Source organism: Clostridium ganghwense (assembly GCF_026735165.1).
GTDB lineage: Bacteria > Bacillota > Clostridia > Clostridiales > Clostridiaceae > Clostridium_H > Clostridium_H ganghwense.
This window is the reverse complement of sequence record NZ_JAPQES010000004.1, coordinates 173,015-403,700: the sequence shown is the minus strand read 5'-3', so window position 1 is coordinate 403,700 and position 230,686 is coordinate 173,015. Positions and strand designations below refer to the sequence as shown.

Below are 230,686 nucleotides of genomic sequence, written 5' to 3'. Positions count from 1 at the left end.
TGTGATAGATTAGTAAATGAAGGCATGAAAATGGGATTTGAAAATATAGTTATACCATCTAGAAATAGAGAAAAAATGACTAATAAAAGTGAAAATATTATAGGAGTTTCATCACTTAGAGAGGCAGTAAATAAAGTATTTTAATAATAAAAAATAAATATTATAGAAAGGAGGGAATTAGGTGAGGTTTGAAAAAGACAAAAAACTTATGGAAATTTTAAAGATTATGGCTCCGGGCACACAGTTAAGAGATGGACTTGAGAATATTTTAAGAGCCAAAACAGGTGGTCTTATAATAATTGGTGATAGTGAAGAAATTATGCGAATAGTAGATGGTGGTTTTAATATTAATTCTGATTATAGTCCATCTTATGTGTATGAACTTGCAAAAATGGATGGAGCTATTGTACTTAGCGGTGATTTAAAGAAAATACTTTATGCAAATACACAATTAGTACCAGATGCCTCTATTCCAACATTTGAAACAGGAACAAGACATAGAACAGCTCATAGAGTTACAAGACAAACTAGATGTATAGTTGTTGCCATTTCTCAAAGAAGAAATATAATCACAGTATATAAAAATAACATAAAATATGTTTTGAGAGACAGCAGTATAATACTTGCAAGAGCAAATCAGGCACTTCAGACATTAGAGAAATATGTATCTGTTTTAGAAAGGGTTATGAGTAATTTAAATCTACTAGAATTTCAAGATCTAGTTACATTATTTGATGTAATAACAGCTATACAAAGAACAGAAATGGTTATGAGAATAGTAGATGAAGTTGAAAGATATATATGTGAACTGGGTAACGAGGGAAGACTTATATCCATGCAATTAAATGAACTTGTAAGAAGTGTAGAAGAAGATGGAATTTTATTAATTAGAGATTATTGTCAAAATAATTTAGATTATAATAAGATATATGAGCAAATTCAAAACATGTCATCAGAGGAACTTTTAGATTTAGATATATTATCTAAGGTATTAGGGTATGTTGGTGTTCCTTTAGTAGACACACTAATTTCTCCAAGAGGGTATAGAATGCTTAATAAGATTCCTAGAATACCTGTAAATGTAATAGAAAATGTTATAAGCAACTTTAAAGAACTTAAGGGAGTTATGGAAGCTTCATATGAAGAGTTAGACAATGTTGAAGGTATAGGAGAAGCTAGAGCTAAGGCTATAAAGAATGGACTTCGTAGATTAAGAGAACAATTTATGATAGATAAACAGATATAGCACAAAATAAGTGTAAGACTTATTTTGTGCTATTTAATCACCTGAAAGTATACTTTCCTAAAGTACTTATTTTGTTGTATTCCTTCAAAAGTATATCGTAAAGATTTAAATCTAGTAGATTACAAAGAGATGTTAAATAAAATAGATTGTTGCCTATTTCTCTTTCCAAAACTTCACGACAATTTTCACAAAGGTTGCCTTCTAAATGTGTATTGAAATATTTTTTATAAGTATCCATATCTATATTATTATCGTTTGGTATTTGTTGCTTTTTGGCTGCTACTTCTACACATCCACAGTTTGTTACAGATTTAGCTATAGCTCTGTTTATACGACCTTCTGATTCTTGAAGTTTTGTCATTATATCAAGTAAACTTTTATGACGTAGAAGGCATTCATCTACCGCATTTTGAAAATCATCAAAAATAACGTCTTTCATGGTCTCAACTCCTTAAAGTAAAATAAAATCAATGACTGATAATATAATTATAATTATTTTCAGATAATTTTGTCAACAAAGCTAAATAAATTGTTGGTTTAGATATATAATAAAACAAGATTAATTTTATTGATAGGGGGATTAAAAAGTTAAATATTGGACGAAAATATAAATATGTATTAAAAACATATAAATAATAAGAAAAATTTTAATGAACAAATTTTAAATAATTTTCGCTGTGGTTGAAATAACAAATATAATAATATATATTGTTATTAATAGTATAAAAAACTATAAAAAATAAAAATAATAAATTCATACTAGGAGGTGAAGGAATGTGTTTAAAAAAGTTTTAAGAGGACTTTTCACATTAGCTGGACTTGTTTTAGGATTTATAACAGGTCAATCATTATTGAAATTAGATAGATTAGCATATTTTAAAAATTCTGCTATTTTATCAGTCGGGTTTTTAATATTTTCTGCTTTAATTTTAGGACTTATATTATATTTAATATCCCCATGGATTAATTCATTAATAACCAAGGTTATGAATTACTTTGAAGATAATATACAAAAAGTTCCTACTGTTGAAATTTTACTTGGTACATTTGGAGCTATAATAGGCTTAACAATATCGGCTTTGTTTGTTAGTCTTATTCCAAAAACACTTTTAGGGACAATAGTTTCCATCATAATTGCATTAATATTAGCCGCACTTGGAGGCGATGTTGCTGTAAAGAAAAAGGAAGAGATAATAAATGCATTTGCAAATATAAAAAAGGTAGGTACACCTAAGGAGAAAAAGGCTAAAGTTTCTAGGGGTATACCTAAAGTATTGGATACATCTGTAATAATAGATGGAAGAATTTTAGACATATGTCAAAGTGGATTTATAGAAGGTACTTTGATAATACCTCATTTTGTTTTAGATGAGCTTAGACATATAGCAGATTCTTCAGATAGTCTAAAGAGAACTAGAGGAAGAAGAGGGCTTGATATACTTAATAAAATTCAAAAAGAATTAAGTATAGAAGTTAAAGTAACAGACAAGGATTTCCCAGAAATAGAAGAAGTTGATGTTAAGCTTTTAAAACTTACACAAGTCTTAAAAGGAAAAGTTTTAACTAATGATTATAATTTGAATAAGGTAGCAGGAGTTCAAGGAGTACCGGTTTTGAATATAAATGAGCTGGCAAATTCAGTGAAACCTGTTGTTCTTCCAGGAGAAGAAATGACAATTCAAATAATAAAAGATGGTAAGGAACAAGAGCAGGGTATAGCATATTTAGATGATGGTACAATGATTGTTGTAGAAGGTGGAAAGAGACATATTGGAGAAGTAATGGATGTAGTAGTTACGTCAGTATTACAAACAGCAGCAGGAAGAATGATATTTGCAAAACAGAAGAAGTAAGTTTAATAAATTAGCTCTAGAAGAGGTGCTTAAATGGGGAGAAATTGTGCTATAATTGTAGCAGCTGGAAAAGGCACTAGGATGAAAACTAATATAAATAAACAATTTTTAAATTTAAAGGATAAACCAATTATTTATTACACACTAAAGGCTTTTTATGAAAATGAATCCATAGATGAGATAGTTCTTGTTTTAGCTAAGGATGAAATTGAGTATTGTAAGAAGCATGTAATCCAAAAATACAATTTAAATAAAATAAAGTTAATTGTTGAAGGTGGAGATACAAGACAAGAGTCTGTAATCAAAGGTTTAAAAGCTGTAGAAGGATGCGAAGTTGTTTTAATACATGATGGTGCTAGGCCTTTTGTTGATAAAAATATAATAGAAGATGGTATAAAATATACTGAGCTTTATGGTGCTTGTGCTTGTGGAGTAAAATCAAAGGATACAATAAAAGTTAAGGACAAAAAAGGTTTTTCGATACATACTCCAGATAGAGATACTTTATTTTGTGTTCAGACGCCTCAATGTTTCAAATATAATCTTATTTTAGAGTCTCATAAAAAAGCTCTTTCAGAAAATGTTGAGGCAACAGATGATACAATGATAGTTGAGAGATATAATCATAAAGTGTACTTATACGAAGGTAGTTATAAGAATATCAAGATTACAACTCCAGATGATTTAGTTATTGGAGAAAAAATGCTAGATAATTTATAGTACTTATTGACATAATGTGAAGCCATTAGGTATAATTCTAACAGAATAATTTAATATTTAGCGATGAGGAAGAGCAGTAGAGGCGAATTACAGAGAGAAAATTCTTGGCTGAAAAATTTTCAAAGGCTTTGAACCTGCTTCTGAGCTGTAGGTAAAAACTACCGGTGAAAACCGTTATATGTAAATGAGTACAAAGTTAGGTGGTACCGCGATAAAACTCGCCCTAATAAATTTATTAGGGCGAGTTTATTTTTTGTATACAATAAAACTAATTACATTAATGAGGAGGAGATACATATGAAATTATCAAATATGTTAATAACTACATTAAGAGAAGTTCCAGCAGAGGCAGAGTTACCAAGTCATAAATTAATGTTAAGATCTGGTATGATGAGAAAAATGGCATCAGGAATATACAATTATATGCCTTTAGGACTTAAAACATTAAAGAAAGTTGAAGATATTGTAAGAGATGAAATGAACAAAGCTGGAGCACAAGAATTTTTAGCATCAGCACTAATTCCAGCAGAACTTTGGCAGGAATCAGGAAGATGGGGTGTTTTTGGACCAGAAATGTTTAGATTAAATGATAGAAATGAAAGACAGTTTTGTTTAGGACCTACTCATGAAGAAGTATTTACTGATATAGCTAGAGCAGTAATAAAGTCTTATAAGCAACTTCCACTTAATTTATATCAAATACAAACAAAGTATAGAGATGAAAGAAGACCAAGATTTGGAGTTATGAGATCAAAAGAGTTTACAATGAAGGATGCTTATAGTTTTGATAAAGATTATGAGGGATTAGATGTAACTTATAATAAAATGTATAAAGCTTATACTAATATATTTGAAAGATGCGGAGTAGATTGTAGCGCAGTTGAAGCGGATTCAGGAGCAATGGGTGGTTCAGGTTCAGCTGAATTCATGGTTAAATCAGAATATGGTGAAGATGAAGTAGTATTCTGTGATTGTTGTAATTATGCAGCTAATATGGAAAAAGCACCTTCTACACCACAAAAAGCTGAAGAAGAAGAAATTAAAGGATTAGAAAAAGTAGAAACACCAGATGCTAAAACAATAGAGGAATTAATTAAATTCTTTAATATAACACCTGAAAAATTTGCAAAAACTCTTATATATAAAGCAGATGATAAGGTTGTTGCAGTAATGGTAAGAGGAGATAGAGAAGTAAATGAAACTAAAGTAACAAATGCAGTAGGTGGAGCTGTAGAATTTGAACTTGCTGATGAAAAAACAGTTAAAGAAGCTACTTCAGCAGAAATAGGATTTGCAGGACCAATAGGTATAAAAGTAGATTTCTTATTAGTTGATGAAGAAGTAGCAAATATGTATAACTTTATAGTTGGAGCTAATGAAACAGGGTATCACTACACTAATGTTAATTATGGAAGAGATTTTGAAGGAACTGTTGGAGATTTCAGAAACGTAACGAGTGAAGATAAATGTCCAAAATGTGGAGAAAGTTTAACTATAGCAAGAGGAATTGAAGTTGGTCATATCTTTAAACTAGGAACAAAATATTCAGAATCTATGAATGCTGTGTTTAGTGATGAAGATGGCAAGAAGAAACCTTTGATTATGGGATGTTATGGAATTGGAATAAATAGAACAATGGCGTCAATAATTGAACAACACCATGATGAAAATGGAATTGTATGGCCACTATCTGTAGCACCATATCATGTTATAGTAATTCCAGCAGTTAGTAAGAATGAAGAACAAATGAAGGCAGCTGAAGATATTTATAATAGTTTAAAAGAATTAGGTGTTGAAGTTTTATTGGATGATAGAAAAGAAAGAGCTGGAGTTAAATTTAAAGATGCTGATTTAATAGGAATACCTATGAGAGTCACTGTTGGAAGAATGATAAGTGAAGGTAAAGTTGAATTTAAATTAAGAAGTAGTGATGAAGTTGAAGAAATGGAATTATCTTGTGTAATTGATAGAGTAAAAGAAGAATTTGAAAAAAATAGTATAAAGTTATAAAATAATAGATATATTTGGATATAATAGATCTATAAGAACGTTAATAGATATAAAATCAAAATGATTAGTTAGGAGGAGAAGAATGAAAATATTTAACACAATGACTAGGAAAAAAGAAGAGTTTGTTCCAATTAATCCTGGAAAGGTAAATATGTATGTTTGCGGACCTACTGTATATGACTATTTTCATATAGGTAATGCAAGAACATTCTTAGTTTTTGATACTGTTAGAAGATATTTTGAATATAAAGGCTATGAGGTGAATTATGTTCAAAACTTTACTGATATTGATGACAAGATGATACAAAGAGCTAATAGAGAGGAAATAACAGTAAAAGAATTAGGAGATAAATTTATTCAAGAATATTATAAGGATGCTGATGGCTTAAATATAAAAAGAGCTACTAATAATCCAAGAGCTACTGAATTCATGAATGAAATTATAGAGTTTGTTAAAGATTTAGAAGATAAAGGTTATGCATATGAAGTAAATGGAGATGTTTATTTTAATACAAAGAAATTTAAGGAATACGGAAAATTATCTGGTCAAAATCTAGATGATTTGCAAGCAGGGGCTAGAATATCTGTAGATGAAAGAAAAAAAGATCCTATGGATTTTGCTGTTTGGAAAAGTGAGAAGCCAGAAGAACCTTCATGGGATAGTCCATGGGGAAAAGGAAGACCAGGTTGGCATATAGAATGTTCATGCATGGCTCATAACTTATTAGGAGAAACGATAGATATTCACGCTGGTGGTGTAGATTTAGTATTCCCACACCATGAAAATGAAGTAGCACAAAGTGAGGCAAGAAATGGAAAAACTTTTTCGAATTATTGGATGCACTCAGCTTATTTGAACATAGATAATAAAAAGATGTCTAAATCTCTTAATAATTTCTTTACTGCTAGAGAAATTTCAGGAAAGTATGAAGCTGAGGTTATAAGATTATTTATGCTTTCAGCACACTATAGAACGCCATTAAACTTTAGTAGAGATTTACTAGAATCAGCAAAATCATCTCTTGAGAGATTATATAATGCAATTGGTAACTTAGAAAGACTTGCAAATGAAGTTAAATCTATAGAAATAACAGATAAAGAAAAAGAATATAAAAAGCAGATAGATTCATATAGAGATAAATATATTGAAAAAATGGATGATGACATAAATACAGCTGATGCTATTTCAGTTATTTTTGATTTAGTAAGAGAAATAAACACAAATGTAACTGTAGAATCATCAAAGGAACTAGTAGAATATACACTTAATCTTATTAGAGAACTTGGTTTCCCACTTGGAGTACTTCAAAAATCTACTATATGCAATTTAGATGAAGAAATAGAAAATCTTGTAGATCAAAGACAACAAGCTAGAAAAGAAAAAAATTGGGCTCTTGCAGACAAAATTAGAGATGCTTTAAAAGCAAGAGGAATAATTTTAGAAGATACACCACAAGGTGTAAGATGGAAAAAAATAGATTAGAGTAAATTAGATTTAAGATAGCTAGTCATAAGTGCTGGCTATCTTTTTATATTCAAAATAACAAAAATGTATTTTTTTTATAAAATTTTATATATATAGTATTTGTTTTTATATATAATATATAACATATATATGTTATATATAGTAAAGGGGCGTATACATAAATATTAAGGCTTATTTAAGTTTTAGCATAAAATAGGGGGCATAATTATGAAAAAAATATTTTCAAAAAAGAACAAAAGAAACACAAATAATAACAAAAGGGTTAATCTAAAAAAAATTATGAAGGGTAAAATAAAGAGAAATTTAAAGAGAAAGAAAAAAATACAAGACAATACTAAGAGTATAGGTAAGATTCTTTCACTTCAGATAACTTCAATTATATTTTTTGTCTGTATAGTTCTAGGTGGTATTTCATTTTATTTTTCTTCAAGTTCGCTGAATAATAATATAAGTTCTTCAATGCAGAATAGGGCAGAGGATATATCAAAAATGATTTCAAAAGGAATAGAAACACAGAAAACAAATGTTGAAGGAGTAGCTAAGAGATATGAAATAAGAAACATGAATTGGGAAATTCAAAAACCAGATTTACAAAAAGAAGCGAAAAGATTAGGAATAGAAAGATTTCTTGTTGCAGATTTATATGGAAAATCAAAATCTTCAAATGGAAATATAGGATACGTACTTAACGAAGATTATTTTACTGCTGCGGTTAAAGGAGAAACGGTTATAACTAATCCTATTCATAGTAAAATTGATGGTAAATTAGTTATTTTGATTGCAACTCCAATTAAAGATGTAAACAATAATATACAGGGTGTTCTTATGGCAACATTAAATGTTAATGTTTTAAATAATATTATTGAAAATATTAATATGGGTAATAAAGGATATGGAATTGTAGTTAATAAGGATGGAGTTGTAATTGGTCATAAAGATATACAAATGGTTTCAAGTAAGAAAAATATGATACAAGAAGCTAGTGAAAATAAAAAGTTGAAAGAACTTGCAGATATTTTAAAGAAAATGACTAATAGAGAAAAGGGTTTTGGAGAATATACTTATAAGGGAGAAGGTAAAATTATAGGTTACGCACCAATACCAAATACAGATTGGAGTTTTGCTATTACTGTTCCTAAGACTGAGATTTTTGGACAACTAAATCAATTAAGAATACTTTCAGTAGTGTCCTCACTAATATTTATGGGAATAGGAATAATTTTAGCTATTATATTAGCAAAACAGATAAAAAAACCGTTAGTAGGAATTAAGGAATTTGCTGAAGAACTTGCTAAGTGTAATCTTGGATATAAAATTAAAATTGACAGGAAAGATGAATTTGGCCAAGTAGCAGCAGCGTTGAATATTGCTGTAGAAAAGCTACAGAATGTTGTAACTTCAGTCAAAGAAGAAAGTGAACTAGCATTAACTTGTTCAAAGGAAACAGAAGATATGTTTGAAAAAGTTAATAAAGAGGTAGAGCAAATTTCATCATCTGCTCAAGAGATTTCTGCAAGTATGGAGGAAGGAACAGCAGCATTACAAGAGGTAACATCTATGTCAATGATGGTAAAGGATGAAACTATAAATGTATCTCACAATGTAAATGAAGGATTAAATTTAGCTTCTGATGTTAAAAGAAAATCTAATAGTATGAAAAACGGTGTTTTATCATCAAGAGATAGTATTAAAGAGGTTTATATAGAAACTAAACAAAATCTTGAAAGTGCAATAAAGGAAGTGACTATAGTCAATAAAATTTCTGAAATGGCAAATGAAATATTGAAAATATCAGATCAAACTAATCTTTTAGCTTTAAATGCGGCTATAGAAGCTGCAAGAGCTGGAGAAGAAGGAAAAGGGTTTGCAGTAGTTGCTGACGAAGTTAGAAAACTTGCAGAACAGTCTTCTAAAACGGTAACTGGAATACAACAAAATGTAGAGAAAGTTTTAAAAGCTGTTGAAAGGTTAGCTGGAGAATCTAAGAATGTTTTAATTGTTATAGAAGATAAAATATTAAATGATTATGAAAAGCTTATTGATGTCAGTGAACAGTATAATCATGATGGAGAAGCTTTTATGGAAATGATGGGAAAAATATCAGATATAACTGGTGCTATTTCTGCATCTATGGATGGAGTAGCTAAAAGTATGGAAGAGTTAGATTCTTCAATAACAGGGGTATCAAGAGCATCTTCAAATATTGCACAAAATATAAGTGATGTAAATGATCAAAATGAACAGATTGTTGTACAATCACATAAAAATTCTGGTAGCTCAGTTAAATTATCAAACTTAGTTGAGGAATTCAAAATATAAAGAAGTATAGTTAGAAGTACAGTTATAATAATAGCTGTACTTTTAAATTTATTTAAATTATAGTATTATTAGTTTATTAATGTATTTCAAAGGGATTTTGGAATATTAGCGAAGGAGACAAAGCTAAATGGAATTTGATATATTAAAGGGTAAGTTTACTGTAAACGAAGCGAGAGGATTAAATCCTTTAGTGCTTGCTTTTGTTGGAGATGCCATATATGAAGTGTTTATAAGAACATACTTGGTTAATAATAATAGATGTATGTCAGCTCATAAGCTTCATGTTAAGGCTATATCGTTTGTTAAAGCTCATTCTCAAAGTGAATTTATGAAGCGCATAGAAGATAAATTAACTGAAGAAGAGGTTAGTATTTTTAAACGTGGAAGAAATTCTAAGTCAGGTTCTGTACCTAAAAATGCAAATGTTCAGGACTATAGAATTGCAACGGGTTTTGAGGCTTTAATTGGTTTCTTATATTTAACAGAACAAGTAGATAGGCTTAATGAAATATTAGAGATAATCGTAAATTTAGATATACACTAAAAAATAAAGATTTATTTTTACAAAAGGGGAGAAAATAATGGCTTTAAAGGTTAAACTAATAGAACATACTCCAAATCCAGAAAAAGTTATTGCATCTGCTGCAAAGCTTTGCTATAGTGCTGTAGGAGTGGATGAAATTTTAGAGGAGTTAGATCAAAAAAAAGTAGAAGGATTTTTAAATAGATTAATGTCATATGGTCATGCATCACCTATAGAACATGTGAGTTTTACTTTTGCTGTAGAAGGAGTTTCAAGAAGCTTGACTCATCAATTAGTTAGACATAGAATTGCATCATATTCACAGCAAAGTCAAAGATATGTTAAGTTAAATCAGTTTGAATATATTATTCCTCCAGAAATAGAGACGGATGAGACGGCAAAAGAGATATTTGTAAAAGCTATGGAAGAAAGTCAAAAAGCATATGATAAGCTTACTGAAATCCTAAAAGAAAAGTATATTAAGACAGGAATGAAAAAACTTAGTGCAGAGAAGAAAGCTATTGAAGATGCTAGATATGTTTTCCCAAATGCATGTGAAACTAAAATAGTACTTACAATGAATGCTAGAGGTCTTATGAACTTTTTTGAACATAGATGTTGTAATAGAGCTCAATGGGAAATACATGCTTTAGGAGATGAAATGTTAAAGCAAGTTAAAAAAGTTGCGCCTATATTATTTAAAAATGCAGGCCCTAGATGTGTAAAAGAAGTTTGTCCAGAAGGAACTATGACTTGTGGACAAATTACAAATATAAGAGAAAAATATTCAAAAATATAAATGGTCAATAGACTAAGAGGTGTAAAGGATGAAAGAGTTTAAAGGTTCAAATAAAAAAAGAGATACCATGGTACAACAAGAAACGAGAGAAGATTTAATAGAGGGACGAAATGCTGTAATTGAAGCTTTGAGAAGCGATAGAACAATAGAACACATATTGGTATCTACTGGAAATGTAACAGGTTCAATTAATAAAATTCTTGCAATAGCGAAGGAAAAAAAAATAGTTATAAAAGAAGTAGATAGAAAAAAATTAGACAATATGTCCGTTACAGGAACACATCAAGGGGTAATTGCAGTGGTAACCCCTTATAACTATTACGAAATAGAAGATATTATTGCTTATGCGGAAGAAAAGGAAGAAAAACCTTTTGTGCTAGTTTTAGATGAAATAGAAGATCCTCATAATTTAGGATCAATAATAAGAACAGCAGAAACTTGCGGGGTTCATGGAATTATAATACCTAAAAGAAGAAATGTAGGAATTACTCCAACTGTATATAAAACTTCTGCAGGAGCTATTGAATATATGAGAATAGCTAAAGTTTCAAATACAAATAGTGCAATAGATAAGTTAAAAGAACATGGTGTATGGGTATATGGTGCTGATATGGATGGAGAAAGCTATTGCTTTCAAACTGACTTTTCAGGTGCAGTAGCTTTAGTGATAGGAAGTGAAGGTCGAGGTATTTCAAAACTTACAAAACAAAAATGTGATATGCTAGTTAAAATACCTATGGTAGGTAAAATAACATCTCTAAATGCATCTGTCGCAGCTGGCATAATGATGTACGAGGTTTTAAAACAGAAGACGGAATAGGTAAACTGTGAGGAATATATTTGTTGATGGCTATAATGTAATCAATAGTTGGCCAGAATTGAATAAAATTAAAGAATATAGTTTTGAAGCCGCACGAGAAAAGCTTATAGAAATGCTGCAAAATTATGCTGCATACAGAGGATATAAAATATTTGTAGTTTTTGATGCACATATGGTAAAAGGAAGTATAGAAAAAAAAGAAAAGGTAAATAATGTTATTATAATCTTTACTAAAGAAGGTGAAACTGCAGATAGTTTTATTGAAAAATATGTAAACTCAATAGGGAGAAAAGCTGAGGTGTGTGTTGTTACATCAGATTCTTTAGAACAGCAGGTAACTTTTCAGAGAGGAGCAACTAGAATGTCCTCTTTAGAATTTTATAATGAGGTGTATGATACTCAAAACAGAATAAGGAGTAAAACAAAAAAAAATATTGCTATTAATAGAGTACTAATAGAAGATAGAATAGATAAAAATACATTGGAAAAATTAGAAAAAATTAGAAAAAGTCGTTGAAACTTCTTGACTGAAAATTTCCTATTAATGTATAATCAAAGAAGTGATGTAGTTAAGTTTTGTATATATTTATGTGGAGGGGATATTTTGTCAAATAAGATGGGCGTTGGTGACAATAATATGGAACTAAATGAGATATTGGATGAAGAAATAGCTATTAAAGCTAAGTTGGGCAATGTTCAAGCACAAGAATATTTAATAAATAAATATAAGAATTTTGTAAAAGCCAAGGCGAAATCTTATTTTCTAATAGGCGCTGATAAAGAAGATATTTATCAAGAGGGTATGATAGGGCTATATAAAGCTATTAGAGATTTTAAACCAGACAAATTATCTTCTTTTAAGGCTTTTGCTGAGTTGTGTGTTACAAGACAGATAATAACAGCGATTAAAACAGCAACTAGACAAAAACATATACCTCTCAATACATATATATCTTTAAATAAACCTATTTATGACGAAGAATCTGATAGAACTTTATTAGATATATTATCTGCTGTAAAAGTATCTGATCCAGAGGAATTAGTAATAAGTAGAGAAGAAGTAGGCAAAATTGAAAATGAAATAGAGGATGTTTTATCTGATCTTGAACTTGAGGTTTTAAACTCATATCTTGAAGGTAAATCATATCAAGAAATTGCTTGTGATTTGGATAGACATTCTAAATCTATAGATAATGCACTTCAAAGAGTAAAGAGAAAATTAGAAAAATGCTTAAATAAAAGATAAAAAAGTATATTGACAAGAAAAAATGAAAATAGTAAAATAAATAATTGGTATAGGGCTTTTGATATCAGGCTATACGGAAGTAGTTAAATAGTGAAGGGGTAGCTTCATTGACTAGGTGTCGTTGGCTCGATGTCAGGTTCTCGCTTTGAAGGGAAAATGCCCATGTAGCTCAGCTGGCAGAGCGTCACCTTGGTAAGGTGGAGGTCGCCGGTTCAAGCCCGGTCGTGGGCTCCAATGTTTTAAATAAGTTAATAACACACCAGGATGAGTTTACGAAAAATGGGTTTAAACTAAATTATATATGTGAGGAGGAATTTAAAATGGCAAGAGAAAAGTTTGAAAGAACGAAACCGCATGTAAACATAGGAACAATAGGTCACGTAGACCATGGTAAAACAACAACAACAGCAGCTATAACAATGGCATTAGCAAAAAAAGGTGGAGCAGAAGTACAAAACTATGAAGATATAGATAAAGCTCCAGAAGAAAAAGAAAGAGGAATAACAATCAACACTGCACACGTTGAATACGAAACAGACAACAGACACTATGCACACGTTGACTGTCCAGGACATGCTGACTATGTTAAGAACATGATCACAGGAGCAGCACAAATGGATGGAGCTATCTTAGTAGTATCAGCAGCAGATGGTCCAATGCCACAAACAAGAGAACATATACTACTAGCATCAAGAGTAGGAGTTAACCACATAGTAGTATTCTTAAACAAATCAGACCAAGTAGATGATCCAGAATTACTAGAATTAGTAGAAATGGAAGTAAGAGAATTATTAAGCGAATATGGATTTGATGGAGATGACTGTCCAGTAATAACAGGATCAGCATTAAAAGCAATCGAAGATGGCGAAGAACAATGCATATTTGACTTAATGGATGCAGTAGATGAATATATACCAACTCCAGAAAGAGCTACTGACCAACCATTCCTAATGCCAGTAGAAGATGTATTCACAATTACAGGAAGAGGAACAGTTGCAACAGGAAGAGTTGAAAGAGGAATTCTTCACGTTGGAGACGAAATACAAATCGTAGGAATGAAAGAAGAAATAGGAAAGACAACATGTACAGGAGTAGAAATGTTCAGAAAAATGCTTGACGAAGCAATGGCTGGAGATAACATCGGAGCATTATTAAGAGGTGTTCAAAGAGATGAAATCGAAAGAGGTCAAGTATTAGCACAACCAGGAACAGTAACTCCACACAAAAAATTCGTAGGTCAAGTATACGTATTAAAGAAAGAAGAAGGTGGAAGACATACTCCATTCTTTAATGGATATAGACCACAATTCTATTTCAGAACAACAGACGTTACAGGATCAATCGAATTACCAGGCGGAGCAGAAATGGTAATGCCAGGAGACCACATAGATATGACAGTTGAATTAATCACACCAGTAGCAATGGAATCTAACTTAAGATTCGCTATCAGAGAAGGTGGAAGAACAGTAGGTTCAGGAGTTGTTACTACTATAATAGAATAATTTAACGCGGTTAAATAGTTACAATGTTAATATAGGACTGGGTTGAAAAACTTAGTCCTTTTAAAAGAAAAAATAAATTTATAAAGAATGTATACTAATAACTAAAAAATGGAACTATGAACAAAGTTTATAACACAAAAATAAGTTGACATATGTAGCAACTTGTGATAAATTTGTTAGGTAGCGCACGTATTTTTAGAAATAATACTTTTATTAGTTGCAGCAATACCTGTGTGTGTATACGCAGAACCAGGAGGTGTAGATTGTGAGAGTAAAAATAACTTTAGCATGTACAGAATGTAAACAAAGAAATTACAATACAATGAAAAATAAAAAGAATGATCCAGAAAGAATAGAAATGAGAAAGTATTGCAAATTCTGCCACAAGCACACACTTCACAAAGAAACAAAATAGTTGCTAGTATTCACGAAATATTTTTAAGGATGTGAATAACATGGCTGTGAATGAAAAAAAACAAGTCAGTGAACCATCGTCAAAAGGTCTAGGTAAATTCTTTAAGGAAATAAAGGCAGAGACTAAAAGAATAACTTGGCCACCTAAAAACGAAACAAAGAAATCCACGATAATAGTTTTGTTTTTTTGTGCTATTAGTGCAATCATGATAGGATTGATGGACTATGGGTTTCAAGGCCTTTACAAACTTATTTTCACTAAATAAAGAAAAAAAGGGAGGTAGGAGTGAGGTATAACCTCATCCTAAAAATATGGCAGAAAAAGCTCGTTGGTATGTTGTACATACTTATTCCGGTTATGAAAATAAAGTAAAAATGAATTTAGAAAAGACAATAGAAAATAGAGGGTTAGAAACTCTAATCCATGACATACAAGTTCCAATGGAAGAAGTAGTAGAAGTAAAAGATGGAAAGAAAAAGATAACTCAAAAGAAAGTATTTCCAGGATATGTACTTGTACATATGATAATGACTGATGAATCTTGGTATGTAGTAAGAAATACAAGAGGAGTTACTGGGTTTGTAGGCCCAGGATCAAAACCAGTTCCGCTTACTGAAGAAGAAGTATTAGCTATGGGAATAACTGAAAAAGTTATTGATGTAGATGTTTCAGTAGGTGAAAGTGTTAAGGTTGTATCAGGACCATTGGAAAACTTTGTGGCATTAATACAAGAAATTAATGTTGAAAAACATAAAATCAAAGGATTGGTTAATATGTTTGGCAGGGAAACTCCTGTTGAACTTAATTTTAATCAAATAGAAAAATTAGATTAACCTACTATAAGACGAAGTCTTATAAAGTGGGAGAGTATTAAACTCGCATTACCACATATGAGGAGGTGTAAACTATGGCAAAAAAGGTAGTAGGAATGATAAAACTTCAACTTCCAGCAGGAAAGGCAACACCAGCTCCACCAGTTGGTCCAGCACTTGGACAACACGGAGTAAACATCATGGCGTTCTGTAAAGAATACAACGCTAAAACTGCAAATCAAGCTGGATTGACAATTCCAGTTATAATTTCAGTATATCAAGATAGATCTTTCAGCTTTATACTTAAAACTCCTCCAGCAGCAGTTTTAATTAAAAAGGCAGTTGGATTAGAAAGTGGTTCAGGAGAACCAAACAGAACTAAAGTTGGAATGCTTACAAAAGCACAATTAAAAGAAATAGCTGAAACAAAAATGCCTGATTTGAATGCATCATCAGTAGAAACTGCTATGAGCATGATAGCTGGAACAGCTAGAAGCATGGGTATAACTGTTGAAGAATAATTTTGAGAAAATAAATTAGTGGGAGGTAAAAACCGCTAAAACCACAAGGAGGAACAGATATGGCAAAAAGAGGTAAGAATTACCAAGAAAGCATAAAGCTTATCGATAAAGATGCTTTATATACACCTTCAGAAGCTATAGACCTTGTTTTAAAAACAGCAAAAGCTAAATTCGACGAAACTGTAGAACTTTCTGTAAGACTAGGTGTTGATCCAAGACATGCAGATCAACAAGTTAGAGGAGCAGTTGTTCTTCCACACGGAACAGGTAAAAAAGTTAGAGTTTTAGTTTTCGCAAAAGGTGATAAAGCTAAAGAAGCAGAAGCTGCAGGAGCAGATTATGTTGGTGCAGAAGAATATTTAGAAAAAATTCAAAAAGAAAACTGGTTTGATTTTGATGTAGTTGTTGCTACACCAGATATGATGGGAACAGTAGGAAGATTAGGTAGAGTATTAGGACCTAAAGGATTAATGCCAAACCCTAAATCAGGAACTGTAACATTTGATGTTTCAAAAGCAATAGCTGAAATCAAAGCTGGTAAAGTTGAATATAGAGTAGATAAAACTTCTATTGTTCACGTTCCAATAGGAAAGAAATCATTTGGAAATGAAAAGTTAGCTGAAAACTATACTGTATTAATGGAAGCAGTAGTTAAAGCTAAACCAGCAGCAGCTAAAGGACAATATATCAAATCTGTAGCGTTATCAAGTACTATGGGACCTGGATTAAGAATAAATCCAGGGAAAGTTATAGAATAATCTTGACATACCAGTTATAATTTGATATAATACAAAATGTTGAAAAATTAATATGAAAATACTCCGCAGACAGTAGGTGCGAAAGCATAACGGGGAACCAACCTACCGAGGATTTAAAATATTCGGTTGTTTGGATTTTAAACCTCTTCGTATGTCTGCGAAGAGGTTTTAGTTTTTTGTTAAGGAGGTGGCCACAGTGATAAGCAAGAATAGACAAATTAAAGAAGCTAAAGTTCAAGAAATAAAAGCGAAGTTAGAAAAAGCAGAAGCAGTTGTACTTGCTAACTATCAAGGATTGAACGTAGAAGAAGATACTCAACTTAGAAAAAGCTTAAGAGAAGCGGGAGTAGAATATAAGGTGTTTAAAAACACATTAGTTGCTCTAGCTGCCAAAGAAGCAGGTATTGAAGGTTTAGAAGGATATTTAGAAGGACCAGTTTCTGTTGCAATATCATATGATGATGCTACAGCACCAGCTAGAATTCTTAATGATTTTGCAAAAGATCATAAAGAATTAGAATTAAAAGCTGGATTAGTTCAAGGTGAAATATATGATGAAGCTAAAATTAAAGAACTTGCATCAATACCACCAAAAGAAGTGCTTATTGCAAAATTACTTGGAAGCTTCAAAGCTCCAGTATCAAACTTTGTTTACTTATTAAATGCAATAAAAGAGAAAAACGAATCAGCTGAAAGTGCTGAATAAAATTTAAAAGAGGATTAACGGTAACGTTAAAAAAATATGGAGGTGCGATTATAATGACAAGAGAAGAAATCATTCAAGCTATAAAAGAAATGTCTGTTTTAGAATTAAACGAATTAGTAAAAGCATGTGAAGAAGAATTTGGAGTAAGTGCTGCAGCACCAGTTGCTGTTGCAGGCGGAGCTGCTGCAGGTGGAGCTGCTGAAGAAAAAACTGACTTTGATGTAGTTTTAGCTAGCGCTGGATCACAAAAAATCAAAGTTATCAAAGCTGTTAGAGAATTAACTGGCTTAGGATTAAAAGAAGCTAAAGAAATAGTAGATGGAGCTCCAAAAACACTTAAAGAAGCAGTAGCAAAAGATGCTGCTGAAGAAATGAAAGCAAAACTTGAAGAAGTTGGTGCTACTGTAGAATTAAAATAGAAATTTGACTTATAAAAAGGCACTTATATAAGTGCCTTTTTTAAATGTAGAGAAAATACAGTGTTGACACTAAAAATCTATTATGATATTATAATTTAATGCAAAAAGTTTAAGGTGTTACTAATAATTAGTACCAAATGAATTGAAATGGTTTTTTTGGTTATACTAATATGATGAGCGTGTATATATAGGTGAAAAACCTAGTGTGTTACATTTTTTGTTATTTCTTATGCGAGGGGTGAAATTTTAATGGTACATCCTATTCAAATTGGTAAAAGAACGAGAATGAGCTTCTCAAAGGTTAATGAAATATGTCCTATGCCAAATCTAATAGAAGTACAGTTGAATTCTTACAAATGGTTTTGGGAAGAAGGACTAAATGAAGTATTTGACGATATAAATCCTATACAGGATTATACAGGAAATCTTGTCTTAGAGTTTGTTGATCACAACCTAGATAAAGATGCTATTAAATATTCTGTAGAAGAATGTAAAGAAAGAGATGCTACTTATGCTGCTCCATTAAAAGTTAAAGTTAGATTATTTAATAAAGAAACTGGAGAAGTTAAAGAGCAAGAAGTATTTATGGGTGATTTCCCATTAATGACTCAACAAGGAACTTTTGTTATTAATGGTGCGGAAAGAGTAATAGTAAGTCAATTGGTTAGATCTCCAGGATCTTACTATGGATACAATGTGGATAAAACTGGTAAAAAGTTATTCTCTTCAACTGTAATACCTAATAGAGGAGCATGGCTTGAGTATGAAACTGACTCAAATGACATTGTATATGTAAGAATAGATAAAACAAGAAAGCTTCCTATAAGTATCCTAATAAGAGCGTTAGGTCTTGGAAGTGATATTGAAATTATCGACTTTTTTGGAGAAGAAGAGAGACTGAAGGCCACAATAGAAAAAGACAATACTAAAACTAGAGAAGAAGCATTACTTGAAATATATAAAAGATTAAGACCAGGTGAGCCACCAACAGTTGATAGTGCGGTTTCACTTATAAATTCTCTGTTTTTTGACGCAAAAAGATATGATTTGTCAAGAGTTGGAAGATACAAATTCAACAAAAAACTAGCAATTTCCCTTAGAATATTAAATCAGATAGCAGCTGAAGATGTTGTTAATCCTGCTACTGGAGAAATATTAGTTCAAAAAGGTGAAGTGATAGATAGAGACAAAGCACAGGAAATTCAATGCTGTGGTATAAATTGCGTAGATATTGAAATAGAAGATAAAATTATTAAAGTGATAGGTAATCACTTTGTTGACATACATAAAGTTATAGATTTTGACATATCAGATTTAAAAATAAAAGAACATGTACACTATCCAACATTAAAGAAAATACTAGATAACTATAGTAGTGAAGAAGCTATTAAAGAAGAGATAAAGAAGAATATTCATGAATTAATTCCTAAGCATATAGTTGCAGATGATATATATGCTACTATAAGCTATGAATTTGGATTGCCTTATGGAATCGGTAATATTGATGATATTGATCATTTAGGAAATAGACGTTTAAGATCTGTTGGGGAATTATTACAAAACCAATTCAGAATTGGTTTGTCAAGAATGGAAAGAGTAGTTAAAGAAAGAATGACTATTCAAGACCAAGAAGTTATAACACCTCAAGCATTAATAAATATAAGACCGGTAGCAGCTGCAATTAAAGAATTCTTCGGAAGTTCACAACTTTCACAATTTATGGATCAAACAAATCCATTATCAGAATTAACACATAAGAGAAGATTATCAGCTTTAGGACCAGGAGGACTTTCAAGAGAAAGAGCTGGTTTTGAAGTTAGAGATGTTCACCATTCTCACTATGGTAGAATGTGTCCTATAGAAACACCAGAAGGACCTAATATAGGACTTATAAACTCACTTGCTTGTTATGCAAGAGTTAATGAGTATGGTTTTATAGAAACGCCATATAGATTGGTTGATAAAAAATTAAGTAAAGTTACAGATAAAATAGTTTATTTTACAGCAGATGAAGAAGATCAATATCTAGTTGCTCAAGCAAAAGAACCACTAGATGCAGAAGGTCATTTTATTGATGATAAAATAACAGTTAGAAAAGAAGAAGATGTTTTAGTTGTTCCAAAACAACAAGTTGATTTAATGGATGTTTCTGCTAGACAAATAGTATCAGTTGCTACTGCAATGATTCCATTCCTTGAAAATGATGACGCCAGCCGTGCCTTAATGGGATCTAACATGCAACGTCAAGCAGTACCACTATTAAGACCAGCGGCTCCAATAGTAGGTACAGGGATAGAATATAAAGCAGCTGTAGACTCTGGAGTACTTCCAAAAGCTGAATATGACGGAACTGTAATTTATGTTAGTGCAGAAGAAGTAAAAATAAAGAGAGACTCAGATGGTAGAACTGATAGATATAAACTTCTGAAATATAAAAGATCTAACCAAGGTACTTGTATAACTCAAAGACCTATAGTAGAAAAAAATGAGAAGGTAAAAGCTGGAGATGTATTAGCTGATGGACCGTCTACTGATTATGGTGAAATTGCTTTAGGTCAAAATATACGTATGGGATTCATAACTTGGGAAGGATATAACTACGAAGATGCGATGCTTGTATCAGAACAACTTGTACGTGATGATGTGTTTACGTCTATTCATATAGAAGAATATGAAGCAGAAGCAAGAGATACAAAGCTAGGACCAGAAGAAATAACAAGAGATATACCAAATGTAGGTGAAGATGCACTTAAGAACATAGATGAAAGAGGTATAATTAGAATAGGTGCAGAAGTTAGATCGGGAGATATATTAGTAGGAAAAGTTACTCCAAAAGGAGAAACTGAGTTAACTGCTGAGGAGAGACTTTTAAGAGCAATTTTTGGAGAAAAAGCAAGAGAAGTTAGAGATACTTCACTTAGAGTTCCACATGGAGAAACAGGAATAATTGTAGATGTAAAAGTATTTACAAGAGAAAATGGTGACGAACTTCCTCCAGGAGTTAATGAGTTAGTAAGATGTTATATAGCTCAAAAAAGAAAGATATCTGTTGGTGATAAAATGGCAGGAAGACACGGTAATAAGGGTGTTATCTCTAGAATATTACCAGAAGAAGATATGCCATTCCTACCAGATGGAAGACCTCTTCAAATATGCTTAAACCCTCTAGGTGTACCTTCTCGTATGAATATCGGTCAGGTTCTTGAAGTTCATTTAGGATGGGCCGCAAGTGAAATGGGATGGCATATTGCAACGCCAGTATTTGATGGTGCACATGAAAATGAAATAGTTGAATTATTAGAAGAAGCTGGATACAATGGAGACGGAAAGACTGCATTATATGACGGAAGAACAGGAGAAGCTTTTGATAATAAAGTTACTGTTGGATACATGTATATCTTAAAACTTCACCACTTGGTTGATGATAAGATACATGCTAGATCTACAGGACCATATTCGTTAGTTACTCAACAGCCATTGGGTGGTAAAGCTCAATTTGGTGGTCAAAGATTTGGTGAAATGGAAGTTTGGGCACTTGAAGCTTATGGAGCAGCACATACACTTCAAGAAGTTTTAACTGTTAAATCAGATGATGTTGTAGGAAGAGTTAAAACTTATGAGTCCATAGTAAAAGGTGAAAATATTCCTGAATCAGGTATTCCGGAATCATTTAAAGTTCTTATTAAAGAATTACAGGCTTTATGCTTAAATGTTAAAGTGCTAAGCAATACTAATGAAGAAATAAAGATTAAAGAGTCTGTTGAAGAAGAAATGGAAGATTTAGGAATAAACATTGAAGGTGCAGAAGATACTGTTGCTTCTTCACCAAGTAGTGATGTTAATGCTAACACTGATTTAGTTAATAATAAAAATCAAGAAGATAATGATGTAAAATTAGAATATGATGAATTGCCATTAGATGAACTTGGTGACGGATTGGAACTAGAAGATTTTAATGATGAACATTAATGTGGAGGGAGGATTTACCCTTGATAGAATTAAATAATTTTGAGGCCTTGCAAATAGGGTTAGCTTCACCAGAGCAAATTAGAGAATGGTCAAGAGGAGAAGTAAAAAAACCTGAAACTATTAATTATAGAACACTTAAGCCAGAAAAAGATGGATTGTTTTGTGAAAGAATATTTGGACCTATAAAAGACTGGGAATGTCATTGTGGTAAATATAAAAGAGTTAGATATAAAGGAATAGTATGTGACAGATGTGGGGTTGAAGTTACAAAATCCAAAGTTAGACGTGAAAGAATGGGTCATATAGAGCTTGCAGCTCCTGTATCACACATATGGTATTTTAAAGGTATACCATCACGTATGGGACTTATTCTTGATATGTCACCAAGATCTCTAGAAAAAGTATTATACTTTGCATCATATGTTGTTTTAGATCCTAAAGAAACTCCACTATTAAAGAAACAACTATTGAGTGAAAAAGAGTATAGAGAAAGCGTTGACAAATATGGAGAAGAAAGTTTTGTAGCTGGAATGGGTGCTGAAGCTGTAAAACAATTACTAGAAGAAATTGATTTAGAACAGTTAGCTACAGAATTAAAAGAAGGATTAAAGACTAGCACAGGTCAGAAAAAGGTTAGAACTATAAGAAGACTAGAGGTTGTAGAATCTTTTAGAAAATCTAGAAATAGACCTGACTGGATGATTATTGATGTTATACCAGTAATACCTCCAGATTTAAGACCTATGGTTCAATTAGACGGAGGTAGATTTGCTACATCAGATTTGAATGATTTATATAGAAGAGTTATAAACAGAAATAATAGATTAAAGAAGCTTTTAGATTTAGGTGCTCCTGATATCATAGTAAGAAATGAAAAGAGAATGCTTCAAGAAGCAGTGGATGCACTTATAGATAATGGAAGACGTGGAAGACCTGTTACTGGACCAGGAAACAGACCGTTAAAATCATTATCAGATATGCTAAAAGGTAAACAAGGAAGATTTAGACAAAACTTATTAGGTAAGCGTGTTGACTACTCAGGACGTTCGGTTATTGTTGTAGGACCTGAACTTAAGATGTATCAATGCGGTCTTCCAAAAGAAATGGCACTTGAATTATTCAAACCATTTGTTATGAAAAAATTAGTTGAAAGTGGAGCTGCACATAACATAAAGAGTTCCAAAAAGATGGTAGAAAGAGTAATGCCTCAAGTTTGGGATGTACTTGAAGATGTTATTTCAGAGCATCCAGTACTTTTAAATCGTGCACCTACTCTTCATAGACTTGGTATTCAAGCATTCCAACCAGTATTAGTTGAAGGTAAAGCTATAAAGCTTCATCCATTAGTATGTACTGCATATAATGCTGACTTTGACGGTGACCAAATGGCGGTACACGTACCACTTTCGGTTGAAGCTCAATCAGAGGCGAGATTCTTAATGCTTGCTGCTAATAACATAATGAAACCATCTGATGGTAAACCAGTATGTGTACCTACTCAAGATATGGTTTTAGGTTCGTATTATCTAACGTTAGATAAGGACGGAGCCAAAGGAGAAGGAAGAGGATTCTCTAGTGTTGAAGAGGTGCTTATAGCATATCAATTAAAGGATATAGATGTGCATGCTAAAATAAAAGTTAAAATGTCTAAAGTTAAGGATGGAAAAGTTGTTAGTGGAATAATTGAAACTACACCAGGAAAATTAATCTTTAATGAAGCAATACCTCAAGATTTAGGCTTTGTAGATAGAAGTAAGCCAGAAAATGAATTTAAAATGGAAGTTGATTTCTTAGTTAGTAAGAAAAACTTAGGGAAAATAGTAGATAAGTGTTATAACAAGTATGGTGCAACTATAACATCTATAATGCTTGATAAAATAAAGGCAAAAGGATATCATTATTCTACTATAGGAGCTATTACTATTTCTGTATCAGATATGACTGTTCCTGAAAGCAAAGTTAAATTAATTTCAAATACAGAGGTTGCTGTAGATAAAATTGAAAAGATGTTTAGAAGAGGATTCATATCTGAAGACGAAAGATATGAAAGAGTAATAGAAAAATGGACTCAAACAACAGAAGACGTTGCCAACGCTTTAATGGATAACCTTGATAAATTTAATAATATATTCATGATGGCTGATTCAGGAGCCAGAGGATCTAAGTCACAGATTAAACAATTAGCTGGTATGAGAGGACTTATGGCTAATCCATCTGGTAAGATTATAGAATTACCTATCAAGGCATCCTTCAGAGAAGGACTTGACGTATTAGAGTACTTCCTTTCAACTCACGGAGCTAGAAAAGGTAATGCTGATACAGCTCTTAAGACTGCAGATTCGGGATATCTAACTAGAAGACTTGTAGATGTAAGTCAAGATGTTATAGTTAGAGAGGAAGATTGTGGAACTACAGAAGGGTATGAAGTTATAGAAATTAAAGAAGGAAATGAAATAATTGAGCCATTAAGCGAAAGACTTACAGGAAGATATACTGCTGAAGATATACTAAATCCATCAACTGGAGAAGTTATAGTTGAGAAAGATACTTATATGGATGGAGATATAGCCGAAAAAGTAGAATCTGTGGGCGTTAAAAATGTTAAGATAAGATCTGTATTTACATGTAAATCAAAACACGGAGTTTGTGCTAAGTGTTATGGTATGAACATGGCTACAGCTAAAAAAATAAATATTGGAGAATCTGTAGGTATAATTGCAGCACAATCAATTGGTGAACCAGGAACTCAGCTTACAATGAGAACATTCCATACAGGTGGAGTTGCTGGAGCAGATATAACTCAAGGTCTTCCTAGAGTTGAAGAATTATTTGAAGCAAGAAAACCAAAGGGTCTTGCGATAATAAGTGAAGTTGCTGGTACTGTAAGAATTGAAGAAACTAAGAAAAAGAGAATTATCCATGTAACAGATGATTCTGGAGAAGATAAATCTTATGATATACCTTTTGGTTCAAGAATAAGAGTTGCTAACGGACAAAGAATTGAAGCTGGTGATGAAATTACCCAAGGTTCTGTAAATCCACACGATATTTTAGCCATTAAAGGTGCTAAAGAAGTTAAGAATTATCTTTTATCTGAAGTACAAAAGGTATATAGACTTCAAGGTGTTGATATTAATGATAAGCACTTAGAAGTTGTTGTAAGACAAATGACTAGAAAAGTTAAAATAAGAGAATCTGGAGACACTGAGTTGCTTCCAGGAACATTAGTAGACATATTTGATTTTCAGTCAAAAAATAAAGATGTTGAAGAACAAGGTGGAGAACCAGCTACTGGTGATATTGCATTACTAGGAATCACTAAAGCTGCACTTGCAACAGATTCATTCTTATCTGCAGCTTCTTTCCAAGAGACTACAAGAGTACTTACTGATGCGGCTATTAAAGGAAAAGTTGATCCACTAATGGGATTAAAAGAAAATGTATTAATAGGTAAACTAATTCCTGCTGGAACTGGAATGATGAGATATAGAGCACTAAAATTAAATACAGAAGTTAATAAAGAACAAGAAGATTTAACAAATATTAATGAAGCTTAATATTGATTTTATTGACACAAGTAAAGTAAAATGATAAAATACATTTTGTGTGTATTATAATATGATTAGAGACGAAGATTTAAAGCTTTGTCTCTAACATGATGTTTTGAGGGGGGTCTACAATGTTTAGCCGGCTTGAAGGCCAGAAGGTCATTGGTTTAAAGCAAACTTTAAAACATATGAAAAATGGCGATGGACAGCTTTTATATGTTGCTAAAGATGCAGATATTAAGTTAGTTAATCCACTAATAGAATTGGCCAATGAGCAATCTCTTAAAATTGTTTTTATAGATACAATGAAGGAACTAGGTAAGGTTTGCGGAATAGATGTAGGAGCATCAGTTGTGCTAGTTCTGGACAAATAATTGGTTAACAACAAAAATTTATATAGCATTTATTAAATTAGAGGAGGTGGAAAAATGCCAACAATTAACCAACTAGTAAGAAAAGGAAGAAAGACTGCTGAGACTAAGTCAACATCACCTGCATTAAAACAATGTCCACAAAAAAGAGGAGTATGTACAGTTGTTAAAACTACAACTCCTAAGAAACCAAACTCAGCCCTAAGAAAGGTTGCTAGAGTAAGACTTACAAATGGATTCGAAGTTAGTGCTTATATTCCAGGTGTAGGACATAACCTACAAGAGCACAGTGTTGTTTTAATAAGAGGTGGAAGAGTTAAAGACCTTCCAGGGGTTAGATACCACATAGTTAGAGGTGCATTAGATGCAGCTGGTGTGGCTAACAGAATGCAATCAAGATCAAAGTATGGTGCAAAGAGACCAAAACAAAAATAATTTATTTGAAAATAGTGCTATGTCTTCAGCATTTATATAGATATTTTGCAGAAGAGAGCGCTTTACGGTGGAATTGCCGAGTACCTATGAATTAAATGTTAAAAGTTAAGGAGGGAAGAAAAGTGCCAAGAAAAGGATTTACACCTAAAAGAGAAGTATTACCTGATCCAATGTACAATAGTGAAGTCGTTTCAAAACTTATCAACTCTGTAATGCAAGATGGTAAAAAAGGATTAGCACAAAAAATATGCTATGATGCATTTGCTATACTTGGAGAAAAAACAGGGAAAGAAGCTATGGAAGCTTTTGAAGAAGCAATGAACAATGTTATGCCATTGTTAGAAGTAAAAGCAAGAAGAATAGGTGGAGCTACTTATCAAGTTCCTATAGAAGTTAGAACAGAAAGAAGACAGACTTTAGGAATAAGATGGATTGTTGCAGCTGCTAGCAAAAGAGGCGAAAAGTACATGAGAGAAAGATTAGCAGGAGAATTAATAGATGCTGCTAATAACACTGGTGCGGCTGTTAAGAAGAGAGAAGATACTCACAAAATGGCAGAAGCTAATAAAGCATTCGCACACTATAGATATTAGTAAAAATTTAAATTTAATGATAAAACTGTTTTGGATGTTACCAAAACAGTTTTATCCAATTATAAATTTTAACTTTAGATAAATAAAGTAATTTACTTATTGGGAGGAGGAAAAAAGAGTGGCTAGACAATACCCATTAAAAAAATTCCGTAACATCGGAATAATGGCTCACATTGATGCTGGTAAAACTACAGCAACAGAGCGTATATTATTCTACACAGGTAAAACACATAAGATTGGTGAAACTCACGAAGGTGCAGCTACTATGGACTGGATGGTTCAAGAACAAGAAAGAGGTATTACAATTACTTCTGCGGCAACTACTTGTTTCTGGAAAGAACATCAAGTTAACATTATAGACACACCAGGACACGTAGATTTTACTGTTGAGGTTGAAAGATCACTAAGAGTACTTGACAGTGCAGTTACTATATTAGATGCAAAGGGCGGAGTTGAACCTCAAACTGAAACAGTATGGAGACAGGCAGATAAATATAGTGTTCCAAGAATGGCATTCGTAAATAAAATGGATATATTAGGTGCTGATTTCTACATGTCAGTATCTTCTATGAGAGAAAGATTACATGCTAATGCAGTGCCAATACAAATTCCAATAGGAAAAGAAGAGAATTATCAAGGACACGTAGACCTTGTAAAAAATAAAGCTGTCATCTTTGATCATGAGTTAGGAGTAAACTTTGAAGAAGTTGAAATTCCAGACGAATTAAAAGATCAAGCAGAAGAATATAGAGCTTCAATGATAGAAGCTATAGTTGAGACAGATGAAGAACTAATGATGAAATATCTTGAAGGTGAAGAAATTACTGAAGAAGAACTTCATGCTGCATTAAGAAAAGCTACTATAGCTAATGAAATAGTACCAGTGTTATGTGGTACTGCATATAAAAATAAAGGTGTTCAACAATTACTAGATGCTGTTCTTGCATATATGCCATCACCACTTGATATAGAAGCTATTAAGGGTGTAAATGAAGATGGTGAAGAGGAATCAAGAGAAGCAGACGATAATGCACCTTTAGCAGCATTAGCATTTAAGATTGCTACTGACCCATTTGTTGGTAAATTAGCATTCACAAGAGTATACTCAGGAGTAATGACGAGTGGTACCTATGTATTAAACAGTAACAAAGGTAAGAAAGAAAGAATTGGTAGACTTGTTAAAATGCATGCTAACCACAGAGAAGAAGTTGAAGAGTTATATGCAGGAGAATTAGGAGCTGTAATTGGACTTAAGAATACAACTACTGGAGACACTCTTTGTGATGAAAAATCAGTAGTAGTTCTTGAAAGTATGGAATTCCCAGAACCAGTTATTTCTGTAGCGATAGAACCAAAAACTAAAGCAGGCCAAGAAAAAATGGGAATAGCACTAGCTAAACTTGCTGAAGAAGATCCTACATTTAGAACTTTTACAGATCAAGAAACAGGCCAAGTAATTATAGAAGGTATGGGTGAACTTCACCTTGAAATCATAGTTGATAGACTTCAAAGAGAATTTAAAGTTGAATGTAATGTTGGTGCTCCACAAGTTGCTTACAAAGAAACTATTAAGAATGCTGTTAAAGCTGAAGGTAAATTTGTAAGACAATCTGGTGGACGTGGACAATTCGGACACTGCTGGATTGAAATGATACCACATGAAGGTGAATATGAATTTGAAAATGCTATCGTTGGTGGTGCTATTCCAAGAGAATACGTTCCAGCTGTAGATAATGGAATTCAACAAGCTTCACAAAGCGGTATATTAGGTGGATACCCAGTTATTAATTTCAAGGTTAAATGTTATGATGGTTCTTACCATGATGTTGACTCATCAGAAATGGCATTCAAAATTGCTGGTTCTATGGCGTTCAAAAATGGTATGGCTAAAGCAACCCCTGTATTACTTGAACCTATGATGAAGGTTGAAGTAGTTGTTCCAGAAGAATATATGGGAGATGTAATGGGTGACGTTAACTCAAGAAGAGGTAGAATAGAGGGAATGAACCCAAGAGCAGGTGCTCAAGTTGTTACAGCATATGTTCCACTTTCTGAAATGTTTGGATATGCAACTGTTTTAAGATCAAGAACACAAGGTAGAGGAACATACAGTATGGAATTTGATCACTATGAAGAAGTTCCAAAGAGTATAGCAGATAAAGTTTTAGGAAATAAATAATTTGATTATTTATTTCAATACAATCTTTAATTCAATATAAAAACTAAATTATTAGAGTTTTAAATAAATGATTTAAAATAAATGATTCTAGACAAAAAAATTTTATGTCATAAATTTAAAGTCAAATAAATTTTATAAATAAAAATACTTAAATTAATTGAAAATTTAGGAGGGAATTTAAAATGGCAAGAGAAAAGTTTGAAAGAACGAAACCGCATGTAAACATAGGAACAATAGGTCACGTAGACCATGGTAAAACAACAACAACAGCAGCTATAACAATGGCATTAGCAAAAAAAGGTGGAGCAGAAGTACAAAACTATGAAGATATAGATAAAGCTCCAGAAGAAAAAGAAAGAGGAATAACAATCAACACTGCACACGTTGAATACGAAACAGACAACAGACACTATGCACACGTTGACTGTCCAGGACATGCTGACTATGTTAAGAACATGATCACAGGAGCAGCACAAATGGATGGAGCTATCTTAGTAGTATCAGCAGCAGATGGTCCAATGCCACAAACAAGAGAACATATACTACTAGCATCAAGAGTAGGAGTTAACCACATAGTAGTATTCTTAAACAAATCAGACCAAGTAGATGATCCAGAATTACTAGAATTAGTAGAAATGGAAGTAAGAGAATTATTAAGCGAATATGGATTTGATGGAGATGACTGTCCAGTAATAACAGGATCAGCATTAAAAGCAATCGAAGATGGCGAAGAACAATGCATATTTGACTTAATGGATGCAGTAGATGAATATATACCAACTCCAGAAAGAGCTACTGACCAACCATTCCTAATGCCAGTAGAAGATGTATTCACAATTACAGGAAGAGGAACAGTTGCAACAGGAAGAGTTGAAAGAGGAATTCTTCACGTTGGAGACGAAATACAAATCGTAGGAATGAAAGAAGAAATAGGAAAGACAACATGTACAGGAGTAGAAATGTTCAGAAAAATGCTTGACGAAGCAATGGCTGGAGATAACATCGGAGCATTATTAAGAGGTGTTCAAAGAGATGAAATCGAAAGAGGTCAAGTATTAGCACAACCAGGAACAGTAACTCCACACAAAAAATTCGTAGGTCAAGTATACGTATTAAAGAAAGAAGAAGGTGGAAGACATACTCCATTCTTTAATGGATATAGACCACAATTCTATTTCAGAACAACAGACGTTACAGGATCAATCGAATTACCAGGCGGAGCAGAAATGGTAATGCCAGGAGACCACATAGATATGACAGTTGAATTAATCACACCAGTAGCAATGGAATCTAACTTAAGATTCGCTATCAGAGAAGGTGGAAGAACAGTAGGTTCAGGAGTTGTTACTACTATAATAGAATAATTTAACTTAAAAGTTTAATATAATTAAGAATTTTAATAAAGGCCTTTATAAAGACAAAAGGAGAAGGAAAAATCCTTCTCCTTTTCTATTGAAAAAAAGCTAAATAGAGTATTTTTTATTTAATAATAAATAATATAGAAAGAAATTGCGATAAAAATTAAAAAATACTTGTCAAAACAAAAAAAATATTATACAATATAAGAGTTGTGACACGAGGATAGCGATGAAGCAAGAGGTTGCTGGGATATCCAGGGTATTCTTGACTGAGCATGTCTTGATCTTGAATCAGGCGGCGGTGTTATGTAAACTATGCAACACCTGGAACAGTTTACACAACACTGATGTTACATCTATGAATTGAAGAGGAATGAAAAGGAGGGAAATACAATGGCAAGTCAAAAAATAAGAATCAGATTAAAGGCTTTTGATCACAATATTTTAGATCAATCAGCTGAGAAAATTGTTGAAACTGCAAAGAATACAGGAGCTAAAGTAGCTGGTCCAGTACCACTACCTACAGAAAAAGATATAGTTACAATATTAAGAGCTACTCACAAATATAAAGATTCTAGAGAACAATTCGAAATTAGAACACATAAAAGACTTATTGACATATTAAGTCCATCACCAAAGACTGTTGATGCTTTAATGAGATTAGATTTACCAGCAGGTGTGGATATTGAAATAAAACTATAATTATCACAAGTTATTATGAGATATTATGATTGCCAAAAGTGATCCGCTAATATTTTAGGGAGGTGCGCAGAATGAAGAAAGCGATATTAGGTAGAAAACTTGGGATGACTCAAATATTTGATGAAAATGGTAAAGTTATTCCAGTTACAGTTGTAGAAGCAGGACCATGTGTAGTAATCCAAAAGAAAACTGAAGAAAATGATGGATATAATGCTATACAAGTAGGATTTGAAGATATTAGAGAAAAATTAGCTAATAAACCTAAAAAAGGACATTTTGCTAAAGCAGGTGCTTCTTTGAAGAGAATGGTTAGAGAATTTAGACTAGAAAATATCAACGAATATGAAGTTGGAAGCGAAATAAAAGCTGATATCTTTCAAGTAGGAGATAAAGTAGATATAACAGGAGTTTCTAAAGGAAAGGGATTCCAAGGCGTTATAAAAAGATGGAATTTTTCAAGAGGACCTATGAGTCACGGTTCTAAATTCCATAGAGCACCAGGTTCAATGGGTGCAGCTTCAAGCCCATCAAGAACTTTTAAAAACATGAAAATGCCTGGACAAACGGGAAATAAAAAAGCAACTGTTTTAAATCTTGAAGTTGTAAAAGTTATGACAGAAAAGAATGTTGTTTTAATAAAAGGTGGAATACCAGGACCAAATAAAGGCTACATTGTAATTAAGGATACAGTGAAAGCTTAAAGCTTTGGAAGAAAGGAGGATATAGAATGCCTACAGTAGATTTATTTAATAGAGAAGGACAAAAGGTTGGAGATATTCAATTATCAGATAGCGTATTTGCAGTAGAAGTGAACGAAAGTGCTTTACACCAAGTTGTAGTTGCACAACTTGCAAATAAAAGACAAGGAACTCAATCCACTAAGACTAGAGCAGAGGTTTCTGGGGGTGGAAGAAAACCTTGGAGACAAAAAGGAACAGGTAGAGCAAGACAAGGTTCAACAAGAGCACCACAATGGGTTCATGGTGGTATAGTTTTTGCTCCAAAACCAAGAGATTACAGAATGTCTGTTCCTAAATCAATGAGAAGAGTTGCTATGAAATCAGCATTAAGTAGTAAGGTTGCTGAAAATGAAATGGTAGTTCTTGAAAACTTGGATTTAGATGTGCCAAAGACTAAAGAAGTAGTTAAAATGCTTAATGCATTTGAAACTAAAAAAGCTTTAATCGTTGTGCCTGAGTCTAATGAAGATGTTTATAAGTCAGTAAGAAATATACAAGGGGCAACTGTAATCCCTGTTAACAATTTAAATGTATATGATATATTAAAATATGACAAATTTATTGTTACAAAAGAAGCAGTTGCTAAAATTGAGGAGGTGTATGCATAATGACAGTGAGCAGTTATGATATTATAAGAAGACCAGTAATAACTGAAAAAAGCATGTCTGATATGGCAGATAGAAAGTACACCTTCATTGTAGATATACATGCTAATAAATCTCAAATAAAGAGAGCAGTAGAAGAAATATTTGAGGTAAAAGTTGAAACAGTAAATACTGTAAGAATAATGGGAAAAGTAAAAAGAGTTGGAGTACACGTAGGAAAAAGAGCTGACTATAAGAAAGCTATAATCAAGTTAACTCCAGAAAGTAAAACAATAGAATTTTTTGAAGGAATGTAATATTTCACAAAAAAGCAGTTATTGGCGAGGAGCCAGATAAGCGATAAAAAGGAGGGAATTTAGATGGCAGTTAAAAAGTTTAGACCGACTACACCTTCAAGAAGACAAATGACAGTTGCTACTTTTGAAGAAATAACTACTAGTAAACCAGAAAAATCACTTCTTGTTAGTATAAAGAAGAATGCTGGAAGAAATAACAATGGTAGAATAACTGTTCGTCATCGTGGTGGTGGAGAAAAAAGAAAATATAGAATAATTGATTTTAAAAGAAATAAAGATGGAATACCTGCAAAGGTTGCTACTATAGAATACGATCCAAACAGAACAGCATACATAGCACTTTTAAATTATGCTGATGGTGAAAAGAGATATATAATTGCACCAGTTGGATTAAAAGTTGGAAACACAGTTATGTCTGGTGTAGATGCTGACATAAAACCAGGAAATGCACTTCCACTTAAAAACATACCAGTAGGTACAGTAATTCATAATATTGAATTACAAGCAGGAAAAGGTGCTCAAATAGTTAGAGCAGCAGGAACTTCAGCTCAACTTATGGCTAAAGAAGGAAATTATGCTATCTTGAGACTTCCAAGTGGTGAAATGAGATACGTAAGAATCGAATGTAGAGCTACTATAGGAACAGTTTCAAACTTAACAAATGATATCATAAACATAGGTAAAGCAGGAAGAAAGAGACATATGGGATTCAGACCAACAGTTAGAGGATCAGTAATGAACCCTAACGATCACCCTCACGGTGGTGGAGAAGGTAAATCACCAGTTGGACGTCCAGGTCCTGTTACACCATGGGGTAAACCTGCTCTTGGATATAAGACAAGAAAGAACAAAAAGTATTCTGATAAGATGATTATTAAGAATAAAGGAAGAAGATAATAATTAAATAGAATGATAGGAGAGAATTTACATTCTCTTCCTGAACTTTAAATTGTATGAAAGGAGGACACTGAATTGAGTAGATCAATTAAAAAAGGACCTTACGTTGCAGAATCATTAATAAAGAAAATTGAGGCTATGAATGAAAAAGATGAAAAGAAAGTTGTAAAGACTTGGTCAAGATCATCAACAATCTTCCCTCAAATGTTAGGTCATACTATAGCTGTCCATGATGGTAGAAAACATGTTCCGGTTTATATAAGCGAAGATATGGTAGGACATAAATTAGGAGAATTTGTTTTAACAAGAACATTTAAAGGTCACATAGACAAGAAAGAAAAATCAAGTCGTGTAAGATAGTGATAGGAAGGAGGAACAAAAATGGAAGCTAGAGCTATAGCAAAGTATGTAAGAATGTCTCCAAGAAAAGCAGGAGTTGTTCTTGATTTAGTAAGAGGAAAAAATGCAAATGAAGCTTTTGCTATATTAAAATACACTCCAAAAGAAGCAGCTACTGTAATTAGCAAAGTATTAAAATCAGCTGTAGCTAATGCAGAAAATAATTTCAACTTAGATGTTAATAAATTATATGTTGCAGAGGCTTATGCTAATCAAGGACCAACACTAAAAAGATTCAAACCACGTGCACAGGGTAGAGCATATTCAATAATGAAAAGAACTACTCATATTACATTAGTTGTAAAAGAAAGAGCATAGAAGGAGGGAAATAGAGTGGGACAAAAAGTACATCCACATGGCCTCAGAGTCGGAGTGATAAAAGAATGGGATGCTAAATGGTATGCAGATAGTAAAAAATTTGCAGATAACCTAATAGAAGATGATAAGATAAGAAAATTCATAAAAAAGAAATCTTATTCTGCAGGAATATCTAAAATAGAAATTGAAAGAACTCCTAAAAGAGTTAAGTTAAATATCCATACAGCTAAGCCAGGAATGCTTATAGGAAAAGGCGGAAAAGGTATAGAGGTATTAAAAGTTGATATTAATAAAATAGTTTCAGAAAAGAATATTATAATTAACATAGTTGAAGTTAAAAGACCAGAAAAAGATGCTCAATTAATGTCAGAAAATGTTGCTCAACAACTTGAAAAAAGAATTTCATTCAGAAGAGCTATGAAACAAACAATTCAAAGAGCTATGAGAAGTGGAGCAAAAGGAGTTAAAATTGCTTGCTCAGGTAGACTTGGTGGAGCTGAAATAGCTAGAACAGAGCAATATCATGAAGGAACAATTCCTCTTCAAACATTAAGAGCAGATATTGATTATGGATTTGCTGAAGCAGATACAACTTATGGAAAAATAGGTGTTAAAGTTTGGTTATATAAAGGTGAAATTCTTCCAACAAAAAAAGTTAAAGCAGAAGAAGTTAACCAATAAGGGAAGGAGGAATAGGTTATGTTGATGCCAAAGAAGGTAAAACATCGTAAGCAACAACGTGGCAGAATGAGAGGAAAAGCTAGAAGAGGAAACTTCCTTGCATACGGAGATTATGGTATTCAAGCAACAGAATGCTGTTGGATGACAAGTAATCAAATAGAAGCTGCCAGAATTGCAATAAATAGATATATAAAAAGAGGAGGAAAACTTTGGATTAAGGTTTTCCCAGACAAACCAGTAACTGCAACTCCTGCTGAGACTCGTATGGGTAAAGGTAAAGGTTCAGTTGAATATTGGGTAGCTGTAGTTAAACCTGGTAGAGTATTGTTTGAATTATCTGGAGTGCCAGAACATGTTGCTAGAGAAGCTATGAGACTTGCTGCACATAAGCTTCCAATGAAGACTAAGTTTGTTACAAGAAGAGATTTTGAACAAATGGGTGGTGAAGTAAATGAGGGCTAATGAATTACAAGAATTAAGAGAAAATTCTTCTACAGAATTATCAGTGAGATTAACTGACTTAAAAGCTGAGTTATTTAATTTAAGATTTCAATTAGCGACTGGCCAACTTGAAAACCCAATGAGAATTAGACAGGTTAAGAAGTCTATAGCACAAGTGAAAACAATACTTAGACAAAAAGAATTACAAGGACTTGATCAGTAGCAAACTGAAAGGAGGGTTACCCTGTGGAAAGAGGAAACAGAAAAACTAGAATAGGTAAAGTCGTTTCAGATAAGATGGATAAAACTATTGTAGTTGCAGTTGAAGATAAAGTTCGTCATCCATTGTACGGAAAAACAATGAACAGAACTAAAAAGTTTAAGGCTCATGATGAAAATAATGAAGCTAGACAAAATGATAGAGTAATGATAATGGAAACAAGACCATTGTCAAAAGATAAGAGATGGAGATTAGTCGAAATCGTTGAAAAAGCAAAATAATTCAATGATTGAAAGGAGGCATATATATGATACAGCCACAAACTCGCTTAAAAGTAGGAGATAATACTGGAGCAAAAGAAATCATGTGTATCAGAGTTTTAGGCGGTTCTAAAAGAAAGTATGGTAACGTTGGAGATATAATAGTTGCTAGCGTTAAAAGTGCAACACCAGGCGGTGTTGTTAAAAAAGGTGATGTTATTAAAGCTGTTATTGTTAGATCTAAAAGAGGCGTAAGAAGAGCTGATGGTTCATATATTAAGTGGGATGAAAATGCTGCTGTTGTTATCAAAGACGATAAACAACCAAGAGGAACTCGTATTTTTGGACCAATCGCAAGAGAATTAAGAGAAAAAGATAAAGAATTTAATAAAATATTATCATTAGCACCTGAAGTTCTATAAAAGGGAGGTGGCTGTGATGGCTAAAGTTCATGTAAGAAGAACAGACAAAGTAGTTGTTATTTCAGGTAAAGATAAAGGTAAAACAAGCGAAATATTAGCTGTTTATCCTAAAAAAGGTAAAGTGCTAGTTAAAGATGTAAATGTTGTTACTAAGCACGTTAAACCAAATAGAGAAAACATGCAAGGTGGAATAGTAAAGAAAGAAGCACCAATAAATAGCTCAAAAGTTATGTTATATTGTACTAAATGTAATGCTGCTACAAGAATTAGCAAAAAACTTTTAGAAGATGGAACTAAAGTTAGAGTTTGTAAAAAGTGCGGAGAAATACTATAGACTTTGAAAGGAGGTTCACTTAATGGATAGACTACAAGAAAAATACAATAATGAAGTAGTGCCGGCCTTAATGGAAAAGTTCGGATATAAAAATATAATGCAAGTTCCAAAACTTGAAAAGATAGTTATCAATATGGGTGTTGGAGAAGCTAAAGATAATTCTAAAGTATTAGAATCAGCTATTTCTGATTTACAAATAATTGCAGGACAAAAACCTGTACTTACTAGAGCAAAGAAATCTGTAGCTAACTTCAAAATCAGAGAAAAAATGCCTATAGGATGCAAAGTTACATTAAGAAAGCAAAAAATGTATGAATTTGCAGATAGATTAATGAACATAGCACTACCAAGAGTTAGAGATTTCAGAGGAGTTTCAGCTAAGTCTTTTGACGGTAGAGGAAATTATGCATTAGGAGTGAAAGAACAAATAATGTTCCCAGAAATAGAATACGATAAAGTGGATAAAGTAAGAGGTATGGATATTATATTTGTTACTACAGCCAAGACTGACGAAGAAGCAAGAGAATTGCTAAGATATCTTGGGATGCCATTTGCTCAATAATAAGGAGGGAAAAACATGGCCCGTAAAGCAATGATTGAAAAGTGGAAAAAACAACCAAAGTATCCAACTAGAGCATATACAAGATGTAGAATATGCGGAAGACCACATGCTGTGCTAAAAAAATACGGAATATGCCGTATTTGTTTCAGAGAATTAGCGTATAAAGGTCAAATTCCTGGATGCAGAAAAGCTAGTTGGTAAGAGATGAGATTTAGAAAGGAGGCATAATAAATGGTTATGACAGACCCTATTGCAGATATGCTAACTCGTATAAGAAATGCGAACATAGTTAGACATGAAGTTGTTGAAGTTCCATCTTCAACTATTAAAAAAGCTATAGCAAACATATTGCTTCAAGAAGGATATGTTAAAAACGTAGAAGAATATGCAGATGGAGCAGTTCCAATGTTAAGAATGTCTTTAAAGTATAACCAAAAGGAAAGAATTATAACTGGTCTTAAAAGAATTTCAAAGCCAGGTTTAAGAGTTTATTGTAAAAAAGATAATATTCCTAAAGTATTAAATGGATTAGGAGTTGCTATGATATCAACTTCTAAAGGAATAGTTGCAGATAGAGAAGCAAGAAAGTTAGGATTAGGTGGAGAAGTAATTTGTTACATTTGGTAATTTAACGTGAATAGGAGGTGTGGTCATGTCAAGAGTAGGAAGACTTCCAATAGAAATACCTAATGGAGTAAAATTTGATGTAACACCAGATAACGTTGTTACAGTAAAAGGACCTAAAGGCGAATTAGTAAAAGAAATGCACAAAGCTATAAATATAGCTGTTGAAGATAACCAAATCGTTGTTACAAGACCAAGTGATGTTGCTCAACATAGAGCTCTACATGGCTTAACAAGAGCATTAATTAATAATATGGTAATTGGGGTAACACAAGGATACCAAAAAACTTTAGAATTAGTTGGTGTTGGTTATAGAGCTCAATTAAAAGGTAAAGATTTAGTATTAAATCTTGGATATTCACATCCAGTTGAAATAAAATCTGTTGAGGGCGTAGAATTCTCAGTACCAGAAACTACTAAAGTAGTTGTTAGCGGAATTGATAAAGAATTAGTTGGATCAGCTGCTGCTAATATAAGAGTATGGAGAAAACCAGAACCTTATAAAGGTAAAGGAATAAGATACGCTGGAGAAGTTATAAGACGTAAAGAAGGAAAAACTGGTAAATAACAGAAAAAACAACAGAAAGGAGTGAATATAATGTTCAAGAAAAACGATAGAAAGAAAGCTAGAGTTAAGCGTCATCTTAGAGTTCGTAATAAAATTTCTGGTACAGCTGAAAGACCAAGATTATCAGTATACAGAAGTGAAAAAAATATTTATGCTCAAATAATAGATGATATAGCTGGAACAACTTTAGTTTCTGCGTCAACTTTAGATAAAGACTTTACAGAAAAAGTTGGAAGCAATAAAGAATCAGCAAAAGTTGTTGGTCAACTTATAGCTAAGAAAGCTGTAGAAAAAGGAATAGAAGAAGTTATTTTTGATAGAGGCGGATACGTATATCACGGAAGAGTAAAAGAACTTGCTGAAGGCGCAAGAGAAGCAGGTTTAAGATTCTAGAAAAGGAGGGAAAACTATGAAAATAGATCCTAACACACTAACTCTTAAAGAAAAAGTTGTATTTATAAATAGAGTTGCTAAAGTTGTTAAAGGTGGTAGAAACTTTAGATTTAGTGCACTTGTAGTAGTAGGAGACGAAAACGGACACGTTGGCGTAGGAATGGGTAAAGCTGTAGAAATACCTGAAGCTATAAGAAAAGGCATCGAAGATGCTAAAAAGCGCTTAGTAGAAGTATCAATGGTTGGAACAACTGTTCCACATAGAATAAAAGGTGAATTCGGAAGAGGAGAAGTTTTAATAATGCCTGCTTCTGAAGGTACTGGAGTTATTGCCGGTGGACCTGTTAGAGCGGTACTTGAATTAGCAGGTTTAAAGGATGTTAGAGCAAAATCTTTAGGTTCTAACAACCCAAGAAACATGGTCGGCGCAACAATTGATGGTTTATCAAGATTAAGAACTGCTGAACAGATTGCTAAGTTAAGAGGCAAGACTGTAGAAGAGATTTTAGGTTAGGAGGGATCAACCTTGGCTAAGCTTAAGGTGACACTAACAAAGAGCTTGATTGGTAGAAAGAAAGATCATATTGCTACAGTAAATGCTCTTGGGTTAAAGAAAATTGGTAAAAGTGTTAATCACGAAGAGACTCCTCAAATAAGAGGTATGATAGAAAAAGTAAGTTATCTATTGAATGTTGAAGAAGTATAAGTAAGAGGAGGTGTAAAGCATGAAACTTCATGAATTGAAACCTGCTGCAGGTTCAAAAAAAGCTCCTAAAAGAATTGGTAGAGGTAGTGGTTCTGGCTGGGGTAAAACTGCAGGTAAAGGACATAAAGGACAAAATGCTAGATCAGGTGGAGGCGTAAGACCGGGATTTGAAGGAGGTCAAATGCCTTTATATAGAAGATTACCTAAAAGAGGTTTTACAAACATCTTCGCAAAAGATTATGTTGAAGTTAATGTAAACAGATTAAATATATTTGAAGATGGAACAGAAATTACACCAGAAGTATTAAAAGCAAATGGAGTAATTAGTAAGATAAAAGACGGAGTTAAAATATTAGGAAACGGTAACCTTGAAAAGAAACTAGTTGTTAAAGCGACTAAGTTTACAAAGGGTGCAGTTGAGAAGATAGAATCCATGGGAGGAAAAGTTGAGGTGATATAAAATGTTATCAACCTTACGCAACGCTTGGAAAGTTCCCGAGTTAAGAAGAAGAATTATATTTACAATTTTCATGGTAGCAATTATCAGGATGGGAAATCATATTCCTGTTCCTGGAATTGATACCGGTGCATTGTCTAATTTGACAAAAGGTGGCACGCTATTTAGTTTTTATGATTTGATGTCAGGTGGAGCTCTAAGCAATTTTAGTATTTTCGCCATGGGAGTTGTACCATATATAAACTCATCTATCATATTTCAATTGTTAACTATTGCAATTCCTTCATTAGAGCAGCTTTCTAAAGAAGGAGAAGAAGGTAGAAAGAAAATACAGCAATATACAAGATATGGTGCGGTTATTTTGGCAGCACTTCAATCATTTGGAACATATGCTTTGATTAGAAATTTCGGAGCAATAGCTAATGCCAGTAAATTAGATGTATTTTTAATTGTTCTTACGCTAACTACTGCATCAACATTTTTAATGTGGTTAGGAGATCAAATTACAGTAAAAGGTATAGGTAATGGTGTATCACTAATAATATTTGTAAATATAATTTCAAGATTACCACAGAAAATATTACAAATTGGTAGTTTACAGTCAACAGAAGCAGTAAGTTTTATAGAAATTCTATTATTAATAGTAGCTTCTATACTACTATTTGCTGTAGTTGTTATAGCTACATTAGCTGAAAGAAGAATACCAATACAATATGCAGCTAAAAATTCTGGTGGGAGAATGTTTAAAGGACAATCAACTCATATACCTATAAATATGAACGCATCCGGAATTATAGCTATAATTTTTGCAATGTCTGTTATGCAATTTCCAGCAACTATAGGAAGTTTTTGGCCAAATTCTGCTTTCAATAAATTTGTAACAACAAGTAGATATAGTATATTTAAAATGAATACATGGCCATATGCGTTAGTGACTATTGTATTAGTCATTTTCTTCACATGGTTTTATACGGAAGTTACATTTAAGCCTGATGAAATGGCTGAAAACATACATAAATCTGCTGGTTTCATACCAGGTATAAGACCTGGTGAGCCTACTGCAAGATTTATTGAAAGAGTACTATTGAGAGTTTCAATACTTGGAGGATTATTTGCAGCAGGAATAGCAATACTTCCTATGTTTGTTGAAACATATAGTAATTTTAAAGGATTCTCCTTTGGGGGTACTGCATTACTAATCGAAGTCGGAGTTGCTCTTGACTTTATGAGACAATTAGAATCTCAATTAGTAATGAGACACTATAAAGGATTCCTTAAATAAGAAATGTAAAGAATTTGGAGTTGATATGTATGAAAATGATTTTGTTAGGACCTCCTGGTGCAGGAAAAGGTACGCAGGCAAAATTAATAAGTGAAAGGTATTCTATTCCACATATATCTACTGGAGATATATTTAGAAAAAATATTTCACAAAAGACATCATTAGGTATAAAAGCTAAAGAATACATTGATAAGGGACAATTAGTGCCAGATGAATTAACAATAGATATAGTTAATGATAGATTAGCAGAGCAAGATTGTAAGAATGGATTTTTGCTAGATGGATTTCCTAGAACTGTAAAGCAAGCAGAAGCCTTAGAAGACTTTCTAAGAAAGAATAATCAAAAAATTGATACTGCATTGCTTATAAATGTACCTAGTGAATTTATTCTTGAAAGAATGACAGGAAGAAGAGTTTGCCCATCATGTGGTGCAAGTTATCATATAAAATTCAACCCTCCAAAGAGTGAAGAAAAATGTGATGCTTGTGGAAGTGATATAGTGCAAAGAAAAGATGATACTGAAGAAACAGTAAAAGATAGAATAGATGTATATGAAAAACAAACTCAGCCTTTAGCAGATTATTATAAATCTAAGGATCAATTGTTTGTGGTTGATGGTACACAATCAATCGATGAAGTCTTTGAAACTATTTGTCGTCATATGGAAAGCGAGAAATAATGATAAATATTAAGAACGCTAGAGAAATAGAATATATGAGACAGGCTGGAAAAGTTGTAGGAGAAACTCTTGCTAAATTGCAAGAATCTGTAAAACCAGGAATAACTACTGGTGAATTGGATAGAATAGCAGAAGAGTCTATAAGAAGTAGAAATGCTATTCCATCTTTTAAAGGATATTGTGGTTTCCCTGCTTCAATATGTGCTTCTATTAATAATGAAGTTGTTCATGGAATACCAGGTAAAAGAGTATTGCAAGAAGGTGATATCATAAGCATTGATTGCGGTGCTATTTTGAATGGTTATCATGGTGATGCAGCTAGAACTTTTGCTGTAGGTCAAATTTCAAAGGAAGCTGAAAACTTAATTAAAGTTACTGAACAAAGTTTTTTCACAGGGATCGAAAAAGCAGTAGTGGGTAATAAATTAAGTGATATATCATCAGCTATCCAACAATATGCTGAAGGGCAAGGCTATTCTGTAGTTAGAGACTATGTTGGTCATGGAATAGGTACAGAAATGCACGAAGATCCTGAGGTGCCGAACTTTGGAAGACCGGGTAGAGGACCTAAATTAGTTGAAGGTATGGTTTTAGCAATCGAACCGATGATTAATATAGGTGAATTTTATGTTAAGGTTCAACCAAATGGTTGGACTGTAGTTACTAAGGACGGAACATTATCAGCACACTACGAAAATACTGTGGCAATTTCAAAGAATGGCCCTGAAATATTAACTTTAAGTTAATCGAGGTGACCATGTTGGATTATAAAAATCTTATCGGAAGAGTAGTATACTCTAAAGCAGGAAGAGATTCAGAAAGAGCATTTATAATATCAGATGTAATTGATAAAAATTACGTATATATTATAGATGGTAATCTGAGAAAGGTTGAAAAACCTAAGAAGAAGAAGATTAAACATTTAAGTTTAACTAATTATGTAGTAGAAGATATTAAGCAGTTGATAATGTCTGGAAATAATGTTAATGATGCTAAAGTAAGAAAGTACTTAGCAAATAGGGACGCTAATAAGGAGGGTTAAGTGCCTTATGTCAAAAGATGATGTAATTGAAATGCAGGGTTCAGTTTTAGAAGCTTTACCTAATGCTATGTTTCAAGTTCAGTTAGAAAGTGGTCAAATAATATTAGCACATGTATCTGGAAAATTAAGAATGAACTTCATAAGAATTTTACCAGGCGACAAAGTTACAGTTGAGCTTTCTCCATACGATTTAAGTAGAGGTAGAATAACTTGGAGAGCGAAATAGCAAGGAGGGTTAGTAATGAAAGTAAGACCATCAGTAAAGCCTATGTGTGAAAAATGTAAGGTTATAAAAAGAAAAGGAAGAGTAATGGTTATTTGTGAAAATCCTAAACATAAACAAAAACAAGGTTGATAATCATTAAAAATTTTCTTAAAACCATTGATAAATTTAGAAATTTGCAATATTATGTATAGGTATGATATTGGAATATAAATAAAAAGTTTATATGCGGCTGCTAACATATATATATATTTAACAGTTGGAAAATTAGGAGGTGTAGGATTCAATGGCTAGAATAGCTGGTATAGATCTACCAAAGGATAAGAGAGTTGAAGTAGGTCTAACATACATCTACGGGATTGGTATGCCAAATTCTCGTAAAATTCTTGATGCTACTGGTGTAAATCCAGATACAAGAGTTAAGGATTTATCAGAAGAAGAAGTAAATGCAATAAGAGATTATGTAAGTAAAAACTTCGAAGTTGAAGGTGACTTAAGAAGAAAAGTAGCTCTTGATATAAAGAGATTAGTTGAAATAGGATGCTATAGAGGAATAAGACACAGAAAAGGTCTTCCATTAAGAGGACAAAAAACTAAAACTAATGCAAGAACAAGAAAAGGTCCAAAGAGATCTATTAGTGGTAAGAAGAAATAATAAGGAGGGATGATAAGTGGCTAAAGCAAAAGCTAGAAAAACTAGAAGAAGAAAAGAAAGAAAAAATATAGAACACGGCTGTGCACATATAAAATCAACCTTCAATAATTCAATTGTTACATTGACTGATAGTGTTGGAAATGCTTTATCTTGGTCAAGTGCAGGTGCATTAGGATTTAGAGGTTCAAGAAAGAGCACTCCATTTGCAGCACAAATGGCTGCTGAAACTGCAGCAAATGCAGCAATGGAACATGGATTAAAGAGTATTGAAGTATATGTAAAAGGACCAGGTGCTGGTAGAGAAGCAGCTATAAGATCTTTACAAGCAGCAGGACTTGAAATTACGTTAATAAAAGACGTTACACCAATACCGCACAATGGTTGTAGACCACCAAAGAGAAGAAGAGTTTAATTATACAGAAACAGGAGGTGTTACTTGAATGGCTAGATATACTGGATCTATGTGTAGATTATGTAGAAGAGAAGGTATGAAACTATTCCTAAAAGGGGATAGATGTTATACAGATAAATGTGCATTTGCTAGAAGAAGCTATGCACCAGGACAGCACGGACAAGGTAGAAAGAAACTTTCTAACTATGGAATTCAATTAAGAGAAAAACAAAAAGCTAGAAGAATTTATGGAGTTCTTGAAGGCCAATTCAGAAAATACTATGAGAAAGCTGATAAAATGAGAGGAATAACAGGTGAAAACTTGTTAAAGCTTCTTGAATTAAGATTAGATAACGTAGTATATAGATTAGGATTTGGATCTTCTAGAAATGAAGCAAGACAATTAGTTACTCATGGACATTTCTTAGTAAATGGTAAGAAAGTAGATATACCATCATACAAAGTAAGTGTTAATGATGTAATTAGTGTTAGAGAAAAAAGCAGATCAACTGAGAAATTCAAAGTATTTGCTGAAAATCCAAAGACATTACCAGCTTGGTTAGAAGGTAACGTAGAAAACTTTGAGGGAAAAGTTCTTGCTGAACCTGCTAGAGTAGATATTGATGTTCCAGTAAATGAAACATTAATCGTTGAGTTATACAGTAAATAAGAATGGTGATTAGAATGGAATCAGTTACCCTCAGTATGGTATAATTCATTAAGGGAGGGTTCGTATGTTAGAAATAGAAAAACCCAAAATAGAATGTATTGAAGCAGCTGAAGATGGAACTTATGGCAAATTTGTTATTGATCCATTAGAAAGAGGCTATGGTATTACTCTTGGAAATTCGTTAAGAAGAATTCTTTTATCATCATTACCTGGAGTTGCAGCAAGCTCTATAAATATTGATGGAGTTCTTCATGAATTTTCAACTGTAACAGGAGTTAAAGAAGATGTTACTGAATTAATTCTTAATGTTAAAGGATTAGCATTAAAAATGGAAGGTGAAAGTGCAAAGACTATATATATAGATGCACAAGGACTTGGTGAGGTAACAGCTGCTGATATTACATCAGATGGTGATATTGAAATTGTAAACAAAGATTTACATATAGCCACTCTAGATGAAGATGGAAAACTATATATGGAAATCAATGTTGATAAGGGTAGAGGATATGTTTCTCAAAATAAAAATAAGAGAGATGACTTACCAATAGGTACTATCCCTGTTGATTCAATATACACTCCAATTAAAAGAGTTAATTTTTCTGTAGAAAATACAAGAGTTGGTCAAATTACTGACTATGATAAGTTAACTATTGAGATATGGACTAACGGTACTATAAGACCAGAAGAAGCTATAAGTCTTTCAGCAAAAATTCTTATCGAACATTTCAAATTATTTATGACACTTACTGATCATGCAGATAATGTTGAAATAATGATTGAAAAAGAAGAAGATAAGAAAGAAAAAGTGCTTGAAATGACTATAGAAGAATTAGACCTTTCTGTTAGAAGTTATAACTGCTTAAAAAGAGCAGGAATTAACACTGTACAAGAATTAACAGAAAGATCTATGGATGACATGATGAAAGTTAGAAATTTAGGTAAAAAGTCACTAGAAGAAGTGCAAGAGAAGCTTGAGGCTTTAGCATTAGGCTTAAAGAAATCCGATGAGTAAAGGAGGATGAAACATGGCACAACAACGTAAGTTGGGGCTTCCAACTGATCAGAGAAGAGCTATGCTAAGAAATTTAGTAACTAGTTTTTTAAAACATGGTAGAATAGAAACTACTATAACTAGAGCTAAAGAAACTAAAAATATAGCTGAAAAAATGATCACTCTTGCTAAAAGAGGAGATCTTCATGCTAGAAGACAAGTATTAGCATTTGTTACTGAAAAAGAAGTAGTTGAAAAACTATTTGCAGATGTTGCTCCAAAATATGCAGATAGAAATGGTGGATACACTAGAATCTATAAAATGGGCCCAAGAAGAGGCGACGGAGCAGAAGTAGTTATACTTGAATTAGTATAATTGATTATAAGGGGATTAAGTATTTTCCAACTTAGTCCCCATTTTGTTATAATCTTTACTAGAAACTTTAAAAGGAGTATTTATTCATATGAGCAAAAATATGATAGAATGCAAAAAAGTTATATATAAATATGAAAAAAATGAAGAAAATAATGCTAAAATTGCTGTAAATGAAGTTGACCTAGATATAAAAAAAGGTGAATTTTTAGTAGTCCTTGGACATAATGGGTCAGGAAAGTCTACATTGGCAAAACACATGAATGCACTTCTGTTACCAAGTGGGGGAAAGGTATATGTGGATGGCATGGATACTTGTAGTTCTGAGCATATATGGCAAATAAGAAATAAGGCTGGCATGGTATTTCAAAATCCTGATAACCAGATTGTAGCAACTATAGTTGAAGAAGATGTAGCGTTTGGACCAGAAAATTTAGGTGTTGAACCATCTGAAATAAGAAAAAGGGTAGATGACGCATTACATAAGGTTAAAATGTATGAGTATAGAAAACATGCACCCCATTTATTGTCAGGTGGACAGAAACAAAGAATAGCAATAGCAGGTATTTTAGCTATGAGACCAAATTGCATTATATTTGATGAACCAACAGCTATGCTAGATCCTTCTGGAAGAAGAGAAGTTATTGATACAATTAAAGATATTAATAAGAATTATGGTATTACTATTGTATTAATTACTCACTATATGGAAGAAGCAGTCGAGGCGGACAGAATAGTGGTTATGGATAAAGGAAAGCTTATTATGGAAGGAACTCCTAGAAAAATTTTTAGTAATGTCTCAGTAATGAAGGAAATAGGCCTTGATGTTCCACAGATGACAGAACTCGCTTATGAACTAAATAAAAGTGGAATAAATATTGATTCCAATATATTAACTATAGATGAGATGGTGAATGTATTATGTCAATTAAAATAGAGAATTTAACACACATATATATGCCAGGATCACCTTTTGAAAAAAAAGCGCTTGATGATGTGAATTTAACTATAAATGATGGAGAATTTGTCGCATTAATAGGGCATACTGGTTCAGGAAAGTCTACTTTAATTCAACATATTAATGGTCTTTTAAAGCCCACAAGTGGAAAAATAATAGTTGATGATGTAGATATTACAGGTGAAAAGGTAAAATTAAGTGATATAAGAAAAAAAATTGGACTTGTATTTCAATACCCTGAATATCAATTATTTGAAGAAACAATTGAGAAGGATATTGCATTTGGTCCTAAAAATTTAGGGCTTAGTGATGAAGAGATAGGTAATAGAGTTAAAAAGGCTATGAATATCGTAGGGTTAGATTACGATATATATAAAGATAAGTCTCCATTTGATTTAAGTGGAGGGCAGAAAAGAAGAGTTGCAATAGCTGGTGTTGTTGCAATGGAACCTGGGGTTCTAATTTTAGATGAACCTACTGCAGGATTAGATCCAAAAGGAAGAGATGAGATTTTAGAAAGAGTTAAAGAACTTAGAGAAGAATACAATATGACAATAATATTGGTATCACATAGCATGGAGGATGTTGCAAAGGTTGCTACTAAAGTCCTTGTTATGGATAAAGGAAGATGTATTTTGAATGATATACCAAGTAATGTATTTAAACAAGTAGATATACTTGAAACGGTTGGGCTTGCAGTTCCACAAGTTACTTATTTGGTAAGAGAGTTAAGAAAAAATAATTTTAATATATCAGAAGATATATTTACAGTAGATAAAGCAAAGCAGGAAATAATAAACATGTTAAGGGGAGCTAAAAATGATTAAAGATATTACTATAGGGCAATATGTACCAGGTGAATCCTTTATTCATAAATTAGATCCTAGAGTTAAAATATTATTGTCAATTATATATATAATAAATTTATTTTTAGTTAATAATTTTAAGGGATATATTTTTGTTGTTGGATTTACATTGGCTGCTATAATTATTTCTAAGGTTCCTTTCAGCTATATATATAAAGGATTAAAACCTATATTTATTTTACTTATTATAACTGGTTTGTTAAATATTTTTATGACGGGTGGAGCATCAGGTGAAGTACCACTTTGGCATTGGAAATTTTTGAAAATATACAAACAAGGATTAATTTTAGCTGCTTTTATGATTATTAGGTTGGTTTTCTTAATAGTTGGAACGTCATTGCTCACACTGACTACTTCTCCAATTGAATTAACTGATGGACTTGAAAAGCTTTTAAACCCATTTAGAAAGATTGGATTACCAGCTCATGAACTTGCTATGATGATGACAATAGCACTAAGATTTATTCCTACACTTATGGATGAAACGGATAAAATAATGAAAGCACAGATGGCTAGAGGTGCAGATTTTGAATCAGGTAATCTTTTCAGCAGAGCAAAAAATTTAATACCTTTATTAGTTCCACTTTTTATAAGTTCTTTTAGACGTGCTGATGAACTTGCCATGGCTATGGAAGCAAGATGTTATAGAGGTGGAGAAGGTAGAACCAGAATGAAAATATTAAACTTGGAAAATAGAGATTTTGTAGCAATAGCTATTACAATACTTTTAACTGTTGTATCTATTTGGAGTAGAACGTTTAGAGTATAAAAATCAATAATCCAGGTGATGATTTAATATGCTGAGGTGTAACTAGTGAGAAGAAATATAAAAATTATTATAGAGTATGATGGAGCTAATTATGCTGGATGGCAGAGACAGAAAAATGCTGTTACAATTCAGCAGAAAATTGAAGAAGCTATAAAAGAAATTACAAAAGAAGATATTCAAGTAACAGGATCAAGCAGAACAGATGCTGGTGTTCATGCAAAGGGCTTTGTAGGTAATTTTTTTACTAAAAGTAGTATACCAGCAGAAAAATTTAAATATGCAATAAATACAAAGTTACCTCAAGATATAGTCATATTGCGTTCAGAAGAAGTGCTAGAGGAATTTCATGCACGATATAGTAGTAAAGGAAAGAAATATGTTTATACTGTATTAAATAGAAAAGAGAGAGCCGCAATTAGTAGAAATTACGTATATAGTTTTCACAAAGAATTAAATTTGAATTTAATGTTAGAAGGTAGCAAATATTTTCTAGGTACTCATGAATTTGATTCTTTTAGAAAAAAAGGAAGCTCTGTGAAAACTACAATAAGAACTATTTATGAGTTAGATATTATAAAGAATGAAGATCAAATTCAATTTATAGTTTCAGGTGATGGTTTTTTATATAATATGGTAAGAATAATAGTAGGAACTCTACTAGATGTGGGGATATGTAAAATTAATCCAAATGATATTAATGAAATAATATTAGCTAAGGATAGGTCCAAGGCGGGAAAAGCAGTTCCAGCTAATGGATTATGTCTTGAAGAGGTTTTTTACTAGTATAATAAAAAACTTTTAAATTTATTAATTTAAATTTAAAGATATATTGACACGCCCGGCTAATTGTATTATAATATTCTTTGTTTGAAAGAAGAAGTATATAAGACCACAGGCCCCGGTCTTGATATAGATATAGAAGAACGCGAGTGAAAAGTTCAAGGAGGGAAAATGATGAAATCATATATCGCAAAGCCAAATGAAGTAGAAAGAAAATGGTATGTTGTAGACGTTGAAGGAAAAGCATTAGGAAGAGCAGCAAGCCAAGTTGCTTCAATATTAAGAGGAAAGCATAAACCAACATATACACCAAACGTTGATACAGGAGATCACGTTATTGTATTAAATGCTGAAAAAATAGTATTAACAGGAAAGAAATTAGATCAAAAAATGTTAAGACACCATTCATTATATCCAGGTGGATTAAAAGAAATTTCTTACAGAAAAGCTATCCAAAGCAAACCAGAATTTGTTTTTCAAGAAGCTGTAAGAAGAATGTTACCACAAGGGCCTTTAGGAAGAAAAATGCTTAAAAAGTTAAAAGTATACACAGGTTCAGAACATGATCAACAAGCTCAAAAACCAGAAGTTTTAGAGTTAAGATACTAGTAGGAACTGAAGGGAGGATACATACAGATGGCTAAAGTTCAATATTTTGCAACAGGAAGAAGAAAGAAAGCAGTAGCTAGAGTAAGACTTGTACCAGGTGAAGGTAGAGTTGTAATAAATAAAAGAGATGCAGAAAACTATTTTGGTTTAGAAACTCTAAGATTTATCGTAAACCAACCATTAATTTTAACAGGAACTAAAGAAAAATTCGATGTATTAGTAAATGTTTTTGGTGGTGGATTTACAGGTCAAGCAGGAGCTATAAGACATGGTATATCAAGAGCACTTGTTAAAGTTGATGAAACATTAAAACCAGAACTTAAAAAAGCTGGATTCTTAACAAGAGACCCAAGAATGAAAGAAAGAAAGAAATATGGTCTTAAAAAAGCAAGAAGAGCTCCACAATTCTCAAAGAGATAGTAATAGAATATTTGAAGCAAGAGAGAGAAATCTTTCTTGCTTTTTTTATGTTACAGATTGATATTTTTAAAATTAATCTAATGAATCATAATTTTAACATATATACTACATAATTGAAAATATTCAAGATAATATGAAGGATATAAGTAAGTTATGTTAAAAGTATGTTAAAAGTATTAAAAATAGATTATAAAATGTAAAAAAGTTATTAACAAAACTCATATATTGTTGTATTATTGGATATGGAGCGCTAATTTGGAGGGATTTTATGAGTTTAATGAATATAATTATAGGACTTTTAGGTGGATTAGGATTGTTCTTATATGGAATGAAACTAATGGGAGAAGGATTAGAAAATGTTGCAGGAGATAAGATGAAAGTCTTCTTTGAAAAAATAACTTCTAATCCAGCAAAAGGAATTCTTACAGGTGCAATTGTTACGGCTGTTATTCAGAGTAGTAGTGCAACTACTGTTATGGTAGTAGGTTTTGTTAATGCAGGACTGATGAATCTTTATCAAGCTGCTGGAGTAATAATGGGAGCTAATATAGGAACTACTATTACTACACAAATTATATCATTTAAGATGGATGGAATTATACCTATATTTATTGCATTAGGGGCAGCAATGCTAATGTTCTCTAAAAAAGAGAAGGTAAAAGAAGTAGGACATATTATATTGGGATTTGGTATACTTTTCTTAGGGATGGAGTTAATGAAAGAAACTATGGCTCCATTAGCTGAATCAGATTTTTTCGGAAATATGATAGTTTCTCTTCAAGGTAATATTTTCTTGAGTATTTTGGTAGGAGTAATTATGACAGCTGTTATACAAAGTTCATCAGCTTCTACTGGGATATTAGTAGCTTTATCAGGAACAGGAGCACTTCCTATTGAAGTAGCAGTACCTATTCTATTTGGTAATAATATAGGAACTTGTGTTACTGCTTTACTATCTAGTGTAGGAACACAAAAAACAGCTAAGAAAGCAGCATTTATTCACTTATTTTTTAATGTAATAGGTACAGTAGTATTTATACCTTTAATACCTATATTAAAAGATATAGTGGTAAGAATGAATCCATCAAATATTACAAGACAAATTGCTAATGCACATACTATATTTAATATAGCTAATACTATTGTAATGATTCCTTTTATGAATTATTTAGTGTTATTAGTGAATAAGATAATACCAGGAGAAGATGAAACAGAGAAATTTGGAACGAAATATATAGATGAAAGATTGCTAGAAACACCTATCATAGCTTCAGGACAAGCCATTCAAGAAATTATCAGAATGGCGAGAAAGGCAAAAGAAAATTTGATTATTGCTATGAAGGCTTTCGAAACTAATAATCAAGAATTAAATAAAAAGGTTTATGAAAATGAAAAGTTAATAAATTTATTAGAACATGAAATTACAACTTTTTTAGTTAAATTATCTAATGCAGATATAGCTGAAGAGAAAAAAAATATGATTTTGTCAATGTTTAATATAGTAAATGATATCGAACGTGTAGGAGATCATTGCAAAAACATAGCTGACTTAACTAATGAAAAAATTCAAAAGAAATTGACTTTCTCAGATGAGGGTATGAAAGAATTAAGACATATGTATGAATATACTATAGATGCTGTAACTACAAGTATTGCAAGTTTTAAGGAAAATGATATGATGAAAGCTCAAAGTACTTTGGTTATTGAAGAAAATATAGATAGACTAGAAAAAGAGTATAGAGAAGCGCATATCAGAAGATTAAATAAAGAAGCTTGTAGTGCTAGAGAAGGAGCAATATATTTAGACTTAATCAGTAATTTTGAAAGAATAGGAGATCATTCAACTAATATAGCACAATCTGTTATAAATAGGTAGAGAATTTTTCATTATGTTTATAAACAATATTTTAAACATAAGTTATTGCTTAAAAATAAATATGTAGATAATAAGTTTTTAATAGTAAAAATATTGAATAATATTTTTACTATTTTTTTGTGCAAAAATATTTTAAGTAAAAAATATAAATATGGGACAAAATATAAAATATAATTTAGTTTAGGAGGGATTTATGTGCTGAGAAAAAATAGGTTAATATATAGTATTTTCGCGTTAATAATGACAGCTTTGTTTTTTACTAATTTGGGATATACGGTTTTAGCTGAAGAAAATAAACAAAAAATAATTTTACTAGATGCAGGACATGGAGGAATTGATGGAGGAGCTGTATCTAAAAATGGTACAGTTGAAAAAGATATTAATTTAAGCATTTCAAAAAAACTAAAAGAAAATTTAGAGAAAAAAGGTTTTAAAGTAATTATGACTAGAGAAGATGATATAGGACTTTATTCTGACAAAGGAAGAATTAGAGATAAGAAAAACGAAGATTTAAATAATAGGTGTAAAATGAAAAAGGAATCTAATTGTGATATTTTTATAAGTATTCATCTAAATATGTTTGAACAAAGTCAATATTATGGAGCGCAAGTATGGTATTCAAAGAATACTGACAGTACTAAATTGGCACATATAATACAACAAAATCTTATAAAAGATTTAAACAATGGTAATAAAAGAAAAGAAAAGTGTGCCAAAGGAGCATATAAAATATTGAGATGTTACAGTGAGATACCATCTGTTTTAGTTGAGTGTGGATTTTTATCAAACCAACAGGAAGAGCAAAAATTAAAAACAGATTCATATCAACAAGAAATAGCTATATCTTTAGCTAACTCAATTGAAGAATTTTTTATATACAAAGAAGAAAAAGAAGACAATATAGAAAGTGAAGAAAACTTCAAGGAAGATAATAAAGATAATATTATATTTAAAAAGATTTGGAATATGTTTAGTAATAAGATAAGAAAATAAAAAATGTAAAAACCGACATATTACCTAGGAAATATGTCGGTTAAGTATCTTTAATCTTCTTTCATACAGCAAGGACAGTGTTTATGTACTGGATGATCCAGCATTAATGAAGCTTCACTTAATGAACTATACATTTCGATATCTTCTTCATCGATTTCATTAATTTTGCATTCATCTTTTTCATTTTTCAAATCGTGTAATGTATTTGTTGAAAGATCGTAAGCATATCTTTTATAAAAAAACGGGTACTCTTTTCTTATCATGTTTATCACCTCAGTATTTATTATATAGCACTTTAATATAATTTTATCATATAAGTTTTATTCATGCATTAAAATATGTGATAAAAAAAGTTATATTATAAAGTAATTTTTAGTATTTTGGATATATTTGCATATATATTTTAGATTTTATGGTAAAATATAAATTGATACAAGTATATAGATAAAATGGAGAGAGTTAGTTGTTTTTTGAATCAATGAAAAATTGGATTGCCCTGTTGTTATAATGGATAGTGAAGAATATAACTTATATGAAATTGGGTAGCGGGAATATTTGCAATCATTAAAGTAAAAGGAGGAACAGGGAAGAGAAAAAAGAAGCTTCTCTATTTGAATATGAAATATAGCGAAGAAGACATTTTAATAGATAAAGAAAAGAGAATGAGATTTCAGCAAGGATTAATTAATAAATTTAATATGCCTTTAATGGTTATTAGAGTTAATTATCCAGGGGTAAATAGAAGTAATGATATAACAAAAAATATTATGCAAAATATGGATGAAATAATTTCAGATATATTCAGTTGTTTTATTCATTTCAAGGTTTTTAGAATAACTGCTGAAGGTCCAATTTTAACTATAGTAATAAATAGGAATGCTAAAGAAACAAAAAAAACAACTATAGAAATAGAAGATAAGCATATTTTAGGTAGATGTGTTGAAATAGATGTATATGATAAGGATATGAAGAAGATAAGTAGAATGGATTTAGGTTATCCACAAAAAAAATGTTTTTTATGTGATAATTCTTGGGAAAAATGTATTAAGGACACTCTTCATACTAAGAATGAAATAGTTCAATATATACTTGGATGTTATAGAGAGTATATGGAAAGTTTTTATGGTAAAAAGATATAAACATAATACAGTTTAAGGTAACACACTATAGTAGAAGCTGTAGTGTGTTTTTGTGTTTATATATAATGAAAAATAGAGTACAAAAGCTTATAAAGGAGGTAGTATGTTTAAAAAAATTTCATTAAAATCAAAGGTAATTATTTTTATGATTGCCGCACTGATTGCAGTAGGTATTATAGTTAAGGAGGGAATAAATAATAGAAAAAGAGATTATGTAATAGATAATAAAATAAATAGCAAAACTGAAAATGTAGAAATAAAAGATAGTGAAGATAGAAATAAAGCAAATTTGAAGAATATCACAAATGAAGAAAAAAACACTGTGTTAGAAGAAAAATATAAAAAGGGGTATGAGGCTTTTCACAATAGAAAGTATGAAGAAGCTATAAAGATACAGAATGAAGTGATTTCAAAAGACGAAAATTATTATAAAGCATATAGTATAAAAGGTATAGCTTTATGTTTTCAGGGCAATTATGAAGATGGTATGAAAGCTATAGATAAGGCATTAGAAATAAATGCTGATTATGGTTACGGGAGATTTAATAAGGCTCTTGCTTATGAATTATATAGGCATTATGATAAAGCGTTAATGTGGTATGATAAGGCTTTAGAGGTTGAAAATTATATATGGAGCTATTATGGAAAGGCTAGCATTTACGGCAGACGTGGTGATGTTAAGAATACAGTTAATTATTTGAAGATAGCTATTGATATGGATTCTTCAGTAAAGAATTTGGCAAAGGAAGAACGAGACTTTAATAATGTAAGAGAAAGCAAAGAATTTAAAGAAATAGTTAAATAAGGATAAAAAATAAGAGAAGTTTATATAAAACTTCTCTTATTCTATCTTATTTTCTATCTAATACCATTAGAGCAATGTTATTTGAATGGTCACCAATTCTTTCAAGATTTGTTACTAAATCTATAAAGATAGCACTACCAGCAGTATTACATTCTCTTTTATTAAGTCTAGCAAAATGTTCTTTCCTAAATTGTTTTTCCATAGCATCTATTTTACCTTCAGTTTCAATAACTTCTTCTGCCATTTTAAAATCAAAGTTTTCTAAAGCTTTTATTACACAATTAACTGCATGACTAGCAGCTTCAGACATATTTTTAGTATCGCTTAGAGCTTTTTTAGAAAAAACAACAGAGTCGTTAGCTTTTAGTTCGGCAAGTTCTATAATATTTTTAGCATGATCGCCTATTCTTTCTATATCATTAACTACATGGAATAAAGATGATACAAGTTCTGATTGTTGTTCTGATAAATCAGTATTTGCAAGAGAAACCATGTAATCAGTTATTTCCCTTTGTAAGAAGTTAATTAGTTTTTCTTGTTCTAATACAGAGCCCATTAACTTTTCATCATCTGTGAAGAAGGCATTCATAGAATTAGTTAGGTTTTGAGAAGAAAGTTTTCCCATTCTTACAATTTCTTTAACTAATTGTCCAGATGCAATTGATGGAGTTTCTAGTAATCGCTTATCAAGATACTCTAAAGAATGTACATTTAAATTTTCATCTTCACCTGGTGCTAATTTATTTACAAACTTTACTATTAGAGGTATAAATGGTACTTGTATTAGTACGTTTGTTATATTAAATATTGTATGTGTATTTGCAATTTGTCTTTGGATATCTCCGCCAAGCATAGGAACAACTTTTAAAACAATATTGAATGCTGCCATAAATAATAGTGTACCTATAGTATTAAACGTTAAGTGTATAAGCGATGCACGCTTTGCATTTTTAGTAGTTCCGATACTAGCAAGTAGAGCAGTAACACATGTACCCATATTGTCACCAAAAAGTATTGGAAGTGCAACATTTAGTGTAAGTACATTAGTTCCTGCAAGTGCCATAAGAATACCAATAGTAGCACTACTACTTTGCACTGTTGCAGTCATACCCATACCAACAAGAACACCTAGTAAAGGATGTTTTCCAAGAGTAAGTATAAGATTTTTAAAGCTTTCCATTTCTCTTAAAGGATGCATGGCATCTTTCATGATGTCCATACCTACAAATAGAATACCAAAGCCAAGAACTATATGTCCAATATCTTTAGTCCTTTTTTTCTTTGAGAATAATACTACACCTGCACCTATTGCAAGGATTAAAGGAGCTATGTCAGATAGCTTAAATGCTATAAGTTGAGCAGTAATGGTTGTACCGATATTTGCTCCCATTATTACTCCAGCAGCTTGAAATAAATTCATAAGACCAGCATTAACAAAACCAACAGTCATTACAGTTGTAGCACTACTACTTTGAATTATTGCAGTAACACCTGCACCAACAAGAACAGCCAATATTCTATTACTTGTTAGTATTTCAAGAATTCTCTTTAATTTTTCTCCCGCGGCTTTTTGAAGACCATCTCCCATTATCTTCATGCCGTAAACGAATAGTCCTAGTCCACCTAAAAGTTGGAAAACCATTTTATAGTTCATATTATCTCTCCTATTAATAATATTAGTAATATGTTATTAAGTACGTTAAAGATTCTATCACAGCAATGTTAAATCTATATTAAATTATAAAAATAAATTAATAAGGAATTATTGACATTAGTGATGTGTCTCAATTCCATATTTTTTACATTTTAAAGATACTGTTCTATGGGTTAATCCTAAAGCTTTACCAGCCTTGTTAAAGCTTTTATATTTATTCATAGCTAAAGTAATAATTTCTTTTTCATATTCTTCTATAGGCATAATTTCTCCATCTATTAAGTTTACTAAACTATTATTTTTAGGTGAATTATTGGTAATGTAAAAAGGTAAATCTTTAATAGTAATAATATCTTCATCACACAAGTTTATAGCTCTTTCTATAATATTTTCAAGTTCACGGATGTTACCAGGCCAGTCATAGTTTTGTAGATAAATTAATGAATTAGAATCTATGCCCGTAATTTTTTTCTTCATTCTTTCACTTATTTGTTCAATAAAATGCTCTACTAAGGAGTTAATATCCTCTTTTCTATTTCTAAGTGGAGGAAGACATATACTTATAACATTTAATCTATAGTATAAGTCTTCCCTAAATTCTTCATTTTTCATCATTTCTTCAAGATTTTTATTTGTAGCTGCAATTATTCTAACATCTACTTTTTTAGTTTCTATTCCACCAATACTTTCAAATTCTTTTTCTTGAAGAACACGAAGGAGTTTAACTTGCATAGAAGGAGCCATATCTCCAATTTCATCTAGGAAAATTGTACCTTCATCAGCGATACTGAATTTACCAGGCTTGCTTTTAATAGCACCAGTAAAGGCTCCTTTTTCATATCCAAATAATTCGCTTTCCAAAAGATTTTCAGGAATAGCTGCACAATTAATTCTCACAAAAGGTTTGTTTTTTCTAGAACTATTATTGTGTATAGCTTTAGCAATTAGTTCTTTCCCAGTACCGCTCTCGCCTCTTATAAGTACAGTAGAGGTAGATTTTGAAGCTTTATCTGCTATTATTAAACACTCTTTTAGGCTGCTGCTGTTTCCGATAATGTTGTCAAAGGAACTGCTTAATTTAGTATGTCTTTGTAATTCTTCCTTATAGTAATTTAATTCCTCTTCAAAACTTTCTAATTTTTTCATAAGGTCTTTTATTTCATTTACTGGTTTAGACATAGAAATGACACCTTTAAATACATTATCAATAAATATAGGTTGTACTGTAGAAATTATATTTAAATCTTTTTTTTGATGAACTATGTTTTGGAGTTTTGTCTTAGAGTTAAATACCTTCATTCTGAGACCGTTTGGGGAAATATCAATTAAGTCTTTCCCTTCAATATCGTTGCTTTCTTCTTTGAAATAGTTTTTATAGGAAGGATTTATATAGCTTATCTGTCTTTTTTCATTTACAAAACAAATTAATTCATGAGAAGTTTCCAATATTTTTTTGAATTTTTCATTTAATTCTTTTATACCAATAAGTTCGGATATATCTTGAAATATTCCCATAGCACCAATAACTTTGTTATCAGATACAATAGGAGAACGATTAACAATGGCAATGTGATTATTTATATATTGAATTTTTCCGTATTGACTTTCATTGTGGATTAACACAAAGGGCAAATCGGAAGTTGGAATAATGTCTTTTACAAATTTACCAATTACATTTTTTGCTTGTTTATTTATCAGGTTAAGTGCATAATTATTTATAGTAGTAATATTGGAATTTGTATCAATTACGATTATACCCACAGGAATACTTTCAATAATTTGTTTATTAGCTATAGTATTTTCTTCTAAGATAGCATCTATGGTTGTCATTGAAAAGTTATTAGTTCCTATTTCCTCAGTTATGAAGCTGCATAATTCTAATACAGCTTTTTTACCTTTAGTATTATCTGACAAACAAGAAACTTCTATTTCTTCATTTTCACTAATTTTCATAGAGATTAGGGCAAGCATACTTATGGCTAAAGGTTGAGGATTGCCTAGTTTTCTTATATATAATTCTACATTGTATTTAGACTTTATCTGAGAAGCTTTGTGAACTATTGTGGCAGCTATACGGGTGTGAACTCCATTTTTGATATTTACTGGTATATTTTTTTTATACATAAAATTGAAACTCCTTTACTTGATAAAAAGTATCAAAAAATTATAAAATGAGTTGATAAAAAGTATCAAGTATATAATACAGCATATAAACCGGCTAGTCTAGTGGAATTATATAGATTTTATAAGGGCATAATAACTATATTTATAGTTAAGAGTTGATAAAAAATATCAAAAAAGTATTCCGGCATATTTTAGAAAAATGCTAGGAATAGCGAAAATTCGACAAGTTGGAGGTGCTTTTGGAAAAATGGCATGATTTATGCTTATAAAAGTAGTGGTCCGATTTAACAACTATTTAAAAATAGTTAAAAATTTATTGTTTTTATAATAATTTTGTGTGAAATGATTTTTAGGAGGAAATGTAATGAAAAAAGGTATAGCTGCATCAAAAGGTTATGCAATAGGGAATGTTGTTATAAAAGAAGATAATGAAGTTTGTATAGTTGAGACGAAAATAACAGATTTAGACGCAGAAAAGACAAAACTAAATAAGGCAATAGAAAACTCAAGAGAACAATTAACTAAAATAAAAGAAAAAGCAGAAAAAGATCTTGGAGCAGCAAAGGCAGCTGTATTTGAAAGTCATATGATGCTTTTAGATGACCCAGAATTTACTGGAGCAGTTGAAATGAACATAGAGTCAAATATGGTAAATGCTGAAAAAGCATTAAATGATGTTATAGAAATGTACATGGGTATCTTTGGAGCTATGGAAGATGAGTACATGAAAGAAAGAGCTGCGGACATTAAAGACGTTGGAAACAGAATACTTGCAAATCTTGCAGGAAAAGCAGGTTCTGGACTTGAAGATTTACAAGAAAATACTATAGTTGTAGCACATGATTTAACACCATCAGATACAGCACAACTTGATAAGAATAAAGTTATTGGTTTCTTAACAAATATAGGTGGAAGAACTTCACATAGTGCTATCATGGCAAGAACTTTAGAAATTCCAGCTGTTGTTGGTTTAATGGATATAACTGAATGTGTTAAAGATGGAGATACTGTTATCCTAGATGGAGAAGAAGGGTTAGCAATCATAAACCCAGATGAAGCTACAATAGCACAATATGAAGAAAAGAAAGCTGCTTATGAAAAAGAGAAGGAAGAATTAAAGAAACTTATAGAAGTTGAAACAGTAACTAAAGCAGGAAAACGTGTAGAAGTTTGTGGAAACATAGGAAAAGCAGAAGATATACACCAAGTACTTGAAAATGGTGGAGATGGTGTAGGATTATTCAGAACTGAGTTCTTATACATGGATAGAGAGGATATGCCAACAGAAGAAGAACAATTTGAATCATATAAATATGTTGGAGAAAAAGCAGAAGGAAGACCAATAGTTATAAGAACACTTGATATTGGAGGAGATAAGAAGCTTCCATATCTTCCATTACCAGAAGAAATGAATCCATTCTTAGGTTATAGAGCAATAAGATTATGCCTTGATAGAAAAGAGATATTTAAAATTCAATTAAGAGCATTATTAAGAGCTTCAGCTTATGGAAACATAAAGATAATGTTCCCAATGATTTCTTCACTTGAAGAATTTTTAGCTGCTAAAGAAGTTCTTAGTGAATGCATGGATGAATTAAGAGCAGAAGGAAAAGAATTTAATGCAGATTTAGAAGTTGGAATGATGGTTGAAATACCTGCAGCAGCAGTTTGTGCTGATGAACTTGCAAAATATGTTGACTTCTTTAGTATAGGAACTAATGATTTAATTCAATATACACTTGCTGCAGATAGAATGAATGAAAAAGTTTCATATCTATATAAACCAAATCATCCAGCAGTATTAAGACTTATAAAAATGACAATAGATGCTGCACATAAAGAAGGAAAATGGTGCGGAATGTGTGGAGAAGTAGCTGGAGATGAATCAATGATACCAACACTTGTTGAGTATGGTTTAGATGAATTCTCAATGAGTGCTACATCAATATTAAAAGCTAAACAAATAATAATGAATAACTAATTTAAAATAAATGAATAAAAGGCTTTATATCTTTAAGGATATAAAGCCTTTTATTATTAAATATATATTTAATTAATATGTTGGGTATGAAAATATAACATTATTTTTTTTATTTTTACAACTTTTACTGTATAATTATCGTATAAATTATTAGACAGGTGTTAGGGGGGAGAGCCACTTGTTCAACAGCGAAGAAGATGCAAGATTAGTTCAGGAAATTTTGGAGGGAAGTGTAGAAAGCTTTGAAGCTATTGTAAATAGATATGAAATGACCATATTGAAATTTATTTATAGTATGATTAAAGACAAGGAAGCTTCGGAGGATATAACTCAAGAGGTATTTATAACAGTATATAATAAATTAGATACTTTTGATAATAGATACAAATTTTCTAATTGGATTTTAAGAATAGCTAAAAATAAATGCATTGATTATATTAGAAAGTATAAAAAAATAGAAAATGTAAATATAGAAGAGGTAAAACCTATAACTTCAAAAGAAATTTCCCCAGAACAGAATCTTGAATATAAAGAGACAAAAAAAGAAATAGAAAAATATATAAACAAACTAGAACATGTAGATAAGCAAATAATTTCACATAGATATCTGCAGAAGTTAACTTTTAATGATATATCTAAAATTCTTGAAATGAGTGAATCAGCGGTTAAAAGGAGATATTATAAAGTAAAAGAGAAATTTAAGGAATATATAGCTATTAGCGAAAAGGGGTGAGAATATGAATTGCAAGATATTCATCGACAACTTAGAAAAATATATATTAGAAGATATAAGTGATGATTTGAAAATTGAGATGGAAGAACACATTAAATCTTGCATGAAATGTAGGGAATTATATAATGAAGAAATGCTATTTAGACAAGCTGTTGAGGAAGCATTTAATTGTGATGATGTTGTTTTTACTAGTCAAAAGGATAGTATTATGGAAAAAATCGATCATGATAGATATAAGAAAAATATAGTAAGAAAAAGTAAGGGAAATTTTAGAAGATACATTCAAATAGGTGCACCAATAGCTGCTGCAGTGGCATTTATAGTAATGATTAATCCTATTTCAAAATTTAATATTGGAAATAATTCTAAACAGGATAAGGTTAATGTAGCTGAAAGAGCTGTAGATAAGGAAATTTCATCACAGAGTAAAATTGCAATGGATTCTGTAGATAAAAAACAAGGAAAAATAGAAGAAAAAGAATTGAAGAAAGATAAAAAAGAAAATTCATCAGCAATAGTTAGAAAAGAAGAAGACAATAAACAAACTGCATCTGTTGAAAATCAACATACAGAAAAAGCAACAATTGATGATAACAAATCTTCAGAGGGGTCAAATAATAATTCAAAAGAAAATATTAAAAATTCTAATGAAGATTTATTTAAAGGTGATAAGGGGAGTGAAGAAGATAGAAATCTTATTACCATGGCGTTAGAAAATGAAGATGAGTTTAATAAGGAGAGTTTAAATAGTGAAATACAATTTGAAAAAAAATCAATAGAAGAAAAACTAGTTTTACAAAGAAGTAATAAATGGTATAATTCTCCTGATAGAAGATTAAGCTATTGTGTAGTAGAAAAAGAATATAAAAGCATAGAAAATGACACAAATAAGTTATATATAAAAGATTTGAAAAATAATAGTGAGTGGTCATTAAAAATAATAGATAGCGAAGCTAAGAATTTAATTAAATATGTAAAGTGGAGTGAAGATGGAAATTTATTTGTAGTAAGTGAAGTAGTAAAAGAGAATAAAGTGCAGAATGAAGAACTGTACCTATTAAACGCTTGTACTGGAAAGGCACTTAAAGTTTATAAAACTGAAAATAATGAAGCTAATATTGTAGATATTGAAAAAAGTAATGAAAACAATATAAAAATTAAGCTAAAAATGAATAACAACAATGATTCTAATGAAAATTCTATAGAAGATTATACGATATATAATGTACAAAATGGTATAATAAATAATGACAAAGAAAAACAATAGAATTTGGGAGGGAGTTTTATGAGTTTTAAAAATAAATTTATTGAGTATAAGAAAATTACTAGTTTTATATTGTGTATGTTGTTAATTACAAGTCCTATTTCTCTCATAGGATGTACAAAAAATAAGGATAAGGTAGAAGAAAACAAAGTAGCTGCAGATAAAAACAATACTACTGATATAAAAGATAAAGACAAGATACCAGAAAATAAGGATCAAGAATCTGGTGCAAAAGATAATAAAAGCAACGCTGAAGAGGAAGAAACAGGAAAAGAAGAAGAAAATACGGTTAAATTTGTAAAGCATCAATTAGATAAAAAGATTGAACCAGAATTTGGTACAGAATGGGAGAATTCTGTAAATAAGAAATTGAGTGCATGTATAGAAGGAAAAGGTCCAGATGCAGAGGAAGAAGGAATAGGGAAGATTTATTTAAAAGATTTATCAAGTGGAGAAAAATGGGCTCTTGAAGTTGTAGCGGGAGAAAATCAGAATTCACCAAAATCTATAGAGTGGATTGATGATGAAAATATTATTTCTATAGTTGGTTTAGGATATGGTACAGTTGCATTAGGTGGAAATGTATATAAGATAAATACTAAAACAGGTAAAACTACTCTATTATATGATACAAAAAATTCAAGAAAACAAGTTATATCAGCTAAGAAAGTTGAAAATAAATTAGAACTTCAGATTTTAGTTTATGATGATGAGGAGCTAATGAAAAATCATACTGAAAAGATGGTTATTGATTTAAAATAATTTAGGAAGAAAAAGAGCTGAGGATAATGAATAAGTCAAATAAATTATACCTAAAGGCTTTAAATAAGTATCAAAGTGGATACATTGATGAAGCTATAGATATATGTGAAGAAAGTATATCTACGAATATGAAGAATAGAGCTTCTTTAAATCTGAAAGGATTGTTGTACTATTTAAAGGGTGATATAGATAGTGCAAATGCTATTTGGAAATTAAATTATGAAGTTAATGATGATGGAGTATCCAAGAAATATTTACAAAGTTTAAAAGAAGATGAAAAAAAATTAACTTTGTATGCAAATGCAATAGGTTTAATTAAGGAGTTAAATATAAAAGAAGCTTTAGAAATTCTTATGGAATGTAAAGAAAGTGATTATAATTGTATAAATGTAGATAATGCTATAGCAACTTGCTATATAAAACTTGGGAAGTATGAAAAAGCTACTGAGTATGTAAATAAAGTTTTAAAAATAGATAAAAAAAATGACGTAGCCCTAAGAAATAAGAAGGAACTGATTAAGTATGGGATTAAAAGAAAAAAATTTGAAAATAATCCTAAAATATATAGAAAGATAATTACAGTTCTAGTTTTATTATTATTATGTTTTGCAATTGGAAAATTTGGTATACCTGCAATAAAAAAAGTTGCGCTACCAAGCAAAAATCAGGTTGATAAAACAGAAGCTGTTCAAGAGAAAAAGAATGTTGCAGTAAAAAAAACGGAACCAGCTGCTAAAAAAGCAGATGAGGATAAAAAAAAGGCTGAGGTTGAAAAGAAGAAAGCAGAAGTTTTCCCTTATGAAGAGATAAAAAATAGTTTGCAAAAAAGTGACTATAATAAACTTCATGAATATGTTTCAAAGTGGAAAAATGCAAATTTAGGTATAAATAATAGAACTATATTAACACAAAGTGAAGAAGTACTTAAGAAAGATGGAGTAAAATATTTTTATACAAAAGGTAAAGAATACTTAATGACTTCTAAAGGATATAGTAATGCTATAGATAATTTATTAAAAGCTTATTTATACGGCAAAGATAATTATTTATATGAGCATATTATTTATGTATTAGGTTCTTGTTATGAGGGTACTGGTGACAATGAAAGTGCAATAAAGTATTATTCTGAATATGATAATAGATTTTCAAAGGGAAGCTATGAGGCAGAAGTACTATATAGACTTGCTCTTATATATAAAGAGGTAAATCTAGAAAAAGCAAAGGAATATGCATCAAAGCTTATTAATAATTATCCAAATTCACAATATAGTAATTCTATTATTAGGAATATAATAAAAAAATAATGAATATAAATAATACGGTATACAAAATATTATCAAAATTTTGTATACCGTATTTTGTTAAAATCAATATTTATTTAAAACATAGCTTAAAAATAAGACTTTGGGAAACAATAAAGCATATAAAGAATAAGATATATAATTGCAAATAATTATTAATTAATATGAAGTTAATACTTGACTTGTAAACAGATTAGAGTTATATTAATAGTATAAGATATACCCCAAGAGGGTATGAGTATTCTTAAAAAGTGGAGGGATATTATGGTAAGAGAAATAGGTGGATCAAATTTTGTTCAAGAGGTAATAAATTCTGAAACAGCAACTGTTGTTGATTTCTGGGCACCATGGTGTGGACCTTGCAGAATGTTAGGACCTGTAATAGATGAAGTAGCAGAAGAAGTTGGAGAAAAGGCTAATTTCTTTAAAATTAATGTTGATGAAAATCAAGCAATAGCACAAAAATATAGAATTTCTAGCATACCATGTGTTATGGTTTTTAAAGACGGTGAAGTAGTAGAAACTATGGTAGGATTTAGACCAAAACAAGATATACAAACTATACTTTCAAGACATCTTTAATATATAAATAAGGGACCGACAATACTTTAGAAGTATTGTCGGCTTTGTAATATTTAGGAGGTAAATATATGAGTGATAGATATGATATAGCTGTTATTGGTTCTGGTCCAGCAGGACTTGAAGCGGCAATAAATGCAAAAATTAGAAACAAGAATATAATTATTTTTGGAAATAAAGATTTTAGTGCTAAACTTGTAAAAGCTCCTAAGATAAATAATTATTTAGGATTTTATAATGTAACAGGTAAAGAGCTAAAGAAACATTTTGAAGAACATATTAAAAAAATGGAGATTGAAATAACTGAAGAGCGAATAGATGCTATTTATGCCATGGGAGATTATTTTGCTTTAATGGTAAATCAAAAAACATATGAAGCCAAATCTATTATTTTAGCTACAGGGATGCAGTATGGAAAACCGATAAAAGGAGAAGAAGAGTTCTTAGGTAAGGGAGTAGGATATTGTGCTACCTGTGATGCTCCATTATATAAAGGTAAAATAGTAACTATAATAGGATATAATAAAGAAGCTGAAGAAGAAGCAAATTATGTGAGTGAGCTTGCATCAACTTTATATTATATTCCTATGTATAAAGGTGAATATAAGCTTAACGAAAATATAACAGTAATAAATGATAATCCAGTTGAAATTGTAGGAGATGACAGGGTTAATAAATTGGTTATGAAAAATCAAACAATTGAGACCGATGGAGTATTTGTATTAAAGGATAGTATTTCACCTAGTCAATTAGTTCCAGGATTAGAAATGGAAAATGAACACATAAAGGTAGATAGAAAAATGCAGACAAATATTAAAAATTGCTATGCTGCAGGAGATTGTACAGGTAAACCATATCAATATATTAAGGCAGCTGGCGAAGGGCAAGTTGCTGTATTAAATGCAGTAGAAAATTTATCCTAAAAATAAGATTAGAAATGAAAACAACCAAATAAAAAATTAATTAGGAAAGCAGTTCATAATAAGGGATTATGAACTGCTTTGTGTATTTTATGGCATATTAAAATTAATATGCATGTGTAAGCAGAAATGATTTATGTAGTAAACTAATTAATTTACTACGAAAAAAATATGATTTCCAATTTTTTTAGCATTTGATTTATTTATATTTTTCATCCATTTGGATGTAGCGATCTTTGGATTATAAAAGTAAATAGCATTATTTGTTGGATCTTTACCAGTTAAAGCTTCGTTTACAGCACGATAACAATTTTCATCAGGAGTTACATTGATTTTACCGTTTCTTACACAAGAAAAGGCAGCTTTTTGTTTTACAACTCCTTCAATATTGTTAGGAAATCTATAATCACGAAGTCTATTTAATATAACAGAAGCTACTGCAACCTTTCCTTCATAAGGTTCAGCACAGCTTTCGGCATATACTATCTGAGCCATTAAATGTATATCTGAATTAGTTATATAAATATTTTGTCCTTTGCTATTAAAAACAGTTACAACTTGTGCTTCCTCCTTGTATAAATTCTTTGTTTCAGAATCACAGATAACTATTGCGTTGGCATAATTAAATAATGAAATTACTAATGCAAGTAGAGTAATTATGCTAACAAATTTTTTTTTCATTTTTAATATCCTCTCCTTGTAAAATTTATGGAGTTGAATAAGTAGGCTATAGATATTGTTCCCGCTAAAAAAAAAAAAATTCAAAAAATATTAATTTTTACATAGGATAAAGAAAAAGTGACTAAAATTAGTCACTTTTCACTTTGGTTTATTATTTTGATGTTTCATCTTTAAATTTATTATATTCTCCCATAAAATTATCATAATCAGTGTTTAAAGTATTAAATTTTTCATTAGGACCTTCATATAATTTATTTATAGAATCTTCAGTTTGTGATCCAGATGCAGAAGTTAATTTTTCAGTTTTAACGGCGAAAGTAAAATCTTGTATGTATGAATCATAGTCATCTAACACCTTCACAAAGGATTTATATAAAGGTATGCCTGATTCAGGGATAGTTAAGTTTGAAATTTTACTTTTTATGCTATTTAAAGTGTCTTGATAACTAGCAAGAGTATTTAATAATTTATCGTATCCTTCATCATCTTTTCTTGCTTCAACTATTTGCTGAGATAAATTTTTATTTATAGGATTAAATGTGTCAATAAGCTTACTTAAAGAGTTAACGAAATCTTTATTTTGACTATTTGCTATTTCAGCATCAATATTTGATCTAATTTGTTTTTCAGTAAAATAAGCAGTATTATTTATAAAATCTAGACATTCTTTAGGTAAATTAATTTTTATATTTTTAATAGAAACTAAAGCGTAATTATTCATACAATCATCTCTAAAGCTTTGAAGCGAGGTTAAAGCTTTTTCTAGAGTTACATTTTTAGGATTTTTACAAATTGTATATATTTGATTGAATATAGATATATTATTTTTTAAACCTAAGAGTAAATTTTTATGGTCATCAGTATACTTATCTGTAACAGTTAATTTTTTAAGTTTTTCTTCTGAACTCTTCAATGAAGATATGTAAGAGGAAAGTTCATTTTTAATTTTTTCAGTATCTATAGTTTGACCTTTAGTAAATAAATAAGTTTTCTCATTTACCTTATTTATATTATTTACTTCTGTTTTTACTACTTTTTCGTAAGAAGACAAAGATTTATTTATGAAGAAGTAGTAAGTACCATAGAAAACGCCTATACCTATTAGAATAAAAGACAAAGTAAGAAGTAAAGTAGTTAATGTTTTTTTATTTGATGAAAGCAAATAATTCACTCCTTTATATAGTAATATTTATATTTTTATATTAACATAATAAAAATATTATTCTAGTATATTATAGAATCTTTTGCAAATTACTTATAAAATGATTAAAAATATTTTATAAATTTAGCTAGTTTATATTATTAAGAAAGAAACAATAGTGTATAATTATATTAAATATCATAATGAAGGGGTGAACTAGGTGGATGTTGTAAATATAATTATAAATACAGTAAAAAACATTAGTATAAATTCTGTACTAGACATTATTGTTGTTTCTTATATTTTTTATAAGATATATATGTTAATGAATGAAACAAGAGCAGAACAATTGTTAAAAGGTATTCTTTTAATTATATTCCTTATTCCTATCAGCAGCTTGTTACATTTAACAACATTAAATTGGATACTTAGTAAAACTTTAACTATAGGAGTTCTTTCTTTTGTTATAATTTTTCAGCCCGAAATAAGAAAAGCTCTTGAGCATATAGGTAGAACTACTTTTACAGATAAACATATTTTTGAAAATGAACAAAAAGCAGACGAGATAATAACTGAAATAGTAGATGCAGTAGAAAATTTATCAAAAAGTAGAACTGGTGCTCTTATTGTAATTGAACAGACTACCGGACTTGGAGATATAATTGCTACGGGCAATGAGTTAGATTCAGTTATTTCATCTGCATTATTAGATAATATTTTTGTTGTAAATACACCTCTTCATGATGGAGCTACAATAATTAGAAATGGTAGAATTGCGGCAGCAGGGTGTTTTTTACCACTGACAAATAATAATACAATAAATAAGCAGTTAGGAACTAGGCATAGGGCAGCTATAGGAATGTCCGAAGTATCAGATGCATTAACTATAGTGGTATCAGAAGAAACAGGAATAATTTCACTTGCTGTAAATGGAAATTTAACTAGGTACTATACAAGAGATAAATTAAAAGATATTTTAATTAGAATTATTACATCAAGAAAGAACAAGAATATAACATACAAGGAGAAGGTGAAGTCATGGTTAGGAAAAGCAGACAACAATTAATAATAAAAATATGTTGTGTTATAGCTTCTTTTGTTTTGTGGCTTTATACTTCTAATGATGAAGCGACTAGTAAAACATATAAGGTTACCAATATTCCAATTGAGGTTGTTAATGAAGAGGCATTAATTCAAACAGGGTTTATACTTTCACCAAATCAAAATTTTACAACTTCATTGAGAATAACAGGAACACCAGCAGATGTTTACTCAGTAAGACCAGAGGAGTTTAAAATTGTTGCTGATATAGGAGCTTATGCTCTGAAGAAAGGTAGTAATAGGATACCTATAAATATACTAAAAAGACCTAATAGAAACATTAACATAGTAAATGATGGAGCAATGTGGATTACGGTAAATGTAGATGATTATGTTGAAAAATCATTTCCAATAAAAGCACAAATAAATGGAGAGTCTAAAAATGGTTTTTATAAAGAAACTCCAATTATAACCCCAAGTACTGTTGTAGTGAGTGGAGCAAAACAATATGTGGAAAAAGTTGAAAAAGTTTTGGTAGAAATTAAAATGAACAATCCTGATAAAAATGTAAGTCTTCTAGCACCTCTTAAAGTAGTAGATAAGACAGGAAGAGAAGTATCAGAAGTTCAATTGTCTCCTAAATTTGCAGATGTTATAGTTCCTATTCAAAAGACAAAACAGGTAGGAATAAATATAAAAACAAAGGGAGAATTAAATAAGGATCTTATTTTAAAATCTATTAAGCCTAAATTGGATAAAGTTATAATTACTGGAGAGCCAAAAGACTTAGTGAAAATAGAGAAGCTGGATACAGAACCTATAGATTTAAGTATTTTGACCTCTGAAAAAACTGATTTGAAGTTAAAGTTAGTTCTTCCAGTTGGAATAAAGCTAGTTAAAGGTGAAGAGTATATTAATACACAGATCATTTTAGATAAGATAGTTCAAAAGAATATAAATATAAATGTTAAGGTTAAAAACTTACCAGAAGGAGTTAGCGTAAACCTAGAAAAAGATAGTGTATCTTTGGTAGTTTCAGGGGGAAGGGATATAGTAAATAATTTAACTAGTAGCGATATACGATGCCTTGTTAATTTAGAATCTTTAGAGGAAGGTGAATATACTATTCCTATAAGTATAGAATTGCCACCAGGAGTAACTAAAATATCACAAAACATTGAATTTGTAAAAGTAAATATAGTTAAGAACAAAGAGACAGTAAAAGGTAAAGATAAAGAAGATAATTCACAGAAGAAAAGTATAACAAACAGCACAACTGTTAATAATTAAAAAATAATTAAATACATTGTGGATATTTTGGAGGAGAAGTATGACAATTAGAATAAACAATATAGTATTAGATATAGAAGAAGAGATAGATTTATTAAAAAAGAAGGCTGCAAAAAAATTAAGAATTAATGAAAGTAATATAAAAAAACTAAAGATTCTTAGAGAGTCTATTGATGCAAGAAAAAAGAACAGTATAAAGTTTAGTTATAGTGTAGAAGTGGAATGTGAGAGAGAGTCCAGAGTAGTAGCAAGAGCTAATAGTAAAGATGTAAAAATAGAAAAGGTTAAGTACGATTCGGAATTTAACCTTGGAAGTAAAAAGATGCTTCATAGACCTGTTATAGTTGGAATGGGTCCAGCAGGGATGTTTGCTGCTCTTTTAATGGCGGAAAAAGGATATAGACCTATAGTTATTGAAAGAGGAGAAAAAGTAGAAGATAGAACAAAGTCAGTAGAAGGTTTTTGGAAAGGTGATAAGTTAAATTTAAATTCCAATGTTCAATTTGGAGAAGGTGGTGCAGGAACTTTTTCAGATGGAAAGCTTACTACTAGAATAAAGGATTCAAGATGTGATTATATTCTTGAGAAATTTATAAAATCAGGTGCTCCAGAGGAAATAATGTATAAGGGTAAGCCGCATATAGGAACAGATATATTAAAGGACGTAGTTAAAAATATCAGAGAAAAAATTATAAGTTTAGGTGGGAAAGTAAGATTTAATAGTAAGCTTGAAGATCTTAAAATAAAGGATAATAAGCTTTATGGAATTGTGGTAAATGGAGAAGAAATTCCTTGTGAAGCGCTTATCCTTGCTCTTGGGCATAGTTCAAGGGATACTTATGAAATGCTATATAAGAGAGGGATTTTCATGAGTTCTAAGCCTTTTGCTATTGGAGTGAGAATAGAGCATCCTCAAATGCTTATAAATGAGAATCAATATGGAAAATTTGCAAATCATAAGAGACTTAAAGCTGCAGATTATAAATTAACATATACAAGTGAAAAAACTAATAGAGGAGTTTATAGCTTCTGTATGTGTCCAGGAGGAGAAGTTGTTGCAGCAGCATCTGAAGAAGGAGGACTTGTTACTAATGGAATGAGCTACTACAGCAGAGATAAAGAAAATGCTAATGCAGCTTTAGTAGTGACTGTTGGACAAAATGATTTTAGTGGAGATACTCCTTTAAAAGGAATGGAATTTCAAAGACACTATGAAAGTTTAGCTTATAAATTAGGTGGAGAAAATTATCATGCACCTATTCAATTGGTAGGAGATTTTTTAGAGGACAAAGTAAGTACAAAACTTGGAAGTGTAACTCCAACATATAAACCAGGTTATACATTTGCTAATTTAAAAGAATGTCTTCCAGGAGGAGTTGTAGATACATTAAAGGACGGATTAATAAAATTTGATAAAAGAATTAATGGATTTGCACAAAAGGATGCTATTTTAACGGGAATAGAAACAAGAACTTCGGCACCAGTTAAAATTGAAAGAAATGAAAAACTGCAGAGTATATCATTAGAAGGATTGTATCCTTCAGGGGAAGGGGCTGGCTTTGCAGGTGGAATTATGTCAGCAGCTGTTGATGGATTAAAGAGTGCGGAAAGTATAATGAAAGAGTATGCACCACTGTAATAGAAAAAATTACTTTGTTATAAGGTAATGAATAGAGTATAGTAAAGAAGTTACAGAAGCTATAAAAGAAAGAGTTGGATTTATTTTACCAGTAACAGTTTATCTTAGAGAAGATGAACTGTTAGCATTAACTCAAGGTGGACTTAGAGTATTAAATGGAGAAGAAAAAGCAAAACAATACTAAATTAAAATAGAATTAAAATATAAGAGAACATCTAAGACATTCATCTTAGATGTTCTTTGTTTTTATTTTTTAAATTTCTATCAAAATAATGAAAATTTCATATTATGTAGTATACGGCAAAAACTGAAAATAATAAATAACAGTAATTATTTACTTTACTATAAGGTTATCTTTATATAATTAATAGAATAAGGTGATTACATGAGCAGAATAAGAATATTTTCTGGGCATTTTGGCAGTGGAAAAACAGAAATTGCTATAAACTATGCTCTGAATCTAGCTAAATTTGGTGAAAAAGTGGTTATAGTAGATATTGACATAGTTAATCCTTATTTTTGCATAAGAGGTATAAAAGATTTACTTGAAGATGCGGGGATAAGAGTAATAAGTTCAAATTTGAGTTATGTTAATGCAGAATTAATGGTTATTCCTTCAGAAATAAATGCAATTTTTAATGATAAGAGCTATGAAGTTGTTATAGACGTTGGAGGAGATGATGTTGGAGCAGTTGTACTTGGGCGGTATAACCAGTATTTTAAGAAAGAGCCTTATGAAATGTATTTTGTTATAAACAATAATCGACCTTTCACAGCAGATTCAAAGTCTACAGAGGAGTTTTTAAACCAGATAGAAAAGGCTTCTAGACTAAAAGTAACACATCTAATATCAAATACAAATCTTTCCTATGAGACAAAAGTAGAACATATTTTAAAAGGTGATAAAGTAGTTTCGTATATGTCTAAAAAGTTAAATATCCCATATAAATATATTGTTTGCACAAGAGATTTTAAAAATCAAATAGAGGGAAAAGTTAAAGGTGAAATATTTCCAATAGATATTTACATGAAAAAGTATTGGGAAGTATAACCCCAAAATAAAGGAGGAGTTTTATGTCTAAGGTAACCTTTAGAGAGGATAGGTGTAAAGGATGTGGATTATGTATAGGTGTCTGTCCTAAAAAGATTATTAAGTTTTCACATAAACTTAATATTAAAGGATATCATCCAGCTTCAGTAGAGGATGAGGACATGAGTAAATGTATAGGGTGTGCTTCATGTGGAAAAATATGCCCAGACTGCGTTATTACTGTGGAAAAATAAAAAAGAGGGGGGATATTTAATGAGTGAAAAGCTTCTAATGAAAGGAAATGAAGCTATTGGGGAAGCTGCTATTAGAGCAAATTGTCAATGCTTTTTTGGATATCCAATAACACCTCAAACAGAGGTGGCAGCATACTTGGCTAGAAGAATGCCTAAAATAGGAAGGATATTTCTCCAGGCTGAAAGTGAAATTGCAGCAATTAATATGATTTATGGATGTGCTGGAACGGGGAAAAGGTGTATGACATCTTCTTCAAGTCCAGGAATAAGCTTAAAATCTGAAGGTATATCATATATTGCTGGAGCTGAACTTCCTTGTGTAATTATAAATATTGTAAGAGGTGGTCCTGGTCTTGGAGGTATACAACCTGCTCAATCTGATTATTTTCAAGCTACAAAAGGGGGAGGGCATGGAGATTTTCATATGCCAGTATATGCACCATGTTCAATTCAAGAAATGGTAGATTTAATAGGAGAGGCTTTTGATGCAGCGGATATATATAGAACTCCTTGTATGGTGATGGGAGACGGAATGCTTGGTCAAATGATGGAGCCTGTTGAATTTAAAGAAAGAATTAAAAGAGAACTTCCAGATAAAAGTGAATGGGCTGCTAATGGACGACGTGGAAGAGATAAGCATCATGTAATAAATTCACTTTATCTAAAAACAGAAGAGCTTGAAAAACATAATCTTCATCTTCTAAAAAAATACGAAGAGATTAAAAATAAAGAAGTTAAATATGAAGAATACAAGTGTGATAGAGAAAATGATTTAGTTTTAGTTTCTTATGGAACTACTTCGAGAATATGCAAAAATGTTATTAAAACTGCTGAGAAAGAGGGCATAAAATTGGGGTTAATAAGACCTATAACATTATGGCCATATCCAAATAAAGCTTTTGAGAATACAATAAATAAAACTAAATTCGGATATTTGTCTGTTGAAATGAGCTGCGGTCAAATGGTTGAAGATGTGAGACTTGCTGTTGAAGGAAGAAAACCTGTAGCTTTTTATGGAAGAACAGGTGGTATGATTCCTCATCCAAATGATATTTTATCTAAGATTAAAGAAATAATAGGGGGTGCAAAATAATGGCTGTAATATTTCAGCGACCTAAAGCATTACTAGATGTTCCTACTCATTATTGTCCAGGATGCACTCATGGAATTATACACAGATTAGTTGCTGAAGTTATAGATGAACTTGAAATTTTGGATATAACAATAGGTGTTGCACCTGTTGGCTGTTCAGTTCTGGCTTATGATTATTTTGCATGCGATATGTTTCAGGCTGCTCATGGTAGAGCACCTGCTGTTGCCACAGGTATAAAAAGAGGTAATCCAGATTCGGTTGTTTTTACTTATCAAGGAGATGGAGATCTTGCTGCTATTGGAACTGCTGAAATAGTTCATGCTGCTGTAAGGGGAGAAAAGATAACTACTGTTTTTATAAATAACTGTATATATGGAATGACTGGAGGACAGATGGCTCCAACAACTCTTCCAGGACAAGTAACAGAAACTACACCTTATGGAAGAGATACTGAATGTGCTGGATATCCTATTAGAATTTCGGAAATGATTTCAACTTTAACAGGAGCTTGTTATGTAGAAAGAGTTTCTGTTGATAGTGTTCCAAATATAATTAAGGCAAAAAAAGCAATAAAAAAAGCTTTCAAAGCTCAAATAGATGGCAAAGGTTTTTCACTTGTAGAAGTACTTTCAACTTGTCCTACTAATTGGGGATTATCACCTAAGGAGGCTATGGAATGGTTGTGTAAAAATATGATGCCTTATTATTCACTGGGAGTAAAAAAAGATACTACAGGTGAGGTGAAATAGTATGTTAATGCAGGAAGTAATATTTGCTGGTTTTGGAGGACAAGGAATACTTCTAATGGGTAAATTTTTGGCTTATGCAGGAATGGAGGCTGATAAGTATGTTTCATGGCTTCCATCTTATGGACCAGAAATGAGAGGGGGTACTTGCAACTGTTCGGTAATAGTATCAGATGAACCTATTGGGTCTCCGATAATTACACAACCATCTACTATAGTAGTTATGAATAGACCATCTTTAGATAAATTTGAACCTCTTTTGAAAAAAGGAGGATTATTGATTATGGATGAAGATATTGTAGATAGACCACCAGAAAGAGAAGATATTTATGTAATAAGCATTGCAGCTCAAAGAGAAGCAGAGAAAATTGGAGATAAAAAAATAGCTAACATGGTACTTTTAGGAGCATTGATTAAAAAAACAGGAATAATTTCTATGGAGGGTATTTTAGAAGCATTAAAAAATCATGGTAAAGAAGAGTTTTATGAGTTTAACAAAAAAGCCATAGAAAAAGGAGTAGAATGGCTTTGTAGGCGGAATTATGTTAGCTAATGTTGATGGATTAAAGAGTGCGAAAAGTATAATGAAAGAGTATGTACCAATATAAATAATATAAAATGAAATACTAGAGCGTGTAGAAAATATGATTCTACATGCTTTTTTAATGCGGGTATGTTGATAAATTGTATTTTAAATCATTAGAATGAGTAAATATAAATCTAAATTAATAAAATTAATAATCCGATTAAAAATATTGAAATATAAATTTAAAAAAATTAATAAATTTAATATATTATTTAAAATATTTTAATTTGTATATTGAATTTATTAAAGATATCATCTATAATATAAATATAGAATAAAATGGTAAAAATAATTGCGGTTATATACCTAAGTAATTTAATAAGGAGAGAATATCATGGAGGTTAAAAAAAGAAAAAGTTGTGAATTAGATATAAAAGAAAACACAAGATTACTTTCAAATATAATTTTATTGTTGTTTGGAAGATTGGTATCTTTATTTGGAAGCCAAATATATACCTTTGCCATAGGTTTATATGTTTTAAAAACTACAGGTTCAGGTACAGCTTTTTCTGGAACATTAATTTTTGGAATGCTTCCTAGAATAATTTTTGGACCAATAGCAGGGATTATAGCAGATAGAGTAGACAGAAAAAGAATGGTTGTAAGTATGGATATATTAAGTGGATTGGTTGTTTTTGGTCTTGTAGCTATTTCAAGTATTAAAGGACTTAAATTACCCTATATTTATATTGCTAATTTATTGTTAAATACTTTTAACACCTTTTTTGATGTACCATTCACTGCATCTATTCCTAACATTGTAGATGATAAGAGCTTGATGAAAACAAATTCTTTTAATCAATCTATAACTTCTATAGCTCAAATAGGAGGACCGTTTATAGGTGGACTTATCTTTGCCTTCGTGGACATGAAATTATTTCTAACTATAAATGCGGCTTCTTTTATATTTTCAGGTATTTCAGAAATGTTTATAGATTTTAATTATAATAAAGGTGAAAAAGAAAAGAAAGAAGAAGTGCAAAATAAGAAAGAGAAAGGAAAAAATTTAGTTAAAGGTTTTGGAAAGGAATTTATTGAAGGATTCTCATTTTTGAAAGGGAAAACTACTATATTTATACTAAGTATATTTGCAGTATTTTTAAATTTTTTCGTATGCTTTGGTATTGATATACCTTATCCATATATAATAAATAACGTAGTTAAACTATCTTCAACACAATTTGGAATTTTAGAAGGAACATTTCCTTTAGGTATGTTAATAGGTTCTCTTCTAATGGTTTTATTACCAGAAAGAAAAAAGAAATATAAATCATTAATTTCAGGGATTATGGTTATGAATGTTTTAATAATTATGATTGGTATCCCTATAATACCTAGATTCATGATTTTTAATAAAAATAGTTATTTCATATATTTTGCAGTAATTTCTTTTATAGTGGGCATGTCTAATGTTTATATTAATCTTCCAATTTCGGTAATTATGCAAAGAGAGATTCCTGATAATGTGAGAGGTAGGATTTTTGGACTAATGCAGACTATATGTATGGCTATAAGTCCTTTAGGAATGATATTATCAGGAGCATTAATAGATAGGATAGCTGTTTGGATAATTCCTGTATTGTCAGGAATAGTATTAATAATTTTAACTTTTATTATGGCTTTAAATAAAGAAATAAAACAAATATAATTTATCTAAGGATAAACTAGAAAGAGGTGGAAGAGTGGAATATAAAGTTTTAAGTAAGTGCCCAGTATGTAATTCTAATTTAAAGGTAACAAGACTTAACTGTAATAAATGTGGAACTGTTATAGAAAATCAATTTGAATTATCTAAATTTTCATATCTTAATAGAGAGCAATTAGATTTTATAGAGATATTTTTAAAATGTAGAGGAAATATAAAGGATGTTGAAAAAGAACTTGGAATTTCTTATCCAACAGTAAGAGCCAAGTTAGATGAGACTATTGAAGCACTTGGATATAAAGTAAGTAAAAAACCAAAAGTTAGTAGTAAGGATGTTTTAGATATGCTGGAAAAGGGAGATATATCTCCAGATGAAGCTGTAAAAGCTTTAAAAGATGGAGAAATATAAATTTATAAAATGGGGGGGAATTATGATGAAAGAAGAAATATCAAGAATTTTAAAAATGGTAGAGGATGGTAAAATAGATTCAGAAAAGGCAGCTGAGCTTATTGCAGCTATAAAAGAAAATAAAGAGCCTGTTAATTTAACTAAAACTTCAACAGAAGAAAAAATGCTGAAGGTTAAAGTAAGGTCCAATGGTGGAGATAATGTTGATATAAAAGTTCCTATTAATTTTGTAAAAGCTATGCTTGGAATTGCTGGGAAAATACCAGGTATGAATCAAGAGGGAATAGATATAGACCCACAGATTATTTCAGATGCTATAGATAATAATATGGCAGGTAAAATAGTAGATGTTAAAAGTGCTAATGGAGATATTGTGGAGGTTGTTATAGAGTAAAGATATGAGGATATATATTAAAGAAAAAGGTAAAATAGGGTTGTTTATTCCTGTACCACTTTGGTTTTTAAGAGCTGTATGTAATGAGAAATTTATAAAATTCATACTAAAATATATGGAACCTGAGCAAAGAAAATATATTGAAAGCATAGACTTTGGAAAATTGAGTAAAGTTTTGAAAATGTTAAAAGAATATAAAGGATTAGAAATGGTAAATGTAGAAGATAGTAAAGGTACTAAAGTGAAAATAGTAGTTTAACAAATGGGAAAATTAGGGGGAATTAAAATGAAACAATTTAAATATATTTTTGGAGCAGTACCTTCAAGAAGAATGGGTCTTTCTGTTGGAGTTAGTCCTATTCCAAGAAAGCGTTGTAATTATTCCTGCGCGTATTGTCAGCTTGGAAGAACTGATAAAATGACAAATCAACGTGATGAGTTTTTTGAGCTTTCAGATATATTAAAGGAATTTAAAGAATATTTAATAGAAGGTTTGAAGTTTGATGTGGTAACAATAGTAGGCGAAGGTGAACCTACTCTATATTCAAGATTAGGTGAGCTTATAGTAGAATTAAAGAAATTAACATCTAAACCTGTTGCAGTTATTACGAATGGTGCTACTTTATACGATAAAGAAGTAAGAAAAGAATTAATGAATGCAGATATTGTATTGCCATCCTTAGATGCTCATGATGAAAACACTTTTAAAAAGGTTAATAGACCTTATGGAAAATTAAAATTTCAAGATGTTTATCAAGGATTAGTTGATTTTTCAAAAGAATATAAAGGTGAATTATGGGTAGAAGTAATGATTATTAAAGATTTAAATGATAATGAAGAATCTTTAAATAAAATGAAAGAATTATTAGAAAAGGTAAGTTACAATAGGTTATATATAAATACTCCTGTTAGACCACCAGCTGAAGAATGGGTAAAACAAGTGTCAAAAGAATCAATGGAATTAGCAGTTAATATATTAGGCGGCATATCTATAGACATGCTTAATTCAGAAGGCTTTTTTAGTGAAGTAAAGGATGATTATGAAGCAATATTAAGCATTATAAGAAGACACCCAATGAATCAGTATGAAATAAGAAAATTTTTGGATTCTAGAAAGTGTAGTAATATAGAAAATATTTTTGAAAAGTTAAACAAAGATGAGAAGGTGCAAGTAGTAGATTATAAAGGATATAATACTTATAGATTAAAAGTATAAAATATAGAAAAGTATATGAAAACAGTATCTAACCTAAAAAGGGGGATACTGTTTTATTTCATTATGAATAACTACTGAATTAATATGTAGAGTGATATTGGAATAAATAATGAGGATTACAAGTTTAAGGAAGTTAATATATAATAGACTATATATTACAAAAAAAGTTATTATGTCATGTAATAGCTTAAATTATGAAATATTATAAGCTAGGATGTAATATTTAGAGATTGTGGAATAAGAAAGGGTGTATAATCAATGCAAAAATATACTTGTCCCTGCTGCGGCTATAAAACATTAGATGAAAAGCCACCAGATACATACCAAATTTGTCCAATATGTTTTTGGGAAGATGATGGATATCAAATAGAATTTTTAGGAGAAACAGGTGCAAATCATGTTTCGTTGAGAGCTGCACAAGAAAATTTCAAGAGATTTGGGGCATGTGAAGAAAGAGTATTAGATTGTGTTAGAAAACCAACAGAAGAAGATATTTTTGATGGACCTTTAGATATATCAGATGTAGTTGATATATCTTTGATTGAATTAATAAAACTCTTTACTGCTCTAAAATTACCATTAGATAAATTAATAGATTTATACTGTAAAAATATTATGATACCTAATTCAAAACTTATGTTTAATCCAAAGGAGTTAAATGAATATCTTTCAGAAGAAGATATATCAGAATATTATATGTTATCTAGTTATCATGAGATTAAAGATCTTTTTAATTATCAAGAGAATGTAAGTAATGAAATGAAAAGAATTATTAATTTAAGTGAAGAGCAAGTACAAGAAAAATTAGAAACTATTAGAGGTAGATTTTGTGCGGCTGTTAAGATTAAAAATGAAAAATTAAATGCTTAATATTATGAGGTGGACATAATGTATTTATTATCTAAAAAGAAACAGACAGGATTTATTATTTTATTAATTTTATATGTAATTTTAGCATTTGTAGGTGATAGTTTTCCTTTAAATAGTTTTTATAGAAGCTTTTATAGAACAATAAGTTATTTAATTTACATAGTATTTTCATTAGTAATTCTTATCAGCCCTAGAACTATTTTAGAATTTTCATGGAATAGTGAAAAGAAAATGGATATTAAAGATATAGTAATATACAGAATATTAGGGGGGATGGGTTTACTATATAGTATTTATAGAATAATTCAATTATGGTAGACACCAGAGTAATAAAAGTTAAGAAAATTATTAATGTAAGTATATAAAAATAAAAAGGAGTGAATAAAATGCAAAAAGTAATATTAGGTTTAATTATTGGAATATTTTCATTAACGGGATTTTCATCTCAAACTTCAACAACTAAAATTAATAATTCAAATGTTTCAAGCGAAGTTTTAAATGAAAGCAAATCAGAAAGTAAATATTCAGCAAAAGATTTTGTACCTAAGAAGCCAATGATTAAGGTATTTAATGGTGATTTTGAAAATGGAGGTAGGGTTGAAGTTGTAGATAAGGTAACTCAAGATAAATATCAAATCAAGGTTTTAAATACTGGAACAGGTGGAGTTGGAGTTTATGAAATAAAAGAAAACGAGATAAGAGCAGTATATGGTATAGGAGAAACAGAAATATTTGAAGAAAGTTATTTAAATAAAGAACCTAATTCGAATGAGTTAATTTTGAAAGGTCCAATAAAAAAAGGAACTAAGTGGAGTTATAATGAAAATGAATTTTGTGAAATTACAGGCATTGATGTGGAGGTAAAAACACCTGCTGGAAACTACAATACAATTGAAATAACATATAAAAATGGTGATTATGAATCAAAACAATATTATGCAAAAGGTATAGGATTAGTTAAAATAGCTACTGAAATGTATCCATCTGAATTGATAGAAGTAGATTATGATATGGAACAAATTAAGAATTTAGAAAGTTTGTTTGATTTATTAAAAAAGTGTAGAAAATAAAGTTATGAAAAAGCATCTTGAAGCAGTTAAACAGCTGCTATAAGATGCTTTTTATTATCTTATATTTTTATTGAGTTGTATAATCATTATAATCTGGTTCAAACCACTTTATAGATATACTTGGATTTTTATCTTTAGGGTTTTTCTGAATATCTTTTTCAGATATTATCTTATCATTTAAAAGAAGCACTGTTTTATCTGGGCTTTCACAATAAAAAGTTATACCTCTTATATCATTTATAGAAGGAGTGTAAGTGCCAAAAATAGGATCATTTACTGATAGTATGTTAATATAAGTTGTATTATTTTCAGTTGCTTTTTTATAAACCAAGTGTTTTTGAATATTAGCGTAGTTTAACAATCTAGAAGTTTTAGCTACTAAGATTTCCCCTTTATCTTGGTAGCTTTTTAAAAGTTTTAATGCATCTACATTTACATTTTCAAATAAATCTTCTATAGAAACTCCAAAATGTTGGGCTATTATAGAATATTGATTTTTATTAACTATGCTGTCTAAATTCTTTTTAGTAAGCTGCCTATGAAGATGTTTAGGAGTCCATGTCCAGTCGATTTTATCGTTTTTCATGTAATTTGTATGTCTTGAGAATCCCCAGACTTTTTTTTCATCTCTTAATTTAATTTCAAATAAAGGATAATCAACCCCAAAAGCTGTACTATTAATAGAATCCCATACATATTTGATATTAGATTTTAAAGTTAAGTCAGTATGATAGTACTTAGAATCTGGTTTGTCCCCTTCTTGATAACTCATAAATTTTGAAGTATCACCAGCACCAAAATTTTGCTTGTTGGCTCTATTACCATGGTTTATCCACACAGATATATTTATATTTGAATTTTCGAGTGCTTTTAAAGCTTCGACTGCAAGATTTCTATTGAATTTAGTATTCTTCTCATCATTTGTAGAAAAATCTCCGAAAGAATGAATACTGTCTATCCAACCACATTTTATAAAATGTGTTATCTCCTTTGAAGTGTGTTTTTCATTTACATCGGTTCCTTTAAAAAAAGTCATAATATGGTCAACACCATGATTTTCTTTATCAACTTTAAAATTCATGTTATCTGCCATATACATCCAAAATGAATCTCCAATGTCTAATCCTAAACCTTTACCGTAAGGAGTATTTTCCTCTGTGTTTAAAAATTTATGATAGGTTTTAAATTCTTCTAGAGTGCTATCATCAATGTCAGAACATATAGAGAGCATTGATTTATAAGGATAAGGAAATTTCCTTAAGTCACTGCTTTCTAATGCTGATGACGGGTTATCATGTTTTAAAATTTCTTTAGGTATGTACACTTTTGGCTCATTAGATGTTTTGGTGGTTTTATTAGCAGCTACTTCATTAGTATTAACTAATAATTCTTTAGTCACTTTTTTATTTAATACATTAGAAGTGAAAAAAAATAAGTAGAAACCTAATGTAACTATAACAAGTAAAGCTAATTTTAGTATTTTCGTTTTTTTCATGAATTATCATTCCTTTTCTCATATTGTAAAAATTTCTATATATGTCAATAGACATTATAATAAATTTTTTAATAAAATTATTTACATAACAGTAACAAAAATAAATGTTGACCTTGACATTATGGGAAGGCTTATAATGAAATTAAGCTAGCTTATAAGAAAATATGTATCGGTACATGGAGGAGCGTATGTATACAATTGGTGAGTTTTCAAGAATAGGAAAAGTATCTACAAAAATGTTAAGACACTATGACAAGATAGAATTACTTAAACCGGACTATACGAATCCTAATAATGGATATAGGTATTACTCAAAGGATCAAGTAAAAGATATTTTGTTTGTAAATAAGTTGAAAAAATATGGATTTTCTCTAGAAGAAATAGGTAAAGTATTGAAAAAAAGAGACTCAGAATATTTACAATCAGTGATTCAGCAAAAATTGTTGGATTTAACGCAAGAAATAAGAAAAAGTCAGTTTATATTAAAAGAGATGGAAGAAAATATTGAACAATTAAAAAAAGGAGCGGATATTATGATTTCAAAAAGAAAATTTGATATAGCTATAGATGATTTAAAACCTATGAAAGTTTTAAGTATTAGGCAGACAATTTCAATGGAAGACATATCAAAGATTATAGGTAAGATATTTGAAAATATTTATAAGAATCAATTAACACTAGCAGGAGAAATTATGACTATATACTATGATAAAGATTTTGATCCTGAAAATGCAGATGTAGAGGTTTGCATTCCTGTAAATAAGCACTTGAAAACAGAGGAAATAAGTACAAAAACTTTTGATGGTGGTTTGGTTGCTCATACAACATTTATAGGTCCATATAGTGAAATAGGAGAAGCGTATGCTGCTCTAATGGAATGGATTGATAAAAACGATTATGAAGTTATAAGACCGCCTTTTGATAAATATATAAAAGGTCCAGGTGCAGGATGCAGTCCAAAAGAGTTTATTACAGAAGTGTATTTTCCTGTTAAGAAAAAATGTAATTATGAGGTAACAAAATGAATAAATTTGAATGGCGAAAACAATGTAAAGATTTATACTTACCCAAAAATAAACCTGTGAAGATTGATATTCCTGCTATGTGCTATTTTACAATAGAAGGCAGCGGAAATCCTAACAGCGAAAAGTTTAATGAAGCAATTGAGAGCTTGTATTCATTATCTTATGCAATAAGAATGATGCCTAAAAAAGGAATAACACCAGAAGGGTATTATGAGTATACAGTATTTCCACTTGAGGGATTTTGGGATTTAGATAAAGAAGGTAGAACCTTAGACTACCTTAGCAAGGATAATTTAGTTTATAAATTAATGATAAGACAACCTGAATTTGTAACAAATGAATTATTAGATTATGCAGTCAAAAGTGTAAAGTCAAAAAAGCCTAATCTATTATGCTTAGATAAGGTTAAATTTGAAATTATAGAGGAAGGATTATGTGTTCAAGCTATGCACTTGGGTAGTTATGATGATGAGCCTCAAACATTTAATTTAATGCAGCAATTTTGTGTTGAAAATAATCTTAACAGACTGGAAAAAACACACAAAGAAATATATATATCTGATGCAAGAAAAACTACACCAGATAAGCTGAAGACAGTTTTAAGATTCAAAGTTAAACAATCTTGATATTTTATAAAATAAAGCTATTCCTTACTTTTGGGATAGCTTTATTATTAGTTTTTAGTTTATATTCATATACTATACCGTTTTTAACAATATTTTAAAACATAGCTTAAGAAAAATAGCATAATAATAAGTTTAGGAGTTTAACAAATGGCAATATTTACTCATATTGTTATAATAGAAGATATGTAATATAATTAGAACAGTATGTATAAAACAATAAAGAGAGGTAACAATATGAGTAGATTGTTTGGAACAGATGGAGTAAGAGGAATTGCTAACGAAGAGTTAACAGCTGATCTTGCATATCAATTAGGAAGAGCAGGGGCTTTTGTATTAACAGAAGGAACTCATAAACCCAAAATATTAGTTGGAATGGATACAAGGATATCAGGGGACATGCTTGAATCTGCTCTTGTTGCGGGTATTTTATCAGTTGGGGCAGAAGCAATTTGTGTAGGAGTTATACCTACACCAGCTGTAGCTTATCTTACAAGAAAATATAATGCAGATGCAGGAGTTGTAATATCAGCTTCACACAATCCAGTAGAATATAATGGAATAAAATTTTTTAATGGACAAGGATATAAACTTAGGGACGAATTAGAAGATAAAATTCAAAGTATAATAGAAAATAATTTTGAAGGAGTTCCATCTCCTACAGGAGCAGATTTAGGAAGAAAAATTAAAGAAGAAGCAGCTGTAGAGGATTATGTTGAATTTGCAAAATCTACTATAGATGTTGATTTAAAAGGAGTTAAAATTGCTCTTGACTGTGCAAATGGAGCAGCATATAAAACATCAGTAGAAACTTTTAGACAATTAGGTGCTGAAGTTGTTGTAATAAACAATGATCCAGATGGAGCAAATATAAACAAAAATTGTGGTTCAACTCATCCAGAAGAATTAATGGATTATGTTGTTAGAAAAGGCTGTGATTTAGGACTTGCTTTTGATGGAGATGCAGATAGATGCCTTGCAGTAGATGATAAAGGAAATCTTATAGATGGTGACTTTATAATAGCGATTTGTGCTAAACATCTGAAAGAACAAGGAAAGCTTAAGGATGACATGGTAGTTGTAACTGTAATGAGTAACTTAGGGCTTGACCTTGCTTTTAAGAAAGAAGGAATATCTACAATAAAAACTAAAGTTGGAGATAGATATGTTCTTGAAGAAATGGTTAAATATGGATATGCGTTAGGTGGAGAACAATCAGGACACGTAATCTTCTTAGATTACAATACAACTGGAGATGGACTTGTAACAGGTCTTCAAGTTGCAGCAGTTGTAAAGAAAAGTGGAAAGAAATTATCTGAACTTGCTTCAATGATGACAAAGCTTCCACAAGTTTTAGTAAACGCTAAAGTACCTAACAATATGAAAGACATACATGAAAAAGATAGTGAAATTGTAGAAGAAATAAAGAAGATGGAAGAAAAATTAGATGGATGCGGAAGAGTTCTAATAAGACCTTCAGGAACAGAACCATTAGTTAGAGTTATGCTTGAAGGTAAAAACCAAGAAGAATTAGACCAAATGGCACATTCACTTGCAAAACTAATAGAAAAGAAGGTGAACTAATGGATAAAATAGTATTTGAACCAATAGGATTTATTAAATCGCCTTTTAAGGAATTAAATGAGATTCCATCTCAAAGTGTACACGCAAAGGATAAAAGAGCGGTTATTGAAATTAAAGAAGAGCTTAAAGATGGACTAAAGGATTTAGAGACTTTTTCACACATAATGGTTTTCTTTAACTTCAATAAGGTTACAGATTATGAACTTTTGGTTAAGACACCTTGGAGTGATGAGAAAAAAGGAGTTTTTGCTACAAGAAGTCCAAAACGTCCTAACGAAATAGGTGTATCAGTTGTAAAGCTTATAAAGGTTGAGGGCTGTAGTGTAGAAATAGAGGGAGTAGATATGTTAGATGGTACTCCAGTTTTAGATATAAAGCCATACGCTTCAAATTTAAATCCCAATGATGCTAATAACGGATGGCTTGACGAATAGAAATTTTTAACTAAATTTAAGCAGTAGTATAGAATAACAACTATATTGCTGCTTATTATTATAATTATGGAATTTTATAACGCATATCTTTGAATGAGAAAGGGGAAAAATATGCCTTTTACTTTTACGCATCCAGCTATAGTTATTCCTGTTAAAAAGAAATGGACAAGTCTTTTTTGCTTTACTGCACTGGTTATAGGTAGCATGGCTCCGGATTTTGAGTACTTCATAAGATTTATTCCAATAGGAACTATGGGACATACAGCAGCAGGTTTTTTTTATTTAAATTTACCATTATGTCTTTTAATAGCTTATATATTTCACTATATTGTTAAAAAGCCTTTTATTATTAATCTTCCGAATCCCATAGATAAATGGTATTACTCTTTTGCAGTGGAAAGGTGGGGAATAAAATCTATAAGGGACTTTATAGTGTTTACTTATTCAGCTTTAATAGGTATGGCATCTCATGTATTTTGGGATTCTTTTACTCATAAAACTGGATTCTTTGTTAATATGTTTTCTTTGCTTAGAAAGCCAATATATATTATGAATCATAAAATTCCTGTATATAAGTTCTTGCAGCATGGAAGTACATTGATTGGGATGATGATTATCTTAATTTATCTATATAAAATTAGAAATACAAAAGAAATTATATTATCTAAGATTTTTACTAAAAATAAAATCATATACCACTCGTCTATTTTATTAATAGCAGTATTGACAGTTTTATATAGAATGTTTTATACATTAGGTGGTTTTAGTTTGCGTTATTTTGGTGTATATATAGTTTCTTTTATTAGCGGTTTAATTATAGGAATAATAATTGTATCAATTTTACAAATTTGTTTCATATTTTTTAAATAAATGTGAAACAAAATATATTTTATTGACGTATAATATATTGTCAAATATAATATTAGAGAAGCTTGTAAGTAAAGACGTTTTTTAGTAAGATTAAAATAATTTTAAAAAGGAGGATAGAAACAAAAAAATAATAAAAGCGCCAGAGCTTAAGTAAGGAAGCTCAGCAGTGTTCTGCTGAGTAAGCGACCATCACAAAATCGGAGATTAAAAGGTTAAAGGAAACTCAAGCTAACGCTTGAGTAAGTTCACCTAACTAAATCGAAGATTTAGAGGTTCACTTAAGTTGACGAGGATGGGGAGTATCGAGATTTCGGCGGATGCCCCACGGTATAGTACTACCGTTAAAGGCTGGTAAAGCTGAAAAGTGATTTTCAGTACAAATCCAGTTGGGTACTAAAAAACTAAATACAAGCTTCCCTTAAAAAGAAAATATAATAAAAAAGGGAGAAAGAAAAGATTATGTGCGGAATAGTAGGATATTTAGGAAATAAAAAAGCAGCAGGGATTTTAGTGGAAGGGTTATCAAAGCTTGAGTATAGAGGATACGATTCAGCAGGTATTGCAGTTATTGAAAATGGGGAAGTAGATGTTAAAAAATGCAAGGGAAGACTTGCTAATCTAGAAGAAAAGCTTAAAGAGCACGCTTTAGAGGGAACTATAGGAATTGGACATACTAGATGGGCAACTCATGGACAACCATCTGATGTAAATTCACATCCACACACTAATAAAGATGAAACTATAGCTGTAGTTCATAATGGTATTATTGAAAACTACCTTGTTTTAAGAGAATGGTTAACATCAGAAGGATATAAGTTCCAATCTGAAACAGATACGGAGGTTATACCTCATCTTGTAGATTATTACTATGAGGGTGATCTTTTAGATGCTGTAATGAAGGCTGTTAAGAGAATGGAAGGAAGCTATGCTATAGGTGTAGTTTGCAAAAATGAACCTAATAAGCTTGTAGCTGTTAGAAAAGACAGTCCATTAATAGTAGGAGTTGGTAAAGGAGAAAGCTTTATAGCTTCGGATATACCAGCAGTTTTAAATCACACAAGAGACGTATATTTACTAGAAGATAATGAATTTGTACTTATTGATGAAAAGGGAGTAACTATCTTAGATGAGAATAAACAAAAAGTAGAGAAAGAAATCTACCATGTAACATGGGATGCAGATGCTGCTGAAAAAGGTGGATATGAACATTTTATGCTTAAAGAAATTCATGAACAACCAAAGGCTATAAAAGATACTTTAACATCAAGAGTAGCTAAAGGACAAAAGATAAGCTTAGATAGTATAACCCTTACAAAGGAACAGATAGAAGACATAGATAAAATATATATAGTTGCATGTGGAACAGCTTACCACGCAGGATTAATAGGTAAGTCTGTTATAGAAAAGCTTGCAAAAATACCTGTAGAAGTAGATGTAGCTTCAGAGTTTAGATATAGAGATCCACTTATAAATGAAAAAACTCTTATGATTGTTATTAGCCAATCAGGAGAAACAGCAGATACACTTGCTGCACTAAGACTTGCAAAAACACAAAATGCTAGAGTTATAGCAGTTACAAATGTAGTTGGAAGTTCGGTTTCAAGAGAAGCTGATGATGTGTTATATACTTGGGCAGGACCAGAAATTGCAGTTGCTTCAACAAAAGCATATGTAACTCAACTTGTTGCAATGTATATAATAGCTTTATATCTTGCTGAAAATAAAGGAAGTATAAGAGAGGCAGAGATAGATAAGATAAAATGCGGACTTTTAAATCTTTCAGAAAGAGCTGCAGAAGTTTTAAATCACAAAGATGTAATTAAAGATTTCGCTAAAAAAATCTGCAATGATAAGGATATGTATTTCTTAGGAAGAGGAATTGACTATGCAGTAGCTATGGAAGGTTCATTAAAGCTTAAAGAAATATCTTATATACACTCAGAAGCATATCCAGGTGGAGAGTTAAAACATGGACCAATTGCTTTAATAGAAGAAGGAACAAAGGTAATTGCTCTTGCAACTCAAGAACACTTATTTGATAAAATGTTAAGCAATATCAAAGAAGTAAAAACAAGAGGAGCAAATGTTATAGCAATAGCTATGGAAGGACATGATGTAATTGAAAAGACTGTAGATTCAGCAATCTACATTCCAAGAGTTAAGAGAATATTAGCTCCAATACTTTCAGTTATACCACTACAACTTTTATCTTATTATGTTTCAATAGAAAAAGGTTGTGACGTAGATAAGCCAAGAAACTTAGCTAAGTCAGTTACAGTAGAATAGTAAATGTTATACATATAACTCAAAGTGTCTGTTATATGTATAAGTAAAAAATAAATTTGATTTAAGAGCCATGTAGTAAATGAGGGTGAAAGCCTGATTTGCTGCATGGCTTTTTTAAAAATTATTCTTTATAAGAATATAATACATCATCCTCTAATATTTGTGATTCCCAATTTGGAAAATTAGTATTTGGTATGTTAAGTAGATAAACCGTTGAAATACCTTCTTCATTAGTAGTATAATACGATTCAAAACGCTTATCTGGTGATTCTCCACCCTGCTTTTTTACATAATACTTAAAACTTCTTATTTGATTAATTTTATTATCAAAGTTATATAAGGTAATTAATAAATCATTATCAATCTCTTGAACTGTTTTTAAAACTGCCCAACTCTTTTTGTCTACTTTAGAAAGAAATTTATTAATTTCCTCATTTTGTCCATTATGAACCTCTGTTACATCAACAATATTATCTTTAACAGCGTCTTCTAAGGTGTATGTTGTAGGTAGTTTATATAAATTTTCTAATTCCCTATCAACAAATGAATCTTTTTGAATTTTGAAATAACATATAGATACAATGAAACCTAAAATACATATGCCTATTATCAATAGATACTTTTGATTAGTGGATAATTTCTTCATCTTATTATCTTCCCCCCTTAAATAACAACTCACGAATAATACAGCTGTTCATTAGTTTATATATTAATTATATGTCATTTTAAACTCTTTATTAAGTGTTCTATTAACAGAACCTAAAATTAATATTATTTTAAGGTAATATTAAGAATTTTTAATATTAATTTAAGTGCATATTAAGTTTAAAATGATAAAGTTTTAGTATAAAGATTTTAGGAGGAAAAAATGAATATTTTAATACTAACAGGCAAATTTGGAATGGGGCATTATTCGGTAGCTAATACATTAAAACAGGATATTGAAGATAGATATATTGATACTAATGTTTCAGTACATGATATTTTTGAGTGTATAACACCAAAGTATTATAATGCTATTTATGACGCTTATACAGTAATGATTAATAAAGCTAGTTCAATATATAATGCATGTTATAAATTTACATATAATAACAAAAAATCTAACTTGGTTTTTGAAAATTATTTTATTAATAAAATAGAGAAGTTAATAGATGATACAAATGCAGATATGGTTATTTCTACACTACCATTTTGTTCACAAATCATATCAGCATATAAGAAAAATGGTGGAAGAGATTTACCGTTAATAACTTGTATAACAGATGTTGGAGCTCATCAAGAATGGATAAATTTTAATACAGATGCATATATAGTTCCTTCTAATTCCACAAAAATGGAGTTAATTTCAAAGGGAGTACCTAGTGATATTATTTATATCGGTGGTATACCAGTAAAGAAACAATTTAGAAAATTTACTAGAAATAATAGAATGAAACAAAATCAAAAAGAGAAAAGATTACTTATTATGGGCGGTGGACTAGGAATAATACAGCTTAAAGATGAGTTTATGGAGAGAATAAACCAATTAAATAATGTGAAGACCACAATTATAACAGGAAATAATACTAAATTATACAATGAGTTGCTCAATAAATATGAAAATATAGAAGTGATTGGGTATACAGATGAAGTTTATAAATATATGGGACAAGCAGACCTTATAATATCAAAAGCAGGAGGAGTTACTTTATTTGAGACAATAAGTGCAGAACTTCCTATAGTAGTAATAAGGCCATTCTTAGGACAAGAAATCAATAACGCTTATTTCGTTGAAAATAAAAGAATTGGTGAAATTATTTGGGATAAGTCAGCAAATATACCTGAAAGAATTGAGAGTTTGATTAATGATGAATTGAAATTGAAAAGTATGAGTTTGAATATGAAGAGTTTAAAAGAAAGTTTCATATGTGATATTACAAAAGATATTATAGATAAATTTTTTGCTAATAATGTGATACATGAGGTGTTGTAATGAATTCAGTAATAATAGCCTTAGTAATACTAATAGGACTTTCATATGCGGTGATTCCTACATGTTATTATAGGTTTTTTGATAAAAAAATAATAAAAACTATGGATAAAAAAGATTCTATTATGTTGACATTTGATGATGGACCTGATGAGAGGTATACAAATACGTTACTTGATTTATTGAAAAAAAATGATGTAAAAGCTAGTTTCTTTTTAGTTGCAGATAAAGCTAAAAAGAATCCTAACATAGTGAATAGAATGATTGAAGAAGGACATAAAATAGCACTTCACTCATATTCACACCAAAATGCATTGTTTACTGGATATTGGTCAGTGAAAAGAGATTTTGAAAACAGTATGAAAATAATGAAGGAAAACAATTGGAAAGTTAATTACTACAGACCACCATGGGGTGATATAAATATTTTTACGCTGTTATTTGCTAAGAAAAATGGTTTAATGCCAATGTTATGGAGTGTGATGGCAGAGGATTGGAGTAGATTTTCTACTGTAGAAACTATAGAAAAAAAACTTTTAAAAAGAGTTAAAGAAGGTTCAATTATATGTCTGCATGATTCAAATGGGGCAGAAAAAGCGCCAGAGAGAACTATACAGGCATTAAGAACTGTGCTGCCTATACTCAAAGAAAAATATAAGTTTATAACTTTGGAGGATATGACATAATGCATGAAATTACTAAAGGAAATAAGAAGTATATATGGAATTTAGTTATTATGTTTATCCTTATGTTAAGTACATTTTATTTGTTATTAAAGGGAAATGATATTGGATTATTTATTAAAACTATTAAATCCATAAATCCTATTTATGTTACTCTGGGTTTTACAATGATGTTTGTATTTGTTTTATGTGAAAGCATGAATATACGAATTTTATTAAAGTCACTTGGTAACAAAATATCCTTTTGGAGAGGAGTAAAGTATTCTTTTGTGGGATTTTATTTTAGTTCAATAACTCCATCGGCTTCAGGTGGACAACCAATGCAAGTTTATTATATGAATAAAGACAAAATAAACCTTTCAGTATCATCACTAATATTATTGATTATTGTTGCAATATATCAGATAGTAATGGTAATGTATGTAGGTGTATTATATTTTTGGAAGTTTTCTTTCCTTAGTGATAAGATAGTAAACATGAAACCATTTATAATTTTTGGATTTACTCTGAACTCAATATTAGTTGGGATAATATTAATAGTTGTATTCTCTAAAAAACTTGCAGAGAGAATAGTAAATGTATTTCTTAATATAGGTATAAAATTTAGAATTTGCAAAAATAAAGAAAAGTACAAGAAAAAAATTGATATTCATATCAAGGAATATAGAGAAGGTGCTAAGCACATAAAGAACAATCCTATTATACTTATAAAAATTTGTGTTATAACAATAGTTCAACTAACAGCTTTGTTTATAATTCCATATTTTATATATAAAGCTTTTGGATTGAATGAGTATGGAATTATAGATGTCATGGCAATTCAAGGAGTGCTTACTATAGCAGTAGCTTCATTACCATTGCCAGGAGCTATAGGAGCTAGTGAGAGTGCATTTATGACGATGTTTAAAATATTATTCTCGTCAACATTATTGCTTCCTGCTATGCTAGTAAGCAGAATGGTTAGTTTTTATCTGTTTTTAGCTATAAGTGGAGTGATAGTTATAGGCTTGCAATTTAAGATGAATAGAAGGAAAAGAATTTTAGAATAAAAAATAAATTTGATTTAAGAGCCATGTAGTAAATGAGGGTGAAAACCTGATTTGCTGCATGGCTTTTTTTATTTATAGTAGAAAGGTTTATGATATAGGGAATAAAAAAAAATAGAAAAAACAAAATAGGAATTGTGGAAGGAAAGAATTACACACACAGGTCACTTCAAGATAATATAATAAAAATAGATAAGGGGGGAGGGAATATGAAATTACAGTTTAAAAAATATAATAAGAGATATTTAAGGAGTTGTTCAGAACTTGTAAAAACAACATGGAAATTGGATGAGGGGTTTGAAAACCTTAAAAACGTGGATTTAATATATAAGTATTATTTATTGACATGTGTAAACTATTCTGAACATCTAGATATTATTGTAGATGAAAAGGATAATGTTAAAGGATTACTATTTGGAAGTATAGAAGATGCATCTTATATGCAGATAATAAAATACAAGCTTAAATCATTAAAGTTGAAGTTATGGGCTCTTTACCACTTAGCACTTGGCAATTTTGGAGATAGAAAAACAGCTGTAGAGATAAAAGAAGAACTTAACACAGTTGATGGATTAGGAGAGTTATATGCTGATGAATTTGATAGTGAAATAAATTTATTTATTGTAAGCCCAGAATTACGAGGTAAGGGATATGGGAGAAAGCTTATGGATAGATATGTAGAGTTTTGTAAAGAAAATGAAATAGATAATGCATTTTTGTGGACTGATATAGGTTGTTCGTTTTCTTTTTATGAAAAATATGGATTTAAACTCTACAAGAAATATCATAATGAAAGTCTTACAGATGGAGATAAGAACAAACCTAATGGTATGATATATTATATAAATATAAAATAGTTAAATTATTGATTATGTGTCCTTTTACTAATATTATTCATAATAATAATATTAGAGATTTAATATAAATGCTATGTTTTAAAATAGTACCAACCAATATAAAAGGAGATATATGCGATGAATTTTGAACCATTGGGAAAACATATGCTGGTTAAATTTTATAATTGTGATAATGAAATATTGTATGATTGTGAATTAATAGAAGAATATATGAGAGAAGCTGCAAAAGAAATAAATAACACAATTGTAAAGAGGGTATTTCATATATTCAATCTATATGGAATAACTGTAGCAGTTATTATGAAAGAGGCCCATCTAACTATTCATACATTGCCGGGATATGGCTATGCAGTTGTTGAGTTATTTACTTGTAGAAATGATATAAATCCATGGAGTGCTTTTAAGTGCTTGAAGAAAAATCTTAAAGCGCATAAGTCTGAAGCATTAGAAGCTAAGCCTATGATGCCAATTCCACCATGTTATGCTTTTAGGCACTTAAATAGAAATATTGAATCAACTAAGTACGAAAAATTAAAAGGTAGTCCTATCATATCTATTCTAGGAAGTAGCGGTGGAGTTGCTAAATCAGTGTTATCTATATTAAATAAAGCTGTTGAAGATAAAAATGATCCCATTCATTCTTTGATTAGCAACTGTCAACTTCATCTAATTGATTGTAAACAAAAGGATATGACTTACTTTGAAAAATGGTTTCCTAATATAAAAAATAAAATAACTTTATATGAATTCAATCTAAAGGATACTTACAGGTTTATGGAGCATCTTAGAAGTACAAAAACTACTCATGTAATAGATATTTCAAATGCGGATACGGTTGAAATGTTGAAGTGTTGCAATGAATTAGGGGTTGTGTATATTAATTCGGCATTTGAGAATACAAGTGTGGATGAAAATGTGGATTTAGAAGGATTCACATTACAGGAAAGATATAAAATTTACGAAAGTAATAAAAAGGAATTTTTAAATACTACAGCTATTATTTGTTCAGGTATGAATCCAGGTGTTGTACAATGGATGGCAGTAGAGTTAATTAACAAAAATCCACATGAAGTACCAAAAGCTTGCTATATTGTTGAAGAGGATACTTCATTTTATGAAGATGAATCATTTGTAGATAAAGATACAATTTATACAACATGGTCAACTGAATGTTTCTTGGATGAAGCCATTCTAAGTTATCCCGCATTTATGAAACAGCATATGCCGCTATTTATGTATAAAAAAGTATATGACCTTGAGTTTAAAGTATCATTAGGAAAAAAACAGTTTTATGGATGCCTTATGCCTCATGAAGAAGCGATTACTTTAGGACAATTGTACAATATGGAAACTGGTTTTATTTATAAAATAAATGATCATACAACTAATTTGATTAAAGATAATATAGATAACCTTGAAAATTTATGGAATAAACCAATGAAAGTTCTTGATCCAGCTGAAGCACCTTTAAAAGGTGAAGATTTAGTAGGTGTACTTGTTGTATATGAAGATAAAGAACGATACATGTATAATGTTTTAAACAACAAAGAAATATTTGCTAGGTATCAAACAAATGCCACGTATTTTCAAGTAGCCTGTGGAATTTATGGAGCATTAGCTACTGTATTACTAGATGATATTCCACAAGGAATTTACTATGTTGATGAATTACTTGTTAGGACAAAAAGTAAATATGGTAAATATTTGAGTTACTACATGAAAGAATTTGTGGTTGGAGAGAATAAACATTCAGATGGAGATTTGCTTGATAGGATGAAAAAAGATAATTAATTTGATTTAAGAGCCAAGGAATAAATGAGGTGAAAGCTTCATTTGTTCCATGGCTTTTTATAATTTTATTAAGATTTTTTTTTACTTTTTGTACATATCACAAAACAAACAAAAAATCAAAACAAAAAACTTGTGATTTAATGCGTAATTATTATATCACAGTATTTGCCGCTTTTCATTAAGGGTAGAAATCGATAAAATGTAAATATCAAAATTGTATTATTGAAGCGAGGAGGGGATATATATTAAATACTTGGTAAAAGAGAGTTCTTTCAAACTAATAATATGGAGGTTTTGTTATGGAAAAGATTGTTATTTCAACAAATAAAGCACCTGGGGCTATAGGACCTTATTCACAGGCTATAAAGCAAGGGAATTTTGTTTTTACTTCGGGGCAGTTACCAATTGATTATAAAACAGGGGACATGCCTAAGAGCATTGAAGAGCAGACTAAACAATCTCTGGAAAATGTGAAAGCCATTATAGAAGAAGCTGGGAGTAGTCTTGATAAAGTATTAAAAACAGTAGTGTTTTTGAGTGACATGAACAATTTTGCAAAAATGAATAAAATATATAGTCAATATTTTATTGAAAATTATCCTTCAAGAAGTGCAATAGAAGTAGCTAGACTACCTAAAGATGCTCTTGTTGAAATTGAGGTTATAGCAGTTATATAAATCTATCTACTTTTCCCATGTTATCATCTATAACAATATATATAAAACCTAAAAATTTAATTTAAATAGTATAAAGTTATTTTTGAAATAAATTTTAAGAAAAGGAGATACTATGGGTTTAAGTGTAATTATTCTTTTATTGTTTATTGTTTTTGTAGGATATTTAATACAAAACATAGCTGGATTTGGGGCAGTTATATTCAGTTTACCTTTTGCATTGTTGGTAGTAGGTCGACATGAATATGTACCAGTTACTTTAGTATTATCAATATTACAATGTGTATATATTGCTTTTAAGGATAGAGAGTATATTGTTTGGAAAGAATTTTTTAAAATGATTTTATTAGCTTTTGGGGGAGTGCCTATAGGGTTTTACATTTCTAAAAATTACTCGGAAGGCTCTCTGAAAATATTACTGGCTATATTTATAGTTTTGAACTCATCTTTAAGTTTGTATAAGATATATATGAAAAAACCATCTGTAAAAGAATTGGGGAAATTGAAGTATCTTCTCCCTGTAATAAGTGGTTGCCTGCAGGCAGCATTTTCAGTAGGTGGTCCTATGATTAGTGCATATATATCTAAAATTTCCAGTGAAAAGAGACAGTTTAGAGTTATGCTTTGTTTGTATTGGTGTGTACTAAACCCTGCTATTTTATTACAACTAGCATTTTCTCGAACACTAAATTTAGGACATGTTAAATTACTTATTATATTATTACCAGCTGCAGTCCTTGGTATTTTTGTAGGAAATATTTTTATTAGTAAAATTAGACAAGACAGATTCGAGATTTTAGTTCATTGTGGGTTAATAGCGTCGGCGCTAATGCTCTTATAAGTTCTAAACATCAAATCCTATGTTTCACATAAAAAATATTAGCAATAAAAATTTAATTAAACTAACACACTATAGGTAAAAATACCTTTTTTTTAACATAAGAATTGTAAAGGTTTTCAATATTGAAATTAAAAGAAGAAAAACAAGCATTTGAAAAAGAACTAGTAGATTATATTCATAACAAAAAACAAGAATGGAGGAATTATAATGAAATCTCAAAACAAACCTAATTTTATGGCGCTTATGCCGATCTTGATTTTTTTAGCATTGACATTCAGCTTTGGTATAGCACTTGGTAGTTCAAAAGTAGTTGATGCCCTAGTATTTTTCATGATTGCAACCTTTGTGGCAATTTTCATGAACAGAAGCAGAACAACTATGGAAAAAGTGGACACTTTTGCAAAGGGTGCAGCCAACGAAAATACACTCATTATGATTATGATTTTCTTGCTTGCAGGCGCATTTGCAAAGGTAGCAAGAGACGGTGGCGCAGTGGACAGTGTTGTTAATTTATTTTTAACATACGTTCCTGACTTTATGTTAGTACCCGGGCTGTTTATTGTTGCATGTCTAGTTGCTTTATCACTTGGTACATCAGTAGGAACAGTTACAGCTTTAGCACCAATTGCGGTTGGACTTGCGGAATCTACGGGTATTCCAGTTGCACTTGTTGTAGGGGCTGCACTGGGTGGCGCGGCATTTGGTGACAATATGTCTGTTATTTCAGATACAACAATCGCTGCAACAAGACTATGTGGTGTAGAAATGAGAGACAAGTTTAGAGTAAATTTCCTTATTGTATTACCAGCAGGGATTTTGGCCATGGCAGTCTTTGCATTTTTAACAATGGGCAATGATTATTCCTTCGTGGCTGGAGAGTATAATTTACTTCAGGTATTGCCGTTTGCCGTTGTTTTAGTATCTGCACTAATGGGTGTTAACGTATTTTATGTGTTACTATCTGGAATTATTTTGGCCGGTGGCATTGGTATGTATTATAATGCCTTTCAACACGATCATGGACAACTGGTTGGTTTATTGACTACCGCACACCAAGGAATGATGGGTATGGCAAAAATATCCCTTATTGTACTGATTGTAGGTGGTATTATTGGAATTATCAAGTATAATGGTGGTATAGACTGGATTGTTGAAAAGCTAGAGTCAAGAGCAAATGATGCAAAGAGCGGAATGATGAGCATTATTTTCTTAACTATTCTAATTACAATATTTGTTGCAAACTCAACAGTAGCAATTGTAACTGCGGCACCAATAGCAATGGCTACAACTAAAAAGTTTGGCATTGACCCTAGAAAAACAGCAGCTTATCTTGATATGTTTGGAACAGCAACAATGGCAAACATACCTTGGGGTGGCATGATGTTAGCTGCGGCGTCAACTGCAACAGCATCAATGCAATCAGGAGAACTTGTGGCAGTAGAACTGATTAAATATTCTACCTACTCACACTTTGTAATGATATCTGCTGTTATTTGTCTATTTATTGGCTTCCCAAGATTAAAGCCTTTTAAGGCAAAGGAAACTAATAATACTACCGAGGAAATTGCAAATTAAACTTCTTAAGTAAGAAGAGATTACTTATAGGTATTTTACCCTCTCTTGAAAAGGGTTTCAAATTAAAACATCCTTTTATTTGGTTTTGTCGTAAATTCCAATGTAAAAGGATGTTTTTATGTTTGCCTTAATATATTAATTTGTGGACTAATGATATAAAGTCACTAAAGCTTGAATTGCATAGTATCAATATAAGAATCCAAATGTCTGTTAAATAGCTGAATATTTTTTTCAGCTGCTGTTGAGGGTGAAACGTGCGTCAGCTTATAGATTATCCTGTTTGGTGGAGCAGGATCAAGATGAAGAACCTTCACATTATATTCTTTTGCAAAGCCCATTGCTATGGAAATAGGCATTATTGTCCAAAAATTTCCTTGACACAAAAAATAAGATAATAAAGAAATGCTTGTAGCGGTAACGAGAGGGCATATTGATATGTCAAACCATTTGTCATGCCACATTTTATAAATAGGTCCCCAACCTATATTTAAATTGTTCTTTAAGCCTACATACAGTTCGTACTTGGGATCAAGGGTTGCGGGGTGAACATATGGGCCAGTTATTTCACTGTGTTCAGGCACTACAAGCACCATTTCATCCGTCATGATTTGTTCTACTGCTACATCCACATATTTCATTTCATATAGAGCAAAGCCCACATCAACTATCTTTTTGCTAACTAATGAGTAAATCATGTCCGCAGGATATAGTTTTATATCAAGATTAAATCCTGGATCCCCATAGACGAGCTCTCGATACAGGGGAACAAATCCGTGCTCAAGCAGGCTGTCCACAGTAGCGATTGATAAGTAGGGCTTGGTGTCCGTGTTTTTAAGTCTAGCACAGTCATTCCATAGACACATCCAATTTTCGGCTATAGTTAAAAATTGTTCTCCTTTAGGGGTGATTGAGATTTCTTTAACGCCTTTTTTTCTTTCAATAAGGGCAACGCCCAGCTCCTTTTCAAGCATTTTTAAACGTGTTCCCACAGTAGAAGGTGACATATAAAGCAGATTAGATGCTTTAAGAATGCTTTTCTCTTTTATTATAGCTAAAAAGACTTCTATATCCATTTTGTCCATAGATATTCCTCCAAATTTATTGTATTTGAATATAAGATAGGTTAAGTTATGACAGTATAATTTTAACTTGTATCATAAAATAAACAAAAAGTCAAAACAAAAAAATTGTGATTTAATGCATAATTATTATATCATAGTTTTTGCCGCTTTTCATTAAGAGTAGAAGTGATAAAATGTAAATATGAAAACGATTTAATTAGTTATTTTTTTTACTAAAATATAAATTATATCACTAGGAGGGAAAACAAAATGAACATGACACTTGCTGAAATTGAAAAACGTTTTGAAAACATTCCAAGAAAAAGGTTAGTATTTACACCAACACCTTTCCACAAGTTAGAGAACATGTCTAAGGATTATGGTGTAGACATTTATATGAAGCGTGAGGATCTTAGTGGACCAAGTACCTTTGGAGGTAACAAAACAAGAAAGCTGGAGTTCATTCTTGGACAGGCTTTAGAAAATAAGGTTGATTATCTTATTACATACGGTGCATATCAGTCAAATGCTTGTATGCAGATGACAACTTTCTGTAACAGCTGTGACATTAAGCCTATTTTGTTCCTGGGCGATACCAAAAATCAAGGTGTTCCTACAAATCTTACAGGAAACCTTCTTTTAAGTAATATACTAGGCGCTGAAATTAATTATGTTAGCAAACCAGAGCCTACGGATTCTGTTGACCTTAACCCACTATGGTTAAAGGTTATAGATGAGGCTAATAAGAAAAAAGAAGAGTTGGAGAGTCAAGGATATAAGGTTGAGTTTGTTCCTGTAGGATGTACACATGAATATGGTTGGGTTGCTTATACACTTCTCTTTAAAGAGCTGCTTGAGCAGAGTAGTGCTAATGGTTTTGAGATGGACTACATCTTCCACACAAATGGTTCTGGTGGTTCTCTGCCTGCTATGATTGCTGCAAAGTTAATGACTGGCTCTAAAGTAAAAATTATTTCTATCAATGTACGTTCTTGGAAGGAAGGTAACCTTATTACCAAGAAGACATGTCTTGACAGAGTTAAGTATGTATTTGACAGACTGGATATTCCATGTCCTTCAGATGAGGAAATTTATGCTGAGATGAATATTGATGAGAATTATATGCATCCTGGATATGGTATTCCTAACCCGGATGCTCAAAAAAGTATTAAAGAAGTGGCACGTCGTGAAGGTATGTTTGTTGATCCTACATACTCTGGAAGAGGTTTCCACGGACTTATGGATTATATTAAGAAGGGTATTGTTCCAGCTGGAAGCAAGGTTGTGTTTATCCACACAGGAGGATCAGGTTCATTCTTCTCCGATCCAAAGCTTGTTAAGGATCTTTACTAAGATCTTTACGACTAATAAAGTAAATATAACCTAATTTTATCATCAGATGTGATAATAAAAAGGTGAGGCGGCTTCTGTTGCACAGATGTAATCTGGCGGCAGAAGTCGTTGTTACCAAAATAGAAATGTTAAAAACAGAATACAATAGAATAGAAAGGGTAAATTTAAATGTATATTGCAATTGCACTAGCTAATATTATTATAGGAGTATTGATAGGAATATCGGGGATAGCAGGCTTTTTGCTTCCTATGTTTTACACAGGTGTATATGGATTCATGGTTGCTGATAGTATGGCAATGAGCTTTGCTGCCTTTTTCGTATCCGGTATAATAGGCGCATACGCTTATCATAAGTCTGGCGATATAGATATGTCCATAGCGTTGAAAATGGGAATAGGAAGTATTGTGGGAGCTTTATTGGGAGTTTGGTGCAACAATATGGTTTCTGTTGTTTTAGCAAAACGAGCTTTGTTCATAATGGTATTTTTGTCAGGATTATTACTTTTTAAAAATAGACCCGGCGAAAGTGAGGACGAGGCCGTATCTTCGCTTATGAGTAACAGTACTTTTTTAGTAGTTGCTGGAGTCATAATAGCATTAATAAGCTCTTTTACAGGAGCAGGAGGCCCGGTACTTACTGTGCCATTACTTATAGCACTTGGTATAAATGTAAGAAAATCAGTAGGTATAAGCTTGTTTAATTCCATATTTATAGCATTTCCTGCATTTTTAGGCTATTCAAGTAATGCTACAGTCCCCAATATAAGCATGCTTATAGCTCTTTGTATGTTCTCTCATGGCATTGGAGTTATGTTTGGAGCTAAAATCTCCACAAAAATCAACCATAAAGTATTAAAAATGTTTGTAGCAGTTGTATCAGTTCTGGTTTCTTGTTATATGTTTTATAATACCCTTTAAAATCAGCAGTAGATACAGTAATACTAAATTCATTAAACCGCTGGGTAAATACCATTTTGGGGTATTGATTCAGCGGCTTTTGTGATTTATCCACAATATAAGAACAAAGCAGTTAAATCGTTGTGCTATTTCACATTTATTATTTTAATTATTTCATCAACTGTATTTTTTAACTGTTCTTCATGTTCACTTAAATAGTTTAAAACACCATGTGGTGAATTTTTTATAGTTATGATTTTCCTTGTTTTGGCGTTAAATGCTGATTCATAATAATCGTTTATTACTTCATCGGGTATAACCGTATCATTTTCAGCTTTTATGATTATCAAATTTCCTGTAAATTCATTCAAGATTTGCCATGCATCACTGTTTTTATAACTTCTATCCTTTCTGATACAATCTGTAAATTTATGATTAAAAGGAAGCATATAAGCATCTTTATCATATGCTGCAGGAACAAATAATATAATATTATCAACATTATAGCTTTCCAATAATTTTACTGCGGTATATCCACTCATACTTGCAGCAATAATAGTTAAAGGTTCATCGTTTTTCATATAATCTATTACCGTACATACTTGTTTAGTTCTTTCAAATAGGCTAGATTCTGAAAGTAAGCCTCCAGTTTCTCCATGTCCTATAAAATCAAATGCACAAGAAGAAAACCCATTTTTATAAAACAACTCTCTTAATGGTTCAAATCTTTTTCTATTAGAATGACCTGCTCCGTGAAGAAAAAATATATTTTTATGATTTTTGTTTCCTATTAAATCCCCTATAATCTTATGATTTTTATAATCAACATAGAATTTATTAATACAATTCATTTTAACTGCCTCCTGTAAAAATATATAATATAGTTGAATTGTGGCTTTGGTTCACAAAATGTATCCAATTGAGTTTAATTGTATATAATTATCGTTGAATTGTAAATTTTGTTCCTGAGAAATGAGACAAAAGCAAGAAAGTAGCAAATAAAATAATACTTCCGATTAGTGATGTATATTTTCCAAATTCATTGTTGTTTTTTCGAAAATTATCACCACCAAAATAAGCTATAAATAATAAAAAAAATATATAGCCTATTAGTGTTGATAATCCTTTTTTAGACCTAAAGAAAAAAGTAGCGCCTAAAGATGCCCAAGCTATAAAACCATAAGTTATATTTCTGAAAATATAATTTAATATATTTTTGGAAAACAATTTTTTTACAATAATAGAGTTATTTATATTATCCATCAATATACCTCCTGAATTACATCAATATCATGAAATTACATATTAAGGATTACATGCAAATTATAACATTAATTACAAGTAAAAACATAATTTTTATTGTTTCTAACGGAGAATATATGGTAAACATGGTATAATATATAAGGGTAAGAAATTTTATATCCTAAATGCTTTTAAAGAAAATGAAATTAAATGGTAGTGAAATGTTTTGACTTTCATGTAAAAAACTGATAATATATATTAAATGAAAATGAAAATCATTATTGATATATAAAGGATGAGAAATATGAATAACTATATATGGATAAATCCAGTAGTGGAGCAGATGTATAAAAATAATTTGAAGCAATTGATAAATGAATTGAACATAAAAGGATATAAAGTAGTTAAGGGTTCATGTCAGCAGAAAAAAGTTAAAAATAAGTTTATGAGTTTATGTAAAAAGATAGACAACCATATAATATTGGATACTAGATGTCCAGCAGCAGTTGATTATATAAAACAAAATATAGAATTGGATGGAATTCATATTCCACAAATAGAACCTATATTAATTCATGCTGCAAGGGAACTGTTTGATTTGTACATAAAGAAGGATGAAAGAGCAACTCTTACTATAACAACTCCTTGTGAATCACTTAAAGAATTAGGTAAAAATATTTTTAAACAAGAAGGTAAAGATAGGATATTTTTTAAGACATGGAATGAAATGTGTGAAACATTTAATATTGAAAAGGTTGAAAAGTGTTTAGAATCTCCTATACCATTAGGGTTTTTTAAAGAATTAGGACAAAATGTATTAGAGCTAAGTGGAAAAAAAGAAATGATAGAAGGAGTAACACGGGTAATAAACAATGAAGTTAATGCAAGATTAATTGAAATGCTGTTGTGTAAGGAAGGATGTAATAATGGTGATGGGGTATAAGCGAAAAGGGTTTATTCCAATTATTATAATAATTTTTATCTGGTACTTAGGAGGAATACAAAAATGGTGGAATGCATATATACTGCCATCTCCACAAGTAGTAGTGAAAAGTACATATGAACTTATAGTTTCAGGAGTTTTATTTAAGCATATATATGATAGTTTTATAAGAATTTTGTTGGGCTTTTTTATAACAGTTTTTTTAGCTATACCTTTAGGAATTATTTTTGGGATAAATAAAAAGATATATGCTTATTTTAATCCAATATTTGAATTTATAAGACATACTCCACCTTTAGCTTTAGTTCCAATGTTAATTTTATGGTTTGGTATAGGTGAAAAATCTAAAATAATAATCATTATACTTGCATCTTTTTTCCCTGTATTATTAAATACCATAAAAGGTGTAGAAAGCTGTGATGAAAAGCTAATTGAAGTAGGAAAAATCTTTAACCTATCAAAGAAACAAATATTTTTAAAAATAATAATTCCTTCTGCTCTTCCTAATATTTTTGTAGGAATGAGACTTGCAATAGGATATAGTTGGCGAGCAATAATAGGTGCAGAAATGGTAGCAGCTTCTTCAGGATTAGGATATTTAATTTTAGATGGACAACAATTATCAAGATCAGATGTTGTTGTTGTAGGAATATTATTTATAGGTATTTTAGGAACCTTAACGGATTACTTATTTTCCTTGGCCTTTAGAAAAATCAACCTATGGAAAGGAGAATTTGAAGATGAAGGGATATGATATAAAAGATTTAAAAAAAGACTATGTTATAAATGGGAAATTACATAGAGTTTTAAATGGTATAGATATTAATTTTGAAAGTGATAGAATTACTGTGATATTGGGTAAAAGTGGGTGCGGAAAGACCACTCTATTGAGATTACTAGGGGGACTGGAAGAGACTACAGAAGGTTCTATTTTATTTTATGAAGATAAGAAAAGAGTTAAACCTAAAATAGGAATGGTTTTTCAAGAAAGTAGACTTTTCCCATGGCTCACAGTAAGGCAGAACTTGACTTTTTATTCACAAAATCAGAAAAAAGATGTGGAAGATGAGTATTTAAAGATTATGAAATTAGAAAATTTTGCAGATGCTTATCCGTCACAAATTTCAGGGGGGATGGCTCAGAGAGTTTCTATAGGGAGAGCGCTTGCATATGATCCACATATAATGCTTATGGATGAGCCCTTTGCTTCTTTAGATTATTTTACAAGGTATAATTTGCAGCAAGAAATCATAAGGTTGTATGAAAAAACTAAAAAGGGAATTATTTTTGTAACTCATAATGTAGATGAGGCTATTTTATTAGGACATAGAATTGTGATTTTAGATAAAGGCAAAATTACAAAAGGTTATATAATTGATGATATTTATCCTAGAACTTTATCATCAGAGAAATTGATTAGGATTAAAGAAGATATTTTAAAAACAATTTGTATGGGTAAAAATTAATTAAAATATAGGGGGAAATTAAAAATGATAAGAGGAAAAAAACTACTAACATTAGCATTAACTGCTGTTATAGGAGCAAGTGTTTTAACAGCATGTGGTGAAAAAAAGGAAGCTAAGAAAGAAAATGTTACTGAAATAAATATGACATATGTTAAAGCTCCTTTAAATGTACCATCTATAATAGAAAAACAGAAAAAGAGTTTTGATAAGGAATTTGAGAAAGATAAAATAAATGTAAAGTGGCATGAAATAACTTCAGGACCAAATCAAACACAAGCTCTTGCAGCTGATGAGTTACAATTTCTTCATGCTCTTGGAGGAACATCTGCTATTTTAGCGGCATCTAATGGAGTTGATTTAAAAATCATAAATGTATATAGTAGAGCACCAAAAGCATTTATGATAATTACAAGAGATGATTCAATAAAAACTCCTAAGGATTTTAAGGGAAAGAAAATAGGAGGACCAAAGGGAACAGTACTTCATCAGCTTTTAGTAGGAACTTTAGAAAAAAATGGACTAAAACAGCAAGATGTTGAATTTATAAATATGGGAATACCAGATGCTGTAGCAGCATTAAACAATAAAAGTATAGATGCAGCTCTTTTAGCAGGTCCAGCAGCATTAAAAGTTGTAAAATCAGGGGCAAAGGTTGTTGCTAATGGGGAAGGTGTAGTAGAAGGAACTATAGTAACAGTTGCAAGTGGAAAATTCTTAAAAGAACATCCTGAAATAGTAGATAGATTTAAAAAGGTTCATAAAAATACTATAAAATACATCAATGATAATTTTGATGAGGCTATGGATATGACTTCAAAGGAAGTTGGATTAGGAGTAGAGGAAACAAAAGAGATGTATTCTTGGTATGATTTTGATATGAATATAAAAGATGAAGACATAGAAGAATTGAAAAAAACACAAGAATTTTTACTTAAAAATGGTTTGCAACAAAAAGAGATAAAAATAGAAGATATAATTCAAAAATAATTTACAGAATTAAATAATAGCAAAGAGCATCTAACCAAAGGTTAGGTGCTTTTTATGTTTCTTAAGTAGATGAGAAATATAGTATAATATACAATATTAATAGGGTTTTAGGAAGTATATTAATACAGGAAAGATGTAAGGACGGTATTGAATCGGAAAATGGATTAATTGAAATATAAGGAGGAAATATATGGATAATATTGTGATAAGAAAGTTATATAAAGATGAAAATATACCTTATAAATTATTACTTTTAGCAGATCCTTCACTTAACATAATTGATGAATATATTCATAGGGGAATTTGCTATGTTGCCTGTCTTATGAACGATATAGTTGGAGTATATGTTTTAATAAAAACAAGACCTTTAACATTTGAACTTGTAAATGTAGCAGTTGATGAAGGGTATCAAGGAAAAGGGATAGGTAAGGAACTTATATTTCATGCTATAAATAGAGCAAGAGAAGAAAATGCAAAAGTACTAGAAGTCGGTACAGGAAACTCAAGTATATCTCAATTAGCATTGTATCAAAAATGTGGTTTTCGTATAAGTGGGATAGATAGGAATTTTTTTAGAAAACATTATAAAGAAAAAATTATAGAGAATGGTATAGAATGTGTTGATATGATTCGTTTAAGTATGGATATATAAATTACTCAAAACAAAAGGAAGAGATATGGAACTAAAAAAGAAGGGGGTGATGATATAAAAATTGTGACAATAGACAGTGAAACAGAATTAAAGGCTAAAAATTTAATAATAGAAGGATTGAGTGAACATTTTGAGTACTATGATGAAAGTAAAAATCCTGATTTGAATAATATTGTTGAGAATTATGTTGAAAAAGGACATACTTTTCTAGTTGCTCTATATAATAATGAAGTAATTGGAACAGGAGCATTAATTAAGGAGAAAAAACATACTGGAAGAATAGTGCGTATGTCAGTAGATAAAAGATATAGAGGAAGAGGAGTAGCTAAAAAAATATTAAGAAAGCTTGAGCAAATTGGTAGAAATAAAGGATATAAAGAAATAGTTTTAGAAACTAATAATGATTGGCATAAGGCTATAGGCTTATATAAGAGATTTGGTTATATCGAGTGTAATATGGATGAAGAAAGTATACATTTTATTAAAAACTTATAATTTGGACACTAGAAATATTAATAAATAGAGGGAAAGAAGAAAAGATACTTCTTATTCCCTCTGTTTTTTATTAAGATTAAGTTATATAAAGTATTATAAAAAATAGATAATAACCAAAATTTATCTATACTTGTAATATAATTCATATATATAGTATAATTTTGAATATATAGTCATAATATATCGATTTATTTCAATTTATGTAAAAATGGTGACTGAATTAATTGAAATAAATTTAAATTTAAATTTAAATTTAAATGATAATATGGAAAGGGGTATTTTAGTGAAATTAATTAGGAAAATAAGTGTTAAAGTAAAATTATTAGTAAGTTTTATATTACTAGCTATTTTGATTGGTATTGTAGGATTAGAAGGAATGAGTATTTCTAGTAGAATTAATAGTAATGCTGAGGAAATGTACTCTACATACTTAATGTCAGTTAGGGATATTCAAGAAGTTAAAGCAAATGTAAATGATGAGAGGGCAAATTTAAATTATATTTTATTTGTAAAGGATATTGCAGCATCAGAAATTCAACAAAGAATTAAAGCTATTCAAGATATAAGTCAGAAAGATAAAAAACTTATGGATGATTATGAAAAGCTTACTTCAACTGAAGAAGAAAAGCAAGTTTATACTAAATTTGAGCATAATTTAGAAAAATATAGACAAGCAAGAGAAGAAATGCTGGCAATGATAGAACAAAATAAAATTGAAGAAGCTCAAAAAATATATAAATTAGAAGGAAGAATTTCAAGACTGCAAATGGTGGAGGTTTTAAATGAGATAAATGATATAAATGTTAATGAAGCTAAAGCAGCATATGAGCAAAATAGTCAAATTTATTCAAAAGTAAAAGTTACTATTATAGGAGCAACAGGGATTGGCTTAGTTTTAGCAATAATACTTGCTGGTGTAATAATAAACGATTCTATAAAAGCACTTAATAAGATAAAAAAATTTGCAGAAAGAATGGCACAATATAATTTTTCAACACCTATAGCTATTACAGGAACTGATGAATTTAGTGAAACAGGTAATGCATTAAATACTGCACAGGATAATGTAAAAGGGCTTGTAAAGACAATAATAAATGATTCGACAGAAATGAATTCTATGAGCCAAGAATTATCTGCTACTGTTGAGGAAATCACTGCTAAGGTTGATACTATAGATAAATCTACAAAAGAGATAAACAAAGGCACACAAGAATCAAGTGCTTCTGCAGAGGAAATAAGTGCATCAATTGAAGATGTTAATTCTAGTGTTGAAGAATTATCAAGTAGAGCAGTTGAAGGAAGCGATGATGCTAATAGGTCAAAAGAAAAAGCTTTACAAGTACAAAAAATAGGACAAAGTGCAATTGAAGAGACAAGAACAATTTATAAAGAAAAAGAAGAAAAAATATTAAAAGCCATAGAAGAAGGTAAGGTAGTAGAGGAAATTAAAGTAATGGCAGATGCAATAGCTCAAATTGCAGAACAGACAAATTTACTTGCATTAAATGCGGCTATAGAAGCAGCAAGGGCAGGAGAGCAGGGGAGAGGTTTTGCAGTAGTTGCTGAAGAGGTTAGAAAGCTTGCAGAACAATCAGCAGAAACTGTTTCGACAATTCAAAGCACAATTATGAAAGTACAAGATGGGTTTAAAAACCTTTCAAGTAATAGTAATGAAGTATTAGAATTTATTGATACAAGAGTTACACATATATTGGATGATTCATTAAACACAGGAAAACAGTATTATGAAGCATCTGAATATGTAAGCAGTATGTCAGAAAATCTAGCATCTATGACAGAAGAAATAAATGCTACAATAAATCAAGTAACTGAGGTAGTACAAAATATGGCAACATCAGCACAACAATCTGCAGAATACACAGGTGAAATATTAGGTAGTGTTGATGAGACTTCCAAGGGTATGGAGGAAGTTGCAAAAACAGCAGAAAATCAAGCTCAACTTGCACAAAAGCTTAATGAATTGGTACAGAATTTTACAATTTAATGGTTATTGGCGTTTGACAAAAACGTTTTGATTATATACTATGATATTAGCATATGCTAATATCATAGTATATTTATGTTTAAGAAAGGGGAATGAAAATGAAAGAAGTATTAAATTTTAAAAGTTGTTTAAAACCAGTTCCAGATATTTTGGTTTCTTGCAGAGGGTTAAATGGGGAGAATAATGCTTTAGCAGTTGAGTATGCAGGAAATTGCAGCTTTGATCCGCCAATGGTAATGGTGGGTATAGTTCCAACAAGATATTCTTATAAAATGATTCAAGAAAGTGGCGTATTTGTGGTTAATTTAGTTAGTGAAGAATTAAAAGAAAAATACGCTTATCTTGGAAGTCATAGTGGACGTGATGAAAGTAAATTAGATAAAATAGATATGAACATTGGTGAAGGTGTAAAGGTTAATGCACCAATACTTTTAGATTGCCCAGTTAGTATAGAGTGCAAAGTAGTAGATTCAATAGTAACTGGTTCACATGAAATGTTTGTAGGAAAAGTAGAATATATTCATGCAAAAGATGAATTAGTAAATGAAGATGGAAGCATAGATTATAACAAAATAAATTTTCTTAAATTTAGATAATTTTAAAGGGTGAAAGGATAGAGTTAAATGAATTCACATGTGGATTGTATAGCATGTATAGTAAATAAGATTGACAATTTAGCAAATACATATTTTGCTGATAAAGAAAAGAAGTATAATTTTATGAAAAAGGCATTAACTGAAATAATTAATACAGAATATTATGTGAGTTCACCTACAATAAGTTCTAAAATTTTAAGAATTTTAAAGAGTGAAGTAAATATTGATGATATATATTTAAAAGAAAAGAAATATTTCAATGATTTAGCAATGAAAATGGAAAAACAATTGAAAGAAAAACTTGATTTAGCTAATGATAGATTTTTAGATGCTTTAAAATATGCTATGGCTGGAAACATAATAGATTTTGGTGCACTAGATAGTATAAAGGATAATATGCTTGATGAAGTAATAGAATCTACTTTAAAACAAGAGATAGACGAAACTTTATACTGTAGATTTAAAGAAGAATTAGAAAATGGAAAAGAATTAGTATATATATCTGATAATACAGGTGAAATAGTTTTTGATAAGATATTTATTAAAGAAATAAGAGAGAAATATCCTAATATAAAGATTACATTAATTACAAGAGGACAACCAGTATACAATGATGCCACAGAAGAAGATGCTTATTATGTTGGCTTAGATAAGTATGCAAGAATAGTTAATAATGGTACTGATATCGCAGGTACGGATCTTTTAGAAATTAATGAAGAAAGCAAAAGTTATATTGATAAAGCCGATATAATTATATCTAAGGGACAGGGAAATTTTGAAACATTAAGTGGATGTGGTAAAAATATATATTATTTATTTTTATGCAAATGTGATATGTTTACTAAAAAACTTAAATGTGAAAAATTTCAAGGTATCTTCATGAATGAAGAACAGTATAATGAACTTATAGAAACCACTGTGTAAAACAGTGGTTTTTAATTTGTTTTGAGATAATAAAGTAAGTTATTTACAAATAGCTTATAAAGTGCTATTCTATTATTAGAATAGGTAGGAGGAATATTATGACACAGATTGAAATAATTCTTTTATCGCTTTTGTATGAAAAAGATTATTATGCATATGAAATTGAGTCAATTATAGAAAAAAGGAATATGAGAGAATGGACTGACATAGGTTTTTCTTCAATTTATAATTCTTTAAATAAGCTTGAAAAGAAAGGGTTTATAGATTCAAGATATGAAAAAGAGTATGGCTCCCCTAAAAGGAAAGTTTATTTTATAAAAGATGAAACAAAAGAATTAGTTAGAAAAGAAATTATAAAGATGTTAAGTGAATTTAAACTTAATTGTAGTGAATTTGATATAGGAATGGCTTTTTCGTATTTATTGTCAAAGGAAGAACTATATAATGCTTTGATACAACATAAAGAAAATTTAATTAAAAGAAGAGAATTTGTACTTAAAAAATATAATCAGCATCCTACAGCATATAAAAGACCTCATATAAAATCATTATTTGAAAGACCAATATTGTTTATAGATACTGAAATGGACTGGATTGAAAAGTTTATAAATGAAAATTTTTATGAATAACTATTTTATCATTTAATATTATGTAAAGGAGATTGATAATTATGAATAAACCATTAGTTAGTAATGCATTTCAAACTTTTATGAGAGAAGCTCCAGAACATGCTAAGGCTTGGATGGAGGTAGTACAGAAATTAGATAATGTAAGTGCTCTTGATAAGAAAACAGAAGAACTTGCTTATATAGCAGTTCTTGCAGCAGTTAGATTGGAGAGTGGTATTACTTTTCATGTAAAACAAGCGAAGGCAAATGGAGCTAGTAGAGAAGAAATAATAAGTGCTGTACTTGTTGGGTTACCAGCAGTAGGTAATGCAGTAACTTCATCACTTCCAATTGCATTAGAGGCTTATGATAATGAATAAATTTATGTAATAGAAATGGTGATATTATGCAAATGAAGAAGAACTATGTTTATATCGTAGAATGTAGTGATAAAACTTATTATACAGGATGGACAAATAATTTAGAAAAAAGAATAAATGCTCATAATAGTGGTAATGGTGCAAAATATACAAGGGGTAGGCGTCCTGTTAAATTAATATATTTTAAAAATTTTAATCATAAAAGTGAAGCTATGAAAAGAGAATATGAGATAAAACAGATGAGTAGAAAAGAAAAAGATAAATTAATAAAAAGTCATGGATAAAATAGGGTATAAATCCTTATTTTATCCATAACTTTTTATTTTTTTAGTGAGATTTATATAGAAAAACCATTCTTCACTATAAAACTACATTTTAAGAAATATAATACAAATAAAGACAAATATATATAAATATTGACTAAAATTTACAATGATGATATTCTAATTACAATGATGTTGATATGAGTAAAATTATAAAAGTAAATTACAAACAAAGACAATGGAGGGGAATGTTATGACAGAACAAAGCAAAACACCGCTTTTTGATGCAGTAAAAGAAGTACATAGCAAGCAAGTAGTGTTGTTTGGAATACCTGGACATAAATATGGAGTCGGTCTTCCAGAAATGTCAGAATATTATGGGAAAAGAGTTTTACAGTTAGATGTTCATGAAAACATAAAAAGTCTTGATAGATTTCCCAATCCTACAGGAATAATAAAAGAAGCACAAGATTTAGCAGCAAAAGCTTATAATGCTGATCGAGCCTTTTTTTTAATCAATGGTACTTCATCAGGAATTATGGCCATGATTATGAGTGTTTGTAAGGAAAATGACAAAATTATTTTAGCGAGAAATGTACATAAATCAGCAGTTGCTGGATTAATTTTAAGTGGTGCTATGCCTATTTATATTCAACCTGAAATTAATCAAGATTTAGGAATTGCTATGGGTATTACAGTAGAAGAAATAAAAAAAGCTATAAAAGAACATCCAGATGCAAAGGCAGTATTAATTAATAATCCAACATTTTATGGTGCAGCTTCAGATTTAAAAGAAATAGTAAAAATAGCACATGAAAATAATATTGCGGTCTTAGTCGATGAAGCTCATGGAGCACATTTGAATTTTCATGAAGAATTACCTACTTCTGCAATGGTTGCAGGAGCTGATATGTGTGCAAATAGTATGCATAAAACAGGAGGTTCTTTAACTCAAAGTTCAATATTGTTCTTAAAGGGCAATAGAATATCTTCACAAAAAGTACAAGCTACTCTTAATATGATGAATTCTACAAGTGCATCGTTTCTTCTTCTAGCAAGTTTAGATATAGCTAGAAAGCAGTTAGCAACAAAAGGAGAAGAAATACTTACTAATGCACTAGAATTAGCTAGATTTGCTAGAAAAGAGATAAATAAACTAGATGAATTATATGCTTATGGAGAAGAGTTAATTGGTACTCCAGGAGTAGTTGCACTTGATGAAACTAAACTAGGTATATGTGTTAAAGGATTAGGACTTACAGGTTTTGAAGTCCATGATCTTTTAATGAATGAATATAATATTCAAGTTATTATGGGAGATATGTACAATATTATGGTATATCTTGGAATAGGAAATATCAAGGAAGACATTATAGCTTTGATAGAGGCTTTTAAAGATATTATATTTAGATATAAAAAAGATGAAAAAATAAATGTTAATTTAACAGCTTTAAATAATCCTAAAGTAGCAATTACTCCAAGACAAGCCTATCAGAGTGAAAAATATTTATTAAAATTAGAAGAATGCGTAGGGTGTATTAGTGGAGAAACTATTATTCCGTATCCACCAGGAATACCTATAGTTACTACAGGGGAAATAATTACTGAAGAAATTATAGATTATTTAAAAGTGTTAAAAGCAAATAATAGTGTTCTACACGGTTGCTCAGATTCAAATTTAAATCATTTAAAAGTAGTAAAAAGTGAGTAAAGTTGAAGTTTAAAAGGAGTAATGAATATGGAAAACATAAATGTAAACGTAATAATAAAAGGGTGCAATATATATCATCCGGAGAGTGCATTTAATAACTCATATTTTATAGAACATTTCGAAAAATTAGGTTTGGAATGTGAAGGATTAATGAAAAAGTTAGGGCGTAAAAATCATTATTTGATAAATAATGATCATGAAAATGCTTTGACTATGGGTATAGAATCATCTAAAAAGGCATTAGAGTCAGCAGGAATTGCTCCTGAAGATTTAGATATGATAGTTTTTGTTTCTGAAACACCTGAATATACTTGCCCTACTACTGCTATGGTATTAAGGGAAAGAATAGGAGCTAAAAATGCTAATGTTGTATATGATATGAACTGTAATTGTCTTGGTATGCTAATGGGCGCGGATACTGTATCAAGATTTATGAAAACAAATAAGAGAGTGAAACATGCTTTAATAGTTGGTAGTATTTATTTAAGTTTTATAACTAAAAAGACAGATAATATAACTTATCCGCTATTTGGTGATGGAAGTGGAGCTGTTATTTTAGAAAGAGAAGAAAGTGATGAAATAAGAGGATTTATTGATTCTATTCATTATACTGATTCATCACTTAATGATAAAGTTAGATACCCTAAATGTGGTCACTCAAAAATACATAAGGCAGATGTGTCTGAAGAAGATAAGTTGTTTGAGTTTGTTCCACATGATGTAGACTTTTTTGCAAAAATATGGACAGGTAAGGTGAAACAATTATTAGAAGAAACTGATATAAGTATAAGCGAAATAGACCATTTCATATTCAGTCAGTTTGATAAAGAAGAAATTAAAGAAACCCTTGAAAACTTAGATGTAGAATTTTCAGAAGATAAATATACATTTGTATGTGAAAAATATGGATATACAGGTAATTCAAGTCCTTTCTTCGCTTTATATGAAGCTATGAAGACAGGAAAAATCAAAGAAGGTTCTAAAGTAATATTTTGTGGAGAAGCTATAGGATTTGAAATAATGACAGTATTATATCAATTTTAATAAAAAATATATAATGAATGCAGATAATTTTCAATATTATTTATAATGGTAAAGAAGTTATGGGAAGAGGCCTGTAGCTTCTTTTTTATTTTGGAGTGTCCAGTAAAGCTAGATCATACTTAATGGTAAAAGTTAAAATTAATTAGAAATTTATGAAAAATGGAGTATATTTTTTACTTAAAAATATAATAATATTTTTTGTGAAATGTAAAGAATATGTTAAAAGTGATAAATATTATATAAATTTAGAAATTATTATTGCAAATAATAATAAATATTTGGTAAAATACTAATTGTAACATAAAAAGAGTAACACAATAAAATAATGTGTTACATTATATGAGACTAACAATACAATATTATAATTAATAGAATAGATAAATACATATATAATCAATAAATATAGTTAAAAGTATAGTGGTAATTAAGATATATAGGAGGCAATAAAAATGATTCAAAATTATGTTAAAATTAATAATAAAACAGGTATTCATGCAATTCCAGCTACTATGATTACAAAAGTAGCTAGAGAATTTGAGGCAAGAATAAGTATGTTTAAAAGTACTGATTATTGTAATGCTTGTGTTTCAACTGATATATTAAGTATGAATTTAGTACATGGTGATGAACTGTTATTAGTAGCAGAAGGTTATGATGAATTACAAGCAATTGAAGAAATGAAGAAACTTATTGAAAGTGATTTTGGGATATAAGTATTAATAAGATTTAATTAGATATATAAATTTTAAATGTATAACTTTTAGTAAAGACCATGAAGTTAGAAATAATATTCTACCTTCATGGTCTTTCTATATATAAATTATTTATTTAATATCGAACTTTTAAATTTTTGCTTCGTATGTATATATGACGTCAATTAATAAAGACAAATTTAGTAATGATGAAGATTAGAATTCTAATTTTATTTGATAAAAAAATTAATTAAAAAAGGAGAAAGATTATGAGTAAAATTGCGTTAATGTTATTACTTACTATTACGGCACCATCTGCTACTTCAGGAGCAGTTAATATGTCTAATACAGTCACTAAAACTAAGGTGGAATCTAAAGTGGATAAAGAGCTTAGTAAACCATCTAATTCACAAAAAGATAAATTAGCACCTATAGAAATTGAAGGTAAAATTACCAACATTTCAGAGTCAAAAGGTGGAATTATGGCTCTTGTAAAAGGCAGTGGAGTTAATACTGAAGTTAAGCTTGTTATTGATAAGAAAACTGAAATAGTAAATCAAGAAGGAAAAAAATTAGATATAAAAGATTTAAAAGATGGTATTAAAGTTAAAGCTTATTATGGACCTGCTGCTACATTTAGTTTACCGCCAATAAGTACTGCAAAAAAGATAATTGTAATGCAGGAAGAAGAGTTTTGCACTACATTAGGTAAAATTTTAAATGTAAGTAATAATAAAAACAATATTTCGGTTCATGTAAAAGGTGATAAATCCTATAATGCAGGTTTAGATGAAATTATACTTAATATAAGTGAAAAAACAGAGATAGTAAATGAAATAGGTGAAAAGGTATCTTTAGAAGATTTAAAAGAAGGTGTGAAAGTTAAAGCTTTTTATGGCCCAGCAGTGACTTTAAGTATACCTGCAATGAGTACTGCAAAAAAGATAATTGTAATACAACACGAAGACCTTTGTGTTACATCAGGTGAAATTCTAAATGTAAGAGATAGTAAAAATAATATTGCAGTTCATGTGAAAGGTAAAAGATTAGATAATGTAGGTTTAGATGAAATTGTACTTAATGTAAGCGAAAAAACAGAGATAGTAAATCAAAAAGGAGAAAAATTATCTATAAAGGACTTAAAAGAGGGTACTAAAGTTAAAGGCTATTATGGACCAGCTGTTACTTGTAGTTTACCAGCAATGAGTAGTGCTAAAAAAATTATTATAGTACAAGAAGATAATTTAATGGGTACAGAAGGAAAGATTTTAGAAATAAAAGGCGGTAAAAACAGCAGTATGATTCATATAAAAGGTAAAAAGTTAGAAAAAGGCGGCATGGATGAAATAATTCTTCATGTAAAAAAGGATACAAAGATAGTAAATGAAGAAGGCAAAAAGCTAACTATAGAAGATTTGAAAAAAGGTACTGAAGTAAAAGCTTATTATGGACCAAAACTTACAAGAAGCTTACCAGCTCAAGGTTTTGCGGAAAAAGTTGTTGTAAGTGAAACAAAATAATAAATTTAATTTTATGGAGACTATTTGGAACTAAAATAGTCTCTTTTTTTATGGAAATTAATATTTATTATTAATCAGGCATAAATTTAAAATATTAAATTTATTTTATGTTTATAAGGGGTAAGAAAAAAATGCAAAAATCTTTCGACAAATACTAAAGAAAATAAAGAAAAGAAATACGATAAATGTAATTTATTTACAGAAAACATTAAAATACTGTAAGATTTTTCTTTAAAAAGATATAAAAAAATATTTATTGTTAGTTAATTATTAAACTATATCATAAAATTCATACTCAATAGGGTGTTTAAAGAAATCAAGTAAGTGAAAAATGAAAAAAATGGTTAGTTTTACTGTATAACTATGTTAAAATTACTACAATATTACATTTGGGGCAACTTTGTATTATAATTATTAAATAAGAATAAAGATAAAATTTTGAATTTTCAAAATCAAATTGGTTATCAGTATATTAATTAATAAATTATATTTGGGTAGGGGGTTTTAGTTTGAAAGAAAAGCAATGCTGTTGTGACTGCAATGAAAGAGATGAAAGATTAGAAAAAACTCAACAAATAATTGAAGAACACAAGGAGGTAAAAGGAGCATTAATACCTATATTACATCAAATTCAAGAGTTATATGGATATCTTCCAGAAGAAGCTCTTCATTTAGTTTCTAAGGAGTTGAAAATTTCAATGTCTGAGATTTATGGAGTGGCAACTTTTTATTCGTTGTTTACTCTAGAACCAAAAGGAAAGCATGTTATAAGAGTTTGTATGGGAACAGCTTGTTATGTAAAGGGATCACAGAGTATTGTTGAAAAGTTGAATTCAATATTGGGAATTGAAGTTGGAAAGACAACTAAAGACGGTAAATTTACATTAGAGGCTGCTAGATGTCTTGGAAGTTGTGGACTTGCTCCTGTAATGATGATAGATGATAGAGTTTATGGAAAAGTAACCCCAGATGATGTAATAAAAATATTAGAAGAATACAAGTAGAAGGGAGCTTGAGATTATGAAGAATCTTACCATAGAAGATATCGAAAAAATAAGAATTAAGAATTTAGGAAAAGTTAATCAGGAAAAGGACAGAAAAAATACAAGAATTGTTGTAGGTATGGGTACATGTGGAATAGCTGCTGGTGCGGCTCCAGTCTACGATGTTATTGAAGATGAGATTAAAAGATTAGGACTTGAAAATATTATTTTGGAGAAGACAGGCTGTATAGGAGCCTGTAGATTAGAGCCTATTGTAGAGGTTATAAAACCAGGAGAAGAAAAAGTTACATATGTTAAAGTAACACCTAATAAATCAAGAAAGATTGTGAGAGAGCATATAGTTGGGGGAAAAGCTGTAGAAGAATTTACTATACATCTTATTGAAAATAGAATCTTGAATGATTTTACAATTATTGATGATTGATTGGAGGGAAAACTATGGAGTTTTATAATTCACAGGTTCTTATATGTGGAGGCGAAGGATGTAAGTTATTAGATTCTAAAAAGATTATTAATTTATTCAAATTGGAATTAAAGCAGTATGGCTTAGATAAAGAAGTAGAAATTATAAAGGTTGCTTGTCTTGGATTTTGTAATTTAGGTCCTGTTATGGTTATTTATCCAGAAGGAACTATATATGCAAATGTAAAGCCAGCAGATGTTCATGAAATTGTGGAAGAACATTTCATAAATGGCAGAGCTGTGAAGAGGCTTGTATATGCATTAAAACCAGGAGACGGAAGAATAAGAAATTTAAATGATATAAATATGTTTAAAAAACAAGAAAGAATTGTTTTAAGAAATTGTGGAATTATTAATCCAGAAAATATAGATGAATATATAGCTATGGACGGATATAAGGCTTTAGGAAAAGTTCTGACAAAGATGTCACCTCAAGATGTTATTGATGTGATTAGTAAATCAGGACTAAGAGGAAGAGGGGGAGGAGGTTTCCCAACAGGTAAGAAATGGAGTTTTGCAGCGGCACAAAACAATGATGAGAAATATATAATTTGTAATGCTGATGAGGGAGATCCAGGTGCATTTATGGACCGTTCTGTTTTAGAAGGAGATCCTCATTCTATTCTTGAAGCAATGATAATTGGAGGATATGCTATAGGCGCTAATAAAGGATTTATATATGTAAGAGCTGAATATCCTTTAGCAGTTGAAAGACTGAAAATAGCTATAGATCAAGCGAAAGAATATGGATTGCTTGGAGATAATATTCTAGGAACAGGATTTAAATTTGATATAGAAATTAGACTTGGAGCAGGAGCTTTTGTTTGTGGAGAGGAAACAGCGTTAATTCAATCTATTGAAGGAAAGAGAGGAATGCCTATAACAAAACCACCATTTCCAGCAGTAAGTGGACTTTGGGGTAAACCAACAATAATCAATAATGTCGAAACCTTTGCAAATATATGTCCAATCATATTAAAGGGGGCAAAATGGTTTAGATCAATAGGAACAGAAAAAAGCCCAGGAACTAAGGTTTTTGCCCTTGGTGGTAAAATTAGAAATACAGGTCTTGTTGAAATACCAATGGGAACAACTCTAAGAGAAGTTATTTTTAACATAGGTGGTGGAATTCCAAATAATAAACAATTTAAAGCAGTTCAAACTGGAGGTCCATCAGGAGGCTGTATTCCAGCAAGATACATTAATATTCCAATTGAGTATGATACCTTAATTGAGCTTGGTTCAATGATGGGTTCAGGTGGAATGATTGTAATGGATGAAGATAATTGTATGGTTGATGTAGCAAGATTTTTCCTTGATTTTACTAAGGATGAGTCTTGTGGAAAATGCACCTCTTGCAGAATAGGAACTAAGAGATTACTTGAAATTCTCGAAAAGATAACAAGAGGAGAAGGTTCATTAGAAGATGTTGAAAAATTAGAAAAATTAGCAGTAGATATTAAAAATACTGCTTTATGTGGACTTGGACAGACAGCTCCCAATCCTATACTGTCTACTTTACGATATTTTAAAGATGAGTATATTTCTCATGTAGTTGATAATAAATGTCCAGCTAAAGCTTGTAAACCTCTTGTTAAATACCGTATTAAATCAGATGTTTGTAAAAGATGTGGTATGTGTGCGAAGAACTGCAGTGCTGGCGCTATAACTAGTAAAGTTGGAGAGCCATATGAGATAGATCAGAGTAAATGTATAAAGTGTGGTTCATGTATGCAAGTATGCTTGTTTAATGCAATAGTTAAAGAATAATTCTGTTTGAGAGGTGAGAAAAGTGGAAAAGGTTAATTTAACTATCGATGGAATAAAAGTAGAAATAGAAAAGGGTAAGAGTGTATTAGAAGCTGCAAGAAACATAGGAATTGAAATTCCTACTCTCTGCTTTTTAAAAGATATAAATGAAGTTTCAAGTTGTAGGGTTTGCTTAGTAGAGATTGGGACTAAACTTTTACCGTCATGTACAGTAATAGCAGAAGAAGGGATGGTTGTAAAAACTAATACTCCAAAAGTTAGGAGTGCTAGAAAATCAGTTGTGCAGTTACTTTTATCAAATCATAAAAGAGAATGTACAACTTGTTCTAGAAATAGAAACTGCGAACTTAGAAAGTTAGCAGAAGATTTAAATATAGGAGAATTAGAATATGATGGTGAAAGAATAGAATGTCCTATGGATATATCTTCAACTTCCCTTATAAGAGACCCAGAAAAATGTATTCTTTGTGAAAGATGTATAAGTATATGTAAGAGTGTACAATCTGTAAGTGCTATTAATTTTTCAGGAAGAGGATTTGATACAAAAGTAGCTCCTGCTTATGACAAGCCTTTAGGCGAAAGCATTTGTGTGAATTGTGGACAATGTGTTGTAGGATGTCCAACAGGAGCTTTAATTGAAAAAGAGAATATAGATGAGGTATGGGATGCAATAGCTAATCCTAATAAATACGTAATAGTTCAAGCAGCACCAGCTATAAGAGTTGCTTTAGGGGAGGAGTTTGGACTTCCAATGGGAACAAGAGTTACAGGAAAGATGGTAGCTGCTTTAAGAAGAATAGGATTTGATAGAGTATTTGATACAAATTTTGCAGCAGACCTTACAATTATGGAAGAGGGAACAGAATTATTAAGAAGACTTGAAAAGGGAGAAAATCTTCCGTTAATGACGTCTTGTTGTCCAGGCTGGGTTAAATTTGTTGAGCATAACTTTCATGATATGCTATCTAATCTATCAACTTGTAAGTCACCACATGAAATGGAAGGAGCGGTAATAAAAAAATATCTTGATAAAAAAGAAGAAGTTGACCCATCAAACATAGTTGTTGTATCAATTATGCCTTGCATAGGTAAGAAATTTGAAGAAACAAGAGAAGAATTATCTTATAATGGAATAAAAGATGTAGACTATGTTCTTACAACTAGAGAACTTGCAAAAATGATTAAGCAATCTTCTATTGATTTTATAAATCTTAAAGACGAAAAATTTGATAATCCTTTTGGAGTAGGTACAGGAGCTGGTGCTATTTTTGGAGCAACTGGTGGAGTTGCAGAAGCAGCACTTAGAACTATATTCGAAATTACATCAGGTAAAGAACTTGAAAATATAGAATTTAATACTGTTCGTGGAGGAGATGGAATAAAAGAAGCCGCAGTAACTCTTCCTAATGGCTGTATTATTAATACAGCAGTAATAAGTGGACTTTCTAATGCTAGAAAAGTATTAGAGCAGATTAAAAACGGTAAAAAGCAATATGATTTTATAGAAGTCATGGCTTGTCCGGGCGGATGTGTAACAGGTGGTGGACAGCCAATAGTAAATTCAAAAATTAGAGGGAAAATTGATGTGAGAGAAGAGAGAGCCAAAGCTATTTATGAGGAAGATAGAAATCTTTCAATTAGAAAATCTCATAAAAATCCTTATGTAGTTAAAATATATAAAGAATTTTTAGGAGAACCGAATAGTCATAAGGCTCATGAATTACTTCATACTGAATATATAAAAAGAAAGCTGTTTTAAGAAAGGTTTATGAAAATTAATGAAGGGAACTTGTAGAATTTATTAAATTGATTAATATAATAAAAGTATAAAAAGAACTAAGATTAATTCGATAATAAAAGTAGTTATGTAATTTATTAGTTTGTAGGGGGAAGTTATGAGGGCTATAAGTGTTGATAATGTAAAAGAAGGTGCAATCTTAGGAAAATCAATTTATTCTGATTCTGCTCGTTTACTTCTAAGTAAAGGTATTCAACTAGATAAAAAACTAATAGAAACATTGAAAAAGCATGAAATTATATATATATATATTGAAGATCATATATCAGAAGGAATAGAAATAAATGATGTAGTTGATGACGTTATTAGAATTAAAGCTATAAGCACAATGAAAAGAATTTTTGATATGGCGATGTATCAAAATAGAGGAAAAGAAAAACTAGATTGGATTCCTTTTAAATTACAAAAAGAAGTAGGAGATGCTATAGAAAATATTTTAAATAACATAAGTGAAAATGGAAATGTACTGTATAGTATGACCGAACTTATGGGAACTGATATGTACACATATAAGCATAGTGTAAATGTAGCCATTTTATCAATTCTTACCGCTAAATCTTTAGGAATTAAAAAAGAACAAATTAAGTATATAGCTATGGGTGGACTGTTGCATGACATAGGTAAAATAAAAATTCCACCAGATATATTAAATAAAAGCGAAGAGTTGACTGAAGAAGAAATTAATATTATAAATAAGCATCCAAAAGATGGTTATGAAATGGTTAAACAAGATATATCTCTATCTTATATCACAAAGGATATAATTTATTCTCATCATGAACTTTTAGATGGCAGTGGATATCCAAGAGGTTTAAAGGATGATGAAATATCTCTTTATTCAAAGATTATAACTATATGTGATAAGTTTGACTCCATGACCTCTGATAAAATTAATAGAGCTAAAATACCTATATACAAAGCCTTGGAAATATTGACAGCTCAATGCCATGAGAAAATAGATAAAGATGTTTATAGCAAATTTGTAGAGAATATAGCTGTATATCCAATAGGAACAGGGGTGCTTTTAGAGGATGGTAGAAAAGGAATAGTTATGGATATTCATAGATCTTGTCCAGATAGACCTATAATAAAGATAGTTGAAGATGAGCATTGTAATGAGTATTATGAGATAGACTTGATGAAAAAGCTTACTGTATTTATCAAAGATACTATCGATTTAGAAGAAATTAAAATAAATTTTTAGAGCGTGAAGTATATTTATAACTTCACGCTTTTTTCTATTCCCAATTTTCTACTAACAACAAACTTTTTCATATTTTGCAAAAGTATGAACTATTTGTCCTGAACTCTGAAGTGTTTCTGTGTTTATAAGGTCATAGCCATTTTCAAGAAGCATTTCTATAGCATCTGCACAACTTGTTCCTACTGGAATTTTAGGAGTGCTAGAGGCAGAAACTGTAATCTGATTTTCACGGCAGAATCCACAGTCAACTTTACATGCTATAATTACAACATCAACATCATTACATGGTTTCACTGGTTTAACCTCCTTTAACATTTGAATTTTAAAAGCCTAAGCTAATCAAGCCTTAATTTAATTTCAAAAGGAAGGTTTAGGGGTAATAGAAATATAATTTTGCGGCTTGTACAATATATATATATGATAAATGAGGTCGTAATGTTCTAATTTTAGAAAGAAAATTATAGAATAAAATAGTAAGCTATTTTATAAGGAGAGAAAACCAAAATGGCTAATAACGGAGCAATTATACCTTTATATTTAAATAATGACTTGATAAATAATCTCTATACTATAATTATACAGGAGTTTACTGAGGTTAACACAATAACTACAAAGAGTCAGCAGACGGTTAAGATTACCACTCCCTTAAGTAATGTTACCTGTGGTCAGTACATTCAAGGAAACTTTACAGTTGAACTGCTTAATGAGTTTTCAAAACAGAGATCGGAAATTTCAAAAAATATAGTGGTTTTGTTGGATCTAAGAAAGTTGTTATTTGAGTATAATCTGCTAAAAAATATAAAGGATAAGCAAACACTTGATAATATACAAGAAAATGATTTTATAGAATTTACGAGTAAGTTAAACAAGAGTCCAGTAATTCAACAGGTAGAAGATATTATTAATGCTATGGAAATGGAGCTTACTTTTAATCCTTATAATAAGAAAACGAGCGATAACAATGATGATGAGGAAAAAAAAGCAGTTTTAAAAGGATTGAAGGAAAAAATGGAAGAATATAAAAGTTCAAAATGTTTTAGATTTGTTGCAGAAGATATTTGTAATACAAATACAAAGATTTTAGTTCCTACAGAATTAAAATTTATGGAAGACCATGTTGATTATATAAAAAATGCAAAAGTTTCTGTTCTTGGAAAAGTAGTTAAGATTGAAAATGAAGCACAGAGCAGAAATAAGCACATATTAAGTGGAAGTTGTTTTGATTGTTTAGATGAAGGTTATTTTAAGAATTTTAAAAATCGTTTTTTGAAAAATAATTCGTTGCTAAGAGAGTATAGCACAAATATGACTAATATAAATTCTAGGATGATAGAAATACTACCAATTGCAATGTATGTTTAAAAATTTTTTTAGGTGGAAATCAATATTCCTTTATGCTAGTATATATATGGCGATAACAATAAAATCAAAAGGAGAAGAAGTTGATGAACATTAAGAAGATTGCAGCAGGATTATTGGGAATTACATTAGTGGCACTAACATTAGGTGGATGCAGTTCGACAAAAAAAGTTTCAGGACAAGAAACTCAGCTTTTTGAAACTAAAAATGAAGTTGTAGAAAAATCTAAGGAAATAATTATAGACAACTCAAGCGTGAAAGTAAATATAGTTGCTAATCAAAGAAAAAAGAATGATATTGAAGCTTATTTACATGGAAAAATGCTTTTAGAAGAAGGTGCGGTACAACCTAAATTAAATATTTCTACTGAAGGAGATAAAGTAATACTTAAGGTTGAAAAAGACAGCAAGTTGGATGCAGCTATAAAGGAATCTTCTTTAGTAGTGGATATATATGTTCCAGATACTTATAAAGAAACTGTTTCAGTAAAATCTACATCGGGAAATGTAATTATGAGTTTACCAGAAACAGTAGAATTTACTTTGAATGCTAAGACTGCTTCTGGAGAAATAAAGAATACTTTACCTATTACTGTAGAAGGAGAACAAACAAAAACAGAATTAAAAGGGAAAGTTAAGAGCGGAGCTACAAAAATTAATATAGAAGTGGCAGAAGGTAATATAGAACTTAATCAAAGCAAATAATTTAAAAGGATCATTAAATCAGAGGGGGGCTGGTTTAATGGTTTTTTTATATAGAAATTATAAATATATTAATAAAAAATAAGGGCTAGAATGATTATATTTAATGATTCTAGCCCTTGTTTTAAGCTGATTTTTCTTTGAATTTATTAATTAAAATTGGAAGAATTTTTTCTATATCTCCAACGATTCCAAAGTTAGCTATTTTAAAAATAGGAGCATCAGGATCTTTATTTATAGCAATTATAACATCAGAAGATGAGATTCCAGCTGTGTGTTGAATAGCTCCTGAAATTCCACAAGCAAAATAAAATTTAGGAGAAACTGTTTTACCAGTCTGTCCAACTTGATGACTATAATCAATCCATCCTTCATCAACTACTGCACGAGAAGCTCCGATTTTAGCGTGAAGAACTTCTGCTAACTCTTCTATAAGTTTCATATTTTTAGAGTCTCCTATTCCTCTACCAGCAGCAACAATTATTTCTGCTTCTTCAAGGTTTAAATCTTCACTAGGAAAAGTACATACATCTAAAATTTTAACTCTAGTACAACAAGGAATATTAACAGATGGTTTTATTACTTCACCTTTTCTAGAATAATCTGGTTCCATAGCTTTCATAACTTTAGGGCGTACCGTTGCCATTTGAGGTCTATGGTTAGGACATACGATTGTAGCCATTAAATTTCCGCCAAAAGCTGGGCGTGTTTGAAGAAGAATTTTCTTTTCAGAGTCTATTTCAAGGATAGTACAGTCTGCAGTAAGACCAGTATTGAGTCTTGAAGCTATTCTTGGTGCAAGGGAACGTCCGTAAGATGTAGCACCAAATAAAAATATATCAGGGTTATAGTTATTTATAAGTTCTGATAGTATATCAGAATAACTTTCATCATTATATTTTGACAGAGAAGCATCATCGATGCTGTACACGTAATCAGCACCGTAAGCTATAAGCTCTTTTTCTGCCTCATCTAGGTTTTCACCAAGTAAAACTGCAGAAACATCTGTTTTCAAGTCACTTGCAAGTTTTCTAGCTTCACCTAATAATTCTAGTACAACTTTTTCTATATTACCATTTTTCTGTTCTGCAAACACCCAAACTCCTTTATACTTAGAAGTATCCACTTTTTTAACTTCTTCCTTTTTTAACTCTATTGCATTGAGATTACATTTGCTTACACAAGAACCACATAGAGTACAGTTTTCTAAAATCACAGCTTTTTTATTTTCTATTTTTATTGCACCGAAAGGACATGCGGAAACACAAAGTCCACAGCCTACACATTTATCAATTAATATATTTATACTACTCATAAATATACCTCCTTACTCATCTACAGAAAATCCTAGAGATAAAAGGCTATCTACTAGACTTTCAGATTGTTCTTCAGGTGTTCCTTCTATAATTTGGCTATCAATGTTATATTCAGGTATAAAAGTTTTAACCACTTGAGTTGGTGAACCATTTAAACCTGTTAAGCTTTTATCTGCATTTACATCATTAACAGACCATAAGGTTACCTCACTTTTTCTAGCTTCTTTCAAGCTTTTAATAGATGGGAGGCGGGGTACATTTATATCTTCTGCAACAGTAATAAGAGCTGGAAGAGATACCTCAATAGTTTCATACCCATCAGAAGTTAGTCGTATGCAGCGAATAAGCTTTTTATCTAATACATCTATTTTAGTTACATAAGTAATATGAGGGATGTCTAGTTTTTCTGCAAGACTTGGACCTACCTGAGCAGTATCTCCATCAGTAGCTTGTTTACCACAAATTATAAGATGATAATTTTTAATTTTCTTAATGCCAGTAGAAAGAGTATAAGCAGTAGCAAGAGAGTCTGCACCAGCAAAGGCTCTATCACTTAGAAGAAAAGCCTCGTCTACTCCTAAAGCCATAGCTTCTTTTAATAAATCAGCAGTTTTAGGTATTCCCATACTTAATGCTGTAACTTTTCCACCGAATTTATCTTTTATTTTAAGAGCTTCTTCAATAGCATAAGTATCAAAAGGATTAATAATTGATTCTATACCTTCTCTAATAATGGTATTGGTTTCTTTGTTCATTTTTACTTCATTAGTTCCTGGAACTTGTTTAACACATACTATTATATTCATTTTCTTCACCTACTCCTCAAAAAGGTTTCCACTGTTTAGTCTATTTTCAGGATCAAACAGCTTTTTTAAAGATTTCATTTCTTGTATACCTTTTTCACTCATCATTTTCTTTAGCAAAGCTGTTTTTAATTTACCAATACCGTGTTCAGCAGAAACCGTTCCACCCATTTTTACAATTTTTTCTGCCCAATTGTTATATAATTGTTTTCCTGTATTATAATCATCCATGTTATTAGGAAGAATATTAACATGAATATGATTATTACCTATATGACCAAACATTACAGAGTCAAGATTATATTGTGCTAAGGATTTATTATATAAATCCATAACTTCTTCAAGGCTTGAGTCAGGAACTGCCATATCCGTTCCAAGCTTTGTAACACCAGGATTTGTTTTACGACGCTTATCAATAAGAAGATTTACTGCTTCAGGAACAGCATGTCTAAAAAAATGAAGCTGCTCTTTGGCGTGAGGATTAGTAGCTACCCAAGTATTATTTTCATCTCCACCACAGTTTTCTATTATTTCTCCAGCCTTCATTACCATAGTATTAACTAAATCTTCACTATCTCCATGATATTCAACATAAATGGCTGTATGAAAATGTGAAGGTAAATCTAAAAGTTTATTGAAAGCAGGATTTATTTCTTTTTCTTTTCTTAATAGATCTAATGCTTTAGAGTTAAAAAATTCAACAGCAGCTGGTGATGATTTTTTTCTAATTTCTTGGACAAATTTTAATGCATTTTCTTCGGATGGAAAAAATGCAGTTAATCCATAAATTGAAGCAGGGGCTTTTAAAAGCTTTAATTCAATTTCTGTTACAACTCCAAGAGTTCCTTCTGACCCAATGAATAGGTCTATTAAATCCATATTTTCTATTGAATAATAGCCAGAAGCATTTTTAACTTTAGGCATATCATATCTTGGTATATTACCTTCTATAAGTCTTTTAGATTTTGTTTTTAGAGAAAAGTGTTCACTAGAAGCTTTTTCTTGTCCTCTTTTTAGTGAAATTACATCTCCATCTACTAAAACTATACGTAAAGCTTCTATATGGTTTCTTGTAGGACCATATTTAAATGAACAAGCTCCAGAAGCGTTGCAAGCAACCATACCACCTATAGAAGCTGTAGATTCAGTAGGGTCTGGTGAGAAAAAATAGGGAGCTGATTTTTTTAATAATTCTAGGGAAGAAATAGATTCTTCTGTCCAATTTTCTGTATTAAATTCTTTATCTTTTAAGGATTTCCTTATTTCTGATAATAAAACTCCAGGTTGAACTTTAAGAAAGAAAGTTTGAGTTTTATCATCATATCGAAGCCCAGTTATTTTATTCATCCTACTTAAATTTAATATATGTCCACCTTGAGGAACTGCACTAGCAGCAATACCGGTACGAGCACCTTGAGTGGTTATTAAAGTCTCAATTTGGTTTAGGTTTACTAAAATATCTATAACTTCTTTTTCATTTTTAGGGAAAGAAATAGATTCAGCTTTACCAATTTTACGAGACTCATCTCTAAGATAGTCTTGATGTTCTTTTTCAATTTTTCTTATAAGACTATTTTGCATTTTCACGTATCCCCCTTTTAAATTGTATTATTTCTTCAAATTCAGAATGAATAGTTTTTGCAAGAAAATAAAAATAATTAATCACAATTAATTATTTTTAGAAATACAAAACTATAAAAACATGCAATTACCCCAATGGAATATATAAAAATAATAGAAAATATTTTATATATTGAAATTAAGTATAACTTAAATTTCATATTTTTAAAAGAAAAATCTATTTGTGTATTGTTTTTTCTCACTTTAAATATAAGTTTGCGTTACAGTAATTATAACTATAATGTATGTGATAATATTCGATTTATTGACAAGCTATAATAAAATAGTATTATATATTTGTAAAATGGAAATGATATTAACTAATATATTGAAGAAGGGGAAAATTATGAAAAAAATATTGAATGTATTTTTAGCTGGAATAACAGCTATTTTGCCTATAGGTTTAACAATATTCATATTGTATCAATTATTTATGATTATAGATTCGTTTTCAGCAGGTATTGTGGAATTCTTTTACGGTAAAAGAGTAGTAGGTGTTGGGTTTTTAACTACTGTTGTATTTATTCTTTTAGTAGGTTTTATTACTAAATATTATTTAGGTCAAAAGTTGTTTTCATTTATTGAAAAAACAGTTTCAAGAATACCAGTAGCTCAAAGTATTTATTCTGCTGTTAAAGAAGTTAGTAAGATGTTTTCGAGTAATGATGGTCAAAAATTTAGTAAGGTTGTTTCAATAGATTTCCCAAGCAAGGGAATGAAAAGTATAGGCTTTGTTACTAACAATGAAATTAAGATGTCAGATAAGGAAAAGATAGCTGTGTTTATTCCTACTACGCCTAATCCAACTAATGGGTTTTTAATATATGTGGATACTGAAAATGTAGAATTCTTGGATATATCAGTAGATGAAGCAATAAAAGCAATAGTTTCAATGGGGGCGATTACTCCTAACAGCTTTAAAAAATAATAAGAAAGTTAAGAAAATTAATATATTGATGTTATAATGTATTATAAATATCAGGATATATATAAGATAAAGGGGAGCTTTTTATGGATAATTTAGAAAGATATAAGGCTTATAGAGAGCATGAAAGAATGTTTATAGCTACAAAAATAATGAATTATGTAAATTCAAGTATAGATGAACAGGTTGTTCTAAATTCTGCTAGAATATTAGGTATGCTGGATTCTAAGGGTAATATAGCACCTAAGGCAGAAAGTGAAATGTTGTTTTTACTTGATTTTGTAATTAATGAATATAAGGTTAATGGAAAATCTATAGTTCAATTATATAGAGAAAATGTAGGGGCAGAAAATGAATTGGAAGAGGCAATGCTTAAAGCATTAGAAAATTCATATATGTCTTTGTTTAGAGTAGTAAATATTTCTCCTTCTAAAAATTTAGTTTTCTTAAAAGATGCATTTAATAGAGTTAAGAATGTTAGATTAACAGATATGAATTTTAGTCAAACAGGAGATACAGATACTTTATTATTTGTTAGAGTTCTTCCTTATGAAGAGCTAAATATGACATCAGGTATGGGAGCAACTTTTCCTAGTCTTGCAGAAGATAGATTATTAATAGAATACAAAAGAGTTTCTAAAGAAATGAATCTTGCACAAGAGATTGACAGTGAGTCAGCAAGAATGCTTATAGCTTTTTTTCATTTCAATAGAGAAGTTGGTACACCTGTTAAATATGATTGGTAATTTAATTTATAGTTAAGAAATTAATATGCTTTGCTGATTTTAGTATAAATGATACTAGACTCAGCAAAGCAATTAAATTTTAGTGAGAGTTTACAACTTGTAAACTTTTTTATATTTTGACTTTTCTTATTAAAATAAAAGATATAAAAAAGAATACTGAACCATATACAAACATGTATTTATATCCAATTAAATCTATGATAGAGCCTAATAAAGGTGGCGATATGATAGAAGCAAGTGAACAAAACATATAGTACAATCCTGTATAGGTTCCAACTTCACCTTTAGGTGCCATATCAATAACCAAGGGATAAGAATTTATATTTATAAAAGCCCAAAACATTCCGCAAATAATAAATACAACTCTTATCAAGTTAATATTTCTTATAAAAGTTAATGAAGTAAAGCATATAATGAGCCCTAAAATTCCCATGCTTATTGTTTTCTTTTTTCCAAACTTAGTTCCGATTATTCCAGCAGGAATTGCAAAAATTAAAAATGATAATGATATGAAAGTAAAAGAAAAAACTGTTGATTTTACAGATATATTAAGAAATTTTTCACCATAGATTGTGAAAAATGCTTCTACCCCTTGATAAGCTATAAACAAGCTGGAGATTGCAATTAATAAAAATAGAGTATTTTTTTGTTTTAAACATTTTATTCCAATTAAACTTTTCTTTTTCTTAACTTCTTTATTATTTGTATAGTTTAAAGCATCTCTTTTTTCTTTTATAAATAGAAACAAAATTAAAAGAGAAACTAGCATTAAAATACCAGCCATATAAAAAGGATATTGATTACCTTTGTCCCAAAGCATTGAACCAAAACAATATGCGGTTATAGCACCTATTCCACCCATAAAGTTTATTATACTATTTGCTTTACTTCTATGTTTAGTAGGAGTTAAATCAGGCATAAGAGCTATAACTGGCGATCTGAATATGCTCATAGAAAGATTCATTAATATAAGAAAGGCTATAAGCATTCCAAGATTTTTATAGTTGGGTAATACAAATAAAAATACAGCTGCTAAGGGCATTCCAATCATTATAAAAGGCATTCTTCGTCCAAATCTTGTATCTATACTATCACTAAGACGTCCTACAGCAGGTTGTATAAATAGAGCAAAATAGTTATCAATAGTCATTATGAAGCCTATTATAGCAGCACTGTTTAAATAGTTACTTAATATCTTGGGAATAAATGAATTATATATAGACCAAGTTACACTAATAGAAAAAAAACCAAAGCCTAATAAAAAGGTCTTAATATAGTTTTCTTTTTTCATTATGGTACTCCAAAACCTTATTTAGCTTATCTGGATAATTTGTGATTATCCCATCTACACCTTTATCCACGAAGAATCTCATATATTTTTTTTCATCAACGGTATAAGTATTTATCATAATACCAGCTTCCTGTATTTCCTCAATTATTCCAGGGAGCATAAGAGAATAAAAGTAAGGATGAAGAGCTTCGCCTTTTAAGCGTTTTGCGTATTTCTCAGGTTCATATAAACCTGAAACGTACAAAAGTCCAATTTTTATTTCTTGAGAAATTTCTTTGCATTTTTCAAGAGTATAGTGATTAAAGCTGGATATTATTACTCTATTCTGCATGTTATATTTATACACCATATCTAGTACCTTTTTTTCAATTCCTTCATATAGAACTATATTATTTTTTAACTCAATGTTTAATTTTATATTTTTACATTTTAAAAATTCCATAAGTTCTTCAAGAGAAGGTACTTTAAGTCCTTTGAAATCTTTTCTAAACCACGAACCAGCATCTAATTTTCTAATTTCTTTATAGGTGTAATTTTTAACAAGGCCTCTTCCGTTAGTCGTCCTATTAACTAGTTCATTATGCATTAATATTGGTATTCCATCTTTAGTCATTTGTACATCTGTTTCAATTCCAGTAGCTCCGAGTTTTAAGGCTTTTTCAAAAGCTAGCATAGTGTTTTCAGGATAGTAGGCACTTGCACCTCTATGTGCATAATTTATGAGCACAGCAGTCAACTCCTTATTGTTAATATGACATAATTTGTGTTTGTCAAACATTAAGTATACATGTATTCAATATATGTAAACATATGTATAAATGATAATGCTTATTCTTTAGCTTTGCACAGCTAAAAGATTATAAGTTATAATGGTAGATAATGCATATATATGAGATATTAAAAGGAGATGATAAATTATGAAGGACTTCAGATATTTTATGTCCACAGAAGTTTTTTATGGAAAAAATATAATAAATGAAAAGGCTGATTTATTTACAAATTACGGTAAAAAAGCTTTTATTATAACAGGTAGAAATTCTTCTAAAAGAAATGGTTCATTAGATGACGTAATAAATATTTTGAAAGAGAAAAACATAGATTATTGTATTTTTAATGAAATAGAAGAAAATCCTTCTTTAGAAACAGTGGAAAAAGCTGCTGACAAAGGAAAGATGGAAGGTGTAGATTTTATAATAGGAATTGGTGGTGGTTCTCCTATTGATTCAGCAAAGGGTATAGGAATATTAATAAAAAATGAAAATGCCTCTGTAGAAGATTTATTTTCTGAGCAGAAGTTAGAATCTATTCCTATAATAGCTATACCTACTACAGCAGGAACAGGAACAGAAGTAACGCCATATGCAATTTTTACAGACCATAGAGTTAAAACTAAAAGAAATTTTTCACAAAAGATTTTTCCAAAAGTTGCTCTTTTAGATTCTAAATATTTAATGACAACTCCAGATAGTGTTACTATAAATACAGCTGTAGATGCATTATCTCACTTAGTAGAGGGATATTTAACAACAAAGGCAAATGTTTTAAGTGATGCTGCTGCAGAAAAGGGAGTTAGCTTGTTTGGAGAATGTATGGAAGCACTTAAAAAGAGAGAATTTACTTATGAAATTCGTGAAAAACTTCTTCTTATTTCAACACTAGGTGGGATAGTAATTGCTCAAACAGGTACTTCTCTTCCACATGGAATGGGATATTCATTAACATATTTCAAAGGAGTTCCACATGGAAAAGCCAATGGACTTTTACTTAAATCATATTTAGAAATGTGCAGTGATAAGAAAAAGGTAAATAAAATATTAGAATGTATGAAACTAAACAATCTTGAAGAACTTGAAGAATTTATAAAAGCAATTATGGATAAGGATATTTTAATCAATGAAGAAGAAATAGATAAGTATTCAGAAACCATAATAAATAATGCAGCTAAATTAAAAAATCATCCAGATAAAGTTACAAAAAAAGATATTGTAAGAATATATGTAAATAGATTGAAAAAATAATAAAAAATTGACACTTATTCCAAATAATATAGTATAATATTATTTGGAATTTTTTATTAATGTAAAAGAGGAAATGAAATATGAAAAAAATACATGGAATTATTTATTCAATGCTATCTTCTGCTGCTTTTGGATTAACGCCAATCTGGACGAAAGATGCTTGTAGTAGAGGAACAAATTCTATGACTGTATTATTTTTTAGAGTTTTAATTACAGCTATTATATTATTGTTATATTTTTTTATAAAAAAAGTAGATTTTAAAATAAATAAAAAACAATTTTTCAGTTTACTATTTTTAGGTGTTATAGGATATGCAAGTACAACCATTTGTCTTTTTTTATCTTACAATTATGTATCTTCAGGACTAGCTACAACGTTACATTTTGTATATCCAGCTGTTGTTACGATTTTGATGGTTTTGATTTATAAAGAAAAAATACATTTAGGTAAAATTCTTTCGCTTATATTTTCAGTTGTAGGAGTTTATTGTTTAATATATACTAAAAATATTCAAATTAATCCCAAAGGAGTATTTCTTGCAATTATTTCTGGAGTTTTTTATTCAATATATATTATTGGGGTTGATAAAGGAGAAGTTAAAGAAATGAATGTGTTAGTAAGTACCTTTTATGTAACTCTAATATCAGCAATATGTATTTTTATATTTGGAGAATTTACAGTAGGTATTAAATTAGAAATTTCTTATTATATAGCTATAGATAGTTTGTGTATAGCTATTATTTCAACATTACTAGCACTTGTAGCTTTTATGAAAGGAATTAAAATAATTGGTTCTTCTAATGCTTCCATATTAAGTACTTTTGAACCCATTGTTAGTGTAATATTAGGAATAATAATTTTAAAGGAAGAAATAACTTTTTCTATAGTAATTGGTACTATATTAATAATTTTCTCTGTGTTAGTTCTCACTATAACAGAAAGAGTTAAGCAAAAAGTACAAATAAATATATAAAATACATATTATTTAATATTTAAATCACCATTTCATATATAGACTGAAATGGTGATTATTTTGATTTTAATTTTAGTATAGTTTGGCCAAGGAGTACTAATAATATTAATATAATAAAACAAGTCAAGAGGTGATAATGTGAAAACCAATCTAAAAAGTATAAGACTTGAAAATGGAGAAAAAGTAGAAGAAATGGCTGAGCTTTTAAATATATCAGCAGCTGAATATATAGATAAGGAAAATGGGGTTATATCATTGACAAATGGAGAGAAAGAAATACTTTCAGAGTATTATAAGGAAAATGTTTTTGAAAATAATTTTATGTAATAGAAATTGGTTTATTTAAGAAAATCCTATCCAATTCTATACGGCATCTTGTCGCAGAATTGAGTAGGATTTTTTAAAAGTATGAAATTATTTATAAAACACATTTCTACTTATATAAATTAAATATTTTTCATTATTCTAATTTAGGATATACTATGAAAGTATCTAAAAAATCACATCCAGCGGAACTAAATTCCATACTATGAGACATTGACTCAACGCCAAAACCAACACCAATTGAGATTCCAAGACCAAATTTTATTTTTGGATTACCAGGTATTTTAAATCGTCTCGTTTCAAACTGTCTAGGAGATAAATCAAGGTTATCAAATGAAGCAATTTTTCTTTCACCATCATATATATGCACTGAATTAATAGAAGTATCCGTAGAACCTGTTTTAAATCTAATTAACACTGATCCTACTTGGAGTCTCTTACTGTTTACAATTACTGGTGTAGGTATTGCGAAATGAAACCAGTTTCTTGTACCCGGCTTACCTTTAATTTGAGCATAAAATCCTGCTCGCTTAATTGAAGCAATGCGTTCCGGATATTCTATCTGTATACTATGTCCATGAGTCCACATAGCATGTGCTAAAACCATTTTATTAGGCCTCCATAATTCTACCATATCTCTCCACATATCACTATACAATATATACCTCCAGATTAATATTACTCTGTTTACAATATATGGTTTGGAATGCGTTTTGGTACTATTAATAAACATCTTTTAACTCTTTCTATTGGAAATAAAAAAGCTGATGCTTTTGTAAAAAAAAAGTAGTAAGATATTGTGATGACTTTATACTTAAAAAAGAATGTTATAAAATTTAATTTTAGATTTGAACATAAGAAATCTTATTTTCACACCAGTTAAGGAATTTTTCAAAATTTTTATAAGATATAGTGATGGTTGCTGTATTTACATTGGGGTGAAAACTAATAGTGTTTGAATGAAGTAAATCTTTATCTATTAAAACTTCTACATGTTTTTCACTATCATTTATTAACCCAAAAGGAGTAACTGAACCAGGCTTGAGAGCTAAACATTTATATAATCTTTGTTCAGAAGCAAAACTTAAATTTGTACTACTTATTTGGGTAGATAAGCTTCTTAAATCTACTTTTTTTGATTCTACTAAAATAACAAGATAATGTTTATCACCTTTTCTATTGCGAATAAAAAGATTTTTACAATGCTGTCCAGATATATTTATATCAAGTTTATTTGCTTCTTCAATAGTGAAAATTGGGATATGCTCATGTCTAATATATGGAATTTCTAATTTATCTAAAATGTCATATACATTCTGTTCATTTTCTGTAATCATTATAGGTATCTCCTTTGTTTTAAATTTTAAAATTATAATAATTACATTTTATTTTAATATATAATGCTAAAATTATGAAGTGATAAGTATGATATATGAGTTGCAACAGTTGGGGAGCTTTTTACTTTACTAAATGTATGTTTAGTGTATAGAGTTTAATTAAGAGTATAGTGTTTTTATGAATAAAAGGTTTAATATGGTATAATTGCATATGAATTGTTGTTGAACAATTTAAAGAAAGTGTGTAGTAAATATGGTACAATTAGTTATGACAAAAGTGTAATATAATGCGAATTAACAAGCTACAAGGAGGTATCATAATGGGAATTTTTAATAAACTAAAATAGTCTATATGTAAGAGTAACTACTAACTCTCCCATGTAGATTATATAAAACAAATATTTATTAAAAAATTTTACAATGTTTGTTATTGGGAGGTTAAAAATGTCTTATTTTAAGTATGAAAATATTAATATATATTATAGAGTATCTGGTGAAGGGAGACCTTTAGTTATTATACACGGAGATACAGCTTCCTCAAAAATGTTTATACCAGAATTAAAATTCTATTCTAAAAACTTTAAAGTAATTTTATTAGATTTGGTAGGTCAAGGGAAATCTCAGAGAGTAGATAAATTACCCTTAAATTATTGGCATTTTAATTCTACTTTAATTATTGAATTATGTAAGCACATTGGTATTAGCGATGTTAACCTGTTAGGTACAAGTGGCGGGGCTATTGTTGCTTTAAATGCTGTATTGAAACAACCTAATTTATTTAATAGAATAATTGTAGATAGTTTTATGGGAGAAAATTTATCTTATGAGTTTGCAAAAAAAATTGTAGATGATAGAAAAATAGCAAAAAACAAGTTAGGGTCTAAATTATTTTGGTTTATAATGCATGGCTTTGATTGGAAAAATGTTATTGACCAAAATACAAACTTAATTATAGATTTTTCAAGAAACATAGGTAATTTTTTCAATTATGAACTTAGTAACATAGAAAATAATGTTTTAATTACAGGAAGCTCGAAAGATGATTTAATACCTAATGTCCAAAGTACATTAAAAGCTATTAATTTAAAAATGAAAAATTCTAAATTGGTTATTTTTGAAAATGGAAATCATCCTGCTATGTTTAGTAACAAAGAAGAGTTTAGAAATTTAGTTTTGGAATTTTTGTCCTAAATCATAATAAAATACCGTATTATTCAGAATTGAATTTTACGGTATTTTTATAACGGAATATTCTTAAATAACAGTGTAAAAATCACTTAATCAAGGAAGTAGTTAAGTCGTAACAGCAAAATATTGTGCAACAAATGAATGTAAACTTTTATATGAAATATTACATTCGCCAAAATCAAGCAAATCATTGATATTAAAGGGAGGACACTAATTTGGTGTTAAGCTCTTTTTATTAACAAATATATGTATGGCTTCTGCAACTTTTTTTGAATGATTAACTGCTTCTACTACTGTTTTTGCACCTGTTACTACATCTCCTGATGCAAATACACCTTCTTTTGTTGTTCTTCCACATTCATCTGTTATAAGAAGTCCTGATATATTAGTTTTAATATCTTTAGTTTTAGAGACTATATTGCTTTTAGGGCCTTGACTTACTGCTATTATTATAGAATCAGCTTTTAAAATATCTTCACTATTATTTATAGTAACAAACTTTATATTTTTGTCTTTATCTTCTATCTTTTGAGTTTTTAGGTACTTGACCCCGTCATCAACAATCTCTACAGGCGTTTTATAAAATTCAAATTTTACACCTTCTTCTAAAGCACTTTCTATTTCATGATTGGTTGCCGATACGTTTTCTCTTCCTTTTCTATACATAATGTAAACTTCGTTTGCACCTTTTCTTACTGCTGTTCTAGCAACATCCATAGCAACATTACCAGCACCAATTACACATACTCTATTTCCGAGTTCATATACTTGTGGATTTTTCAAGTAATCTATTGCATAGTGTACATGACCTAAACTCTCTCCAGGTATATTCAGTTTTTTGGGTTGCCATACCCCTGTACCGATAAATACGGCATCATATTTATCTCTAAATAAATCATCAATGGTAATAACTGATCCTATTAAAGTATTAGGTCTTATTTTAACACCAAGTTCCACTAATTTATTTTTTAATCTATCCAATATTTCTTTTGGTAATCTAAACTCTGGTATACCGTATCTAAGAACTCCACCGATTTTATCATGAGATTCAAACAGTGTAATATCATATCCTTTAATAGCTAATATGAAGGCGATGCTTATACCGGCTGGACCAGAACCTACAATAGCAATTTTTCCTATATGCTCATCTTCTTTTTTACATACCTTTTCGTTTAAATAATTATTTGAAAGGTACTGTTCTATAGTTCCAATATCTACTGCGTCTCCTTTTATCCCTAAGACACAATTACCTTGGCACTGTCTCTCATGAGGGCAAACTAAAGAACATACAACAGAAAGGGGATTATTTTTAAATAACATTTCTCCTGCTTTCTTTTCTTGCCCTTGTAATAATAAATTTATAAACTCTGGTACTGATGTACTAATAGGGCACCCCTGTATACATCTAGGATTTTTACATTGAAGACATCTTTCTGCTTTTTTTATAATTTCTTCTTTATTTATTTTTTCTTGCATAATTTCTCACCTCATCTTTAGTAAATAATCTAAAATCACATATATATTTTAAATCTATTATTAAATTTTTATTAATTGATTTCCTAATGAACAATAATTATTTTAATATATAGCTCTTAATCTGTGAAGTACGCACTTTTTAGTATTATGGTATACTTATAGAACCGCAGTATATAAAAAGTAACTATAAAATTAAAGGAGTGATTTTTTGCCAGAAGATAGAATTAATAAAATAAGCTGTAGCAATTATAGATGTGAAATAGAAGTTGCCCTTGAAATTATATCAGGAAAATGGAATGCTTTAATATTATGGACTCTGGGTACTGAAGGTACTAAAAGATTTGGGGAATTAAAAAGATCTCTATCAGGAGTTACTCAAAAAATGCTAACACAGCAACTAAGAACTCTTGAAAAATACGGTATAGTTGAAAGAACTATTTATCCAGAAGTTCCTCCAGTAGTAGAATATTCATTAACTGAAATGGGTAACAAGTTAATTCCTATATTTAAAGAATTAGATAAATGGGGAAAAGAATATATAGAACATAGAAAAACATTATAAATAAAAAGGTTGGACGACTAATCCAACCTTTTTTATTTATAATGGGTTTATATATTAAGCTCCATAATAAGCTTTATTGAATAACTCTTTCATTTGTTCAGGAGATATTTCTCTTGGGTTTGTACCTGTACATGGATCTGCTACAGCATTCTTAGAAATATCATCTAAGTTAGCTAAGAATTTCTCTTCAGCTAAACCAAACTCTTTTAATGAAGATGGTATGTTCATAGCTTTATTTAAATCTCTAACAAATTTAACAAGAGATTCAACTAATTCTTTTTCATTAGATCCTTGTAAACCTAATCTCTTAGCTACATCTGCATATTTATCTCCAGCTTTTTCTGCATTAAACTCAATTGCAATTGGTAAATAGATTGCATTTGCACATCCGTGTGGTACTGCGAATATTTTACCAGTTTTGTGTGACATGCTGTGTACAATTCCTAATATAGCATTTGAGAATGACATACCAGCTAAGCATTGAGAAATATGCATTTTAGCTCTAGAATTTTTATCACCTTTGAAAGATTCTACTAAGTAATCTTGAATCATTTCGATTGATTTCATAGCTAAAGCATCAGTTAATTCGTTACTCATAGTTGATACATAAGCCTCTAAAGAGTGAGTTAATGCATCCATACCAGTGTGTGCAACTAATTTAGCTGGCATTGATTGAGCTAAATCTGTGTCAACAATTGCAATATCAGGTGTAATATTAAAGTCAGCTATTGGATATTTAACTCCAGTTTCATTATCAGTGATTACTGCAAATGATGTTACCTCACTTCCTGTTCCGCTTGTTGTTGGGATTGCTGCATATTTTGATTTTTGTCTTAACTCTGGTAAGTTAAATGGTTTTGCAGCTTCTTCAAATGTGAATTCTGGATATTCATAGAAAATCCACATTGCTTTTGCAGCATCCATTGGAGAGCCTCCACCTAAACCGATTATCCAATCTGGTTTAAATTGATTCATAATTTCTACGCCTCTCATTACTGTTTTTACAGATGGATCAGCTTCTACTCCCTCTATTAAAGTAGTTTCCATTCCTGCTTCTCTTAAGTATTGTTCAACTTTTTCTAAAGCACCATTTTTCTTTACAGCGCTTCCACCTATTACAATCGCGGCTCTTTTACCTTTTAAGTTTTTTAATTCTTCAACTGTACCTTGTCCAAAGTATACATCTCTTGGTATTGTGAATCTTGCCATCTTAATTCCTCCTAAGTTTTAATATTTTTTATATTTTGATTTTAAACAATATATCTTTTAATTTATCGTTTCATTGCTTCCTCAGTTGTTTTCCAGAGGACAAGTATTATTCTAAAATATAGTCAATATATTGTGAAGTACGCACTTTTTGGTATGGTAGTTTATATTTTGAACCCTAGTTACCAAAAAGTAATCTTTGCTTTAATGTTTATTTAAGCATAATAGGGGTATTTATTTTTGTTTTTTGGTAAAAATATTAGCTAGTGACAATCAGACTAGGAGTGATTATATGAAGAGTAAATGGGTGACTAAAGGAATCATAGGTATTTTATTATGCACTCTCATGTTAGGAATAATAGGCTGCCAAAAGAAAATGGATAAAGAACCAATAGGTGATGAAAATGCAGTTCCAACAGTAAAAACTTTACAGAAAGAAAAATGGGGAGTAACAGCAGCAAAAGAGGATGAGAATTTAAATGTTGAAAAAATGCTTACTTATGCTATAGAAAATGAGTATTTGGAAAAGGCTAAATATGAGGCTATGATAAGAAAGTTTGGAGAAATAAGACCATTTATAGATCTAGCAAAGGCAAAAAATATTAATATTTCTATTCTAAAAACTACATTTCAGAAATATAAATTATCTATCCCGAAGGATAGATCAAGAGAATTTTTAAAAGTACCAGAAACTATTGAAGAGAGTTTTGAAATATCAATAGCGGATGAAATTGAAAATATGGCGATGTATAACAGGTTTATAAGGAGAAAAGGAGTACCACAAGAGTTAATTTTAATATTAGTAAGATTAAGAGATGCCTCAAGAGCTCATCTTCAATCTCTAGAAGTTGGCTTGAAGAGAGTAAAAGAATAAATATTTAATATAAGGAGGGAAAAGTATGGAATATACAATTATGGCAGTTGCTATTGAACCAAGAAATGTAAGTGCACCAAAGGTTCAAGAAATTTTAACAAAACATGGCTGTATTATAAAAGTAAGACTAGGGCTTCATGATGTATCAGAGGATTCATGTTCTAAAAGAGGCCTAATTCTTTTACAGCTCTGTGCAAATGCAGATGAGATTGAAGGATTAAGAAAGGATTTAGAGTCAATAGAAGGAGTAAAAGTAAATACTATGATTGTATAAAGACGGCTAAAAGCTGTCTTTTTTTTAGTAAAATAGATTTAATTTTCATGAAATTTATAATATTATATAAGTATGAGCTTTTATTTTTATAAAAGAAAGAGATACTTTTGTGAAATAAGTAGGTATACTGAGAGAATAATATAAATATTTATTAGTAGAAAGGCTGTATTAAGTATTAAGGATATATTTAGGTAAAGGATGTGCAGGAAATGAAAATAAACAATATACATCTTTCGTATTATGTAAACAATACTTTAAAAGAAATATCTTCAAATTTTTTAGAGAGTATTGAAAACGATGACATAAAATTTATGCCGGAAGTATCAAAAGTGGACAAGGGTTATATATTGAACATAAAGTTAAAGAATAAAAAAGAAATAACTTTAGAAAATTTTTTAATTGACTATACTTTAGACTTAAAAAATAAAAATATGTTAGTGAATGGCTATCAAAGTTGGTCAGAAAGTATGGAAATGAATAAGAATGGTGAATTGAAACCATTAAGTTCTATTGTAAAAGGTAGAATGGAGCCTTATGGAGATTATTTATTTTATAAATACAAAGGACAAAAAGGTGTTTTCCATTCACATACATTCACATATTTTAGAAATAGCAAGGAGCAGGATCAACATATATTATTCTTAGGATCGTGTGATGAAAAATCAGGATATACAATTTTTGAAGGCAATTTAAAAAATAATAAACTAATTATTATGAAGGACTGCAGAGGATTTTTGATAGACGGTGAAAAGAGTATATTAAAGCTTTATATAGAAGAGGGCGAAGAAAAGACAATTTGGAAAAAGTACTGTTCTTTCTTTAAAGGAAATAGAGAAGCAGTTTCTATGTGCACGGGATGGACAAGTTGGTATAACTATTATACAAAAATTAGTCAAGATATTGTATTGGAAAATTTAGAAAATATAAAAAAAGAAAATATACCTTTAGATGTTTTTCAAATTGATGATGGATATCAAACTGCTGTAGGAGATTGGCTTTCAATAAATGAAAAGTTTCCACTCGGAATGAACTTTCTAGCATATAAAATTAAAACTTTTGGTTATAAACCAGGAATTTGGCTTACTCCATTTATATGTGAAAAGGACTCTAAAATATTTAAAGAACATAAGGAATGGCTAGTTAAAGATGATAAGGGAAAACCTCTAGCAGCTGGATGGAATTCAGAATGGAGTGGAAAATTTTATGCTCTAGATTTTTATAATTTAGAATTTAGAGCGTATCTTGCTAAAGTTTTTCATACAATAATAAATATTTGGGGATATGAAATGCTTAAGCTAGACTTTTTATATGCAGCAGCTCTTATACCGAGAAAGGGAAAAACAAGGGGAGCTATAATGCAAGATGCTGTAGATTTTTTAAATGATATTATAGGGGATAAGCTGATATTAGCATCTGGAGTGCCTCTAGGTAATGCTTTTAAAAAAGTGGATTACTGTAGAATAGGGGCAGATGTGACTCCATACTGGGAAAATAGTAAGCAAAAACTTTTAAAATATAGAGAAAGAGTTTCAACAGTATCTTCTATTCATAGTGCTTTGGCTAGATTTAGAGTTAATGGAGAAGTTTTTTATAATGCTCCTGATGTTTTTATGCTTAAAAAAGAAGACAACAAAATGAATGAGGAGCAGAAGTATTCTTTATTTATACTAAATAATTTACTTGGTGGATTATTAGCTTTATCAGATGATATTAGTAAATATGATGAAAATGAAATGGAACTTTTCAAATCCATGTTTCCAAAGATAAGAGCGGATATACATTATATAAAAAATAAAAAAGATACCTATGAAATTTCTTTTAATATAGAAGACAAAGGATATATTGTATTATCTAACTTAACAGGTTCACAAGTAAAAATGAAACTTCCACAGGGAGAGTATTTTAATAAAAAAGATTTTGTGGTGAAAGGAAATACTAATATTAAATTAAAACCTTATGAAACAAAGTGTTTTTATAAGATAGAAACAGAAAAAGACTTTTACTTAGTGGGAACAACGGGACATTTATTCCCAGTAAGTGAAATTAATTTATTAGAAGAAAAAGAAGGGCAAATAAATATAGAGATCAATAGTAAATTTATAAATAAAGGCGATATTTACTTAAAGATTTTAAATGATGATATGGATATATTTATTAACGGTGAAAAATATGATTCTATATTACAAAAAGGATATAAGGTTGTAAGATATATTTAAATAATAAAAAATAAGCTGCAATGTAAAATGCAGCTTATTTTTTATGGCTAAATTATTCGAATCTAAAATGATATATAACCTTTGAATTTTTATACCAAGACATTAATGAATCTTCTTCTTCAGTATAAGGACCATCGTTGTGAATAATGTAAGGTATTCCATCTTCTCTTCGTATATCTGAAACAATGGCAATGTGATCTATAGGATCTTGAAATACAACTATATCTCCTCTTTGCCATTGCTTTAAATTTTCAATGTCATTAGGAACAATTTCATTGGTAAGGGTTTTGGCATATTTCTTAAAGAATGGTACAAGATTTTTTACTCTTCTAAAATCAATATTAGGGTCAGGGTTACCAGCAACTCTAGGATAACGAGAAGTATGAGCTTTTATGTCTTTATCAACCATATCTTTAAGATTATATCCTGCATTTTTAAAGGCTCTCCAAACTACATCCGTGCAGACACCTTCAGTTTCAGGTGGATATCCTCCTGAATAGTAGGCACTTTTATATATAGGCTTGTTAGCAGCATCTTTTCTAGCACCTTCTAATATATCATCTAAGTCATTAATTCCATCTCCATCTTTATCTTTATCAAATTTTATTTTAGGAATATCTAGATTACAAGTTACTTTAGGAGAATTTGTGTCATAAGTAATATCTGATGTGGCAGCTTTTTCATTTATATTGCTTTTAGATTGAGTATCTTTTATACTGCTATTTTTACAGCCAGTAACTAAAATAGATGTTGTCATAATAAAACAGAGTATTAATGTATATAATTTTTTTCTCATTTGTTCTAATCTCCTTTATTTTTATATTTATATTATAAGTATTTTAAAAACTAAAATGGTAAAAAGAATGTTACATTTTAATAAATAAGTATTGGAGTACCTAGCGGTACAGTTCTGTAAAGCTCTCCTGCATCTTTAGAATACATTCTAATACAGCCGTTACTAACAGCTTTTCCTATAGACCAAGGTTTATTGGTTCCATGGATTCCGTAGGTTCCGAAGGGGACACTGAGTTGCAAAAAATAACCACCAAATTGATTTCCCCACAAGTCTTTTTTTATGATATTCCAGAGACCTTTAGGTGTTGGAGTAGAAGGTTTACCTACAGCTACTGGATACTGTTTTTGTACTTTGCCATTCTTCAAAAGTTTTAAGATTCTTCTACTGGTGATTATTTCAATAGAATAGGGGTTACTACTAGTTTCATTTTCAGGAATAATAAGCATTTGTCCAACAAAAATATAATTCGGATTAACAATATCGTTGACCATTATAATTTTATCTACTGGAATATTGAACTGTTTAGCTATTTTAATTAAATTATCTCCAGGTCGAACATAATATATCATATTATCACTTCCTTCAATAGATATTTTATTCTATTCAATAGAAAAGGTTATTTCCTATATGTGTTTATGCAACCTATTTATTGGTTTTTTTAAGGTTTTTTAATTTATTTTTTATCAAAAAAATTTTTCCAAGAATTATTGATTTTTAAATATCATATTAGTATAATAAGTGAGGAAAAGTTTAGTAATGATAAACTTGAAGTTTAGTAAATAGTTAAACAAGAGAGGGGAAGTTATGAATATTGGCGAAAAAATTAAGAGGTTGAGAGTAGAAAAAGGATTAACACAGATGGAATTAGCCAGCAGATGTGAATTATCTAAAGGCTTTATATCACAAGTAGAGAGAGATCTTACATCCCCTTCTATAGCTACTTTAGTAGATTTGTTAGAGTGTCTTGGTACAAATCTTAAAGATTTTTTTAATGATACAGAAGAAGAAAAAATAGTTTTCTCAAAGGAAGAAATGTTTTCAACAGAAGATGAAGAACTTAAATATAAACTTGAGTGGGTAGTACCAAATGCTCAAAAGAATATGATGGAACCTATAGTATTAACTTTAGAACCTGCAGGAAGATATAAGGAAGATGAACCACATGAAGGTGAAGAGTTTGGGTTTGTTTTAGCAGGAAGCATATATATAGTACTGGGTAAAAAAAGATATAAGGCAAAAAAAGGAGAAAGTTTCTATTATAAGGCAAGAGCTAATCATTATATCGAGAATGCAGGAAAAAGTGCTGCTAAAGTAATATGGGTAAGTACGCCACCGTATTTTTAAAATATTGTTTTGTGAGGTGAAGGCAAATGGAAGAATATATTATTAATTTAAAAAATATACGTAAAGAATATGATGGGGTAAGTGTTCTAAAAAATATTAATCTTTCTATAAGAAAAAATGAATTTTTAACTCTACTAGGACCTAGTGGGTGTGGAAAAACTACTACTTTAAGAATTTTAGGGGGTTTTGAAGAACCTACTAAAGGTGATGTTATATTCGAGAACGAAGTTATTAATGAGATTCCAGCATACAAAAGACAAATAAATACTGTTTTTCAGAAGTATGCCTTATTTCCTCATATGAATATATTTGAGAATATAGCTTTTGGATTAAAAATAAAAAAAATTCCAAAGGATAAAATAAAAACAAGAGTTGAAAGAATGTTAAAACTAGTTGAGTTAGAGGGATATGAGAATAGAACCATTGATTCATTAAGCGGAGGTCAGCAGCAGAGAATAGCCATAGCTAGAGCACTTGTAAATGAACCTAAAGTTTTATTATTAGATGAACCGTTAGGAGCCTTAGACCTAAAGCTAAGAAAAGAAATGCAAATAGAATTAAAGAGAATGCAGCAAAAACTTGGAATTACATTTATATATGTTACTCATGATCAGGAGGAAGCATTAACAATGTCAGATACAATAGTGGTTATGGATAAAGGTAAAATACAGCAGATGGGAACGCCACAAGATATATATAATGAACCTAAAAATGCTTTTGTAGCTAAATTTATAGGAGAGAGTAATATAGTTGATGGTGTAATGAAAGCGGATTTTGTTGTAGAGTTCTCAGGGAGAGAATTTAAATGTGTAGATGAAGGATTTCAAAAAAATGAGGAAATTGAGGTTGTTGTTAGACCAGAAGATATAAAAATTGTAAGTGAAGAAAGAGGAATGTTAAACGGGGTAGTAGAGTCTCAAATATTTAAGGGTGTTCATTACGAAATAACAGTAAGGGAAAATGATAGAATATGGATACTTCATAACACTTTAAGTGCTAAGGTTGGCAGTACAATAGGAATGGATATACATCCACAAGATATTCATATCATGAAAAAGGTGAGAAAATAATTATGAAAAAGTATTCAGCATATCCATATATAGTGTGGAGTATTATATTCATTATATTTCCTTTAATACTAGTTGTTGGTTTTAGTTTCACTAAATATGATGAAGGATTAATTTTTACTTTAGATAATTTTAAGAGACTTATGAACCCCATATATGTTAAAGTGTTTGTGCGTTCCATAAACCTTGCTTTAATTTCAACGTTGGTTTGTTTGATTATGGGATATCCAATGGCTATGATTCTAGCTAGCACAGAAATTAAGAAGAGGAATATTATGGTATTGTTATTTATTATACCTATGTGGATGAATTTTTTACTTAGAACTTATGCATGGATGTCTATATTAGGAAGAAATGGTTTTATAAATACAGCTTTGAGAACATTGGGATTTCCAACTGTAAATTTATTATATAATGATGGGGCTGTTATTTTAGGAATGGTTTATAATTTCTTACCATTTATGGTGCTCCCTATTTATACAGTATTAAGCAAAATGGATAAAAGTCTTATTGAAGCAGCAGGAGACTTGGGTGCTAATAGAGTTACTACCTTCAGAAAAATCATATTACCTTTAAGTATGCCTGGAGTTATGTCTGGAATAACAATGGTTTTTATGCCTGCTGTAAGTACATTTGTTATATCAAGACTTTTAGGTGGTGGACAATATATGCTTATAGGAAATTTAGTAGAACAGCAATTTACTGTTGTTAATGATTGGCATTTTGGTTCTGCTGTGTCCATATTGATGATGATTTTAATACTGATTTTTATGGCTATAATGTCAAGATATGATAAAGAAGAAAGTGGTGGTCATTTATGGTAGGAGAAAAGTCACTTAAAAGAATATATACCTTTCTAATATACATGTTTTTATATGCACCTATTATAGTCTTAATTATATTTTCATTTAATAATTCAAAATCAAGATCTGAATGGGATGGATTTACTTTAAAATGGTATGCGGATTTATTCAAAGATAAGCAAATACTTACAGCATTATATTATACACTTGGTATAGCAGTATTATCTTCTATAATTGCTACTGCTATAGGAACTATATCTGCAATTGGCATTCATAAAATGAAAGGATTTAATAAAAAACTAATCTTAAACGTAAATTATTTACCTATATTAAATCCAGATATAGTTACAGGAGTCGCTTTAATGAGTTTATTTGTTTTTGTAAGTATGCCATTAGGTTTTACAACTATGTTACTTGCACATATCACTTTTAACATACCTTATGTTATTTTATCAGTTTTACCTAAATTGAGACAGATGCCTAAAAATATAACAGAAGCAGCGATGGACTTAGGGGCAACCCCAGGATATACCCTAAGAAAGGTTATTTTACCTATGATAAAACCTGGAATTATTTCAGGTTTGCTTATATCATTTACACTATCAATAGACGACTTTGTAATAAGTTTTTTCACAACAGGAACAGGAGTAAGCAATTTATCAATAACAATTTATTCTATGGCAAGAAGAGGAATAAATCCTAAGATTAATGCATTATCTACGTTAATGTTTGCTGTAGTATTGATTTTACTTATTATTATAAATATAAAAGATAAAAAGGAGCGTGGTATTAAAAATGAAACAATTTAAAAAATTATTATCACTAGTTATCACAGTAATAACACTAACTGCTTTAGTAGCTGGTTGTGGACAAAAGAAAGACACTAAAGTACTAAATGTTTATAACTGGGGAGACTACATGGATGAATCTGTGTTAAAAGATTTTGAAAAGGAATATGGAATTAAAGTTAACTACGAAGTTTATGATACAAATGAAAATATGTATACAAAAGTAAAAAATGGTGGATCAAATTATGATATTTGTATTCCTTCTGATTATATGATTACAAAAATGATAAACGAAGATATGCTTGAAAAAATAGATTTTAATAATATATCTAGTTACAAACAGATAGGTGATAAATTTAAAAATCTTGCTTTTGACCCTAAAAATGAATATTCAGTACCATATATGTGGGGAACATTTGGAATAATATATAATAGCAAAATGGTTAAAGAGCCTGTAGATAGCTGGAATATTCTATGGGATGAAAAATATAAAGGTGAAATTTTAATGTTTAATAGTTTAAGAGACACTATATCAATTTCATTAAAGCGTTTAGGATATTCTATGAATAGTACAAATCCAAATGAAATTGAAAAAGCTAAGCAGGAATTAGTAAAACAAAAACCACTTGTACGTGCTTATGTTGTTGATGAGGTTAAAGATATGATGGTTCAAGAAGAAGCAGCACTTGCAGTTGTATGGGCTGGCGATGCAATGACAATGATGAAAAGAAATCCTGACTTAAAATATGTAATTCCTAAAGAAGGAAGTAATATGTGGTTTGATAATATAGTAATACCAAAAGGAAGCAAACATAAAAAAGAGGCAGAGTTATTTATAGATTTCTTAACAAGAGCTGATATTGCAAAGAAAAATGCTGATTATATTGGATATTCAACACCAAATACAGAAACCTATAAAATGCTAGATGAAGATATTAAAAATAGTAAAACAGCGTATCCAGATGATGAAGCATTAAAGGAATGTGAAGTATTTATTAATTTAGGAAATAATATAAAACTTTACGATGATGCTTGGACAGAAATAAAGGCAAAATAATAAAGAAAAATAGATAAACTAGCTACCCATAAGTGGCTAGTTTGTTTATTTCATCGAATTAAAGTTATTTATGTATTCCATGGATTATAGTTATTATAAGGTTTTAGATTTAGAAAGCTCTAAAAATATAAAACTTAAAGAAAGATAAGAGATACACAAAAATAGATTTGCAGCGAATGTAATAAAAAAACTAGCAGAAATCAATGCAAAAATTAGAAGGGTATAAAAATATAAATTTACAGAAATTATCCCTGATTTTTTATAAAATAAAACAAAGTGAACACATAAAAAAATAAAAAAAATGTAAATGGGAATAATACAAGAAAGTATAAATAAAATGTTATTTATTATTGAATTTGTGTCTAAAGCAGATATATAAGTATTGAAAATACAAACTACACAGAGGAAAAAAATAGTTAAGTCAAGTAATGTATTTAGATGAGAAAATTTAGAAGAAAAATGAATCAGAAGTTTTAAATCTCTATAGATGAAGTAGATGCAAGGTAATGCAATAAAAATATTAATAAAAAACATATATTTTTCATTATGTGGGCCCACAGACTTTCCAAATAAAACCAAAACAAGAAAATTCAAAACTATAAAAAAAACAGAAATAATAAAGCTTTCTTGAAATTTTTGTTTTAAGTTTAAGTTTAACATTACATAAACCACCTCGATAATATTATATGGGGGGAAATAAAGTTTTATGTATTTTTGAGTAAAATAAACTCCGCACTTATAAGAAGTATGGAGTTTATTTATATGTTATTCTATAGAGTTTAGATTATTGATTACTATTTCTTCAATAACCTCTAGATTTTTATTAGATTCTTCTAAAGTATTACCTTTTGTATAGATATATACCTTTATTTTAGGCTCTGTACCAGAAGGACGAATTGCATACCAACTTCCATCTGCTAAATAGAATTTCAAGACATTTGAAGGTGAAATATCTTCATATCCTTTTAAGTAATCTATATATCTAGACATTTTTAGATTACCTATTTGTTTTGGAAAATCCTTTCTATAGGTTTCCATCATTCTATCTATTCTAGCTTTTCCTTCTACTCCTTCGAGTACAAGAGAAATCTGTTTTTCTTTGTAGTAGCCATGTTTTTCAAAAATTTCATTTAACACATCTAAAAGAGTTTTGCCTTTAGTTTTATAGTAAGCGGCGGCTTCACATAAAAGCATGGCAGAGCAAACAGCATCTTTATCTCTAACGAAAGTTCCTGCATTATAACCTATACTTTCTTCATATCCAAAAATAAATTTATATTCGCCTGTTTTTTCTAGTTCAACAGCTTTTCCATATATGTTTTTAAAACCAGTAAGAACTTCAAAAGTAGTAACTCCATATTCCTTTGCAATAGCTCTTCCAAGGTCACCAGTTACAAGAGATTTTATAATAGCAGCATTTTCAGGGAGAGTACCCATCTCATGCATACTTTCAACTATATATTTTATTAATATTGCTCCAGTTTGATTTCCGTTGAAAGGAACATATTGTCCACTAGAATTTCTAACTTCTATGGCTAATCTATCACAATCAGGATCTGTTGCAAGAAGAAGCTCTGCATTAACTTCTTTACCTAATCTTTCTGCATATTCAAAGGCTTTAGTGTTTTCAGGATTAGGATATTCAACAGTTGTAAAATTAGGGTCAGGATTTTCTTGCTCTGGTACAACAATTATATTTGAAAAACCTCTTTCACTAAGAACTCTTCTTACAGGAATATTTCCAGTTCCGTTAAGTGGAGAGTATACAACTTTTATGTTCTTGTCTATGTCATCTCTTATACTTAGGGTTTTAACTTTTTCTATGTATTCATAGTCCATATCTTTACCTAATATAACAAGAAGTCCTTTGTCAGAAGCTTCTTTTTCATCTATAGTTTTTACTTCTTTAAAGCTATTTATTGCATTTATTTTTTCAGTCATAGGATCTGCAATGCTTGATAGAACCTGAGCACCATCTTCCCAATAAACTTTATATCCATTATATTCTTTTGGATTATGACTAGCTGTAATTATAATTCCAGCAGCAGTTTCAAGGCTTCTAACTGTATAAGAAAGCTCTGGAGTTGGACGTAAATCTTCAAATAGGTAAGCTTTAATTCCATTACCTGCAAGAACAAGAGCAGCAGTTTTAGCAAATTCCTTTGAGTAATGTCTGCAGTCGTAGGCTATTGCAACACCTCTATTCATATATTCTTGACCTTTTTCAATTATAAAATCAGCAATACCTTGAGTAACTTTAGAAACATTATATACATTCATTCTGTTTGTTCCAGCTCCAAGTTTACCACGAAGACCAGCTGTACCAAATTCTAGATTTTTATAAAATCTATCTTCAATTTCTTTTTCATCATTTTCAATAGCTTTTAATTCTTTTCGTGTTTTTTCATCGAAGAATTCATTGTTTAACCATTCTTCGTATATTTTTTTGTAATCCATTTAACTTCACTCCTCTTTATAAGATTAAAATTTCCAATCACATTGAGTTTAATACTCTTTTAAAGTTAATGTTTAAACTACTTTTGAAACACATAATTACATTATAACAAGTGTTTTATAAAAATGTAAATAAATAGAAAACAAAAAACTCAAAAAAATAAAAAAAGCGGTAAATACAACCGCTATTATTCATGTTTAGGATTTTTACTAACTACTTCTATAGCCTTTGTAATGCTTTTAATTATATTAATAGTTTCTTGTTTGTTAATTTCATTTAATGCTCTAGTGTATATTTCACCTTGGTCAGTTACAATATATTTAGGGGTTATAGAATTTAGTGCATAAGCTTTAATATCTAATATACACTTTTCGCATTTACATATATCTTTATAATCTTTAAGGGTTTTAGGTAACAACTGATCTACCAATTCTTCAGAGTAATTTTTTAATTTATACATATTGTTCCTCCTGAAATTAATTTATATAACACAACTAAAGTTTTCTTTTAATTAAAATATTATTATAGTACTATATTTATTCTTAAAAATTATTATTAATCTATTTCTTTTAAAAATCTTAATGCATTTTTATAGAAGATTTTTTCAATTTCACTTTCAGAAAAATTATTCTTTTTAAGGGATGTGAACAATTTATCCATTTCACCAATATGCTCTATTTCAAGCTTGGAGTTTATCCCATCAAAGTCACTTCCCATAGATATCACATCTATGCCGCCTATATTTTTTATGTGTTTAATGTGTGTTATCATGTCATCTATTTTACTAAATTTATTTCCACCTAAAAATTGTCCGAAAAAGTTTAAGCCTATAAGGCCTCCTTTTTCCGAAAGTGATTTTATCATATCATCTGTTAAATTTCTTGGATTATTTGTTATAGCTCTAGCATTTGAATGAGATGCAACAAAAGGAGATTTAGAGTATTTTAAAACATCATAGAAACCTCCATCAGAAAGATGAGAAACATCAATTATCATTTTAAGTTTATTCATCTCTTGTATTGCTTCTATACCAAAGGGAGTAAGCCCTTTATTCATATCTTTTTTAATACAGTTTGGGTATCCTATTTCATTTGGAAAATTCCAAGTAAGAGTTAAAAGCTTAACACCTAGTCTATGGAAATTTCTAAGATTAGATATATTTCCTTTAAGAGCTGCGCCTTCTTCTATAGTTAGAAATGCAGAAATTTTATTTTGAGCCTTGTTTTTGATAAGTTCATCATAATTTCTTGCTAAAGCTATATAATCTTTATTTTTTTCTAGCTCTATATAAAATCTATCTAACATTTTTAAGGTATATTCAAGAGGGTTTTTTACTTTATTTAGTTCTATAAAAAGTGCGAAAAATTGCGCTATGGAATTTCCACTTTTTAATTTATTTATGTCTACACTATAGTTATTTTGAAAAAGCTCACTATTATCCTTGTATATTTTAGAAATTGTATCGCAATGAAAATCAATTAAGTCCATAAAAACCTCCTATAATATTATTTTTATGTTAAGTATTTTTGTATTACATATAACTATTATAACTAATTAATATAGCTGGTAGTAATAAAATCTCCAAATATAATGAGAAAATACATAAATTTTACAAGAAACAATTCGTGTAGTATAATTAAGTTGTTTGTAAAAAAAATACAGAAGACTTGTAGAGAGGAGAATAATATGTCTGAAGAAAATCAAAAACAAAATCTTAATAAAATCAATTGGGAGGATAAATATTCTAGTTGGAAAGATTGGAAATGGCAAATAAAGCATACTATAAAAGACATAGAAACTTTTGAAAAATTATTAGGCATTAAAATGAATAATAGAGAAAAGAAAGAGATTGAGATGACTATACAAAAATTTCCTATGGCTATAACTCCATACTACTTATCTTTAATAGATATCAATGATTATAAAAATGATCCTATTTTTAAACAAGCATTTCCTAATCCAAAAGAATTGGTGATAAATAAGTATGATATGACGGACCCTTTAGCTGAAGATAAAGATAGTCCTGTAGAAGGTATTACTCATCGTTATCCTGATAGAGTTTTATTTCATGTAAGTAATATATGTTCTATGTATTGTAGACATTGTACTAGAAAAAGAAAAGTAGGGGATAAGGATCATATCCCTAATAAGGAAACTATAGAAAAGGGACTTGAATATATTAGAAATACTCCCCAGGTAAGAGATGTACTGTTATCAGGAGGAGACCCATTCTTGTTATCTGATGAATATTTAGATTGGATTTTAACAGAGATTAGTAAAATACCACATATTGAAGTAATAAGGATAGGTACAAGAGTCCCTGTAGTACTACCTTATAGAATTACAGATGAATTAGTTAATATTTTAAAGAAGCATCATCCATTATGGATAAATACACATTTCAATCATTCAAGAGAAATTACTGAATCATCAAGAGAAGCGTTAAGAAAATTAGCTAATGCAGGAATACCTCTTGGCAACCAATCCGTATTGTTATCAGGAATTAATGATTGTCCTTATATAATGAAAAAATTGGTTCAAAAATTAGTGCAAAATAGGGTAAGACCATATTATATTTATCAGTGTGACATGTCAGAAGGATTATCACATTTTAGAACATCAGTAGGAAAAGGGATTGAAATTATGGAATCTCTTAGGGGACATACAAGTGGATTTGCAATTCCAACTTTTGTTGTTGATGCACCAGGAGGAGGAGGGAAAATTCCTGTTATGCCAAATTATTTAGTATCTTGGTCTAACAATAAGATTATTTTAAGAAACTATGAAGGAGTTATAACTACGTATAAAGAACCTGATAATTATAAAGCTAATTTATGTAATTTAGATTGTGAGCATTGCAATTTAACCTTAAATTTGGATGAAGCTGAAGAAATAAAAGCTATAGGTATTGAAAAACTACTTTCAGATTATGATAAAGCTATTTCATTTACTCCAAATAATAATGAACGAATGGAGAGAAGAAATAATGAATAATGTAATAACAAAAATAGGTAAGTCAATAATTCAGCATGATAAAGAAAATAATAGAATATATTTAATGAAAATGCATGAAGATGATATTTGTTATATTACCAATGCTTTAGAAGATTTAGCAAGAGAAAAAAAATATACTAAAGTAATTGCAAAAGTGCCTTTTAATATAAAATCAATTTTTGTAGAAAAAGGTTATTCTATAGAGGCTGTAATTCCTAAATTTTATAAAGGAAAAGAAGCTGGAACTTTTATAGCAAAATACTTTTCTAAAGATAGACGAGAAAAAAAAGATAAAGAAATTATTGAGTGTGTCTTAAATAAAGCTATTGAAAAAAGTAATGAAAAAAATGAGTATATTTTATCAGAAGAATTTAATTATAGAAAAGCTCATAAAAAGGATGCAGAAGCAATTGCAAAATTTTATGAAAATATTTTTGAAACATATCCTTTCCCAGTATATAATTATAAATATATTGAGGAAACTATTAAAGATAATATCGTATATTTCACTATTTGGAAAGATGACAAACTTGTAGCTGTATCTTCTTCAGAAATGGATGAAGAAAAACTTAATGTTGAAATGACAGATTTTGGTGTACTTCCCCAATATAGAGGAAAAGGGTTTGCAGTTTATTTGTTAGAAAAAATGGAAGAAGAGATGAAAAGTAGAGGAATTAAAATGGCATATAGTATAGCTAGAGCTGTATCATTTGGAATGAATGTTACATTTTCTAAAAAAGAATACACTTTTGCAGGAACATTAGTTAATAATACCAATATTTCAGGTGGAATAGAGAGTATGAATGTATGGTATAAAGAAATATAATTGTTGTGCAATTTTATTCTTTATTGACATATATTTTGTTTAATATTATAATCATAATAAATTATGTATAATTTTAAAGATAGTGAAGAGGAGAGTAAATGTAGAGTTGGATTTATAGCGAGCTAACGATGGTGAAAGGTTAGTATGAAGCCTATATTGAAGAACACCTCGGAATTTCTAATCGAAATCAAAATTATTTGAGAGTAGGCTTAGACGGAACCAGACCGTTAAGAACTGGAGAGTATTGTTTTATAGTACTTTTAAGAGTGGTCATATTAAATATGACAAATTGGGTGGTACCACGAATATACAACCTTCGTCCTAATGTTTTAGGATTGAAGGTTTTTTTATTTATATTTTTGAACAAAATAATTAAAAAACTTTGTATTATGTTTACATTAGAAAAATAGGAGGGCAAGGTTATGGAAAATACATTAATTAGACAACTTTTCAGAGAAACTGATAAGTTTGCTTCAAAAGACGTTAAAATTTCAGGGTGGATTAGAACTTTAAGAGCTTCAAATAAATTTGGATTTGTAGAAGTTAATGATGGTAGTTTCTTTAAAAATATTCAAGTTGTATTTGATGCTAGTTTAGATAATTTTAAGGAAATATCTAAATTCGCTATTAGTTCTAGTATAAGTGTAGAAGGTGAATTGGTTTTAACTGAAGGTGGAAAACAACCTTTTGAAATTCACGCTAAAAAAGTTGTATTAGAAGGTAAATCAGATGCAGATTATCCACTACAAAAGAAAAGACATACTTTTGAATATTTAAGAGAAATAGCTCACTTAAGACCTAGAAGCAATGCTTTTTCAGCAGTATTTAGAGTGCGTTCTATAGCGGCATATGCTGTACATAAATTCTTCCAAGATCAGAATTTCGTTTATGCACACACTCCAATAATTACTGGAAGTGATGCTGAAGGTGCAGGAGAAATGTTCAGAGTAACTACTCTCGATATGAAGGATGTTCCAAGAAATGAAGAAGGAAATATAGATACAAAAAAAGATTTCTTTGGAAAAGAAACAAATCTTACAGTAAGTGGTCAATTAGAAGGTGAAATATTTGCTCTTGCATTTAGAAATATTTATACTTTTGGACCAACTTTCAGAGCTGAAAATTCAAATACAGCAAGACACGCAGCTGAGTTTTGGATGATAGAACCTGAACTTGCTTTTGCTGAATTAAATGATTACCTAGATAATGCAGAAGCTATGGTTAGATATGTAATTAAATATGTAATGGAACATGCTCCAGAAGAAATGGAATTCTTCAATAAATTTATTGATAAAGGTTTATTTGATAGATTAAATAATGTTGTTAATTCTGAATTTGGAAGAGTAACATATACAGAAGCTGTAGAAATTCTTCAAAAATCTGGACATAAATTTGATTATCCAGTAGAGTGGGGAATAGATCTTCAAACTGAACATGAAAGATACTTAACTGAAAAAATATTTGGAAAACCTGTATTTGTAACAGATTATCCAAAAGATATTAAAGCCTTCTACATGAGAGCAAACGAAGATGGAAAAACTGTTGCAGCAGCAGACTTACTTGTTCCAGGAGTTGGAGAACTTATTGGAGGAAGCCAAAGAGAAGAAAGATTAGATGTTCTTGAAAAGAGAATAGAAGAATTAGGACTTGAAAAAGAAGATTACTGGTGGTACTTAGAACTTAGAAAATATGGAGAAACTAAGCACTCAGGATATGGTCTTGGATTTGAAAGATTAATTATGTACTTAACAGGAATGGGCAATATTAGAGACGTAATACCATTCCCAAGAACTCCAGGAACTGCAGAATTTTAGAAAAGAACTAAATCGCTATTTTTTAGCGGTTTAGTTCTTTCATTTTAGTTTAATGCCTCAAAAAATTTATCTTTATCTATTCCCTCAAAATTAACTGGTAAGATAGAATTATTAGACATAGTTATAAATAGAGTACCTTCCATAAATTCTAAATTTTTCACTTCATTTTTTCTTATGAATATAGTATTTTCTTTTAAATTTAAAAGAAATTTCATTTGCGTTGGAGTTCTATCTTCTTCATCAAGAAGTAATCCAGACATATATATATAATTATTTCCTACAAATAATTTCTTAGGATTTATTTCAAGAGTTATTAAGAATACAAATATAGAAAAAGGAATTATATGAGTTCTAGCCATTCCTTTTAGCAGTAAATACATCACCATAAAATATGAAACTATGGATACAATTAATTTTATATTAGAAAATATATTTTTAGATATTCCTATATTTTTAGCATTATCTAAATGTATTATAGATATTTCATATAATTTATGTTTAAGTTTACTAAAAACAATTAAAGTAAAAAATCCTTGTAAAATAAAATAGAAAAATTTGTAAAACAAACTAGTACCTAGATTTATAGAAGTATAGATTAAAAAAGGTGAAATTATTAAAAATATAATAATAAATATTATATTTGGCAGTAATTTAGGGTCAGTTTTTAGAGTATTCATTTATAGATTCTCCTTTGTTATATAATTCAGTGTATATTTTATCATATATGAATACAAAATATAATAATTTCTGGCTTTAGATAGAGTTTGTATTTTAGTTATTATGTAAAAAAGACTGCAAATCAGTTAATTATTAGCAGCCTTTTTTATAATTTATGATTCTAAACCATAGTTTTCATTTAGAGTTTTAGCATGAACTACAAAATCTTTATCATTATTTAAATTTTTTACTGTAACCTTATGAGTGGTATGATTTACTGCTTTGAGGTAAACAGGCGTATTTTTATAGTAAACAGTTATATTCTCTTTAGAATTTATTATTTGTTCAGCTCTTCCAGAATTCATAAAATCTCCCCTTATATATAAATTTGATAAATGTAACTTTCGATATTACATTAATTATTTTTCCACGTAAAAATAAAAGTATGTTATGTAATTAATATTGAATAAGTGGTAATAAAGTATGGAATACTTAATAAAAACACATGAAGAGTTTTCATGCATAAATTGTATAGGAGCAAAGAGTATGAAAAAATTACTTAAGATAACAGTATTATCAATTTCATTTTTGATAATTATGGGAGGTTCTGGAGTATCACCTGCATTAGGAAATATAAGTGAAGCTTTTCCTACTACTAGACCTACTTTAATAAAAATGATATTAACATTACCAGCTATAATTTTAATTCCTTTTAGTGTATTAGCTGGAAAACTAACTTCTGTAATGAAAAAACGTAAAATTTTAATTATTGGACTTGTCACTTATATTATAGGTGGATTAGGTGGAGGAGTGGCTAACAGCATATATATACTTTTATTTTTTAGAGGGATTTTAGGAATAGGACTTGGATTAATAATGCCTTTTTCTACGTCATTAATAGCAGATTTTTTCGTAGGAGAAGAAAGAACTAAAATGATGGGTTTATCTGGTGCTGTAGCAAATTTAGGTGCAATGTTATCAAATCTTGCGGCTGGATGGCTTGCAACGATAAATTGGCGATATTCTTTTAGTATATACTTTATAGCTATAGTTGTACTTATTTTAATAATTACAGCTTTACCGGAGCCGCATCATATAGCGGGAGAAGACAAAGGAAAGCAAAAACATGTGATTACAACTGAAGTATATATAATAGCTTTTTTTGGCTTTCTTTTAAATATAGCTTTTTATGCAGTAACTACTAATATATCTATATTTATAAGGGATGAGAATATAGGAGATTCAGCTTCAGCTGGGTTTGTTATGTCTTTTTTAACTTTGGCAGGATTTATAGGTGGAATATTTCTTTTAAGGGTATTTAAGTTTTTAAAAAATTTCAAAGTTCCAGTAGGAATAGCACTTATGAGTATGGGATTTTGGGGGTTAAAAAACTCATATAATCTTGTACAAGTAATAGCTTCAGTATTTTTAATAGGATTTGGTTTTGGTGTTTTAAAACCATTGATGCTTTTGAAGGTTACTAAGATTATTCCGCGAAAAGTAAATGCTTTTGCTATATCCATAGTAAGTAGTTCTTTCTTTTTAGGAAAATTTATGTCTCCTATTTTTCTTAGTATAATTGGAAGAACTTTTGGAAATACAGCAATAAGATTTAGATTTTACTTTTTAGCTATATGTCTTATAATTTCGAGTATTGTATCTTTGATTTTTAAGAGTATAAACAAAGTTATTTAATTTATGTAAAATACATTGACATAATTGAAGATTTTGTATTATCTTATCTATATGTATATATATTAGGAGGATGGTTAGTATGGTAGAAAGAAAAAGAGAGACTTTTTCAGGAAAATTAGGTTTTATTTTATCTTGTTTAGGTTCAGCAATAGGTTTGGGGAATATTTGGATGTTTCCTTGGAGGCTTGGTAAATATGGTGGTGCTGCATTTCTTATACCTTATTTTATCTGTGTGTTTACTTTAGGAGTAACAGGATTAATAGGAGAATTTGCATTTGGTAGATCAAGACAAGGGGGTTCTTTAAAGGGAATCAAAGAAGTATTTAAAGAAAAAAATTTGCGTTTTGGAAAATTTTTTGCTGTGATGCCTACACTTGCAGTTTCAGGTATTCTTATATTTTATACAATAGTTGTAGGATGGGTTTTGAGATATTTTTGTGCATCGCTAAAGGGAAATTTAAATTCTGTAGATATTCCTAAATATTTTAATAATTTTGCAGGGACATCACAGAGTATTGGATGGCATTTTTTAGCTATGGTAATTGGGGTAGTTATTGTAATCTTAGGAGTAGCTAAAGGAATTGAAAGAATAAATAAAATTATTATGCCGTCACTTTTTATTATATTTGTTATTCTAATGATAAGATCGCTTACACTTTCAGGAGCTATGGAGGGAGTAAAATATTTATTAGTGCCTGATTGGTCATATTTGTTTAAACCTATGACGTGGATTATGGCTTTAGGACAAGCTTTTTTCACAGTATCTCTTAATGGAGCTGGAATGGTTGTATATGGAAGCTATTTAAAGAAGGATGTGGATATAATATCTTCATCAATAAATGTTGCTATTTTTGATACAATATCCGCTTTACTTGCAAGTTTAATTATTATACCAGCGGCTTTTGCTTTTGGATTAGATCCAGCGGCAGGACCTTCATTGTTATTTATTACTATGCCGTTTATTTTTAAATCTATGCCTTTAGGATATATCTTCAGTATATTATTTTTTATAAGTATTGTATTTGCAGCAATTTCTTCAGCTATTAATATGTTAGAAGCTTCTTCAGAAGCATTTATAAGTCAATTTAAAATGCGAAGAGTTAAAAGTGTTGTAATTATAGGGGTAATAGCTTTTATAATAGGAATACCATTAGATGTAGATATGGCTAAGTTTGGAGCGTGGGCTGATTTTATTACTATATATCTTGCACCAATAGGAGCAATTATTGCATCTATAGCTTTCTTCTGGATTTATGGAGCAGATAGAGCATTAAAGGATATAAATGAAGGGTCAAAAAAACCGTTAGGAAAATGGTTTAAACCTGTAGCTAAGTATTTATATACTTTTAGTATTGTTATAGTTTTGATACTTGGAATAATTTATAACGGAATAGGATAAAAATACAAAAAGGCTAGGCTGCTTATTATATGAGAAGCCTAGTCTTTTATATAAAGTGGTTATTACCGAAGAGTATTAATAAACTAACAACAATATAATTTATACATTTTAAGTATATAAAATTAACTGATTTTAGTCAGTATTAGTATCTTCAGTATTAGAGGGATCAGATGTCATGGATGAATTTTCATCTTCAGACAAATCATTAATGTCTGAGGCGTTTTTAGTATTTTCTGATTTTTCAGGAATATCTTCAGTTACTTTTTTATTAGAGGTATTTTCATTTCCATTAGTAATATCTTCTTCATTAGTAGGTTCAGTTTCAGAATTATTGTTGTTAGAATCATCAACAACAACATCATCATTATCATCAATATCAGTAGTAGTATCATCATCAGTATTAGTTGTATCTGAATCATTAGTATCATTGTTATCAGAATTGTTATCAGAATTATTATCAATATTATTATCAATATTATTGTGGATAGTGTTATCCGTATTATCTTCTTGATTAGATTCATTAGTAGATGGCGGATTAATTATATCATTGTTGGTATCATTGTAGTTATTGTTTGAATTGTTTGGAGCTTCTGATTCATTTTCTATTTTAGGTGGTACTGTTTTTTTATCGTGATTTTGTTTCTTGATTTTTGCTAAGTAGGTATTTATAGTTCGTTTATAAGAAGCATAATCTAAATCAGATTTAGTATATGTCTTATCATCAAATATGAAATCATTTAATATTTTAGCATTTTGTGGTTTGTCCATGAGCAAAATCCAGCCTTTGTCTCCATAAATTTGTCCATAGCTTAATTCTGTCAAAGGCATTTGAAGCTGTTCTAAATTAAAATTATTAATTTCATAAATAGTGTAAGCATAATTCATTATTTCAGTAATATCCATGTTTGTTTTTATATAAGGTATTAAATTCGAAGTTACAACTGGATATTTTATCATAGGTGTATCTTTTAATTTATCTACAATTAGTGAAATGACATGTCTTTGTCTTTCGGTTCTTTCATAGGAACCATTTCCTACATGCCTTATTCTAGAGTAAGAAAGAGCTTGTTGACCATCTAAGTGCTGCAAACCAGGTCCTTTAAGAAGATGAGAATTATTACCATTCACTTCTTGGATATATTTATTTATTTCAGCTACTTCTTTAGGTTTTACATTAATATCTAAACCACCAATGGAGTCAATTAAATCTTGAAATCCAGAGAAATTGATAATTGCGTATTTATCTAACTTTATACTAAAATTACTTTCTATGGTTTTCACCAATAAATCAGGTCCACCATATACAAAAGCATGATTTATTTTTTGTTCACCGTGACCAGGAATTTTTACATAACTATCTCTTAATATTGATGTTAATTTAAGCTTTTTATGAATATCATCTATAGTTAGTATCATTATTGCATCAGATCTTGATTTTTCGTCTAATGTTCTTGCGTCGCTTCCTAGTAAAAGAATATTTGTTATCCCGTCAACTTCTTTTAATTCTGGCATATCTTCTTCTAGTTCAGATTCTAAAATGGTAGAATTTTCAGTTGTTATGTGACTGTTTTTTTCAAAAGAATATATGAAATATGAGATTACAGATATAATGGAAATCAAAATTAATATAATAGTAATTTTGATTGGCTTCTTATATTTGGCCATAAAATAAACACCACCAGTCTCAAGTTTATATTTTAATTATATTATTAATTTTTATAAAAGGGGTTTCAAAAATATTACGAAGAAAGATGTTACAAAATAATTATATTAAAATAATATAAGTTTATTTATAAAAGGAAAAAATTATACCTTTTTTAAAAAAGAGAAATTTTATTGCATAAATAAGTATATGGCGTATTTAAATTAATTTGATAATAAAAAATATTTTTACAAATATAAAAATTAAGGTGAAACACAAAAAATAGTGTATAATACGTACTACTATAAAGAAAGAGGAGATAATTATGGAGAATAGTATATTTTTAATTAGTATATTTCTATTTGCGGTTTATAATGTACGATTATACAAAGTTAGTAAAGGAAAAAAAGTAATATATCCTATAGATATAGTAGAAGTTATAGAGGCAGCTAGTTTTAAGAACTAATGCCTTTATTTTAATAATTATATCCAATGTTATACAATATAAACAATAAATACAAAATACGATTATGGAAAAAATAGAGCATTTTATAATAATTTTATATTTAAAAATAGTATTTTAACAATAATATATTAGTGGAAATAATCTAAAATAAAGGTGTGAATTCCATATGTTACAATTGAAGGAAGAGAAGAGTATTATATGGGGAATGTTGTTATGAATATAGAAGAATTAAAGTATATAAAAAGGTGTTTACACAATACCCAAGAAATTAGTAGTTCGTGTAAACACCTTTGTTTTATAATTTTTCAGCCATAGTTTCTAATTTTTTTGCACTTTTCTTTAAGTTATGTAGTGAATCAACAATTTTTACAATTGAATTAGACTGTTCATTGGAAGCCTTTTCGGATTGAATTATTTTTTCATTAATATACTTAACAGATTCTTGTATTGAATTAATAACTTCATTTATTTCTTTTATAGATTCAGCACTAGAATTAGATAACTTTTTTATTTCAGATGCTACAACTCCAAAGCCTTTTCCAGCGTCTCCAAGCCTTGCAGCTTCGATAGAGGCATTCAAACCTAATAGTCTTGTTTGAGAAGCAATTTTATTAATAAAATTTACAATGTCGTCAGTTTTATTTACATGTGATGATGTGTTTCCTAGTTCTGATACTATATTAGTTTGTGATTGTGATATTTGTTCAATATTTTCAGTTATAACATTGGATTCAGTAGATAACTCATTAATTGTGCTAACTAATAATTTGGATAAATCTAAAATATCATTGCTGTTTTTTAAGCTTCTACCGTAAGATACCGCTCCCACTATTTTGTTATTATTATCAGTTATAGGAACTGCTACAACTCTTATGCAGAAACCAAAATTACATCTATCTGTAGTTATTGATTGAATTTTACCTGATTTTATAGTTAGAGCTAATACATCATTTTCAGGAATAGAGTCACCTTCCTTAAAAAGTGGAGGCATATGTTCACTTGGAACATTTTTTATAATTTTTGTTGTATCTGAAAGAGTGAAGGAAATTTCATCTTCAAATAATTTTGGAAGTTGAGAAATTATATTGTAAAAACATTCTAAAGCATCTATATTTTTTTTATTATAGTAATTCATAATAACAATCTCCTTTCCAGAGTTATTCTTAATTTCAAATATTTTCTAATTGAATTATACTACGTATTTTAAAATATTTATATAGATAAAATAATACATTTAAATTAATAGAATTTAAAGGGAGAATTGTTATTTACAAATAATTACTTAAAAAGGTTATAATATGAATTTAAATTAAAATGTTATAATAAAGATGGGGGTGACATATGAAAAACATAAGAAATATAGGTTTAGTGGCTCATGTAGATGCAGGGAAAACTACAACTACGGAGCAAATGATGTACTTGTCAGGAAATATAAGAGAACTTGGAAGTGTGGATAAAGGGTCTTCCAAGATGGATTATAATAATATAGAAAAACAGAGAGGAATTACTGTTTTTGCAGATCAAGCTACTTTAAATTGGAAGAATACAATAATAAATATAATTGATACTCCTGGACATGTGGATTTTTCAGCAGAATTAGAAAGAGCATTAAAGGCATTAGATGGAGCAATATTAATAATTTCTGCTGTGGAAGGAGTTCAATCTCATACAGAAACTATTTGGCAGCTTTTAAGAAAGTATAACATTCCAACTTTATTATTCATAAATAAGTTAGATAGAGTTGGTGCTGATTTAAATAGAGTTTATAAAGAAATACAAGAAAACTTAACAGGAGATTTTTTACCTATACATAAAGTGTATAAGATTGAAAAAGATTTTGATGGATTTGTAGATTTAATAAATGATAAGGAATATAGTTGGAATTCACATAGTGATTTTGATATAGAAGACAAAATGGAAACTGAGGGTAAGATAAAGCTAATTGAAAAATTAGCAGATAAAGATGACTTTATATTAGAAAAATACTTAGAAGGAGAGGCAATTGAAAAACAACAGCTAGTTGACAGTATTAAGATTAATATAGAGGAATGCAGATTATATCCTGTCCTTGTAGGATCTTCTATGAATGGAATAGGTATAAGTAATTTATTAGATGCAGTAGTAGATATTCTTCCAGATAATAAAGGAAATGATGACAAGGATTTTTCAGCTGTAATCTATAAAGTTAAATTTGATGATAGTATAGGAAAACTTTCCTATGTTAGAGTATTAGATGGAACTATAAAGGTTAGAGATACTATTTTTAATGAATTTGGTGAAGAGGAAAAGATTACACAAATAAGAAAGTATAATGGAGAAAAATATATTTCTATTGAAAAATTAATATCTGGAGAAATAGGGGTACTTTGTGGAATCAAGAATGGAAAGATAGGCGATTATTTAGGTGTAAAAAAAGGCGGAGAGGAAAAAGAAAAATTCATCACATCTATACTAATTTCAAGAGTTGTTCCTAAAAATGAAGAGGATTTGTCAAATTTGTTAAAAGCAGTGGAAATTTTAAATGAAGAAGACCCATCACTACAAATGCAGTGGGATTCAGATAAAAAACAGTTAAGTATAAATATTATGGGCTTTGTACAGATGGAAGTATTGAAGCAGTTAATAAAAGATAGATTCAATATTGAGGTAGAGCTTGAAAAACCAAAAGTAAATTATGTGGAAACTATAATAGAAAAAAGTACAGGCTTTTGTCATTTTGAACCTAAAAAGCATTATGCTGAGGTAGAAGTAGAAATTGAACCTAATGAAAGAGGAAAGGGAGCAGAATTTATTTCAGAATTAAGTGTAGATATATTACCGCTTCAATACCAGCATACTATTGAAAAAGCTGTATATGAAGGGGTTAAACATGGAAAGTTAGTTGGAAGTAATGTTACAGATATAAAAATAAAACTTATAGCTGGCAAGCACCATCTTGAGCATACTCATGGGGGAGATTTTAGAATTGCAGCTATAAGAGCTGTACAACAAGCTTTATCCAAGAACAAAAGCATTTTATTAGAGCCTTTATACAGATATAAAATTACTGTGGATAAGGAATTAGCGGGAAAAGTAATGTCAGATATTTTAAGGATGAGTGGAAATTTTGAAGAACCTCTTATCTTAGGAGATAAAATTTGCATAAGTGGGGAAGTACCTATTTCTACAGCTATGTATTATCAGACAGAACTTGCTTCAGCTACATCAGGAAAGGCAGTAGTAAGCATGCAGTTTTCTAGATATGACACATGTCATAATGAAGAAGAGGTTTTAGCTAATTCAGAAAATATAGTAGATAAGGATGATTCTTTGTATAATGGAGTTTCTTTATTTAGGGAAAAAAAGAAGATGAAAAAGGTTGTTGAGGATTAAGACAAAATAACTTGACTTTTAAAATAAATAGGTGTAATATTAATAAAAATAAAATTAAATAAAACGATACAATCTTATCAAGAGAGGCGGAGGGACTGGCCCTACGAAGCCCGGCAACCGGTACGTATGTACAAAGGTGCTAATTCCAGCAGAATTTTTCTGAGAGATAAGAAGAAGCTAGTATATTAAACACTTCTTATCGAAGTGTTTTTTTATTTTATAAAAGATTAAGGGGGCAATTTAAATGACAAACAAATGGGGCAAAGGAACAATATGTGTTCAAGGAGGTTATAAACCAAATCCAGGAGAACCTAGGGTACTACCTATAGTTCAAAGTACAACTTATAAGTATGAAGATCCGGACCACGTAGCAAGATTATTTGATTTGAAAGAAGAAGGTCATATGTATTCAAGAATAAGTAATCCAACAGTAGCTGCTTATGAAGAAAAAGTTAATAGCTTAGAAGGTGGAGTAGGGGCACTAGCTGTATCATCAGGACAATCAGCTACTACTTTAGCTTTATTAAATATATGCAAAAATGGAGAACACATAGTAGCAGCTTCTACTATATATGGAGGAACTTTTACATTACTATCTTCAACCTTTAAGAAGTTTGGAATAGAGGTAAGCTTTGTAGATCCTAATGCTAGTGAAGAAGAGATAGTAAAAGAATTTAAAGGTAATACAAAAGTAATTTTTGCAGAAACTATAGGAAATCCAGGATTAAATATTTTAGATTTTGATAAATTTTCACGTATTGCAAAGAAAAGAGGAGTACCTTTTATTGTGGATAATACATTAGCTAGTCCTTGTCTTTGTAGACCATTAGAGTTGGGAGCTAATATAGTTATTCATTCTTCAACAAAATATATTGATGGTCATGCTACAAGTGTAGGAGGAATTATTGTAGATGGAGGTAACGTTGAGTGGACTAATGGAAAATTCCCAGAATTAGTAGAAGAAGATCCAACTTATCATGGAGTTAAGTATGTTGAAACATTTGGAAAAGCAGCATATATAGTAAAAGCGAGAGTACAGCTTCTAAGAGATATGGGTACTTGCTTAAGTCCATTTAATGGATTTTTAAATCACTTAGGACTAGAAACACTTCATTTAAGAATGGAAAGACACTGCAGCAATACCTTAGCTTTAGCTAAATTCTTAGAAAAGCATGAAAAGGTTAGTTGGGTTAATTATCCGGGACTTGAGAGTCACTCAAGTTACGAATTAGCTGATAAATTTTTACCAGAAGGAGCAGGGGCTATATTAACCTTTGGAGTAAAAGGTGGAGCAGAAGCTGGAACTGAATTTATAAGAAATCTTAAATTAGCAGCATTAGTTGTTCATTTAGGAGATGCTAGAACATCTGTGCTTCAACCAGCCACTACAACACATAGACAATTAAGTGAAGAAGAACAAATAGCTTCAGGGGTTTATCCAGATTTGATAAGAGTATCGGTAGGAATAGAAGATCCACAAGATATAATTAATGACTTTGAGCAAGCTTTTTCAAAGCTTAAATAATTTACAGAGAGGAAGTTTATTATGCCTATAGTAATACCAAAAGATCTTCCAGCTGCAGAAATTCTTGAAAATGAAAATATTTTTGTGATGAATGAGCAAAGAGCTCTTCATCAAGATATAAGACCTCTTAAGATAGCTATTGTAAATTTAATGCCTAGAAAAATAGAAACAGAAACTCAACTTTTAAGATTACTTGGTAACATACCAATACAAGTAGAAGTGGAGCTTATTAATACCAAAACTCATGATTCTAAAAATATTTCACAAGAACATCTACTTAGTTTTTATAAAAATATAGATGATATAAAGAATGAAAAGTTTGATGGAATGATAATAACGGGAGCTCCAGTTGAAAAGATTGAATATGAAGATGTTGATTATTGGGAAGAGTTAAAAGAAATAATGAACTTTTCAACTACAAATGTATACTCAACCCTTCACATTTGTTGGGGAGCTCAGGCAGGACTTTATCATCATTATAATATACCTAAGTATCCTCTTTGTGAGAAAGTTTTTGGAGTCTTTTCTCATAATGTGAGTAAGGAAAAAGTTAAGCTTCTAAGAGGTTTTGATGATGAATTTTATGTTCCTCACTCTAGACATACGGAGGTTAGAAAAGAGGATATAGAAAAGGTTACAAATCTTGATATATTAGCAGAGTCTGAGGAAGCAGGAGTATACATTGCAGCTTCAAAAGATGGAAAACAGATTTTTGTAATGGGACATTCAGAGTATGAGGAAAATACTTTAAAGTGGGAGTATGATAGAGATACAGCTTTAGGAGAAGATATTAAGCTGCCTAAAAATTATTTCAAAGATGATAATCCAGAGAAGGAACCTATTGTTAAGTGGAGAAGTCATGCTAATTTATTATTTTATAATTGGCTAAATTATTATGTATATCAAGAAACACCATATTCTTATGTAAATAAAAAATAGAATAAAATATTATAATGTTGTAAAAAGCCAACATGACTAAATATTACTTAGGCAGTGTTGGCTTTGCTGTATTGGTCATTTTGATTACAAATACAGCTATCACAATAAAGGTAATTATTAACATAATAATTATAGGTTGTAAGGCTGATTTATTTTCTAAAGCATTATTTATAATACTCAATATTGAAAAAGTAAAAATCCATACTATATTTAATTTAAGTAAACTAACAAACCAAAGATCAATTGTATATAACTCTTTTTTATTTTTCTCTGTTACTTCTACAGGAGAATTACACCAGTTAGGATGCTTTTTTAGTAAAGTAAGTAATAAATACATTCCAATATTTAAACAAGTCATTATAATTATTATATTTTTAGACATATAATCTTCTATCAATCCTGATGAAGTATAATGATTAGGTATTTTAGAGGGAAGAGCAGGATAATATTTTATTGCATAGACTAAGCTTAAAGTTAGACCTAAAAAAGCTAGAGTTTCAATTATAATATTTTTTAAAGTTGTATTTTCCATATTTTTATTTTAATAACTCCAATAAATCGTCAATAGATTCAGCATAATATGTAGGTTCAGCTTTTTTAAATTCTTCAGTTGTTCCATATCCGTAAGTAACAGCAATTGAATCCAAGCCGTTTTGTCTTGCACCTAAAATATCATGTTTTCGATCGCCTACCATGACTATGTTTTTTTTAGAGATATTTGGTAATGTTGATAATACAAAATTAATGACTTCAGATTTTGAAGTTCTCGTACCATCTAGATTACTTCCAACTATTGATGAAAAATATTGGGATAGGTTAAAGTGGTCTAATATCTTCTTTGCAAAAACTGTAGGTTTTGATGTTGCAATTATTAATGTTTTATTTAATTTTTTCAATTCTTCTAGTAATTCTGGGAGCTTAGGATATACAGCATTTTCAAAAATTCCTTGTTTTGAAAAATATTCACGAAAGTGTTTTACAGCTTCATTTGCTTTTGTTTCATCAAACAAATAAAACTCTTGAAATGAATCTAACAGAGGTGGTCCAATAAATTTTTCAAGGTCATCTAGATTTTCTACCATAATATCATACTTTGATAACGAATATTGAACAGATTTTGCTATACCTAGTTTTGAATCAGTCACAGTTCCATCCAAATCAAATAAAATTACATCATATTTTGACATATTTTATATTCTCCTTTGCTAAAATTATTAATAAAAGAAAATCAGTGAGTGTATTTCTCTTAATTTTATAAATTGTGTATTATGTTTTATAGTATTCTAACACTATAAATACTATCATATAACACAAACAAAATATACCAAATAATCCTATAATATATAAGGTGATTTAAATAATATTTCTTAACATGGTAAATCTGCAGTGTTTAACAAATTAGCTTATATTATCTGCTGTTTTTATAAAAAAACTGAACCTTTTAAATATAAAAAGTTCAGCTTTTGAAAGTATATTCAGTTCTATAAAGTAATTTTTGTCCCTAATACATCTAAAAATTTAGACAGCCATTGAGAATGAGCTGGCCAAGCTGGTGCTGTAACTAAATTATCATCTACATATGCCTCTTCAACACTAATAGGTACATATTTGCCACCAACACAATTTATGTCTGATCCTATTGCAGGGTAAGCAGAACAACTTTTATCTTTAAGGACATCAGCTGCAATTAATACTTGTATTCCATGACAAATTGCTGCAATAGGTTTGTTTTCGGTGGCAAAATGCTGTACAATTTCTAACACTCTTTTATTAAGACGAATATATTCTGGAGCACGTCCACCAGGAATTACTAAAGCATCGTAATCTTTAGGGTCTATTTCGTCAAAAGTAGCATTTAATTGGAAATTATGGCCAGGTTTTTCACTATATGTTTGAGCTCCTTCAAAATCATGAATTGCTGTTTTTACTATAAAACCAACTTTTTTATCAGGACAAACAGCGTGAACTACATGTCCAACCATTTGTAAAGCCTGAAAAGGTACCATTACCTCGTAGTCTTCTACATAATCACCAACTAACATTAATATTTTTTTTGCAGCCATATAAAACACCTCTTTATAATATAATTAAAATTTTATATTTAATTATATTAATGAAAATGTAAATATATGAAAAACTAAATTCTATAAAATGTGAGGATAAGAAGACTAACTATTAGATATTGGATTTAAAGGTTGTTTTTTTTTGTTGTTGCAAGTCGAATTGGAATATATTAGAATGTGATTAGGAGAAATATGTTTAAATATCAAATGTAGGGGGAAAATGATGAAATTAACAATTAAGAAAAAGATTAGTATAGCATTTGTTTTATTGATTTCTATTTTTATGGGAGTTGGGGTATATTCTAACAGTACACTTAAGATGGTAAATGATCAATCTACTATTATAGCTGAAACATGGATTCCCAAAATTGAATGTTCAGAAAACGTAAACACTATGACTTCTGATTTTAGAATTTTAGAATATGAACATATAATTTCTACATCTAAAGATGAAATGGATAAAAAAGAATCTGAAATGAAAGAAAAAAATAATAGAATCATGGAATATTTAAATCAATATGAAAAATTGATTTATAATGAAGAAGATAAAAAATTATTTAATACAGTTAAAACAGAGTGGCAAACATATTTAGAATTAAACAACAATATGATATCTTTAAGCAGAGAATTAAAAACAGAAGAAGCAATGGAAATAATGAATAGTGAATCAAAAAAAGCCTTTGATACTGCATCTAATGCATTATTAGAATTGGTTAATTTTAATGAGCAACAAGCAGAAGAAGCAAGTAAAGATGGAGATAAAGCTTATGCTCATGCTCAAACAATACTTATAATTAGTATTGTAATAGCATGTATATTTGCTGTAGCAGCAGGGGTATTTATTGGGAAAAGTATTTTGAAACCTATAGACATATTGAAAAAAGAATTAGAAATATTAGCCGAAAGAGGAGGAGATTTAACTCAAGAAATTAAAATTTCTTCTAATGATGAAATTGGTGAGCTTGCAAATGTAGTAAATAAATTTTTATCAAATCTTAGAACAATAATGATAGAAGTAAATAGTAATACTAATAATACTGCAAATATTGTAGAGTTAATTAAAAGTTCTATGACAGAATTAAATCAACAAGTAGAAGAGGTGCGTCATACTACTGGACAGATGTCTGTAAGTATGGAGGAAACAGCATCTTCCACAGAGGAAATGAATGCTACATCAGAAGAAATAACACAAGCTGTAAATTCTATTGCTAAGAAAGCTCAAGAGGGAGCAAGTTATATTAAAGAAATAAGTGGACGAGCAACTGATTTGAAATCAAATGCATTAGCATCCAAACAGGAGGCTGATGAAATATATGAAAATACAAAAATAAAATTAGAAAAGGCAATAGAAGAATCTAAAGCTGTAGAGCAGATTAATACGCTTTCAGATGCTATATTGCAGATATCTTCTCAGACTAATTTGTTAGCACTGAATGCAGCAATTGAAGCAGCAAGAGCAGGGGAAGCTGGAAAAGGTTTCTCAGTGGTTGCAGATGAGATAAGAAAATTAGCAGAACAATCTAATGAAACTGTATCAGAAATACAAAAAGTTACAAATATTGTAATATGTTCAGTTGAAAACCTTTCAGGTGGTTCTGAAGAAGTTTTAAAATTTATAGATAATAAAGTAACAAAAGATTATGAGGGATTGGTTAATACAGGAGAGCTATATAATCAAGATGCTAACTCTGTAAGTGTTTTAATGAATGATTTTAATTCTACAGCTGACGAATTAGCAGTTTCTGTTGAAAATGCTATGAAGGCAATTAATGAAATAACAAATGCTACAAATGAAGGTGTAAAAAATACGACAAGTATTGCAGAAAAAGCTGTAGTTGTTGCTGAAAAATCTGATAATGTAATTAAGGAGACAGAAGAGTCAAAAGAAAGTATAGATAAACTTTTAGAAGTTGTATCAAAATTTAAAATTTAATTTTAATACTGAAGCATGGCTTACTAACAAAATTAAGCCATGCTTTTATTTGATAAATTGTCAATACACGCTATATAAAACTTTACAATTTTAAAAATAAATGGTATATTTTATGTTAAATATATGTTTTAATATTAATTTATGTAAATGTGTGTTTTTATTGTAATTCATACAAAAATAATAAATTCAATATATTTTTATTGAGTTTTTATTAAAAATTAAATAAAAGGAGAGGGGTTTATGCTTAAAACACAGCTAAAAAAAAGATTGAAAACGTATGAAAGGAGGAATATTAAAAGAATAGGTAGTTTGTGTCTTTCTTTTTTGATTGCCGGTATGTTTGGTGTAACAAAACCTATAGATGTACATGCAAAATCATATAAAGAAGATTTCACTGCAAATGTAATGGCACCACTACATGTTAATGATTGGGGACAATTTGAAAATGAGCTAAATATGGCAAAAGACATGGGTGTTAATGCAGTTAGTGTAGATGTTTGGTGGGGTGATGTAGAAAAACAAGAAGATAATCAATTTGATTGGAATTATTATGACAGAGTATTTAAAGAAATTAAGGATGCAGGACTACAGATTGTTCCTATTATGTCTTTTCATCAATGTGGTGGAAATGTGGGAGATGATTATACTGCATATCTTCCAAGTTGGGTATGGCGTAAATATCATGGAAAGAACTATTTAGGTAGAACATTGGATTGGGATGATTTAAAATATGAAAGTGAATTAGGAAATACATCTGCTGAATATTTATCATTGTGGATTGATGATTTGGTTAAGAATGAATATGTGGATTTTATGAATTCTTTTGAAGATCATTATGCTTTTTATGCAAACGATTTCGCAGAATTAAACGTAAGTTGCGGAGCATCAGGAGAACTTCGATATCCATCATATAATGCACATGATGCAAATAATACTTACAGTGGATTTCCAAACAAAGGATATTTTCAATGTTATTCTAATTTAGCACAGGATGATTTTAGAAAGTCTATATTAGAAAAATATAATAATTTAGAAGGTGTAAATGCTGCATGGGGAATTAATTTAACAGATGATTCACAAATAACACCTCCTACAGATGGAGCAAACTTTATTTATGGTTCTGGTAGAGCTTATTTAGATTCACAATATGGAAGAGATTTTATTGAATGGTATAACAATGAATTGGTTAATCATGGAAGGAATATGATTAAATATGCAGAACAAGCATTTGATGATGAATTATCTAACGTGCAATTAGGAATTAAAATTCCAGGTGTTCATTGGCAAATTGATAATTCTAATTATCCAAGAACGGCAGAAATTAATGCTGGGCTTATTAATACAGATTTCAGTAAAGAAAATGGATATGGATACAAGTCTATTATGCAAATGGTAAAAGAATTTAATGGCAAAGTTACATTACATTTTACTTGCTTAGAAATGAATGATAGAAACGGTGATACAACATCAGCAGCAAAAACATTAGTTGCTTGGGTAGGTGATGCTGCACACGATAATGGAGTGGAAATAAAAGGTGAAAATGGTTTGAGTGGCGGAAATGATAGTCAGACATTTTGGAATAATATCAATGATGCAATAGACAACCATTATTATAATGGAATTACTATTTTAAGATTAAATGATGCTGTTTATGGAGATTCAAATAAATATTATCGTGATTTAATCAATAAGAATGAGTAGGTACAATTGAAATGAATAAAGCTTAAAGTTTTAAACAGGAATTAGAAGTTGAGATACTTTTAATTCCTCTTTGTTTTTAGAGTACTTATCCCTATAGATAAATAAAAAAATATTTTTAAAAAATGTAAACGATTTTTAATAAATTAACAATTGACAGCTTTAAAAAATAACAATATAATAAAATTCATAAAAATAAAATGATAAATTATTAAAATGAAATACATACAATTAATGAATTGTTAATTTGTTGTTCGGGTGGTTGTTAATTTAACAAAAATAAATTTATATTTTCAAATTTTTGGTTATTTTATTAATAGGGAGGAGATAATATGGAAATGAATTATGTTTTAAATTCAATGTGGGTTTTAGTTGCTGCGATACTGGTATTTTTGATGCATGCTGGTTTTGCGATGGTAGAAGTAGGTTTCACACAATCTAAAAATGCAGTTAACATCATTATGAAAAACTTTATTACGGTTTCTATTGGAGTAATTGGATTTTTTGTTGTAGGATATGGGATTATGTATGGGAAGAATTTTTTCAATTTATTTGGAACCGATGGATTTATGCTTGTTAATGTTCCAAAAACTTATGCTGGAATTTCTTTTGAAGTATTCTTTTTCTTTCAAGCAATTTTTGCAGCTACTTGTGCCACTATTGTTTCAGGAGCTATGGCAGAAAGAACAAAATTTACTTCATATATTATTTTCTGCATTGTTTCCACTACTTTAATTTATCCACTGATTGGTCATTGGATTTGGGGAGATGGATTTTTAGGTCAATTAGGATTTAGAGATTTTGCTGGAGGTACTGCTGTTCATGCGGTAGGTGGATTTGCAGCTTTTGTAGGTGCTAAATTGGTAGGAGCAAGAGATGGAAAATATAAAAAAGGAAAAGTCAATGCAATTCCTGGACATAATATTCCTTTGGGAGCTTTGGGGGTTTTAATTTTATGGTTTGGTTGGTTTGGGTTCAATCCAGGAAGTACCTTAGATATTACTTCACCAAGTACTTCCCATGCGGCTATTACAACTTTATTGGGCGGGGCAGCAGCAACAAGTTCAAGTTTGATTTTTAGTACTTTTAGATATAAAAAACCTGATGCAGGTCTTACTTTGAATGGTGCCTTAGCAGGGCTGGTAGGAGTGACTGCAGGAGCTTCTATGATTTCTTATATTGGTGCAATTGTGATTGGGTTGATTGCTGGAATTGTTATGATTTTATCTGTTGAATATATAGATACAAAGCTGCGAATAGATGATCCAGTAGGTGCTATTTCGGTTCATGGTGTATGTGGAACTCTTGGAACTATTGCTGTTGGCTTATTTGCAATAGATGAAGGATTATTATATGGTGGAGGATTTAAGCTATTAGGAATTCAAATATTAGGAGTTTTAATATGTGCAGCTACAGTTATTTTACTTTCTTATATTACTTTTATCAGTATTAAAAAGACAGTAGGGCTTAGAGTCGAACCACATGAAGAAATCTATGGATTAGACACTATTGAGCATGGTATTTCAGCATACATTGATTTATAAAAGGGGGCTTTTATATGAATGAAAAAATCACAAAAATCGATATAATTGCTAGAAGCAATAAGTTTGAAGATTTAAAAGAAGCTTTAAATAAAATTGGAATAACAGGTATGACAGTTACACAGGTTTTAGGGTGTGGAACACAAAAAGGGGTTACAGAATATTATAGAGGAGTTCCTTATGAAATTAATTTGTTGCCAAAGGTAAAGATAGAAATTGTAGTCTGTGAAGTTCCTGCTGAGCTGGTTATTGAAACAGCTAAAAAAGTGCTTAATACAGGAAATGTTGGAGATGGAAAAATCTTTGTTTATGATGTATCAAATGTTATAAGAATTCGAACTGGAGAAGAAGGAAAAAATGCTCTTTAAAGATTTTGTTTTTAATATACTATTTTTATATTAGATGAATAGGGAAGAGCAACTCATGGGGTATAGTTGCTCTTCTTATGTACATATTTTATTACTTTATACTTCGAATTCTCCAGATTCTTCTCTTGTAGTAGCATTTACTGTCCAGTAACATTTTTTACTTGATGGTACAAAATATAGATTTAACTTCTTAATTTCTTTGATTTTTCCTCCAGATTGTTTCCAAAGTTCTTTAAACTTGCCCAATAATTCTTTATCAGTCACATCTTGACCATCATGTTGAATACAAATTTTACTATTCAAAATATCTACGCTCCTCTCATAAATTATTTTTATAATAGTATTTATAATGTTAACTTCATTATAGGATAAATTAGTAAAATAGTAAATATATTCAATAAGTGAATGCGTTTTCAAAAAATACTCACCATTCAGTTTGGTGAGTATTTTTTTCTATAATGAGATGAAATATAAAGTAAAAATTATTTATCTTATTGGATTGTATAAGTTTTTATGTCTAACAATCTTTAATCTTTAAATAAACTTTATGTGCCGTAATATCTCCAGGATGCGCTATATATAAAGGGCCCCATGATTGATTAGCATCATGCATTATCTTCAAAATACTTAACATTCTTTGGAAAATAAAATAAATATTGGTTCCTTTTGAAAGTGCCTCTGTAACAGCAGCAGCAACTACATGAGCTGCATAGATTCCAGAAGCATAAGCGATCGATAATGGTGTTGAGGTATTTATATGGGAGCGTAATTGATTAACTATATATTCATCCTCATCATACCAATTTTGAATTTCACCTAGTTGATGATTTTCTAGACTATTCAAATTTGTGTACATTATTGTAGAGGCAACTATTTTGGCAGATTTACGTGCATCAGTAACGCTTGTTACTGTTCCTGCCAAACGAATAGTTGAAAGATCTTTATTGGTTTCATCTTCAAGGATTTTTGCCCAAGCCTCTGCACCTTTGAACTTAAGCAATCTTACAGCAGAAGCAGCCAAATATCCTCTTAAGATATCCGCTGGATGAGGATCGTTTTGAGGGCCAACATTTCTAAGAATCGGTTTACCTGTAAAAGCATAATTTAAGCCCCGAAAATAACCAATTAAACCTATCCCAGAAGCTGGACCCATATTTAGTATTCCTAAAACATCGGAAGCAGTTTCATCAATTCTAGAAGCCCAATATTCAGCTAAGTTATTTCCAAGCTCTTGTTCTTTAAGAGCATTTAAAACAGCATTTTTTAGTTCGGGTATAAGTCCAGTATCAGCATGTAAAATATCATGTCCTACAGTTTCATGAGCTAGTGCAGCCCAAGCAAGAAGACCATGCCTAGCGTTAGCTGGTGGAAGACTTACAATTGCTGCTTGTAATCCGAAAATGGAAGTAGAATCTATTGTCCAAGTATATGGTCCATATGAAGGATTTCCCCATTTAACAAGAGGAGCAAGTACACTTTTATCAGGTGGTTTTACATTTCTTCTATCTTCTGCACTTAAAAAACCATCAGTTAGGTCACTAACAACTTCCTGAAAAGCATCTGTAGCTTTTTTATGATATCCTTCACCATTTTGCAGAATGGCATGGGCTATATCAAGCATTAAACCAGCCAATCCTTGTTTTTTAGGGTCAAGCAAGAGTATCTTATTAAAATTTTCTGGTCCCATATTTTCAAGTTTCTTAATATAGGGATTAAATACTGCTTTACGATAGAGAGGAGGAAGTGCATATCGAGAAGCATCTAACCTTATTAATAATTGTTTATAATTAGTTGGATCATTTGGGCCTTGATCATTATCTAAAGCTGCATTTTTTACATCATCTATACATTTTGGAAGATTGCTAATATCAGGTTTATTTATATCCATATCCTTTATTCCTCATATTCCACTTTATTTTTGCCGTTTTCCTTAGCAGCATTCAAAAGCTTGTCAGCTTTTTTTATTAATTCTAGTACGTTTTCTTTATTAAATTCTACTACTCCTGCACTTAGTGTTATATCAGAAGCTATTCCTCTAACTCTCATATTTTCTATGTTTTCTCTAACTTGTTCTGCTAAAATATATGCAGATTTTAAATTAGTGTCAGGAAGTATTGCTAAAAATTGTTTTCCAGCATATCTTCCTAAAATACCTGTTTCTTTAAATTGTTCTTTTAACTTATTACTTATTTCTATTAAGATTTTATCCCCAGCTTCTAGGCTGTAATTATCATTTATTGATTTAAAGTTATCTATGTCAAACATCACTATAGAAAGTTCTTTATCGCCTCGTGCTGCTATTTTTATTTCTTCTTCTAAGCTTTCATATAGGTATTTATAATTATATAATTCAGTTAGTTCATCTATTTTTATAAGTCTTTTTAATTCTAAATTCTTTTGTTTTAATTCATCTAGTAATAAAAATGTTCGAATATTTGCTTTTAATCTTGCCATAAAAACATTTTCGTTAAAAGGTTTAGTGATATAATCATCTACTCCAGATGATAAAATATTTGAAACTACCTTGTAATTATCTATAGAAGACATTGTAAGTATTAAGCTATATTTATATTTTTTCCTCAATTCTAGTATAACTCGTTCCCCAGAAATATTAGGTAAAATAAAATCTACTAAATATATTGAATACTCGTTAGCACTATTTAAAAGGTCATCTGGATTAGAATAATAATCAACATTAGTAATATCATTTATTTGAAATATTTTTTGTATTATTTCTAACTCTAATTTATTGTCATCTAATACAGCTATTTTAATGTTTTTTAGTTTTTTATCTATAGAATCTTTTATCTTAAATCTATTTATATTCATAAATAAATTATCAATGTTATTACTTTTCAAGATATAATCAATAACTCCTAATTCAAACATTTTTTTCTTAGACTCAATGCCGTCATTTGAAGTTAATACGATAACAGGAATACTTTTATATTTACTTTCATTTAGGCATTTTATAAAATTTTCCCCTTTTTCATCACTGAATTCCAATGCTGTTATTATTAAATCGATTCTATCATTAGCTAATATTTCAAAAGCCTCTTTAGGACTACTTACTGAAATATATCTAAAGGCTTGTTCTAGAGAAGCATTTTTCATGATTCGTCTATAAAAAGAATTATTGTCAACGTGAAGTATTGAAATCATATTTTTTCCCCCTTTATTTATGATAACTTTATATATTATTTAGCCTAAATTATACCAGTTACATGTAAATAAAACTACAAAATAACTCAAATAAATGCTTAATATCTTTCAAAACATTTCCACCATTTATGATATAATTATGCATAAGAATAAATGTTCGATAATTAGTCTAAAATGATAGATAATAAAGGCGAAGCGGGTGAATAAATTATGAGTTTAAGATTCATTTATGGTCGTTCTGGAAGTGGAAAGAGCCATTACTGTGTAGAACAGATTAAAAAGAAATTAGAAAATGGTCAGAAGAACCCCTTACTTTTAATTGTTCCTGAGCAATATTCTTTTCAAGCTGAGAAAAATATAGTTGAGAAGATTAAGGGTACTGGAATTATAAATGTAGAGGTAACTAGTTTTGAAAGAATGGCATACAAGGTTTCCAATGAAGTAGGAGGGGCTACCCGTCAACACATGGATTCTTCTGGAAAATGTATGCTTATTTTTAATATAATAAATAAAATAAGAGATGAATTCAAGGTTTTTGCTGCAGCTTCAAATCAGCAGGGATTTGTTAATACTATTTCAGATATGATAACAGAATTAAAAAGATATGATGTTAGTCCATTAGAGGTGCAAGCATCAATAAGGAAAATGGAAGAGGATGATCTCTTAAAGGATAAACTAGAGGATATAAGTAAAATTTTTAATGAGTTTGAAGATAAGCTTCACCAAAATTATATAGACAATGAAGATGATATAACCTTGCTTTATGAAAGGCTAGATTATTCACAGATGTTGAATGAAGCAGAAATATGGTTAGATGAATTTAATTCATTTACTCCTCAGCAGTATAAGATTATTGAAAAACTTATAAAAAAGGCTAAGAGAGTAAATGTAACCTTAGGGATGGAGTATGGCAGAGAGTTTGACAGCACGGATGTATTTGCACCTCTAAAAAATACAGAAGAAAGAATATTAAAAATTGCTAAAGATAACAATTTTGCTATAGAAAATCCTGTTGTTTTAAAACACAATGAAATGGATAGATTTAAGGATAGTGAAGAGATTAGATATCTTGAGGGGAATTATTTTAAATATCCATATAGGCCTTATACTCAAAAAACAAAGGATATAGAAATTATAAGGGCATTAAATCCATATTCAGAGGTGGAAAAAGTAGCAAGAGAAATAGTTGAGCTGGTTAGAGATAAAGGATTAAAATTTAGAGACATAGCTGTCATAACTAGAGATTTAAATTCATATGAAAAGATAGTAAAAACCATCTTTTATGAATATGAAATACCTTGTTTTATAGATAAGAAAAAAGAAATAGATGACAATCCACTTATTGTACTTATTACTTCTGCCATAGATATATTTAATAAAAACTGGTCCTATGAGGCTGTATTCAGATATTTAAAAACTGGGCTTATAGGTATAGATAATGATGAGATAGATATTTTAGAAAACTATGTTATAGCTTATGGAATTAGAGGAAAAAAGAAATGGCAGGAAGAGTGGTTATATGGAAGAGTAGAGGTTATAGACGAGGTAAATGAGATAAAGAAAAAAGTAGTGGCTCCTTTGATTAAGTTTTCTGATAAATTGAAAGGAAAGAAGAGTGCAAAGGAAATATGCACAGCACTATATAATTTCTTGTGTGATATAAAGGTTAATGAAACCATAGAAAACTGGGTTTACAGATTTAATGAAGAGGGAAGGCAAGAACTTGTAAATGAATATAGTCAGATTTGGAACTTAGTTATAGAGCTGCTTGATCAAATAGTAGAGGTATTCAAGGAAGAAAAACTTGAGCTAAAGGAATTTGTTAAGCTTTTACATATAGGTTTTGGAGAACATAAAATGGGACTTATACCAACTACCCTTGATGAAGTTTTAGTATCAAGTGTAGAGAGAGTTAGAAGTCATACTGTAAAGGCACTTTATATATTAGGAGTAAATGATGGTACTTTTCCAGCAGTAGCTGCTGAAGAAGGAATACTTTCAGATACCGATAGAGATAAGCTTAGAAAAATGGATATTGACCTTGCGCAGGATACAAAGTCAAAGATCTTTGAGGAGCAATTTTTAATATATAAAACATTAACCATAGCGGGAAAATGTTTAAGAGTATGCTATCCAATAGCTGATTATGAAGGTAAGGCTGTGAGACCTTCTATAATAATATCAAGATTAAAGTCACTTTTCCCTAATATAACAGAAGAAAGTGATGTAATTGAAGATATAGATGATGATAAGAGTTTGGAATTAGTATCAAGAAAAGTACCTACTTTTAATAAATTAGTATCAGTCTTGCGAAAAGATAATGATGAAGTAAAAGATAGTCCTCTTTGGAGTGATGTATATCATTTTTATAGTAGTGAAGAGGACGAAAATGAGAGTGAGAAAGTTAAAGAGGAAAGAAAGAAATGGAGAGATAAGTGTAAAACTATCTTTTCAGCAGCTTCCTATGATAATTCTGTGGATTTGATAAGTAAAGAAAAAATTAGAAAGCTATATGGGAAAAAATTATATTTTAGTGTTTCAAGATTTGAAAAATACGAGCAATGTCCCTTTGCATATTATGTTCAATATGGACTTAACGCAAAGGAAAGAAGAATTTTTAAGCTTAATCCACCGGATTTAGGTACATTTATGCACAATATTATTGATGAGTTTTCCAAGACTGTGGATAAAAATTCAATAAATTGGTTTGATATAGAGGAAGAATGGTGTATTGAAACTGTAAATAATATAGTAGATACAAAGATAAAAGAGGATGCTAGTTCAATCTTTAACAGCTCTCCACGTTATAGATATTTTACAGAGAGATTAAAAAGAGTTATTATAAAAACTCTTTTAGTTATAGTAGAGCATATGAGAAGAAGTGGATTTGAGCCTATAGGGTATGAGGTTGAGTTTGGAGATAAGGGTACTTATCCACCTATAGTTATAGAACTTTCAAATGGCGAGAAAGTTAAGCTTATTGGAAGAATAGATAGAGTAGATAAGTTGAACTTAGAAGGAAAAGATTATTATAGAATTATTGATTATAAGTCAGGAAATAAAGATTTCAACTTGTCTGATGTATACTATGGACTTCAAATTCAACTTTTGACTTACTTAGATGCAATACTAACAAATGAAGAAATAAAAGAAAAAGAGCCTATTTTACCAGGTGGAGTTTTATATTTTAAAATAGATGATCCTATAATAAGAGGAAATAGGGGAATGTCAGAAGAACAAATGGAAAAGGAAATATTGAAAGCTTTAAAAATGAAGGGACTTCTTCTTGCAGATGTAGATGTAATAAAAGAAATGGATAGAAAAATTGAAGGTTATTCTTTAATAATTCCAGCAAGAATTAATAAAGGAGATACTTTAGGAAAATCTTCTGTAGGAACAGAGGAACAGTTTAAAAATTTGAGAAATCACGTTAAAAATAATTTGGTGAAAACTTGTGAAGAAATGCTTAGTGGTGATATACAGATAAAGCCTTTCAAGGGTACAAAAACAGAAGCATGTAGCTATTGTATGTATTCTGCTGTATGTCAATTTGATGACAGTTTTGATGGAAACAAATATAAAGTTATAAATGATAAAAAAGATGAAGAAATTTGGAAAATGTTAGAGAGAGAAGATGAAGAGAAGAAAAAAGGGGAGGTGAAATAATTGGGAGATGTAAAATGGACGACAGATCAGCAGGCAGCAATAGATACTCATGGCTGTAATTTACTTGTAGCAGCTGCTGCTGGGTCTGGGAAAACTGCCGTACTTGTTGAAAGAATAATAAAAATGATAACCCACCCTACAAAGGCTATTGATATAGATAAATTATTAGTTGTAACCTTTACCAATGCAGCAGCATCAGAAATGAAGGAAAGAATAGCTAAGGCTATTAGTGAAGAATTAAAGAAGCATCCAAAGTCAAGACAACTTCAAAGACAGCTTACTCTTTTAAATAAAGCAAGCATAACTACAATGCACTCTTTTTGTCTTGAAGTTATAAGGAATAACTTTCATCACTTAGACATTGACCCTAGTTTTAGAATCGGGGACGAGACAGAAACAATTCTTTTAAAAGGGGAAACACTTGAGCAGATGTTTGAAGAAGCATACGAGGATGATAACTGCAGTATTGAATTTTTAAAGCTTATGGAATGCTATAGTAATAATAAGGATGATTTAGTTCTTCAAAATATAGTTCTTGATCTTTACAGGTTTGCCATGAGCTCACCTTATCCAAGAGAATTACTAAATCAAATGGCTGAAGACTTCAATGTAGATAAAAACTATAAGTTTACGGAATCCAAATGGGCTAAAATATTGATGGAAGACATAAGAATTGAACTTGAAGGTCTTTATAAGGCTATGAATAATGCATTAGATATTATAAGAAAAACAGAAGGATTAGACCCTTATGAAGAAACTTTTCTTGATGATGTTCGTATGATACAAGACTTATTAGCAGCTTGTGAAAAATCTTGGGATAATTTGTTTGATGAATTTGAAAAAGTAAGCTTTAAAAGATTAAAAGCATGCAAGAATTGTGAGGATAAGGATACGCAAGAGAAGGTTAAAGGTATAAGAAATAAGGCTAAAAAAAGTATTAATGATGATTTAAAAAATAAAGTTGTAATATACGGAAGTCACGAGACAACTTTAGATTTAATAGAATTATATCCCGTTATGCGTAAACTTTCTGATCTTGTAATAGAATTTATAGATAGATATGCACAGGCGAAAAGAGAAAGAGGAATTATAGATTTTAATGACTTCGAACATTTTTGCCTTCAAGTATTAACAGAAAAAAATGAGGATGACCACAGAATTCCATCTAAAACTGCTTTTAAGTTGAGAGACAAATACGATGAAATATTAGTTGATGAATATCAAGATAGTAATGAGGTTCAGGAAGCTATTGTAAATGCTATAGCTAAGAAAGATGAAGATAATGGGAAAAACAATAATGTGTTTATGGTTGGAGATGTAAAGCAAAGTATTTATCGTTTTAGACAGGCAAAACCAGAGATATTCCTTCAAAAATATAACTCTTATCCATTAGAAGAAGGAGAAACACAGAGAAAGATAACATTATTTAAGAACTTCAGAAGCAGAAAAGAAATATTAGATGCTGTTAATTTTATTTTTAAGCAGATAATGTCCGTAAATGTTGGAGAGCTTGAATATGATGAAAAGGAAGCTTTAAATCTAGGAGCAGATTATGCAGAGTGTATTGACGAAACTGTTGTAGTAGGAGGAAATATTGAACTTCATCTTTTAGAGAAAAATAAACCTACAGTTGAAGAAGGATTGAATGTTGAAGCTGAACAGGAAGAAATACCTAGCAATATCCAAATGGAAGCTAGAATAGTTGTTAAAAGGATAAATGAACTTGTGAATCCTAAAGATGGAGAAGAATTTAAGATCTTTGATAAGAATACAAAGGAGTATAGAAAGGTTGAATATAAAGATATAGTTATACTTTTAAGAAGTACAGCTAAATGGGCACCTGTATTTATGGAAGAATTAAAGGAAAATTATATACCTTCTTATGCAGATACAGGTAGTGGATATTTTGAAACCCTAGAAATTAAAACTATGCTGTCACTACTCCAGATAATTGATAATCCAAGACAGGATATTCCTCTTATTGCTGTGCTACGTTCACCTATTGCTTCTTTTACCCCTGAGGAGCTTATTGATATTAGACTTAAAGATAAGGAAGCAGAATTCTATGATGCTTTAAAAATGGCGTCAGAAGAAGATAACAGCAATATTCAAAAGAAATGTAGTTCTTTTTTAGAAAAAATTAAGATATGGAGAGATAAATCTATACATATGCCTATAGATGAATTCATATGGTATTTATATACGGATACTGGATATTATGGCTATGTAGGGGCTATGGCTGGTGGAGTTCAAAGACAGGCAAATCTTAGAATACTTTTTCAAAGAGCTAGACAGTATGAACAAACAAGCTATAAAGGATTGTTTAATTTCATAAACTTCATAAATAAGCTGAAAGTCAGCAGTGGTGATATGGGAAGTGCCAAAATATTAGGAGAAAATGAAAATGTAGTTAGAATAATGAGTATCCATAAAAGTAAAGGATTAGAATTTCCAGTTGTAATTTTATCAGCTTTAGGGAAAGGTTTTAATATGCAGGATTTAAATCAGAAGATTCTTTTCCATGGAGAGCTTGGATATGGGCCAGACTTTGTGGATATAAACAAAAGAGTTACCTACCAGACTGTTTTAAAACAAGCACTTAAAAAGAAAATTAAAATGGAAAGTCTATCAGAAGAAATGAGAATACTTTATGTAGCTTTAACAAGGGCTAAGGAAAAGCTTATAATGACAGGAGCAGTAAACAGTATTGAAAAGTGTGTACAAAAGTGGTCTTACAGTGTGGATAATGATGAAGAGAAGCTTCCAGAGTATGAAATGTTAAAGGCTAAAAATTACTTAGACTGGATTTGTCCTGTAATAATGAGACATAAAGATGGAGAAAAACTTAGAGAGACAGCAGGAATAGAAGATTATAAACTTAGTAATTTGGTTCAAGATGATTCTAAATGGGAAATAAACTTATATAGTAGAAATGAAGTTATTATTAATGAAGAAGAAGGAAACGAAGAGTTAGAAGGAGAGGAACTAGAGAAGATTACTGAGCACAGCAAATATTATGAAGAAATTAAAAGAAGATTGCAGTGGAAATATGATTATATAGAAGCCTCTAAGCTTCCAACACTGCTTACTGTTACAGAGTTAAAAAGAATGAAGGATGCAGAGCTCTATGAAGATTATTCTCAAAGAAGGTATACACCTAAGCTTGTTAAAAAACCTGCCTTTCTAGAAAAAGATAAAAAACTTACTGGAGCAGAAAAAGGTACTGCAATGCATGCTGTTATGCAAAAGATTGACTATAAGAAGGAATTAACTATACAAGAAATTAAAGTTCAAATAGCTGAGATGGTAAGAAAAGAACTTATTACTGATGAGCAAGGTGATAGTGTTGATGTAGTTAAAATATTGAACTTTTTTAATTCCAATATTGGTAAACGAATGTTAAGAGCTAAAAAAGTTTACAGAGAGATTCCTTTCCATATGCAATTAAAAGTAACAGATGTATACGAAAACCTTGATGAAGAAAAGTATAATAATGAACATATAATAATTCAAGGAATTATTGACTGCTACTTTGAAGAAGATGATGAGGTAGTACTTTTAGATTATAAAACAGATTACATTAAAGATGGCGATGTAGAAGGTATAAAAGAAAAGTATAAAGAACAGTTAGGGTACTATAAAAAAGCTATTGAGGAGATAACAGGAAAGAAAGTTAAAGAAAAATATTTGTATTTGTTTTATAATGATAGTGAAGCCAAGATATAGGAAAGGGGTTTTAAAATGGACATAGTTGTTAAAAGCATAGAAGAATTTGAAGTTAATGATAAAATAGAGGGTTATTTTATAATAAAAAGTGCAGAGTGTAGAACAGCAAGTAACAGTAAGAAATATCTGGATTTTACTATTGGTGATAAAACAGGAGAAATAAATGCAAAGTACTGGAATTACAAAGAAGGAGACGAAGAAATTTATACGCCTAATACTCTTTTAAAAGTAAGAGGTCTTGTTACAGTATGGCAGGGGAATAATCAGTTTAAAATAGATAGAATAAGAACTACAAATAAACATGACAAAGTAGATATATCTGATTTTGTTCCATCAGCGCCTAATTCTGCAGAGAATATGTATGATGAAGTTTTAAAATATATTTTAAAGATAAAAAATGATGACATAAGAAAAATAGTTGAAACTATTATAGAGCAGAATGTAGAAAAGTTGATGCACTATCCGGCTGCTAAGAGAAACCATCATGCTATAAGATCTGGACTTTTATATCATACAACTACAATGCTTAAAGCTGGAGAAAAGTTGAGTGAAATATACACTTTTATAAATACTGATTTACTTTATGGTGGAATTATACTTCATGATATGGCTAAAATTAATGAGATGGATGCTAGTGAACTTGGTATAGTAAGTGACTATACACCAGAAGGACAATTACTGGGTCATATAATAGAAGGAATTAAAAATATTGAACTAGTGGCTGATAAGGTTGGAGCAGATAGAGAAGTAACAATGTTGCTGCAGCATATGATTTTATCCCACCATTTTGAAGCGGAATATGGAAGTCCTAAAAAGCCAATGATTCCTGAAGCACAACTTCTTCATTATTTAGATATATTAGATGCTAGTCTTTACGATATGCATAAAGCACTTAATGAAACAAAAGAAGGAGAATTTTCTAATAGTATTTTCTCTTTAGATAAGAGAAGAATATATAAACCTAAAAGTTTGGATAGTAAATAATTAAATTATAAATACAAAAAAAGACGATGCAAATAGAAAAGGCATTGTCTTTTTTTGTGCTTAATTTCTTTTAAAAAAAATCATTAAAATATATACAAATATTTACATAAATAATATATAATGTATTCATACGTTGGTTTAAGTAAATAATACAATTGAAGGTTTGTAAGTAATTTAGGAGGGTTAACTTATAATGGATTTAAAAAAGATTAATTGCTTTCTTTTGGATATACTAGTTATGCATTTGCTTAAAGGATAAATTGTAGAAAAATGTAGATAAATATATTAAAATGATATTTACCTAAGTATAAGGAGGTATTAAATTTGGATATAAAGTGGGAAAAATTTAGAAATGGAACAGATATAAGAGGCGTTGCGTTAGAAGGAGTTGAAGGAGAAAGTGTTAATTTAACTGAAGAAGTGGTTAATATCATAGGAGCTTCTTTTGGAGTATGGCTGTCTAATAAAAAAAATAAAAATTTTAATGGATTAAAAATATCTGTAGGTACCGATTCTAGACTTTCAGCAGAAAAGCTTAAGAATGCGTTAATAAAGGGTCTTACTGATTTAGGGTGTGAAGTTTATGATTGTGGAATGGCATCTACTCCAGCTATGTTTATGACTACAATTTTAGAAGAATATAATTTTGATGGAGCAATTATGGTAACAGCTAGCCATCTACCTTTTAATAGAAATGGAATGAAATTTTTCACAAAGGAAGGTGGAGTTGAAAAAGAAAATATTGTAGAAGTATTATCTATAGCCGAAGAAAACGATTTCGCAAAGGTGCAAAATAAAGGCGAAGTTAAAATAATAGATTTTATTTCTGTATACTGTGACATTTTAGTAAATAAAATAAGAGAAGGAGTTAATGATCCTGTAGATAAATTAAAACCTCTTAGAGATTTTAAAATAATTGTTGATGCAGGTAATGGTGCAGGAGGATTTTTTGTAGATAAGGTTTTAAAACCTTTAGGGGCAGATACTACAGGAAGTCAATTTATTGAGCCAGATGGTAGATTTCCAAATCATATTCCTAATCCAGAAGAAAAAGAAGCTATGGCTTCTATTCAAAAGGCTGTACTTGAAAACCATGCAGATTTAGGAATTATATTTGATACAGATGTAGATCGTGCTGCTGTAGTGGATGGTGAAGGTAATGAAATTAATAGAAATCGTTTAATTGCTTTGATATCTTCTGTTATATTAGAGGAACATCCTAATTCTATTATTGTTACAGACTCTATTACATCTAATGGGTTAAAAACGTTTATTGAAGAAAGACTGGGAGGAGTTCATCATCGTTTTAAAAGAGGATATAAGAATGTTATAAATGAAGCTATTCGTTTAAATAAAGAGGGTAAAGAATGTTGCTTGGCTATAGAAACGTCAGGACATGCAGCTTTAAAAGAAAATTATTTTCTTGATGATGGGGCTTATTTAATAGCTAAAATTTTAATAAAAATGGCAAAGATTAAGCTAGAGGAAAACAAATCCTTACATAGTCTTATTAAGGAATTAGAAGAGCCACTAGAAAGCTTAGAACTTAGAATGAAGATAAAATCTGAAGACTTTAAAGCTTATGGAAACAAGATAATAGAAGATTTAGAGTCATATTGTGAAACTGAAAAAGGATGGCACATTATACCTAACAATTATGAAGGGATTCGTGTTGCATGTGATAAAGAAGTGGGAGATGGATGGTTTTTATTAAGATTATCCTTGCATGATCCTGTAATGCCTTTAAATATAGAATCTGATTCTGAAGAAGGAATAAAATTTATTTTATCAAAGTTACTAGAGTTTTTAAGTAAATATAAGCATATTGATTTTACTGCTGTAAATTCATATCTAAATTTAAAATAATAAAAAAGCATGAAACATCACACCATGTGATATGTTTCATGCTTTTTTATTAACTTATTTTATTCATTTTCCTATATTGAGATGGAGATATACCATATGTTTTTTTAAAAGCAGTGTAAAAATAATTACTATTATTATAACCAACTTTAGATGATATTTGAATAACTGGTAAGTCTGTAGTGTTTAATAAGGATTTAGCTTTATCAAATCTGCAATCAGCTATGTATTTAGAAATTGATTTACCAGCGGTATTTTTAAAAATAGATCTTAAGTAATTAGGAGATATATTAAATTGGTCAGCAAGTCCATCTATTGATAGTGATGAATTAGAAAAATTATTATGAATATATTTTTTTACATCATTTACTAGCACATTTGTTTTGTTTAGTTTTTTCTTAGTTAATTTATCAATAACGCTTTTATACAAATCTAATAACCAGAGTTTTGCATCTTCAATTGTTTCAAGGTTATTTAAATTATGAATAAAATTGTTTATATTAGCACATGAATTTTCGTTGTTTATATTATATAGATTATTAATTAATTTTTCCGAATTAATAGCTAAGTTGGTTATAGCTAATATCATATCATCATAATAATAGTTTAATATTTCATTAAACATTTTATCTAATTGAGTTTCTACTTTAGATATTTTCCCTAGTTTAATAGCTTCAAAAAGAGCACGTTCTATATTTTCATCATATTTATATTCCGTAGAAAGATCCTTAGAAATTTTATGTTCATATAATATAGCGTTTGAACCATATTTAAAGGTGTAGTTAAGATATTTATTAGCACGAGTATAAGATTTAGATATTGCAAATATATCTTTGGCAAAGTCTCCTATACTAGCCGAAAGGGAAATGTTTAAAGACTCAAATATATTATTTTGAATGTTTTTACTACAGCTTATTATGGTGTCTAATATAGTGTTATCTATTTCTTGGTTTATACTTAAAATTGCAACTATAGTATTATCCACAATTATAGTTTCAGTTTGATAGTTAGTTGAAAGTATTTCTGTTATTACGTTTTTTATTCCAAATCTAATCAATCGCCTATCAGTTTTAGTGGAATATTTATCATAGAGTTTTTTTACAAAATCAATTTTAAAAACTACAACAATAAGATTCCCCATATCTATTTTAATGTCTAATTCATTAAATTTAGCATTGTAATCAATTACATTTTTTGCATCATTTACTAGTAGATCTTTTAAGAATCTTTTTCTGATAAAAACTATCTCTTCCAGTGATAATCTTTGTAGGCTAGCAGGTTGAGATAATATATCATCTATTGCATCTGATAAGTATTCTAGTTCATTTTTAGTTTTAGAGTTTGTAGAATTATTATTTAAGGCATTAGTAGATTTCATACGATTTACTATTTTATTTATTGGAGCATATATCTTATTGGACATAATATATGCAAGTATAATTCCAAGTAAAAATAAAATTAAAGCTACAAAAAATAATGAATTCATTACTTCTTTTGTCTTTCCTAATAAATCCTCATAAGGAATAATATTTATAAATTTTAAGTTGGTATTTTTTGAAGTTGTATAGGTAATAAAATAAGTTTTATTATCTATAGAACTAGTAAAATTATCTTTTAATTTATGTGAGTTAAGTATAGATTTTATGTGAATTTTACTAGAAATATTACATAAAAACTTAGTAGGATTAGAATCTAAAACTACTTCTCCTTTAGTATTGATTGCAAATAGAGTATTATCAATTTCATAGTTTTGTTTAAAATATTTTCCAAGCATATCAGCATTAATATTTAAAATAATTGCTCCATCAGGAAGCTTATTATTAGAACTAGCAACATTAGATAAAAATATAGAAAGAATATTTTTAGTTATTGTTTTACCTTCTTTGGATGTAATCGTTATTTTGTTGGGAATAAAATTAGAGCTAAAGGTTTCTTTAGTATTTAAAAGTAGAGTTTCCATTGTATTTTCATAGTTGGGCTGTAATTTTATATCTAAGGAAGAATAAAAACAGTTATTAGCTTTATTGTAAATATAAATAGAATCTATGTTAGATGATATTGAACTTATGTCCTTTAGCTTAGTTAGTCCAGCTTTCTTTAGTTCTGGAGAGGTGGTGTACATTAAATTATGAATATCATTATCAAGATATAGTTCGTAAAGAAAAGATTTAGACCAATTTAAATTAAAGTTAGTATAATAATCTGCTTGGTGCAAAGTTTTTGTTGAAGTATCAATCCCTTGTTTAATAATTAGTTTTTTATAATTTGTATAAAAAGTTAATGAAGCTATAAATAAAATAACAGAAATGATAATTAAATATGAACTTATAAGTTTTGTAAATGTACTGTTTAAATTAAATTTTACAAATATATCTTTTTTTATTTTCATTTTATCACCTTTCTAAGAATAGTAGATTAGTTAATAAATTTATTTCAATAAAATAGGCTTGGATCCAGTAATTGTAATAAAAACAAGGATTTATACAGTAGTATGATTTAAATAATTTATTAATATTCAAATAGTAAAAGTATTTAAAATTTAAACAAATAGTAAAAGTTTACAAATTGAAATATTCAGAATGTTTTGTATAATATAAACATGGTCCGATACAAAATATGATATGTTATGAAAAAAATTACATTTATTAATTATTCTATAAAAAAAGAAAAAATCCTTTTTACTATCTAAAGTTAATTATTAACATAAGATTAAAATATTGTATTGTATGAAAAGGTTTTAATCTTATGTAATTCTTATAAAGTTAATACCAAAAATAAAAAAGGAGGGAATTTTATAAGAGTGTAGCCAAGCTTACTACAAATAATTAAAAAATGAGAAAATATGGATGAGGGGGAGTATTTAATGAAAATTAAGAAAATTTTAGGAACTATTATTATTTCTACTATGCTAGCTTCAGCATTTGTAGGATGTGGAAACAAAAATGCTGCAACTGCTGGTAAAGATGCAGGTGCTGAAAAAAAATCAGAAGAAGTTACTATTGGAGTTGTTTTAAAAACACTTAATAGTGATTATTGGAAATTAGTTCAAGCAGGTGCTTTAGATGGAGCTAAAGAACTAGGTGTAAAAATAGAAGTAATAGGACCTAATGCTGAAACTGATATTATGGGACAAACTTCTATGATGGAAGACCAGATAGTAAAGAATGTATCTGCTCTAGTTATCTCACCATCTCAACCAAGTGCAGCAATAACTTCATTTGATAAAGCTGATGAACAAAAAATACCTGTACTTTTAATAGATACTGATGCTGAATGGGATAAGAAAAAGTCATTTATAGGAACTGGTAATGTTGCTGGTGGAAAAATGGCAGGTAAATATATAGGAGAAAAACTTGAAAAAGGTTCTGAAATTGTTGTTATAAGAGGAGCACTTGGCGATGCTACACATGATCAACGTGTAAATGGAGCAAAAGAAGAAATAGAAGCAGCAGGATTAAAGCTTATAGAGGTTCAACCTGCAGATAGTGATAGAAATAAAGCTATGACAGTAATGGAAAATCTTCTTCAAACACATCCAAATGTAAAAGGCGTATTCTGCTCAAATGATGAAATGGCTTTAGGCGCAGTTAGAGCTCTTAAACAAGCAAACAAAGCAGATGTTGTAGTTGTTGGATTTGATGGTTCTCCAGATGCATTAAAAGCTATTAAAGCAGGAGAACTTACTGCAACAGTTGCACAAAATGCATATAACATGGGTAAAACAGGTGTAGAAGCAGCTGTTAAAGTAGTTAAAGGAGAGAAAATTGATTCAAGAATAGATACTGGAACTAGCTTAATAGATAAAGATAGTGTTGATAAGGCTCAAGAAGATTTAAATAAAATATTAGGTAAGTAGTATAGAGAAGTAGAAATGAAAATCACTTTACAAGTAATTAAGTATATAAATTAAAAAACTTGTAAAGTGATTTATTAGATAAGAAATGCTATTTTAAAGGTAGAAATTGGAGGTGGTTTATGATGAAACAACCACTTATTGAGTTAAAGGGTGTTTCTAAAGTGTTTCCAGGAGTTAAGGCACTTGATTCAATAGATTTGGAAGTACGACCAGGAGAAATTCATGGCTTAATTGGTGAAAATGGGGCTGGAAAATCCACTTTGATAAAGATATTGACTGGTGCATATAAAAATGATGCTGGGAAGATATTTGTAGAAGGAAAAGAAACAGTTATTCAAGGCCCAAAGCATGCTATGCAGCTAGGTATAAATGCTATTTATCAAGAGCTTAATATACTTCCAGATTTAAAGGTTGTTGACAATATATTTATAGGTAGAGAAATTAAGACTAAAAATAAAAAAGGGATGCTTGATGTAAAGAAAATGACTGAAAAAGCAAAGGAAGTGCTTGAAGAGTTAGGACAAGAATTTGATCCTAAAATGAATATTGGTGAACTTGGAATGGGACATCAGCAGATGGTTGAAATAGCTAAATCACTGTGTATAGATACTAAATTATTAATTATGGATGAACCTACTTCAAGTTTAAGTGAAAGAGAAGTAAGAGAATTAATGCGAACAATACAAGGACTAAAAGAAAAAGGAATAGCAATAATTTTTATATCGCATAGACTTCCAGAAATTTTTGAGATTTGCGATAGAGTTACTGTAATGAGAGATGGAAAGAAAATAAAAACTTTAGATGTTGAAGAGTTAACAGAAGATGAATTAATTAAATTAATGGTAGGAAGAAGCTTAGAACAGCAATTTCCTAAAATTAAAACTGAAATTGGAGAAGAAGTATTAAGAGTTGAGAACTTAAAAAGAAACGGTGTTTTTGAAAATATTAGTTTTAGTCTTAGAAAGGGAGAAATATTAGGTATGGCAGGGCTTGTTGGAGCAGGGCGTACAGAGGTTGTTAGAGCAATTTTTGGTGCTGATCCAGTAGATGATGGCAAAGTTTATATTAAAGGTAAGGAAGTTAAGATAAAAACACCAACAGATGCCATGAATAATGGTATAGCATTTTTAACAGAAGACAGAAAAAGTCAAGGATTGATACTTGGGAATACTATAGATTTTAACATGGCTATTAGTTGTTATAAAAAATTTAAAAAGAATGCATTATTAAATTTGAAAGAAATGAAAAAATCAGCAGAGGATAATATTAAAAAATTAAAAATAAGTCCACCAAATCCTTCATTTATGGCAGGACAGTTAAGTGGAGGAAACCAGCAAAAAGTAGTTATAGGTAAATGGCTTAATACAGATGCTGATATATTTATATTTGATGAACCTACTAGAGGTATAGATGTAGGTGCTAAGGTAGAAGTTTATAATATCATGAATAAGCTGGTTTCAGAGGGTGTTGCAGTAATTATGATTTCATCAGAATTACCAGAAGTAATTGGAATGAGTGATAGGGTAGTAGTAATGAGTGAAGGAAAGCTAACTGCTGAAATAAATAGAGAAGATTTGAGTCAAGAAAATATTATGAAGGCTGCTACGGCAAGTAATTAAGGGGGGAATTAAATGCAAAATACTGAAATAAAAAATGAAAGATTTTCAACAGAAAAAAATGGAAATTCAATAAGAGATATTGTTAGTAAATTTGGTCCTTTATTAGGTTTGATATTACTTTGTATAGTTTTAACTATTGCATCTCCTAAATTTCTTACTTTGAAGAATTTAATGAATGTTGCTAGACAATCAGCTATTAATAGCTTAATTGCTTCTGGTATGCTGCTTGCAATATTAACAGCAGGAATCGATCTTTCTGTTGGTTCTATGCTAGCATTGTCAACATGTGTTATGGGGGTAGCTTTAAAAGCAGGACTTAATCCATTTTTAGCTATGCTTTTATGTGTAGGTTGTGGAGCTTTTTTAGGATTAATAAATGGATTATTACTTACTAAATTACACCTTCCACATCCATTTATATCAACTTTAGGTATGAAAAATGTTGCTAGAGGACTTGCACTTATGGTTACAGCAGCATCACCTATATCAGGATTCCCAAAATCAATTCAATTTTTAGGATCTGAATTTTTAGGCCCTGTGCCTGTAAGTTTTCTATTAGTAATAATAGTTTTTGTTGGATATCATATATTTTTAAATAGAACTGCTCAAGGTAGACATATATATGCAGTAGGAAGTAACTCAGAAGCTGCAAGATTATCAGGTGTAAATGTTAGTAAAACATTAATTGTAGTTTATACATTATGCGGTACAATGGCAGGTCTTGCTGGTTTAATATTGGTAGGTAGAGTTAATGCAGCATTCCCACTTGCAGGTCTTGATTTTGACTTAGATGCTATCGCAGCTTGTATTATAGGTGGAGCATCATTTATGGGTGGTTCAGGTACAATTTGGGGAACTTTAATTGGTGCCATGATAATTTCAGTTTTAAGAAATGGTTTAAATCTTTTAGGTGTATCTGCTGACTTACAAACAGTTGCAATTGGTCTTGTTATTATAGGTGCTGTTTATGTAGACGTTTTAAGAAGACGTGCTGAATCAAAAGCAAAGGTTAAAGCTTAATCAAATTAAGTTATATCATCATAGATATTTAAATATGAATTTTATTGAAATTTAAATAAATATATTTTTAGATAGGGGGATTTAACAATGGAAAAAATTAAAGTAGGAGTTGCAGGCTATGGAGTAATTGGACAAAGATTAGCAGATGGTGTAGCTCTTCAAGAGGATATGGAACTTGTAGGAGTTGCTGATGTTGGAGTTACATTACCTGTTAGAGCTTTAAAAGAAAAAGGAATGCCTTATGATTTATATCTTGCTATTCCAGAAAATAGAGAAGCTGTAGAAAAAGAAGGTATACCTGTTTCAGGAACTTTAGAAGACTTAGTTCAGAAGGTAGATATTATGCTTGATGCCACAAGTGCTGGTATAGGAGCTAAAAATAAAGAGGTATATAAGAAATATGGTAAAAAAGCTGTATTTCAAGGAGGAGAAAAGAATAATGTAGCAGATGTATTTTTCCATGGATATGCAAATTATGAAAAAGGTTTAGATAAAGAATTCTTAAAACTTACTTCATGTAATACAACAGGATTAATTAGAGCTGTTGACTGTCTTCATAGAGAAGCAGGGATAGAAAAAGTGGCAATTACAATTATAAGACGTGTTGCTGATCCAGGAGATTATCACAGAGGATTAACAAATGCATTGAAAGTAGATAAGGCTCCAAATCATCAAGCTGTAGATTTGATGACAATTATGCCAGAGGTTCAAGCTACTGGAATTCTAATACATACTCCGGTAACTCATGGTCACATTATTACTGTTGTTGCAACACCAAAAGAAGATATATCAAAGGAAAAAGCTTTAGAATTATTTAGAAATCATCCAAGAATTAGAGTGGTAAGTACCGATGAAGGATTCTTAGGAAATGCTTCCTTATTCAAATATGCAAGAGACTTAGGAAATCCAAGAGGAGATATGTATGAAATAGCTATTTGGGAAGATACAATAGTTAAATCAGGAAAGGATATTATGTTTGCAATTAATATACCACAAGAAGCAGTCGTTATTCCTGAAAATATGGATGCTATAAGAGCAGCTATGGGAATGCAGACTGATAGATTGGAAGCAGTAGCATTGACAAATAAATATTTGGGGATGGGAAAATGGATGAAGTAAGAGTTAATGGAATAAAATCAATTGAAGAAGTGGATTATAGAGGAAAAACGGTCTTAGTAAGACTTGATATAAATTCTCCCATTGATGCTAAAACAAAAAAGATTGTAAGTGAAAATAGGATAGATAAAAGTTTACCTACATTAAATTATTTAATAAATCAAAATGCAAAGATTGCTATTATAGCTCATCAAGGTGATACTTTAGATTATAAAAATTTAATATCACTAAAAGAGCATTCAGAGAAGTTAACAGAAAAGTTAGGAAGAGAAGTTAAGTATGTAGATGATGTTTGCGGCCCTGCAGCACAAGAAGCTGTAAAGAATTTAAGCGAAGGCGAGTTAGTTATCTTAGGAAACTTACGATATCTGACAGAAGAAGTTTCAACCTTTGAAAATGATGTTAAGTTAAAACCATCAGAAATGCTTAACACATATTTAGTAAGAAATCTTGTACCATTAGTAGATTGTTATGTAAATGATGCTTTTGCAGCAGCACATAGAAATGCACCTTCTATGGTAGCATTTCAAGAAATTCTTCCAACAGCAGCGGGACTTCTGATGTTTAAAGAGTTAAGTGCCCTTACTAAAGTAATGGAATCTCCAGATAAACCAGCAGTATTTGTATTGGGAGGGGCAAAGATATCTGATGCTTTTGGCATGATGAAACAAGTTCTAGAGAATGGAACAGCAGATAAGATTCTAGCATCAGGTATAACAGGACATATAATGCTTATGGCAAAAGGATATTCAATAGGGGATGCCAATGAAAAATTTATCAAGGATAGGTCTTTAGATGTATTTATTAAACCGGCAAGGGAATATTTGTCGAAATATTCTGATAAAATAATATTTCCTAGAGACTTAGCCTATGAAAAGAATGGAGAAAGAGAAGAAATATCTATTGATAATTTACCAATAGATGAATTATGTATGGATATAGGACATAAAACAATTGAGATATATGAAGAAGAAATTTTAAAGGCAGGAACTATATTTGTAAATGGACCTTCTGGAGTATATGAGAAAGAATTATTTGAAGATGGAACAAAAGCAATATGGAATGCCATAGCAAAATCAAAAGGATACTCTGTTATAGGGGGAGGGGACACCGTAAGTGCGGCTCAAAAATATGTGGATTTAAGCAATGTAAATTATGTTTGTACTGCAGGCGGTGCAATGGTGAGATTCTTATCAGGAGTAGAAATGCCTTTGATAAAAGCTATGAAAAATGCATATAACAAATAATTTTGCATATAAATTTATGGTGCGAAAATGTGAACAATGGAATAAAAGTATGTAATTCCATTGTTCATACATATTAGTTAATAACTTAGACGGAGGTGTGTAATGAATAACGAAGAAATGGTAAAAGAGTTTGAAAAATTTGCAATAAAAATAAGAATAGAAACTATAAAGGAAGTAGCAGAGCTTGGATTTGGGCATCTTGGAGGTGCAATGTCTATTGTAGATACGTTAGCTGTACTTTATGGTGGTGTTATGAAAATAGATTCTAAAAATCCTAAGTGGGAAGAAAGGGATTGGCTTGTATGTTCAAAAGGACATGCTGGTCCAGCTATATATGCATCACTGGCTATGAAAGGATATTTTCCTATGGAGCAATTAAAAACTTTAAATAAGCCAGGTACAAAGCTTCCAAGCCATTGTGATAGAAATCTTACAACAGGAATAGATATGACAACAGGTTCTCTTGGACAAGGTTCATCAGCAGCTGTAGGTATTGCTCTTGGGCATAAACTAGATAAAAAAGATAATTACACATACTTAGTTCTAGGTGATGGAGAAATACAAGAAGGACAAGTATGGGAAGCCGTTTCATGTGCAGCTCAACAAAAACTTGATAACCTTATAACTTTTGTAGATTATAACAAGCAGCAGCTTGATGGATATTTAAAAGATATTAATGATATGGGGGATATAAAAGCAAAATTTGAAAGCTTCAATTGGCATGCACAAGAAATTGATGGCAGCAGTGTTAAAGAAATATATGAAGCTATTCAGAAGGCAAAAGAAGCTAAAGGTAAGCCTTCAGTAATTGTACTTGATACTGTAAAAGGAGCAGGATGCTGTTTTGCAGAGGGAATTTTAAATAATCACCATATGACAGTAAGTATGGAACAGGCTGAAGAAGCTATAGCTATATTAGAAAAGAAATTAGTTGAACTAGAAGGAGGTGCAGAATAATGAGTGCTGTTTTAGCTAAAGAAATTGTTAAAGAAGAAAAGTTGATGAGAGATGCATATTGTGAAACTTTAATGGAGTTAGCAGAGAAAGATGAGAGAATAGTGGTTCTTGATGCTGACTTGATGAATTCAATGGGAATAACACCTTTTTTAAAGGCTTATCCAGATAGAGCGTTTGATTTAGGAATACAAGAAGCTAATATGATGGGAACAGCAGCAGGACTTTCTATAACAGGGAAAATACCTTTTGCACATACTTTTGCACCTTTTGCAACTAGAAGAGTTTTTGATCAGGTTTTCTTATCATGTGCTTATGCAAAAGCAAATGTTAGGATTATAGGCAGTGACCCAGGAGTAACAGCTGCATACAATGGAGGTACTCATATGCCTTTTGAGGATATGGGAATAATGAGAAATATACCTAACATAACTATTCTAGAAGCTGTAGATACTGTAATGCTAAAAGATTTAGTTAAGCAAACTGCAAATCTTTATGGTGTATTTTATCTTAGACTTCTTAGAAAGAATGCAGTGAAAATTTACGAAGATGGTTCAACTTTTGAAATAGGAAAGGCAGTTCAATTAAAAGATGGAAAGGATGTTACTATAATTTCTACTGGAATTATGGTTGAAGAATCATTAAAGGCTGCTGAGGAGCTTGAACAGGAAGGAATATCTGCAAGAGTTGTTAATATGTTTACATTAAAGCCTATAGATAAGGAAGCTATTATAAATTGTGCTAAGGAGACAGGGGCAATTGTTACCGCTGAAAATCATAGTATAGTTAATGGATTAGGTTCAGCAGTTTCAGAGGTACTTGTTGAAAATGAGCTAGCACCTTTAGAGAGAATTGGAATAAATGATATGTTTGGACAAGTTGGTCCAGTAGATTATTTAAAAGAAACTTATAATTTAACTTCAAAGGATATTATAGAGAAGGTCAAGAGAGTTATAGAGAGAAAGAGTAGATAAAATTTTAAGTGTAAGGGGAGATTTATCATGATGAGAATTAGACAATATGAAGAGTTTAAATGTGGATATACATCTATAACAACGATGGATGAAAAAAAAGATAATACTATGATGGATTTCGGAATTTTAAGATTGTCTAAAAGTCAAATAGAAACTGATTATGAAGAAGAAAAAGAAGCTTCATATTTATTAATAAAAGGTGAAGTAACTCTTGAATGGGGAGAACACAAAGAAACTATCAAGAGAGAATCTTGCTTCGATGAAAATCCTTGGGTTTTACATATTCCTAAAAAAGTACAAGTTAAATTTACAGGAGTGGCTGAAGATACAGAAATATGTGTAACAAAAACTACTAATGATACAGAATTTGAAGCAAAACTTTATACAAAAGAAGATTGTAGAAGTGAAGAGCGTGGTAAAGGAACTATGAAGGAAGCTTCTACAAGAATTGTTAGAACTGTATTTGATTATTCAAATGCAAAACATTCAAACTTAGTTGTAGGGGAAGTTGTAGATCATCCAGGAAAATGGTCAAGTTATCCTCCACATTATCATCCACAACCAGAAATTTATTTCTACAAATTTAATCCAGAAGGTGGATACGGATTTTCAGAGTTAGGTGAAGATGTAGTTAAGGTTAAAAATAATGACACAGTAAAAATACTTAATAATGCTACTCATCCTCAGACAACTGCACCAGGATATGCAATGTATTACATATGGGTTATAAGACATATAGATGGTAATCCATATATTACACCAATATTTTTACCTGAACACTTATGGGTAAATGAAAAAGATGCTAAAATCTGGCCTGATAAATAAAATGTTCGGATTCAATGAGGAGGGGGAATATGGAAACTATTAGATTATCAATGGCTCAAGCTTTAGTTAAATTTTTGGATAATCAATATGTAGAATTAGATGGTAAAGAAAATAAATTTGTAAAAGGTGTATTTTCTATATTTGGACATGGAAATGTAGTTGGTTTGGGACAAGCATTGGAAGAAGATAGTGGAGAGTTAACTGTATATAGAGGAAATAATGAGCAGGGAATGGCTCACACTGCTATTGCTTATGCAAAACAGAAAAATAGAAGAGAAATAATTGCGTGTACATCTTCTATAGGTCCTGGAGCTCTTAATATGGTAACTGCAGCAGGAACAGCAACTGTAAATAGAATTCCATTGCTGCTTCTACCAGGAGACACTTTTGCTTGCAGACAGCCAGATCCAGTTTTGCAGCAAGTAGAGCAATTTAATGATTTTAATGTAACTGCAAATGATGCATTTAAGCCAGTTTCAAGATACTGGGATAGAATTAGCAGACCAGAGCAATTAATGACAGCAGCATTACATGCTATGAGAGTTCTTACAGATCCAGCAGATACTGGGGCAGTTACATTGTGCTTGCCACAAGATGTTCAAGGTGAGGTATATGATTATCCAGTAGAATTCTTTAAAAAGAGAATTCATCATATACAAAGAAGAAAGCCAACAGAGTGGGAAATAGAAAAAGCCGTAGAACTAGTAATGAGAAAGAAAAAACCACTAATCATATGCGGTGGTGGAGTAGTATATTCAGAAGCTTATGCAGAATTAAAAGCTTTTGCTGAAAAATTTAATATTCCATTTGCTGAAACACAAGCAGGTAAGAGTGCCCTTCCATGGAATCATGAACTAAATCTAGGTGGTATGGGAGTTACAGGAACTTTAGCGGCTAATAGGATTGCGAAAGATGCAGATTTAATTATAGGTGTTGGAACAAGATTATCAGACTTTACTACAACATCAAAGTGGGCTTTTAGAAATCCTGATGCAGAGTTTCTTGCAATAAATGTTAATAAATTTGATGCAGTTAAAATGGATTCTGAATTTTTAATTGCAGATGCTAGAGAAGGACTAAAGGCATTAACAGAGATTCTTCAATCAAAAGGATATAAATCATCATATACAAGTGAAATAAAAGAAGTAAAAGAAGAGTGGAATAAGGAAGTAGATAGATTATATTCTATAGAACTTGAAGAAGGTTTATCGCAAACAAGAGTACTTGGAGAGTTAAATAAATCTTTAGGTGACGATGCAATAGTAATTGGTGCATCAGGAAGTCTTCCGGGAGATCTTCAAAGGGTATGGAGACCTGAAAAAACTAAGACTTATCATATGGAATATGGATTCTCATGTATGGGATATGAAGTTGCTGCTACTCTAGGAGCTAAAATGGCAGAGCCTGATAAAGAAACTTATTGTATGGTAGGTGACGGAAGTTATCTAATGCTTCATTCAGAACTTGTAACAAGTATACAAGAAGGCTGCAAAATAAATATATTATTGTTTGATAATGGAGGCTTCCAGTGTATACGTAATTTACAAGATGGTCAAGGAATAGGAATGTTTGCAACAGAACTTCGCTATCGTTCAAAAGAAACAGGAAGACTCACAGGAGAATATGTTCCTATTGATTTTGCAGCAAATGCTAGAAGCTATGGTGTAAAAGCTTATACAGTAACAACAATAGAAGAGTTAAAAGAGGCAATAGAAAATGTTAAGAAAGATACAGTGTCAACTTTAATCCATATAAAAGTACTTCCAAAAACAATGACTGAGGGTTATGAATCATGGTGGAGAGTTGGAGTTCCAGAGGTTGCTAAGAAAGATAGTGTCATAAAAGCAAATCAGGATATTAAAGACCATGTAAAAGAAACTAGAAAATATTAGCCCTTTTAATAAAACGAGAAGAGGTGTAAGGAAAAATGCGTGAATATAAAATTGCAGTTATACCAGGGGATGGAATTGGAAAAGAAGTAATGGACGAGGGAATTAAAGTTCTCAATAAACTATCAAGCTTAAGTGGTGAAGTTGAATTTAAGTTTGATAACTATGATTGGGGATGTGAATATTACTTAAAGCATGGAAAAATGATGGATGAGGATGGTTTAGAGAAGTTAAAGCAATATGATGCTATACTTCTTGGAGCTGTAGGATACCCAGGAGTTCCAGATCATATATCTCTTAGAGACTTACTTTTAAAAATTCGTCAAGGATTTAATCAATATATTAATTTAAGACCTATAAAATTATTACCTAATGTAGAATGTCCTTTGAAAAATAAAGATAGTGATGATATAGATATGGTATTTGTTCGTGAGAACAAAGAAGGTGAATATTCTGGAGTAGGTGGAATACTTAATGAAGGAAAAGAAGATGAAATAGCCATTCAAACATCAGTATTCACTAGAAAAAATACTGAGAAAGTTATGAAGTTTGCCTTTGAGTTTGCTAAGAAGAGAAATAAGCTAAATAAAGTTACTAGTGTTACTAAATCAAATGCATTAAATTACAGTATGGTTTTCTGGGACAAAATTTTTAAAGAAACTTCTGAAGAATATCCAGAAATAAAAACAGAATCATATCATGTGGATGCAACATCTATGTTTATGCTTCAAAGACCTGAAACCTTTGATGTATTTGTAGCTTCAAATCTTTTTGGAGATATTTTAACAGACTTAGGTTCAGTGTTACAAGGTGGTCTTGGTTTTGCTGCAGGAGCTAATATAAATCCTGAAAGAGAATATCCATCTATGTTTGAACCAGTACATGGTTCAGCACCAGATATAGCAGGAAAAGGTTTAGCAAATCCTATAGCAATGATTTGGACAGTTCAAATGATGTTAGACTTCCTTGAAGAAAAAGAATTAAGCGATATGGCTATGGAAGGTATTAAAGAAATATTAAAGGATAAGGAAAGGTTAACTCCTGATTTAGGAGGAAAGGCTACTACATCAGAAGTAGGAGATTTTATGTGTCAAGTATTAGAAAATAGATGTTAATCATAAAAAATTATATTAATAACTGGTTATTGGTATTTGGTTACTAATTAAGAGGGGGATATAAAAATGTTTGATTCAAATAAAGTAAATTTAGGAATAGCACCAATAGCTTGGACTAATGACGATATGCCAGAATTAGGAGCAGAAAATACTTTTGAACAATGTGTAAGCGAAATGGCTCTTGCAGGGTTTACAGGCAGTGAAGTTGGAAATAAATATCCAAGAGATACAAATGTTTTAAAGAGAGCTTTAGAATTAAGAAATATAAAAATTGCTAGTGCATGGTTTAGTTCACTTTTAACAACTGAACCATTACAGGAAACAGTTGATGCATTTATAAAACATAGAGATTTTCTACATGAAATGGGAGCAGAAGTTGTAGTTATATCAGAACAAGGAAACAGTATTCAAGGACAAATGGACACTCCTATTTTTGATAAGAAACCTATATTTACTGACGAAGAATGGGAAAAGTTAGCTAGAGGATTAGAAGAATTAGGAAGATTAGCAGCGGAAAAGGATATGAAAATAGTTTATCATCATCATATGGGTACAGGAGTACAGACTACAGCAGAAATAGATAAGCTTATGGAAATGACTGATCCTAACTTAGTATATCTATTATTTGACAGCGGACATTTAACATTCTCAGGAGAAGATGCAGAAGCTGTTTTGAAAAAATATGTGAACAGAATTAAACATGTTCATTTAAAAGATATAAGAAAAGATGTATTACAAAAAGTTAAAGAGGGAAAAATGAGCTTCTTACAAGGCGTTAAAGATGGGGTGTTTACAGTACCAGGAGATGGAATGATTGATTTCAAACCTTTATTTAACATACTAGAAGAAAATAATTATGAAGGATGGTTTGTAGTAGAAGCAGAACAAGATCCAGCAAAGGCAAATCCTTTAGAATATGCAATGAAAGCAAGAAATTATATTAGAGAAAATACAGGTTTATAAATTTAAAAATAACTTTTAAGGGTTTAGAACTATATATTTTAAATATTAAAAGTAGGGGGAATTGAAAATGGATAAAAAAATTATAGTTGGAGTTATTGGTACAGGAAGAATAGGAAAGCTTCATACCGAAAATATAGTAAATAATTTTAGAAATGTAGAAGTTAAAGCTGTTTCAGATATATATGCTGATAAAGTTAAAGATTGGGCACACAGCCTTGGTATAGAAAATGTTTATGAAGATTACAAACAAATATTAAATGACCCAGAAATCAACACAGTATTAATTTGTTCTTCAACTAATACTCACGCACAAATTACAATAGAAGCTGCTAATGCAGGAAAAAATATTTTCTGTGAAAAACCAATTGATTATAATGTAGAAAAAATTAATGAAGCTTTAGAAGCTGTTAAAAAAGCAGGTGTTAAATTACAAGTTGGATTTAACAGACGTTTTGACCACAATTTTAAGAAGGTTTGTGATTTAGTTAAAGAAGGTAAAATAGGAGATCCTCATATCATTAAAGTTACATCAAGAGACCCAGAAGCACCACCAATTGAATATGTAAAGGTATCTGGTGGAATGCTTCTTGATATGACTATACATGATTTTGATATGGTTAGATATCTTTCAGGAAGTGAAGTTGAAGAAGTATATACAAATGCTGCAGTTCTTGTAGATCCAAAGATAGGAGAAGCTGGAGATATAGATACTGCTATAATAACTTTAAAATTCAAAAATGGAGCAATAGGTGTTATTGACAATAGTAGAAGAGCTGCTTATGGATATGATCAAAGAGTTGAAGTATTTGGCTCTAAAGGAGGCATAACAGTTTCTAACGATAGTGATAGTTCAGCAGTTTTAAGTACAGAAGAAGGTGTTTTCTCAGAAAAACCTAAATACTTCTTCTTGGAAAGATATAAGGATTCATTTATATCAGAAATGAGAGATTTCTTTGATGCTGTAGAAAATAATACAGAGCCTCCAGTTACAGGCATAGATGGATTAAAACCAGTGCTTATAGGACTTGCGGCTACTAAGTCTTATAAAGAAGGAAGACCTATAAAAATAGAAGAAATATAAACACAGTCTAAAATTAAATAAAGGAATGTTTTAAATAAAAATGAACTGAGAAGAAATTCACTGTTCATTTTTATTTTTGTATATGTTACTTGAATTTTTTATTAATTATGAATATAATATGATATAATGATAAAAGGTAAAAAATGTAATATAATTAATAATATTGAAAATATAACATAATATATTATAAGTAGAGGGGGATGTTAATGAAAGTATTATTTGTCGCTTCAGAAGCGTATCCATTCATTAAAACAGGAGGGCTAGGAGATGTAGCTTATGCACTCCCAAAGGCACTTAGAAAACTAGGAATTGATGTAAGAGTAATTTTACCTAAATACAGTTTAATTGATAATAAATATGTTGAAAGAATGGAAAAAATATGTGATTTCGAAGTTCCAGTAGGTTGGAGAAATCAATACTGCGGACTTTTTAGATTAGACCATGATGGAATTCCTTTTTATTTTGTAGATAATAAACGTTACTTTGAAAGAGGAACTGCCTATGGAGATTATGATGATGGAGAAAGATTTACATTCTTTTCAAAGGCAGTTTTAGAATCCATAAGTCATATGTGGGATTTTGTACCAGATATACTTCACTGCAATGACTGGCAAAGTGCTATGTGTATTCCATTATTTAATGAACACTTTAGATGGAGATGGCAATATAAAAATATAAAAACTGTTTTTACAATACACAATTTAAAATATCAAGGAGTTTATGGACCACAAATTTTGAGTGAATTGTTAAACTTAAGTATGGATTTTTATACTGAAGATAAACTAAAGTATTATGATGGTATTTCTTTTATGAAGGGAGGAATTAAGTTTGCAGATGCTGTGTCCACAGTTAGCCCAACTTATGCACAGGAGATAAAAACAGAATACTTTGGAGAAGGACTTCATGGATTATTACAATGTAGAAGCAATGAATTATATGGAATATTGAATGGACTTGATACAGAAATTAATAATCCACAAATAGATCCTAATTTATTTTTTAATTATTGTGAAGATAATTTAGAAAACAAAGCTAAAAATAAGGAAGAACTGCAGAGAATGCTGGGTTTACCTGTCAATAAAGATATACCTATTATAGGAATGGTTACAAGACTTGAAGAACAAAAAGGGTTAGATTTGGTTCACCGAGTTATTGAAGAAATACTTAGAGAGAATATACAGTTTGTAGTTTTAGGAACAGGGGCACAAAAGTATGAAGACATGTTTAAATTTTTTGCATGGAAATATCCAGATAAAATGTCAGCAAACATATATTTTGATGCATCTCTTGCTCAAAAAATATATGCTAGCTCAGATATGTTCTTGATGCCATCTAGGTTTGAACCTTGTGGTATAGGACAGCTTATAGCTTTAAGATATGGAAGTATTCCAATTGTTAGAGAAACAGGTGGACTTAATGATACTGTTCATTCTTATAATGAACTTAATGGGGCAGGAAATGGCTTTACTTTTAAAAGCTTCAATGCTCACGATATGCTTTATACAATAAAAAGAGCTATAGGTTTTTATTGGAATAAGCCAGTATGGGATACACTAGTTAGAAGAGGCATGAAAGAGGACAATAGTTGGGGTAGATCTGCATATGAATACATCAATATGTATAACAAAATAATGTAGAAGTAATTAATTTAGGAGTGAGAAGCATGAATTTGAATAGCGAAACTATAAAAAAAGATTTTAGAAGGAAGCTTATTCACATGTTTTCAGAGGATATTGAGGGGGCTTCAACACTTCATAAATATTTAGCTTTTGGAAGCTTAATAAAAGAATATTGTGCTGAAAACTGGTTAAAAACAAATAAGCAGTACAGACAAAGTGGTAAAAAGCAAGTTTATTATTTTTCTATGGAATTTTTAATAGGAAAGCTTCTTAGGAGTAATTTATTAAATCTTGGTATAGAAAAAGAATGTGAAGAGGCTCTAAAAGAGCTTGGAATTAGTCTTAGTGAACTAGAAGAAGCAGAGATGGATGCTGGATTGGGAAATGGAGGACTAGGAAGATTAGCAGCATGTTTTTTAGATTCTATGGCATCTCTAGGAATTCCAGGTCATGGATGTGGAATAAGGTATAAGTATGGGTTGTTTGAACAAAAGATTGTAGATGGATATCAAGTTGAAATTCCTGATAACTGGCTAAGAGAAGGAAATATATGGGAAACTAGAAAAGATGATAAGGCTATAGTAGTTAAATTTGGTGGAAGAGTAACTCCTATTTTTGAAGAAGGAAAATTAAATTTTAAACATGAGGACTATGATCAGGTTTTAGCTGTTCCTTATGATACTCCTATAATTGGACATAATAATAAAACTGTAAATACTTTAAGATTATGGAGTGCTGAAACAGTAGAGAGTGATAAAGAATTAGATTTTTCATTTTTCAAACATGGTAATTATTCAAAAGCTGTAGAATATAAATCTTCTGTAGAATCTATTTCGCAAGTTTTATATCCAGATGATTCTCAGCTTGAAGGAAAAATTTTAAGATTAAAACAACAGTACTTTTTTGTAAGTGCAGGTATTCAAAGCATATTAAGAAGTTATATGAAGACAAGAAATCCTATAAATGATTTATACAAATATGTAGCTATTCATATTAATGATACCCATCCATCCCTTGCAGTTCCTGAACTTATGAGAATACTAATTGATGAAAAAGGACTTGAGTGGGATGAAGCGTGGAATATAACAACTAAAACTATATCTTACACCAATCATACAATAATGGCAGAAGCACTTGAAAAATGGCCTATAAGTATACTAAAAAATTTATTGCCTAGAATTTTTATGATAATTGAAGAAATAAATAGAAGATTTACAGATAAATTATTTGCTAAGTACCCTAACAATTGGGCAAAAGTAAATAACATGGCTATAATTAATAATGGAAAAATAAGAATGGCTAATCTTGCAATTGTGGGAGGACATTCAATAAATGGAGTTGCAAAACTCCATACTGAAATATTAAAAAGAAGAGAGCTTTCAGACTTCTATGAATTATATCCAGAAAAGTTTAATAATAAAACAAATGGAATAACTCACAGAAGGTGGCTTCTTCAAGCTAATCCAGAACTTGCTAAGCTTATTACTAAAACTATAGGAGATAAATGGATTACACAACCTAAAAGTTTTATAGACTTGTTAAAGTATGCAAAATATTCTTCTTTTCAAGATAAAATATATGAAATTAAAAGAGATAATAAAGTTAAATTTGCAGAACAAGTTAAAAATAAATATGGCATAGTTATTGATCCAGATTCAATTTATGATGTTCAAGTAAAAAGACTTCATGCATATAAAAGACAAATTCTTAATTTGTTTAATATTGTGCATTTATATGATCAACTAAAACAAAATCCTAATTTGGATATTACACCAAGAACATTTATTTTTGCAGCAAAAGCATCTCCAAGTTATTATTTAGCTAAGGAAATAATAAAGTTAATAAATACTGTTGGAAATAAAATCAATAATGATAGGAGAATAAATGATAAGATAAAAGTTATTTTCCTTGAAAACTATAGAGTATCTTTAGCTGAAAAAATAATTCCTTGTGCAGATATTAGTGAGCAAATATCAACTGCTTCAAAAGAAGCTTCAGGTACAGGAAATATGAAGTTTATGATGAATGGAGCAGTAACTATTGCCACTTTGGATGGTGCAAATATAGAAATAAGAGATGCTGTTGGAGATGAAAACATTGTAACCTTTGGTATGACTGCAAAAGAAGTTATGAACTATGAGAAAAACGGAGGTTATTCGTCTAGAGAACTATATGATAAAGATTCTAGACTTCATACAATAGTAAATCAAATAGTAAATGGACATTTTGGAGTTCCAAGTGCTGAATTTAAAAATATATATAATCATTTAATAGAACGTAATGATGAATATTTTATTTTTAAAGATTTTGATTCTTATATTAAAGCACAGGAAAAAATAGATAAACTATATAGAAATAAAACTAAATGGGAGGAAATGTGTATAACTAATATTGCTCATTCAGGCATTTTCTCTAGTGATAATACTATTTCACAATATGCTAGTGGAATATGGAATGCAAGGAGAGTTAATATAAAGTAACAGTTGATAGTGGAGAGTTGAGATATGAGAAAAGAGTGTATAATTTTTTATACACTCTTTCTATAAAACAAATTTAGTTTTGAGGTGCAGTGACTTTGGCATTTGTTGATTTAACTTCATCTTCAGGAATATATATAACTCTATTTTCAGTAAGTAATTTAGCATCTGAAATATTATTTTTCTTCATAATTATATCTGCTGCCTTATTAGCATCCATAGAAGGAAAATATTTTGAAGCTATATGATATAATGTTTCACCTTTAAGTACAGTATGTTTAACACAGTTAGCTGTATCTATAGGATTTTTAGGAATAAGTAAATGAACACCTACAGGTAGAATTTCTGAATTTTTTATATTGTTCATTTCTATAAGTGTTTTGATAGCAGTATTTTCTGAAGACCAAGGCATTAATTTATGTGCGATAGTTGATAATGTATCTCCAGCTCTTACTACATATTCTGTATTGTTTTCTGCAGTTTCATTAGAGTTAGAAGTGTTTTGAGAATCATCCTTTTCTACATTAGTAGTATTACTCTTTTCTTGTTTGTTTGTTGATGAATTATCTTTAGTATTTTTATTACTATCAGGTTTCAAAGATTTTTCATTCATAGTAATAACATTTTCATCACTAGGCTTATCTATCAAATTACTTATACTTCTTGTCATGAAAAATACTCCTAAAAATAAAACTATACCTGAAGAAATAATTATTAATGATTTTTTTAATTTTGAATTCATAGTTTTAAACCCCTTTCTTATTAAGTATTCATCTAGAGTATTGACAGTTTTTAACTTTTAATACACCATATATGAAAAAAATAAAAAAATTCATACATATTTTGATACAATTTTAGAAAAACTTTATAAAGAATAGTTAATAAGGAGGTAGCGGTTATGAATATGAAAAGACTTCATGAAATTATAACTAATAGGGAAAATGTCAAGATATTGTATGAAGGGCATCCCGTATGGATTGAAAGACTTGACAATGACACGGAAACAGCACAAATTAGAACTTTAGATACACAAGAAATTAAGGGAGTATATGTTAGAGAATTGATTAATACAGAAGATGTAGTTAAAATAAAACATTAATAATATAGGAGTGATTTTATGTTTGTTCATAGGAATGTCTATGAAACAAGAATAGGAGACTTCCTATTTAAAGCTAATGATACTAAAGGTTTAATAGAAATTTTTGATAAAAATAATGAGATGGTTGGTTTTGTAAGAAAGGCACCTGAGAGTTATCAGCAATTTCAAGTAATGGCTCATGAGTTATACGATGAAATGAAAATAGGCGGGCTCTTTTTTTAGTTTATAGGGTTTTGGGATTTAATAAAAAATAGAGCATAGACAGAATAGCAGTGTCTATGTTCTATTTTTATATTTATCTAAATTTATAGCATATAAAAACAAGATATATAAAGCAAGAAAGAAAACCCAAAAATTCATAAATACAATAAATTTTAAAAATTATTATTTAAAACAGGTTAAATATAAAGAAAAATGCAATGAAGTTATTGAAAAATTGCATAAATCCATATATAATATTAATTAAAACTGCTTAAAGGGAAAAATAATGTCGAATATAAAGAGAATACAACAAGGGGGTAAATATATGGAAAATAATACGGGTTTGCCTATGAAACAAGGGCTTTACGATCCCCAATTTGAAAAAGATAATTGTGGTGTTGGATTTGTAGCTAATGTTAAAGGTGAGAAAACTCATGGGCTTGTAAAGAAGGCATTGCAAATTTTGGTTAATTTAACTCATAGAGGAGCTGTTGGTTCAGATCCTAAAACAGGTGATGGAGCGGGAATAATGCTTCAAATACCAGATGAATTCTTTAAAATAAGCTGTGATAATTTAGGAATTGAACTTCCGAAGTTTGGAAATTATGCAGTAGGTATGACTTTTTTACCTAAAGAAACAGCATTAAGATATCAATGCGAAGGTATATTTGAGAGAGCGGTTGAAGAAGAAGGACAAAAGGTTTTAGGATGGAGAGATGTACCTACAGATAATAGATGCATAGGTGAAACTGCAAAAGGAACAGAACCTACAATTAGACAGCTTTTTATAGAAAAGTGTAATTGTACTCAAGAAGAGTTTGAAAGAAAATTATATATTATTAGAAAAAGAACTGAAAGTGAAGTTAGAAAATTAGTTAAAAGAAATAATGAATATTTTTATATCTGCAGTCTTTCTAGTAAAACTATAGTATATAAAGGATTACTTTTAGCAGATCAGATAAATGGATTCTATCTTGATTTAAATGATATAAACTTTAAAAGTGCTATGGCTCTTGTTCATCAACGTTTTAGTACAAATACTTTCCCTACTTGGGATTTAGCTCAACCTTTTAGATATTTAGCTCATAATGGAGAAATAAATACTGTAAGAGGAAATAGAAACTGGATGAATGCCAGAGAAGGTGTGCTGCAATCAGAAGTATTTGGAGAAGATATATCAAAGCTGTTCCCTATAATTACGCCTAATGGAAGTGACTCAGCATCCTTAGATAATGTTTTTGAACTTCTAACAATGGATGGAAGAAGTGCTGTACATGCTATGAGAATGCTTATTCCAGAAGCTTGTAAGGGTAATGAATTCATGTCAAAGGATGAGAGAGCATTCTATGAATATCATGGTTCACTTATTGAACCTTGGGATGGTCCTGCGGCTGTATTCTTCACAGATGGAGAAAAGATAGGAGCGACTCTTGATAGAAATGGATTAAGACCTGCTAAATATGTAATTACAAAAAGTGGACTTATTGTAATGGCATCAGAGTTAGGAGTTGTTCAATTCAGTCCAGAGGAAATAGTTAAAAAAGGTAGACTAGAGCCAGGGAAAATGTTACTAGTTGATACTAAAAACAAAAAAATATTTGAAAATGAAGAAGTGATAAAAGAACTTTGTACAAGCAAACCTTATAAAAAAGTAGTTGATAAAAATAAACTTACTTTGGATAATTTTGAAGGGGAAGCAGAAAAGACAAAAATAAATCCTGAAGCTTTAAAAGAGAAGCAGCAAGCTTTTGGATATTCTATGGAAGATATAGAAGTTATATTGAAACATATGGCTGAAAATGGCAAGGAACCTATAGGTTCAATGGGAAATGATACTCCACTTGCCGTTTTATCAAACAAACCTCAGCTTTTATTTTCATACTTTAGACAGCTTTTTGCACAGGTTACCAATCCACCTATAGACCCAATAAGAGAAGGTGTTGTTATGTCTCTTATGAACTATATAGGACCTCAAAAAAATCTTTTAAATAAAGAACTTTCAGAGCATCCATTTGTTGTGATTGAAAGACCTGTTTTATCTAATGATGAAATGGCAAAAATTAAAGGTCTTAGAACTAAAGATTTTAAAGCTACAACAATACCTATAACTTTTAAATCGGATAGTGGAATTGATGGATTTAAGGAAGCTTTAAAATTAATATGTGAGAGAGCTTCACATCGTGTTTCAGAAGGATATAATGTTTTAATTTTAAGTGATAAAAAGGTAGATGGTTACGAAGCTGCAATACCAAGTCTTCTTGCAGTATCTGCTGTTCATCATTACTTAATAAAAGAAAAGAGCAGAACAAAGGTATCAATAATTGTTGAGTCTGGAGAAGCAAGAGAGACTACACACTTTGCACTTCTTATGGGATATGGTGCAAGTGCAGTTAATCCGTATCTTGCATATGAAAGCATAGAAAATATGGCTGAGGAGAAGGAAATTGAAAATAGTCCTAAAGAAGCTGTTGATAATTATATAAATTCAATATGTAAAGGGCTATTAAAAATTCTATCTAAGATGGGAATATGTACAATTCAAAGTTATCAAGGAGCGCAAATTTTTGAAGCACTTGGTTTGAATGAAGAATTTATAAATAAATACTTCGAAGGAACACCTTCAAGAATAGGTGGAATTGGAGTAGAGACTATAGCACAGGAAGTTTTAATGAGACATAACCAAGCATTTAATAGACTTAGAAAGCCTGTATCAGAGCTTGAAGTTGGAGGATTATATTCTTGGAGAAAAGATGGAGAATTCCACTTGTTTAATCCAGAGAGTATATACAAACTTCAGTTAGCTTCAAGAGCAAATGATTATAAAGTTTACAAAGAGTACGCAGAGCTTATAAATAACCAAAGTAAGAATTTATGTACTATTAGAGGATTATTTAACTTGAAAAAGGGAAATTCAATACCTATAGAAGAAGTAGAGCCTGTATCTGAAATTGTAAAGAGATTCTGTACAGGAGCTATGTCATTAGGTTCAATAAGCAGAGAGGCTCATGAAACTATTGCTATAGCTATGAATAGACTTGGAGGAAAAAGTAACTCTGGTGAAGGTGGAGAAGACAAAATAAGATATAGAGTTGACAGCAAAGGAGATAGTAAGAGAAGTGCCATAAAACAGGTAGCTTCAGGTAGATTTGGTGTTACAACTAATTATCTTGTTAATGCAGATGAGCTTCAAATTAAAGTAGCTCAAGGAGCAAAACCAGGTGAAGGTGGACATCTTCCAGGTAAAAAAGTAAATGACTATATAGCGAAAATAAGACATTCAACACCAGGTATAGATTTGATTTCACCACCACCACATCATGATATTTATTCAATAGAAGATCTGGCACAATTAATCTATGATTTAAAAACAGTAAATTCAAGCAGCAGAATAAGTGTAAAACTTGTATCAGAAGTTGGAGTTGGAACTGTTGCAGCAGGAGTTGCTAAGGCTCATGCTGATGTAATATTAATAAGTGGACATGATGGAGGAACTGGTGCAGCACCATTATCATCAATAAGACATGCAGGAGTACCATGGGAAATTGGAGTTTCTGAAACTCATCAAGTGCTTATGTTAAATAATTTAAGAAGTAGAGTTAGACTTCAAACAGATGGTCAACTTAAAACTGGTAGAGATGTTGTAATTGCAGCTTTACTTGGAGCTGAAGAGTTTGGATTTGCAACAACTGCTTTAGTAATTTTAGGATGTACCCTACTTCGTAAATGTCACTGCAACACTTGTGATATGGGTATTGCAACTCAAGATCCAGAACTTAGAAAATGCTTTAAAGGAAAACCAGAATACCTAATAAACTTCTTTACTTTTATAGCTCAAGAAGTGAGAGAATATATGGCACAGTTTGGCTTTAGAACAATGAATGAAATGATAGGTAGAGTAGATAAGATAGAAGCAGAAAAAGCTTTAAGTCATTTTAAAGCAAGTGGACTTGATTTATCTAATATCTTATATAAACCAGATATGCCAAAGAGAATAAAACCATACTGTGTGATAGCACAAGACCACGGTATTGACGAAGCAATGGATCACCATCTAATACAAATAGCAGCTCCAGCCCTTGAAAGCAAGAAACAAGTTCGTGGAAGCTTTGAAATAAAAAATATAGATAGAACTGTAGGAACAATGCTTAGTGGTGAAATTGCTAAAGCATATGGAGAAAAGGGTCTTGAAGATGATACTATAGTATTTGATTTTAAAGGCTCTGCAGGTCAAAGCTTTGGTGCTTTTGGAGCAAAAGGTCTTACTCTTGTACTTGAAGGAGATGCTAACGACTATATTGGTAAAGGATTATCAGGAGCTAAGATAATTGTTAAGACTCCTAAAGAAAGCAGCTTTAAGGCTGAAGAAAATTTCATAGCAGGTAATACTATCCTTTATGGTGCAACTTCTGGACAGCTTTATGTTAACGGAATGGTTGGAGAACGTTTCGCTGTAAGAAACAGTGGAGCAGAAGCTGTTGTTGAAGGAGTTGGAGATCACTGCTGTGAATATATGACAGGTGGAACTGTAGTTGTTATAGGGAAAACTGGAAGAAACTTTGGTGCAGGTATGAGCGGCGGTATAGCTTATATTCTTGATGAAGCTAATGACTTTGATAGTAAATGTACTGAAGCAATGCTTGAAATAGAAGAGTTAAGCAGTAAAGATGAAGACACGGTTTATAATCTTATAAACGATCATTACAAATATACAGACAGTGCAAAAGCTAAAGATATCTTAGCAAATTGGGATACCTACAAGAATAAATTTAAAAAGATTATTTCGACAGCATATAAGGCTATCTTAGAAAAAACAAATAAAAGTGAAAAGGTATCTTAATAGCGAGGGGGTGTAGGTATGGGAAAACTAACTGGATTTAAGGAAATTGAAAGAAAAAATTTCAATAAGCGTTCTATTGAAGAGAGAATAAAAGATTATAAAGAGGTATATATACCATTAGAAGAAGAGGAAATGAAGGAACAGGCATCAAGATGTATGGACTGTGGAACACCTTTTTGTAATTGGGGGTGCCCACTAGGAAATGTTGCTCCAGATTGGAATGACATGCTTTATAAGGGACAATTAGAAAAAGCGTATAAAAGACTTACTTTAACTAATAATTTCCCAGAATTTACAGGAAGAGTTTGTCCAGCTCTTTGTGAGGCTGCATGTGCACTTGGTATAAATAGAAAGGCTGTTTCTGTCAGAGAAATTGAGTTTACTATTATAGAAAAGGCTTTTGCAGAAGGATGGGTAAAAGCTAATCCACCTAAAGTAAGAACAGGAAAGAAAGTTGCGGTTGTAGGATCAGGACCTTCTGGTCTTGCAGCAGCGGCAGAACTTAATTCTGTAGGACATGAAGTTACAGTTTTTGAAAAGAGTGAAAAAATAGGTGGACTTTTGAGATATGGTATTCCTGATTTTAAGTTAGAAAAGAGTGTAATTGATAGACGTGAAGCTATTATGGAAGAAGAAGGAATAACATTTAAAACAGGAGTTGAAGTTGGAGTAGATATCGAAGCTAAAGAACTTCTTGATGATTTTGATGCAGTTATTTTAACAGGAGGTTCAAGTGTTCCAAGAGACTTAAAGGCAGAAGGTAGAGAGCTTAAGGGAGTACACTTTGCAATGGACTATTTATCTCAGCAAAATAAAAGAGTTTCAAATGAGAAATTTGATGAAGAAGAGATAAACGCAAAGGGCAAAAATGTTATAGTTATAGGTGGAGGAGATACTGGTTCTGACTGTGTTGGTACTGCAGTAAGACAAGGTGCTAAAAAAGTATATCAATTTGAAATAATGCCAAAGCCTAAAGAAGAAAGAGATGACACTATGCCTTGGCCGACTTACCCTAAGATACTTAAAACTACTACTTCTCACGAAGAAGGCTGTGAAAGAGATTGGAATGTTATAACTAAAGCTTTTGTAGGAGAAGATGGAAAAGTTAAAAAGCTTTTAGGTGCTAAAGTTGAGTGGACTAAAAATGAAAATGGAAGAATGAGTATGCAGGAAGTTCCAAATAGTGAGTTCGAAGTAGAAGCAGAATTAGTATTTTTAGCTATGGGATTCTTACATCCAAAGCATGAGGGAATGATAGGAGAGCTTGGATTAAAGCTTGATGAAAGAGGAAATGTTTATACTTCTGAAAATGGAATGACAAGCGTAGAAGGAATCTTCTCAGCAGGAGATATGAGAACAGGACAATCTCTAGTTGTAAAATGTATTCATGATGGAAGAATGATTGCTAAAAGCGTAGATGAATATTTGATGGGAGACTCGTTTTTAAGAGGATAATAGAATAAAGTATATAAATTACCGGCATGTGAGATTGTTTTATAGAGGTATATATGTATTAGCAAAGAATCTTTTACTAATACATATATACCACAAAAGCAATCTCACATGCCTATTTTTATATCTATATTAAACTTCTTTTTCTATATCAAAAATCCGATCTTTTACCGTTAAACTTAGTTAAAGATTAATAATAAAGTATTGTATATAAGTTTTAATAGCAAAGCCTAAAGATAGATAATCTCTGTCTTTAGGCTTTGTTTATTTTAATGATTTACTTTTTAATTCTTGTAACTCGTAAAAATTTGATATTAGTTGGATAATATATGCAATATTTAGCATATATAAAGCATATATTTTAATAAATTCTCTAGTTGTACACTTCTTTAATATATAAAAATATATTGAATATTAAAAGGTTTACTAGATTACAAAATTCACTTATGTATGGTGATATTTTTGTATATTTAAAATTAATAGTAGAGGAGGATAACTGAAAATCAAATTTTATAATGAAAGGGGACAATGAAGTATATCACTTATATGGGCACTTTGGGTATATGGAGTCAATAGTGCAACCGACCTTTCTTTAACAGGACAATAGTTTTATTAAAGAAAGGAGAGAAATATGAAAAAAATTAAATTTTCTCGAATTGCACTTGTCTTAGTGTTTATGATGACATTTATGATTAGTACAGGAGGAATGAGTACTAGAGCTTATGCTGTTGAGAATGATGAAGTGATAGAACAACAGCAGGATGTTCAGGTTGGGAATACAACTGAAGAGCAAATTATATCAAGTGAGAAATTAGAAGAAGGAGATTTAATAGAGGGAGAAGTTGATGAAATAGATACAGAACAAGAAGAAAATAAACAAACTTCTACAGAGAATGGTGAAGATGAAGAACAAATTACATCAAGTGAGAAATTAGAAGAAGGAAATTTAATAGAGGGAGAAGTTGATGAAATAGATACAGAACAAGAAGAAAATAAACAAACTTCTAAAGAGAATGGTGAAGATGAAGAACAAATTACATCAAGTGAGAAATTAGAAGAAGGAGATTTAATAGAGGGAGAAGTTGATGAAATAGATACAGAACAAGAAGAAAATAAACAAATTTCTACAGAGAATGGTGAAGATGAAGAACAAATTACATCAAGTGAGAAATTAGAAGAAGGAGATTTAATAGAGGGAGAAGTTGATGAAATAGATACAGAACAAGAAGAAAATAAACAAACTTCTATAGAGAAAGATGATGAAGATGAACAAATTTCAGCTGAAGGAGAAGAGGGAATAAGTGAGGAGACAGAGTCAGAAGAAAAAATGAATGAAACAACTACAGAAGAGAAAAAATCAGATGTAATGGTTCCGGCGGAAGAAATAAATTCAGTAGAGGATGGTTCAGAAGAGACTGCAGTGGAAGGGCAATCACCAGCAGAAACACCAATAGAAGAGGTCACAAAGACCGAATTATTACAACTAGAAAGAGTAGAAAATAATGCAGAAGAAATTGAAGAGAAAACGATAAATCTAGAAGTAGGAGATGAAGAAGAAGTTCCATATAAAGTTGATGGATATAAATTTGACAACTGGCAAGGTGATTCAAGTATAGCTAGTATAAAAGAGAAGCCATTTAAAAGAAAAATAGTTGCAAATGGTGTGGGAACTACTACTATAACAGTGACGTATCGTAAAAGGATTAGTGGGATAATTCATCGTGAATATGATTATAAATCAGTAAGTTATAAAATTGAGGTTAAAGCAAAACCAGTAACAGGAGTTACTATTACAGAAGATCATGCTGGTTGGTTTGAGAAAGAAAGTTTTGAATTACTTACAAATAAAAATAAAAAATTATATGCTCAGGTAGAACCGAAGAATGCTACAAACAAAAACGTAACATGGTCATCAGATAATGAAAAGGTAGCAACAGTAGAGAATGGCTTGGTTACATCACTAAATCCAGGAAAAGCTATAATAACGGTAACTACAAAAGATGGAAACAAGACTGATACCTGTGAGGTAACTGTAAAACCACGAAAAGACGATATTTGTGCTGGCGATATTAAATTTATAAATCCTGATGATGAGCATAAACAGTTAGAGGCAAGAATAGATGAGACAATTCAGTTGAATTTTAGAGTGAAGAATACTGATAATAGTGGAAGTTGGGGAATAGACCATTGGTTTGGAGTACATTATGAAACAATGAAAATAGAGTTTTCTAATGGGATAGAAACTCAAATTAAGGATGAATCTTTTGGATATGGACCTTTTGGACCAGGAGATATTGTTGATTTCCCAGTAAAATATACAGTTAAACAAGAAGATTATGATAATAGTGAGGACCATAAATTGCGTATAACAGCTACAGTTACAGCTGTGTGTAAAAGCAATATTTTTGGTTGGAAGATTATAGAAGATACAGACACTAGTACTATTGAAATAACTATAAAACCTAAAGATGTAGTAAAGCCAGAAATAAATTTAAATGAGAATATATTAGAGTTAATAGTAGGAAATATTTCAACGTTAACAGCAGATAAAAAACCTCAAGAAGCAAGTGTAATATGGAAAACAAGCGATGAAAAAATAGCAACAGTGGAAAATGGAAAAGTATCAGCAGTATCACCAGGAAAGGTAAATATAACAGCAATTATTGAAGTTGATGGTAAGGAATATAGTTCAATATGTGAGGTTACTGTAAAACCAGAACGGGTAAGTGTAACAGGAAGTACAAATGGACTTGGTACAGTAACTGTAACAGGAGCTACAGAAGGAGCAACTTTAAACTTATATAGACGATTATCAGATGAAGAAAAAATTCATATTGGAGAGCCATATACATGGAAAGAAAATCAAACGGAATATAAATTTAAAAATGTATCAGCTGGAAATGATTACTATGTAACGCAAACAGTAAATGGAATAGAAAGTAATCCATCAAATCCAGTAAATGTAACATTTAGTAAGTTTGATATTTTTAACAAGGTTACTAATAATCTTGATGGAACTTATACAGCGGTTTGGGGATACAAAAATAATACTGCAAAACAAATTATAGTTAATAAAAATAATAGTAAATTTAATAAGAAGGGTGCAAAATTTATAATTAAAGGGAACAAAAAACCACTTAATGTATTTGAAAAGGGAACCTATGACACGGCATTTACAACAACATTTTATAAAAAGAATTTAGTTTGGACTCTCAAATGTCCGGATGGAGAAAAAATAACTTCAATTGCAGAAGCAGGCCCAGAAGCTGAAATATCAGAAGTAGGTACAAGTGAAGATATTAAGGTTAAATATGGAACAAAATTAGAGAATATCGAATTTCCTGCAACAGTTAAGTGTGCTTTAATGATTGGAAATGTCCCTAATAATGAAGGAATAGATGTTGAAGTAGAGTGGCGAGAAGGACAAAAAAAATATGATGGAAATAAAGCGGGCGAATATGAATTTGAAGGAACTTTATCACCTCCAAAAGGAGTGAAAAATACTGAAAAAGTTGCAACAATAAAAGTAATAGTAGATTCAGAACCATATATCCCACCATACATTCCACCTACACCTTCAAATCCAGATGAAACTCCACCAGTAATAACGTTAGAACAAGGAACAGAAATAGTAGAATTAGAAGTTGGTAGTGGACAATATGATGTTAGAAGTAATGTAACAGCATTAGATAATAAAGATGGAGATATTACAAATTCAATTGAAGTAACTGGAACAGTGGATACAAGTGAAAGTGGAGAATATACTCTAAAATATAATGTAAAAGATAAAGCCAACAACTCAGCAGACGAAGTTATAAGAACAGTAAAAGTAGTTAACTTTGTTAAAAATGTAAATATTATAAAAGATATACCTGTACCATATGGAACATCAGAAGATAAAATAGGATTGCCAGAAAATGTTCAAATAACATTAAGTGATGGTTCAAAACCAGAAATTCCAGTAACATGGGATAATTCAACGCCTCAATACGATGGTAAAATAGCTAAAAAATATGAATTTGCAGGAAAGTTAGATTTATCAAAATTACAATATGTAAAAGAAACTGAATTAAAAGCAAAAGTAAATGTAATAGTAGCACCGTATGAATCAAATGGAACATCTCATAAATCACATCATTCATCCAATAATTCAGATACTACTAACCCAGTAATTACATTAATAGGAGATTCAAAAGTAATTTTAGAATTTGGAGCAGATTATAAAGATGCAGGAGCAACTGCAGAAGACAATAAAGATGGAGATATAACAAATAAGATTGAAATTGGTGGAGATAAAGTCGATACAAACAAAGCAGGAAATTATAATATAACCTATAATGTAAAAGATTCAGCAGGAAATAAAGCAGATGAAGTAAAAAGAACTGTAGTAGTAGAAGATGAAGTAATAATTCCAGCAGAACCAGAAATTCCAGAAGGTACTCCAGATAAGAAAAAACCTGTTATTACATTAAATGGGGATTCGGAAATAAATCTTAATTTAGGAGAAAAATATGAAGAATTAGGAGTAACAGCTGTAGATGATGTGGATGGAGATATAACAGATAAAATTGAAATAAGCATTAATGGAAAAGATGAAAAAGTAAATACAGACAAAGAAGGAACTTATGTTATAACTTATAAGGTAAGTGATAAGGCTGGAAATAAAGCTGATGAAGTAGTAAGAACTGTAGTAGTTAAATCTATAGAAGAAGATAAAGAAATAGTAGTTCCAAGTGATAAAGTTCCAGAGGGAACACCTAATGATGTTGTAAAGGAAACAGCTGAACACCAAGCTAAAAAAGAACTACCTGTTCTACCTAAAACAGGTGGACAGAGTCCGCTTATAAATTATATTACAGGAGCCTTTATAGTATTACTAGGCTTGAAAATTAGAAAAAATACTAAAGCGGATGAGAACGAATAAGGTTTAGTATGAATTCGAGGGAGTTTGCTCCTTCGAATTCTTTATTAAAATTCCTTTTTCAACGTTAAATCGAGTTAAAGATTAATAATAAAGTATTATATATAAGTTTTAATAACAAAGCTTAAATAGAGAGAATATCTATGTTTAAGTTTTTTGTGTACCAATAAGGGAAATATAAAAGAAAAACGATGATGTAAATAATTAACATAAATGAAAATAAAAACTTGATATTAGTAATGAAATGTAAAACAATAAATAAAAATGCATTACGAAAAAGGAAAATAATTCCAATAAAATACATTTTTTTCAATGAAGTTTTGTTATAATTATTTTGGTAAAAGAATTTAATAGAAAACAAATGCAATTATGCGATGTTAATAGTTTAACAGAACAAAGTGAATTTTAGAAGGAGTTAGCAATATGAAAAAAATATTTGCTGTTGGTTTAATTGTTTTGGGAATTATTGTTATGATGTATCCCAAGATAAGAGATGGTTATAGTACATATAAGGAAAAGAAAGTTCTGAAAGAATATGAGCAAAGCTTAAGAAATATAGGTACTTTAGAAAATGAAATTAGTGATGATAACCTTCTTAAAAATGAAGAAAATAAAAAAATACAAAAAATATATGAAGATGCTACTATTTTAAAGATAGATAAAATAAATCTTTATATGCCAATTTTAGAGGGAGAAACTAAAGAGAATCTTAGAACTACTGTTTGTCATATGAAAAACACAGGAAAGCTTGGTGAAGTTGGTAATTATGCTATTGCAGGGCATAGATGCTATAGCTATGGAAGACATTTTAATAGATTAGATGAAGTTGAAGTAGGAGACGAGCTTATAGTTTTTTCAATGGATAAAGAATACAAGTATAAAGTATTTAAGAAATTTATAGTAAAGCCAGAGGAAGTTGGAGTATTAGAGGGAAATGGAAAAGACAAAATGATTACTTTGATAACATGTACTCCTATTAGAGTGGCTACACATAGGTTGATTATACAAGGTAAGCTTGAGAGTGTATCGAAAAGAGTTGATAGCGAAGGATAATTTGCTGATTCGAAATATTTATAAAAATATAAAATTTTAGTAATACATTATTGAGGTTAAGCATAGATTTTAAATGTAAAAGTAACAATAAAATAATTATAAGGGAAACTATGATATATGTTCTGTATTTGGGCACCTAGGACATATGGAGTTAGTGGTGCAACCGCCCCCTACTAATAAGATTAGTAGAAGGCGGTTTTTTATTTTACATAAAACTGATAAATCTTTAGAAAATAGGAGGGAAGAGCGAATGAAAATAGTTAAAAAAATACTAAAATGGGTAGGGAATATAATATTTATTCTGCTTATCCTGTGTGTTATTGGAACGTTTTTTTCACTAATACAGGCAAAGAGGCATCCAGGAAAAATACCTTCACTTTTTGGATATAAAGGGTTAACTGTATTGACTGGTAGTATGAAGCCACAAATACAGCCAGGTGATGTAGTAATAGCTAAAGATATAAATCCAGAGGAAATAAAAGAAGGAGATATAATAACCTACAGATTGAATGCAAGTACATTAGTAACTCATAGAGTTGTTGAAGTAATAAATAAAGATGGGCAGATACAGTTTAAGACAAAGGGAGATGCCAATAATGTTGAAGATGCTAAATTGGTTACTTCACAGCAGCTTATAGGAAAGAACGTATATTTCATATCTAAAGGAGGAAGTATTGCTCAGTTTATTAGAACACCTAAGGGATTTGTAATGATTATTCTGATTCCAGTAGCAGTTTTAATTGGAAGTGAGCTAGTAAAAACTATAAAGAAAGAAAAAGAGGAGAAGAAAAAAGATAATGAAAGATTAGAAGAATAATTTGGAACAGTTGAGAATTGAAAGTGGAAAGTTAAGAATACTTTGCTTTAGCAAAGTTTTAATAAAAATTAATACACTTTACGACTTTAAAAGTAAGGGTGGTGAAAGTTGGAACATAAAAACACAGTTATTTAATATGTAACAAAATAAAAAGGTTAAGTTTTAAGATGAAACAGAACTAATAAAAAAAGACAAGAAGCTTTTAAAAAGACAACTTGCCAAAATTTTAACTTGTATTTATCATCATATCACAAAAAAGTAAATAAAAGGGGGATTTTATAATGAAAAAAACTATATTAGGTTTATTATTAGCAGGAGTATTGGCATTTGGAGTAGGTATGGGAACTACGGCGTATTATTCAAGTGAGGTTGAATCTACGAATAATATAATTCATGCAGCTAAGTGGGATATAAATGCAGGTGACTTCCAAACAACTGCAGGATTCAACTTTAATGGTGAAAAAGAAATTTATCCTGGTTGTGAGATAACGTCAAATAGTGTTACCATAACCAATAATAATACAAATACAAATTTATCTGCTGATTATGTATTTACAGTAAATTTACAAGATAATAATACCTTAAATAAATTGATTAATGAACAGAGTAGTCCAGCAGAATTATATGTTGTATATAATGGGATAGAAAAGAAACTAGAATTTGGAGGTGCAAATACAGCACAAGTAGAATTTGATAATATCTCAATAAATGAAAGCAGAACGTGTTCCTTAAAACTTAAATGGGGTTTTGGTAATAACGATGACGATAACGTGTATAACGACAAAGATATAACAATAGATATAAAATTCGTTGCTAAGCAGCATCAAATTTAAATTGATAAATAATATTTCATATGGGAAAGTTAACCGATACTTTCCCATATGAAATATTACGAAGAATTCAAATAAATAGATTATATTTTTTATAAAAAGGAGGTGAAACCTTGCGAAGAGAGATACGAAAAAAGAATAAAAAAAAGAAAAGAAAGAATTTAACTTTGAAAAGTTTATCAGTTTTAACTTCTGCGTTGATGATTACCTCTGCGTTTATGGTCAATAATAAGTGTTATTCTTATTATGCAAATAGTTTTAGTGCAACGGGTAAGGTGTCGACGGCTGAGAATGGTGATTTTATTTGTGATGAGGATATAGAATATTTAAAACATGAAACAGATTGTATTGCACTTTTCAAAAAAGATGGAGATCGGTTAATAGATTCAGATAGGAAGGGTCAGCCTATAGGTGACTATGGTCCTGTGCATTGTATAAAATTCAATATAGAACCATTATTTTCAAATACAGATGGGCGCATTATAGAATTTGAAACAAACTCTAAATATTTAATAGTAGGTTATAATAATAATAAAATCCAATACCATAAAAAATTGTATAATAAACAAGCGATATTTTCTATTGGGCAAGGGTATTATCGTGAAAAGTGTCATGGATATTATCGTATACCGATTGAATTTAATAATGTTCCAACATTTATGGGAGAAGTGGAAAGTAAGAAAAAAGGTTATGAATGGGATGGAAATAATTTAATAATATATAAACGGCATTTGGTGAATTGTGGAGAGTGGTGGTGGCCGGACTATAGATGGTTTACTAAAATATACATGTATGAGAATCTACCTACTCAAATTAATATAACAGCTTTAAATGGTTTTGTTAGTATACCAGTATATTTAGATCATAATGTATGGAAAGAAGAATTTTGCAAAGGGCTTAAACCACTCAATGATAATAATTCTATGGCTTTTTATGCAGATGAATATATAGCTAGCATGGAAGAGTTGAAAGTTAAATTAGATAATAAAGTTAAAAATTTGGAAAGTGAGAAAAAACAATTAAATAATCAATTAGGTACATTACAAGCTAATCAAAACAAACAAAATTTAAATCGTAGTATGATGACTTTGTATAGTATGCCTCAAACTAATTTAGAAAGTAATTCTAAAGTTTTATCACAGAAAGATTTAGTAGAGAATACAGAAATCATGAAGGAATTTGAAAGCTATAAACTTACTGAAGAGCAGAAAAAGTTAATAGTTTCACAAGGAGATATGACTTTAGAAGAAATAAATCAATTAGAGAATGAAATTGAAAAATTGATGAAGCAAGTAAATAGCTTGAATGGTGAAATAAAAGATATAAAAGCTTTGATTGAAGCACTTAAAGTTATGGAACCTACAGAAGAGATTGATAAAGAGTTTAATGGAACTCTTGATGAGAAGCAAGTAGAAGCAATAAATAAAATTGCACAAGGTTATATTAATTATGTATTAAATTTAGAAAAGAAGAAAAAGAACTTAAATGATGAGGTTGATGGTTTAATTAGCAAAAAGAAAGAATTACAGGAGCAGTTATCATCAGCAAATAAAGAAAAATTAAATAAGAATGAAGCAGAACAAACTAGTATTAAAGATATTAACTTATATGATAAGTCAAAGGCTATGTTAGAAGAAGTAGGGTTAAATAATAATGCAATAGAAGAAGAATTTAAGATTTTTGAACTTACTAAAGAACAAGCTAGTTCAATTGAGTCAGTAGCTAAAGGATATTTAGAATATGTATCTGAATTACAAGGTGATATTAAAGATTTAACAAATGAAGCAAATAAGTTAAATAGTGAAATAGAAAAGATTGAAGCAATTGAAGCAAGTGTTGGAGAAGTTGAAGATATTC

General features: G+C 30.1%; 225 protein-coding genes, 1 tRNA gene, 1 pseudogene, 3 riboswitches and 2 other annotated features (2 of these 232 cut by a window edge). Of the genes and pseudogenes, 189 read left to right on the top strand and 38 right to left on the bottom strand.

Going from position 1 to position 230,686, the window contains the following annotated elements; genetic code table 11:
• Both radA and disA read left to right on the top strand, forming a co-directional pair.
• Nucleotides 1-144: the final stretch of a DNA repair protein RadA gene (radA, locus tag OXH55_RS13195; protein WP_268050443.1), read on the top strand. The gene continues 1,215 nt to the left of window position 1, outside the view; the window shows 144 of its 1,359 coding nt (coding positions 1,216-1,359); its start codon lies beyond the left edge, outside the window; its stop codon occupies nt 142-144.
• A 37-nt stretch (nt 145-181) separates the two neighbouring features.
• On the top strand, nt 182-1,246 hold the full coding sequence (gene disA, locus OXH55_RS13190) for a DNA integrity scanning diadenylate cyclase DisA (protein ID WP_268050442.1): 1,065 nt from the start codon (nt 182-184) through the stop codon (nt 1,244-1,246).
• Between the two features lie 37 nt (nt 1,247-1,283).
• Here the strand turns inward: disA and OXH55_RS13185 are convergent, their stop codons facing one another.
• Nucleotides 1,284-1,685: a nucleoside triphosphate pyrophosphohydrolase family protein gene (locus tag OXH55_RS13185; protein WP_268050441.1), complete on the bottom strand. Its 402-nt coding sequence runs from the start codon at nt 1,683-1,685 to the stop codon at nt 1,284-1,286.
• Between the two features lie 337 nt (nt 1,686-2,022).
• On the opposite strand from OXH55_RS13185, the gene OXH55_RS13180 reads away from it, so the two are divergent.
• The 66 genes from OXH55_RS13180 (at nt 2,023) to cwlD (ending at nt 53,811) form a co-directional block, all read left to right on the top strand.
• Nucleotides 2,023-3,099, top strand: a complete 1,077-nt coding sequence (locus tag OXH55_RS13180) for a PIN/TRAM domain-containing protein (RefSeq protein WP_268050440.1) — start codon at nt 2,023-2,025, stop codon at nt 3,097-3,099.
• 33 nt (nt 3,100-3,132) lie between these two features.
• Complete coding sequence (gene ispD / locus OXH55_RS13175) at nt 3,133-3,819, top strand: 2-C-methyl-D-erythritol 4-phosphate cytidylyltransferase (protein WP_268050439.1); 687 nt, start codon at nt 3,133-3,135, stop codon at nt 3,817-3,819.
• A gap of 297 nt (nt 3,820-4,116) precedes the next feature.
• Complete coding sequence (locus OXH55_RS13170) at nt 4,117-5,829, top strand: proline--tRNA ligase (RefSeq protein WP_268050438.1); 1,713 nt, start codon at nt 4,117-4,119, stop codon at nt 5,827-5,829.
• An 82-nt stretch (nt 5,830-5,911) separates the two neighbouring features.
• Nucleotides 5,912-7,312, top strand: coding sequence for a cysteine--tRNA ligase (gene cysS, locus OXH55_RS13165; RefSeq protein WP_268050437.1), 1,401 nt, complete (start codon nt 5,912-5,914; stop codon nt 7,310-7,312).
• A 210-nt stretch (nt 7,313-7,522) separates the two neighbouring features.
• Nucleotides 7,523-9,634, top strand: a complete 2,112-nt coding sequence (locus tag OXH55_RS13160; protein ID WP_268050436.1) for a methyl-accepting chemotaxis protein — start codon at nt 7,523-7,525, stop codon at nt 9,632-9,634.
• A 127-nt stretch (nt 9,635-9,761) separates the two neighbouring features.
• On the top strand, nt 9,762-10,178 hold the full coding sequence (locus OXH55_RS13155) for a Mini-ribonuclease 3 (RefSeq protein ID WP_268050435.1): 417 nt from the start codon (nt 9,762-9,764) through the stop codon (nt 10,176-10,178).
• Nucleotides 10,179-10,215: 37 nt separating this feature from the next.
• Entirely contained in the window at nt 10,216-10,956 is a 741-nt protein-coding gene (gene thyX / locus OXH55_RS13150; RefSeq protein ID WP_268050434.1) for an FAD-dependent thymidylate synthase, read from the top strand.
• Between the two features lie 28 nt (nt 10,957-10,984).
• Entirely contained in the window at nt 10,985-11,776 is a 792-nt protein-coding gene (gene rlmB / locus OXH55_RS13145) for a 23S rRNA (guanosine(2251)-2'-O)-methyltransferase RlmB (protein ID WP_268050433.1), read from the top strand.
• A gap of 7 nt (nt 11,777-11,783) precedes the next feature.
• Nucleotides 11,784-12,293, top strand: coding sequence for an NYN domain-containing protein (locus OXH55_RS13140; protein ID WP_268050432.1), 510 nt, complete (start codon nt 11,784-11,786; stop codon nt 12,291-12,293).
• A 99-nt stretch (nt 12,294-12,392) separates the two neighbouring features.
• Nucleotides 12,393-13,022: an RNA polymerase sporulation sigma factor SigH gene (gene sigH, locus OXH55_RS13135; protein WP_268050510.1), complete on the top strand. Its 630-nt coding sequence runs from the start codon at nt 12,393-12,395 to the stop codon at nt 13,020-13,022.
• 158 nt (nt 13,023-13,180) lie between these two features.
• Nucleotides 13,181-13,256 (top strand) — tRNA-Thr (locus OXH55_RS13130).
• Nucleotides 13,257-13,342: 86 nt separating this feature from the next.
• Nucleotides 13,343-14,524: an elongation factor Tu gene (gene tuf / locus OXH55_RS13125; RefSeq protein WP_268050419.1), complete on the top strand. Its 1,182-nt coding sequence runs from the start codon at nt 13,343-13,345 to the stop codon at nt 14,522-14,524.
• A 265-nt stretch (nt 14,525-14,789) separates the two neighbouring features.
• Nucleotides 14,790-14,939, top strand: coding sequence for a 50S ribosomal protein L33 (gene rpmG / locus OXH55_RS13120; protein WP_268050431.1), 150 nt, complete (start codon nt 14,790-14,792; stop codon nt 14,937-14,939).
• Between the two features lie 40 nt (nt 14,940-14,979).
• The gene (gene secE / locus OXH55_RS13115; protein ID WP_268050430.1) at nt 14,980-15,204 is read left to right on the top strand and encodes a preprotein translocase subunit SecE; all 225 of its coding nucleotides are present in this window, start codon (nt 14,980-14,982) and stop codon (nt 15,202-15,204) included.
• A gap of 46 nt (nt 15,205-15,250) precedes the next feature.
• The gene (gene nusG / locus OXH55_RS13110) at nt 15,251-15,772 is read left to right on the top strand and encodes a transcription termination/antitermination protein NusG (protein ID WP_268050429.1); all 522 of its coding nucleotides are present in this window, start codon (nt 15,251-15,253) and stop codon (nt 15,770-15,772) included.
• A 74-nt stretch (nt 15,773-15,846) separates the two neighbouring features.
• On the top strand, nt 15,847-16,272 hold the full coding sequence (gene rplK / locus OXH55_RS13105; RefSeq protein ID WP_268050428.1) for a 50S ribosomal protein L11: 426 nt from the start codon (nt 15,847-15,849) through the stop codon (nt 16,270-16,272).
• A 59-nt stretch (nt 16,273-16,331) separates the two neighbouring features.
• The gene (gene rplA, locus OXH55_RS13100; protein WP_268050427.1) at nt 16,332-17,030 is read left to right on the top strand and encodes a 50S ribosomal protein L1; all 699 of its coding nucleotides are present in this window, start codon (nt 16,332-16,334) and stop codon (nt 17,028-17,030) included.
• 45 nt (nt 17,031-17,075) lie between these two features.
• Nucleotides 17,076-17,211: a sequence feature (ribosomal protein L10 leader region), on the top strand.
• Nucleotides 17,212-17,229: 18 nt separating this feature from the next.
• The gene (rplJ, locus tag OXH55_RS13095; RefSeq protein ID WP_268050509.1) at nt 17,230-17,736 is read left to right on the top strand and encodes a 50S ribosomal protein L10; all 507 of its coding nucleotides are present in this window, start codon (nt 17,230-17,232) and stop codon (nt 17,734-17,736) included.
• A 53-nt stretch (nt 17,737-17,789) separates the two neighbouring features.
• The gene (rplL, locus tag OXH55_RS13090) at nt 17,790-18,155 is read left to right on the top strand and encodes a 50S ribosomal protein L7/L12 (RefSeq protein ID WP_268050426.1); all 366 of its coding nucleotides are present in this window, start codon (nt 17,790-17,792) and stop codon (nt 18,153-18,155) included.
• Between the two features lie 249 nt (nt 18,156-18,404).
• Entirely contained in the window at nt 18,405-22,124 is a 3,720-nt protein-coding gene (rpoB, locus tag OXH55_RS13085; protein ID WP_268050425.1) for a DNA-directed RNA polymerase subunit beta, read from the top strand.
• A gap of 20 nt (nt 22,125-22,144) precedes the next feature.
• Nucleotides 22,145-25,681 (top strand): DNA-directed RNA polymerase subunit beta', encoded by a 3,537-nt coding sequence (gene rpoC, locus OXH55_RS13080; protein WP_268050424.1) that lies wholly within the window; start codon nt 22,145-22,147, stop codon nt 25,679-25,681.
• A 122-nt stretch (nt 25,682-25,803) separates the two neighbouring features.
• Nucleotides 25,804-26,046, top strand: coding sequence for a ribosomal L7Ae/L30e/S12e/Gadd45 family protein (locus OXH55_RS13075; protein ID WP_268050423.1), 243 nt, complete (start codon nt 25,804-25,806; stop codon nt 26,044-26,046).
• 54 nt (nt 26,047-26,100) lie between these two features.
• On the top strand, nt 26,101-26,478 hold the full coding sequence (gene rpsL / locus OXH55_RS13070) for a 30S ribosomal protein S12 (RefSeq protein WP_268050422.1): 378 nt from the start codon (nt 26,101-26,103) through the stop codon (nt 26,476-26,478).
• A gap of 122 nt (nt 26,479-26,600) precedes the next feature.
• A complete protein-coding gene (gene rpsG / locus OXH55_RS13065) occupies nt 26,601-27,071 on the top strand; it encodes a 30S ribosomal protein S7 (RefSeq protein WP_268050421.1) in 471 nt (156 codons plus the stop codon).
• A 118-nt stretch (nt 27,072-27,189) separates the two neighbouring features.
• Nucleotides 27,190-29,250, top strand: coding sequence for an elongation factor G (gene fusA, locus OXH55_RS13060; protein ID WP_268050420.1), 2,061 nt, complete (start codon nt 27,190-27,192; stop codon nt 29,248-29,250).
• A 182-nt stretch (nt 29,251-29,432) separates the two neighbouring features.
• Nucleotides 29,433-30,614: an elongation factor Tu gene (gene tuf, locus OXH55_RS13055; protein ID WP_268050419.1), complete on the top strand. Its 1,182-nt coding sequence runs from the start codon at nt 29,433-29,435 to the stop codon at nt 30,612-30,614.
• Nucleotides 30,615-31,001: 387 nt separating this feature from the next.
• On the top strand, nt 31,002-31,310 hold the full coding sequence (rpsJ, locus tag OXH55_RS13050; protein ID WP_268050418.1) for a 30S ribosomal protein S10: 309 nt from the start codon (nt 31,002-31,004) through the stop codon (nt 31,308-31,310).
• Nucleotides 31,311-31,381: 71 nt separating this feature from the next.
• Complete coding sequence (gene rplC / locus OXH55_RS13045; RefSeq protein WP_268050417.1) at nt 31,382-32,011, top strand: 50S ribosomal protein L3; 630 nt, start codon at nt 31,382-31,384, stop codon at nt 32,009-32,011.
• 26 nt (nt 32,012-32,037) lie between these two features.
• Nucleotides 32,038-32,658: a 50S ribosomal protein L4 gene (gene rplD, locus OXH55_RS13040; protein WP_268050416.1), complete on the top strand. Its 621-nt coding sequence runs from the start codon at nt 32,038-32,040 to the stop codon at nt 32,656-32,658.
• Entirely contained in the window at nt 32,658-32,951 is a 294-nt protein-coding gene (gene rplW / locus OXH55_RS13035; protein WP_268050415.1) for a 50S ribosomal protein L23, read from the top strand. Before rplD ends, rplW begins: the two co-directional genes overlap by 1 nt.
• A 63-nt stretch (nt 32,952-33,014) precedes the next feature.
• The gene (rplB, locus tag OXH55_RS13030; RefSeq protein ID WP_268050414.1) at nt 33,015-33,848 is read left to right on the top strand and encodes a 50S ribosomal protein L2; all 834 of its coding nucleotides are present in this window, start codon (nt 33,015-33,017) and stop codon (nt 33,846-33,848) included.
• Between the two features lie 75 nt (nt 33,849-33,923).
• A complete protein-coding gene (gene rpsS, locus OXH55_RS13025) occupies nt 33,924-34,208 on the top strand; it encodes a 30S ribosomal protein S19 (protein WP_268050413.1) in 285 nt (94 codons plus the stop codon).
• A 21-nt stretch (nt 34,209-34,229) separates the two neighbouring features.
• The gene (rplV, locus tag OXH55_RS13020) at nt 34,230-34,565 is read left to right on the top strand and encodes a 50S ribosomal protein L22 (RefSeq protein WP_268050412.1); all 336 of its coding nucleotides are present in this window, start codon (nt 34,230-34,232) and stop codon (nt 34,563-34,565) included.
• A gap of 15 nt (nt 34,566-34,580) precedes the next feature.
• The gene (gene rpsC / locus OXH55_RS13015) at nt 34,581-35,246 is read left to right on the top strand and encodes a 30S ribosomal protein S3 (RefSeq protein WP_268050411.1); all 666 of its coding nucleotides are present in this window, start codon (nt 34,581-34,583) and stop codon (nt 35,244-35,246) included.
• 18 nt (nt 35,247-35,264) lie between these two features.
• Nucleotides 35,265-35,708, top strand: coding sequence for a 50S ribosomal protein L16 (gene rplP, locus OXH55_RS13010; protein WP_268050410.1), 444 nt, complete (start codon nt 35,265-35,267; stop codon nt 35,706-35,708).
• Complete coding sequence (gene rpmC / locus OXH55_RS13005) at nt 35,698-35,910, top strand: 50S ribosomal protein L29 (protein WP_268050409.1); 213 nt, start codon at nt 35,698-35,700, stop codon at nt 35,908-35,910. Before rplP ends, rpmC begins: the two co-directional genes overlap by 11 nt.
• A gap of 23 nt (nt 35,911-35,933) precedes the next feature.
• Nucleotides 35,934-36,188 carry a 30S ribosomal protein S17 gene (rpsQ, locus tag OXH55_RS13000; protein WP_268050408.1) on the top strand — a complete coding sequence of 85 codons (255 nt, stop codon included), beginning with the start codon at nt 35,934-35,936 and terminating at the stop codon, nt 36,186-36,188.
• Between the two features lie 26 nt (nt 36,189-36,214).
• A complete protein-coding gene (gene rplN / locus OXH55_RS12995; protein ID WP_268050407.1) occupies nt 36,215-36,589 on the top strand; it encodes a 50S ribosomal protein L14 in 375 nt (124 codons plus the stop codon).
• Nucleotides 36,590-36,605: 16 nt separating this feature from the next.
• Nucleotides 36,606-36,923, top strand: a complete 318-nt coding sequence (gene rplX, locus OXH55_RS12990) for a 50S ribosomal protein L24 (RefSeq protein WP_268050406.1) — start codon at nt 36,606-36,608, stop codon at nt 36,921-36,923.
• A 22-nt stretch (nt 36,924-36,945) separates the two neighbouring features.
• The gene (rplE, locus tag OXH55_RS12985; protein ID WP_268050405.1) at nt 36,946-37,485 is read left to right on the top strand and encodes a 50S ribosomal protein L5; all 540 of its coding nucleotides are present in this window, start codon (nt 36,946-36,948) and stop codon (nt 37,483-37,485) included.
• A 15-nt stretch (nt 37,486-37,500) separates the two neighbouring features.
• Nucleotides 37,501-37,686 (top strand): type Z 30S ribosomal protein S14, encoded by a 186-nt coding sequence (locus OXH55_RS12980; RefSeq protein WP_268050404.1) that lies wholly within the window; start codon nt 37,501-37,503, stop codon nt 37,684-37,686.
• 30 nt (nt 37,687-37,716) lie between these two features.
• The gene (rpsH, locus tag OXH55_RS12975) at nt 37,717-38,112 is read left to right on the top strand and encodes a 30S ribosomal protein S8 (RefSeq protein WP_268050403.1); all 396 of its coding nucleotides are present in this window, start codon (nt 37,717-37,719) and stop codon (nt 38,110-38,112) included.
• 25 nt (nt 38,113-38,137) lie between these two features.
• Nucleotides 38,138-38,677, top strand: coding sequence for a 50S ribosomal protein L6 (gene rplF / locus OXH55_RS12970; protein WP_268050402.1), 540 nt, complete (start codon nt 38,138-38,140; stop codon nt 38,675-38,677).
• Between the two features lie 30 nt (nt 38,678-38,707).
• Nucleotides 38,708-39,070 (top strand): 50S ribosomal protein L18, encoded by a 363-nt coding sequence (gene rplR / locus OXH55_RS12965; protein ID WP_268050401.1) that lies wholly within the window; start codon nt 38,708-38,710, stop codon nt 39,068-39,070.
• Between the two features lie 16 nt (nt 39,071-39,086).
• Nucleotides 39,087-39,584 (top strand): 30S ribosomal protein S5, encoded by a 498-nt coding sequence (rpsE, locus tag OXH55_RS12960; RefSeq protein ID WP_268050400.1) that lies wholly within the window; start codon nt 39,087-39,089, stop codon nt 39,582-39,584.
• A gap of 12 nt (nt 39,585-39,596) precedes the next feature.
• The gene (gene rpmD, locus OXH55_RS12955; protein ID WP_268050399.1) at nt 39,597-39,776 is read left to right on the top strand and encodes a 50S ribosomal protein L30; all 180 of its coding nucleotides are present in this window, start codon (nt 39,597-39,599) and stop codon (nt 39,774-39,776) included.
• A gap of 19 nt (nt 39,777-39,795) precedes the next feature.
• Nucleotides 39,796-40,236 (top strand): 50S ribosomal protein L15, encoded by a 441-nt coding sequence (gene rplO, locus OXH55_RS12950; protein ID WP_268050398.1) that lies wholly within the window; start codon nt 39,796-39,798, stop codon nt 40,234-40,236.
• A 1-nt stretch (nt 40,237) separates the two neighbouring features.
• On the top strand, nt 40,238-41,515 hold the full coding sequence (gene secY, locus OXH55_RS12945; protein ID WP_268050397.1) for a preprotein translocase subunit SecY: 1,278 nt from the start codon (nt 40,238-40,240) through the stop codon (nt 41,513-41,515).
• 29 nt (nt 41,516-41,544) lie between these two features.
• Nucleotides 41,545-42,195: an adenylate kinase gene (locus OXH55_RS12940; protein WP_268050396.1), complete on the top strand. Its 651-nt coding sequence runs from the start codon at nt 41,545-41,547 to the stop codon at nt 42,193-42,195.
• Nucleotides 42,195-42,941: a type I methionyl aminopeptidase gene (gene map / locus OXH55_RS12935; protein WP_268050395.1), complete on the top strand. Its 747-nt coding sequence runs from the start codon at nt 42,195-42,197 to the stop codon at nt 42,939-42,941. Before OXH55_RS12940 ends, map begins: the two co-directional genes overlap by 1 nt.
• Nucleotides 42,942-42,952: 11 nt before the next feature.
• Nucleotides 42,953-43,237, top strand: a complete 285-nt coding sequence (locus tag OXH55_RS12930; protein WP_268050394.1) for a KOW domain-containing RNA-binding protein — start codon at nt 42,953-42,955, stop codon at nt 43,235-43,237.
• Nucleotides 43,238-43,244: 7 nt separating this feature from the next.
• Nucleotides 43,245-43,463 (top strand): translation initiation factor IF-1, encoded by a 219-nt coding sequence (infA, locus tag OXH55_RS12925; RefSeq protein ID WP_268050393.1) that lies wholly within the window; start codon nt 43,245-43,247, stop codon nt 43,461-43,463.
• A gap of 15 nt (nt 43,464-43,478) precedes the next feature.
• On the top strand, nt 43,479-43,592 hold the full coding sequence (rpmJ, locus tag OXH55_RS12920; protein ID WP_021122033.1) for a 50S ribosomal protein L36: 114 nt from the start codon (nt 43,479-43,481) through the stop codon (nt 43,590-43,592).
• Nucleotides 43,593-43,746: 154 nt separating this feature from the next.
• Nucleotides 43,747-44,115, top strand: a complete 369-nt coding sequence (rpsM, locus tag OXH55_RS12915) for a 30S ribosomal protein S13 (protein WP_268050392.1) — start codon at nt 43,747-43,749, stop codon at nt 44,113-44,115.
• Nucleotides 44,116-44,131: 16 nt separating this feature from the next.
• Nucleotides 44,132-44,527 carry a 30S ribosomal protein S11 gene (rpsK, locus tag OXH55_RS12910; protein WP_268050391.1) on the top strand — a complete coding sequence of 132 codons (396 nt, stop codon included), beginning with the start codon at nt 44,132-44,134 and terminating at the stop codon, nt 44,525-44,527.
• Nucleotides 44,528-44,555: 28 nt separating this feature from the next.
• Entirely contained in the window at nt 44,556-45,176 is a 621-nt protein-coding gene (rpsD, locus tag OXH55_RS12905; protein ID WP_268050390.1) for a 30S ribosomal protein S4, read from the top strand.
• Nucleotides 45,177-45,240: 64 nt separating this feature from the next.
• Complete coding sequence (locus OXH55_RS12900; RefSeq protein WP_268050389.1) at nt 45,241-46,188, top strand: DNA-directed RNA polymerase subunit alpha; 948 nt, start codon at nt 45,241-45,243, stop codon at nt 46,186-46,188.
• A gap of 13 nt (nt 46,189-46,201) precedes the next feature.
• Nucleotides 46,202-46,543 (top strand): 50S ribosomal protein L17, encoded by a 342-nt coding sequence (gene rplQ, locus OXH55_RS12895; RefSeq protein ID WP_268050388.1) that lies wholly within the window; start codon nt 46,202-46,204, stop codon nt 46,541-46,543.
• Nucleotides 46,544-46,631: 88 nt separating this feature from the next.
• Nucleotides 46,632-47,477: an energy-coupling factor transporter ATPase gene (locus tag OXH55_RS12890; protein WP_268050387.1), complete on the top strand. Its 846-nt coding sequence runs from the start codon at nt 46,632-46,634 to the stop codon at nt 47,475-47,477.
• Nucleotides 47,462-48,325, top strand: coding sequence for an energy-coupling factor transporter ATPase (locus OXH55_RS12885; RefSeq protein ID WP_268050386.1), 864 nt, complete (start codon nt 47,462-47,464; stop codon nt 48,323-48,325). Before OXH55_RS12890 ends, OXH55_RS12885 begins: the two co-directional genes overlap by 16 nt.
• Nucleotides 48,318-49,133 (top strand): energy-coupling factor transporter transmembrane component T family protein, encoded by an 816-nt coding sequence (locus OXH55_RS12880; RefSeq protein WP_268050385.1) that lies wholly within the window; start codon nt 48,318-48,320, stop codon nt 49,131-49,133. The genes OXH55_RS12885 and OXH55_RS12880 overlap by 8 nt, the downstream gene beginning before the upstream one ends.
• Nucleotides 49,134-49,178: 45 nt before the next feature.
• Nucleotides 49,179-49,916, top strand: a complete 738-nt coding sequence (gene truA, locus OXH55_RS12875; protein WP_268050384.1) for a tRNA pseudouridine(38-40) synthase TruA — start codon at nt 49,179-49,181, stop codon at nt 49,914-49,916.
• A gap of 171 nt (nt 49,917-50,087) precedes the next feature.
• Entirely contained in the window at nt 50,088-50,522 is a 435-nt protein-coding gene (gene rplM / locus OXH55_RS12870; protein ID WP_268050383.1) for a 50S ribosomal protein L13, read from the top strand.
• 27 nt (nt 50,523-50,549) lie between these two features.
• Complete coding sequence (gene rpsI, locus OXH55_RS12865; RefSeq protein WP_268050382.1) at nt 50,550-50,942, top strand: 30S ribosomal protein S9; 393 nt, start codon at nt 50,550-50,552, stop codon at nt 50,940-50,942.
• Nucleotides 50,943-51,210: 268 nt separating this feature from the next.
• Entirely contained in the window at nt 51,211-52,818 is a 1,608-nt protein-coding gene (locus OXH55_RS12860; RefSeq protein ID WP_268050381.1) for a Na/Pi cotransporter family protein, read from the top strand.
• Between the two features lie 240 nt (nt 52,819-53,058).
• Nucleotides 53,059-53,811 (top strand): N-acetylmuramoyl-L-alanine amidase CwlD, encoded by a 753-nt coding sequence (cwlD, locus tag OXH55_RS12855; protein WP_268050508.1) that lies wholly within the window; start codon nt 53,059-53,061, stop codon nt 53,809-53,811.
• Between the two features lie 50 nt (nt 53,812-53,861).
• Here cwlD and OXH55_RS12850 read toward each other — a convergent pair whose 3' ends face one another.
• On the bottom strand, nt 53,862-54,074 hold the full coding sequence (locus tag OXH55_RS12850; RefSeq protein WP_268050380.1) for a hypothetical protein: 213 nt from the start codon (nt 54,072-54,074) through the stop codon (nt 53,862-53,864).
• Between the two features lie 354 nt (nt 54,075-54,428).
• On the opposite strand from OXH55_RS12850, the gene citX reads away from it, so the two are divergent.
• Nucleotides 54,429-54,950 carry a citrate lyase holo-[acyl-carrier protein] synthase gene (gene citX / locus OXH55_RS12845; protein WP_268050379.1) on the top strand — a complete coding sequence of 174 codons (522 nt, stop codon included), beginning with the start codon at nt 54,429-54,431 and terminating at the stop codon, nt 54,948-54,950.
• Between the two features lie 103 nt (nt 54,951-55,053).
• The gene (locus OXH55_RS12840) at nt 55,054-55,755 is read left to right on the top strand and encodes a tetratricopeptide repeat protein (protein WP_268050378.1); all 702 of its coding nucleotides are present in this window, start codon (nt 55,054-55,056) and stop codon (nt 55,753-55,755) included.
• A gap of 46 nt (nt 55,756-55,801) precedes the next feature.
• On the opposite strand, the gene OXH55_RS12835 is transcribed toward OXH55_RS12840, so the two are convergent.
• Together OXH55_RS12835 and OXH55_RS12830 are read right to left on the bottom strand one after the other, a co-directional pair.
• On the bottom strand, nt 55,802-57,409 hold the full coding sequence (locus OXH55_RS12835; RefSeq protein WP_268050377.1) for a Na/Pi cotransporter family protein: 1,608 nt from the start codon (nt 57,407-57,409) through the stop codon (nt 55,802-55,804).
• A 117-nt stretch (nt 57,410-57,526) separates the two neighbouring features.
• The gene (locus tag OXH55_RS12830; protein ID WP_268050376.1) at nt 57,527-59,533 is read right to left on the bottom strand and encodes a sigma 54-interacting transcriptional regulator; all 2,007 of its coding nucleotides are present in this window, start codon (nt 59,531-59,533) and stop codon (nt 57,527-57,529) included.
• A gap of 364 nt (nt 59,534-59,897) precedes the next feature.
• Here OXH55_RS12830 and ptsP point away from each other — a divergent pair, with 364 nt between their 5' ends.
• The 7 genes from ptsP to OXH55_RS12795 all read left to right on the top strand — a co-directional run bounded on the left by ptsP (nt 59,898) and on the right by OXH55_RS12795 (nt 67,076).
• Nucleotides 59,898-61,514 (top strand): phosphoenolpyruvate--protein phosphotransferase, encoded by a 1,617-nt coding sequence (gene ptsP / locus OXH55_RS12825; RefSeq protein WP_268050375.1) that lies wholly within the window; start codon nt 59,898-59,900, stop codon nt 61,512-61,514.
• Between the two features lie 178 nt (nt 61,515-61,692).
• A complete protein-coding gene (locus OXH55_RS12820) occupies nt 61,693-62,247 on the top strand; it encodes an RNA polymerase sigma factor (protein WP_268050374.1) in 555 nt (184 codons plus the stop codon).
• A 4-nt stretch (nt 62,248-62,251) separates the two neighbouring features.
• Nucleotides 62,252-63,514, top strand: a complete 1,263-nt coding sequence (locus tag OXH55_RS12815; RefSeq protein WP_268050373.1) for a DUF4652 domain-containing protein — start codon at nt 62,252-62,254, stop codon at nt 63,512-63,514.
• A gap of 18 nt (nt 63,515-63,532) precedes the next feature.
• A complete protein-coding gene (locus OXH55_RS12810; protein ID WP_268050372.1) occupies nt 63,533-64,273 on the top strand; it encodes a DUF4652 domain-containing protein in 741 nt (246 codons plus the stop codon).
• A 26-nt stretch (nt 64,274-64,299) separates the two neighbouring features.
• Nucleotides 64,300-65,577 carry a tetratricopeptide repeat protein gene (locus OXH55_RS12805; protein WP_268050371.1) on the top strand — a complete coding sequence of 426 codons (1,278 nt, stop codon included), beginning with the start codon at nt 64,300-64,302 and terminating at the stop codon, nt 65,575-65,577.
• A 261-nt stretch (nt 65,578-65,838) separates the two neighbouring features.
• The gene (trxA, locus tag OXH55_RS12800; protein WP_268050370.1) at nt 65,839-66,156 is read left to right on the top strand and encodes a thioredoxin; all 318 of its coding nucleotides are present in this window, start codon (nt 65,839-65,841) and stop codon (nt 66,154-66,156) included.
• A gap of 68 nt (nt 66,157-66,224) precedes the next feature.
• A complete protein-coding gene (locus OXH55_RS12795) occupies nt 66,225-67,076 on the top strand; it encodes an NAD(P)/FAD-dependent oxidoreductase (RefSeq protein ID WP_268050369.1) in 852 nt (283 codons plus the stop codon).
• Nucleotides 67,077-67,223: 147 nt separating this feature from the next.
• Here the strand turns inward: OXH55_RS12795 and OXH55_RS12790 are convergent, their stop codons facing one another.
• Together OXH55_RS12790 and OXH55_RS12785 are read right to left on the bottom strand one after the other, a co-directional pair.
• Nucleotides 67,224-67,754: a cell wall hydrolase gene (locus tag OXH55_RS12790; protein ID WP_268050368.1), complete on the bottom strand. Its 531-nt coding sequence runs from the start codon at nt 67,752-67,754 to the stop codon at nt 67,224-67,226.
• Between the two features lie 151 nt (nt 67,755-67,905).
• A complete protein-coding gene (locus tag OXH55_RS12785) occupies nt 67,906-68,916 on the bottom strand; it encodes a hypothetical protein (RefSeq protein WP_268050367.1) in 1,011 nt (336 codons plus the stop codon).
• 199 nt (nt 68,917-69,115) lie between these two features.
• On the opposite strand from OXH55_RS12785, the gene cdaA reads away from it, so the two are divergent.
• From cdaA to OXH55_RS12700, 17 genes and pseudogenes are all read left to right on the top strand, one after another.
• On the top strand, nt 69,116-69,961 hold the full coding sequence (gene cdaA / locus OXH55_RS12780) for a diadenylate cyclase CdaA (RefSeq protein ID WP_268050366.1): 846 nt from the start codon (nt 69,116-69,118) through the stop codon (nt 69,959-69,961).
• Nucleotides 69,934-71,226: a CdaR family protein gene (locus OXH55_RS12775; RefSeq protein ID WP_268050365.1), complete on the top strand. Its 1,293-nt coding sequence runs from the start codon at nt 69,934-69,936 to the stop codon at nt 71,224-71,226. The genes cdaA and OXH55_RS12775 overlap by 28 nt, the downstream gene beginning before the upstream one ends.
• A gap of 40 nt (nt 71,227-71,266) precedes the next feature.
• Nucleotides 71,267-72,865 (top strand): NAD(P)/FAD-dependent oxidoreductase, encoded by a 1,599-nt coding sequence (locus OXH55_RS12770; RefSeq protein WP_268050364.1) that lies wholly within the window; start codon nt 71,267-71,269, stop codon nt 72,863-72,865.
• Nucleotides 72,866-72,896: 31 nt separating this feature from the next.
• A pseudogene (locus OXH55_RS12765) lies at nt 72,897-73,049 on the top strand (butyrate kinase); the annotation flags it as partial.
• Nucleotides 73,050-73,250: 201 nt separating this feature from the next.
• Nucleotides 73,251-73,916 carry a nucleotide-binding protein gene (locus tag OXH55_RS12760; RefSeq protein ID WP_268050363.1) on the top strand — a complete coding sequence of 222 codons (666 nt, stop codon included), beginning with the start codon at nt 73,251-73,253 and terminating at the stop codon, nt 73,914-73,916.
• A gap of 23 nt (nt 73,917-73,939) precedes the next feature.
• On the top strand, nt 73,940-74,149 hold the full coding sequence (locus tag OXH55_RS12755) for a 4Fe-4S dicluster domain-containing protein (RefSeq protein WP_268050362.1): 210 nt from the start codon (nt 73,940-73,942) through the stop codon (nt 74,147-74,149).
• Between the two features lie 19 nt (nt 74,150-74,168).
• Nucleotides 74,169-75,242 (top strand): 3-methyl-2-oxobutanoate dehydrogenase subunit VorB, encoded by a 1,074-nt coding sequence (locus OXH55_RS12750; protein ID WP_268050361.1) that lies wholly within the window; start codon nt 74,169-74,171, stop codon nt 75,240-75,242.
• Nucleotides 75,242-75,991, top strand: a complete 750-nt coding sequence (locus OXH55_RS12745; RefSeq protein ID WP_268050360.1) for a thiamine pyrophosphate-dependent enzyme — start codon at nt 75,242-75,244, stop codon at nt 75,989-75,991. Before OXH55_RS12750 ends, OXH55_RS12745 begins: the two co-directional genes overlap by 1 nt.
• Nucleotide 75,992: 1 nt before the next feature.
• Nucleotides 75,993-76,541 carry a 2-oxoacid:acceptor oxidoreductase family protein gene (locus tag OXH55_RS12740; RefSeq protein WP_268050359.1) on the top strand — a complete coding sequence of 183 codons (549 nt, stop codon included), beginning with the start codon at nt 75,993-75,995 and terminating at the stop codon, nt 76,539-76,541.
• 367 nt (nt 76,542-76,908) lie between these two features.
• A complete protein-coding gene (locus OXH55_RS12735; RefSeq protein ID WP_268050358.1) occupies nt 76,909-78,222 on the top strand; it encodes an MFS transporter in 1,314 nt (437 codons plus the stop codon).
• Between the two features lie 34 nt (nt 78,223-78,256).
• Entirely contained in the window at nt 78,257-78,628 is a 372-nt protein-coding gene (locus OXH55_RS12730; RefSeq protein ID WP_268050357.1) for a DUF2089 domain-containing protein, read from the top strand.
• 22 nt (nt 78,629-78,650) lie between these two features.
• Nucleotides 78,651-79,022, top strand: coding sequence for an SHOCT-like domain-containing protein (locus OXH55_RS12725; protein ID WP_336296780.1), 372 nt, complete (start codon nt 78,651-78,653; stop codon nt 79,020-79,022).
• A gap of 4 nt (nt 79,023-79,026) precedes the next feature.
• Nucleotides 79,027-79,281 (top strand): hypothetical protein, encoded by a 255-nt coding sequence (locus OXH55_RS12720; protein WP_268050356.1) that lies wholly within the window; start codon nt 79,027-79,029, stop codon nt 79,279-79,281.
• Nucleotides 79,282-79,308: 27 nt separating this feature from the next.
• Entirely contained in the window at nt 79,309-80,238 is a 930-nt protein-coding gene (locus OXH55_RS12715) for a radical SAM protein (protein ID WP_268050355.1), read from the top strand.
• Between the two features lie 258 nt (nt 80,239-80,496).
• Entirely contained in the window at nt 80,497-81,108 is a 612-nt protein-coding gene (locus OXH55_RS20140) for a CPCC family cysteine-rich protein (protein WP_336296779.1), read from the top strand.
• A gap of 18 nt (nt 81,109-81,126) precedes the next feature.
• A complete protein-coding gene (locus OXH55_RS12705; RefSeq protein WP_268050354.1) occupies nt 81,127-81,426 on the top strand; it encodes a hypothetical protein in 300 nt (99 codons plus the stop codon).
• Between the two features lie 68 nt (nt 81,427-81,494).
• Nucleotides 81,495-82,178, top strand: coding sequence for a hypothetical protein (locus OXH55_RS12700; RefSeq protein WP_268050353.1), 684 nt, complete (start codon nt 81,495-81,497; stop codon nt 82,176-82,178).
• A gap of 67 nt (nt 82,179-82,245) precedes the next feature.
• On the opposite strand, the gene OXH55_RS12695 is transcribed toward OXH55_RS12700, so the two are convergent.
• Entirely contained in the window at nt 82,246-83,673 is a 1,428-nt protein-coding gene (locus OXH55_RS12695; RefSeq protein ID WP_268050352.1) for a hypothetical protein, read from the bottom strand.
• A gap of 188 nt (nt 83,674-83,861) precedes the next feature.
• Here OXH55_RS12695 and OXH55_RS12690 point away from each other — a divergent pair, with 188 nt between their 5' ends.
• The 6 genes from OXH55_RS12690 to glmS all read left to right on the top strand — a co-directional run bounded on the left by OXH55_RS12690 (nt 83,862) and on the right by glmS (nt 90,495).
• Nucleotides 83,862-84,698: a MerR family transcriptional regulator gene (locus tag OXH55_RS12690; protein ID WP_268050351.1), complete on the top strand. Its 837-nt coding sequence runs from the start codon at nt 83,862-83,864 to the stop codon at nt 84,696-84,698.
• On the top strand, nt 84,695-85,324 hold the full coding sequence (locus OXH55_RS12685; protein WP_268050350.1) for a GyrI-like domain-containing protein: 630 nt from the start codon (nt 84,695-84,697) through the stop codon (nt 85,322-85,324). Before OXH55_RS12690 ends, OXH55_RS12685 begins: the two co-directional genes overlap by 4 nt.
• A 234-nt stretch (nt 85,325-85,558) precedes the next feature.
• Nucleotides 85,559-86,905 carry a phosphoglucosamine mutase gene (gene glmM / locus OXH55_RS12680; RefSeq protein ID WP_268050349.1) on the top strand — a complete coding sequence of 449 codons (1,347 nt, stop codon included), beginning with the start codon at nt 85,559-85,561 and terminating at the stop codon, nt 86,903-86,905.
• Complete coding sequence (gene tsaA / locus OXH55_RS12675; RefSeq protein ID WP_268050348.1) at nt 86,905-87,339, top strand: tRNA (N6-threonylcarbamoyladenosine(37)-N6)-methyltransferase TrmO; 435 nt, start codon at nt 86,905-86,907, stop codon at nt 87,337-87,339. The genes glmM and tsaA overlap by 1 nt, the downstream gene beginning before the upstream one ends.
• Nucleotides 87,340-87,450: 111 nt before the next feature.
• The gene (locus tag OXH55_RS12670; protein WP_268050347.1) at nt 87,451-88,209 is read left to right on the top strand and encodes a DUF4184 family protein; all 759 of its coding nucleotides are present in this window, start codon (nt 87,451-87,453) and stop codon (nt 88,207-88,209) included.
• 459 nt (nt 88,210-88,668) lie between these two features.
• On the top strand, nt 88,669-90,495 hold the full coding sequence (gene glmS, locus OXH55_RS12665; RefSeq protein ID WP_268050346.1) for a glutamine--fructose-6-phosphate transaminase (isomerizing): 1,827 nt from the start codon (nt 88,669-88,671) through the stop codon (nt 90,493-90,495).
• 121 nt (nt 90,496-90,616) lie between these two features.
• On the opposite strand, the gene OXH55_RS12660 is transcribed toward glmS, so the two are convergent.
• Nucleotides 90,617-91,141 carry a hypothetical protein gene (locus tag OXH55_RS12660; RefSeq protein WP_268050345.1) on the bottom strand — a complete coding sequence of 175 codons (525 nt, stop codon included), beginning with the start codon at nt 91,139-91,141 and terminating at the stop codon, nt 90,617-90,619.
• A 222-nt stretch (nt 91,142-91,363) separates the two neighbouring features.
• Here OXH55_RS12660 and OXH55_RS12655 point away from each other — a divergent pair, with 222 nt between their 5' ends.
• From OXH55_RS12655 to OXH55_RS12620, 8 genes are all read left to right on the top strand, one after another.
• Nucleotides 91,364-92,470, top strand: coding sequence for an MGDG synthase family glycosyltransferase (locus OXH55_RS12655; protein WP_268050344.1), 1,107 nt, complete (start codon nt 91,364-91,366; stop codon nt 92,468-92,470).
• Nucleotides 92,470-93,153 (top strand): polysaccharide deacetylase family protein, encoded by a 684-nt coding sequence (locus OXH55_RS12650; RefSeq protein WP_268050343.1) that lies wholly within the window; start codon nt 92,470-92,472, stop codon nt 93,151-93,153. The genes OXH55_RS12655 and OXH55_RS12650 overlap by 1 nt, the downstream gene beginning before the upstream one ends.
• Nucleotides 93,153-94,199, top strand: coding sequence for a lysylphosphatidylglycerol synthase transmembrane domain-containing protein (locus OXH55_RS12645; RefSeq protein ID WP_268050342.1), 1,047 nt, complete (start codon nt 93,153-93,155; stop codon nt 94,197-94,199). Before OXH55_RS12650 ends, OXH55_RS12645 begins: the two co-directional genes overlap by 1 nt.
• Before the next feature lie 206 nt (nt 94,200-94,405).
• Nucleotides 94,406-95,053 carry a GNAT family N-acetyltransferase gene (locus tag OXH55_RS12640; protein ID WP_268050341.1) on the top strand — a complete coding sequence of 216 codons (648 nt, stop codon included), beginning with the start codon at nt 94,406-94,408 and terminating at the stop codon, nt 95,051-95,053.
• 117 nt (nt 95,054-95,170) lie between these two features.
• A complete protein-coding gene (gene speD, locus OXH55_RS12635; protein WP_268050340.1) occupies nt 95,171-96,844 on the top strand; it encodes an adenosylmethionine decarboxylase in 1,674 nt (557 codons plus the stop codon).
• Between the two features lie 299 nt (nt 96,845-97,143).
• Complete coding sequence (locus tag OXH55_RS12630; protein ID WP_268050339.1) at nt 97,144-97,521, top strand: RidA family protein; 378 nt, start codon at nt 97,144-97,146, stop codon at nt 97,519-97,521.
• Nucleotides 97,522-97,633: 112 nt separating this feature from the next.
• On the top strand, nt 97,634-98,359 hold the full coding sequence (locus tag OXH55_RS12625) for a sulfite exporter TauE/SafE family protein (protein ID WP_268050338.1): 726 nt from the start codon (nt 97,634-97,636) through the stop codon (nt 98,357-98,359).
• A 207-nt stretch (nt 98,360-98,566) separates the two neighbouring features.
• Nucleotides 98,567-99,934, top strand: a complete 1,368-nt coding sequence (locus OXH55_RS12620) for a Na+/H+ antiporter NhaC family protein (RefSeq protein ID WP_268050337.1) — start codon at nt 98,567-98,569, stop codon at nt 99,932-99,934.
• 164 nt (nt 99,935-100,098) lie between these two features.
• Here the strand turns inward: OXH55_RS12620 and OXH55_RS12615 are convergent, their stop codons facing one another.
• Nucleotides 100,099-101,016 (bottom strand): LysR family transcriptional regulator, encoded by a 918-nt coding sequence (locus OXH55_RS12615; protein WP_268050336.1) that lies wholly within the window; start codon nt 101,014-101,016, stop codon nt 100,099-100,101.
• Between the two features lie 249 nt (nt 101,017-101,265).
• Between OXH55_RS12615 and OXH55_RS12610 the strand changes: the two genes are divergently transcribed.
• Together OXH55_RS12610 and OXH55_RS12605 are read left to right on the top strand one after the other, a co-directional pair.
• Complete coding sequence (locus OXH55_RS12610; protein WP_268050335.1) at nt 101,266-102,348, top strand: 1-aminocyclopropane-1-carboxylate deaminase/D-cysteine desulfhydrase; 1,083 nt, start codon at nt 101,266-101,268, stop codon at nt 102,346-102,348.
• A 168-nt stretch (nt 102,349-102,516) separates the two neighbouring features.
• A complete protein-coding gene (locus tag OXH55_RS12605) occupies nt 102,517-103,266 on the top strand; it encodes a sulfite exporter TauE/SafE family protein (protein WP_268050334.1) in 750 nt (249 codons plus the stop codon).
• A gap of 125 nt (nt 103,267-103,391) precedes the next feature.
• On the opposite strand, the gene OXH55_RS12600 is transcribed toward OXH55_RS12605, so the two are convergent.
• Both OXH55_RS12600 and OXH55_RS12595 read right to left on the bottom strand, forming a co-directional pair.
• Entirely contained in the window at nt 103,392-104,096 is a 705-nt protein-coding gene (locus OXH55_RS12600; RefSeq protein ID WP_268050333.1) for an alpha/beta hydrolase, read from the bottom strand.
• Between the two features lie 88 nt (nt 104,097-104,184).
• Nucleotides 104,185-104,508 (bottom strand): hypothetical protein, encoded by a 324-nt coding sequence (locus OXH55_RS12595; protein ID WP_268050332.1) that lies wholly within the window; start codon nt 104,506-104,508, stop codon nt 104,185-104,187.
• Between the two features lie 283 nt (nt 104,509-104,791).
• Here OXH55_RS12595 and OXH55_RS12590 point away from each other — a divergent pair, with 283 nt between their 5' ends.
• From OXH55_RS12590 to OXH55_RS12490, 21 genes are all read left to right on the top strand, one after another.
• Nucleotides 104,792-105,430: a hypothetical protein gene (locus OXH55_RS12590; RefSeq protein WP_268050331.1), complete on the top strand. Its 639-nt coding sequence runs from the start codon at nt 104,792-104,794 to the stop codon at nt 105,428-105,430.
• Nucleotides 105,414-106,184, top strand: a complete 771-nt coding sequence (locus tag OXH55_RS12585; RefSeq protein WP_268050330.1) for an ABC transporter permease — start codon at nt 105,414-105,416, stop codon at nt 106,182-106,184. Before OXH55_RS12590 ends, OXH55_RS12585 begins: the two co-directional genes overlap by 17 nt.
• Nucleotides 106,171-106,896 carry an ABC transporter ATP-binding protein gene (locus OXH55_RS12580; RefSeq protein WP_268050329.1) on the top strand — a complete coding sequence of 242 codons (726 nt, stop codon included), beginning with the start codon at nt 106,171-106,173 and terminating at the stop codon, nt 106,894-106,896. The genes OXH55_RS12585 and OXH55_RS12580 overlap by 14 nt, the downstream gene beginning before the upstream one ends.
• A 24-nt stretch (nt 106,897-106,920) precedes the next feature.
• On the top strand, nt 106,921-107,883 hold the full coding sequence (locus tag OXH55_RS12575) for an NrtA/SsuA/CpmA family ABC transporter substrate-binding protein (RefSeq protein WP_268050328.1): 963 nt from the start codon (nt 106,921-106,923) through the stop codon (nt 107,881-107,883).
• Nucleotides 107,884-108,073: 190 nt separating this feature from the next.
• Nucleotides 108,074-108,535: a GNAT family N-acetyltransferase gene (locus OXH55_RS12570; protein WP_268050327.1), complete on the top strand. Its 462-nt coding sequence runs from the start codon at nt 108,074-108,076 to the stop codon at nt 108,533-108,535.
• A gap of 63 nt (nt 108,536-108,598) precedes the next feature.
• Nucleotides 108,599-109,030, top strand: a complete 432-nt coding sequence (locus tag OXH55_RS12565; protein WP_268050326.1) for a GNAT family N-acetyltransferase — start codon at nt 108,599-108,601, stop codon at nt 109,028-109,030.
• Between the two features lie 283 nt (nt 109,031-109,313).
• Entirely contained in the window at nt 109,314-111,035 is a 1,722-nt protein-coding gene (locus OXH55_RS12560) for a methyl-accepting chemotaxis protein (RefSeq protein WP_268050325.1), read from the top strand.
• A gap of 98 nt (nt 111,036-111,133) precedes the next feature.
• On the top strand, nt 111,134-111,631 hold the full coding sequence (locus tag OXH55_RS12555) for a flavin reductase family protein (RefSeq protein WP_336296778.1): 498 nt from the start codon (nt 111,134-111,136) through the stop codon (nt 111,629-111,631).
• Nucleotides 111,632-111,658: 27 nt separating this feature from the next.
• Nucleotides 111,659-112,555, top strand: coding sequence for a damage-control phosphatase ARMT1 family protein (locus OXH55_RS12550; protein ID WP_268050323.1), 897 nt, complete (start codon nt 111,659-111,661; stop codon nt 112,553-112,555).
• 98 nt (nt 112,556-112,653) lie between these two features.
• A complete protein-coding gene (locus tag OXH55_RS12545; RefSeq protein WP_268050322.1) occupies nt 112,654-113,184 on the top strand; it encodes a PadR family transcriptional regulator in 531 nt (176 codons plus the stop codon).
• Nucleotides 113,185-113,225: 41 nt separating this feature from the next.
• Nucleotides 113,226-113,543 (top strand): carboxymuconolactone decarboxylase family protein, encoded by a 318-nt coding sequence (locus OXH55_RS12540; protein ID WP_268050321.1) that lies wholly within the window; start codon nt 113,226-113,228, stop codon nt 113,541-113,543.
• Between the two features lie 26 nt (nt 113,544-113,569).
• Entirely contained in the window at nt 113,570-113,827 is a 258-nt protein-coding gene (locus tag OXH55_RS12535) for a GIY-YIG nuclease family protein (protein ID WP_336296777.1), read from the top strand.
• 232 nt (nt 113,828-114,059) lie between these two features.
• Nucleotides 114,060-115,517, top strand: coding sequence for an aminotransferase class I/II-fold pyridoxal phosphate-dependent enzyme (locus OXH55_RS12530; RefSeq protein ID WP_268050319.1), 1,458 nt, complete (start codon nt 114,060-114,062; stop codon nt 115,515-115,517).
• Between the two features lie 27 nt (nt 115,518-115,544).
• Nucleotides 115,545-116,561: a ketoacyl-ACP synthase III gene (locus tag OXH55_RS12525; protein WP_268050318.1), complete on the top strand. Its 1,017-nt coding sequence runs from the start codon at nt 115,545-115,547 to the stop codon at nt 116,559-116,561.
• Between the two features lie 449 nt (nt 116,562-117,010).
• Nucleotides 117,011-117,274: an HPr family phosphocarrier protein gene (locus OXH55_RS12520; protein WP_268050317.1), complete on the top strand. Its 264-nt coding sequence runs from the start codon at nt 117,011-117,013 to the stop codon at nt 117,272-117,274.
• A gap of 248 nt (nt 117,275-117,522) precedes the next feature.
• Nucleotides 117,523-118,773 (top strand): hypothetical protein, encoded by a 1,251-nt coding sequence (locus tag OXH55_RS12515; protein ID WP_268050316.1) that lies wholly within the window; start codon nt 117,523-117,525, stop codon nt 118,771-118,773.
• Nucleotides 118,774-119,282: 509 nt separating this feature from the next.
• The gene (gene nuoE / locus OXH55_RS12510; protein ID WP_268050315.1) at nt 119,283-119,777 is read left to right on the top strand and encodes an NADH-quinone oxidoreductase subunit NuoE; all 495 of its coding nucleotides are present in this window, start codon (nt 119,283-119,285) and stop codon (nt 119,775-119,777) included.
• 16 nt (nt 119,778-119,793) lie between these two features.
• A complete protein-coding gene (locus tag OXH55_RS12505; RefSeq protein WP_268050314.1) occupies nt 119,794-120,201 on the top strand; it encodes a (2Fe-2S) ferredoxin domain-containing protein in 408 nt (135 codons plus the stop codon).
• A 14-nt stretch (nt 120,202-120,215) separates the two neighbouring features.
• Nucleotides 120,216-122,009, top strand: a complete 1,794-nt coding sequence (locus tag OXH55_RS12500) for an NADH-quinone oxidoreductase subunit NuoF (protein WP_268050313.1) — start codon at nt 120,216-120,218, stop codon at nt 122,007-122,009.
• 22 nt (nt 122,010-122,031) lie between these two features.
• Nucleotides 122,032-123,768: an NADH-dependent [FeFe] hydrogenase, group A6 gene (locus OXH55_RS12495; RefSeq protein WP_268050312.1), complete on the top strand. Its 1,737-nt coding sequence runs from the start codon at nt 122,032-122,034 to the stop codon at nt 123,766-123,768.
• 136 nt (nt 123,769-123,904) lie between these two features.
• Nucleotides 123,905-125,011 (top strand): HD-GYP domain-containing protein, encoded by a 1,107-nt coding sequence (locus tag OXH55_RS12490; protein WP_268050311.1) that lies wholly within the window; start codon nt 123,905-123,907, stop codon nt 125,009-125,011.
• A 51-nt stretch (nt 125,012-125,062) separates the two neighbouring features.
• On the opposite strand, the gene OXH55_RS12485 is transcribed toward OXH55_RS12490, so the two are convergent.
• Complete coding sequence (locus OXH55_RS12485; RefSeq protein WP_268050310.1) at nt 125,063-125,305, bottom strand: hypothetical protein; 243 nt, start codon at nt 125,303-125,305, stop codon at nt 125,063-125,065.
• A 210-nt stretch (nt 125,306-125,515) separates the two neighbouring features.
• On the opposite strand from OXH55_RS12485, the gene OXH55_RS12480 reads away from it, so the two are divergent.
• Both OXH55_RS12480 and OXH55_RS12475 read left to right on the top strand, forming a co-directional pair.
• A complete protein-coding gene (locus tag OXH55_RS12480; protein ID WP_268050309.1) occupies nt 125,516-126,373 on the top strand; it encodes a DUF6414 family protein in 858 nt (285 codons plus the stop codon).
• An 83-nt stretch (nt 126,374-126,456) separates the two neighbouring features.
• Nucleotides 126,457-127,074, top strand: coding sequence for a DUF4097 family beta strand repeat-containing protein (locus OXH55_RS12475; RefSeq protein ID WP_268050308.1), 618 nt, complete (start codon nt 126,457-126,459; stop codon nt 127,072-127,074).
• A gap of 121 nt (nt 127,075-127,195) precedes the next feature.
• Here OXH55_RS12475 and OXH55_RS12470 read toward each other — a convergent pair whose 3' ends face one another.
• The 3 genes from OXH55_RS12470 to OXH55_RS12460 are packed head-to-tail and all read right to left on the bottom strand — an operon-like array spanning nt 127,196 to nt 130,771.
• Nucleotides 127,196-128,386, bottom strand: coding sequence for an FAD-binding protein (locus tag OXH55_RS12470; RefSeq protein WP_268050307.1), 1,191 nt, complete (start codon nt 128,384-128,386; stop codon nt 127,196-127,198).
• A gap of 12 nt (nt 128,387-128,398) precedes the next feature.
• Complete coding sequence (locus OXH55_RS12465) at nt 128,399-129,193, bottom strand: electron transfer flavoprotein subunit beta/FixA family protein (RefSeq protein WP_268050306.1); 795 nt, start codon at nt 129,191-129,193, stop codon at nt 128,399-128,401.
• Nucleotides 129,194-129,202: 9 nt separating this feature from the next.
• On the bottom strand, nt 129,203-130,771 hold the full coding sequence (locus tag OXH55_RS12460) for an FAD-binding oxidoreductase (RefSeq protein WP_268050305.1): 1,569 nt from the start codon (nt 130,769-130,771) through the stop codon (nt 129,203-129,205).
• 385 nt (nt 130,772-131,156) lie between these two features.
• Between OXH55_RS12460 and OXH55_RS12455 the strand changes: the two genes are divergently transcribed.
• On the top strand, nt 131,157-131,738 hold the full coding sequence (locus OXH55_RS12455) for a DUF502 domain-containing protein (RefSeq protein ID WP_268050304.1): 582 nt from the start codon (nt 131,157-131,159) through the stop codon (nt 131,736-131,738).
• An 83-nt stretch (nt 131,739-131,821) separates the two neighbouring features.
• Nucleotides 131,822-132,481: a DUF7986 domain-containing protein gene (locus tag OXH55_RS12450; protein WP_268050303.1), complete on the top strand. Its 660-nt coding sequence runs from the start codon at nt 131,822-131,824 to the stop codon at nt 132,479-132,481.
• Between the two features lie 109 nt (nt 132,482-132,590).
• On the opposite strand, the gene OXH55_RS12445 is transcribed toward OXH55_RS12450, so the two are convergent.
• Together OXH55_RS12445 and OXH55_RS12440 are read right to left on the bottom strand one after the other, a co-directional pair.
• Nucleotides 132,591-133,772: an SLC45 family MFS transporter gene (locus tag OXH55_RS12445; RefSeq protein ID WP_268050302.1), complete on the bottom strand. Its 1,182-nt coding sequence runs from the start codon at nt 133,770-133,772 to the stop codon at nt 132,591-132,593.
• Nucleotides 133,750-134,499 carry a glycerophosphodiester phosphodiesterase gene (locus OXH55_RS12440; protein WP_268050301.1) on the bottom strand — a complete coding sequence of 250 codons (750 nt, stop codon included), beginning with the start codon at nt 134,497-134,499 and terminating at the stop codon, nt 133,750-133,752. The genes OXH55_RS12445 and OXH55_RS12440 overlap by 23 nt, the downstream gene beginning before the upstream one ends.
• 190 nt (nt 134,500-134,689) lie before the next feature.
• On the opposite strand from OXH55_RS12440, the gene OXH55_RS12435 reads away from it, so the two are divergent.
• The 3 genes from OXH55_RS12435 to OXH55_RS12425 all read left to right on the top strand — a co-directional run bounded on the left by OXH55_RS12435 (nt 134,690) and on the right by OXH55_RS12425 (nt 137,091).
• Complete coding sequence (locus OXH55_RS12435) at nt 134,690-135,790, top strand: iron-containing alcohol dehydrogenase family protein (protein ID WP_268050300.1); 1,101 nt, start codon at nt 134,690-134,692, stop codon at nt 135,788-135,790.
• 80 nt (nt 135,791-135,870) lie between these two features.
• Nucleotides 135,871-136,764: a DMT family transporter gene (locus tag OXH55_RS12430; protein ID WP_268050299.1), complete on the top strand. Its 894-nt coding sequence runs from the start codon at nt 135,871-135,873 to the stop codon at nt 136,762-136,764.
• A 138-nt stretch (nt 136,765-136,902) separates the two neighbouring features.
• Complete coding sequence (locus tag OXH55_RS12425; RefSeq protein WP_268050298.1) at nt 136,903-137,091, top strand: hypothetical protein; 189 nt, start codon at nt 136,903-136,905, stop codon at nt 137,089-137,091.
• 133 nt (nt 137,092-137,224) lie between these two features.
• On the opposite strand, the gene OXH55_RS12420 is transcribed toward OXH55_RS12425, so the two are convergent.
• Nucleotides 137,225-137,746 carry a DUF6623 family protein gene (locus OXH55_RS12420; protein WP_268050297.1) on the bottom strand — a complete coding sequence of 174 codons (522 nt, stop codon included), beginning with the start codon at nt 137,744-137,746 and terminating at the stop codon, nt 137,225-137,227.
• Nucleotides 137,747-137,930: 184 nt separating this feature from the next.
• Nucleotides 137,931-138,422, bottom strand: a complete 492-nt coding sequence (locus OXH55_RS12415) for a prolyl-tRNA synthetase associated domain-containing protein (protein WP_268050506.1) — start codon at nt 138,420-138,422, stop codon at nt 137,931-137,933.
• Nucleotides 138,423-138,869: 447 nt separating this feature from the next.
• On the opposite strand from OXH55_RS12415, the gene OXH55_RS12410 reads away from it, so the two are divergent.
• The gene (locus tag OXH55_RS12410; protein ID WP_268050296.1) at nt 138,870-139,616 is read left to right on the top strand and encodes an alpha/beta fold hydrolase; all 747 of its coding nucleotides are present in this window, start codon (nt 138,870-138,872) and stop codon (nt 139,614-139,616) included.
• A gap of 207 nt (nt 139,617-139,823) precedes the next feature.
• Here the strand turns inward: OXH55_RS12410 and OXH55_RS12405 are convergent, their stop codons facing one another.
• Nucleotides 139,824-141,089, bottom strand: coding sequence for an NAD(P)-dependent oxidoreductase (locus OXH55_RS12405; protein ID WP_268050295.1), 1,266 nt, complete (start codon nt 141,087-141,089; stop codon nt 139,824-139,826).
• A gap of 208 nt (nt 141,090-141,297) precedes the next feature.
• Here OXH55_RS12405 and OXH55_RS12400 point away from each other — a divergent pair, with 208 nt between their 5' ends.
• Nucleotides 141,298-141,651, top strand: a complete 354-nt coding sequence (locus OXH55_RS12400) for a winged helix-turn-helix transcriptional regulator (protein WP_272509059.1) — start codon at nt 141,298-141,300, stop codon at nt 141,649-141,651.
• 54 nt (nt 141,652-141,705) lie between these two features.
• On the opposite strand, the gene OXH55_RS12395 is transcribed toward OXH55_RS12400, so the two are convergent.
• Nucleotides 141,706-142,860 (bottom strand): iron-containing alcohol dehydrogenase, encoded by a 1,155-nt coding sequence (locus OXH55_RS12395; protein WP_268050294.1) that lies wholly within the window; start codon nt 142,858-142,860, stop codon nt 141,706-141,708.
• A gap of 289 nt (nt 142,861-143,149) precedes the next feature.
• Between OXH55_RS12395 and OXH55_RS12390 the strand changes: the two genes are divergently transcribed.
• The 3 genes from OXH55_RS12390 (at nt 143,150) to OXH55_RS12380 (ending at nt 146,221) form a co-directional block, all read left to right on the top strand.
• A complete protein-coding gene (locus OXH55_RS12390) occupies nt 143,150-143,731 on the top strand; it encodes a ferritin family protein (protein ID WP_268050293.1) in 582 nt (193 codons plus the stop codon).
• A 25-nt stretch (nt 143,732-143,756) separates the two neighbouring features.
• Complete coding sequence (locus OXH55_RS12385) at nt 143,757-144,005, top strand: CPF_0552 family protein (RefSeq protein ID WP_268050292.1); 249 nt, start codon at nt 143,757-143,759, stop codon at nt 144,003-144,005.
• A 209-nt stretch (nt 144,006-144,214) separates the two neighbouring features.
• A complete protein-coding gene (locus tag OXH55_RS12380; RefSeq protein ID WP_268050291.1) occupies nt 144,215-146,221 on the top strand; it encodes a glycoside hydrolase family 36 protein in 2,007 nt (668 codons plus the stop codon).
• 52 nt (nt 146,222-146,273) lie between these two features.
• Here the strand turns inward: OXH55_RS12380 and OXH55_RS12375 are convergent, their stop codons facing one another.
• Together OXH55_RS12375 and OXH55_RS12370 are read right to left on the bottom strand one after the other, a co-directional pair.
• Nucleotides 146,274-147,017 carry a DUF1287 domain-containing protein gene (locus OXH55_RS12375; RefSeq protein WP_268050290.1) on the bottom strand — a complete coding sequence of 248 codons (744 nt, stop codon included), beginning with the start codon at nt 147,015-147,017 and terminating at the stop codon, nt 146,274-146,276.
• 77 nt (nt 147,018-147,094) lie between these two features.
• The gene (locus OXH55_RS12370) at nt 147,095-147,586 is read right to left on the bottom strand and encodes a L,D-transpeptidase family protein (RefSeq protein WP_268050289.1); all 492 of its coding nucleotides are present in this window, start codon (nt 147,584-147,586) and stop codon (nt 147,095-147,097) included.
• A gap of 235 nt (nt 147,587-147,821) precedes the next feature.
• On the opposite strand from OXH55_RS12370, the gene OXH55_RS12365 reads away from it, so the two are divergent.
• From OXH55_RS12365 to OXH55_RS12345, 5 genes are read left to right on the top strand one after another with little or no spacing between them, the layout of a single operon-like run.
• On the top strand, nt 147,822-148,361 hold the full coding sequence (locus OXH55_RS12365) for a helix-turn-helix domain-containing protein (protein ID WP_268050288.1): 540 nt from the start codon (nt 147,822-147,824) through the stop codon (nt 148,359-148,361).
• Nucleotides 148,362-148,387: 26 nt separating this feature from the next.
• Entirely contained in the window at nt 148,388-149,431 is a 1,044-nt protein-coding gene (gene potA, locus OXH55_RS12360) for a spermidine/putrescine ABC transporter ATP-binding protein (RefSeq protein WP_268050287.1), read from the top strand.
• Between the two features lie 2 nt (nt 149,432-149,433).
• Nucleotides 149,434-150,252 (top strand): ABC transporter permease, encoded by an 819-nt coding sequence (locus OXH55_RS12355; RefSeq protein ID WP_268050286.1) that lies wholly within the window; start codon nt 149,434-149,436, stop codon nt 150,250-150,252.
• The gene (locus OXH55_RS12350) at nt 150,246-151,040 is read left to right on the top strand and encodes an ABC transporter permease (protein ID WP_268050285.1); all 795 of its coding nucleotides are present in this window, start codon (nt 150,246-150,248) and stop codon (nt 151,038-151,040) included. The genes OXH55_RS12355 and OXH55_RS12350 overlap by 7 nt, the downstream gene beginning before the upstream one ends.
• The gene (locus OXH55_RS12345) at nt 151,027-152,076 is read left to right on the top strand and encodes an ABC transporter substrate-binding protein (protein ID WP_268050284.1); all 1,050 of its coding nucleotides are present in this window, start codon (nt 151,027-151,029) and stop codon (nt 152,074-152,076) included. The genes OXH55_RS12350 and OXH55_RS12345 overlap by 14 nt, the downstream gene beginning before the upstream one ends.
• A 765-nt stretch (nt 152,077-152,841) precedes the next feature.
• On the opposite strand, the gene OXH55_RS12340 is transcribed toward OXH55_RS12345, so the two are convergent.
• From OXH55_RS12340 to OXH55_RS12330, 3 genes are all read right to left on the bottom strand, one after another.
• Nucleotides 152,842-154,533: a phospho-sugar mutase gene (locus tag OXH55_RS12340; RefSeq protein ID WP_268050283.1), complete on the bottom strand. Its 1,692-nt coding sequence runs from the start codon at nt 154,531-154,533 to the stop codon at nt 152,842-152,844.
• A 185-nt stretch (nt 154,534-154,718) separates the two neighbouring features.
• Complete coding sequence (locus OXH55_RS12335) at nt 154,719-154,991, bottom strand: late competence development ComFB family protein (protein ID WP_268050282.1); 273 nt, start codon at nt 154,989-154,991, stop codon at nt 154,719-154,721.
• 95 nt (nt 154,992-155,086) lie between these two features.
• Nucleotides 155,087-156,019, bottom strand: coding sequence for a dipeptidase (locus OXH55_RS12330; RefSeq protein ID WP_268050281.1), 933 nt, complete (start codon nt 156,017-156,019; stop codon nt 155,087-155,089).
• Nucleotides 156,020-156,217: 198 nt separating this feature from the next.
• Here OXH55_RS12330 and kamA point away from each other — a divergent pair, with 198 nt between their 5' ends.
• From kamA to asnS, 3 genes are all read left to right on the top strand, one after another.
• Nucleotides 156,218-157,525 carry a lysine 2,3-aminomutase gene (gene kamA, locus OXH55_RS12325; protein ID WP_268050280.1) on the top strand — a complete coding sequence of 436 codons (1,308 nt, stop codon included), beginning with the start codon at nt 156,218-156,220 and terminating at the stop codon, nt 157,523-157,525.
• Nucleotides 157,518-158,351: a putative beta-lysine N-acetyltransferase gene (gene ablB, locus OXH55_RS12320; protein ID WP_268050279.1), complete on the top strand. Its 834-nt coding sequence runs from the start codon at nt 157,518-157,520 to the stop codon at nt 158,349-158,351. The genes kamA and ablB overlap by 8 nt, the downstream gene beginning before the upstream one ends.
• 73 nt (nt 158,352-158,424) lie before the next feature.
• Nucleotides 158,425-158,678: a binding site (T-box leader), on the top strand.
• A gap of 95 nt (nt 158,679-158,773) precedes the next feature.
• The gene (gene asnS, locus OXH55_RS12315) at nt 158,774-160,165 is read left to right on the top strand and encodes an asparagine--tRNA ligase (protein WP_268050278.1); all 1,392 of its coding nucleotides are present in this window, start codon (nt 158,774-158,776) and stop codon (nt 160,163-160,165) included.
• Between the two features lie 44 nt (nt 160,166-160,209).
• Here the strand turns inward: asnS and OXH55_RS12310 are convergent, their stop codons facing one another.
• Together OXH55_RS12310 and OXH55_RS12305 are read right to left on the bottom strand one after the other, a co-directional pair.
• On the bottom strand, nt 160,210-160,842 hold the full coding sequence (locus tag OXH55_RS12310; RefSeq protein WP_268050277.1) for a hypothetical protein: 633 nt from the start codon (nt 160,840-160,842) through the stop codon (nt 160,210-160,212).
• 153 nt (nt 160,843-160,995) lie between these two features.
• Nucleotides 160,996-161,187: an H-type small acid-soluble spore protein gene (locus tag OXH55_RS12305; protein WP_268050276.1), complete on the bottom strand. Its 192-nt coding sequence runs from the start codon at nt 161,185-161,187 to the stop codon at nt 160,996-160,998.
• A 181-nt stretch (nt 161,188-161,368) separates the two neighbouring features.
• Here OXH55_RS12305 and OXH55_RS12300 point away from each other — a divergent pair, with 181 nt between their 5' ends.
• Both OXH55_RS12300 and OXH55_RS12295 read left to right on the top strand, forming a co-directional pair.
• Nucleotides 161,369-162,517, top strand: a complete 1,149-nt coding sequence (locus OXH55_RS12300; RefSeq protein ID WP_268050275.1) for an MFS transporter — start codon at nt 161,369-161,371, stop codon at nt 162,515-162,517.
• Nucleotides 162,518-162,596: 79 nt separating this feature from the next.
• The gene (locus OXH55_RS12295) at nt 162,597-163,916 is read left to right on the top strand and encodes a sodium-dependent transporter (RefSeq protein WP_268050274.1); all 1,320 of its coding nucleotides are present in this window, start codon (nt 162,597-162,599) and stop codon (nt 163,914-163,916) included.
• 132 nt (nt 163,917-164,048) lie between these two features.
• On the opposite strand, the gene OXH55_RS12290 is transcribed toward OXH55_RS12295, so the two are convergent.
• Complete coding sequence (locus OXH55_RS12290; protein ID WP_268050273.1) at nt 164,049-165,581, bottom strand: LCP family protein; 1,533 nt, start codon at nt 165,579-165,581, stop codon at nt 164,049-164,051.
• 302 nt (nt 165,582-165,883) lie between these two features.
• Between OXH55_RS12290 and OXH55_RS12285 the strand changes: the two genes are divergently transcribed.
• Nucleotides 165,884-166,024 (top strand): hypothetical protein, encoded by a 141-nt coding sequence (locus tag OXH55_RS12285; protein WP_268050272.1) that lies wholly within the window; start codon nt 165,884-165,886, stop codon nt 166,022-166,024.
• A gap of 295 nt (nt 166,025-166,319) precedes the next feature.
• Here the strand turns inward: OXH55_RS12285 and OXH55_RS12280 are convergent, their stop codons facing one another.
• The gene (locus tag OXH55_RS12280) at nt 166,320-167,159 is read right to left on the bottom strand and encodes a methyl-accepting chemotaxis protein (protein WP_272509058.1); all 840 of its coding nucleotides are present in this window, start codon (nt 167,157-167,159) and stop codon (nt 166,320-166,322) included.
• 206 nt (nt 167,160-167,365) lie between these two features.
• On the opposite strand from OXH55_RS12280, the gene OXH55_RS12275 reads away from it, so the two are divergent.
• From OXH55_RS12275 to metA, 3 genes are all read left to right on the top strand, one after another.
• Nucleotides 167,366-169,396: a GTP-binding protein gene (locus OXH55_RS12275; protein WP_268050271.1), complete on the top strand. Its 2,031-nt coding sequence runs from the start codon at nt 167,366-167,368 to the stop codon at nt 169,394-169,396.
• A gap of 71 nt (nt 169,397-169,467) precedes the next feature.
• Nucleotides 169,468-169,569, top strand: a riboswitch (SAM riboswitch).
• 71 nt (nt 169,570-169,640) lie between these two features.
• Nucleotides 169,641-170,921 carry an O-acetylhomoserine aminocarboxypropyltransferase/cysteine synthase family protein gene (locus tag OXH55_RS12270; protein WP_268050270.1) on the top strand — a complete coding sequence of 427 codons (1,281 nt, stop codon included), beginning with the start codon at nt 169,641-169,643 and terminating at the stop codon, nt 170,919-170,921.
• A gap of 21 nt (nt 170,922-170,942) precedes the next feature.
• Complete coding sequence (gene metA / locus OXH55_RS12265; RefSeq protein ID WP_268050269.1) at nt 170,943-171,860, top strand: homoserine O-acetyltransferase MetA; 918 nt, start codon at nt 170,943-170,945, stop codon at nt 171,858-171,860.
• Between the two features lie 43 nt (nt 171,861-171,903).
• On the opposite strand, the gene OXH55_RS12260 is transcribed toward metA, so the two are convergent.
• The 3 genes from OXH55_RS12260 to OXH55_RS12250 all read right to left on the bottom strand — a co-directional run bounded on the left by OXH55_RS12260 (nt 171,904) and on the right by OXH55_RS12250 (nt 173,923).
• A complete protein-coding gene (locus tag OXH55_RS12260; protein ID WP_268050268.1) occupies nt 171,904-172,392 on the bottom strand; it encodes a DUF1648 domain-containing protein in 489 nt (162 codons plus the stop codon).
• Between the two features lie 4 nt (nt 172,393-172,396).
• The gene (locus tag OXH55_RS12255) at nt 172,397-173,047 is read right to left on the bottom strand and encodes an HAD family hydrolase (protein ID WP_268050267.1); all 651 of its coding nucleotides are present in this window, start codon (nt 173,045-173,047) and stop codon (nt 172,397-172,399) included.
• A 294-nt stretch (nt 173,048-173,341) separates the two neighbouring features.
• Entirely contained in the window at nt 173,342-173,923 is a 582-nt protein-coding gene (locus OXH55_RS12250; protein WP_268050266.1) for a DJ-1/PfpI family protein, read from the bottom strand.
• Nucleotides 173,924-174,146: 223 nt separating this feature from the next.
• Here OXH55_RS12250 and OXH55_RS12245 point away from each other — a divergent pair, with 223 nt between their 5' ends.
• The 4 genes from OXH55_RS12245 to OXH55_RS12230 all read left to right on the top strand — a co-directional run bounded on the left by OXH55_RS12245 (nt 174,147) and on the right by OXH55_RS12230 (nt 179,463).
• Nucleotides 174,147-175,856, top strand: a complete 1,710-nt coding sequence (locus OXH55_RS12245) for a HAMP domain-containing methyl-accepting chemotaxis protein (RefSeq protein ID WP_268050265.1) — start codon at nt 174,147-174,149, stop codon at nt 175,854-175,856.
• Nucleotides 175,857-176,096: 240 nt separating this feature from the next.
• Nucleotides 176,097-177,557 (top strand): family 14 glycosylhydrolase, encoded by a 1,461-nt coding sequence (locus tag OXH55_RS12240; protein ID WP_268050264.1) that lies wholly within the window; start codon nt 176,097-176,099, stop codon nt 177,555-177,557.
• A 329-nt stretch (nt 177,558-177,886) separates the two neighbouring features.
• Nucleotides 177,887-179,098, top strand: a complete 1,212-nt coding sequence (locus OXH55_RS12235; protein ID WP_268050263.1) for an ammonium transporter — start codon at nt 177,887-177,889, stop codon at nt 179,096-179,098.
• Nucleotides 179,099-179,112: 14 nt separating this feature from the next.
• On the top strand, nt 179,113-179,463 hold the full coding sequence (locus OXH55_RS12230; protein WP_272509057.1) for a P-II family nitrogen regulator: 351 nt from the start codon (nt 179,113-179,115) through the stop codon (nt 179,461-179,463).
• Nucleotides 179,464-179,559: 96 nt separating this feature from the next.
• On the opposite strand, the gene OXH55_RS12225 is transcribed toward OXH55_RS12230, so the two are convergent.
• The 3 genes from OXH55_RS12225 to OXH55_RS12215 form a co-directional block, all read right to left on the bottom strand.
• On the bottom strand, nt 179,560-179,766 hold the full coding sequence (locus tag OXH55_RS12225) for a DUF6465 family protein (RefSeq protein WP_268050262.1): 207 nt from the start codon (nt 179,764-179,766) through the stop codon (nt 179,560-179,562).
• Between the two features lie 214 nt (nt 179,767-179,980).
• Nucleotides 179,981-181,351, bottom strand: coding sequence for a hypothetical protein (locus OXH55_RS12220; protein WP_268050261.1), 1,371 nt, complete (start codon nt 181,349-181,351; stop codon nt 179,981-179,983).
• Nucleotides 181,352-181,356: 5 nt separating this feature from the next.
• Entirely contained in the window at nt 181,357-182,625 is a 1,269-nt protein-coding gene (locus OXH55_RS12215; protein WP_268050260.1) for a GGDEF domain-containing response regulator, read from the bottom strand.
• Between the two features lie 210 nt (nt 182,626-182,835).
• Between OXH55_RS12215 and addB the strand changes: the two genes are divergently transcribed.
• From addB to OXH55_RS12195, 4 genes are all read left to right on the top strand, one after another.
• Complete coding sequence (addB, locus tag OXH55_RS12210) at nt 182,836-186,291, top strand: helicase-exonuclease AddAB subunit AddB (protein WP_268050259.1); 3,456 nt, start codon at nt 182,836-182,838, stop codon at nt 186,289-186,291.
• Complete coding sequence (gene addA, locus OXH55_RS12205) at nt 186,292-190,017, top strand: helicase-exonuclease AddAB subunit AddA (protein WP_268050258.1); 3,726 nt, start codon at nt 186,292-186,294, stop codon at nt 190,015-190,017. It abuts the gene before it with no gap.
• Nucleotides 190,018-190,032: 15 nt separating this feature from the next.
• Nucleotides 190,033-191,001 (top strand): 3'-5' exoribonuclease YhaM family protein, encoded by a 969-nt coding sequence (locus OXH55_RS12200; RefSeq protein ID WP_268050257.1) that lies wholly within the window; start codon nt 190,033-190,035, stop codon nt 190,999-191,001.
• Nucleotides 191,002-191,325: 324 nt separating this feature from the next.
• Nucleotides 191,326-192,867 carry a phosphohexomutase domain-containing protein gene (locus tag OXH55_RS12195; protein ID WP_268050256.1) on the top strand — a complete coding sequence of 514 codons (1,542 nt, stop codon included), beginning with the start codon at nt 191,326-191,328 and terminating at the stop codon, nt 192,865-192,867.
• Nucleotides 192,868-192,916: 49 nt separating this feature from the next.
• Here OXH55_RS12195 and OXH55_RS12190 read toward each other — a convergent pair whose 3' ends face one another.
• Nucleotides 192,917-195,253 (bottom strand): helix-turn-helix transcriptional regulator, encoded by a 2,337-nt coding sequence (locus OXH55_RS12190; protein ID WP_268050255.1) that lies wholly within the window; start codon nt 195,251-195,253, stop codon nt 192,917-192,919.
• 474 nt (nt 195,254-195,727) lie between these two features.
• On the opposite strand from OXH55_RS12190, the gene OXH55_RS12185 reads away from it, so the two are divergent.
• The 14 genes from OXH55_RS12185 to OXH55_RS12120 all read left to right on the top strand — a co-directional run bounded on the left by OXH55_RS12185 (nt 195,728) and on the right by OXH55_RS12120 (nt 213,622).
• Nucleotides 195,728-196,720 (top strand): sugar ABC transporter substrate-binding protein, encoded by a 993-nt coding sequence (locus OXH55_RS12185; protein WP_268050254.1) that lies wholly within the window; start codon nt 195,728-195,730, stop codon nt 196,718-196,720.
• 119 nt (nt 196,721-196,839) lie between these two features.
• A complete protein-coding gene (locus OXH55_RS12180) occupies nt 196,840-198,339 on the top strand; it encodes a sugar ABC transporter ATP-binding protein (RefSeq protein WP_336296776.1) in 1,500 nt (499 codons plus the stop codon).
• Nucleotides 198,340-198,351: 12 nt separating this feature from the next.
• Nucleotides 198,352-199,359, top strand: a complete 1,008-nt coding sequence (locus OXH55_RS12175) for an ABC transporter permease (RefSeq protein ID WP_268050253.1) — start codon at nt 198,352-198,354, stop codon at nt 199,357-199,359.
• An 87-nt stretch (nt 199,360-199,446) separates the two neighbouring features.
• Nucleotides 199,447-200,478 (top strand): type II glyceraldehyde-3-phosphate dehydrogenase, encoded by a 1,032-nt coding sequence (locus OXH55_RS12170; protein ID WP_268050252.1) that lies wholly within the window; start codon nt 199,447-199,449, stop codon nt 200,476-200,478.
• Nucleotides 200,466-201,722 carry a phosphoglycerate kinase gene (locus tag OXH55_RS12165; protein WP_268050251.1) on the top strand — a complete coding sequence of 419 codons (1,257 nt, stop codon included), beginning with the start codon at nt 200,466-200,468 and terminating at the stop codon, nt 201,720-201,722. Before OXH55_RS12170 ends, OXH55_RS12165 begins: the two co-directional genes overlap by 13 nt.
• Before the next feature lie 102 nt (nt 201,723-201,824).
• Complete coding sequence (locus OXH55_RS12160) at nt 201,825-202,679, top strand: transketolase (RefSeq protein WP_268050250.1); 855 nt, start codon at nt 201,825-201,827, stop codon at nt 202,677-202,679.
• A complete protein-coding gene (locus tag OXH55_RS12155; RefSeq protein ID WP_268050249.1) occupies nt 202,679-203,650 on the top strand; it encodes a transketolase family protein in 972 nt (323 codons plus the stop codon). Before OXH55_RS12160 ends, OXH55_RS12155 begins: the two co-directional genes overlap by 1 nt.
• Nucleotides 203,651-203,677: 27 nt before the next feature.
• Entirely contained in the window at nt 203,678-204,475 is a 798-nt protein-coding gene (locus tag OXH55_RS12150) for a 5-deoxy-glucuronate isomerase (protein ID WP_268050248.1), read from the top strand.
• A 29-nt stretch (nt 204,476-204,504) separates the two neighbouring features.
• Entirely contained in the window at nt 204,505-206,367 is a 1,863-nt protein-coding gene (iolD, locus tag OXH55_RS12145) for a 3D-(3,5/4)-trihydroxycyclohexane-1,2-dione acylhydrolase (decyclizing) (RefSeq protein WP_268050247.1), read from the top strand.
• Nucleotides 206,368-206,402: 35 nt separating this feature from the next.
• Entirely contained in the window at nt 206,403-207,479 is a 1,077-nt protein-coding gene (locus OXH55_RS12140) for a tartrate dehydrogenase (protein ID WP_268050246.1), read from the top strand.
• A gap of 66 nt (nt 207,480-207,545) precedes the next feature.
• Nucleotides 207,546-208,442 (top strand): myo-inosose-2 dehydratase, encoded by an 897-nt coding sequence (gene iolE / locus OXH55_RS12135; protein ID WP_268050245.1) that lies wholly within the window; start codon nt 207,546-207,548, stop codon nt 208,440-208,442.
• A 67-nt stretch (nt 208,443-208,509) separates the two neighbouring features.
• Nucleotides 208,510-209,523, top strand: a complete 1,014-nt coding sequence (gene iolG / locus OXH55_RS12130) for an inositol 2-dehydrogenase (protein WP_268050244.1) — start codon at nt 208,510-208,512, stop codon at nt 209,521-209,523.
• A 206-nt stretch (nt 209,524-209,729) separates the two neighbouring features.
• The gene (glgA, locus tag OXH55_RS12125; RefSeq protein WP_268050243.1) at nt 209,730-211,160 is read left to right on the top strand and encodes a glycogen synthase GlgA; all 1,431 of its coding nucleotides are present in this window, start codon (nt 209,730-209,732) and stop codon (nt 211,158-211,160) included.
• A gap of 26 nt (nt 211,161-211,186) precedes the next feature.
• Nucleotides 211,187-213,622 carry a glycogen/starch/alpha-glucan phosphorylase gene (locus OXH55_RS12120; protein ID WP_268050242.1) on the top strand — a complete coding sequence of 812 codons (2,436 nt, stop codon included), beginning with the start codon at nt 211,187-211,189 and terminating at the stop codon, nt 213,620-213,622.
• A 73-nt stretch (nt 213,623-213,695) separates the two neighbouring features.
• Here the strand turns inward: OXH55_RS12120 and OXH55_RS12115 are convergent, their stop codons facing one another.
• Nucleotides 213,696-214,361: a LysM peptidoglycan-binding domain-containing protein gene (locus tag OXH55_RS12115; protein ID WP_268050241.1), complete on the bottom strand. Its 666-nt coding sequence runs from the start codon at nt 214,359-214,361 to the stop codon at nt 213,696-213,698.
• Nucleotides 214,362-214,517: 156 nt separating this feature from the next.
• On the opposite strand from OXH55_RS12115, the gene OXH55_RS12110 reads away from it, so the two are divergent.
• From OXH55_RS12110 to OXH55_RS12065, 10 genes are all read left to right on the top strand, one after another.
• The gene (locus OXH55_RS12110) at nt 214,518-214,718 is read left to right on the top strand and encodes an H-type small acid-soluble spore protein (RefSeq protein ID WP_268050240.1); all 201 of its coding nucleotides are present in this window, start codon (nt 214,518-214,520) and stop codon (nt 214,716-214,718) included.
• A gap of 18 nt (nt 214,719-214,736) precedes the next feature.
• On the top strand, nt 214,737-214,940 hold the full coding sequence (locus tag OXH55_RS12105; RefSeq protein WP_268050239.1) for a hypothetical protein: 204 nt from the start codon (nt 214,737-214,739) through the stop codon (nt 214,938-214,940).
• Between the two features lie 304 nt (nt 214,941-215,244).
• Entirely contained in the window at nt 215,245-219,756 is a 4,512-nt protein-coding gene (gene gltB, locus OXH55_RS12100) for a glutamate synthase large subunit (protein WP_268050238.1), read from the top strand.
• An 18-nt stretch (nt 219,757-219,774) separates the two neighbouring features.
• Nucleotides 219,775-221,211 (top strand): glutamate synthase subunit beta, encoded by a 1,437-nt coding sequence (locus OXH55_RS12095; protein WP_268050237.1) that lies wholly within the window; start codon nt 219,775-219,777, stop codon nt 221,209-221,211.
• Nucleotides 221,212-221,720: 509 nt separating this feature from the next.
• Nucleotides 221,721-221,804: riboswitch (cyclic di-GMP riboswitch) on the top strand.
• 35 nt (nt 221,805-221,839) lie between these two features.
• Nucleotides 221,840-226,132: an immunoglobulin-like domain-containing protein gene (locus OXH55_RS12090; RefSeq protein ID WP_268050236.1), complete on the top strand. Its 4,293-nt coding sequence runs from the start codon at nt 221,840-221,842 to the stop codon at nt 226,130-226,132.
• Nucleotides 226,133-226,552: 420 nt separating this feature from the next.
• On the top strand, nt 226,553-227,182 hold the full coding sequence (locus OXH55_RS12085) for a class D sortase (RefSeq protein ID WP_268050235.1): 630 nt from the start codon (nt 226,553-226,555) through the stop codon (nt 227,180-227,182).
• 94 nt (nt 227,183-227,276) lie between these two features.
• Nucleotides 227,277-227,360: riboswitch (cyclic di-GMP riboswitch) on the top strand.
• A 72-nt stretch (nt 227,361-227,432) separates the two neighbouring features.
• Entirely contained in the window at nt 227,433-227,999 is a 567-nt protein-coding gene (locus OXH55_RS12080; RefSeq protein WP_268050234.1) for a signal peptidase I, read from the top strand.
• Between the two features lies 1 nt (nt 228,000).
• On the top strand, nt 228,001-228,141 hold the full coding sequence (locus tag OXH55_RS12075; RefSeq protein WP_268050233.1) for a hypothetical protein: 141 nt from the start codon (nt 228,001-228,003) through the stop codon (nt 228,139-228,141).
• A gap of 139 nt (nt 228,142-228,280) precedes the next feature.
• Entirely contained in the window at nt 228,281-228,832 is a 552-nt protein-coding gene (locus tag OXH55_RS12070) for a SipW-dependent-type signal peptide-containing protein (RefSeq protein ID WP_268050232.1), read from the top strand.
• 110 nt (nt 228,833-228,942) lie between these two features.
• Nucleotides 228,943-230,686, top strand: the 5' portion of a protein-coding gene (locus tag OXH55_RS12065; protein WP_268050231.1) for a hypothetical protein. The gene runs 1,322 nt beyond the window's last position; only the first 1,744 of its 3,066 coding nucleotides appear in the window; the start codon lies at nt 228,943-228,945; the stop codon falls past the right edge of the window.

Bases quoted from the DNA above. Each gene is read 5' to 3' on its own strand.
- OXH55_RS13185 (WP_268050441.1), bottom strand. From the start codon at position 1,685: ATGAAAGACGTTATTTTTGATGATTTTCAAAATGCGGTAGATGAATGC.
- ispD (WP_268050439.1), top strand. From the start codon at position 3,133: ATGGGGAGAAATTGTGCTATAATTGTAGCAGCTGGAAAAGGCACTAGG.
- OXH55_RS13170 (WP_268050438.1), top strand. From the start codon at position 4,117: ATGAAATTATCAAATATGTTAATAACTACATTAAGAGAAGTTCCAGCA.
- cysS (WP_268050437.1), top strand. From the start codon at position 5,912: ATGAAAATATTTAACACAATGACTAGGAAAAAAGAAGAGTTTGTTCCA.
- OXH55_RS13160 (WP_268050436.1), top strand. From the start codon at position 7,523: ATGAAAAAAATATTTTCAAAAAAGAACAAAAGAAACACAAATAATAAC.
- OXH55_RS13155 (WP_268050435.1), top strand. From the start codon at position 9,762: ATGGAATTTGATATATTAAAGGGTAAGTTTACTGTAAACGAAGCGAGA.
- thyX (WP_268050434.1), top strand. From the start codon at position 10,216: ATGGCTTTAAAGGTTAAACTAATAGAACATACTCCAAATCCAGAAAAA.
- rlmB (WP_268050433.1), top strand. From the start codon at position 10,985: ATGAAAGAGTTTAAAGGTTCAAATAAAAAAAGAGATACCATGGTACAA.
- sigH (WP_268050510.1), top strand. From the start codon at position 12,393: ATGGGCGTTGGTGACAATAATATGGAACTAAATGAGATATTGGATGAA.
- tuf (WP_268050419.1), top strand. From the start codon at position 13,343: ATGGCAAGAGAAAAGTTTGAAAGAACGAAACCGCATGTAAACATAGGA.
- secE (WP_268050430.1), top strand. From the start codon at position 14,980: ATGGCTGTGAATGAAAAAAAACAAGTCAGTGAACCATCGTCAAAAGGT.
- nusG (WP_268050429.1), top strand. From the start codon at position 15,251: ATGGCAGAAAAAGCTCGTTGGTATGTTGTACATACTTATTCCGGTTAT.
- rplK (WP_268050428.1), top strand. From the start codon at position 15,847: ATGGCAAAAAAGGTAGTAGGAATGATAAAACTTCAACTTCCAGCAGGA.
- rplA (WP_268050427.1), top strand. From the start codon at position 16,332: ATGGCAAAAAGAGGTAAGAATTACCAAGAAAGCATAAAGCTTATCGAT.
- rplL (WP_268050426.1), top strand. From the start codon at position 17,790: ATGACAAGAGAAGAAATCATTCAAGCTATAAAAGAAATGTCTGTTTTA.
- rpoB (WP_268050425.1), top strand. From the start codon at position 18,405: ATGGTACATCCTATTCAAATTGGTAAAAGAACGAGAATGAGCTTCTCA.
- OXH55_RS13075 (WP_268050423.1), top strand. From the start codon at position 25,804: ATGTTTAGCCGGCTTGAAGGCCAGAAGGTCATTGGTTTAAAGCAAACT.
- rpsL (WP_268050422.1), top strand. From the start codon at position 26,101: ATGCCAACAATTAACCAACTAGTAAGAAAAGGAAGAAAGACTGCTGAG.
- tuf (WP_268050419.1), top strand. From the start codon at position 29,433: ATGGCAAGAGAAAAGTTTGAAAGAACGAAACCGCATGTAAACATAGGA.
- rpsJ (WP_268050418.1), top strand. From the start codon at position 31,002: ATGGCAAGTCAAAAAATAAGAATCAGATTAAAGGCTTTTGATCACAAT.
- rplC (WP_268050417.1), top strand. From the start codon at position 31,382: ATGAAGAAAGCGATATTAGGTAGAAAACTTGGGATGACTCAAATATTT.
- rplD (WP_268050416.1), top strand. From the start codon at position 32,038: ATGCCTACAGTAGATTTATTTAATAGAGAAGGACAAAAGGTTGGAGAT.
- rplW (WP_268050415.1), top strand. From the start codon at position 32,658: ATGACAGTGAGCAGTTATGATATTATAAGAAGACCAGTAATAACTGAA.
- rplB (WP_268050414.1), top strand. From the start codon at position 33,015: ATGGCAGTTAAAAAGTTTAGACCGACTACACCTTCAAGAAGACAAATG.
- rplV (WP_268050412.1), top strand. From the start codon at position 34,230: ATGGAAGCTAGAGCTATAGCAAAGTATGTAAGAATGTCTCCAAGAAAA.
- rplP (WP_268050410.1), top strand. From the start codon at position 35,265: ATGTTGATGCCAAAGAAGGTAAAACATCGTAAGCAACAACGTGGCAGA.
- rpmC (WP_268050409.1), top strand. From the start codon at position 35,698: ATGAGGGCTAATGAATTACAAGAATTAAGAGAAAATTCTTCTACAGAA.
- rplN (WP_268050407.1), top strand. From the start codon at position 36,215: ATGATACAGCCACAAACTCGCTTAAAAGTAGGAGATAATACTGGAGCA.
- rplX (WP_268050406.1), top strand. From the start codon at position 36,606: ATGGCTAAAGTTCATGTAAGAAGAACAGACAAAGTAGTTGTTATTTCA.
- rplE (WP_268050405.1), top strand. From the start codon at position 36,946: ATGGATAGACTACAAGAAAAATACAATAATGAAGTAGTGCCGGCCTTA.
- OXH55_RS12980 (WP_268050404.1), top strand. From the start codon at position 37,501: ATGGCCCGTAAAGCAATGATTGAAAAGTGGAAAAAACAACCAAAGTAT.
- rpsH (WP_268050403.1), top strand. From the start codon at position 37,717: ATGGTTATGACAGACCCTATTGCAGATATGCTAACTCGTATAAGAAAT.
- rplF (WP_268050402.1), top strand. From the start codon at position 38,138: ATGTCAAGAGTAGGAAGACTTCCAATAGAAATACCTAATGGAGTAAAA.
- rplR (WP_268050401.1), top strand. From the start codon at position 38,708: ATGTTCAAGAAAAACGATAGAAAGAAAGCTAGAGTTAAGCGTCATCTT.
- rpsE (WP_268050400.1), top strand. From the start codon at position 39,087: ATGAAAATAGATCCTAACACACTAACTCTTAAAGAAAAAGTTGTATTT.
- rplO (WP_268050398.1), top strand. From the start codon at position 39,796: ATGAAACTTCATGAATTGAAACCTGCTGCAGGTTCAAAAAAAGCTCCT.
- secY (WP_268050397.1), top strand. From the start codon at position 40,238: ATGTTATCAACCTTACGCAACGCTTGGAAAGTTCCCGAGTTAAGAAGA.
- OXH55_RS12940 (WP_268050396.1), top strand. From the start codon at position 41,545: ATGAAAATGATTTTGTTAGGACCTCCTGGTGCAGGAAAAGGTACGCAG.
- map (WP_268050395.1), top strand. From the start codon at position 42,195: ATGATAAATATTAAGAACGCTAGAGAAATAGAATATATGAGACAGGCT.
- OXH55_RS12930 (WP_268050394.1), top strand. From the start codon at position 42,953: ATGTTGGATTATAAAAATCTTATCGGAAGAGTAGTATACTCTAAAGCA.
- infA (WP_268050393.1), top strand. From the start codon at position 43,245: ATGTCAAAAGATGATGTAATTGAAATGCAGGGTTCAGTTTTAGAAGCT.
- rpmJ (WP_021122033.1), top strand. From the start codon at position 43,479: ATGAAAGTAAGACCATCAGTAAAGCCTATGTGTGAAAAATGTAAGGTT.
- rpsM (WP_268050392.1), top strand. From the start codon at position 43,747: ATGGCTAGAATAGCTGGTATAGATCTACCAAAGGATAAGAGAGTTGAA.
- rpsD (WP_268050390.1), top strand. From the start codon at position 44,556: ATGGCTAGATATACTGGATCTATGTGTAGATTATGTAGAAGAGAAGGT.
- OXH55_RS12900 (WP_268050389.1), top strand. From the start codon at position 45,241: ATGTTAGAAATAGAAAAACCCAAAATAGAATGTATTGAAGCAGCTGAA.
- rplQ (WP_268050388.1), top strand. From the start codon at position 46,202: ATGGCACAACAACGTAAGTTGGGGCTTCCAACTGATCAGAGAAGAGCT.
- OXH55_RS12890 (WP_268050387.1), top strand. From the start codon at position 46,632: ATGAGCAAAAATATGATAGAATGCAAAAAAGTTATATATAAATATGAA.
- OXH55_RS12885 (WP_268050386.1), top strand. From the start codon at position 47,462: ATGTCAATTAAAATAGAGAATTTAACACACATATATATGCCAGGATCA.
- OXH55_RS12880 (WP_268050385.1), top strand. From the start codon at position 48,318: ATGATTAAAGATATTACTATAGGGCAATATGTACCAGGTGAATCCTTT.
- rplM (WP_268050383.1), top strand. From the start codon at position 50,088: ATGAAATCATATATCGCAAAGCCAAATGAAGTAGAAAGAAAATGGTAT.
- rpsI (WP_268050382.1), top strand. From the start codon at position 50,550: ATGGCTAAAGTTCAATATTTTGCAACAGGAAGAAGAAAGAAAGCAGTA.
- OXH55_RS12860 (WP_268050381.1), top strand. From the start codon at position 51,211: ATGAGTTTAATGAATATAATTATAGGACTTTTAGGTGGATTAGGATTG.
- cwlD (WP_268050508.1), top strand. From the start codon at position 53,059: ATGACAGCTTTGTTTTTTACTAATTTGGGATATACGGTTTTAGCTGAA.
- OXH55_RS12850 (WP_268050380.1), bottom strand. From the start codon at position 54,074: ATGATAAGAAAAGAGTACCCGTTTTTTTATAAAAGATATGCTTACGAT.
- citX (WP_268050379.1), top strand. From the start codon at position 54,429: ATGAAATATAGCGAAGAAGACATTTTAATAGATAAAGAAAAGAGAATG.
- OXH55_RS12840 (WP_268050378.1), top strand. From the start codon at position 55,054: ATGTTTAAAAAAATTTCATTAAAATCAAAGGTAATTATTTTTATGATT.
- OXH55_RS12835 (WP_268050377.1), bottom strand. From the start codon at position 57,409: ATGAACTATAAAATGGTTTTCCAACTTTTAGGTGGACTAGGACTATTC.
- OXH55_RS12830 (WP_268050376.1), bottom strand. From the start codon at position 59,533: ATGTATAAAAAAAATATACCAGTAAATATCAAAAATGGAGTTCACACC.
- ptsP (WP_268050375.1), top strand. From the start codon at position 59,898: ATGAAAAAAGGTATAGCTGCATCAAAAGGTTATGCAATAGGGAATGTT.
- OXH55_RS12815 (WP_268050373.1), top strand. From the start codon at position 62,252: ATGAATTGCAAGATATTCATCGACAACTTAGAAAAATATATATTAGAA.
- OXH55_RS12810 (WP_268050372.1), top strand. From the start codon at position 63,533: ATGAGTTTTAAAAATAAATTTATTGAGTATAAGAAAATTACTAGTTTT.
- OXH55_RS12805 (WP_268050371.1), top strand. From the start codon at position 64,300: ATGAATAAGTCAAATAAATTATACCTAAAGGCTTTAAATAAGTATCAA.
- trxA (WP_268050370.1), top strand. From the start codon at position 65,839: ATGGTAAGAGAAATAGGTGGATCAAATTTTGTTCAAGAGGTAATAAAT.
- OXH55_RS12795 (WP_268050369.1), top strand. From the start codon at position 66,225: ATGAGTGATAGATATGATATAGCTGTTATTGGTTCTGGTCCAGCAGGA.
- OXH55_RS12790 (WP_268050368.1), bottom strand. From the start codon at position 67,754: ATGAAAAAAAAATTTGTTAGCATAATTACTCTACTTGCATTAGTAATT.
- OXH55_RS12775 (WP_268050365.1), top strand. From the start codon at position 69,934: ATGGTTAGGAAAAGCAGACAACAATTAATAATAAAAATATGTTGTGTT.
- OXH55_RS12770 (WP_268050364.1), top strand. From the start codon at position 71,267: ATGACAATTAGAATAAACAATATAGTATTAGATATAGAAGAAGAGATA.
- OXH55_RS12760 (WP_268050363.1), top strand. From the start codon at position 73,251: ATGAGCAGAATAAGAATATTTTCTGGGCATTTTGGCAGTGGAAAAACA.
- OXH55_RS12755 (WP_268050362.1), top strand. From the start codon at position 73,940: ATGTCTAAGGTAACCTTTAGAGAGGATAGGTGTAAAGGATGTGGATTA.
- OXH55_RS12750 (WP_268050361.1), top strand. From the start codon at position 74,169: ATGAGTGAAAAGCTTCTAATGAAAGGAAATGAAGCTATTGGGGAAGCT.
- OXH55_RS12745 (WP_268050360.1), top strand. From the start codon at position 75,242: ATGGCTGTAATATTTCAGCGACCTAAAGCATTACTAGATGTTCCTACT.
- OXH55_RS12740 (WP_268050359.1), top strand. From the start codon at position 75,993: ATGTTAATGCAGGAAGTAATATTTGCTGGTTTTGGAGGACAAGGAATA.
- OXH55_RS12735 (WP_268050358.1), top strand. From the start codon at position 76,909: ATGGAGGTTAAAAAAAGAAAAAGTTGTGAATTAGATATAAAAGAAAAC.
- OXH55_RS12725 (WP_336296780.1), top strand. From the start codon at position 78,651: ATGATGAAAGAAGAAATATCAAGAATTTTAAAAATGGTAGAGGATGGT.
- OXH55_RS12720 (WP_268050356.1), top strand. From the start codon at position 79,027: ATGAGGATATATATTAAAGAAAAAGGTAAAATAGGGTTGTTTATTCCT.
- OXH55_RS12715 (WP_268050355.1), top strand. From the start codon at position 79,309: ATGAAACAATTTAAATATATTTTTGGAGCAGTACCTTCAAGAAGAATG.
- OXH55_RS20140 (WP_336296779.1), top strand. From the start codon at position 80,497: ATGCAAAAATATACTTGTCCCTGCTGCGGCTATAAAACATTAGATGAA.
- OXH55_RS12705 (WP_268050354.1), top strand. From the start codon at position 81,127: ATGTATTTATTATCTAAAAAGAAACAGACAGGATTTATTATTTTATTA.
- OXH55_RS12700 (WP_268050353.1), top strand. From the start codon at position 81,495: ATGCAAAAAGTAATATTAGGTTTAATTATTGGAATATTTTCATTAACG.
- OXH55_RS12695 (WP_268050352.1), bottom strand. From the start codon at position 83,673: ATGAAAAAAACGAAAATACTAAAATTAGCTTTACTTGTTATAGTTACA.
- OXH55_RS12690 (WP_268050351.1), top strand. From the start codon at position 83,862: ATGTATACAATTGGTGAGTTTTCAAGAATAGGAAAAGTATCTACAAAA.
- OXH55_RS12685 (WP_268050350.1), top strand. From the start codon at position 84,695: ATGAATAAATTTGAATGGCGAAAACAATGTAAAGATTTATACTTACCC.
- glmM (WP_268050349.1), top strand. From the start codon at position 85,559: ATGAGTAGATTGTTTGGAACAGATGGAGTAAGAGGAATTGCTAACGAA.
- tsaA (WP_268050348.1), top strand. From the start codon at position 86,905: ATGGATAAAATAGTATTTGAACCAATAGGATTTATTAAATCGCCTTTT.
- OXH55_RS12670 (WP_268050347.1), top strand. From the start codon at position 87,451: ATGCCTTTTACTTTTACGCATCCAGCTATAGTTATTCCTGTTAAAAAG.
- glmS (WP_268050346.1), top strand. From the start codon at position 88,669: ATGTGCGGAATAGTAGGATATTTAGGAAATAAAAAAGCAGCAGGGATT.
- OXH55_RS12660 (WP_268050345.1), bottom strand. From the start codon at position 91,141: ATGAAGAAATTATCCACTAATCAAAAGTATCTATTGATAATAGGCATA.
- OXH55_RS12655 (WP_268050344.1), top strand. From the start codon at position 91,364: ATGAATATTTTAATACTAACAGGCAAATTTGGAATGGGGCATTATTCG.
- OXH55_RS12650 (WP_268050343.1), top strand. From the start codon at position 92,470: ATGAATTCAGTAATAATAGCCTTAGTAATACTAATAGGACTTTCATAT.
- OXH55_RS12645 (WP_268050342.1), top strand. From the start codon at position 93,153: ATGCATGAAATTACTAAAGGAAATAAGAAGTATATATGGAATTTAGTT.
- OXH55_RS12640 (WP_268050341.1), top strand. From the start codon at position 94,406: ATGAAATTACAGTTTAAAAAATATAATAAGAGATATTTAAGGAGTTGT.
- speD (WP_268050340.1), top strand. From the start codon at position 95,171: ATGAATTTTGAACCATTGGGAAAACATATGCTGGTTAAATTTTATAAT.
- OXH55_RS12630 (WP_268050339.1), top strand. From the start codon at position 97,144: ATGGAAAAGATTGTTATTTCAACAAATAAAGCACCTGGGGCTATAGGA.
- OXH55_RS12625 (WP_268050338.1), top strand. From the start codon at position 97,634: ATGGGTTTAAGTGTAATTATTCTTTTATTGTTTATTGTTTTTGTAGGA.
- OXH55_RS12620 (WP_268050337.1), top strand. From the start codon at position 98,567: ATGAAATCTCAAAACAAACCTAATTTTATGGCGCTTATGCCGATCTTG.
- OXH55_RS12615 (WP_268050336.1), bottom strand. From the start codon at position 101,016: ATGGACAAAATGGATATAGAAGTCTTTTTAGCTATAATAAAAGAGAAA.
- OXH55_RS12610 (WP_268050335.1), top strand. From the start codon at position 101,266: ATGAACATGACACTTGCTGAAATTGAAAAACGTTTTGAAAACATTCCA.
- OXH55_RS12605 (WP_268050334.1), top strand. From the start codon at position 102,517: ATGTATATTGCAATTGCACTAGCTAATATTATTATAGGAGTATTGATA.
- OXH55_RS12600 (WP_268050333.1), bottom strand. From the start codon at position 104,096: ATGAATTGTATTAATAAATTCTATGTTGATTATAAAAATCATAAGATT.
- OXH55_RS12595 (WP_268050332.1), bottom strand. From the start codon at position 104,508: ATGGATAATATAAATAACTCTATTATTGTAAAAAAATTGTTTTCCAAA.
- OXH55_RS12590 (WP_268050331.1), top strand. From the start codon at position 104,792: ATGAATAACTATATATGGATAAATCCAGTAGTGGAGCAGATGTATAAA.
- OXH55_RS12585 (WP_268050330.1), top strand. From the start codon at position 105,414: ATGGTGATGGGGTATAAGCGAAAAGGGTTTATTCCAATTATTATAATA.
- OXH55_RS12580 (WP_268050329.1), top strand. From the start codon at position 106,171: ATGAAGGGATATGATATAAAAGATTTAAAAAAAGACTATGTTATAAAT.
- OXH55_RS12575 (WP_268050328.1), top strand. From the start codon at position 106,921: ATGATAAGAGGAAAAAAACTACTAACATTAGCATTAACTGCTGTTATA.
- OXH55_RS12570 (WP_268050327.1), top strand. From the start codon at position 108,074: ATGGATAATATTGTGATAAGAAAGTTATATAAAGATGAAAATATACCT.
- OXH55_RS12555 (WP_336296778.1), top strand. From the start codon at position 111,134: ATGAAAGAAGTATTAAATTTTAAAAGTTGTTTAAAACCAGTTCCAGAT.
- OXH55_RS12550 (WP_268050323.1), top strand. From the start codon at position 111,659: ATGAATTCACATGTGGATTGTATAGCATGTATAGTAAATAAGATTGAC.
- OXH55_RS12545 (WP_268050322.1), top strand. From the start codon at position 112,654: ATGACACAGATTGAAATAATTCTTTTATCGCTTTTGTATGAAAAAGAT.
- OXH55_RS12540 (WP_268050321.1), top strand. From the start codon at position 113,226: ATGAATAAACCATTAGTTAGTAATGCATTTCAAACTTTTATGAGAGAA.
- OXH55_RS12535 (WP_336296777.1), top strand. From the start codon at position 113,570: ATGCAAATGAAGAAGAACTATGTTTATATCGTAGAATGTAGTGATAAA.
- OXH55_RS12530 (WP_268050319.1), top strand. From the start codon at position 114,060: ATGACAGAACAAAGCAAAACACCGCTTTTTGATGCAGTAAAAGAAGTA.
- OXH55_RS12525 (WP_268050318.1), top strand. From the start codon at position 115,545: ATGGAAAACATAAATGTAAACGTAATAATAAAAGGGTGCAATATATAT.
- OXH55_RS12520 (WP_268050317.1), top strand. From the start codon at position 117,011: ATGATTCAAAATTATGTTAAAATTAATAATAAAACAGGTATTCATGCA.
- OXH55_RS12515 (WP_268050316.1), top strand. From the start codon at position 117,523: ATGAGTAAAATTGCGTTAATGTTATTACTTACTATTACGGCACCATCT.
- OXH55_RS12505 (WP_268050314.1), top strand. From the start codon at position 119,794: ATGAAGAATCTTACCATAGAAGATATCGAAAAAATAAGAATTAAGAAT.
- OXH55_RS12500 (WP_268050313.1), top strand. From the start codon at position 120,216: ATGGAGTTTTATAATTCACAGGTTCTTATATGTGGAGGCGAAGGATGT.
- OXH55_RS12490 (WP_268050311.1), top strand. From the start codon at position 123,905: ATGAGGGCTATAAGTGTTGATAATGTAAAAGAAGGTGCAATCTTAGGA.
- OXH55_RS12480 (WP_268050309.1), top strand. From the start codon at position 125,516: ATGGCTAATAACGGAGCAATTATACCTTTATATTTAAATAATGACTTG.
- OXH55_RS12475 (WP_268050308.1), top strand. From the start codon at position 126,457: ATGAACATTAAGAAGATTGCAGCAGGATTATTGGGAATTACATTAGTG.
- OXH55_RS12470 (WP_268050307.1), bottom strand. From the start codon at position 128,386: ATGAGTAGTATAAATATATTAATTGATAAATGTGTAGGCTGTGGACTT.
- OXH55_RS12465 (WP_268050306.1), bottom strand. From the start codon at position 129,193: ATGAATATAATAGTATGTGTTAAACAAGTTCCAGGAACTAATGAAGTA.
- OXH55_RS12460 (WP_268050305.1), bottom strand. From the start codon at position 130,771: ATGCAAAATAGTCTTATAAGAAAAATTGAAAAAGAACATCAAGACTAT.
- OXH55_RS12455 (WP_268050304.1), top strand. From the start codon at position 131,157: ATGAAAAAAATATTGAATGTATTTTTAGCTGGAATAACAGCTATTTTG.
- OXH55_RS12450 (WP_268050303.1), top strand. From the start codon at position 131,822: ATGGATAATTTAGAAAGATATAAGGCTTATAGAGAGCATGAAAGAATG.
- OXH55_RS12445 (WP_268050302.1), bottom strand. From the start codon at position 133,772: ATGAAAAAAGAAAACTATATTAAGACCTTTTTATTAGGCTTTGGTTTT.
- OXH55_RS12435 (WP_268050300.1), top strand. From the start codon at position 134,690: ATGAAGGACTTCAGATATTTTATGTCCACAGAAGTTTTTTATGGAAAA.
- OXH55_RS12430 (WP_268050299.1), top strand. From the start codon at position 135,871: ATGAAAAAAATACATGGAATTATTTATTCAATGCTATCTTCTGCTGCT.
- OXH55_RS12410 (WP_268050296.1), top strand. From the start codon at position 138,870: ATGTCTTATTTTAAGTATGAAAATATTAATATATATTATAGAGTATCT.
- OXH55_RS12405 (WP_268050295.1), bottom strand. From the start codon at position 141,089: ATGCAAGAAAAAATAAATAAAGAAGAAATTATAAAAAAAGCAGAAAGA.
- OXH55_RS12395 (WP_268050294.1), bottom strand. From the start codon at position 142,860: ATGGCAAGATTCACAATACCAAGAGATGTATACTTTGGACAAGGTACA.
- OXH55_RS12390 (WP_268050293.1), top strand. From the start codon at position 143,150: ATGAAGAGTAAATGGGTGACTAAAGGAATCATAGGTATTTTATTATGC.
- OXH55_RS12385 (WP_268050292.1), top strand. From the start codon at position 143,757: ATGGAATATACAATTATGGCAGTTGCTATTGAACCAAGAAATGTAAGT.
- OXH55_RS12380 (WP_268050291.1), top strand. From the start codon at position 144,215: ATGAAAATAAACAATATACATCTTTCGTATTATGTAAACAATACTTTA.
- OXH55_RS12375 (WP_268050290.1), bottom strand. From the start codon at position 147,017: ATGAGAAAAAAATTATATACATTAATACTCTGTTTTATTATGACAACA.
- OXH55_RS12370 (WP_268050289.1), bottom strand. From the start codon at position 147,586: ATGATATATTATGTTCGACCTGGAGATAATTTAATTAAAATAGCTAAA.
- OXH55_RS12365 (WP_268050288.1), top strand. From the start codon at position 147,822: ATGAATATTGGCGAAAAAATTAAGAGGTTGAGAGTAGAAAAAGGATTA.
- potA (WP_268050287.1), top strand. From the start codon at position 148,388: ATGGAAGAATATATTATTAATTTAAAAAATATACGTAAAGAATATGAT.
- OXH55_RS12355 (WP_268050286.1), top strand. From the start codon at position 149,434: ATGAAAAAGTATTCAGCATATCCATATATAGTGTGGAGTATTATATTC.
- OXH55_RS12350 (WP_268050285.1), top strand. From the start codon at position 150,246: ATGGTAGGAGAAAAGTCACTTAAAAGAATATATACCTTTCTAATATAC.
- OXH55_RS12345 (WP_268050284.1), top strand. From the start codon at position 151,027: ATGAAACAATTTAAAAAATTATTATCACTAGTTATCACAGTAATAACA.
- OXH55_RS12340 (WP_268050283.1), bottom strand. From the start codon at position 154,533: ATGGATTACAAAAAAATATACGAAGAATGGTTAAACAATGAATTCTTC.
- OXH55_RS12335 (WP_268050282.1), bottom strand. From the start codon at position 154,991: ATGTATAAATTAAAAAATTACTCTGAAGAATTGGTAGATCAGTTGTTA.
- OXH55_RS12330 (WP_268050281.1), bottom strand. From the start codon at position 156,019: ATGGACTTAATTGATTTTCATTGCGATACAATTTCTAAAATATACAAG.
- kamA (WP_268050280.1), top strand. From the start codon at position 156,218: ATGTCTGAAGAAAATCAAAAACAAAATCTTAATAAAATCAATTGGGAG.
- ablB (WP_268050279.1), top strand. From the start codon at position 157,518: ATGAATAATGTAATAACAAAAATAGGTAAGTCAATAATTCAGCATGAT.
- asnS (WP_268050278.1), top strand. From the start codon at position 158,774: ATGGAAAATACATTAATTAGACAACTTTTCAGAGAAACTGATAAGTTT.
- OXH55_RS12310 (WP_268050277.1), bottom strand. From the start codon at position 160,842: ATGAATACTCTAAAAACTGACCCTAAATTACTGCCAAATATAATATTT.
- OXH55_RS12305 (WP_268050276.1), bottom strand. From the start codon at position 161,187: ATGAATTCTGGAAGAGCTGAACAAATAATAAATTCTAAAGAGAATATA.
- OXH55_RS12300 (WP_268050275.1), top strand. From the start codon at position 161,369: ATGAAAAAATTACTTAAGATAACAGTATTATCAATTTCATTTTTGATA.
- OXH55_RS12295 (WP_268050274.1), top strand. From the start codon at position 162,597: ATGGTAGAAAGAAAAAGAGAGACTTTTTCAGGAAAATTAGGTTTTATT.
- OXH55_RS12290 (WP_268050273.1), bottom strand. From the start codon at position 165,581: ATGGCCAAATATAAGAAGCCAATCAAAATTACTATTATATTAATTTTG.
- OXH55_RS12285 (WP_268050272.1), top strand. From the start codon at position 165,884: ATGGAGAATAGTATATTTTTAATTAGTATATTTCTATTTGCGGTTTAT.
- OXH55_RS12280 (WP_272509058.1), bottom strand. From the start codon at position 167,159: ATGAATTACTATAATAAAAAAAATATAGATGCTTTAGAATGTTTTTAC.
- OXH55_RS12275 (WP_268050271.1), top strand. From the start codon at position 167,366: ATGAAAAACATAAGAAATATAGGTTTAGTGGCTCATGTAGATGCAGGG.
- OXH55_RS12270 (WP_268050270.1), top strand. From the start codon at position 169,641: ATGACAAACAAATGGGGCAAAGGAACAATATGTGTTCAAGGAGGTTAT.
- metA (WP_268050269.1), top strand. From the start codon at position 170,943: ATGCCTATAGTAATACCAAAAGATCTTCCAGCTGCAGAAATTCTTGAA.
- OXH55_RS12260 (WP_268050268.1), bottom strand. From the start codon at position 172,392: ATGGAAAATACAACTTTAAAAAATATTATAATTGAAACTCTAGCTTTT.
- OXH55_RS12255 (WP_268050267.1), bottom strand. From the start codon at position 173,047: ATGTCAAAATATGATGTAATTTTATTTGATTTGGATGGAACTGTGACT.
- OXH55_RS12250 (WP_268050266.1), bottom strand. From the start codon at position 173,923: ATGGCTGCAAAAAAAATATTAATGTTAGTTGGTGATTATGTAGAAGAC.
- OXH55_RS12245 (WP_268050265.1), top strand. From the start codon at position 174,147: ATGAAATTAACAATTAAGAAAAAGATTAGTATAGCATTTGTTTTATTG.
- OXH55_RS12240 (WP_268050264.1), top strand. From the start codon at position 176,097: ATGCTTAAAACACAGCTAAAAAAAAGATTGAAAACGTATGAAAGGAGG.
- OXH55_RS12235 (WP_268050263.1), top strand. From the start codon at position 177,887: ATGGAAATGAATTATGTTTTAAATTCAATGTGGGTTTTAGTTGCTGCG.
- OXH55_RS12230 (WP_272509057.1), top strand. From the start codon at position 179,113: ATGAATGAAAAAATCACAAAAATCGATATAATTGCTAGAAGCAATAAG.
- OXH55_RS12220 (WP_268050261.1), bottom strand. From the start codon at position 181,351: ATGGATATAAATAAACCTGATATTAGCAATCTTCCAAAATGTATAGAT.
- OXH55_RS12215 (WP_268050260.1), bottom strand. From the start codon at position 182,625: ATGATTTCAATACTTCACGTTGACAATAATTCTTTTTATAGACGAATC.
- addB (WP_268050259.1), top strand. From the start codon at position 182,836: ATGAGTTTAAGATTCATTTATGGTCGTTCTGGAAGTGGAAAGAGCCAT.
- OXH55_RS12200 (WP_268050257.1), top strand. From the start codon at position 190,033: ATGGACATAGTTGTTAAAAGCATAGAAGAATTTGAAGTTAATGATAAA.
- OXH55_RS12190 (WP_268050255.1), bottom strand. From the start codon at position 195,253: ATGAAAATAAAAAAAGATATATTTGTAAAATTTAATTTAAACAGTACA.
- OXH55_RS12185 (WP_268050254.1), top strand. From the start codon at position 195,728: ATGAAAATTAAGAAAATTTTAGGAACTATTATTATTTCTACTATGCTA.
- OXH55_RS12180 (WP_336296776.1), top strand. From the start codon at position 196,840: ATGATGAAACAACCACTTATTGAGTTAAAGGGTGTTTCTAAAGTGTTT.
- OXH55_RS12175 (WP_268050253.1), top strand. From the start codon at position 198,352: ATGCAAAATACTGAAATAAAAAATGAAAGATTTTCAACAGAAAAAAAT.
- OXH55_RS12170 (WP_268050252.1), top strand. From the start codon at position 199,447: ATGGAAAAAATTAAAGTAGGAGTTGCAGGCTATGGAGTAATTGGACAA.
- OXH55_RS12165 (WP_268050251.1), top strand. From the start codon at position 200,466: ATGGATGAAGTAAGAGTTAATGGAATAAAATCAATTGAAGAAGTGGAT.
- OXH55_RS12160 (WP_268050250.1), top strand. From the start codon at position 201,825: ATGAATAACGAAGAAATGGTAAAAGAGTTTGAAAAATTTGCAATAAAA.
- OXH55_RS12155 (WP_268050249.1), top strand. From the start codon at position 202,679: ATGAGTGCTGTTTTAGCTAAAGAAATTGTTAAAGAAGAAAAGTTGATG.
- OXH55_RS12150 (WP_268050248.1), top strand. From the start codon at position 203,678: ATGATGAGAATTAGACAATATGAAGAGTTTAAATGTGGATATACATCT.
- iolD (WP_268050247.1), top strand. From the start codon at position 204,505: ATGGAAACTATTAGATTATCAATGGCTCAAGCTTTAGTTAAATTTTTG.
- OXH55_RS12140 (WP_268050246.1), top strand. From the start codon at position 206,403: ATGCGTGAATATAAAATTGCAGTTATACCAGGGGATGGAATTGGAAAA.
- iolE (WP_268050245.1), top strand. From the start codon at position 207,546: ATGTTTGATTCAAATAAAGTAAATTTAGGAATAGCACCAATAGCTTGG.
- iolG (WP_268050244.1), top strand. From the start codon at position 208,510: ATGGATAAAAAAATTATAGTTGGAGTTATTGGTACAGGAAGAATAGGA.
- glgA (WP_268050243.1), top strand. From the start codon at position 209,730: ATGAAAGTATTATTTGTCGCTTCAGAAGCGTATCCATTCATTAAAACA.
- OXH55_RS12120 (WP_268050242.1), top strand. From the start codon at position 211,187: ATGAATTTGAATAGCGAAACTATAAAAAAAGATTTTAGAAGGAAGCTT.
- OXH55_RS12115 (WP_268050241.1), bottom strand. From the start codon at position 214,361: ATGAATTCAAAATTAAAAAAATCATTAATAATTATTTCTTCAGGTATA.
- OXH55_RS12110 (WP_268050240.1), top strand. From the start codon at position 214,518: ATGAATATGAAAAGACTTCATGAAATTATAACTAATAGGGAAAATGTC.
- OXH55_RS12105 (WP_268050239.1), top strand. From the start codon at position 214,737: ATGTTTGTTCATAGGAATGTCTATGAAACAAGAATAGGAGACTTCCTA.
- gltB (WP_268050238.1), top strand. From the start codon at position 215,245: ATGGAAAATAATACGGGTTTGCCTATGAAACAAGGGCTTTACGATCCC.
- OXH55_RS12095 (WP_268050237.1), top strand. From the start codon at position 219,775: ATGGGAAAACTAACTGGATTTAAGGAAATTGAAAGAAAAAATTTCAAT.
- OXH55_RS12090 (WP_268050236.1), top strand. From the start codon at position 221,840: ATGAAAAAAATTAAATTTTCTCGAATTGCACTTGTCTTAGTGTTTATG.
- OXH55_RS12085 (WP_268050235.1), top strand. From the start codon at position 226,553: ATGAAAAAAATATTTGCTGTTGGTTTAATTGTTTTGGGAATTATTGTT.
- OXH55_RS12080 (WP_268050234.1), top strand. From the start codon at position 227,433: ATGAAAATAGTTAAAAAAATACTAAAATGGGTAGGGAATATAATATTT.
- OXH55_RS12070 (WP_268050232.1), top strand. From the start codon at position 228,281: ATGAAAAAAACTATATTAGGTTTATTATTAGCAGGAGTATTGGCATTT.